The following is a 226,828-nucleotide window of genomic DNA, read 5'->3' as shown; positions in this document are numbered from 1 at the left end:
ACGTGCGCAACGCCGTCCTGATCGGCCACAATCCGGGGATCCAAGGCCTCGCCGACGTCCTCGCGGGCGCCGCCGAGGGGGAGGCCCGTGAGCGGATGAGCGGCCGCGGCTTCCCCGCCGCAGCCTTCGCCGTCCTGTCGTTCAGCGGCCCCTGGAAGGCCCTGGAGCCGGGCGTGGCCACCCTCGTCGACTACTGGGCGCCGACCGACTGACGACGACCTGATTCCCGACCCGCGCGAGACATTGCAGGGGCCCGGCACCGTGAGGGTGCCGGGCCCCTGCCCGTCCGTCGCGCCGGAGGGGCAGCCATCCCCCTCGTCGGACGTCAGCCCTCCTCGTGCGCGTCCGCCGCCTCGACCTCTTCGCGGGTGACGCCCAGCAGGTACAGCACCGTGTCCAGGAAGGGCACGTTCACCGCGGTGTGCGCGGCCTCCCGCACCACCGGCTTGGCGTTGAAGGCGACCCCGAGCCCGGCCGCGTTCAGCATGTCCAGGTCGTTGGCACCGTCGCCGATCGCCACCGTCTGGGACAGCGGCACCCCCGCCTCGGCGGCGAACCGGCGCAGCAGCCGCGCCTTGCCCGCGCGGTCCACGATCTCCCCGGTGACCTTGCCCGTCAGCTTCCCGTCGACGATCTCCAGAGTGTTGGCCTGGGCGAAGTCCAGCCCCAGCCGGTCCTTCAGATCGTCCGTGACCTGGGTGAAACCGCCCGAGACGACACCGACTTGGAAGCCGAGCCGCTTCAGCGTACGGATGAGGGTGCGTGCGCCCGGCGTCAGCCGGACCTCGCTGCGCACCTTGTCGACGACCGAGGCGTCCAGCCCCTCAAGGAGCGCCACGCGCGCGTGCAGCGACTGCTCGAAGTCCAGCTCGCCGCGCATCGCCGCCGCGGTCACCTCGGCCACCTTGTCCTCGCAGCCGGCGTGCGCCGCGAAGAGCTCGATCACCTCGTCCTGGATGAGCGTGGAGTCCACGTCCATGACGACGAGCCGCTGGGCCCGGCGGTGCAGACCGGCGGCGACGACGGCCACGTCCACGCCGAGCTTGGCGGCGTCCGTCACCAGGGCGGTGCGCAGCGGCTCCGTCTCCACGCCGGAGACCGCGAACTCGACGGCCGTGACCGGATACTTGGCCAGCCGGAAGATACGGTCGATGTTGCCGCCCGCCTTGGCGATCTTGGCGGCGATCGCGGCGGTGGCCTCCGCGGTGAGCGGGTGCCCGAGCACCGTGACCAGGGAACGTCCCAGCCCTCGGGGCCGGTTGTCGCCGAGACCGGAGATGATCTCCGCCTGCATCTTGATCGACTCGGCCCAGCTGTGCACGGTCGCCCGCAGGTCGCCCTCCAGCGCGCGGGGCGGCGCGGTCACCAGCGCGCACAGCACCATCCGGCCACGCGTGACGACCTGCTCGATGTCGACCACGTCGACCGAGTAGGCGGCGAGGGTGTCGAAGAGGCCGGCCGTGATGCCCGGCCTGTCCTTCCCGAAGATCTTGACGAGAAGGGTGGGGACGTCGGAGGACGAGGTCTGCTCAGCGCTCATGGTGTTCCCACCGTATCCGGCACCCAGTGCCTTCCGCTCCCGCGGTCCGTCTGACGGACACGGAACACTCGGTGTCGGGCGGGTGGCGAGACCCTTACGTGCAGGACACGACTGCGCTGCAGAGGGGCTCCGCGGACGGGGCGCGGCGGGGGAGCGGAGGGGGGCGCCCGCAATCAACGCCGCCCCTTGGGCCTACCGGGCGGCGGGGGAGGCGGTGGCGGGGGAGGAGGTGGCGGCGGCTGGGGTCCCTCGTCGCGCTCGCCCGAACGCCGGCTCCCCGGCCGTCGCGGGGAACGCGGCGGCGGCTCGACGGGACTGGCCATCGTGGGGGCCCCGTAGACGTTGTCGGGCGGGGGCGAGCCGCCGTGCCGGCCCGTTGCACCCGGCTCGTCCGACGGCCGGGAGCTGTCCTCGTCGTGCCGCACGGCATCCTCCGACGGCTGCGGGCCCTCGCCGGGCCGGTACCCACGGGCGGGTCGCGATCCCGGCGACGGCGGCTCCTCACGCCCACGCTCGCCGGCGGGCCGTGCGTCCTCCGGCTCCCGCAACTCCTCCGGCACCCGCAGATACGGGTTCGTCGCAGGGTTCGGAGGCCGATAGGACGCACCGGGCACATACGGCCCCACCCCACCTCCACGCGCCCCGGCCCCGCCCTGACCGGACGCAGCGTCCCCGCCACCGGACTCACCGAGGTCCCTCCCGGAACCCCCGTCGTACCCCCCGGCCCCCCTTCCGTACGGCCCGCTTTCGCTCCGGTACGCCCCGCCCGCGTACGGCCTGCCCTCACCCTCGTACGGCTCGGCCCTGCCCGCGTACGGCCTGCTTTCGCCTTCGTACGCTCCGGACCCACTCGCGTACGGCCTGTTGTCGCCTTCGTACGGCTCGGCCCCGCGGTACGACCGGCCCTCACCCTCGTAACCCCCGCCCCCGCCTCCGTACCCGCCCCCGCCCCGATACGGCTCACCACCGCGCCCGTACGCGACGCTCCCGGCCCCGCCCGAGCCCGCGTACCGCGGATCTCCGCCAACCCCCGTCGCCCCCGTCGTCCCCGTCGCCGCTCCGGCCGCCGTCACGTCACGCAGTGCCAACCGCGCCGCCCGGGACCCCGCCGCGCCCGTCGCGCGGGCCAGCAGTGCCCCCGCGGCCCCCGCGGCCGCCCCCCACAGCGCCCCGAGCAGCACCGCCGCGCCGAGCTGACCCTGCAGCCGGACCCCGGCGCCGAACGCGTCGAAGCCCAGTACCGACAGCGAGGCGTCCACCGACACCTCCGTCAGCCAGGCCAGCAGCGGCAACGCCAGCGCGGTCGCGAGCCCCAGCCGCAGCGCACAGCGTCCAGCGAAACCAAGGGCCCCCGGATCCCGTACGACCTCGTGGCCCGCCTCGGCCGAGCCCTGTCCGGTGTCGGCCACCCCCACCGGCGTCCTGGCAGCCGTGAGGACCCCCGCCAGCAGCATCATCAGTGCCGCCGCCACGCCGAGCAGCCACACCCGCCCGTCCAACTCGGCCAGGCGCCCCAGCGACACCGACTGGTCGGAGTCCGAGTCGAGCAGCCGGTCCAGCGGGTCCGGGAGGAAGTTCGTCAGGATCCCGGTCGCCCGGCCGTCGAAGGGGACGAACAGGCCGATGGGAATGCCCAGCCACACCCCGTTCGGGGCCCCGAGCAGCGCCGCTCCGGCGATCCGCTTGGGGTGGTCGTCGCCGATCGCCGCGTACACCGCCGCGGAGAGCCCCGCGGCCACCGCGACCAGCAGCACCGTGACGAGCGCGGACACGGCGGGCCGTACGACCCGGTGCACCGCGTCCCAACCAGGCGGCAGCGGTGTGCGACGGGACGCCAGCAGCGCGATCAGCAGGATCCCCGCGGACCAGCCGAGCCCGCCGAGCAGTGTCGGCGCGGTGTCCACCGTGAAGCCGACCGCGGCCTTCGCGTCGATGAGGTTCCCGATCTGGTCCGGCAGCAGTCCGCCGATGTCCCCGACGTCACCGAGCCCGGGGATGTCGAGCCCGCCGCCCCCGCCCCCGCCCGCGCCGGGCAGCTTGTCGAGCCCCAGGGCGCCTCCGTCGATGGTGATGACGTCGTGTCCCGCCCAGGCCAGCCCGCCCATCATCGCAGTGAACAGCGCGACCACCGCGCCCGCGCGCACGAGCAGTTCCGACGGTGCGATCACCGCTCCGGCCGCCCGCAGGGACCGTAGGAAGGACCAGGACATGAGCAGCGCACCGACCAGGCTGACGCCCAATGGCGTGATCTCGATGGCGGTCGCCGCCTCCGCTCCCGTCAGCCCGAACGCGGACACGTCACCGGAGGGAGTCACCGAACCACCCGCCGCAAGAGCCACAACAGCCGCGGTCATCGGCCCCAGCGAGGCCGCGGAATCGGCCTCCAGCAGGTGCAGGCCCAGCGCGGCCGTGCCCGCCATCCCGATCAACGCCCAGCTCACAGCGGCTATCGAGGACAGCAGGATGTCTCCCCACGGCAGCCGCACGCCGTGCTGCGTGGCCTCGGCGCTTCTGGACGCACTCATGGCAGACCCCCCGATCCGCGGCGCGGCAGAGACCGCGCTTGTCCCCCTCGCGTGGATTACCCACTCTCCGGGTCGGTTTCAACCCCGTCAACGGAACCGGCCGAAGCGCGCGAACGTGGTCTTCTCGGGGCTCGGGTTTCGGTCAGGAGGCGGATCCTGAAATAGTTCCCGACGATGTTCGACATCCCTACACTCCCTGTGACGGGGGCAATGCGGGGGACTACTCAGTGGGGCTTGGAGTGCCGGAACTCGTACTGGAAGCCAATGGACGTACCTGGACGCTCGATCCGTCCAGGCCGTACCGCCTTGGACGCGATCCGCAGGGGGACATCGTGTTCGACGACGCCAGGGTGTCCTGGCGTCACGCCACGATCAGCTGGAGCGGGCGCAGTTGGGTCCTCGAGGACCACAGCAGCACCAACGGCACCTTCGTGCACGGGCAGCGGGTCCACGAGACGGAGATCGGCCCGGGCACGGCCGTCCACCTCGGCAACGCGAGCGACGGCCCGCTGCTGAGTCTCACCGGCACCGCGGCCCCGGTCGCACAGCCGCGGTCCGGGCAACAGCCGTACGCCGCGCAGAGCGCGAACCCCGGCTGGGCCCAGCAGACACCGCAGCAGGCCGCCCCGCAGCAGGCTCCGCACCAAACGCCTCAACAGGCCCCGCAGCAGGCCTCACCACAGGCCGCGCAGTCCGGCTGGCCGCAGCCCCGGCAGCAGCATCAGCCGCAGTCCCAGCCGTACGCGCACCAGCCGCCGCAGAAGATCCCGCAGCAGGGCTCCGGCGCCGGCTCGGGCGCGCCGCCGGTCTACGGCGACCGCAGCCCGACCACGTTCCACCAGTTCACCATCGGCCGCATCATGCGCATCGGCCGTGCCCTGGAGAACGACCTGGTCGTCTCCGACCTGCAGGTCTCCCGCAACCACGCCGAGTTCCACTCGACGCCCGACGGCCGCATGGAGATCCGCGACCTCGGCTCGCACAACGGCACGTACGTCAACGGCCAGCCGATCCCCAAGGGCGGCTCCGCGCTGCTCGGCCCGACCGACATCGTCGGCGTCGGCCACTCCACGTTCCGGATCGTCGGCGACCGCCTCGAGGAGTTCGTCGACACCGGTGAGGTGACCTTCTCCGCCCGCCATCTGACCGTCACCGTCGACGGCGGCAAGCAGATCCTCAAGGACGTCTCCTTCGGCGTCCCGGAGAAGTCCCTCATCGCGGTCATCGGACCGTCGGGTTCCGGCAAGTCGACCCTGCTCAAGGCGCTCACCGGCTACCGGCCCGCCAACCAGGGCGACGTCCTGTACGACAACCGCAACCTGTACAAGCAGTTCGCCGAGCTGCGCCAGCGCATCGGTCTGGTCCCGCAGGACGACATCCTGCACAAGGAGCTGACCGTCAAGAAGGCGCTCAAGTACGCGGCCAAACTCCGCTTCCCCGCCGACACCACGACCGAGGAGCGCGAGAACCGCATAAACGAGGTGCTGCGCGAGCTGAAGCTCGACATCCACCGGGAGAAGAAGGTCACCGCCCTCTCCGGCGGCCAGCGCAAGCGCGTCTCCGTGGCCCTGGAACTGCTCACCAAGCCGTCCCTGATCTTCCTCGACGAGCCGACCTCCGGCCTCGACCCGGGCATGGACCGCGATGTCATGCAGCTGCTGCGCGGCCTCGCCGACGACGGCCGTACGGTTCTCGTCGTCACCCATTCCGTGGCCGAGCTGGCCCTGTGCGACAAGCTCCTGGTGATGGCCCCGGGCGGTGCGGTCGCCTACTTCGGCCCGCCCGAGGAGGCACTGAACTTCTTCGGCTACGACACCTGGGCCGATGTCTTCTCCGCCTTCGAGAACTACCGCGACTACGACTGGGCCGGCCGCTGGAAGGGCTCGCAGCACTACCAGATGTACGCCGCCGACATAGACGCCGTTGCGCCGCAGTCCGTACAGACGCCTCCGATGCAGGGCATGAAGCCGCCCAAGCCGCAGCGCTGGATGGGCCAGTTCGGGACACTCGTGCGCCGCTATGTCTCGGTCATCGCGTCCGACAAGGGCTTCCTGGCCCTGACGGTGATCCTGCCGCTCGTCCTCGGCTCGGTGAGCCTGCTCATCGACTTCGGCGACAACCTGCTGCCCAAGCCGATCGACCCCAGGACCAAACTGCCCGAGCCGAACAGCACGGCCACCACCGTCCTGCTGATCCTCGCGGTCGGCGCCTGCTTCGCCGGAGCCGCCAACTCGGTGCGCGAACTGATCAAGGAACGGGTGATCTACGAGCGGGAGCGCGCCACCGGCCTGTCCCGCTCGGCGTACCTGATGTCCAAGGTGGTCGTGCTGGGCGTGATCACCATCCTGCAGGGACTGATGGTCGGCGTCATCGGTTTCGCCAGCCGCGGACTCCCCAAGGAAGGACTCGTCCTCGGCAACGCCACCCTCGCGGAGCTGTGCCTGCCGATCATGGGGCTCGGGTTCACCTCGATGATGTTCGGGCTGATCATCTCCGCCCTCGTGAAGACGTCCGAGAAGACCATGCCGTTGCTGGTCATGTTCGCGATCGTCCAGGTCGTCTTCACCGGCTGTCTGTTCACCCTGCACGGGACCCTCGGCGTCAACGAGCTCTCGTATCTGATGCCCTCGCGCTGGGCGGTCGCCGCCGCGGGCGCCACCCTGGACTTCAACAAGGTCAACCCGCCCGTCAAACCGGGCGACACGACCGATCCGCTGTGGGACCACACGGTCAGCACCTGGGGCCTGAACATGATCGCCCTCATCGCCATCGGCATCGTCTGCGGATTCCTCGTCTCCCGCTTCCTGCGCCGCCACGAGCCCGAGGTCATGCGCAAGTGACCACGGCTGTACGACGGTGAAGGGCGGCACCCCGAGGGGGTGCCGCCCTTGTGCGTAGGAGAGGTCCGCGCGGCCTCAGTACGCGCTGTTCACGTTGTCCATCGAGCCGTACTTGTCGGCCGCGTAGTTCGCGGCGGCGGTGATGTTGGCGACCGGGTCGTAGATGTTCCAGGACGTGCCGGCGACGTGGTACGCCTGGAACGTCGGCGGGATGACCTGGAGCAGACCCTTCGAGGGGATGCCGTTGATGGCGTTGATGTCCCAGTTGTTGATCGCGTTCGGGTTGCCCGAGGACTCCCGCATGATGTTGCGGTACAGACCGTTGTAGCTGCCCGGGATGCCCTTGGCCTTCATGATGGCCAGGGACTCCTTGATCCAGCCGTCCAGGTTGTTCGCGTAGCTCTTGGGCGCGGCGGCCTTGAGCTTGGCGCGGTGGGCGGCCCGGCTCGCGGCCTCCTTGGCCTTGCGCGCCTGCGCGGCCTTCTTGGCGGCGGCTGCCTCGGCGGCCTTCTTCTTCGCGGCGGCCGCGGCCTTCGCCTTGGCCTTCGCCTCGGCCTGTGCCTTCGCCTCGGCTGCCTTGCTCTGCAGGGCCTTGGCGGCGAGCTGCTCGCGGACGTCCGCGTGAAGGCCCTGGAGCTGCTCCGAGGAGTACTTCACCGGGGCTGAGGAGACGGCCGCCTCGGACGTCGTGGTCTCCGCGTTGCCCGGAACCGCGCTGAAGACGACAGCGGCGGCGCCGAGCGTGGCGACACCGGCGACGGCGATCTTGTGGCGCTTGGTCAGCGCGCGACTATGACCACGGGTGAAAGGGTTCTTGGGCATGCGGGAATGACCTCTTCGAATAGCGCGGAGGTCGCTCGCTGTCCGGCGGGGGACACGGGTGCTTCCGGCACAAACGCCGCGGGCGGAACCCGCGGCGCTGAGCGACGTTGGCCATTCTTAGCTGGCGCAAAACATGCGGGCAAAGGTGTGACGTACGATCCCCGGTAGTGGACCGGGGAATGACAAAACGGGACAGACTGGAACGTCTGTCCCGTTCACGCCGGAAGCCTTTGTCTCCTATTTCGCTTCGTACGTGATCTGCGCCCTATGCGCGGGCTCACATCGTCTCCACAGCAGGTTCACCGGCAGTTGCGTGAGCAATGCTCTGGGTGAGGATCCTCCGCCGGGAGGAGGAGATGCACGTCCCCGAACTCGTGCCACAGGTAGCGCCGGCGCAGCGCCTCCTCGTACCCGCGGTCGATCGCCGCCCGCCCCGCGACCGCCTCCAGCATCAGCAGATGCGAGGCCTCCGGCTCGTGCAGCCCGGTCAGCAGCCCGTCCACCACCCGCACCCCGCGCTCCGGGGTCACCACGAGATCCGTCCACCCCGCACGCGCGCGTACGACCCCGTCGGCTCCGGCCGCCGACTCCACCGCCCGCACGGCCGTCGTCCCGACGGCGAGAACCCTGCCGTCCCCGGCCCGCACCCCGTTGATCAGCCGCGCGGAGGCCTCCGGCACCGAGAACCGCTCCGGATACGGCGGCTCGTGCGCCTCCGCCGAAGCCACCCCGGTGTGCAGTGTCACGGGCGCGAACTGCACGCCCCGGCTCACCAGCTCCGCCACCAGCCGCGCGGTGAAGGGCCGCGCCGCACTGGGCATCTCCGCACTCCCCGCCCCGTCGGGCGACGGCAGCGCGAACACCGTCTGGTAGACGGACAACGGCTGGTCCCGCTCCGTGTAGGAGTAGCGAATGGGCCGCCCGTGCTCCCGCAGCAGCCCCGGCACCTCCCCGGCGCCCACCCGCGCCCACCACAGACGCCCGCTCACCGCCTCCTCCAGAACCAGCCGGCCGCCTCCGGGCAGCCGTACCTCCGTTCCCGCGGGCCCGCCCGCACGCGCACGCGTGGTGCCCCTCCCGTCGGGATCCCGCAGCTCGACCGCCCACCGGCCGTCGTCACCGCGCGTGGAGAAGTGCACCACCACACGCGCGTGCCCGATCCGCCCGTCGACGGCCGCGGCCAGCGTGGGAGAGGTGTTCACGACGAGCAGGTCCCCGGCCCGCAGCAGCCGCGGAAGCTCCCCGAAGGAGTGGTGCGACACCTCGGTGCCCCGCGACACCAGCAGCCGTACGGCATCCCGGTCGAGCCCGGACCCGCGCTGCTCGACCGGCACCCGCGCCGACAGCTGCTCCGGGACCCTCCAACACTTTCGGGAGGGCCCGAGCGGCGGCACCCCGGTCGCGAGCGTCATCGCCCCTCCAACAGCGACGGAGCCCCGTACCGCCCGCTCGCCGGCCGCTCGTCCAGCAACTGCAGGAACGCGGGCACCACGTTCGCCGGGTCCGGCCGCGGATCCTCGTCGTCCGGTACGGCCGCCGCGTACAGGTCCGTCGCCATGTCCCCGGGATCCACGGCCCACACCCGCAGCCGAGGCTCCTCCTCGCCCAGCACCGCCGCGAGATGGTCCAGGGCCGCCTTCGACGCCCCGTAGCCGCCCCAGGTCTCGTACGCCTCGGCGGCGGCGTCCGAACTGACCGCGATCACCGTGCCGGCCTCCGACGCCCGCAACAGCGGCAGCGCCTCCTGGACCAGGCCCAGCGGGGCCACGACGTTCACCTCCAGCGCGCGGCGCAGCCCGTCCACGGGCAGCGCCTCAAGACGCGCCAGCGGCTCGGCACCCAGCGCGCTCGCGTTGTTCACCAGCAGATCGACGCCGCCGAACGCCCGGGCCGCGGCCACCAGCTCGGAGCGGTGCGCCGCGTCCGTGACATCACCGGGCAGCGCGGTCACCCCGCCCCCGTGCCCGGAGAGGGCCGCCGCCGTCTCCTTCAGGACCTCCGCAGTCCTCGCGTCGAGCACCAGGTCCCAGCCCCGCCCGGCCAGCGCCTCGGCGAGCGCCCGCCCCAGCCCCTTCGAGGCCCCCGTGATGATCGCTACCGGCATGACACACGTCCCCTCGTCCTCCACGCCTCCTGATCGGCGTCCTCCCAACCTAGGAACGAGGTCGTCCCGGCCGCCTCGGACGCGGGCCGCAGAGCCACGAGGCCCTTCGCCCTAGGTCGCCCGCCCTAGTCAGGGGCCGTCACAGGTCCGATCCGCGCTGTCACACCCCGCCCGTACGCTGAGGTCATGAGTCAAGGCCCCCGGTCCGGCCTCGCCGCGGTGAGCACCGCGCTGCTGGCCATGAGCAGGCACCTCGAGGTGCGTGACGTCCTCAAGACGATCGTCGCCTCGGCCCGCGAGCTGCTCGACGCCCAGTACGCCGCCCTCGGCGTCCCCGACGACCACGGCGGCTTCGCCCAGTTCGTGGTCGACGGCGTCAGCGACGCGCAGTGGAAGGCCATCGGCCCCCTACCGCGCCAGCACGGCATCCTCGCCGCGATGCTCCACCAGGCCAGGCCCGAGCGTCTCGCCGACGTCCGCAAGGACCCCCGCTTCGAGGGCTGGCCCTCCGCCCACCCCGACATGGTCGACTTCCTGGGCCTGCCGATCCGCGACGGCGACGAGGTCATCGGCGCCCTCTTCCTCGCCAACAAGAACTGCGAGAAGCCCGAGGGCGACTGCGGCTTCACGGAGGAGGACGAGGAGCTCCTCGCGATCCTCGCCCAGCACGCCGCCATCGCCCTCACCAACGCCCGCCTCTACGAACGCAGCCGCGAGCTGACCATCGCCGAGGAGCGCTCCCGCCTGGCCCACGAACTGCACGACGCGGTCAGCCAGAAACTCTTCTCCCTGCGCCTGACCGCCCAGGCCGCCGCCGCTCTCGTCGACCGCGACCCCTCCCGCGCCAAGGGCGAGCTGCACCAGGTGGCCGTGCTGGCCGCCGAGGCCGCCGACGAACTGCGCGCCGCCGTGGTCGAGCTGCGCCCCGCCGCCCTGGACGAGGACGGCCTGACCGCCACCCTGCGCACCCACGTCCAGGTCCTGGACCGCGCCCACACCGCCCGGGTGACCTTCACCGCCCGCAGCTTCCGCGCACTGCCCGCCTCCCAGGAGGAGGCCATGCTCCGCGTCGCCCAGGAGGCCCTGCACAACGCGCTGCGGCACTCGGGCGCCGACCGTGTCGACGTGACGCTGGACCGGCGCGGCAGCGGAGCCGTCCTGCGGGTCACGGACGACGGAGGCGGCTTCGAACCGACGGTGACCCGCCGCGCGGGACGCCACCTCGGCCTGGTCTCCATGCGGGACAGGACCAACGGGGTCGGCGGCACGCTGACCGTGGAATCGGCGCCCGGCAAGGGCACCACGATCGAGATGGAGGTCCCCGGTGGCTGACGCGATCAAGGTCCTGCTCGTCGACGACCACCAGGTGGTCCGCCGGGGGCTGCGCACCTTCCTGGAAGTGCAGGACGACATAGAGGTCGTGGGCGAGGCCGCCGACGGCGCCGAGGGCGTCCAGCGCGCCGAGGAACTGAAGCCCGACATCGTCCTCATGGACGTCAAGATGCCGGGCATGGACGGCATCGACGCCCTGCGCAAGCTCCGCGAACTGAACAACCCCGCGCGCGTGCTGATCGTCACCAGCTTCACCGAACAGCGCACGGTGGTCCCGGCCCTGCGCGCGGGCGCCGCCGGCTACGTCTACAAGGACGTCGACCCCGACGCCCTCGCCGGCGCCATCCGCTCCGTCCACGCCGGACACATCCTGCTCCAACCCGAGGTCGCGGGCGCCCTGCTGTCCCAGGAGGAGAACAACTCCGGGCAGGGCAGAGGCGGTTCACTCACCGAGCGGGAGCGCGAGGTGCTCGGGCTGATCGCGGACGGCCGCTCCAACCGGGAGATCGCCCGCGCGCTGGTCCTCTCCGAGAAGACCGTCAAGACCCACGTCTCGAACATCCTGATGAAACTCGACCTGGCGGACCGGACCCAGGCGGCACTGTGGGCGGTTCGTCACGGAGTGGCCGGATAGGACTTCATACTGTCGTGGGAATGTCCCTCGGACGGCGCATCCTCTGTGGATCTCCGCCGTTCTCCAGTGCGTGCTGCGGCGACTGCCGCGGCAATCGCTAGGGAGGGCTCAGAAGTGAAGAACCTGAAGAAGGTAGCGGCCGTGACGATGGTGGCCGGCGGACTGGTCGCCGCCGGTGCCGGAATGGCCTCCGCCACCGACGGGGCGCACGCCGACGGCAAGGCCGTGGGCTCGCCCGGCGTCGTCTCGGGCAACCTCGTCCAGGCCCCGGTCCACGTCCCGGTGAACGCGGTCGGCAACAGCGTCAACGTCATCGGCGTGCTGAACCCCGCCTTCGGCAACCTCGGCCTCAACCGCTGACTTCCCCGCCGAACGGGCAGTGACTTCGGCCTCCCGGGTGCGCCACGCACCCGGGAGGCCGGTCCGTTTGTCGTGCGAATGATCCGAACGGGCACTCCTGCGCGTATCCGCGCACCGTCCCCTCTGCCTTCCGCGTTGATCAGCACACGACCCGCGGCCGGGTCGGACTCGCAAACGCAGGAGGAACGCTTCTCATGAACATCGCCAAGAAGGCCGCCGTGGCCATCACCGTCGCCGGTATCGCCACGGGTGCTGCTGCCGGTGCCGCTGTCGCCGACGCGGGTGCCGACGGCGCGGCCGTGAAGTCGCCGGGCGTCGGCTCGGGCAACCTCGTCCAGGTCCCCGTCCACGTCCCGGTGAACGTGGTCGGCAACACCGCCAACCTCATCGCCCTGCTGAACCCGGCCTTCGGCAACGCCGGCGCGAACGACTGACGTCGGGTCCGAACCGGGGCCCCTCAAGTCAACGGCGACTTGAGGGGCCCCTTCGTGTCCCGAGACACCCGGGTGCCTCATCGGCTGCGGACGGGTGGGTGAGGGCCGGTCGCGCTGTACCCCACGCCACCCGAAGCAGGCGGGTGCGGGCAAGCGGGTCCCGCTGCGCGGCTCACCGCACTCCCCGCTCCCGTTCCTCCACATACGCGTTGTACGCGGCCACCTGCGCCCTGCGGGCCGTCCGCTCCACCGGCCGCAGCGCCTCGGACCGCGCTCCCATCTCCCCGGCGGTCACGGCCGCCCCGTGTCCGTTCTCCTGGGCGAGCGACACCAGCAGCCCCACCCGCTGAGCCAGCTCCAACACCCGCACCGCCCGCGGCGGATACCCCGGCGCCAGAACCTCCCGCCCCCGCTCGGCCCGGCCCCGGTACGCCGCGAGAGCCGCCTCCGCGACCGGCCCCGACGCGGCCACGTCCAGCCGCGACAACACCTCCGTCGCCTCCCGCAAGGCCTCCGCGAGCTCCCGCTCCGCCTCGCCCAGCGAGGGAACGTCCGCCGGCGGAGCCTCCCGCACCGGCAGCACATGCCACACCACCTCGACATGCACATCACCCGCGGGCCCCGCCTCGTACACCTCCGGCACCAGGCCCAGCGCGGCGCCGTGACAGACCACCGCCTCCTCCGCCTCCAGCGCCCGCGCGTTGAACTCCGGCGGGCCGCTCAGCCCAAGCGGATGCCCGGGCGCGGGGAGCGCGACCCGAAGGCCGGTGACCCCGAGCGACCTCAGCCGCCCGAGCGCCAGCGTCAGACCGACGGCCGCCGTCTCACGCGGCAGCCCTTCGACCCGGTGCACGGCATCGTCACCGACGATCGCCACCACGGCGTCGTCCGGCGAGACAAGTCCGGCCAAAAGACCGTTTCCCCAAGCTGCAAGGCGTCCAGAGCGCGGTTCCGAAAGCATGCCCCCAGCCTAAGGACCGGACCTATGGACAGGAGCGAGCGACCGGTGGCGTAGATTTCATCGAGGGCTGCGCCCAAAAGCGCGCACGCGACAGCCGAGACGTCGACACCGTCACACTGCAAGGGGAGACAACGCGCTCATGAGCGATGTTCTGGAGCTTCAGGACGTATCCGTGGTCCGTGAGGACCGGGCTCTGGTGGACCAGGTCTCCTGGTCGGTCAAGGAGGGCGAGCGCTGGGTCATCCTCGGCCCCAACGGCGCCGGCAAGACCACGCTCCTGAACCTTGCCTCCAGCTACCTCTACCCCAGCAAGGGCACCGCCACCATCCTCGGCGAGACCCTCGGCAAGCCCGGCACCGACGTCTTCGAACTGCGCCCCCGCATCGGCATGGCCGGCATCGCCATGGCCGACAAGCTCCCCAAGCGCCAGACCGTCCTGGAAACCGTGCTGACCGCCGCGTACGGCATGACCGCGGGCTGGCAGGAGGAGTACGAGGACATCGACGAGCAGCGCGCTCGCGCCTTCCTCGACCGCCTCGGCATGAGCGACTACCTGGACCGCAAGTTCGGCACCCTCTCCGAGGGCGAGCGCAAGCGCACCCTCATCGCCCGCGCCCTGATGACCGACCCCGAGCTCCTCCTGCTCGACGAGCCCGCCGCCGGACTCGACCTGGGCGGCCGCGAGGACCTGGTCCGCCGCCTCGGCCGGCTCGCCCGGGACCCGATCGCCCCCTCGATGCTCATGGTCACCCACCACGTCGAGGAGATCGCCCCCGGCTTCACCCACGTTCTGATGATCCGTCAGGGCAAGGTGCTCGCCGCGGGCCCCCTGGAGCTCGAACTCACCTCCCGCAACCTCTCCATGTGCTTCGGCCTCCCCCTCGTCGTCGAGCAGGTCGGCGAACGCTGGACCGCACAGGGCCTTCCGCTGTCGTGATCACGTGAAGTCCCCGCAAAAACAAGGGTAAGAAGCCCGTACCCGCTCCATCGCGCCCTGTCCGCGGAGGTACCCGCGGACCTACCATGACCATGTGAACGACATCGACGCATGGGTGTGGTGGCTCGTCGGCGCGGCAGCGCTCGGAATCCCGCTCGTGGTGACCGCGATGCCGGAGTTCGGCATGCTCGCGGTCGGCGCCGTCGCGGCAGCGGTCTCGGCCGGACTCGGCGGTGACGTCGTCGTCCAGGTGCTCGTCTTCGTCGTCGTCTCGGTGGCCCTCATCGCCGTCGTACGGCCCATCGCGGCCCGGCACAGCTCCCAACGGCCCCAACTCGTCACGGGATTCGACGCGTTGAAGGGCAAACAGGCCGTCGTCCTGGAGCGCGTGGACAGTTCGGGCGGCCGGATCAAGCTCGCCGGAGAGGTCTGGTCGGCCCGCGCTCTCGACACCGGCCGGGCCTACGAAGTAGGCCAGGAAGTGGATGTCGTGGACATCGAGGGAGCGACCGCGATCGTCATGTGACCTCGCAGGATGCAACTGATCCGAACGCACCACGCGTCACACGACGGTCTGTCAGACTCGACCAGCAAGATCTTCAACAACCATAAGATCTTCCGAAAACGCCGAGGCGGAGAAGGGCACGGGGAAGCACGATGGAACCGGTCATCATCGTCTTGATCATTCTGGTGGTGTTGGTCTTCATCGCCCTGATCAAGACGATCCAGGTCATCCCACAGGCCAGTGCGGCCATCGTGGAGCGCTTCGGCCGCTACACGCGGACCCTCAACGCGGGACTGAACATCGTCGTCCCGTTCATAGACACCATCCGCAACCGCATCGACCTGCGTGAACAAGTCGTCCCGTTCCCGCCGCAGCCGGTGATCACCCAGGACAACCTGGTGGTCAACATCGACACCGTCATCTACTACCAGGTGACCGACGCGCGGGCGGCGACCTACGAGGTCGCCAGCTACATCCAGGCGATCGAGCAGCTCACCGTCACCACCCTCCGCAACATCATCGGTGGCATGGACCTGGAGCGGACCCTGACCTCCCGCGAGGAGATCAACGCGGCCCTGCGCGGAGTCCTCGACGAGGCCACCGGCAAGTGGGGCATCCGCGTCAACCGCGTGGAACTGAAGGCGATCGAGCCCCCGACCTCCATCCAGGACTCGATGGAGAAGCAGATGCGCGCCGACCGTGACAAGCGCGCCGCGATCCTGACCGCCGAAGGTACCCGCCAGGCCGCGATCCTCACCGCCGAAGGTGAGAAGCAGTCCCAGATCCTGCGCGCCGAGGGTGAGGCCAAGGCGGCCGCCCTGCGCGCGGAAGGCGAAGCCCAGGCGGTCCGCACGGTCTTCGAGGCGATCCACGCCGGAGACCCGGACCAGAAACTCCTCTCCTACCAGTACCTCCAGATGCTCCCCAAGATCGCCGAAGGCGATGCCAACAAGCTCTGGATCGTCCCCAGCGAGATCGGCGACGCCCTCAAGGGCCTCTCCGGAGCCATGGGCAACTTCGGTGGCATGGGCGGCATGGGCGGCGGTTCGAACGGCGGCAACTCCGGCTCGGAACGCCGGGAGACCCCGAAGATCGACTGACCCCGAGATGTCGGTACGACAGTGGGGCCCCCTTCGTCACGAAGGGGGCCCCACTGTCGTACCGACTACGCGGCGTCCCGCGCCAACCAGTCCGGCAGCGCGGAGAAGTCCTCGTGGCCCAGGGACAACAGCATCGCGTCCGCCGGAGTCGGCTCGAACGGCTCCCGCAGCAACGGCATCCCCGCCTCCGCCGGAGTCCGGTTCGCCTTGCGGTGGTTGTCCTCCGCGCAGGACGCCACCGTGTTCAGCCAGGTGTCCTGACCACCCTGAGACCGCGGCACCACGTGGTCCACGGTCGTCGCCCGCCGCCCGCAGTACGCGCACCTGTGCCGGTCACGCACCAGAACACCCCGCCGAGACCACGGAGCTTGTCTTCGGAAGGGCACCCGCACATACCTGCACAGCCTGATCACCCGGGGCGCCGGTATGTCGACCGCGGCTCCGCGCATGCGCAGTTCGGGGTGGGACTGCTCGACGACGGCCTTGTCCTGCAGCACCAGAACGACGGCTCGGTTCAACGTCACCGTCGACAGCGGCTCGAAGCTCGCGTTCAGTACCAGCGTGTCCCGCATGTCAGCCCACCTCCCATGTGCGCCGGCCCACCCCTGGCGGGCTTGGGCTTGGATCAACTCTGGCCGGGCACGCCGAGATGGACAACGCAATAAAAAGTGCCCGCCTCTGATCAATTCCATGACCAGAGGCGGGCAAACGCTCGATGAACGTCAGTCTTCGGCGGGCACTTCGTACTCACCGATCAGCTGAGCACGCGCGATCGCGTGGAAACGCAGGTTGAAGCCCACGACGGCAGGCGACGCGTCGGCATCCGGCCCGAGCTTCTCCTGGTCCACGGCGTACACGGTGAACACGTACCGGTGCGGCCCGTCCCCGGCCGGGGGAGCTGCCCCGCCGAAGTCGTTCGACCCGTAGTCGTTCCGCGCCTGTACAGCACCCTCCGGCAGTCCCTCGAACTTCCCGCTGCCCGCACCCACCGGCAGCTCGGTCACCGAGGCCGGGATGTCGAACACGACCCAGTGCCAGAACCCGCTGCCCGTAGGCGCGTCGGGGTCGTAGCAGGTCACGGCGAAACTCTTGGTCCCGTCCGGGAAACCCTCCCAGCGCAGCTGCGGAGAGGTGTTGCCGGCCGCGTAGACCTGAGCGTCCTTGAGCGTGCCGCCCTCCTGCACGTCCTCGCTCGTCACGGTGAACGACGGCACGGGCGGATGGAAGTCATGGGGGAGCGGCCGCCGCTTGAGCTCGGTCACCTCGGTACCTCCTGATCGATGTACGGAATCAGCAGTTCCGAGCCTAGAACCAGTTGCGCTTGCTGCCGACCTCGGACAGCCACTGGTTGAGGTACCCGGCCCAGTCGGTGCTCTGGTAGTCGTGCAGACCCACCTGGAAGGACCGGAAGGTGTCACTGCCCTCGCTGAACAGCCCCGGCTTCTTGTCCATCTCCAGCACGACGTCCATCGCGTTGCCGTCCGCGACGAAGCTCAACTCGACCTGGTTGAGCCCGCGGTACTGCTGCGGCGGGAAGAACTCGATCTCCTGGTAGAACGGCAGCCGCTGCCGCGTGCCACGGATGTGCCCGCGCTCCAGGTCCGCGTTCTTGAAGCGGAAGCCCAGCTGCATGAAGGCGTCCAGGATCGCCTTCTGCGCCGGCAGCGGGTGCACGTTGACGGGGTCGAGGTCACCGGAGTCCACGGCACGCGCGATCGCCAGCTCGGTCGTCACACCGACGTTCATACCGCGCAGCGCCTGGCCGTCGATCATCGTGACCGGCGTCTCCCAGGGGATCTCCAGACCGAACGGCACAGCGTGCACCGCGTTCGCCTGAAGCGTGAAGGCACCGCCGAGCGAGACCTTCGTGAACTCGATGTCCTGCTTGTACTCCTGGTCGCCGCTCTCGACCTCGACCTTGGCCTGGAGCCCGACTGACAGCCCCTCGATCTCCTGGTCGACGGACCCGCCCTGGATCCGCACCTCGCCCTGGACGACACCACCGGGGACGACATTGACCTCGGTCAGCACCGTCTCCACCGAAGCCCCACCGGCCCCGAGGCTCGCGAGCAGCTTCTTGAACGCCATGTCTCTCCTCTTAGAACGCGCGGATTCCTGATCCCTACAAACGCGATCCGGCCGTGGTCGGTTCCGCGCCATCACCCTGGCAAGCGGACGGACCCTTGACCACCCCTTGGCACACACCCGTCTGGACTACGCTCGTACGCCATGATCACGCCCCCGGACCGTACGCCACTGCCACGAGAGTTCTTCGACCGCCCCGTACTGGAGGTCGCCCCCGACCTCCTCGGTCGCCTCCTCGTCCGTACGACCCCGGACGGTCCGATCGTGCTCCGCATCACGGAGGTCGAGGCCTACGACGGCCCGAACGACCCCGGCTCCCACGCCTATCGCGGCCGCACGGCCCGCAACGACGTGATGTTCGGTCCGCCCGGACATGTGTACGTCTACTTCACCTACGGCATGTGGTTCTGCATGAACCTGGTGTGCGGACCGGAGGGCCGGGCGAGCGCCGTCCTGCTCCGCGCGGGCGAGGTCCTCGAAGGGGCTGAACTGGCCCGCAAACGTCGACTCTCGGCCCGAAATGACAAAGAACTGGCCAAAGGGCCTGCCCGCCTGGCCACGGCCCTGGGCGTGGACCGAGCCCTGGACGGCACGGACGCGTGCGCCTCGGGCGAGACCCCGCTGAGGGTGCTCACCGGCACCCCGGTCACCTCCGACCAGGTACTCAACGGTCCACGGACCGGAGTGGCCGGCGAAGGAGGCGTGCACCCCTGGCGGTTCTGGGCCGCCGACGACCCGACGGTGAGTCCCTATCGAGCCCATGTCCCAAGGCGTCGCTCAAGTTGACTCGCTCTTGGAAGATGCGTAACGTGGCCCGAGCCGCTTGAACCGGTTACGGCGATCGCCAGCAGCCGAGAGCGGCCAAACCACTACCTACGACATCCCCTCAGCGGGGGCGATTTCGGCGTGCACGCATGCCCGAATTCGAACTCGCGGAACTCGATTATGAGTTGCCGAGGGAATGGGCTAACGTAGTGAATGTCGAAAGGCCCCGCCGACAGGGAATCAGGCCCGAAAGGATCTGATAGAGTCGGAAACGCAAGACCGAAGGGAAAAGCCCGGAGGAAAGCCCGAGAGGGTGAGTACAAAGGAAGCGTCCGTTCCTTGAGAACTCAACAGTGTGCCAAAAATCAACGCCAGATATGTTGATACCCCGTCTCTCTCGGTTTCGAGAGGGCGAGGTTCCTTTGAAGAAAACACAGCGAGGACGCTGTGAACGACCGCCTTATTCCGGTGGTTGTTCCGCTCTCGTGTGTGTGCACCCGATTACGGGTAAACATTCACGGAGAGTTTGATCCTGGCTCAGGACGAACGCTGGCGGCGTGCTTAACACATGCAAGTCGAACGATGAACCACTTCGGTGGGGATTAGTGGCGAACGGGTGAGTAACACGTGGGCAATCTGCCCTTCACTCTGGGACAAGCCCTGGAAACGGGGTCTAATACCGGATACCACTACCGCAGGCATCTGTGGTGGTTGAAAGCTCCGGCGGTGAAGGATGAGCCCGCGGCCTATCAGCTTGTTGGTGAGGTAATGGCTCACCAAGGCGACGACGGGTAGCCGGCCTGAGAGGGCGACCGGCCACACTGGGACTGAGACACGGCCCAGACTCCTACGGGAGGCAGCAGTGGGGAATATTGCACAATGGGCGAAAGCCTGATGCAGCGACGCCGCGTGAGGGATGACGGCCTTCGGGTTGTAAACCTCTTTCAGCAGGGAAGAAGCGAAAGTGACGGTACCTGCAGAAGAAGCGCCGGCTAACTACGTGCCAGCAGCCGCGGTAATACGTAGGGCGCAAGCGTTGTCCGGAATTATTGGGCGTAAAGAGCTCGTAGGCGGCTTGTCACGTCGGGTGTGAAAGCCCGGGGCTTAACCCCGGGTCTGCATTCGATACGGGCTAGCTAGAGTGTGGTAGGGGAGATCGGAATTCCTGGTGTAGCGGTGAAATGCGCAGATATCAGGAGGAACACCGGTGGCGAAGGCGGATCTCTGGGCCATTACTGACGCTGAGGAGCGAAAGCGTGGGGAGCGAACAGGATTAGATACCCTGGTAGTCCACGCCGTAAACGGTGGGAACTAGGTGTTGGCGACATTCCACGTCGTCGGTGCCGCAGCTAACGCATTAAGTTCCCCGCCTGGGGAGTACGGCCGCAAGGCTAAAACTCAAAGGAATTGACGGGGGCCCGCACAAGCAGCGGAGCATGTGGCTTAATTCGACGCAACGCGAAGAACCTTACCAAGGCTTGACATACACCGGAAAGCATTAGAGATAGTGCCCCCCTTGTGGTCGGTGTACAGGTGGTGCATGGCTGTCGTCAGCTCGTGTCGTGAGATGTTGGGTTAAGTCCCGCAACGAGCGCAACCCTTGTTCTGTGTTGCCAGCATGCCCTTCGGGGTGATGGGGACTCACAGGAGACCGCCGGGGTCAACTCGGAGGAAGGTGGGGACGACGTCAAGTCATCATGCCCCTTATGTCTTGGGCTGCACACGTGCTACAATGGCAGGTACAATGAGCTGCGATACCGTGAGGTGGAGCGAATCTCAAAAAGCCTGTCTCAGTTCGGATTGGGGTCTGCAACTCGACCCCATGAAGTCGGAGTTGCTAGTAATCGCAGATCAGCATTGCTGCGGTGAATACGTTCCCGGGCCTTGTACACACCGCCCGTCACGTCACGAAAGTCGGTAACACCCGAAGCCGGTGGCCCAACCCCTTGTGGGAGGGAGCTGTCGAAGGTGGGACTGGCGATTGGGACGAAGTCGTAACAAGGTAGCCGTACCGGAAGGTGCGGCTGGATCACCTCCTTTCTAAGGAGCATCTAGGCCGCCAAGCGTGCTTGGTGGTCCAGGGCCATTACGCAGGCAAACGTTCTGCGGTGGTTGCTCATGGGTGGAACGTTGATTATTCGGCCGGTTTCACGGGTCGGAGGCTGCAAGTACTGCTCGCAAGAGCGTGGAAAGCATGATCTCCGGACGGGATCTGGTCGGGCACGCTGTTGGGTGTCTGAGGGAATGAACCCCCTCGATGCCGGCCCCAGTGAACTCGGAGTGTTGCTCCGGGGTGATGGGTGGCTGGTCGTTGTTTGAGAACTGCACAGTGGACGCGAGCATCTGTGGCCAAGTTTTTAAGGGCGCACGGTGGATGCCTTGGCACCAGGAACCGATGAAGGACGTGGGAGGCCACGATAGTCCCCGGGGAGTCGTCAACCAGGCTTTGATCCGGGGGTTTCCGAATGGGGAAACCCGGCAGTCGTCATGGGCTGTCACCCATACCTGAACACATAGGGTATGTGGAGGGAACGCGGGGAAGTGAAACATCTCAGTACCCGCAGGAAGAGAAAACAACCGTGATTCCGGGAGTAGTGGCGAGCGAAACCGGATGAGGCCAAACCGTATGCGTGTGAGACCCGGCAGGGGTTGCGCATGCGGGGTTGTGGGATCTCTCTTTCACAGTCTGCCGGCTGTGAGACGAGTCAGAAACCGTTGATGTAGGCGAAGGACATGCGAAAGGTCCGGCGTAGAGGGTAAGACCCCCGTAGTCGAAACATCAGCGGCTCGTTTGAGAGACACCCAAGTAGCACGGGGCCCGAGAAATCCCGTGTGAATCTGGCGGGACCACCCGCTAAGCCTAAATATTCCCTGGTGACCGATAGCGGATAGTACCGTGAGGGAATGGTGAAAAGTACCGCGGGAGCGGAGTGAAATAGTACCTGAAACCGTGTGCCTACAAGCCGTGGGAGCGTCGGAATGAAAGCTTGCTTTCATTCTCGTGACTGCGTGCCTTTTGAAGAATGAGCCTGCGAGTTTGCGGTGTGTTGCGAGGTTAACCCGGGTGGGGTAGCCGTAGCGAAAGCGAGTCCTAATAGGGCGTTTGAGTAGCACGCTCAAGACCCGAAGCGGAGTGATCTAGCCATGGGCAGGTTGAAGCGGAGGTAAGACTTCGTGGAGGACCGAACCCACCAGGGTTGAAAACCTGGGGGATGACCTGTGGTTAGGGGTGAAAGGCCAATCAAACTCCGTGATAGCTGGTTCTCCCCGAAATGCATTTAGGTGCAGCGTCGTGTGTTTCTTGCCGGAGGTAGAGCACTGGATAGGCGATGGGCCCTACCGGGTTACTGACCTTAGCCAAACTCCGAATGCCGGTAAGTGAGAGCGCGGCAGTGAGACTGTGGGGGATAAGCTCCATGGTCGAGAGGGAAACAGCCCAGAGCATCGACTAAGGCCCCTAAGCGTACGCTAAGTGGGAAAGGATGTGGAGTCGCAGAGACAACCAGGAGGTTGGCTTAGAAGCAGCCACCCTTGAAAGAGTGCGTAATAGCTCACTGGTCTAGTGATTCCGCGCCGACAATGTAGCGGGGCTCAAGCGTACCGCCGAAGTCGTGTCATTGCAGCAATACGCCCAACGGCGGCTGTGATGGGTAGGGGAGCGTCGTGTGCCGGGTGAAGCTGCAGCGGAAGCTAGTGGTGGACGGTTCACGAGTGAGAATGCAGGCATGAGTAGCGATACACACGTGGGAAACGTGTGCGCCGATTGACTAAGGGTTCCTGGGTCAAGCTGATCTGCCCAGGGTAAGTCGGGACCTAAGGCGAGGCCGACAGGCGTAGTCGATGGATAACCGGTTGATATTCCGGTACCCGCTGTGAAGCGTCAAACATCGAACCAGGCGATGCTAAGTCCGTGAAGCCGCCCCGGAGCCTTCGGGCAAAGGGGAGTGGTGGAGCCGACGAACCAGACTTGCAGTAGGTGAGTGATGGGGTGACGCAGGAAGGTAGTCCAGCCCGGGCGGTGGTTGTCCCGGGGTAAGGGTGTAGGCCGTGCGATAGGCAAATCCGTCGCACTTGTGGCTGAGACCTGATGCCGAGCCGATTGTGGTGAAGTGGATGATCCTATGCTGTCGAGAAAAGCCTCTAGCGAGTTTCATGGCGGCCCGTACCCTAAACCGACTCAGGTGGTCAGGTAGAGAATACCGAGGCGTTCGGGTGAACTATGGTTAAGGAACTCGGCAAAATGCCCCCGTAACTTCGGGAGAAGGGGGGCCATCACCGGTGATTGAATTTACTTCATGAGCTGGGGGTGGCCGCAGAGACCAGCGAGAAGCGACTGTTTACTAAAAACACAGGTCCGTGCGAAGCCGTAAGGCGATGTATACGGACTGACGCCTGCCCGGTGCTGGAACGTTAAGGGGACCGGTTAGTCACATTTCGGTGTGGCGAAGCTGAGAACTTAAGCGCCAGTAAACGGCGGTGGTAACTATAACCATCCTAAGGTAGCGAAATTCCTTGTCGGGTAAGTTCCGACCTGCACGAATGGCGTAACGACTTCTCGACTGTCTCAACCATAGGCCCGGTGAAATTGCACTACGAGTAAAGATGCTCGTTTCGCGCAGCAGGACGGAAAGACCCCGGGACCTTTACTACAGTTTGATATTGGTGTTCGGTTCGGCTTGTGTAGGATAGCTGGGAGACTGTGAAGCTTGGACGCCAGTTCAGGTGGAGTCGTCGTTGAAATACCAGTCTGGTCGTGCTGGATGTCTAACCTGGGTCCGTGATCCGGATCAGGGACAGTGTCTGATGGGTAGTTTAACTGGGGCGGTTGCCTCCTAAAGAGTAACGGAGGCGCCCAAAGGTTCCCTCAGCCTGGTTGGTAATCAGGTGTTGAGTGTAAGTGCACAAGGGAGCTTGACTGTGAGACCGACGGGTCGAGCAGGGACGAAAGTCGGGACTAGTGATCCGGCGGTGGCTTGTGGAAGCGCCGTCGCTCAACGGATAAAAGGTACCCCGGGGATAACAGGCTGATCTTCCCCAAGAGTCCATATCGACGGGATGGTTTGGCACCTCGATGTCGGCTCGTCGCATCCTGGGGCTGGAGTCGGTCCCAAGGGTTGGGCTGTTCGCCCATTAAAGCGGTACGCGAGCTGGGTTTAGAACGTCGTGAGACAGTTCGGTCCCTATCCGCTGCGCGCGTAGGAATATTGAGAAGGGCTGTCCCTAGTACGAGAGGACCGGGACGGACGAACCTCTGGTGTGCCAGTTGTTCTGCCAAGGGCATGGCTGGTTGGCTACGTTCGGGAGGGATAACCGCTGAAAGCATCTAAGCGGGAAGCCTGCTTCGAGATGAGTATTCCCACCCCCTTTGAGGGGTTAAGGCTCCCAGTAGACGACTGGGTTGATAGGCCGGATCTGGAAGCCCAGTAATGGGTGGAGGTGACCGGTACTAATAGGCCGAGGGCTTGTCCATATTTGCTCGCGTCCACTGTGTTAGTTCTGAGGCAACGACCGTTGTCGGCTTTGAGCAGAACGCATAATTAAAGAGTGTGCTTGTTCGCTCGAAACCATTAGGGTTTCGGTGGCCATAGCGTGAGGGAAACGCCCGGTTACATTTCGAACCCGGAAGCTAAGCCTTACAGCGCCGATGGTACTGCAGGGGGGACCCTGTGGGAGAGTAGGACGCCGCCGAACAATCTTTGGAGGACCCCTGGTCCCAGCGTTCAGCTGGGACCAGGGGTCCTTTTGTTTTTAGAATGCTTGCAGCAGTACCGAAGACAGGAGTCACCATGTCCACCAACTCTCCCGACGACCGACCGGAGCGCGACCAGCGGCGACGGGACAGTGGTGACCGTGGCGATCGCGGCGGTTACCGAGGGGACCGTGGTGAACGTGGCGGTTTCCGCCGCGACAACGACCGCGGTGCCGGCGACCGTAGCGGCAATGACCGCGGCGGCAACCGCGGTGCCGGCGGTGGCGGTGGCGGCTACGGCGGCCGCCGTGACGACCGTCGTGACGACAATCGTGGCGGTGGCTACGGACGGCGCGATGACCGCGGCGACCGCGGCGGGTTCCGTCGCGACGACAACCGCGGTGGCGACAGCCGTGGCGGTGACAACCGAGGTGGTGACAACCGCGGCGGGTACGGCCGGCGCGACGACCGCGACCGTGCCCCCCGCACGGACGACCGCGGGCCCCGCCCCGCGTTCCGCCGTGACGACCGCCCGGCCGGGCCTCGTCGTGACGACCGCGGAGACCGTGGGTTCCGGCGCGATGGTGACCGGCCTGCCTTCCGCCGTGACGACCGCCCGGCCGGGCCCCGTCGTGACGACCGCGGAGACCGTGGCGAGCGCGTAGAGCGCCGGGACAATGATCGCGGTGGCTTCCGCCGTGACGACAACCGCGGCGGTGGCTACGGACGGCGGGATGACCGCGGCGGCGACCGTGGCGGGTTCCGTCGCGACGACAACCGCGGTGGCGATTACCGCGGTGGCGACAGCCGTGGTGGTGACAACCGCGGCGGGTACGGCCGGCGCGACGACCGTGACCGTGCTCCCCGCACGGACGACCGGGACCGTGGCTTCCGTCGTGACGACCGCGGTGACCGTGGGGATCGCGGGGACCGTGGTGGTTTCCGTCGTGACGACAACCGTGGTGGCGGCTACGAGCGCCGTGACGAGCGCCGTGACGACCGTCGCGGCGATGACCGCGGTGGCTTCCGTCGCGACAACGACCGTCGTGACGACAACCGCAGTGGCGGCTACGAGCGCCGTGACGACCGTGGCGGCGACCGCGGTGGTTTCCGTCGTGATGACAACCGGGGTGAGCGCGGTGGCTTCCGCCGTGACGACCGGCGGGACGACCGAGGCGGCCGCGGTGGGCCGCGGAGGGACGACCGTGGTGGGCGGCCCAGCGGCGGGTTCCGGGGCCGGGACGACCGGCGCGGTGGCGACGACCGGCGTGGCGGTGGCGGGCGTTTCCGCGACGAGCGGGACCGTGACCGTGAGCCGGTCAAGCGGCTGCCGATCCCCGAGGACGTCACGGGCGAGGAGATCGACAAGGACGTACGGCAGGAGCTGCAGAGTCTGCCGAAGGGGCTCGCGGAGGATGTCGCCAAGAACCTGGTGATGGTGGCCCGGCTCATCGACGAGGACCCCGAGGGTGCCTACGGCTACTCCAGGGTGGCCCTGCGGCTGGCGTCGCGTGTCGCCGCCGTACGCGAGGCGGCCGGGTTCGCGGCGTACGCCAACCAGAAGTACAGCGAGGCGCTCGCCGAGTTCCGGGCCGCGCGCCGGATGACCGGGAACGTGGAGCTGTGGCCCGTCATGGCCGACTGCGAGCGTGGGCTCGGGCGGCCGGAGAAGGCTCTGGACATGGCCGGGGCGCCCGAGGTGCACAAGCTCGACAAGGCCGGGCAGGTGGAGATGCGGCTCGTCGCGGCCGGTGCCCGGCGTGACATGGGGCAGCTGGACGCGGCGATCGTGACGCTGCAGAGCCCCGAGCTGGCCTCCAACTCGGTGCAGCCTTGGACCGCGCGACTGCGGTACGCCTACGCCGACGCACTGCTCGCCGCCGGTCGGGAGGACGAGGCGCGGGAGTGGTTCGCCAAGGCCGTCGAGTCCGACAAGGACGGCAGCACGGACGCCTCCGACCGGCTCGCCGAGCTGGACGGGGTTGAGTTCGTCGACGCCTTCGCCGAGGACGAGGGTGAGGACGAGCTCCTGCACGAGGGTGTTGCTGTCCAGGCTGCCGAGAAGGTCGTGGCGGTCGATGAGGACGAAGACGACGAAGACGCCGACGAGGGCGACCTCAAGGACTGATCTGCTCAGTCGATTCAGTCGATTCAGTCGATGAACAAGGGGCGGGATCCCGGGATCCCGCCCCTTGTCGCGTCATACGTCCAGTGCGCGCAGGACCAGACCCGACGCCGGCTTCGGGCCGAACGACGTCGACTTCCGGGGCATCGTGACACCCTGGCGGGCCAGGTCGCGGACGACCTCCTCGCGGACCGGGTGCATCAGGACGGCCGTACCGCCGTCGCGCTCCGCCTTCTCGACGGTGGCGGCCGTGTCGTGGATGTAGGCGATGCGGGAGGGGTCGTCCTCGGGGACCTGCCAGACGTGCGCGAGGAGCGTGGCGTGCAGGACGGTGGCGTCCAGGGTGCGCCAGGCGGCGGGGCGGTTCGTGGGGATCGTGCGGGCCAGGAGGTCCGGGTCGGGGTGGTCCACGAGGTGGAAGGCACCGTCGCCGGCGAGCAGGAAGGCGTTGCCGGCGCAGGCCGCGTCGGCGAGGGTCTCCAGGGCGTCGGCCAGGGGCGCATCGAGGCGCCGTACGCGAAAGAGGCCGTCGAGAAGCGCCAGGGACCGGGCCACCGGCATACCGTTCAGCAGGCGGTGGATGGCGCGGACGCGGAGGGGGTAGCGGGCCGTGTCGACGAGGAGGACCAGGCCGTGGTCCCAGGGGCTTGGGGAAGGGTGCTCCGCGCGCAGCCGGCGGTAGGTCGCCCAGCGGTGGTGGCCGTCGGCGATGAGGGCCTGGTGCTGGGCCAGGTCGGACTGGATACGGGCCACTTCGGCCGGGTCGGTGATCGACCACAGGCGGTGGCGGTAACCGTCCTCGGTGGTCGTGGCGAGGAGCGGTTCCTGCTCGGCCGTGCGCTCGACCACGGTCGTCGTGACGGACTGCGAACCGTTGCCCCGGTAGGTGAGGAGCAGGGGCTCCAGGTTCGCCGAGGTGGCCCGCATCAGCGCCGCTCGGTCGGCAACGACGTGGGGCATGACGTCCTCGTGGGGCAGGATCACACCCTCGGACGGCTCCGACAGGCGCAGGATGCCGATGACTCCGCGCTGGAGCAGGCCGGCGCCGTCCTGCTGTTCGTAGACGTACAGGCCGGGTTCGGGATCGGCGGCCAGGATGCCCTCGGCGAGCCAGCCGCGCAGGGTGCGGGCCGCCTGTTCGTTGCGTTCGGCCGGGGTCGTCGCCTGCGGGAGGATCAGCCGGACGATGTTGTACGGGTCGTTGGACTGGAGCTGGTGCAGGCCGTCGGGGCGGACCACGACGTCGTACGGAGGTGACGTCACGGCGGCCAGGCTGCCGACCCGGTCGGGGTCGTAGCGCAGGCCTCGGAACGGGGTGAGTTCCAGGCCTCGGTGCGCCGTTGCTTCCGGGTGACCTGCTGTGTTCATCCCGGCATCGTACGGGTGTCGGTGGCATGGGGGATGATCGGGGGAAAGCCGTCGAACGAGGAGCGATGCGGAATGAGCCAGCGCGTGAGGACGAGGCCCGCGGGCAGTGGGCAGGCCCTGAGCGAGGCGTACGACACCGCGCTGCTCGACCTCGACGGGGTGGTGTACGCGGGCGGCAACGCGATCGCGCACGCCGTGGAGTCGCTCGCCACCGCGCGCGAGGGCGGGATGCACCTCGCCTATGTCACCAACAACGCGCTGCGCACGCCCGACGCCGTGGCCGAGCATCTCACCGAGCTGGGGATACCGACGGGGGCCGCGGACGTCATCACCTCCGCCCAGGCGGTGGCGCGGCTGATCAGCGAGCAGGTGCCGGCCGGGGCGCGGGTGCTCGTCATCGGCGGTGAGGGGCTGCGGGTGGCCTTGCGCGAGCGGGGGCTGGAGCCCGTGGAGTCGGCGGACGACGATCCGGCGGCGGTCGTGCAGGGATTCGGTGGGCCGGATCTGGCCTGGGGGCGGTTCGCCGAAGCCAGTTATGCCGTCGCGCGCGGGGTGCCCTGGTTCGCGTCCAACACCGACCTCACGATTCCGAGCGGGCGGGGGATCGCGCCGGGCAATGGCGCGGCGGTCGAGGTCGTGCGGATCGCGACCGGGGCCGAGCCGCAGGTCGCGGGCAAGCCCTTGCCTCCCATGCACCGGGAGACGATCCTGCGGACCGGCGCCGAGCGGCCGTTGGTGGTCGGGGACCGGCTCGACACCGACATCGAGGGCGCGTTCAACGGCGAGGTGGACTCGCTGCTCGTGCTCACCGGCGTCACCGACGGCCCGCAGCTGCTGGCCGCGCCGCCGCAGCACCGGCCGACCTATGTGGACGCCGATCTGCGGGGCATGCTCACCGGGCAGCCCGAGGTCACCGAGGCGGGAGAGGGCTTCCGGTGCGGGGGGTGGGCGGCGACGGCGGGCCGGGAGCGGCTGGAACTCGACGGCGACGGCGAGGCCCTGGACGGTCTGCGGGCGCTGTGCGCGGCGGCCTGGACGGCGGCCGGGGAGGGTGTGTGCGAGCTGGACGCGGGGAAGGCGCTGGCCAGGCTGGGGTTGTGAGGAGGGCCGGGCGGGCACTGCTGTGAGTCCGGGTACGTTCGGGCCTCAGGATCGTGGCCGGTTGGCAGGGTAGGCTAACCTAACTGCGTGTTGGTCGACAGTCCTCCCGAACCGCGCGCGGAGACCGCCCCCGCGCCCCCAACCCGCCGGGCGATACGTGCTTTTGGGCTCCTGGTGTCCGTCGTGATTCTGGCGCTCGTCGCCGTGGCGAGCATCGCGGTCGGGGCGAAAGGGCTGTCCGTGGAACAGGTCTGGCACGGGCTGTTCCAGGACACGGGGACCTACGGCGACGTCGTGGTGGCCGACCGGCTCTCCCGCACCGTCCTCGGACTGCTCGCGGGGGCCGCGCTCGGCCTGTCCGGGGCGGTCCTCCAGGCGCTCACCCGCAATCCGCTGGCCGACCCCGGGCTGCTCGGCATCAACGCGGGCGCGTCCGCCGCGGTGGTCACCGCGATCACCTTCTTCGGCGTCACCTCGCTCAGCGGCTATGTGTGGTTCGCCTTCGTCGGCGCGGCCGCGGTCGGCGCGCTGGTGTGGTTCCTGGGCGGCAGCCGGGGTGCCACCCCGGTGCGGCTCGCGCTGGCCGGCACGGCGATCAGCGCGGCGCTGTACGGCTATCTGCAGGCCGTGATGATCATGGATGACCAGGCGCTCAACAGGATGCGCTTCTGGACGGTCGGTTCGCTGTCCTCGGCGAGCAACTCGACCATCATGCAGGTGCTGCCGTTCCTCGCGGTCGGCTCCCTCCTCGCCCTCGCGCTGGCCCGGCCGCTCAACGCGATGGAGATGGGCGACGACACCGCCAGGGCCCTCGGCGCCCACCTCAACCGCACCCGGGCGCTGGCCATGCTCTCGGCGACCGTGCTGTGCGGGGCCGCGACCGCCGCCTGCGGTCCGATCGTGTTCGTCGGCCTGATGGTGCCGCACATCGTGCGCTCCTTCACCGGACCCGACCTGCGCTGGATCCTGCCGTACGCGACCGTCCTGTCGCCCGTGCTGCTGCTGGGCTCCGACGTGATCGGGCGGATGGTGGCCAGGCCCGCGGAGCTCCAGGTCGGCATCGTCACCGCGATCATCGGCGGGCCGGTCTTCATCTTTCTCGTACGACGGCGGAGGACGGCCCAGCTGTGAGCACCAACCGTGCCATCAGGACCCCCGGCGGGCTCTCCCTACGGCTGGACGTCCGGGCCGTCGTCGTCGTCGCCCTGATCCTCCTCGCCGCGCTCACCGCGAGCGTGCTGCTGATCGGTACCGGCGACTTCCCGATCCCCGCCGGGGACGTGCTCAGGACGCTGCTCGGCAACGGCAACGCGGGGCAGGAGTTCATCGTCAACGAGCTGCGGCTGCCGAGGGTCCTCGTGGGGCTCCTGGTCGGCGCCTCGCTCGGACTCGGCGGAGCGCTGTTCCAGGCCATCTCCCGCAACCCGCTGGGCAGTCCGGACGTGCTCGGGCTCAGCCAGGGCGCGACGGCCGGGGCGCTCACGATGATCGTGCTGTTCTCCGGGAGCGCGGCCCAGGTCACCACGGGCGCACTCGTGGGCGGTCTGGTCACCGGGCTCGCCATCTATCTGCTCGCCTGGAAGCAGGGCGTGCACGGATACCGGCTGGTCCTGGTCGGGATCGGTGTCTCCGCGATCGTCACCGCGGTCAACGGCTACCTGCTCACCAGGTCCACGCTCACCGAGGCCGCCCAGGCCGTGGTCTGGATGACCGGGTCGCTCAGCGGCCGGGACTGGGCGCAGGTGTGGCCGCTGCTGTGGCTGTGCGCGATCCTCGTCCCGCTGGTCCTCGCCAACGCGCGCGGCCTCAGGATGATGGAGATGGGCGACGACGTCTCCCACGCCCTCGGCGTGCGCGTCGAGCGGGTACGGCTGCTGCTCCTGGTCGCCGCCGTCCTGCTCACCGCCGCCGCCACCGCGGCCGCCGGACCGGTCAGCTTCGTCGCGCTCACCGCCCCGCAGCTGGCCCGCCGCCTCACTCGCTCGCCCGGCCCCAACCTGCTGCCGTCCCTGTGCATGGGCGCCACCCTCCTGGTCACCGCCGACTGGGTCTCCCAGAAGGCCTTCGGCGCCGACCAGCTGCCCGTCGGCGTGGTCACCGGAGTCCTCGGCGGCCTCTACCTGCTGTGGCTCCTGGTCACCGAGCGCAGGGCGGGCCGGATATGAGCGCCGAGACCGTCCCGACCAGCGGACTGAACAACCCGAGGAGCACCGTGAACCGCCTGTCCGCCGACACCGTCACCCTCGCCTACGACCAGCGGGTCATCGCCGAGCAGCTGTCGGTGGAGATACCCGACAACTCCTTCACGGTGATCGTCGGCCCCAACGCGTGCGGCAAGTCCACGCTCCTGCGGGCCCTCTCGCGGATGCTGAAGCCCAGCCAGGGCAAGGTGCTGCTGGACGGGCAGGTCATCCAGTCGATGCCGGCGAAGAAGGTCGCCCGCACCCTGGGTCTGCTCCCGCAGTCCTCCATCGCGCCGGACGGGATCACCGTCGCCGACCTGGTCGGCCGGGGCCGCTACCCGCACCAGGGCATCCTGCGCCAGTGGTCCACCGAGGACGAGCGGGTCGTACAGGAGTCCATGCGGCGGACCGGGGTCGCCGAGCTCGCCGAGCGGTACGTCGACGAGCTGTCCGGAGGTCAGCGGCAGCGGGTGTGGATCGCGATGGCGCTCGCCCAGCAGACCCCGCTGCTGCTCCTGGACGAGCCGACGACCTACCTCGACATCCAGCACCAGATCGACGTCCTCGACCTCTGTGCCGAGCTGCACGAGGAGCAGGGCCGCACCCTGGTCGCCGTCCTGCACGACCTCAACCACGCGGCCCGCTACGCCACGCATCTCATCGCCCTCAAGGGCGGGACGATCGTCGCCGAGGGCGCCCCGAACGACATCGTCACGGCCGAGCTGGTCGAGGAGGTCTTCGGGCTGCGCTGCCAGGTCATCGACGACCCGGAGACGGGGACACCGCTGGTGGTGCCGGCCGCGCGCAAGGCACGCGTGCGCGTGGAGGCCGGCAGCGGGACGGCGGGCGCTACAGAAGCTTCCTGAGCTGGAACAGGTCCCTCAGGCCCGCCTCCAGCTTCACCCGGCCCGAGCCCCAGGCCTTGGCGAAGTTCAGCTCACCGTTCACCAGCGCCACCAGGTCGTCGCCGGTCATGGTCAGTCTGATCTGGGCCTTCTCCTTCGGAGGGCCCTGCACGGTGTCGTGCACGACGATCCGGCCGCCGGTCATCCGGCCGACGAAGGTGACGTCGAGGTCGGTGATGCGGCAGCTCACCGAGCGGTCCATGGACGCCGCCGTGGCGACGTCCCCCTCGGCGTTGCGCATGTTGTCGGAGAGCTTCTCGAGTGCGGCGCGGCACTCCTCGGTCGTGGCCATCGCGATCGACGGTACCCCAGCGGTTCGAGGTAGCGTCTGGGCATGAGCGACGCAGTTCCAGAGCCTTCACAAGAGGTCCCGGTCGAACCCGACCACGACCCGGCTGCCCCCGCCCCTCTGAACGTGCCCCGCACCCCCACCGGCAACGCCGAGGTCGACGTCCAGCTGGAGCGGCTGGACGACGCCGACCACCTCGCCACGGACGGACACATCGAGGTGTACGAGGATGTACACCGGGGACTGCGCGACGCGCTCACCGCGCTCGACGCGCGCCCGGGACCTCCGGCGCCCTCGCCGTCGTACGACCAGAGGGTGCCCTCACCCTCGTATGGCACTAGGAGCTGAACCGAACGTGGCAGGAGTCGCACGCCGTCGGCTGGACGCTGAGCTGGTCCGGCGGAAGCTGGCGCGCTCGCGTGAGCACGCCAGCCAGCTGATCGCGGCCGGGCGGGTCACCGTCGGCAAGACCGTCGCGACCAAGCCCGCCACCCAGGTGGAGACCGCGGCGGCGATCGTGGTGCAGAGCGACGACGGCGATCCCGACTACGTGTCCCGCGGCGGGCACAAGCTCGCGGGCGCCCTTCAGGTGTTCGTGCCGCAGGGGCTGGTCGTCGAGGGGCGACGGGCCCTGGACGCCGGCGCCTCCACCGGTGGATTCACCGATGTGCTGCTGCGGGCCGGTGTCGCACACGTGGTCGCCGTCGACGTCGGTTACGGACAACTCGCTTGGTCTCTCCAGAGCGATGAACGCGTCACCGTCAAGGACCGTACGAACGTACGCGAGTTGACGCTCGAAGCGATCGATGGGGAACCAGTGGATCTTGTCGTGGGGGATCTGTCCTTCATCCCGCTCGGACTGGTACTGCCCGCCCTGGTGCGGTGCGTGAAGCCGGACGCCGATCTGGTGATGATGGTGAAGCCGCAGTTCGAGGTGGGGAAGGAACGGCTGGGCAGCGGGGGAGTCGTACGGAGCACGCAGCTGCGGGCGGAGGCCGTGCGAGGAGTGGCCGAGAAGGCGGGGGAACTCGGACTCGGGGTGAAGGGTGTCACGGCCAGTCCGTTGCCCGGACCCTCGGGCAATGTCGAATACTTTCTGTGGCTGCGTGCCGGGGCGCCCGCTCTGGACCCGGCCGACGTTGACCGTGCAGTGGCGGAGGGGCCGCGTTGACACCTGACCGAGCTCGTACTGTTTTTCTGCTCGCCCACACGGGACGGCCCGCCGCCATCCGCAGTGCCGAGCTCGTGGTGAAGGGACTGCTGCGCTCCGACATCGGCGTTCGCGTCCTGGAGTACGAGGCCGCGGACCTGCCGCTGCCGCCCGAGGTGGAGCTCGTCAAGGAGGCGACTCCGCAGTGCCTCGAAGGGTGCGAGCTGCTCATCGTGCTCGGCGGTGACGGGACGCTGCTGCGGGGCGCCGAGTTCGCCCGGGCGTCCGGGGTGCCGATGCTCGGCGTCAACCTGGGCAGCGTCGGGTTCCTCGCGGAGGCCGAGCGGGACGATCTCGACAAGGTCGTGGACCGGGTCGTGACCAAGTCCTACGAGGTCGAGGAGCGCATGACGGTCGATGTTGTCGTTCACCGGAACGGGGACATCGTGCACACCGACTGGGCGCTGAACGAGGCGGCCGTGCAGAAGGCAGGCGCGGAGAAGCTCCTCGAGGTCGTGCTGGAGATCGACGGGCGGCCCGTCACCGGGTTCGGATGCGACGGGATCGTGCTGTCCACGCCCACCGGGTCCACGGCGTACGCGTTCTCCGCGGGCGGGCCCGTGGTGTGGCCCGAGGTGGAGGCGCTGCTGATGGTGCCCATCTCCGCGCACGCGCTGTTCGCGAAGCCGTTGGTGACCTCGCCGAACTCCGTGCTGGCCGTGGAGCTTCTGCCCCATATTCCGCCGGGCGTGCTGTGGTGCGACGGGCGGCGGACGTTCGAGTTGCCTCCGGGGGCTCGGGTGGAGGTGCGGCGAGGGGCTGTGCCGGTGCGGCTGGCTCGACTGCATCACGCCTCCTTCACGGATCGGCTGGTGGCGAAGTTCGCGTTGCCGGTCTCCGGATGGCGGGGGGCGCCTCACTAGCGCGCCTCACCAGCGCTCCGTCAGGGGGGTGCGGGCAGTTGTGCGACCACCGGCCGCCCGCGGCCGATCGCGCAGTTCCCCGCACCCCTGAAGGCCTGACACCCGCCCGAGTGACAAGGGCACCTCGCACTCGCCCGCCCCGACCTCGTAAGGTCTTCACCGTGCTGGAAGAGATGCGGATACGGTCGCTCGGAGTCATCGACGACGCTGTCGTCGAGTTGTCGCCCGGGTTCACCGCTGTCACCGGTGAGACGGGTGCGGGCAAGACCATGGTGGTCACCAGTCTGGGGCTGCTGCTCGGTGGGCGGGCTGACGCGGCGCTCGTGCGGATCGGGGCCGAGAAGGCGGTCGTGGAGGGGCGGATCACGGTGTCCGCCGGCGACTCCGTGGTCGTACGGGCCGAGGAGGCCGGTGCGGAGCTCGACGACGGGGCGCTGCTGATCAGCCGTACCGTTTCCGCCGAAGGACGGTCCCGGGCACATCTGGGCGGTCGGTCGGTGCCCGTCGGGGTGCTCGCCGAGCTCGCCGACGAGCTGGTCGCCGTGCACGGGCAGACCGATCAGCAGGGGCTGCTCAAGCTGACCCGGCAGCGGCAGGCGCTGGACCGGTACGCGGGTGACGCCGTCGCCGTGCCGCTGGCCAAGTACACCGAGGCCTACCGGCGACTGCGGGCCGTGTCCGTCGAGCTGGACGAGATCGTCACGCGCGCGCGTGAGCGGGCCCAGGAAGCCGACATGCTGCGGTACGGGCTCGACGAGATCGCCGGCGTGGAGCCGCGGGCCGGTGAGGACGTCGAACTGGCGGAGGAGGCCGAGCGGCTCGGGCACGCCGAGGCGCTGTCGTCCGCCGCCACGGCCGCCCATGCCGCTCTCGCGGGCAATCCCGAGGACCCCGAGGGCATCGACGCCGCGACACTCGTGGCGGGCGCTCAGCGGGCGCTGGAGGCGGTGCGGTCGTACGACCCCGCCCTCGCCGCCCTCGCCGACCGGATCGGCGAGATCGGGATCCTGCTGGGCGATGTGGCCGGGGAGCTGGCGGGCTACGCCGACGACCTGGACGCCGATCCGCTGCGGCTGTCGGCCGTCGAGGAGCGGCGGGCCGCGCTCACCGCGCTGACGCGGAAGTACGGCGAGGACGTGGCCTCCGTGCTGGCCTGGTCCGAGCGGAGCGCGGCGCGCCTCACCGAGCTCGACGGCGACGACGAGCGGATCGACGAACTGACCGCCGAACGGGACGCGCTCAGGGCCGAACTGGGCGGGCTGGCGCAGGCGCTGACGGACGCGCGAACGGAGGCCGCGGAGAGGTTTGCGGCGGCGGTGACGGCAGAGCTGGCGTCGCTGGCGATGCCCCACGCGCGCGTGTCCTTCGCCATCCGGCAGACCGAGGACCCGGACGGTGTGGAGGTCGGCGGGCGCGCGGTCGCCTACGGGCCGGCCGGTGCCGACGAGGTCGAGCTGCTGCTCGCCCCGCACCCGGGCGCCCCGCCGCGGCCCATCGCCAAGGGCGCGTCCGGCGGTGAGCTCTCGCGCGTGATGCTGGCCGTGGAGGTCGTGTTCGCGGGGACCGACCCCGTGCCGACGTATCTCTTCGACGAGGTCGACGCCGGTGTCGGCGGCAAGGCGGCGGTCGAGATCGGGCGGCGCCTCGCGCGCCTCGCGAAGACCGCGCAGGTCGTCGTGGTGACCCACCTTCCCCAGGTCGCGGCCTTCGCCGACCGGCAGTTGCTGGTCGAGAAGACCAACGACGGCTCGGTCACGCGGTCCGGTGTGAAGGTGCTGGAGGGCGAGGAGCGGGTGCGGGAGCTGTCCCGGATGCTCGCCGGGCAGGAGGACTCGGAGACGGCCCGGGCGCACGCGGAGGAGTTGCTGGCCACGGCTCGGGCGGACGCCTGAGCCGTGCGTCCCGGACGGAAGACCGCCGGCCCTCACTCTTGTGAGTGACCCGACTCGCCGTCCGCACCCTTCCCCCGTTCTCCGCATGCACGGAACACCCGTACGTGCTGGCATCCTTGGCCTGGAACCCTTTACGCGTAGGAAGCGCGCGGTACACCCCCCGCTCGATACCTTCTGTACGTTTCCTCGTGACCGCCCGACCCGAACCAGGAGCCCCGGCCACGTGACCCCCGTGAGCAGCCACTCACCGCACGGCCAGTCGCCGCTGCGCACCGTGCAGGTGCTGGGCGGCGGCAATGCCGGCAGCAGCGCGCATGTGCGCTCCCTGACCTCGGGGCTCGTCGCGCGGGGCGTGCGGGTCACGGTGTGCGCCCCGGCCGAGGCGGATCGCGCCTACGACTTCTCCGGCGCGGGTGCCGAACACGTGCACGTGCCGCGCAGCAGCGACCCGACCTCCGTGGCCGTGCTGCGGGCGGCGTGCGCGGACGCCGATCTGGTCCACGCGCACGGGCTGCACGCCTCGTTCCGCGCGGTGCTGGCGCTCAGCGGGCGGCGCACCCCACTCGTCGTCACCTGGCACGACCGGGCGTACGCCGAGGGTGCGCGGGCTCATTTCGTGCGCCTTCTGGAGCGTCGGGTCGTGAAGGCCGCTGCCGTGGTGCTCGGATCGACCTCGGCGCTCGTGGACCGGGCCCGCAGGACCGGAGCCCGGGACGCGCGGCTGGCCGCCGTCGCCCTGCCCGGGCAGCGCGGAGCCGCCGAGCAGGACGACCCCGACCGGCTGCGGCCCAAGGTGCGGGCGGAACTCGGGGCCACCGGGCGGCCGTTGCTGATGGCGGTCGGTGCGCTGCAGCGGCACAAGGGCTACGAGACGCTGCTGGACGCCACCCGCGCGTGGCGCCTTCTCGACCCCGTGCCGCTGGTCGTCGTCGCGGGGGAGGGGCCGCTGCGGTCGGTCCTGCAGAGCCGTATCGAGGAGGAGGAGCTCCCGGTTCGGCTGATCGGGCGGCGCGACGACATCTCCGAACTGCTCGCCGCCGCCGATCTCGTGCTCCTGCCCAGCCGTTGGGAGGCGCGCTCGGTACTGGCCCAGGAAGCCTTCCACGCGCGCGTGCCCCTCGTCGCGACCGCGGTCGGCGGCATCCCCGAACTTGTCGGCGACGCGGCCGAACTCGTCCCGTACGGCGACCCGGTGGCCCTCGCCGAGGCCGTCGTACGGCTGCTCGGCGATCCCGAGCGCCGGGAGCTGCTGAGGGAGCGGGGGGCCCGGCAGGCCGCCACCTGGCCCACGGAGGACGAGACCGTCGCGCAAGTGCTCAGCGTCTACGACGAGTTGACCCAGCCCCGGCCCCTCATCTAGGCCACGTGTCGGCGCGCCCGCAGCGCCAGGCTCAACGCCAGTACCGTCTGCGGGTCGTCGAGGTCTGTGCCCAGCAACTCGCCGATGCGGGCGAGGCGGTTGTAGAGGGTCTGCCGGTTGAGATGGAGCTCGCGGGCGGTCTCCGCCTTGCGGCCCGCGTGCGCCAGGTAGGTCTCCAGAGTGGGCAGCAGGGGCGGCCTGGAGCGGTTGTCGTGCTCGCGCAGCGGGCCGATGGCGCGGTCCACGAAGGCGGCGAGGTCCGGGTGGTCGCGCAGCCGCCACAGGAGCAGGTCGATGTCGAGGCGGCGGGCGTCGTACCAGGGGCGGTCCGACAGGCCCTGGGCCGCCGTCGCCGTCTCCGCCGCGTGCCGCAGGCCCGCCGAGGCCGCCGTCCAGCCGCCGGCGACCCCCACCACCACGACCGGCGGCTGGGCGCCCGGCCGCTGCATCCCGGCCCGCTCGACGCCCGCCCGCAGGGCCGCGGCGACGCGGTCCGCGACCGCCGGGCGCTCCGACTCCGAGCGCAGACCGAGCAGGACGAGCATGCGGCCCTCGACGGGCCGTACGCCCAGCAGCACCGGCACGCCGACCGCGGCCAGCTCCTCGGAGACCGCGCGGGCCGGCGCCGCCCAGCTGCCGCCCGAGGAGCCGAGGTGCATCACCACGGGCAGCAGCGGGCCGCCGCCCGGTCTGAAGCCCAGCACGCGCGCCTGCGCGGGCGCGTCCTCCGCGGTGATCCGGCCCTCGGCGAGGTCGGTGAGGAAGTCGCCGCGGCCGCGAGCCGCGAGCTCCTCCTCCTGGCGGGCCTGCATGAGGACCACCGCGAGGATGCCCGCCGCGCGTTCGGCAGCCATGCGGTGCACGGGTGCCAGCGGGGCCCGTACGGGAAGCAGCACCAGCCGTGCCCGTACCGCACCCGCGCCGGGCCCGCCCCCGGGTACGTCCACGAGGACCGAGCCGGCCGGCGGGGTGTCCTTGTGCTGGTCGCGCAGCCCCTCCCACACCTGGAGCGGGTCGGCGCCCTCGGGGCCCTCCCCGGCGGCGTACAGGAGCCGTCCGTCCGTCGTCTCCAGGAAGACCGGGTTGCCGCTGAAGTCGGCCAGGATGCCGAGGACCTGTGGGACACCGCCGCCGCCCAGCAGGGCCTCGGTGCAGCGGCGGTGCACCTCCTCGGCCCGCTGGAGCAGCGCGTAGTGGCCGTTGACGATCTCGGTGTGGATCTCCTCGGTGACCGCCACGAACGGCACCTCGCGGTGCAGCTGGACGAGCGGGAGGCCGGTCGCGCGGGCCGTGTCGACGAGGGCCGCGGGCAGCCGCGTGAAACGCGGGCCGAGTTCGACGACCAGGGCCGCGATCCCGCGCTCGGCCAGGGTGCGCACGAACGCCCGCTGTTCGGCCGGGCGGGTGCCGAGCCCGTAGCCGGTGGTCAGCAGCAGCTCCCCGCCCTTCAGCAGGGAGGCGATGTGCGGCACCTCGCCCGCGTGGACCCAGCGCACGGTCCGGTGCAGCCGGTCCGCGCCCGCCAGGATCTCCGGGAGCCCGCTGCGCAGACCGGGCAGCTCCAGCGCGCGCTGCACGGTGATCCCGGCGCCCTGGGTGTCGAAAGCGCTGTTCGTGACGCTGTCCATGAGCCGGACGCTACCCGAGGCGTGGCCGGTGCCGGGTCGGGGTAGCGGCCGGGGCATGGACTTCAGCGTGGTGGCCGTGGCACGGGAGGACGACAGTCCGGTCGAGGAGCCGCTCCGGGTGGCGAGGGCCGCCGACCGGCTCGGATACCGGGAGGTGTGGGCGGGGGAGGGGCCGACGTGGGACGCGTTCGTGCTCGCCGCGGTGATCGGGCGGGACACCGAGCGCGTCGCGCTGACCGCGGGGCCGGTCCCGGTGTCGGTGCGCGACGCCTACACCTCGGCGCGCGGTGCCGCCTCGGTCGCGGCTCTCGTCGGCCGTCCGGTCGGGGTGGCGCTGGGCACGTCCAGCAAGCGGGTGGTCGAGGGCGTGCACGACCGGCCCCGGACGCGGCCCGCCGCCGTACTGGAGGAGCAGGCGGCCGCCCTGCGACGGCTCCTGCACACCTCCGCGGGCGAACCGGTCGTGCCGGGCAGCCCCTTCGTCCGGCGTCTGCCGCCGCCCGCGGGGCCGCTCACGGTGGCCGCGTTCGGGCCCCGTGCCATCGCCACGGCAGCCGCGCACGCCGACCGGATGCTGCTGGACGTGGTCTCGCCGGAGCAGGTGCGGGCGCTGCGGGTGCAGCTGGACGCGGCGGCCCGGACGGCGGGCCGTACGGCGCCCACGCTCGCCGCCTGGCTGCCTGCGGCCGTCGACCCGGACCCGCGGTCGCTCGCGCAGGTGCTGGGCAGCATCGCCGGATACCTGACCGTGCCGGGCTACCGCGAGGTCTTCGCCGAGGCGGGGTTCGGGGAGGCGGTGGAGCTCGCCGCGGCCGGGGCGGACCGCGAGACCCTGGTGCGCGCCCTGCCCGCGGCGGCCGCGGGCACGCTCGGACTGGTGGGCGCCCCGGACGCCGTACGGGCGCGTGTCGACGCCTATGCGGAGGCCGGGCTCGACGAGATCGCCCTGGTGCCCGCGACGGCGGGCGACCCGGGTGGCGAACGGACGCTGACCGCGCTCAGGCCGGTTTGATGTTGTGGTTGAAACGGAACACGTTGTCCGGGTCGTAGCGGCCCTTCACTTCCGCCAGCCGGCGCGTGTTCTCCGTGCCGACGCCCGCCACCACGCGGTCGGTGCCCTCGTCGCCGATGAAGTTCAGGTAGACCGCGCCGGTGCTCCACGGCCGGACGTCGGCGCGGACGTCCCGGACCCACTGGACGCACCGCTCGTCGTCCGCCGGGTCCTCCCAGATCCCGAAGGGATGCACGGCCCACGGCGCGTCCCGGTACGGCACCGGGAACTCGTGCGGCCCCTCGGCGATCGCCCCACCGAGCGGCAGCAGCACGTGCTGGGTGCCGGTCGGCACCGGCAGGGAGTTCGCGCGGGCGCAGAAGACGTCGAGGAAGTCGTCCGGCGCACCCGTCACGTACTCCGCGGACCAGTAGTTCCGCATCCCCGGCGGGTCGTCGATCATGCACTGGACATCGGCGTACGGCATCGTCCCGACGATTTCCGTCTCGTGCGGCAGCGCCAGCAGGGGCTCGGCCAGTTTGCGCAGGTCGGCCTCCCCGCCGACGTACGTCACCAGGACACCGCACACCAGGGTGCCGACCACGTGCGGCGGTACGAACTCCTCGGGCGGAGCGGTGAAGTAGAGCACTCCGCCGGACACCTCGTCGGGCCCCACAGCGATCACATCGCGGAAGGTGCGCGCCACTTCGGGGCCGAACTCCGGCTGGTACAGCAGCAGCGCGATGGAGAACTCGGGCAGCTGGTGCAGTTTCAGCGTGATCGCGGTCGCGATGCCGAAGTTGCCGCCGCCGCCGTGCAGGGCCCAGAACAGGTCCGGGTGCTCGTCGGCGCTCGCGTGGACGTGCTCGCCGTCCGCGGTGACCAGTTCGACGCCGAGCAGGTTGTCGACGGCGAGCCCGCACCAGCGGTCCAGCCAGCCGGAGCCGCCGCCCAGGACGAAGCCGCCGACCCCCGTGGTGGAGGCCCGGCCGCCGGTGGTCGCCAGGCCGTGGGGCTGGCAGGCGCGGTCCATGTCGCTCATGGTGGCGCCGCCCGCGACCCGGACCTCCCGGTCCGCAGAATTGACGACGGCCGCGCGCATGTGGCGCAGGTCGACGACCAGACCGCCGTCGTTGACCGCCATGCCCGCCACGCTGTGCCCGCCGCCGCGCACCGCGATCGGCAGGTCCAGGTCACGGGCGAAGCGCACGGCCCTGATGACGTCGTCCTCGTCCACGCACTGTGCGATCGCCGCGGGCCGGCGGTCGATCATCGCGTTGAAGACGGTCCGGGCCTCGTCGTAGCCCGGATCGTCCGGGGCGAACACGTCGCCGGTCAGATCCTCGCGCAGCGCGGTGAGAGCCGCGCCCGCCTTCGACGGGGATGCCATGAGGCGCCCCCTTTCGTGCAGGGGCTGATGGATCCCAGCCTAGGCGGGCTCCGGCCCGCGGTCCTGTTCAGCCGCGGGCCGTCACGGCCTCGTAAGAACGCGTGCGGGCTCAGCCGCCGTACGCCCCCGACGCCGTCAGACGCAGGGCCGTGTCGATGAGCGGGACGTGGCTGAAGGCCTGCGGGAAGTTGCCGACCTGGCGCTTCTGGCGCGGGTCCCACTCCTCGGCGAGGAGTCCGAGGTCGTTGCGGAGCGAGAGGAGCTTCTCGAAGAGCTTCCTCGCCTCGTCCACGCGGCCGATCATCGCGAGGTCGTCTGCCATCCAGAACGAGCAGGCCAGGAAGGCCCCTTCGTCGCCGGGGAGGCCGTCGACGTTCTCGTCGCCGCTGGAGGTGGGGTAGCGCAGGATGAAGCCGTCCGGGGTGGACAGCTCGCGCTGGATCGCCTCGATGGTGCCGATCACCCGCTTGTCGTCCGGCGGCAGGAAGCCCATCTGCGGGATCAGCAGCAGCGAGGCGTCCAGCTCCTTGGAGCCGTACGACTGCGTGAAGGTGTTGCGCTCCTTGTCGTAGCCCTTCTCGCACACGTCCCGGTGGATGTCGTCGCGCAGTTCGCGCCACTTCTCCAACGGGCCGTCCGCGTCGCCGGACTCGATGAGCTTGATGGTCCGGTCCACGGCGACCCACGCCATCACCTTGGAGTGCACGAAGTGGCGGCGCGGGCCGCGCACCTCCCAGATGCCCTCGTCGGGCTCGTCCCAGTGCTGCTCCAGGTAGCGGATCAGCTTGAGCTGGAGCAGGGAGGCGTAGTCGTTGCGGGCCAGGCCGGTCATGTGGCCGAGGTGCAGGGCCTCGGTGACCTCGCCGTACACGTCGAGCTGGAGCTGGTGGGCCGCGCCGTTGCCGACCCGGACCGGCGCGGAGCTCTCGTAGCCGGGCAGCCAGTCCAACTCGGCCTCGCCCAGTTCCCGTTCACCCGCGATGCCGTACATGATCTGCAGGTTCTCGGGATCGCCGGCGACCGCCCTGAGGAGCCACTCGCGCCAGGCGCGGGCCTCCTCGCGGTAGCCGGTGCGCAGCAGTGAGGACAGGGTGATGGCCGCGTCGCGCAGCCAGGTGTAGCGGTAGTCCCAGTTGCGGACGCCGCCGATGTCCTCGGGCAGGGAGGTGGTCGGGGCCGCCACGATGCCGCCGGTGGGGGCGTAGGTCAGCGCCTTGAGGGTGATCAGCGAGCGGATGACGGCCTCGCGGTAGGGGCCGTGGTACGTGCAGTGCTCGACCCATTCGCGCCAGAAGTCCTCGGTCGCCTCCAGGGACTGCTCCGGCTCCGGCAGTGGGGGCGGCTGCTTGTGCGAGGGCTCCCACGAGATGGTGAAGGCGATCCGGTCACCGGGGGCGACCGTGAAGTCCGAGTACGTTGTCAGGGACTTGCCGTACGTCTCGCAGTCCGTGTCGAACCACACCGAGTCCGGGCCCGCCACGGCGACCGTGCGGCCCTCGTGCTTGTGGACCCACGGCACGACACGGCCGTAGGAGAACCGCATCCGCAGGGCCGAGCGCATGGGCACGCGCCCCGAGACGCCCTCGACGATCCGGATCAGCTGCGGGGCGCCGTCACGCGGGGGCATGAAATCGGTCACTCGGACCGTGCCGCGTGACGTGTCCCACTCCGATTCGAGGATCAGGGAGTCGCCGCGGTAGGTGCGCCGGGCCGCGGTGGGGGGCTCGGCGTCGGCCGCGTGCGCCGGACCGAGCCGCCAGAAGCCGTGCTCCTCGGTGCCCAGCAGGCCGGCGAAGATGGCATGCGAGTCGAAGCGGGGCAGGCACAGCCAGTCCACTGTGCCGTCCCGGCAGACCAGGGCAGCGGTCTGCATGTCTCCGATGAGTGCGTAGTCTTCGATGCGCCCGGCCACGTGCAACTCCAGTCGAACGGCCACGTCACCCCCTGAACGAGAAGGGGGCTGTCGCTTGGTGCGGTCAAGGGGGTCGTTGTAATGCGTCGTTGAGCGGTGAAGCAAAACAGTCCTGCCGCTGTGAGGCAAAACGACAACTGTTGCTCAACGAACTGACGAGCTCTCGTTGTTCCGGCGCCTACGGGTGGGGGTGGTCCCGTGTTTCCGGCCGGGCTCGGCAGCGAGTGTCCGAGCAGGATACGACGCACGTAGATGATCTGTGTGCCGCTCCGGGCAACGCGGCTGGGCCGAACGGGTGAGCAACGGGTGAGAAACGGGTGTGCCCGTGCGGGTCCGTGTCGGAGTGTGCGCGGAGCGTGGCCGGAAGCCATCTCCCCGAGGCGCTGATACCCTGGTAGCCCGTGGACCGGTGGGCGCCTGACCCCCGAACCGCACCTCCAGATCGCGACCACGGGAGCCCCCTCTTGGCCATGACCGCTGCTTTTCGAAACAGCACAGCCACGACGACCAAGCACATCTTCGTCACTGGGGGTGTCGCCTCCTCGCTCGGCAAGGGGCTGACGGCCTCCAGCCTCGGCATGCTGCTCAAGGCGCGGGGCCTGCGCGTCGTGATGCAGAAGCTCGACCCGTACCTCAACGTCGACCCGGGCACGATGAACCCCTTCCAGCACGGTGAGGTGTTCGTCACCAACGACGGCGCCGAGACCGACCTGGACATCGGCCACTACGAGCGCTTCCTCGACCGTGACCTCGACGGCTCCGCCAACGTCACCACCGGCCAGGTGTACAACACGGTGATCGCCAAGGAGCGGCGCGGCGAGTACCTGGGTGACACCGTGCAGGTCATCCCGCACATCACCAACGAGATCAAGCACCGCATCCGGCGCATGGCGACGGACGAGGTCGACGTCGTGATCACCGAGGTCGGCGGCACGGTCGGCGACATCGAGTCGCTGCCGTTCCTGGAGACGGTCCGCCAGGTCCGCCACGAGGTCGGCCGTGACAACGTCTTCGTCGTCCACATTTCCCTCCTGCCGTACATCGGACCGTCGGGTGAGCTGAAGACGAAGCCGACCCAGCACTCGGTTGCGGCCCTGCGCAACATCGGTATTCAGCCGGACGCGATCGTCCTGCGGTCCGACCGCGAGGTTCCCACCGCGATCAAGCGCAAGATCTCGCTGATGTGCGACGTCGACGAGGCCGCCGTGGTCGCCTGCCCGGACGCCCGTTCGATCTACGACATCCCGAAGACCGTGCACAGCGAGGGCCTGGACGCCTACGTCGTCCGCAAGCTGGACCTGCCGTTCCGCGACGTGGACTGGACGACCTGGGACGACCTGCTCGACCGCGTCCACAACCCCGACCACGAGATCACCCTCGCCCTGGTCGGCAAGTACATCGACCTGCCCGACGCCTACCTCTCGGTCACCGAGGCGCTGCGCGCCGGCGGCTTCGCCAACAAGGCCCGCGTGAAGATCAAGTGGGTCACCTCCGACGACTGCAAGACCCCGGCCGGCGCCGCCGCGCAGCTCGCCGACGTGGACGGCATCTGCATCCCGGGCGGCTTCGGCGACCGCGGTGTGCTCGGCAAGGTCGGCGCGATCAAGTACGCCCGCGAGAACAAGGTCCCGCTGCTGGGCCTGTGCCTGGGCCTGCAGTGCATCGTGATCGAGGCCGCCCGCAACCTGGCCGACATCCCGGACGCCAACTCCACCGAGTTCGACTCCGCCACCGGCCACCCGGTCATCTCCACCATGGCCGAGCAGCTCGACATCGTCGCCGGTGAGGGCGACATGGGCGGCACCATGCGGCTCGGCATGTACCCGGCCAAGCTCGCCGAGGGCTCCATCGTGCGTGAGGTGTACGACGGCAAGGAGTACGTCGAGGAGCGGCACCGTCACCGTTACGAGGTGAACAACGCCTACCGTGCGGAGCTCGAAAAGAAGGCGGGCATCCTGTTTTCCGGCACCTCTCCGGACGGCAAGCTCGTCGAGTACGTCGAGTACCCGCGTGACGTCCACCCCTACCTGGTCGCCACCCAGGCCCACCCCGAGCTGCGCTCGCGTCCGACCAGGCCGCACCCGCTGTTCGCGGGCCTGGTGAAGGCCGCGGTCGAGCGGCAGAGTTCCAAGTAGCACGACAGTTGTACGGTGGCCGGGGCGCGCGCATTCAAAGGGCGAGCGTCCCGGCTTCTTTTTTGCGCACGTGGGGAAGGACAGGGCATGACGATCGAGGACACCCCGGAGGAGTGGGAGATCCGGGGGACGAAGACCCCGTTCGTGGGCAACAAGACCTCCGTCCGCACGGACGAGGTGGTCATGCCCGACGGGTCCGTGGTCGGCCGCGACTACCAGGTCCACCCCGGTTCGGTGGCCGTCCTCGCCCTCGACGACGAGGACCGGGTGCTGCTCATCCGGCAGTACCGGCACCCCGTACGGCAGAAGCTGTGGGAGATCCCGGCGGGGCTGCTGGACGTGCCGGGCGAGAACCCGCTGCACGCGGCCCAGCGGGAGCTGTACGAGGAGGCGCACGTCAAGGCGGAGGACTGGCGGGTGCTGACGGACGTCTACACATCGCCGGGGGGCTGCGACGAGGCGATCCGGATCTTCCTCGCACGTGGACTGTCCGAGGCCGACGGCGAGCGCTTCGAGGTCGAGCACGAGGAGATCGGCCTGGAGTACGCGCGCGTGCCGGTGGCCGAGCTGGTGCGGGGCGTTCTCGCCGGGGAGCTGCACAACAACTGCCTCGTCGTGGGCGTGTTGTCGCTGGTCGCCGCGCGGGACTCCGGCGGGCTGGACGCGTTGCGGCCGGCCGAGGCTCAGTGGCCTGCGCGGCCGTTCGAGGCGTGACGGTTCCTCGGATCGCGCCCTTGTCGTAGTCGGTCCGCCACCGGTACTGCCGAACCCCGGAATCCTATGATCCGTTGATCCGATTGAGGGACTCTCGCGGCCCCACCGCCGCGCTCTGCCAGGAACGTTGCACAGCGTGAACTAGGCTCTGAAAAGCCCGATCCGGGGTCACCGGCGGGCTTTGCGCGTGCGGTGGGACGGGAGTGTGGCCCGTGACGGATCAGGTGGTGGACGCAGGCGGCACACAGCTGTCCGGCGAGGGCCAATTCCTGGGGCGGACGCGCGAGTTGAAGGAGCTGCTCGCCGACATCGAGCGGGCGGGCCTCGACACGCTCTCCGGCAAGAAGGCGCCCCGCGCGCGCGTGCTGCTCATCGCGGGGCGCCCCGGATCCGGCCGTACCGCACTCGCCGAGGAACTCGTCCGCACGGTCGCTGACCGTTACGACGACGGGGTGCTGCGCGCCCGGCTGAGCGAGCCCGACGGCACCCCCGTACCGGTCGCGGACGCCGCCCGCGAACTGCTCGGCGCACTCGATGTGCCGGCGCCCGCCGGAGCCGCCGAGGACGATCTCACGGCGGTGCTGCGCGAGGCCCTCGCCGACCGGCGCGCCCTGGTGCTGCTCGACGACGCGGTGGCCGCGGACCAGGTGGACGCCCTGCTTCCGGATACCCCGGAATGCCTGGTCGTGGCCGTGTCGGGAGGGCCGCTGACCGGGATCGCGGACGTCCGCCCGTGCACCCTCGGCGGGCTCGACACCAAGTCCGCGCTGGAACTGCTGTCCCGGCACACCGGGTCGGTCCGCATCACCGTCGATCCCCGGGCCGCCGAAGGGCTCGTCGAGGAGTGCCAGGGCCAGCCCGCCGCGCTGATGCTGGCCGGGGGCTGGCTCGCCGCCCGCCCCAAGGCGGCGGTCGCCGATCTGGCCAAACAACTGCATGCGGAGAGTGACGAGGGAAGCCCGCTCAGCCGGGTCTTCGGACTGGTCTACGCCTCCCTGCCCGCCGCTGCCGCCCGCACCCTGCGACTGCTCTCCCTGGCTCCGGCCGGCCTCGTCGACCCGCACACCGCGTCCGCGCTCGCCGGCTGCTCGGTGGACGGCGCCCGCGCCACCCTGGACGACTTCGTCGGCCTCGGGCTGCTGCACGCCGTGGACTCCCCGCTGCCGCAGTACGAGCTCCCCGGCTGTCTGCACCCCCTGCTCAAGGCCCTCGCGGACAGCCAGGACCGCCCGGCCGAGCTGCGCCTGGCCCGTGCCCGCATGCTGGAGCGGACCGTACGGCTGCTCCAGTCCTCCCGCGCGATCACCGAGACCGACAGCCCCGACGCCCGCGAGAAGCTCCAGGGCATGCCGCGCTCCGTGCGCTTCCCGAGCCCCCGGGCCGCCGAGGACTGGCTGCGCCTGCGCAGGCCCGCGCTGCTCGCCGCGGCCCGCCTCGCGGTCGCCGACGGGGAGCTGGACACCCTCGCCCGGCGTCTGATGTCGCAGCTCGTGCGCACGATGGTGGCCCACTTCGGCATGCAGGCCGCCGCCCCCGACCTCTACGGCATCCACGGCCTCGTCCTCGACGTGGCCGAGCGGCGCGCGCTGCCCCGGGAGAAGGCCGCCGCCCTGCTGAACCTCGGCGACCTGGACGCCCGGACCGGCCGCACCCGGGAGGCGCTGGCGCGCTACCGGGCGGCCCTGGACGCCGGACGGGAGGCGAACGACCCGTACGCGACCGGCCGCGCGATGGAATCCGTAGGCGGCGCGCATCTGGAGCTCGGGGACTACGACCGGGCCGCCGACTGGTTCGGCCGGGCCCTCGCCCAGCGCCTGGCCCGGGACGAGCGCGCGGAGGCCGCCCGGCTGTACGGCCGTATCGCCGCCGCGCACACCTACGCGGGCCGCTACGGCGAGGCGGTCAGGAACTGGCGGGCCGCCCTCGCCGGGTACCGCAAGAACGGCGATGTCGGGGCCCACGCACGGGCGTTGAGCGAACTCGCCCGGGTCCAGGAGTACGCCGGACACCCCGAGGAGTCGCTGCGCACCTGCCAGGAGGCCGTGGAGCTGGCCCGTCGCGCCGAGGACGGCCGGCTCCAGGCCGCGCTCCAGCTGCGGCTCGCGGACACGCTGGACCACCTGGGCGATCCCGCGGCCGCTCAGCTGCACCGCGGCGCCGCGGAACGGCTGCTGGGCGAGGAGCAATCCCAGGAGGAACCCGGGCCCCAGCAGGCCGAGGACCCGAAACAGGACGCTGACGCCTGCGAAATCCGTAGTACATCTGCAGAAGATTGATGCAATGAAAGGCTAGACACGGGGAACGCCTTCATTAGACTGGCTCTGCCGCACCTTCTCCTGCGGTGTCTCCTGGTGTGCCCTTGCATGCCTGGGTATGTGTTGTATTGCCCCACATCCTCTGAGCCAAGGACCGTGATCCACGTGAAGGTCGGCATCCCCCGCGAGGTCAAGAACAACGAGTTCCGGGTGGCCATCACCCCCGCCGGTGTGCACGAGCTCGTGCGCCACGGCCACCAGGTCGTCATCGAGCGGGGCGCCGGCCTCGGCTCCTCGATCCCGGACGAGGAGTACGTCGCCGAGGGCGCCCGGATCCTGGACACCGCCGACGAGGTGTGGGCCAGTGCCGACCTGCTGCTGAAGGTCAAGGAGCCGGTCGCCGAGGAGTACCACCGCCTGCGCAAGGACCAGACGCTCTTCACCTACCTGCACCTGGCCGCGTCCAAGGAGTGCACCGACGCGCTCATCGAGTCCGGCACCACCGCGATCGCCTACGAGACCGTCGAGCTGCCCTCCCGCGCGCTTCCGCTGCTCGCCCCGATGTCCGAGGTCGCGGGCCGGCTCGCCCCGCAGGTCGGCGCCTACCACCTGATGCGCTCGGTCGGCGGCCGCGGTGTCCTGCCCGGCGGTGTGCCCGGCACGCAGCCCGCGCGGGCCGTCGTCATCGGCGGCGGGGTCTCCGGCTGGAACGCCACCCAGATCGCCGTCGGCATGGGCTTCCACGTCACGCTGCTCGACCGCGACATCAACAAGCTCCGCGAGGCCGACAAGGTCTTCGGCACCAAGGTCCGCGCGATCATGTCCAACTCCCTCGAGCTGGAGAAGGCGGTCCTGGACGCCGACCTCGTCATCGGCGCGGTCCTCATCCCGGGCGCCAAGGCCCCGAAGCTGGTCACCAACGAGCTCGTGGCGCGGATGAAGCCCGGAAGTGTCCTTGTCGACATCGCGATCGACCAGGGCGGCTGCTTCGAGGACTCCCACCCGACCACGCACGCCGAGCCGACCTTCCAGGTGCACAATTCGGTCTTCTACTGCGTCGCCAACATGCCCGGCGCGGTGCCCAACACCTCGACCTACGCGCTCACCAACGCCACGCTGCCCTACATCGTCGAACTCGCCGACCGGGGCTGGGTGGAGGCGCTGCGCCGCGATCCCGCGCTGGCCAAGGGTCTCAACACCCATGACGGCAAGGTCGTTTACCGGGAGGTCGCGGAGGCCCACGGTCTGGAGCACGTGGAGCTCGAGACCCTGCTCGGCTGAGCCCCTGACCTCGGCAGAGAGCTAAGTCACCTTTTCGTAAAGGCGATACGTCAACAAGGCGCGTCAACGAGGCACATGCGGCCGGACCTTGCCCCACAAGGTCCGGCCGGATGTGTGTATGGTCACTTTGCGACTCTCGGTCAACTCGCGTCGAACGTAACCCTTGAACCGATTCGTACACCGGCGAAACCTGCCGTGCGACTGCCGTACGCCCTTGACAGCGGGATGTTTCATTGCCGACACATCCTGCCGGGTCCGGTGGATTGTGTTGCTGTGAACACCCGACACGCCATAGAGTCGCCAACCGTCGGCATGGTGCCACGCTGACCTTGTCTAGAAGTTTCCTGGTCACCAAGGAGGTAAGACGACTTGTGAATGAGTCGACATTTTCTCCCGGGGGTGGTCAACCAGGAATGCCTGCCGAGGCCCAGGGCCACGCGGGGTTCGAGGCTGTCGGCTCCGTCGCGGTGCGCACCTTCGCAGCCCACCAGAGTCGTCCGCAGACCCTGCGGACAGCACACCAGAGCATGGATGGCCATCACGTGAACGCCATGGCCGGCGACGGAAGTGGCGCGCCCCACAACCACTTCGCCGACTACGACGAACTGCCCGAGGGGCACTTCTACGACCCCGACGCCGAGTACGAGCCGGATCCGGAGTACGCGGCCACGCTCGCGCCCGACGCGGCCCGCCAGCGCCGTGAGCGCGTGGGCCCGACCGGACGCCCGCTGCCGTACTTCCCGATCCCGGGCCCGCTGACCGACCACGGCCCCGCGAAGATCATCGCGATGTGCAACCAGAAGGGCGGCGTCGGCAAGACCACGTCGACCATCAACCTGGGTGCCGCGCTCGCGGAGTACGGCCGACGCGTGCTGCTCGTGGACTTCGACCCGCAGGGCGCGCTGTCGGTGGGACTCGGTGTCAACCCGATGGAGCTCGACCTCACCGTCTACAACCTGCTCATGGAGCGGGGCATGGCGGCCGACGAGGTCCTGCTGAAGACCGCGGTCCCCAACATGGACCTGCTGCCGAGCAATATCGACTTGTCGGCGGCGGAGGTCCAGCTGGTCTCCGAGGTCGCGCGAGAGTCGACATTGCAGCGTGCCCTGAAGCCGCTCATGGCCGACTACGACTACATCGTGATCGACTGTCAGCCCTCGCTCGGCCTCCTCACGGTCAACGCCCTGACGGCGGCGCACAAGGTGATAGTGCCTCTGGAGTGCGAGTTCTTCGCGCTGCGCGGTGTCGCACTGCTGACGGAGACCATCGAGAAGGTCCAGGAGCGGCTCAACCCGGAGCTGGAGCTCGACGGGATCCTCGCCACGATGTACGACTCGCGCACCGTGCACAGCCGTGAGGTGCTCGCGCGTGTCGTCGAGGCGTTCGACGACCACGTCTACCACACGGTCATCGGGCGCACGGTCCGCTTCCCGGAGACCACGGTCGCCGGTGAGCCGATCACCACGTACGCCTCCAACTCCGTCGGTGCCGCCGCCTATCGCCAGCTCGCCAGGGAGGTGCTCGCCCGGTGTCACGCCGAGTGAGTCTGCCGGGGGCCGACGAACTGTTCCGTACGACAGGGGGGATGGCGCTCCAGGCGTCCACTCCCCGGCGGGGGGCCAACGGCGAGGCCCGGGTACCGGCTCCCGCGGGGGAGTCCGACGCGGTGGCGGCCGAGGACGCGCCGCACTCCGTGCCCGCACAGGGCGGGGACGGCGACGGGGCCGAGCATGTGGCCGCCGACGCCGACGGCTCCGAGGAGGGCGAGTCCCGCAGCCGGGCCGCCACCGCGGAGCGCTCCGGGCGACGTCAGGAGGCGCAGGAAGGTTCTGCCCAGGCCTCCGGCGGTCAGCCGCGCGGCAAGCGCGGCCGGTCGCCCGCGCGGCGGCCCAGCGGGCGCGAGCGGCACGACGAGAAGATCACCGTGTACGTGTCGGCCGAAGAGCTCATGGATCTGGAGCACGCCCGTCTGGTGCTCCGGGGCGAGCACGGGCTGGCGGTGGACCGCGGACGGATCGTGCGCGAGGCGGTCGCCGTGGTGCTGGCGGATCTGGAGTCCCGCGGGGACGCGAGCATTCTCGTACGACGGCTGCGCGGGCGGTAGCGGTAGCCTGCGGGGGCCATGACCTCGAACGACGTTCCCCCCGGCCCCGGTGCATCCGCCGGTCGTCGGCGTGTGCTGGGCCGGGGACCGGGCGCTCCGCGGGTCGAGCCGGACACGGAGGCGATGCCGGTCCCGGACGAACCGGAGACCGGGGGCGCGGAGCCTGAGGCTCTCCCGGAGCCCCTTGCCGAGCTTGAGCCTGAGGCCGTCTTCGGGCCCGGGGTCGTTCCGGAGCCCGAGGTTGTTGCGGAGCCGGTGGTTGTCCCGGAGCCGGAGCCCGGCATCGAGCCGGGGACTGACCCTCAGCTGGAGACCGACCCGGTGCCGGAGACATTCTCCGGGCCCGAGGCCCTCCCTGCGCCCGACAGCGAACCGGCACCCGAGGACCTCTCCGAGCCCGAGGCTGCCTCTGAGCCCCTGGCTGTCCCCGAGCCCGGGGCCGCCCCGCAGGGTTCGGGGGAGGGTGACTCCGACGGGGTCTTCAAGGTCCGGCTCGCCAACTTCGAGGGCCCCTTCGATCTCCTCCTCCAGTTGATCTCCAAGCACAAGCTGGACGTCACCGAGGTCGCGCTCTCCAAGGTCACCGACGAGTTCATGGCGCACATCCGGGCCATGGGACCCGACTGGGACCTGGACGAGACGACCGAGTTCCTGGTCGTCGCCGCCACCCTCCTGGACCTCAAGGCGGCCCGACTGCTGCCCGCCGCACAGGTGGAGGACGAGGCCGACCTGGCGCTCCTCGAAGCCCGTGACCTGCTGTTCGCGCGGCTGCTCCAGTACCGCGCCTACAAGCAGATCGCCGACATCTTCAACCGGCGCCTCGACGAGGAGGCCCGGCGCTACCCCCGTACCGTCGGACTCGAACCGCACCACGCCGACCTGCTGCCCGAGGTCGTCATCAGCATCGGGCCCGAGGGGTTCGCGAAGCTCGCCGTGAAGGCGATGCAGCCCAAGCCCAAGCCACAGGTGTACGTCGACCACATCCACGCGCCCCTGGTGAGCGTCCAGGAGCAGGCCGGGATCGTGGTCGCCCGGCTCAGGGAGCTCGGCGAGGCCAGCTTCCGCCTGCTGGTGGAGGACGCCGACGGCACCCTGACCGTCGTGGCCAGGTTTCTCGCGCTGCTCGAGCTGTACCGGGAGAAGGCCGTGGCGCTGGACCAGGAGACCGCGCTCGGGGAGCTGGTCGTGCGGTGGACCGGCGGTGCGGGGGAGACCGAGCCGGTGGTGACCGACGAGTTCGACCGACCGCCCGAGCCGCTCAAGGAGGAGAAGGCGTGAGCGAGGACACCACCGAGGCTCCGGCGGGCCTGCCGGGCGTCGCCGAGCTGGAGCTGAAGCCGGCCCTGGAGGCCGTCCTGATGGTCGTGGACGAGCCCGCGACCGAGGAGCACCTGGCGAAGATCCTGGAGCGGCCCAAGCGGCAGATCACCAGGGCGCTGCGGGAGCTGGCCGGCGAGTACGCCGCTCAGGGGCGCGGCTTCGAGCTGCGGCACGTCGCGAACGGCTGGCGGTTCTACACCCGGGCCGCGTACGCCCCGGCCGTGGAGCGGTTCGTCCTGGACGGTCAGCAGGCCCGGCTCACCCAGGCGGCGCTGGAGACGCTCGCGGTGGTCGCCTACCGCCAGCCGGTCAGCCGCAGCCGGGTCTCCGCGGTGCGCGGAGTGAACTGCGACGGTGTGATGCGCACCCTGCTCCAGCGGGGCCTGGTCGCGGAGGCGGGCACGGAACCCGAAACAGGTGCGATCCTGTACGTGACGACGAACTACTTCCTGGAGCGGATGGGCCTGCGCGGTCTGGACGAGCTCCCGGAGCTCGCGCCCTTCCTCCCGGAGGCGGAGGCGATCGAGGCCGAGACCCAGGAAGCCGTACCGTCGTTCGATCCGGACGCTCCGGATTCCGAGGACGCAGACGACAAGACGGAACTTTGATGCGAAGCAGCAGCGGCAGGAACAGCAGCGGAAACAACGGCGGGAGCCGTGGTGGCAACAGCGGCGGCCGCGGTGGGAACAGCGGTGGTCGCGGCGGGAGCACCGGAGGACGCGGCAACTACCGCGGCGCCGGCAACGACCGCGACGACAAGCAGGGCGGCCGGCCGAAGAAGCCCCGCCCCGAGGAGCGCCGCTACGACGTGGGCCCCGGCGGCACCCACGAGGGGCCGAAGTCCGGGCGCGGTGCCTCCGCGCGCGGTGGCGCCAAGGGCGGCCCCAAGCAGGGCCAGGGAACCGGGCGTGGCCGTTCGGTGCCGGCGACCTCCCGTGAGTACGAGGCGCGGGCGGAGGAGCGCAACCGGGAGCGGTACGCCGCCAAGAAGGACGTGAAGCTCCCCAAGACCTTCCCGGGCGCCGAGCAGGAGGGCGAGCGGCTCCAGAAGATCCTCGCGCGCGCGGGCTACGGCTCCCGGCGGGCCTGCGAGGAGCTCATCGAGCAGGCGCGGGTCGAGGTCAACGGCGAGATCGTCCTGGAGCAGGGCAAGCGGGTCGACCCGGAGAAGGACGAGGTCAAGGTCGACGGCCTGACGGTCGCGACGCAGTCGTACCAGTTCTTCTCGCTGAACAAGCCCGCCGGTGTCGTCTCGACGATGGAGGACAACGAGGGCCGGCAGTGCCTCGGCGACTACGTCACCAACCGTGAGACGCGGCTCTTCCACGTGGGACGGCTCGACACCGAGACCGAGGGCGTCATCCTGCTCACCAACCACGGTGAGCTGGCCCACCGGCTGACCCACCCCAAGTACGGCGTGAAGAAGGTCTACCTCGCGCACATCGTGGGCCCGATCCCGCGCGACCTGGGCAAGCAGCTCAAGGACGGCATCCAGCTGGAGGACGGGTACGCGAAGGCGGACCACTTCCGGGTCGTCGAGCAGACCGGCAAGAACTACCTCGTCGAGGTCACCCTCCACGAGGGGCGCAAGCACATCGTGCGCCGCATGCTCGCCGAGGCCGGCTTCCCGGTCGACAAGCTGGTGCGGGTCGCCTTCGGGCCCATCACCCTGGGCGACCAGAAGTCGGGCTGGCTGCGACGGCTGTCCAACACCGAGGTCGGCATGCTGATGAAGGAAGTCGATCTGTAGTCCCGCCCCCCTCACGCGTGCGCGTGCGGCCGGTTCCGGAATTCCCCGGGACCGGCCGATGCGTTTTCGCCCTCCCGCCGGTCTGCATCCGTGACGGAGGGAGTGGGGATGGACGCGAGGAACGGGATCGGTGACGAGACACGTCCGGCGGCGCTGGAGGGCTTTGTGCGGCCTTCGCGGTCGGCAGGGCTCCCGGGGGCCCAGGAGGCCCCGGTGCGGCCGCTGAGGGGCAGCGACGGCGCTCTGGCGGAGGTCCTGTCATGAGCGCGGGAGAGCTGCTGGAGCGCTCGCTCGCCTACGCGCTGGGCAGTGTGGCGGGGACGCGGAGCGTTCGCCTCGGTACGGGCACCCCGTGCGCCGAGTGGGATCTGGGGGAGCTGCTGGGGCATCTCGACGACTCCCTGGACGCGCTGTACGAGGGGCTGACCGGCGGGCGGATCGGGCCGCTCCCGCTCACCGACCGGGCCTGCGGCTTCCGTACGCGCGCGCGTGCCGTGCTCGGCGCCTGGGCCGCCGGTCCGCCCGAGGACGTACTGGTGGGTGAACGCCCGCTGGACGTGCGGGTGATGGCCGCGGTCGGCGCCGTCGAGATCGCCGTGCACGGGTGGGACGTGGCCCGCTCCTGCGGACGGCCGCGGCCCATTCCGGACGGCCTCGCGGCCGAACTCCTGTCCGTCGCCCGGTGCGTGGTGGGCGAGGAGGACCGAGGCGTGCGCTTCGCGGCACCGGTCGCCGTGCCGTCCGGCGCGCGGCCTGAGGTCCGGCTCCTGGGCTTCCTGGGGCGCGGTCTCTAGCGGTCTCCAAGTGGCTTGCAGGCCCTGCCCGTCGAAGTGCGCCGACGCGGACACGGAAGCCCGCAGACGCGGACACGGAAGCCCGCCGACGCGGTCACAGGGGTTGCCGAACCTCGCTCGCCCTCTTTATAGTCGTAACGACTATTAGTCATGCTGACCATAAAGGGGGTGCGCGAGCGTGTCCGTTCCGCCCGGCTACGACAAGTACGCCCACGAACCCTTCGCCGTCACCGTCGACCTCGCCGTCCTCACCGTCACCGAAGGCGCCCTGCACGCCCTGCTCATCGAGCGGGGACAGGAGCCCTACGCCGGACACTGGGCGCTGCCCGGCGGGTTCGTGCACCCCGACGAGTCCGCGGAGACCGCGGCCCGGCGCGAACTCGCCGAGGAGACCGGGCTGTCGGACGTCTCCGGGCTGCACCTGGAGCAGCTGCGGACCTACAGCGAACCCGGCCGCGACCCCCGGATGCGGGTCGTCTCCGTCGCGTTCGCCGCGCTGCTGCCCGACCCGCCCGAGCCGCACGGCGGCAGCGACGCCGCCGAGGCCCGCTGGGTGCCGTACGACAGGGCGCGACCGCTCGCCTTCGACCACGACCGGATCCTGGCCGACGCCCACGAACGCGTCGGTTCCAAGCTCGAGTACACCTGCCTCGCCACCGCCTTCTGCCCGCCCGAGTTCACCCTCGGCGAGCTCCAGCAGGTGTACGAGACGGTCTGGGGCACCGCCCTCGACCGGCCCAACTTCCGCCGCAAGGTGCTCGCCACGCCCGGCTTCGTCGAGGCCGTCCCCGGTGCCGCGCGGCTGACCGGCGGTCGTGGCAAACCGGCCGCGCTCTACCGCGCAGGACCGGCCACCACCCTGCACCCCCCGCTCCTTCGACCGTCCCCGGAAGGACGACCCGCATGACCACGATCCTGACCAAACGCGCAGCCACCGGAACGCTCGTCGGCCTCGCCCTCGGGGACGCCCTCGGCTTCCCGACCGAGTTCAACGACGTGCGGTCGATCCTCGCCAAGTGCGGGCCGTGGCGGGAGATGGAGCTGTCCTCGCCGGCCGTCGTCAGCGACGACACGCAGATGACGCTGGCGGTGGGCAGGGGGTTGCGGGCGGCCATGGACCGGGGGCTGCTCGGGCCTCTTCGGCTGGCCCGGCCTCTGCGGCAGGAGTTCGTGGACTGGTACCAGTCGCCGCAGAACAACAGGGCGCCGGGCAATACCTGTCTGCGCGCCTGCCACCTGCTCAAGGACGAACGCCTGCCCTGGCAGGACGCCAGCCAGATCAACTCCAAGGGCTGCGGCGCCAACATGCGCGTCGCACCCGTCGGCCTCGTCCCGGGCCTGAGCGACGAACAGCGCGCGGGCGCGGCCCAGTTGCAGGCCGCGCTCACCCACGGCCACCCGACGGGGCTCGCCGCCTCCGACCTCACCGCGCGTGCCGTACGGCTGCTCGCCCAGGGCACCGAGCCGGGCGACCTGGTCGGGCTGCTGCGGTCGTACGCCCTGGCGAACCGGGGCCAGTACCACGAGCGTTGGCTCGGAGACCTGTGGACGCGAGGCCAGGCCCCGACGCCAGGGCAGTTCATCGCGCGAGGCTGGGACGAGTGCCTGGCGATCCTCGACCGGCTCGACGACGCCGTGCGCACCGCCTCGCCGGAGGAGGACCCGTGCCTCGCGACCGGGGCGGGCTGGATCGCCGAAGAGGCCCTGGCGACCGGGCTGTTGTGCTTCCTGCAGTTCCCGCAGGAGCCGCTGACGGCCCTGCGGCGGGCCGCGTGCAGCTCCGGCGACTCCGACTCGATCGCCTGTCTGACGGGCGCCTTCGCGGGCGCCCACCTGGGAGCGGACGCCTGGCCGGTGGAGTGGGCCGACCGGATCGAGTACGGCAGCGAACTGGTGACGCTCGGGGCGCTCTGGGACGCCTAGGGGTGGCTCCGGGAGGCCCTAGGCGAGCTCGATCGAGTCCCCGCTGACCTTGATCTGCTTCTCGGGCAGCGGCTTGTTGGCAGGCGGGTTGGCCACCGAGCCGTCCGTGATGTTGAACTTGCTGCCGTGGCAGTTGCAGTTGATGGTGCCGCCCGACACGCTCGCCACCGGGCAGCCCTGGTGGGTGCAGATGTTCGAGAAGGCCTTGAACTCGCCCTTCTTCGGCTGGGTGACGACGACCTTCTCGTCCTTGAAGATCTTCCCGCCGCCGACCGGGATCTCGCTGGTCTTCGCCAGCGCGGTGCCGGCCGAGGCCTCCACCGTGTCGGACCCGGAGTCGCTGTTCTCGTTGCCGTACTCGCCGCAGCCGACGGTCAGCGCGGCCGCGCCCGTCGCGAGAAGGATCGTGCGCCGCGTCGGGCTGTGTGTCATGTCGTGACTCCGAAGGTGCGGAAGAACCAGAGGGCGGAGGTCAGCCAGAGGATCGTGAGCGCGGTGAAGACCAGCCCGCCGACGATCGGCAGCAGCCACCCGGGAAGTCGCTCCGAACGGAGCAGCAGCATCTTGGCACTGAACACACCGAAGAAGAAGCAACCGAAGAGGGAGTGCCACAGAACGCGTGATTCGTAGGACTGGAAGCCCAGCGCGTACAGACAGTGCACCGCGACCGGGACCGCGACGAGGAAGGCCGCGCGGCCGGACCAGCGGTGCAGGGTGGACGACCACCTCGGGCCGGGCAGCTTGCCGTACACCATCAGTGCCGAGACGAGCTGCACGAGCGCGAAGAAGAACGCGACCGTCGCGAGCCATGACTTCACCGCGCCGGTGCTGCTGAAGCCGGCGAGGTTGAAGGCGGTGCCCGCCGGGTCGTGGACCTTGCCGTAGGCGCCCAGGCCGACCGCCACCGCGGCCGCGACCAGGGCGGGGATCAGATAGCGGGCGGCGCCGGGGCCGCGCTCGGGTTCGGGGGAGGGCCAGCTCTGGGTGGCCGCGTTCGGGTCGACGGTCATGATCGGCTCCCTCGGGCGTAGGTCAGGGGGTTACCGGGCGGGCCGTGAGCTGCTGTCCGTCGACCGTCACCGCACCGGTCTCCGGATCGATCCTCGGCGCCGGGGAGGGCTTGCCGTCGCGCTTGAGGATGCCGACCTGCTCGCCGTCCGGCAGGACGATCCAGCCGCCCTCGATCTTCGCGCCGGCCACCGTGCTGTTCGCCCGGTAGAGCCCGGACGACTTCTTGGACCTGTCGATCGTGAAGGGGTAGCTCCCGCTGCCGACAGTGGCCGTGCCGCGCAGTTGCCTGGTCCCCTTCACCTCGGCCTCCAGGCTCGCGCCGCCCTTGCCGGTGAGCCGCAGACTGCCGTCGGCCTTCACGTCGCCCTGCAGCCACGACTCGATGTTGTGCCCGTCGCAGACGTACGCGATCGCCTTGTCGTCGCGCACGGTGATCGCGACCGCGGAGGAGTCGTCGTCGGTACGGCCGGTGTAGACGCCCTCGGGCACGGCGGTCGCCGACGGGGTCGCACGGGGCGGCGGGGTGGGGTTCGTCGGCGCCGCGCTCGGTGAGGCCTTGGTGCTCGGTGACGGCTGCACGGCGGCCGACGTCGGCTTCTCGCCCGTCGTGGCGTTGAGCGACAGCATGAACAGGCCGACCAGCAATCCCGCGAGCAGTGTCAGCAGCGGTCCGGAACGCTTCATATGAGGGGCCTCCCCCGAGGCGAGTTTCCTGCCATCAGAGCGGACCCGGGCCCCCGAGTCCAGAGGCGCACGGGCGTGTTTTCACCCCAAGTAGCGGGACTGTGACATTCGGGTGACATTGGCACGGTCTGGGACGCCGTCTCAGGAGGCGGGCGCCGCGCACCCCGCCCCAGGGGGCTGACTAGGCTGGTCGTACATCGAGCCGGGTTGTACATCAGCAAGGAGCATGTCGTGGCGGTACGAGCGGTCCGGGGCGCCGTCCAACTCGAACAGGACGAGGCCGGCCACATGGACGAGCAGGTCGGGGCGCTGCTCACCGCCATCATGGAGCGGAACGAGCTGACCACGGACGACCTGATCAGCATCTGGTTCACGGCCACGCCCGACCTGCACAGCGACTTCCCGGCGGCCGCGGCCCGCAAGCTCGGCATCGTCGACGTCCCCCTCATCTGCGCCCAGGAACTCGACATCCAGGGCGCCATGCCCCGGGTCGTGCGGGTCCTCGCGCACATCGAGTCCGACCGCTCCCGTGCCGACATCGCGCACGTCTACCTCGGCGCCGCGGCCGCCCTCCGCAAGGACATCGCCCAGTGAGGACCGCACTCGTCATCGGCACCGGGCTCATCGGCACGTCCGCCGCCCTGGCGCTGGCGGCCCGGGGAGTCACCGTTCACCTTGCCGACCACGATCCCGAGCAGGCCGTCACCGCGGCCGCGCTGGGCGCCGGCACGGACGAGGCCCCGGAGGCGCCGGTGGACCTCGCGATCGTGGCCGCGCCGCCCGCGCACGTGGCCGGCGTGCTCGCCGACGCCATGCGCAGGGGAGTCGCCCGCGGCTACATCGACGTGGCCAGCGTCAAGGGCGGGCCGCGCCGGGAGCTGGAGGCGCTGGGGCTCGACCTGTCCCCGTACATCGGCACCCATCCGATGTCCGGGCGGGAGAAGTCCGGGCCGCTGGCCGCCTCCGCGGACCTCTTCGAGGGACGGCCCTGGGTGCTGACGCCCACCCGGGACACCGACACCGAGGTGCTGAACCTCGCCCTGGAACTGGTCTCGCACTGCCGCGCGGTCCCGGTGGTCATGGACGCCGACGCCCACGACCGTGCCGTGGCGCTCGTCTCGCACATGCCCCACCTGGTGTCCAGCATGGTCGCCGCGCGTCTCGAGCACGCCGAGGAGGCCGCCGTACGACTGTGCGGGCAGGGGATCCGGGACGTGACCCGGATCGCCGCGTCCGACCCCGGGATGTGGATCGACATCCTCTCCGCGAACCCCGGGCCGGTGGCCGATCTGCTCACCGATGTCGCCGGGGACCTGGAGGAGACGGTGCGGGCGCTGCGGGCGTTGCAGTCCGCGGACGAGTCGAAGCGGCTGGAGGGCACGTCCGGGATCCAGGACATGCTGCGGCGGGGGAACGCCGGTCAGGTGCGGGTGCCCGGAAAGCACGGGTCCGCTCCCCGGGTGTACGAGGTCGTGGCCGTGCTCATCGACGACCAGCCGGGGCAGCTCGCCCGGATCTTCGCGGACGCGGGGCGTGCGGGTGTGAACATCGAGGACGTGCGGATCGAGCACGCGACCGGGCAGCAGGCGGGTCTGGTGCAGCTGATGGTCGAGCCGTCGGCCGCGCCCGTGCTGTCCGCCTCGCTGCGGGAACGGGGCTGGGCGATCCGGCAGTGAGCCGCGCGGCCGGGCCGCCGGTCGGCACCGCTCGGCGGGCGTCCGGACGAGTGACGCGCGCCCGGTAACCTTGTGCGGGGCACAGTCGCGCCCCCACACCACTCGCCAGACCGCACCCGAAAGGTGTCCCCCCGTGGAAAACGGCGCCGCCCAGCCCGTGATTGTCGCCATCGACGGCCCCTCCGGCACGGGCAAGTCGAGCACCTCGAAGGCTGTCGCCGCGCAGCTGGGGCTGAGCTACCTGGACACCGGGGCCCAGTACCGGGCGATCACCTGGTGGATGGTGAGCAACGGGATCGACATCGACGACCCGTCCGCGATCGCCGCCGTGGCCGGAAAGGCGGAGATCGTCTCCGGCACCGACCCGGAGAACCCGACGATCACGGTCGACGGCACGGACGTGGCGGGTCCGATCCGCAGCCAGGAGGTCACCTCCAAGGTCAGCGCCGTGAGCGCGGTGCCCGAGGTGCGGGCCAGGATCACCGAGCTCCAGCGCTCGCTGGCCACCTCCGCAGAGAAGGGCATCGTCGTCGAGGGGCGGGACATCGGTACGACCGTGCTGCCCGACGCCGACCTCAAGGTCTTCCTCACCGCCTCGCCGGAGGCCCGTGCCGCCCGCCGCAGCGGGGAGCTCAAGAGCGCCGACGTCCAGGCCACCCGTGAGGCCCTGATCAAGCGGGACGCGGCCGACTCCAGCCGGAAGACCTCGCCGCTCGCCAAGGCGGACGACGCGGTCGAGGTGGACACCACCGAGCTCACCCTCGCGCAGGTCATCGAGTGTGTCGTGACCCTCGTCGAGGAGAAGCGGGCCGGGAAGTGACCGTTCCTTCCGAGAAGGGTGCCGAGGTCGGGCGGCGGATCGGCGTCGGCCTGATGTACGGGCTGTGGAGACCGCGGGTGCTCGGCGCCTGGCGGATGCCCGCGACCGGGCCGGCGATCCTCGCCGTCAACCACTCCCACAACATCGACGGCCCGATGGTCATGGGCGTCTCGCCCCGGCCGACGCACTTCCTGATCAAGAAGGAGGCGTTCGTCGGGCCGCTGGATCCCTTCCTGCTGGCCATCGGGCAGGTCAAGGTGGACCGCTCGGGCGCCGACCGCGGGGCGATCACCCAGGCCCTCGACGTGCTCAAGGCCGGCGGGGTCCTCGGCATCTTCCCGGAGGGCACCCGGGGCGAGGGCGACTTCGCCTCCCTGCGGGCCGGGCTCGCCTACTTCGCGGTGCGCAGCGGGGCTCCGGTGGTCCCGGTCGCGGTGCTGGGAAGCTCCGAGCGGCCGGGACGGTTGATAAAGGGGCTGCCCCCGCTGCGCAGCCGCGTCGACGTCGTCTTCGGCGACCCCTTCGAGGCGGGCGACGGCAGCGGACGGCGCACCCGCAAGGCTCTCGACGAGGCGACCGAGCGCATCCAGAAGCAGCTGAGCAGTCACCTGAAAAACGCCAGGCGCCTCACCGGGCGCTAGGCGACACTGAGTAGTGGATCAAACGGACACCCTCCGGCCGGTCCACCGACCACCACGAAACGACGAGGTACGCACTTCATGAACGACCACATCCACTCCGAGGGCTCGGGCGAGGAGCACGACCACGGGGCGCTTGGCGATGCCGAGTACGCGGAGTTCATGGAGCTCGCCGCGGAAGAGGGCTTCGACGTCGAGGACGTCGAGGGGGCCATCGAGGCGGCCGGTCACGGGCCGCTGCCCGTGCTCGCCGTCGTCGGGCGCCCGAATGTCGGCAAGTCGACTCTCGTGAACCGCATCATCGGGCGCCGCGAGGCCGTCGTGGAGGACAAGCCCGGCGTCACCCGTGACCGCGTCACCTACGAGGCCGAGTGGGCGGGGCGCCGCTTCAAGGTCGTCGACACCGGCGGCTGGGAGCAGGACGTCCTCGGCATCGACGCCTCCGTGGCCGCGCAGGCCGAGTACGCGATCGAGGCCGCCGACGCCGTCGTGTTCGTCGTGGACGCCAAGGTGGGTGCCACCGACACCGACGAGGCGGTCGTACGGCTGCTGCGCAAGGCCGGCAAGCCCGTGGTGCTGGCCGCCAACAAGGTGGACGGCCTGAGCGGCGAGTCCGACGCGGCGTACCTGTGGTCCCTGGGACTCGGCGAGCCGCATCCGGTCTCCGCGCTGCACGGCCGGGGCACCGGCGACATGCTGGACGCCGTCCTGGAGGCGCTGCCGGAGGCACCGCAGCAGACCTTCGGCACCGCGATCGGCGGCCCCCGCCGGATCGCGCTCATCGGACGCCCGAACGTCGGCAAGTCCTCGCTGCTGAACAAGGTGGCCGGCGAGGAGCGGGTCGTCGTCAACGAGATGGCCGGCACCACCCGTGACCCGGTCGACGAGCTGATCGAACTCGGCGGTGTCACCTGGAAGTTCGTCGACACCGCCGGTATCCGCAAGCGGGTCCACCTCCAGCAGGGCGCGGACTACTACGCCTCGCTGCGCACCGCGGCCGCCGTGGAGAAGGCCGAGGTCGCGGTCATCCTGATCGACGGCTCCGAGTCCATCTCGGTGCAGGACCAGCGGATCGTCACGATGGCCGTCGATGCGGGCCGCGCGATCGTCGTCGCCTACAACAAGTGGGACACCCTCGACGAGGAGCGCCGCTACTACCTGGAGCGGGAGATCGAGACCGAGCTCGGCCAGGTCGCCTGGGCGCCGCGCGTGAACGTCTCGGCGAAGACCGGACGGCACATGGAGAAGCTCGTCCCGGCGATCGAGACGGCTCTGGCGGGCTGGGAGACGCGCGTCCCCACCGGCCGGCTGAACGCCTTCCTCGGCGAGCTCGTCGCCGCCCACCCGCACCCGATCCGGGGTGGCAAGCAGCCGCGCATCCTCTTCGGCACCCAGGCGGGCACCAAGCCGCCGCGGTTCGTGCTCTTCGCCTCCGGGTTCATCGAGGCGGGCTACCGGCGCTTCATCGAGCGCCGGCTGCGCGAGGAGTTCGGCTTCGAGGGCACCCCCATCCACATCTCGGTGCGGGTGCGCGAGAAGCGCGGCGCCAAGAAGAAGTGACGCACGCATGAGGAAGGGCGGCCCCGAAAGCGGGGCCGCCCTTCCTCATGTCCCGGAACCTCTGCTCTCAGACCCCTCTGCGCGGGCCGGGTGGCAGCGCCGCCGGGACGTGGTGCATCCCGGTGTGCTGCTGCCCGATGTGTCCCACCCGCTGCCACTGCGACTGCTGGCGGGCGCTGAACGCCCCCGCGCTGTAGGCGCTGTACGAGCTGCTGAACGAGCCCGAGGCGTGCGGGATGTTCCCGAACGCGGTGAAGCCCAGCTCCTCCTCGCCGCTGCGGTCACCCGGCAGCGAACGGAAGGTCTTGACGTACTCGGAGTAGAGCGCGTCGTAGATCGGCGTGGCCGATGGTCCGCCGGGAAACCGGCGTGGAGCGTCGTATGGGTGCACGTATGTCCAAACGACACCGGGACCTCGGGGATGCGGTCCGGCGTGATCCTTCAGCCGGACTTCATGTGCCCGCGAGCGGCATCGCGGCCGCGACCAACTTCCCGTTCGCCGCTGCCTTGTCCAGTGCGTCCCGCAGCAGGTCCTCGCGGGGCTGGCGTCCGATGGACCCGACCGGTGCCGCGAACATCAGCACCTGCTGGTGCTTGTTGGCGGCGGCCCGCCAGCTCTCCGTCACCTGGAGCGGCTGGTGCGCCTGCCACCAGGCCACCGGCTGCCCGCCGTTCGCCGACGGCTGGAGCACCGCGTGCAGCTGGCCCACCGCCAGCAGCACCGACCACCCGTGCAGCACGGACGGCACCGACTCGATCGCCGTCAGCGGCATGAACCCCTGCTCGATCAGCAGCGGCAGGAAGTCGTCGCCGAGTCCCGTCGCGCCCGGCCGCACGATCGGCCCGGTCGGCTCCACGACCAGCGCCGGGTGCAACTCCCCGGCGATCAGGACGAGTCCGCTGGTCACCCCGAGCACCGCCTGCTCGGGTACGACCTTGTCCGGGTCCAGGTCGACGGTGTCACCGGTGATGGACTTCACCGCGCCCCGGAGCTGCTCCTCGGTGACCTGCACGACCTGGGAGGGCAGACAGCTGGCGTGGGCGAAGGCCAGGACGGCGGTCTCGTCGCCGATGAACAGGACGGTGCTGGTGCGCTCCTGTTCGGAGTCGCCCTGGGTGCGGCAGGACGTGCAGTCGTAGCTGCCGGGGGCGTTCTCTCCGGCGAGCAGCCGGTCGGCCTCTTCGTCGCCGATCTCGGCGCGTACCTCGTCGCTGACGTCGAGCATGCGCGGCACGGGTGGCTCCCTCGGGATGTGGTGCTCGGGCGGGTCCCGGGCTCATGAAGAAGACAACGGCCGATCTGTGGCGGGAGTCACGCCCCAGGGCGAACGGAATCGAACCATCCAGCGCGCAGGGTCACCGCGGGTGCGGAATCGGGCACTCAGTGTCAAGTGGATGGAAATGCAAGGAAGTTGGTTGCGTGAAGTGGGTCACAGATCTCCTTGGTGGCTGGTCGACAAATCAGGAAATCAGCGAATGAAGTGGGTGGCCGGAAATCGCCGATACCTGCGGTAACGACCAACTGGCCTGGAACGACAAGCAGTTGGTTGCTGACGCCTCCACAGGCTCTCTACATTCCTCCGCCGTGTGCAACGAGCACCGCTCGGGAACGTCCGCCGGCGCACCAAGCCAGCTCACCGCACCACCTGTCGGCGGACGGGGCGGAGCACGACCACCCGGCCCATGTGCCGGGAGCGTGTTCCGTCCTGGGGGACCCCGAGTCCGTAGAGAGGGAACCATATGTCCGAATGTGCCGATACCACGCGCGACAACGCTCGTAAGACCCGGACCACCGCGGCCCTCGCCGGGGCCGCCCTGCTCGCCCCGCTCGGACTGCTGGCCGCGGCCGGCAACTCCGCGGCCGCGGACGGCGGAGTGTGGGACCGCATCGCCCAGTGCGAGAGCGGCGGGAACTGGCACATCAGCACCGGTAACGGCTACTACGGAGGACTCCAGTTCTCCGCCGGCACCTGGCGCGCCTACGGCGGCACGGCCTACGCGCCCACCGCCGACGGCGCCACCAAGTCCCAGCAGATCGCGGTCGCCACCAAGGTCCAGCGCGCCCAGGGGTGGGGCGCCTGGCCGACCTGCTCGGCACGCGCCGGGGCGTACGGCAGCGCGCCCGCCGCCTCCTCCGGCTCGGGGCAGAGCTCCTCGTCGACCGCCAAGGCCGCGCCCTCCAAGCCGGCGAAGGCGCCGGCCCGTTCCGAGAACCACACCAACCGCAGCGCCTCCCGTGGCGACTACACCGTCCGCTCGGGCGACACCCTGAGCAGGATCGCCGCCGGGCACGGGACGAGCTGGCAGAAGCTCTACGCCGCCAACAAGGCCGTCATCGGCGCTGATCCCAACATGATCGTGCCCGGGCAGCGCCTCGAAATCTGAGAGCTCCCCCCTGTCACGGGCACACGGCCCCGTCCGGTCCGGCGACCGGGCGGGGCCTCCGGGCATCTGGGCGCTCGGGGCGCCGGTGGCACCGGTGGGGCCGTCAGGCCCTCCCCGGCCGCAGCTCCGCCGCCTCTCCGCTGAACACGACCGTGCCGCGCCGCAGTTCGTACACGATCGCCGTCCGGCGCCGCAGGGCGGCTGGAAGCCGTTGTTCGGCCACGACCACACACGCGTCCAGTGCGGCGAGGAGTTCGTACGTGCGGGCCGCGACCGCGGGGGACATGCCCTGCGCGGGCTCGTCGACGAGGACCACGCGCGCGCGTGCCAGCAGGGCCCGGGACAGCGCGAGCATGCGCTGCTCGCCCCCGGAGAGGGTGCCGGCCCGGCGGGGGAGCAGGGGGCCCAGCTGCGGGTAGGCGTCCAGGGCCGGGTCGGGGGCGGGCGCCGCGAGTTCGAGGTTCTCGCGGACGGTGAGGGAGCCGAACACCGCCTGCCGCTCGGGCACCAGGCACAGCCCGCGCCGGGCCCGCTCGTACGCCGGGACGCGGGTCACGTCGGTGCCGTCCCACACCACGGCGCCGTCGGTGAGCGGCACTGTTCCGGCCAGGGCGCGCAGGGCCGTCGTACGGCCGGAGCCGTTGCGGCCCAGCAGGAGGGTGAGACCGGGGCCGGGGGCGGTGAGGGTGATGCCGTGCAGGGCCTCCAGAGGGCCGTAGCGCACGCGCGCGTCCCGTAGGGAGATGGCTGTCGTCGTGGTTCCCGCGGCCGTGCTCGCTGTCATACGGCGGTCTCCCGGGCGTCGAGTGCGTCCAGTACGTGGGCCGGGGGACCGGAGGCCACGATGCGGCCCGCGGTCATGACGTGCACGACGTCCGCGAGGTCGGCGACCAGGTCGAGGTCGTGCTCGACGACCAGGAGAGCGGTGCCGTCCGCCGCGAGGGCCCTGAGGACGCGGGCCAGCGCGGTCACCTCGGCGGTGTCCAGGCCGGCGGCGGGCTCGTCCAGGAGCAGGACGCCCGGGGCGCCGGCCAGCGCTCTGGCGAGTTCCACGCGGCGCAGGGTGCCGGTGGGGAGGCCGGCGGCGGGTGCGTCGCGCAGTGGGCCGTCGAGGTGCAGGAGTCTCAGTGCGCGGTCTGCCGCGGCGGGGTCCTTGATCCGGCCCTGTTCAGCGCCCACCCGGACGTTCTCGGCGACGGTCAGGGTCGGGAAGACGGCCAGTTGCTGGAAGGTGCGGGCGATGCCGAGGCGGGTGCGGGCGTGGGGGGACAGCCGGGTGATGTCGCGGTCGCCGAGGCGGACCTGGCCTCGGGCCGGTCGGATCGTGCCTGCCAGGCAGTGGAAGAGGGTGGATTTCCCGGCTCCGTTGGGGCCGATGATCGCGGTGATTCTTCCGGGCGGGACGGTGAGGTCGACGCCGGCGAGGGCGGTGAAGCCGTCGTAGCGGGCGTGGAGGTCGTGGGTGGTGAGGACCGCCCGGCCTGCGGACGGGGTCGTCCTCCCACCCGCGCCACGCGTGCGGGGTTCGTGGTCGGGTGCGGGTGGCCGCGGTGGGGGTGCGGGCGTGGACGAGGGGGCGTCGAGGGACGTGCGCAGGCGTTGTCTCACCTCGGCTCCCAGTGGGGTGAGGGCGGTCGGTCCGCTCGGCCTCAGTCGTCCCGCCACCGCCCGCACCGCCTGGTACGGGCCCCCGGGGAAGCGGCCGACCAGCACCGCCAGCACTCCGATCAGCGCCGCCGCGACCCCGCCCCTCGCTCCCGCGTCCAGGCCGACCAGGAGAGCCGCCGCGCCCAGGGCGCCCAAAGTGCTGTCGGCGCCCAGGACGACCACCGCGGCGAACCAGAGGAGGCTGCGGACGGGGTCGTAGGCGGCCGGGTCGAAGGCGCGCAGGCCCATGCCCAGCATGCCGCCGCCCAGGGCGGCCAGCGCGGCGCCCGCGACGAAGGCGGCGAGCTTGAGGGCGGGGACCCTGACACCCGCCGCCGAGGCACCGGACTCGTGGTCGCGCAGGGCGGCCAGGGCCCGGCCCGTGCGGCCCCTGCGCAGCGCGCGGGTCGTCAGCAGGGCGAGCGCCAGCAGGGCCAGCTCCAGGACGTAGTACGCGCGGTCGCCGTCGAAGCCGTCGGGGCGGTCCAGGGACAGGCCGGACGTGGCGTACGGCTGGGCGAAGACGAAGCGGCTCACGGCCACGCCGACCGCGAAGGTCGCGAGGGCCAGCGCCAGGCCCCGGCGGGTGATCGCCGGCCAGCCGGTCAACAGGCCCAGGGGGGCCACCAGGACCACCGCCACGGCCAGTGCCGCCAGCTCCGGCAGGCGGGGCAGGCCCGGGAAGCGGCCCGCCGCGAGCAGTGCCGTGAACAGGGCTCCCAGGCCCGCGTAGGCCGCCTGCCCGAGGGAGATCTGGCCGCCCCGGCCCGTCACGACCACCAGGGAGAGCAGGACCACGCCCAGTGCCGGGACCTGGACCGAGGTGTGCAGGTCCGAGCCCGCGAAGCCCAGCGGGAGCAGGAACAGCACGACCGCGACGATCCACGCGCCCTGAGGCGTCGGCACGCGCGCGGTGGCCGTGCGCGGCAGCGCGTCCCGGGTGCCGACGCGGGGGAGCGCCAGGGCGGCGACCAGCAGGGCCACGACGAAGAGGTTCGCGCCGGCCGCCTGGAGCAACGGCTCGCCCCAGCCGGAGGGGTGCAGCCGCGTCAGCTGGCTCTGGGCGACTCCGACGGTCAGTGCCACCAGTACGGCCACCGGCAGACTGCGCATCCGCGCGGCCACCGCGACCGCGACCACCTCCATGACCAGGAGAGGGAGCCCGTACGGGTCCAGGCGCACGTAGGGCGCGAGCAGGACGCCCGTCAGGCCCGCCGTGAACGACCCGAACGCCCAGCCCGCCGCCGCCACCCGGTCCGCGTCGATCCCGCCGAGCACGGCCAGCTGCCGGTCGTCCACGACGGCCCGCAGCTCCCGTCCGAAGCGGGTCCGGCGGATCACGGCGCCGACGCCCACGGCCAGCACCAGGACGACCGCCAGCTGACCCCACGGGTCGGCGGAGACCAGCTCGGGGGCGTCGTCCCGGGCGCCCTGACCCCACACCAGCGCGGCCCCGCCCACCAGCAGCACGAAGACACCGATTGAGGCCACCAGGGTCTGCGCCGGATCACCGCCGAGGACGGACAGGGGCCGGAAGACGAAACGCTCCAGCACCACCCCCAGGGCCGGTGCCAGGACCAGCAGCGTCAGCACCGCCCCGGCCCACAGCGGCCAGCCCCACACCACCACGCACTGCCGCAGCACGAACGCGCACACCATCGCGATCGCCCCGTGCGCGAAGTTCAGCACCCCGGTCGCGCGGTACGTCACGATCAGGCCGATTCCGGTGAGCGCGGCCGCGCTGCCGACCGACAGCCCGGCGAGGGTGAGGTCGTAGGTCAGCGAGGACATCAGTCGGTTTCCTCGACGGGCTCGCAGATCGGGCAGGGGCCCAGCTCACCGCTCGCCAGCAGCTTGGCATCCACCGGCACCGACTCCACCTTCCCGGCGACCAGCGGGCAGTCCGCGCGGTGCCACAGCGTGCCGCCCGGCACCATCAGCAGGTCCCCGCTGACCGCCAGGGGCGCGCCGGCCGCCGTACCGGACTCCTCGTCCTCGGCGGGCTCCGCGGCGACCAGGAGGCCGTACAGCTCCTCCACGCGCGCGGCGGCGAGCGCGCTGCGGCCATGGGTGAGGAGCACCGCCCCGGCGACGATCAGCGCGGCGCCGGGCACCGTGCAGGAGGCGAGGTAGGGCAGTTGCCGCTCGGCGTAGCGCTCGCCCGAGACGCCGTACCAGCCGAGGACGCACAGCACCGCGCCCGCGGCGAGCGCGGCCCAGGCGGCCCAGAGAACGGGGTGTACGGTGCGCAGCCGGGCTGTCCGCATCTCTGGCTCCCACATGTCGCGTCCCTGTCCATGTCAGCCAATCGCTTGCACTATGCCTTCTGGAAGCTGACCCTGAAAGCACCGGGCGCACGTGGCCCGGACCGACACCCGGTGGTGAGCCAGATGGTTCTCGGGAGCGACCGCACGTGGGGGAACGGCAGCCGGGGGCTGGTGGTGGGGTTCGTCCTCGCCGCGGCCCTCACGGCGTGCAGCGACGACAGCGGCGGCGGCAGCGAGAGCCCGCCGCCGACGCCTTCCGTGGAGCAGCCCTCGTCCTCCGCCGCCCCGTCACCGAGCGGACCCGCCGACGCGGCCGCCGCCCAGCGGGAGGTCAGGACGAACTGGGAGAAGTTCTTCGACCCGAAGACCTCCACCAAGGACAAGCAGGCCGTTCTGGAGAACGGCGCCGAGATGGGGCCCGTCCTCCAGGCCTTCAGCGGTGACCAGCGCGGCGGACAGGTGCAGGCGAAGGTCACCAAGGTCGTGTTCACCGAGCCGGACGCGGCCGACGTGACGTACACCCTGATGCTGAACGGCGCCACCGCCCTGCCGGACGCCTCCGGTACGGCGGTCGAACAGGACGGCACCTGGAAGGTGTCGGTCAACACCCTGTGCGCGCTGGTCCAGTTGAGCGGCAATGCCACGGCGTCGGCGCTTCCGGGCTGCTGAGGCCGCCCTCGCGGTCCTGCTGCTGGCGTCGGCCACGGCGTGCGGCAGCCGGCTGCCGGAGAGCGACTTCGAGCACCGGGAGCGCGCGACCCCCGCCGCGGACGGCACGCCGATCCGGGTCGGGATCGTCACCAGCGCCACCAGCCCGGTCGGCGGCAGCGCCTTCACCGGCCCGCGCGACGGCGCCAAGGCGTACTTCGAGCGCCTCAACGCGCGCGGGGGCGTCGACGGCCGCCGGATCGAGGTGCGCGAGTGCGACGACGGCGGCAGCGGGGTCGGCAACAACACCTGTGTGCACCGGCTGATCGACGAGGACAAGGTGGTCGCCCTGGTCGCGACCACCGCCCTCGACTACGCGGGCGCCTCCCGCGTCTCCCACGCGGGCGTGCCCGACATCGGCGGCCAGCCCATCGGCGCCGCCTACGACACCTGGCCGCACCTCTACGGCATCTACGGCAGCCTCGCGCCCCGCGACGGCACGACCGGCTGGGGCGGGAAGCAGTACGGCGGCACCGAGGTCTACCGCTACTTCAAGCGCGAGCACGGAGCCCGTACGGCGGCCGTCGTGTCGTACAACCAGGCCGCGTCCGCCGCCTACGCCCGGCTCGTCGAGCAGGGTCTGAGGGCCGAGGGCTACAAGGTCGTCAGTGAGCAGGTCGACTTCGCGCTGCCCAACTTCCGTGCCGTTGCCGCCGATCTGAAGGAGCAGGGTGCCGACCTGGTCTTCGACGCCGTGGACAGCCATGGCAACGCCCAGCTGTGCGAGGCGATGGACAAGGCCGGCGTCGAGGTCACCGCCAAGGTCACCAACGTGCAGAACTGGACGTCCACCGTCCCCGACGACTACAAGGACGCCCCGCGCTGCCGCAACGCCCTGTGGGCCACGGGATCCAGCCGGAACTTCGACGACACCGCGAACGCGGCCGTACGGGAGTTCAGGGACACGACGAAGGGGCTGCGGACGCACTCCCAGTGGCAGCTGGAGGGCTGGGCGGCCGCGATGTGGTTCACGGACGCCGCGAAGTCCTGTGCGCCACAGGGCGTCACGCGCGCGTGCGTCGACGCCTTCATGAACCGCAGCCAGGACTACACCGCTCGCGGCCTGCTCGTCCCCGTCCGGTTCGAGCGCCTGGCCGAGCCGCCCGAGTCCCGCAGAACCTGTCTGTCGGTGGCCCGTTGGAAGGACGGGCGGGGCTGGGTGGCCCAGGGCGACATGGAGCGCACCTGCTTCGACGTTCCGCAACTGCCCTATCAGCAGTGAGTCACCGCCGGCGGGCAACCAACGGGGGCGTACGGCGGTCTAACCGGACACCATGAACCACGGGAGGACCATGCCCGCAGGGCAGGGCGTACAGCTGCGCGCCGACTGGGTCGCCGACTCCGCGGGCGGACTGACCTTCGACGTCACCGCCGGCGGGGCGAGCGGTACGGCCCATCTGGTGCTGCGCCGGCGCGACCGGCACGAGGAAGTGGGGCTGCCGCTGGCCCCGGCCGGCGACGGGCGGCTGCGCGCCGCGCTGCCCAGCACGGTCGCCCTGCCCGAGGGCCGCTGGGACGCGTACGCGTGTGTGGCCGACGACGAGCCGCTGCGCCTCGCGCCCGGCACCACCGACCTGCGCGCACTCGCCGCCCGCACCCCGAGCGGCTCCCGCGGCCATGTCGCCGTCCGCATCCCCTACGCCACCCGGCAGGGCAACCTCACGGTCCGCAGCTGGCTGCGCGCCCCGCACGCCGAGGCGGGCGAAGTACGTGTCCAGGGTGCCGGACTGACCGTGCGCGGGCGGCTGTTCGGCACCGGCTTCGCCCCCGGCGCCCGCGCCGAGGTGCGCCCCCGGCACTCCCCGGGCCCCGCCCGCCGCTGCGAAGTCGCCGTGGACGAGACCCGGTTCGGCCTCTCGGTGGCGTACGCGGCTCTCGGCCCCGGAGTCTGGGACCTGTGGCTCAGGCCGCACGGCGAGCACGGGCCGCGGGTGCGGATCGCGCGGCTGCTCGACGACATCGCCGACAAGAAGCCCGTGTTCACCTACCCACGCGTGCGCGTGGAGACGGCGTACGGCCCGGTGGAGGCCGGGCCGTACTACACGCGGGACAACGACCTGTCGGTGTCCGTCACCGCATGCCTCTCACCGCAGTGAGCCGAAGAACTCCCTGACGTCACCGGCCAGCAGCTCGGGGACCTCCAGGGCCGCGAAGTGGCCGCCGCGGTCGAACTCCGTCCAGCGGACCACGGTGTTGACCTGCTCGGCCCAGCGCCGGATCGCCACGTCCTCGCCGAAGTTGGCCACCGAGGTCGGCACTCCGGAGGTCTGCGTCGGGAACCAGTCCGGGACATGGCTGTTCTCGTAGTACATACGGGCCGCGGAACCGGCCGTGCCGGTCAGCCAGTACAGCATCACGTTCGTCAGGAGCGTGTCCCGGTCGATCGCGTCCTCCGGCAGCGCGGCCGAGGAGTGCGTCCACGCCTGGAACTTCTCCATGATCCACGCCAGTTGCCCCACGGGCGAGTCGGTGAGCCCGTAGGAGAGGGTCTGCGGGCGGGTCGACTGCAGGGCGTTGTAGCCGAAGCCGTCGGTGGTGAACTCGGCGATGCTCGCGAGGCTCCGCAGCTCACGGTCGGTCAGCCCCTCCCGCGCCGCCTCGTCGACCGGGCCGAGCGGGATGAAGCCGACCGAGGCGGCGTTCACATGGACGCCGACGACGGACTCCGGCGCGATCCGGGCGAGCGCGGGGGAGATCAGCGCGCCCAGGTCGCCGCCCTGGGCGCCGTAGCGGTCGTAACCGAGCCTGCGCATCAGCTCGGCCCACGCGCGGGCGACCCGGTTGACGTTCCAGCCCTTGTCGCGCGTCGGCCCGGAGAAGCCGAAGCCCGGGATGGACGGGATCACCAGATGGAAGTCCTCGCTCAGCGAGCCGATCACACCGAGAAACTCCACCACCGACCCCGGCCAGCCGTGCGTCAGGATCAGCGGGAGCGCGTCCGGCCGTGCGGAGCGGATGTGCAGGAAGTGCACCTGGGCGCCGTCGATCTCGGTGACGTACTGCGGGAGCTCGTTGAGGGCGGACTCCTGCTTGCGCCAGTCGTAGGCGCCGCGCCAGTACGCGGCGAGATCGCGGAGATACGGCAGGGAGGCGCCGTACTCCCAGCCGGCCTCCGGGAGCTCGTCCGGCCAGCGGGTCAGGTCCAGACGGGTGTGCAGGTCGTCGAGCTGCGCCTGCGGGATCTCGACCCGGAAGGGACGTATCTCACGGTTCTCTGCGGTCGCGCTGTTGTCTGCCATGAGTCCAAGGTAGGGAGGCTTGCGGACAGCTTCTGTCCGCAACGACTGGCAGACTCGGCATCATGTTGGAGACCTCGGCACGACTTCTGCGCCTGCTCTCGCTGCTGCAGGCCCACCGCGAATGGTCCGGCGCGGACCTCGCCGACCGCCTCGGCGTCACCCCGCGCACCGTGCGCCGGGACGTGGACCGGCTGCGCGAACTGGGCTACCCCGTCAACGCCAGCCCCGGCACCGGCGGCGGCTACCAGCTGGGCGCGGGCGCCGAACTGCCGCCGCTGCTCCTGGACGACGACGAGGCCGTCGCGGTCGCCGTCGGCCTGCGCACGGCCGCCGGACAGGGCATCGAGGGCATCGGCGAGACCTCGGTACGGGCCCTGTCCAAGCTGGAGCAGGTCCTGCCGAGCCGGCTGCGCCGCCGCGTGGGCGCCCTGAACGCCTTCACCGTGCCGATGCTGCGCGGACCGCAACCGAATGCCGTGGACCCGGGAGTCCTCACCGAGCTCGCCAACCTCTGCCGGGACGCCGAGCGACTGCGCTTCGAGTACAGCGACCACGGCGGCAGCGCCAGCCGCCGTACCGTCGAACCGCACCGCCTGGTGTGCACCGAACGGCGCTGGTACCTGGTCGCCTGGGACCTCGACCGGGACGACTGGCGGACCTTCCGTGCCGACCGGATCACCCCGAAGCCGCCGCACGGCCCCCGGTTCGCGCCGCGCACCCCGCCCGCCGAGGACCTCGCCGCCTACGTCTCGCGAGGGGTCTCCACGCGCGCGTACGCCTCACACGCGGTCGTGCGACTGTTGGTGCCCAAGGAACGGGCCGCCGAGCGCATCTCACCGAGCGCCGGGGTGCTCGAGGCGGAGGGACCCGACAGCTGCATCCTGCGCACCGGGGCGTCGAGCCTCGACGTGATGGTGATCCACGTGATGATGACGGGCTTCGAGTTCGAGGTGCTGGAGCCCGCCGAGCTGACCGAGACGATCAGGACGGCTCATGACCGGCTTGCTCGCTCGCTTGCTCGCTCTTCGGCTCGGGCTGCGGAATCAGCGCCGCGTACTCCGGGTAGTGCAGGTCGAACGCCGGGGACTCGGAGCGGATCCGGGGCAGTGTCGTGAAGTTGTGCCGCGGCGGCGGGCAGGAGGTGGCCCACTCCAGGGAGCGGCCGTAGCCCCACGGGTCGTCGGTGTCGACCGCCACGCCGTACTTCGAGGTCTTCCAGACGTTGTAGAGGAACGGCAGCGTCGAGGCGCCGAGCAGGAACGCGCCGATCGTCGAGACGGTGTTCAGGGCCGTGAAGCCGTCCGCCGCCAGGTAGTCGGCGTACCGGCGGGGCATGCCCTCGGCGCCGAGCCAGTGCTGGACCAGGAACGTGGTGTGGAAGCCGACGAACAGCGTCCAGAACTGGATCTTGCCGAGCCGCTCGTCGAGCATCTTCCCGGTGAACTTCGGCCACCAGAAGTACAGCCCACCGAAGATCGCGAAGACGACCGTGCCGAACACGACGTAGTGGAAGTGCGCCACCACGAAGTAGGTGTCCGACACGTGGAAGTCCAGCGGCGGCGAGGCCAGCAGCACGCCCGTCAGGCCGCCGAACAGGAACGTCACCAGGAAGCCCGTCGCCCACAGCATCGGCGTCTCGAACGACAGCGACCCCTTGATCATCGTCCCGGTCCAGTTGAAGAACTTCACCCCCGTGGGGACGGCGATCAGGAAGCTCATGAAGGAGAAGAACGGCAGCAGCACCGCGCCCGTGACGAACATGTGGTGCGCCCACACCACGATCGACAGACCGGTGATCGACATCGTCGCCGCGACCAGCGTCAGATAACCGAAGATCGGCTTGCGGCTGAAGACGGGGATGATCTCCGTGATGATCCCGAAGAACGGCAGCGCGATGATGTACACCTCGGGATGCCCGAAGAACCAGAACAGGTGCTGCCACAGCAGCGCCCCGCCGTTGCCCGCCTCGAAGACCTGCGAGCCGAAGCGCCGGTCCGCCTCCAGGACCAGCAGGGCGGCCGCCAGCACCGGGAACGCCATCAGGATCAGAATCGACGTGAACAGCGTGTTCCAGGTGAAGATCGGCATCCGGAACATCGTCATGCCGGGCGCGCGCATCCCGATGATCGTGGTGATGAAGTTGACCGCGCCGAGGATCGTGCCGAAGCCGGCCAGCGCGAGACCCATGATCCACAGGTCGGGGCCGACGCCGGGGGAGTGCGCGGAGTCGTTCAGCGGTGCGTAGGCGAACCAGCCGAAGGCGGCCGGACCGGACGGCACGAGCAGCGAACCCAGCACGATCAGGCCGCCGAACAGGAAGAACCAGTACGACAGCATGTTCAGCCGGGGGAACGCCACGTCCGGGGCGCCGATCTGGAGGGGCATCAGCTCATTGGCGAAGCCCGCGAAGCTCGGGGTGGCGAACAGCAGCAGCATGATCGTGCCGTGCATCGTGAACAACTGGTTGAACTGCTGGTTGTCCACGATCTGCAACCCCGGCCGGGCGAGTTCCGCGCGCATCAGCAGGGCCATGACCCCGCCGATCAGGAAGAACACGAACGACGTGATCAGATAGAGGTGACCGATCTTCTTGTGGTCGGTCGTGGTCAACCAGTCGACGACCACTCGCCCGTGCCCCTTGGTCCGCACGGGTCCTGCCGTCGCGTGCACGGTCTGCGTCCCCATCGCTCGCCCCTTCGCTCGGCTCACGCCATGATGCTCGCGCGGTCGTGCGCGGCGACAGGGGGCGTAAGGGGGTTCTGTGCCGGAACCGTGTATTTCTTATGCGGTGTCAGCTTGCGTGGCCCTGTCCGGAAACGGTGGGCAAAGGGGCCCGGGCCAGTTCTCCGACAAGCCTTCTCACGCGGACATTCGGAGAAGTCGTACGACACGCGGAAATGGCGTTCGAATACCCGCGGAAGGCCTAGGGAAACGCCCGTCCGTGTGACGGAGCGCGAGGGAAACGGGTGGTGTGATCCTGTGACAGAAGCGTGACAGGAGGCGGGCGTGATCCGGACTTCCGCGGCCGCCGGGCAGGGCCTAGCGTGGCGGCATGGCACCCATTCCGACACCGCCCGCCGAACCCCAGGACAGCCCCGACACCTACGTCGGCCTCGACTCCGCCGCCGCTGAGCGGACCGCGCGTGAGCGGGGCTGGTCGACGGTCCGGTCGCTGCCGCCGGGGGCGATCATCACGATGGAGTACCGCGCGGGCCGGCTGAACTTCGAGGTGAAGGACGGCCGCGTGACGCGGGCCTGGAAGGGCTGAACCGCATGACGTGGGCCCCGGCCTCCCGCTGAGGGAGACCGGGGCCCACGTCATGGGCGGGGTGGTGTGCGTACCGGCCCCGCCGGTGTCGAGCCGGGTCAGCCGCCGGTCACCGGGCGGGTGGCCGGGGACGGTGTGCCGCGCACGGTCCGGTCCGGGTGCGGCGGGCGGCGGCTGCCGACCGGGGTCACCGGGGTGCGCTCCGAGCGGGCGGTGTGCGGGCCCGGGGCCAGATGGACGGGTGACCTGGGGCCGCGCGCCGGTACGGCGGCCTCGCGGGCCGCCGTCTCGTTCTGCGGGGCGGTGAGCGGCTTGAGGCGGGCGGGCGCGGGCGCCGTGACAGGGGTGACCGGAGCCGGGGCCTTCGCGCCGCCGCGGGCCCGCCAGCGGTCGCGCAGGTCGAAGGCGTAGGCCTCGGTGCGGGCGATCAGCGGCTCGAACCAGGGCAGCGCGAGCAGGATCAGCAGACCCGCGACCCAGCCCAGCAGGACATCGCTCAGCCAGTGCGTACCGAGGTAGACGGTGGCCATGCCGACGCCCAGCGAGGTCACCGCGGAGATCGCGGACAGCCAGCGGCGGGCCCTCGGGGTGGAGGCCAGATACGCCAGGATTCCCCAGGTCACCACCGCGTTGGCGGTGTGGCCGCTGGGAAATATATCGCCGCCCAGGCCCATCTCGTTCGAGCCGATGACGGTCGCGTAGTGCGGTCCGAGTCGTCCCATGCCGTACTTGGCGGCGCCGACCGTGATGTTCAGCAGCAGCAGCGAGGTGCCCAGGGTCAGCAGCGGGCGCACGGTGTGCTGACGCCAGGAGCGCCAGCCCAGCCAGGCCGCGACCATCACCGCGGTCGGGCCGCGCTGGCCCAGCACCACGTAGTAGTCGACGAACCAGTGGATGGACGCCCACTGCTGGTACGGCCGGAAGAACATGACCTGCCAGTCGAGGCGGACCAGCCAGGAGGTGGTCACCACGAGCCACACGATCGCCAGGTAGAAGGCCAGGGCAGCGATCACCAGGACGGTCCGGTGCCGGCTCGCCCTCGGCACGCTGAGGTGGGCCGGTCGTTCCGGCTCACGGTCCAGTCTGGCGAACACCCGGTCCAGACGGGTGGGGTTTCGTTCGGTACGCACCCAATCGACGTTACAGCGAGTGAGCTCTGTTCCCTGGCGAATCAGCGGCTTTGTGATGACGATGTGATGTGGGATTCCTCTCAGGAGGGGGTTTATTTCCAGGGATTCCGCAAAGGTGAGCGACCGCACCCTTCAATTCCTTTGATCATTCCGGGTTGCGGTTTTATGGCCCTTATGAATTCGTTCACCGAATCATGGGGCGGAATTATCCGGGCGCTCATCGACGCTCCGGGGTCGGTCAGGGCGGACCGGAGCCGTTCAGCCAGAAGGCGCCGTACAGGGCGGAGGCGGTGGCGATCGACCCCAGAATCACGGCTGACCTGCGGGTCCTTGCGCGGGAGAGGGCCAGGGCGAGGGGGAGCAGCAGCGGGAAGGCGGGCATCAGCAGGCGCGGTTTCGAGCCGAAGTAGCTCGACGCGCACAGGGCCAGCGCGGTGACGACACCCGCGTACACCAGGAGGGGCAGCGGCTGGCCCTGCCGCACACAGGTGACGTACAGCCACACCACGAGGCCGACGCCGACGATCAGCCCGATCCCGGCCAGGGCCGCCGGGAACGACGTGAACTTGTCGCCGACGAAACGGGCGAAGGCGTACCCGCCGTCGAATCCGTTGCGCCAGCCGGCCTGGACGTCGAGGTAGCCGAGCGGACCCTTGCCGGTGCGGTGGCCGACCCACAGGACGTAGCCGGCGGCACCGAGGGGGGCGACGGCCATGCCCAGGGCGCGACGGGTGGCCGCGCGGAGGACCAGGGGGCTGCCGGTGCGCGGGGGGCGCGTCGACCCTTCCGCACCGCCAACGCCTGGCGTGTGGCCGTCCGTACCGTCGACGCCTGGCGTGTGGCCGTCCGTACCGTCGACGCCCGCCTTGTGCCCGGCCGCATCGCCGCCATCCGCTGTGTGCCCGGCCGCGGACGGCGTTTCGCCCGTGGGTGTGTGCTCGGCGACTCGGGCGCCGTCGGCGTCGGCCGGGTTCGGGATCCGCACGGAAGGGCCGGGGCGGGGGGAGCCCTGGGCGTGGGCGGCCCGGGTGGTGCCGTGCGGATTCGTGGCGGGGGTGGGGAGGCTCGGGTCGTGGGCGGTCGGGGTGGCTCCGAGTGGAGTTTCGAGCGGATCGGTGTCGGGGGCGGGGGAGCTCGGTTCCCGGGCGGGGTGGGGGGTCTCGGGCGGATTCGTGGCAGCGCCGGGGGCGGGGGTTCGTGGCGCGCGGGGGAGTGGGGGCGCCGCTTTCGCGGACGACGTGGGGTCCGGGTCCGTCGGCTTTCGTGCGGCCCGGGTGCTCAGGTCCTCGGGGGGTGCGGTTCGCGAGGGTCGTCCTGCGGGCGCGGCCGCGAGGCTTGCCCGGCGCTGGCGGTCCCGCAGGAACGCGGTGATCGCCGCGGCCCACACCGCCGCCACCACCGCCAGCCCCACCGGGCGGGTCAGGCCCGCCAGTGCGGCCAGCAGGCCCGCTGTCAGCCAGCGGCCGGTGAGCACCGCGTACAGCGACCAGGCCGCCAGCGCCGTGAACAGTGACTCGCTGTACGCCATCGACTGGACGATCCCGACGGGCAGGACGGCCCACAGCAGGACCGCGCAGACCCCCGCCCGGCGGCCGTACACATGATCCGCCACGGCGAAGACGCCCCAGGCCGCGGCCAACGAGGCGAGCAGGGAGATCACGAAGCCCGCGTCGGCGTACGACAGCGGGGTCGGCGCGGACAGCAGCCTCTCCAGCCAGGGCAGGAGCGGGAAGAAGGCCAGGTTCGAGTGGACGTCGCCGTTCGGCAGCCGCACCTCGTAGCCGTACCCGAGTTCCGCGACCCTCGTGTACCAGAGGGCGTCCCAACGCGCGGTCAGGAGGGTGTACGCGCTCTTGTCGCGCGCGGCGCTCCACAGGGCCAGTGCGAGAAGGCCCAGGGCGCGCACGGCCGCGTAGCCGAGCAGCGCCGGGGCGGCTCGGCGCAGGGCCGGTGCGGTGCGCGTTCCAAGATCGGTCACGGGCCGATTATCGACCGCCCTCGCAAGGCGCCCGACCGTCGGGGCGTGACGACAGGCAGGGAAAGTGGCGTACGCCACACGTGTTCAGTCCGAAGTCTGAGAGGTCCGCCACTGGGCCGACGCGCGAACTCGCGTACGCTGACGTGTCACCCGCCGTTCGCTGCGCGGGCCGGAGACAACCGCTCCTCTCCGGCCGAGATCATGGGGAGTCCCCACCCCATGTGCCCGCCGAACGCGAGGGAACATCTGGGAGGTACGTACATGTCCGGGACGACCACGGCCGCTGCGATGCTGCGCCGTCGGGCGGCCGGGGCCGGTGCAAACCGCTGGGTCGTCCTCGTCGTCCTCTGCGTCAGCCTGCTCCTGGTCGCCCTCGACGCGACGGTGCTGCACGTGGCGGTGCCCGCTGTCACCGAGGACCTGAAGCCCGGCGCGATAGAGCTGCTCTGGATCGTCGACGTCTATCCGCTCGTCTGCGCCTCGCTCCTCATCCTGTTCGGCACGCTCGGTGACCGCGTGGGCCGCAGACGGGTTCTCCTTCTCGGCTACGGCCTGTTCGGCGTCGCCTCCGCTCTCGCCGCCCTCGCGGACACCGCCCAGGTGCTGATCCTGGCGCGTGCCTTGCTCGGCGTCGGCGGCGCGATGATCATGCCCGCGACGCTGTCGATCCTCCGCCAGGTCTTCCCCGACCGGCGTGAGCGGGCGCTGGCGATCGGCATCTGGAGCGCGGTCGCCGCGGTCGGAGCCGCGGTCGGTCCGCTGCTCGGCGGCTTCCTCCTGGAGCACTTCTGGTGGGGCTCGGTCTTCCTCGTCAACATCCCGTTGATGCTGGTCAGCCTGCCCGTGGGCCGGCTGCTGCTGCCCGAGTCGAAGGGCAGCGGGGACGGTCCCTGGGACGTGGTCGGCGCGCTGATGGCCGCCGCCGGCCTGTTCGCCCTCGTGCTCGGCGTGAAGCGGCTGGGCGGCGGCGATCTCGACGCCTTCACCGCGATCCCCCTGGTCGTGGGCGCGGCACTGCTCGTCCTGTTCGTACGGCGGCAGCGGCGGCTCACGCATCCCCTGGTGGATCTGCGGATGTTCGCACGCCCCGCCTTCAGCACCTCGGTCGGCTGCATCGTCCTGGCGATGCTCGCCCTGGTGGGGCTGGAACTGATCGCGGCGCAGTATCTCCAGCTGGTCCTCGACCTCTCCCCGCTGGAGACCGGGCTGCGGCTGCTGCCACTGACGATCGCCGCCATGGCCGCGGGGCTCGCCGGGGCACGTCTGCTGCGCCGGTTCGGACCGCGCCGGATGGTCAGCGCCGGGTTCTGCCTCACGGCCGTGGCCGTCCTGCTGCTCACCGCGATGGGCGACGCGGACAACACGGGCCTGCTGGTGTTCGGTTTCGTGCTGCTCGGGTTCGGTCTCGAGACGACGCTCTTCGGGGCGTACGAGTCGATGCTCAGCGAGGCACCGCCGGAGCAGGCGGGCGGGGCCGCGGCGATCGGCGAGACCTCCTACCAGCTCGGTGCGGGCATCGGGATCGCGCTGCTCGGCAGTGTGATGAACGCCGCGTACACACCCGGCCTCTCGCGGGTGCCCGGTGTCCCGGACGCGGCGTCCAGGTCGGCCGGACACTCCCTCGGCGAGGCCTACGAGGTCGCCGCCCGCCTCGGCGGACCCGCCGGTGTGGCCCTGCGCCGGGCCGCCCGGGACTCCTTCGTGCACGGGCTGCACGTGACCTTGCTGGTGAGTGCGGGCTTGCTGCTGCTGGGCGCGGTGATGGCGCTGCGGCTGCCGCGCACCATGCAGTGCGGTGAGGCCCCGGCCGCGGTGGAGCTTCCTGCGCCGCGGGAGGTCGCTCAGTCGCGCGTGTCGGCCTGACGGCGTCTGGCTGTGCGCGGGACCGCGTTGTACCGTCGGCCACGGAAACTTAATTAGCGTTGCTAGTTTCGAGCCGCTCGCCCGCCGGAGGATGTGCCATGCCCCCGTTCGACCCCGCCGACCCCCTCGGCATCGACGACCTGCTGGAGCCGGAGGACCTCGCGATCCGCGAGACCGTGCGGACCTGGGCCGCCGACCGGGTCCTGCCGAACGTCGCCGACTGGTACGAGAAGGGCGAGCTGCCGGGGATCAGGGAACTCGCCCGTGAACTCGGGGAGATCGGCGCCCTCGGGATGTCGCTCAGCGGGTACGGCTGTGCCGGGGCCTCCGCCGTGCAGTACGGGCTCGCCTGCCTGGAGCTGGAGGCCGCCGACTCCGGGATCCGCTCCCTCGTCTCGGTGCAGGGCTCCCTCGCGATGTACGCGATTCACCGCTTCGGCAGCGAGGAGCAGAAGCAGACCTGGCTGCCCCGCATGGCCGCCGGTGAGGTCATCGGCTGCTTCGGGCTGACCGAGCCGGACCACGGTTCCGACCCGGGCTCCATGCGGACGTACGCCAAGAAGGACGGCACGGACTGGGTCCTCAACGGGCGCAAGATGTGGATCACCAACGGGTCGGTCGCCGGGGTCGCCGTCGTGTGGGCGCAGACCGACGAAGGGATCCGCGGGTTCGTGGTGCCGGCCGGCACGCCGGGTTTCTCGGCGCCGGAGATCAAGCACAAGTGGTCGCTGCGGGCCAGCGTCACCAGTGAGCTGGTCCTGGACGACGTACGGCTGCCCGCCGACGCGGTGCTGCCTGAGGTCGTCGGGCTCAAGGGGCCGCTGAGCTGTCTCTCGCACGCCCGGTACGGGATTGTGTGGGGCGCGATGGGCGCGGCACGGTCGTGCTTCGAGACCGCCGTCGACTACGCGAAGACACGGGAACAGTTCGGACGGCCGATCGGGGGCTTCCAGCTCACCCAGGCCAAACTCGCCGACATGGCGGTCGAACTGCACAAGGGGATTCTGCTCGCCCACCACCTGGGGCGACGCATGGACGCCGGCCGCCTGCGTCCCGAGCAGGTCAGCTTCGGCAAGCTCAACAACGTCCGCGAGGCCATCGAGATCTGCCGTACGGCGCGGACGATCCTCGGCGCCAACGGGATCTCCCTCGAGTACCCCGTGATGCGGCACGCGACGAACCTCGAGTCGGTGCTGACGTACGAGGGCACCGTCGAGATGCACCAGCTGGTGCTGGGCAAGGCGCTCACCGGACTGGACGCCTTCCGGTAAGAGCCTGCGCGGGGCAGGGCCGGCGAGCGGCCCTGCCTCAGCTCTGGTTGAAGAAGCCGTCCGTGCGGTGCGCGGCCGGATCGCCGTTCACGATCTCCGTGTTGGCGGGGGTCAGCAGGAACACCCGGGTGGACACGCGCTCGATGGAACCGCGCAGTCCGAAGATCAGCCCGGCCGCGAAGTCGACGACGCGCTTGGCGTCGGAGGCCTCCATCGCGGTGAGGTTCATGATGACGGGAACGCCCTCACGGAAGAGTTCGCCGATGGCGCGGGCGTCCCGGAAGCTGTCCGGAGTCACCGTGCCGATCCGGCGGCCCTTCTCCTCGGCGACGTCCGAGGCCACCTTGACCCGGGGGTCGGTGACCCAGGCATCCCCGGGCTCGGTCCCTTCGGAGTATCCGTCGTCGTCGTAGTAACGCTCGTCATCGTTGTCGTCAACGAGGCCCAGCCAGGCACTCGCCTTGCGCACCGATCCCATGGACGCCTCCTCTCACAGCGGTCTCTCTTGCTTCTGTATCCCTATGGTCATCCATGATGCGGATCGCGCGCCAAGTGGATAGCCGCCGCGCGGGGGGTTTGTGACGGTACTGGTGCACAGCGAATACGTCGAGAGCCCAGGTACCCCAAGGGTCGTTTCCCATACGGCTGCTGACTGTGAGTGAAATATGATTCTTCACGGCGTATGGGTGAGGGCTGGGACGTACGGGTGAACGGACGGCCGGACGAAACCGCTGCTCAACGACGTGCCGGCCACGGCGAATCGCCATGGCCGGAATCGCCGGGGCCGCGCTGTCGGCGGCTCGGGGAAAGTTTTCTAAGGATGTGTCACTTCCGGGGGCGAGATCCGGGACTTCGCTATCGCCGAGTCCGTCGTCCCCCACTTCTTCAGGATGCGGGCGTAGGAGCCGTCCTCGACGAGGTCGTTCACCGCCGCCTGGAAGGCCTTGGCGAGCGGGGTGCCCTTCTTGAACGCGAAACCGACGTCCAGGCGGTGGTACTCGTTGAGGAACTTCACGCCCTGCTGGTGGGCCACCGCGTAACGCAGGCCGTTGATCGTGGACATCACGACGTCGCTGCGGCCCTGTTGGAGCGAGGACCAGATGGCGCCCTGCTCGCTGTAGGTCTGCACCTTGTACGGCTTCCTGCACAGGTGCTTGTTGTCCTCCAGCGTGGCTTCGAAGGTCGTGCCCGCGCCCGTCGCCACGTTCAGACCGCACAACTGGGTCAGGTCCGTGACCTTGGTGAGCTTGCTGTCGGAGCGGGTGGCGAAACCCTGGCCGTCGTTGATGTAGGTGACGAAGTCGATCGTCCTGCGGCGCTCGTCGGTCACACCGAAGTTGCCCACACCGAGGTCGTACTTGCCGCTGTCCAGGGCCGGCAGGATCGCCTCGAAGCTCGCCTGCTCGGTCTTCAGCCCGATGCCGAGGACCTTGGCGACCGCGTTCGCGAAGTCCACGTCCTGGCCGGCCAGGGTCCTGCCGTCGTCCAGGATCGAGGTGCCCGGCGGCTGGCCGGAGACGCTGACGGCGAGGGTCAGGCTCGTGGTACCGGGCGGCAGCAGCCCGGCCGCCGTGTCGTCCTTCCTGATCGAGGACACGACGTCGGTGGTGGGAACGGCGTCGGACCGGGCCGCGGCGGTGGTGGCGTCGTCGGTGCCGGAACCGCACGCGGTCAGGAGCAGGGTGCCCGCGGTGATGAGGGCGAAGGGGGCGATCAGTGTGTTTCGGGCATGCGTGAGTGTGCGCACGGTGAAGCGGTCTCCTGGAGACGGGAAACGCCGGGTGAGGGGAGGGCGCGTGTGAAGGCGAGGAAGGAGAACGCGAAAGGCGCCCCGCGAAGGCGGGGCGCGCAGTGGGTCAGCTCAACAGGAAGAGGACCACACGCGACCGAAGTCGATGTGGGAGCGCTTGACCAGCCACTGCTGTGGATGCATGGGGCAAGTGGAACAGGCATCCGGTGTGGCGTCAACCGAGTTGAGACGTACGGCTCACAGTGTGGACGGCCTTGACAGCGAGGGGAAACGCACCCGTAGTCTCGAAAGGCGGCCCTGCTGAGGGGCTCGGCCGCATCCGTGTGAAGGCACCCGTCCGAGTTCGACAATCCCCCACTCCCGACCTCGCTCGAGTGGGTGGGGCCCCCACTCGCCACGGAGCCCTCGCATGTCCTCCGACACCCTCGCCGAAGCCCCCGCCGCCCCCGGCATACCCGAGCACGCGGATTCCCTGCGGATCGTCCCGCGGCGCCGCCCGGGCCAGTGGACCGCCGCCGTCGCCGTTCTCGCCCTGCTCGCGCTCGCGGTCAACTCCGTCCTGCGCAACGACGCGTTCCAGTGGGACGTCGTCGCGGACTACTTCACCACCGACGCGGTGCTGCGCGGCCTGTGGCTCACGCTCTGGCTGACCGCGGTGGTCATGGTGCTCGGCTTCGTGCTGGGCGCGCTGCTCGCGGCGGCCCGGATGTCCGCCAACCCCGTCCTCAGAAGCGTCAGTTGGGGGTACGTCTGGCTGTTCCGGTCGATCCCGATCCTGGTGCAGCTGCTGCTCTGGTTCAACATCGGGGCGCTGTACCCGCACATCCTCGGGGTGCGGACGGTCGACCTGCTCGGCCCGGTCACCGTCGCGGTCATCGGCCTGACCCTGCACGAGGCCGCCTACGCCGCCGAGGTGGTGCGCGGCGGCATCCTGTCCGTCGACCGTGGGCAGATCGAGGCCGCCGAGGCGCTCGGCCTGAGCCGGTGGCGGCGCTGGTGGCGGATCGTGCTGCCGCAGGCGATGCGCTCCATCGTGCCCCCGGCCGGGAACATGCTGATCGGCACCCTCAAGGGCACCTCCATCGTCAGTGTGATCGCCGTGCAGGACCTGCTCTACTCCGTGCAGCTCGTCTACCACCGCACCTACCAGGTCATTCCGCTGCTGATGGTCGCCACCGTCTGGTACACCGTCGTCACCTCGGTGCTCGGCATCGGTCAGCACTACGTGGAGAAGCACTACGCCCGCGGTGCGGAGCGCACCCGATGAGGCGCTCGCTGGTGATCGTCGGAGCCGGGCCGCGGGGGACCGGTCTGATCGAGCGGATCGCCGCCAACGCGCCCGAGCTGTACGACGGTTCGGGACTGGACCTGCACCTGGTCGATCCGCACCCGCCCGGCGCCGGACGCATCTGGCGCGAGGCCCAGTCGCCGCTGCTGTGGATGAACTCGCACGCCGAGGACGTCACCATGTTCACCGACGAGACGGTGGCCATGGACGGACCCGTGCGCCCCGGCCCCACCCTGCACGAGTGGGCCGGCATCGAAGGACGCACCTTCGCGGACCGGCAGCTGCAGGGCGCGTACCTGCGCTGGGTGCACGAGCGGGCGGTGGCCGCGCTGCCCCCGTCCGTGTCCGTCCACCACCATCCGCGCCGCGCCCTGCGGGTGAGCGGACCGCGCGAGGGGCGCCAGCAGGTGTGGCTGGAAGGCCGCTCGCGCCCGCTCCTCGCCGACCTGGTCGTCCTCGCCCTGGGCCACCTCGACGCCGAACTCGACGACGAGCAGAGGGGCTTGGCGGCGTACGCCCGCACCCACGACCTCGTCCACCTGCCACCCGACTTCACCGCCGACAGCGACCTGTCCGCGCTCGCACCCGGCGAACCGGTCCTGGTCCGAGGGTTCGGCCTCGCCTTCGTCGACCTGATGGCGCTGCTCACCGAGGGCCGGGGCGGCCGGTACGACGGGGACACCTACCTCCCCTCCGGGCGCGAGCCGGTCCTCCACGTCGGATCGCGGCGCGGAGTGCCGTACCACTCGAAGATCGGCTACGACTGGACCGGCGAGCGGCCGCCGCTGCCCCGCTTCCTGGGGCCGGACCGGATCGACGAACTGCTCGCCCGCCCCGGGGGGTTCGCCTTCGGGCGGGACGTGTGGCCGCTGGTGGAGAAGGAACTCGGGTTCGCCCACTACCACCGGCTGTTCACCGTGCATCCGGAGCGGACCGCGATGTCCTGGGCCGACTTCGAGGAGAAGTACGCGGCCGTCGAGGACCTCGTCGAACGGGAGACCCTGGTGGCCTCCGCCGTGCCCGACCCCCGGGACCGGCTCGACCTCGCCCGGCTCGACCGGCCGCTGGAGGGCGTGCGGTACGCGACGCACGAGGAGTTCCAGGAGGGACTGCGGGAGTATGTCGAGGCCGACCTGAGCCGTCGTCATGATCCTCGGTACAGCCCGGACCTGGCCGTGTTCCTCGGACTGCTCTCCGTCTACGGACAGTTGGTCCGGCTGGGGGACATCGGCGGACGGTGGCACGGCTTCTTCAGCTATCTCGCCTCCGGGCCGCCCGGCCCCCGGCTGCGGCAGCTGCTCGCGCTGTCCCGGGCCGGAGTGCTCAGGTTCGTCGGGGCGGACATGGAAGTCCGCGCCGAGGACGGGGTGTTCCGGGCGTCGAGCCCCACCGTGCCGGGCCACTCGGTCGAGGCACGGGCGCTGGTCGAGGCCCGGCTGCCCGAACCGACCGTCCGGCGGGCCCTCGATCCGCTGCTGCGTGAGCTGTACGCCGAGGGGGCCGCCGAGAGCCCGGACGGGCTGCTGCGCGTGGACCGCGCCGACGGGCGGGTCCTGGACCGGTCGGGCCGGCCGCACCCACGGCGCTTCGCGCTCGGCCCGCACACCGACGGCCGTACGCCCGGCGCCTTCACCCGGCCGCGCACCGGCGGGCCCGCCTTCCGGCAGAACGACGCGACCGCACGGGCCGCGCTGCGGTTCCTCGGGGAGCTCGCCGGTCGTGCCGCCGCCTGAGTCACCCGCAGAACAGGGGAGTTCAGCGATGAGTGCCATGGTCGACATCAGGTCGGTCCACAAGAGCTTCGGCCCACTGGAGGTGCTCAAGGGCATTGACCTCAGGGTCGGCGCCGGCGAGGTCACCGTGGTCCTCGGTCCCTCCGGCTCCGGCAAGTCGACACTGCTGCGGACCGTCAACCACCTGGAGAAGGTGGACAAGGGCGTGATCAGCGTGGACGGGGAACTGGTCGGGTACCGGCGCTCCGGCGACAAGCTGTACGAGCTGCCCGAGCGCGAGGTGCTCAGACAGCGCACCCGGATCGGCTTCGTCTTCCAGAACTTCCACCTGTTCCCGCATCTCACCGTGCTGGACAACGTCGTCGAGGCCCCGGTGTCGGTGCTGAAGCAGCCCCGGAAGGAGGCCGTCGAGGCGGCCCGGCGGCTCCTCGGTCGGGTGGGACTCGCCGACAAGGCGGACGCCCATCCGAGGCACCTCTCCGGCGGGCAGCAGCAACGGGTGGCGATCGCGCGGGCGTTGGCGCTGGAACCCCGGCTGCTGCTCTTCGACGAACCGACCTCCGCGCTCGACCCCGAGCTGGTGGGCGAGGTCCTCGACGTCATCAGGGACCTGGCCCGCCGGGGCACCACGATGATCGTCGTCACGCACGAGATCGGTTTCGCCCGCGAGGTCGCCGACACCGTCGTGTTCATGGACGACGGGCGGATCGTCGAACAGGGTCCACCGGCGCAGGTGCTGGACGACCCGCGCCACGAACGCACGCGGTCCTTTCTCTCGAGGGTGCTGTGATGCTGCATCTGTCCGCCGCCGTCGACCAGCAGTCCGCCTACGACGCCGCCTCCTACGTCACCCTCGCACGGCTGGCCGAGCGCGGCGGGCTCGACTTCGTGACGCTGGACGACACCTTCGCCCGGCCCGGCCCCGACGCGCTCGCCGTGCTGTCCCGGGTCGCGCCGGCCACCCGCCGGATCGGCCTGGTGCCCACCGTCACGACCACCCACACCGAGCCCTTCCACGTCCAGGCTGCCGTCGCGGCCCTCGACTGGGTCAGCCGGGGCCGGGCCGGCTGGCGGATCGACGTCTCGGCCACCGAGGGCGAGGCCCGCCTCTTCGGCCGCCGTCACGCGGCCCCGGCGGACGCCCTGTGGCAGGAGGCGGGCGAAGTCGCCGACGTGGCCGCGAGGTTGTGGGACAGCGGGGAGGAGGTCGCCGGACCACCGGGCGCGACCACCGGCCGCCTCGTCGACGGGGGCAGGCCGCACCCCGTCGACTTCCAGGGCACGTCCTTCTCGGTCAGGGGCCCCTCGACCGTGCCCCGGCCCCCGCAGGGCCACCCGGTCCGCGTGATCGACGCCACCGACGGACCCGCCCGCAGGACCGCAGCCCGGTACGCGGACGTGGCCCTCGTCCGCGCCACGAGTGCCGCGCAGGCCGCCGCCGTACGGGAGCAACTGCGTGCCGCGGCGGCGGAGTTCGGGCGCGACCCCGACGGACTGCGGGTACTCGCCGGTCTCCTGGTCGACCTCGGGGACGGCGAGCACGCGGCGCAGCGGGGGCACGGTGGAGGCGGCCCCCGCCCGTCCGCGCAGGGTCCGGTGTACCGGGGCGGACCCGTCGACCTCGCGGAACTGATCGCCACCTGGCACGGCGAGGGCGTCGTCGACGGCTTCCACCTCACACCCGCCGAACCGCTGCGCGACCTGGAACGGCTCGTCAACGGCACGGTCGCGCTGCTCCAGCACCGCGGACTGTTCCGCACCTTCTACCCGGGCAGCACACTCCGGGAGCACCTGGACCTCGCCAGACCCGGCAACCGGTACGCCCTGACCGGGGAGCGCCATGAGCCGTAGGCAGATGCATCTGGCCGCGCGGCTCCCGGGCGTCGACGACACCACCGGCGCCGGTCCGCGGTCGAGGATCGGGTTCTCGTCCTTCGAGGAGGTGGCGGGGACGGCCGAGCGGGGTCTGTTCGACTTCGTCCTCCTCGCCCACGAGTCGCTCGCCGTGCTCGGCGCGCTCGCCGCCGTCACCGAGCGGCTCGGGCTCGCGGCCGCCGTCGGCACGACCTTCAACGAGCCGTACGAACTCGCCCGCCGACTCGCCACGTTGGACCATGTGAGCGGGGGCCGGGTCGCCTGGAACGTGGTGCCCTCCTCCGATGCCCCGGCCGGGGAGAACTTCCGGCGCGGCGGCTTCCTGGACCGGGCCGACCGCTACCCCCGTGCCGCCGAGTTCCTGGAGACGGCACGGGAGCTGTGGGACTCCTGGACGGCGGACGGGGTCCCGCGCCCGTTCGCGCACCGCGGGCGGCACTTCGACATCGCGGGGGAGTTCACCGTGCCGCGCTCGCCGCAGGGGCACCCGGTCGTCATCCAGGCCGGGGACGGCGACGAGGGGCGGGAGTTCGCCGCCTCAGCCGCCGATGTGGTCCTCACCCGGCAGCGCCCACTGGAGGACGGGCGTGCCTTCTACGCCGATGTGAAGCGCCGCCTCGCCGCGTACGGGCGGGCGCCCGACGACCTGAAGATCATGCTCGGTGTCGGTGTCGTCCTCGCGGACACCGACGCCGAGGCACGGGAGAGGGCCGCAGGGATCCGACGGGGCGTCGACCTGCCCTCCCGGGACGACGGCCTCGGCGCCCCCCATCCCGGCCTCGACCAGGTGGCCGACCCGGCGCTCGCCCAGGGGCGGCCCCGGCGCGGCGGCACGGTCGCGGTCGCCGGGGAGCCGTCCCTCCGGCAGACCCTCGTCGAGGCGGGCGGGCCGCAGGCCTTCGTCGGCACCCCGGAGGAGGTGGCCACCGAGCTCGACGCGTTCGTGCGGTGCGGGGCCGCCGACGGCTTCCTCCTCGACCCCCGTCTCACCCCGGGCGGGCTCGACGAGTTCGTGGACAAGGTGGTCCCGCTGCTCCAGGAACGCGGCGCCTTCCGCACGCGGTACCAGGGCACCACCCTGCGCTCGCACCTCGGACTCCCCGACCCCGTGGGGAGCGGCTGACGCCAAGGGCGCGGGGTGGGGAGCCGACTCGGCGGGGGGCGGTTTTCGGCGATACGGCGAGCGCGGACGGAAACCACCGATTCCGGTTCCCGTGACCGTCCGCGGCGGACGCCGACGGCCGTAGGACGGTCGGCTCCGACCGGCGGCCGCCGACGCCCTGCGCCCTCGCCGACCACCGCATCTGCCCCTTCCCGGCGCCCCGGGCCACTCTCGGCGTCACTTCGGTGACGAGGAGAAGGGACGGGATCCAGGGGCTGTGCGTTCCCTCCGAATGACAAAGGTCTTTCAAAGGTTGACGGCCGAAAGGCGCCCTTGCGCCGACCGTCCGTTCGGCCGAATACTCCCCCTCAGCGCTTGTCAGGAGCACGGCGTGTTCGAAAACCGGACACCCGGGCCGCTGACTGCGCCTCACGGGCCCCGACCCCACGCGGGCCCCCGAATTCCCCTGGGAGGGAACGAAACGTGAGGATCAAGCGCACCAACCCCCGCAGTGGCATTGCGAGACGGACCCGGCTGATCGCCGGTACCACCGGCCTCGTGGCCGCGGCCGCGATCGCGGTCCCCAGCGCGAACGCGACCGCTGCGACCCCGTTCAGCACGGCCGAACTCAAGAGCGCCAGCAGCTCGGTGCTCAAGGCCGACATCCCGGGCACCGCCTGGGCTGTCGACAGCAAGACCAACCGTGTCGTCGTCACCGTCGACAGCACGGTCTCGCAGGCCGAGATCGCCAAGATCAAGCAGCAGGCGGGCAGCAACGCCGACGCGCTCACGATCAAGCGGACCCCGGGCAAGTTCAACAAGCTGATCTCCGGCGGCGACGCCATCTATGCGAGTAGCTGGCGCTGCTCCCTCGGCTTCAACGTCCGCAGCGGCAGCACCTACTACTTCCTGACCGCCGGTCACTGCACCGACGGCGCGGGCACCTGGTGGTCGAACTCGGGCCACACGACCACCCTCGGTTCGACGGCCGGGTCCAGCTTCCCGACCAACGACTACGGCCTCGTCCGGTACTCGTCGAGCTACCCGACCTCGTCCATCTCCGGCACCGTCGGCAGCGTCGACATCACCAGCGCCGCGACCCCGAGCGTGGGCACCACGGTCAACCGCCGCGGCTCCACCACCGGCACCCACAGCGGCCGGGTCACCGCGCTCAACGCGACCGTGAACTACGGCGGCGGCGACGTCGTCTACGGCATGATCCAGACCACGGTCTGCGCCGAGCCCGGCGACTCCGGCGGCCCGCTCTACGGCAGCAACGGTGTCGCCTACGGTCTGACCTCCGGCGGCAGCGGCAACTGCTCCTCCGGCGGCACGACCTTCTTCCAGCCGGTCACCGAGGCCCTGAGCGCCTACGGCGTCAGCGTCTTCTAGCCCCGGCAACGCCATATCGCAGCCTGCACCAGGCGAGCCCCCGTACGCGTCCGTCGTACGGGGGCTCGCCGTCATCACGGCGTGGCACGTTCCGGTGGTGCGCAGAGCCAGTCCAGTACGGCCGGCAGGGCCTCGAGGGCTCCGAAGCGGCCGGCGTCCTTCTGGAGGACGGGACGGACGCGGGGGACGCGGTCCGCCAGCCATGTGAAGTGGCCGACCGGGGAGAACGTGTCCTGGGCGCCGTGCCACAGCAGGACGGGCCGGGTGACGGCCGCCGGGTCGAAGCCCCAGTTGCTGAGCAGGGCGAGACGGTCGTCGAGCCAGCCGTACGACGAACCGCGCACCGCCTCCCGATAGCCGCGCAGCAGCTCGCCGGACCCCGGGCCGGAGAGGATCCGCCGGTCGGCGTCGGTGAGGCCGTCGCGGACGGAGACGAGCAGCTGGGCGGGGTCGCGACGGATGTCGGCGGCGCGGGCGGCGAGGGCCTCGGAGAAGGCGAGCGGGTCGGTGAGCGCCAGGGTGAACTCCTCGACCTGGGAGGCGGTCATGCCCTCGAACCAGCTCAGCTCCCTCGCGTCCGGGGGCGCGGGTGACGCCAGCACCGCCGCCCGCCGCACTCGGGAGGGCAGCAGCGCGGCGCAGGCCAGGGCGTGCGGGGCGCCGCCGGAGAGGCCGAGCACCGAGAAGCGGCCGAGCCCGAGAGCGCCGGCCAGCTCCGCCACGTCCCGGGCGGCGTCGGCCACGCGGCGTCCGGGCAGCCGGTCCGAATCGCCGTAGCCGGGGCGGTCGTAGCCGAGGAACCGGATGTGCGGGTGCGCGGTCACGACGTCCGGGGGTACGACGCCGAAGCGACAGCCCGGGGTGTCGTGCAGCAGTACCACCGGCGTGCCGTCCGGGTCGCCGTACTCCTCGACCGTCAGCCGGCGGCCGTCCTGCGTCCTGATGCCCTGGACCACCTGTGTCCTCCGTCTCCCCTTGGTGTACACGGCGGAGTTACCGTCGAAGTACACACCTTGAGCGCCTGGTTCGGACCCTGGGGGTCGCGATGGTCGAGGAGCTGGTGGCAGCGGGCGTGACGCTCGTGTCCGCCGGAGCGGTGTACGTGATGGCGGCCGCGCGGGTCGTCAAGCAGTACGAACGGGGCGTGGTCTTCCGCCTCGGAAAGCTGCGGCCGGAAGTGCGGGGGCCGGGGTTCACGATGATCGTTCCGGGCGTTGACAAGCTCCGGAAGGTCAACATGCAGATCGTGACGATGCCGGTGCCGGGGCAGGAGGGCATCACCCGGGACAACGTCACCGTGCGGGTGGACGCCGTCGTCTACTTCAAGGTGACCTCGCCCGCCGAGGCGGTCGTCCGGGTCGAGGACTACCGGTTCGCGGTCGCGCAGATGGCGCAGACCTCGCTGCGGTCGATCATCGGCAAGAGCGAACTGGACGATCTGCTGTCCAACCGCGAAAAGCTCAACCAGGGACTGGAGTTGATGATCGACAGTCCCGCGGTGGAGTGGGGGGTCACGATCGACCGGGTCGAGATCAAGGACGTCTCCCTGCCCGAGACCATGAAGCGGTCCATGGCCCGGCAGGCCGAGGCGGACCGGGAGCGGCGGGCCCGGGTCATCAACGCGGACGCGGAACTCCAGGCGTCGAAGAAGCTGGCCGAGGCGGCCAAGGAGATGTCCGAGCAGCCGGCCGCGCTGCAACTGCGCTTGCTGCAGACGGTGGTGGCGGTGGCGGCGGAGAAGAACTCGACGCTGGTGCTGCCGTTCCCCGTCGAGCTGCTGCGGTTCCTGGAGCGGGCGCAGCAGGGGGTGGGGGCGCCGGCGCCGCAGCAACCGGTGCAGGAGCAACGCGCGTCTCTTGAGCCCCGGTCGGATCCGGACCCCGAGGGGTCGAATTCAGGACAGGACTAGACCTCACAGGCTGCATGGGGGTTACTCGCTCGTAGTGTTTGCAGCGTGAACGGCCTGGGGTGACCGTGGACTGTCAAAAGTGGCGAGGGCGCACAACCGCGTTCTACGCGCGTCCGGAAGTCACCCTTGTGCGCCCCCTGGGGGGTTCGGAAGAGTAAGCGCTCGTCAACCAGCCTTCCGGCCCGCGAGATCCCCACAATCTCCCGGGCCGACCCCCCACAGGAGGACACGAGTTGAAGCACCGACGCATACCCAGGCGACGGATCGTCGTGGCAGGTGCGGGCATCACCGCACTGGTCGCCGCAGGAGTCACCTTGCAGACTGCGAACGCCAGCGAGACGCCGGCCTCGCCCGAAGTCAAGACCCTCTCGGCCCTCGCGGCCGGAAAGCTCGCCTCGACGCTCGGGGCGGAACTCGGTACGGACGCGGCAGGGACGTTCTACGACGCGAAGACCAAGAGTCTTGTGGTGAACGTCCTTGACGAGGACGCGGCACGGACCGTGTCGGCGGCCGGGGCCTCGGCGAGAATCGTCTCCAACTCCCTCGCCGAGCTGAAGAGCGCGCGGACGACGCTGTCGAGCGACGCGACCATCCCGGGGACGTCCTGGGTGACCGACCCCACCACCAACAAGGTCGTCGTCACCGCCGACCGCACGGTCTCCGACGCTGAGTGGGCCAAGCTCACCAAGGTGGTCGACGGTCTGGGCTCGGTGGCCGAACTCCAGCGCACCAAGGGGGAGTTCAAGCCCTTCATCGCGGGCGGTGACGCGATCAGCGGCTCCGGCGGGCGGTGCTCGCTCGGGTTCAACGTGGTGAAGGGCGGGGAGCCGTACTTCCTCACCGCCGGGCACTGCACCGAGGCGATCTCGACGTGGTCGGACTCCAGCGGCAAGCAGATCGGCACCAACGAGGTGTCGAGCTTCCCGGACAACGACTACGGCCTGGTGAAGTACACGGCCGAGGTCGACCACCCCAGTGAGGTGGACCTCTACAACGGGTCCGCGCAGGCGATCACGGGAGCGGCCTCGGCGACCGTCGGCCAGTCGGTGACGCGGAGCGGGTCCACCACCCAGGTGCACTCCGGGAAGGTCACCGGCCTGGACGCGACGGTGAACTACGGCAACGGCGACATCGTGAACGGGCTGATCCAGACCGACGTGTGCGCGGAGCCGGGGGACAGCGGCGGTTCGCTGTTCTCGGGGAGCAGCGCGATCGGGCTGACGTCCGGTGGCAGCGGTGACTGCACCTCCGGTGGGGAGACGTTCTTCCAGCCGGTGACGGAGGCGCTGTCGGCGACGGGTGCGTCGATCGGCTGACGGTCGGTCCGGTGGTGCGCGGAGCCCCGTCCCCTTGTGGGGGCGGGGCTTTCTTGCGTCGGGTCGCGCCGGGGCGGGCCTCCGCATCTCCCGCCATCGTTATCCGTTCGAGACCTCAAGTTGCTCACGCTGCGCTTGGGGCGGCCGTTACATTTGCGGTCCCTGGGGCGCCAACTTCCTTTTGACCACTGGAAGTTGATCTCCCAGGAGGTTGCTTCACAGCCGACCGTTTCGGGGGAAACGCCGTGCAGAAGATCCAGTTGACCTATTGGTGGAACGGGCACGAGCCCGGTGACGTCGTGGACGTGGACGACCTGGCCGCGCGGGAACTGCTCGGTGTGATCGCACGGCCCGCGGAGGGCATCGAGGACGCCGAAGACTCCGCAGACTCCGATGAGTGAGCCGTACATCACCTTCCCGGACGTGGAGCAGCTGGTCGTCGACCTGCTGAAGGACCGCAGCGAGCTGGCGGGCGTCGTCGTCGACGTCGCGCCGCCCCCGGGGTTCGACGGCTCGCAGCGCGCCGTACTGGTCTCCCGGATGGGCGGCGCCTGGGCGGAGGACCCGCGGCTCGACAATCCGCTGGTCGACCTGGAGGCGTACGGCCCCTCCAAGGCCGCGGCCCACACCGTCTCCCTCGTGGCCCGTTCCCTGATGCTCCAGCTCAGAGGCGTGCGCTACGGCGGGGCGACCGTCGTGGACGTCGTCGAGGAGGACGGGCCGCGCTGGCTGCCCGACTACCGGCACGGCAGTGCCAACCGCTATGTCTCGACCACCCGGCTGGTGGTCCGCCCGGCCTGAACGGCCGTATCACCGGCGCGACTTCGCCGTACTCCCACAGCAGCACATCATGTCCAACTCCCAGCAAGGAGCAGTGATGGCCGGAACGAACGCCAAGGAGATCCGGGTCGCGGGCAGTGGCCGTGTCCTCATCGCCCCGCTCGCCACCGCACCGCCCGCCGACACCGCCGCAGCGTGGGGTGCCGGCTGGAAGGACCTCGGGTACACCACCACCGACGGGGTCAAGATCTCCAAGAAGGACAAGCTGGACCCCGTGGACACCTGGCAGAGCGTCAGCTCGGCGAGGTTCGTCTACTCCGACCGCGATCTCAGCTTCAAGTTCCAGCTGCTGCAGCTGAACGAGGACACCCTGCCGTTCTTCTTCGGCGGCGGGCAGGTGAAGGAGACGGCGACCGGGTCCGGCCTCTACAAGTACGAGCTGGCGGCCGAGCCGAAGTTCGACGAGCGGATGCTCGGGCTGGAGTTCACCGACGGCGACGAGGTCAAGTACCGCATGATCGTCGCCCGTGGCCAGGTGACCGAGACGGAGGAGCTCGCCCTCGTGCGGACCGCCCCCGTGAAGCTCGGTGTCACCTTCACCGCGCTGGCCACGGTGGACGGTGCCCCGCTGGCGACCTTCCTGATGAAGGACCCGAGCTTCAGCGCGGCCTGATCCCTCTGTCCCGTCCCGTAGCAAGGAGTTCCACCGACATGGCCCCCTTCAACGTCAACGCCGCCCGTGCCCAGCGCCTCGAAGCAGTCGGAAAGGACTGGGAGTTCGAGGTGGACGGGGATGTGTTCCGGCTGCCCACCGAGTTCCCGCGCGGTATCGCCAAGCAGATCGCCGCGCTGGACGACAACGACATCGACGGGCTGCTGGCGCTGCTGCTCGGAGCGGAGCAGTTCGAGCGCTTCTGCAAGTACGACACGAGTGTCCAGGACGTCTCCGCGATTCTGGAGGCGTACGGCAACGACACGGGGATGTCGTTGGGGGAAGGCTGAGCCTCGGCGCGCTGGTCGACGAGCACGCCGAGGCTCTGGAGGCGGATCTGCTCCGCCATTACGGGGTCGACCTCCTCGACTGGCACCGGGGGCGCCTCTCCTCGCGCCGCCTGCGGGTCCTCGTCGAACACCTCCCCTCGGACTCGTCCTACGCCCGGGCGGTCCACGGCGAACAGGCGGACTGGACGGTCACGGACCATCTGCTCGCCGCGGCCGTCGACCATCTCGCCGTAGCCAACTGGATGTTCGCGACGGTCCACCGGGACGAGGACGCGGAACCGGCGGAGTATCCGGAGGCGGTGCCGCGGCCAGGGGACGGCGCGACGGAGGGTTCTGCGCAGGGAACTCGGCCTCCTGCGGCGGAGCAGGGGGCTTCCGCAGCGGAGATCGTCGCGTTCCTGAGCACGCCGACATGAGAGGAGCCGACGCGTGGGTGACGACCTCAAAGCGGACGTCGCGAACCTGACATCGAGGGTCCAGGACCTGGAGAACGTCGGGACACCGGCGTTCGCTGCACAGTTCAAGGAGCAGCTCAAGGAAGTTTCGAACGTCCCGGAGTTCAAGAGTGCGGTCCAGGCCGAGATCTCCTCCTGGAAGGCGGGGCAGGACGTCGAACACTACGGCGGCCACGAGAACATCCTCGCCAAGACCGAGACCGTGGGTGGAAAGGCCGAGGCCACCGGAGGGAAGGCCGAGGCCACCTTCGCCCAACTCGGCGTGTATGGATACCAGGCCGAGTTCGGTCTGTTCAAGCATGAATTCAGTTTGACCAAGCTCTGGGAGGACCGCGCTCAGGAGAAGCGGGACCGGAAGATCGACGAGCAGCTGGCGGAGCTGAAACGGATCGACGGCACGCAGAGGGCGTCGATCAAGACGGTCCGAGAGAGGATCGACGCCGCGTTCAAGACGGCCAAGGACGCCGCTCGCCAAGGCGACCGGGAGCTGAAGGAACAGATCGCGGCCTTTCGCAAGGGCCTGGGCGCTGCCGAGCGGACGGCCAACAAGGCGGAGCAGCGCGGCACCAAGGCCCAGGCCCTCGCCAAGGAGTCCGGCAGTGTCAGCCGGGCCGCGCGCACCAAGGCGAACGGCGCCGAGCGCAAGGCCCAAAACGCCCTCACTCAGGTCAGTGAGGTGCGCAAGCAGGCCCGCACCAGAACGAACGAGGTGGAGCGGAAAAGCAGAGACGCTCTCCGTCAGGTCGACACATTGCGCAACAAGGTCGAAAAGGGAATGCAGCAGGTTCGTGCGCTGGAGAGCGGAGCCAAGAGCGCAGGCCAGGCCGTCAAGGGCCTGCGGAACGACCTCAACGCGCTTGAGCGCGACCTGCGGCGATAACGGCACACACGACAGCGACGGAGTCAACCCACCATGCAGACGTCACTCGTATCGGTCACCCGGGCGCTGAACCAGATGCGATCCGCGGCCACCAGCACCGGCGGTGCCGTCACTCGTATGCGGACCGCCGTCACCGGGGCCAGCAGTTCGGTCGATCGGCTCAAGAACTCGGCCACTCAGGCAAGCACCGCCACCGGTCGGCTGCGGAGCTCCGCCACTCAGGCGAGCGCAGGGCTCAACCAGGTGCGGACCGCCGCTACCCGGGCCGCCGCCGATGTGCAGCGGGCCGGACGGAGTGCGGCGTCCGGGGGTGGTCTCTTCTCCCGGTTAAGTCAGGGACTGCGTACCGCCACCACCGCCCAGCGCGGGCTCAACACCGCCATGAAGGCCAACATCCTCGGTGCCATCCTCGCCCTCGTCATGCCGCTCATCACCAAGCTCATCGACATGGCGATGCAGTCCAAGACCGTGCAGGCCGTCATGCAGGCGGCGTTCAAGATCATTGGGCAGGTGGTGGGGACGGTCATGAAGGGGGCGTCGGTCGCCATCAACTGGCTGATCGACGCCGGGAAGAACGTCGTGAACTGGCTGAAGGCCAACTGGCCACTGCTCGTCGCCATTCTCACCGGACCCGTCGGGATCGCCGTGCTCGCGATCGTCAAGCACTGGGATCGGATCAAGGACGCGGTCGGGTCGGTGCGGGACTGGATCGTCGACAAATGGAATGCCGTTGTCGATTTTCTGCGGGGGGTGCCCGGAAAGATCTGGGGCTTCTTCGCCGAACTGCCCGACAAACTCATGCACTTGGGCGGCGACCTCGTCATGGGCCTCATCAACGGCATCAAGAACTCGGCCTCCGCCCTCCTCAACACGGTGAAGAACTTCATCGTCAACACCATTCCCGGGCCCATCCGCAGCATCCTCGGGATCTCCTCCCCGTCCAAGGTGATGATGGGCTTCGGCGGAGACATCGGTGAAGGGCTTGCCATCGGAATGGAGGGCGCCGGAAACCGGGTCGCGGGCGCCGCCGGTCGGCTTGCCACCGCCACCGCGCGCAGCGTGATCGGACCCGGTTACAGCCTCGCCGGAGTCGCCGCCGGGGCATCGGCAAGGACCGGAGCCGCCGCCGCGAGCGGGCCCGTCACCGTCAACGTGCACCCCCGCCCCGGACAGTCCGAGTACGAGATCGGCCGGATCACCGCCCGCGAACTCGCCTGGGCGGCCAAGCGATGAGCGGCCGCCAGCTCCAGCAGCCGGTGTTCGAGGTGGACGGCTGGGCCGGGAACACCGTCGACGACGACGGCGTCGAGTGGTGGGTCACCAGCGAACAGGGCTGGGCCGCCACCCCGCCCGTCCGGCTCACCCTGACCGACCGTCCCGAGCGGCACGGCGCGTTCGACGCCCCCTCCTACCGGGGCCCCCGCGTGATCACCCTGGAGGGCATGGCCATCGCCCCCGAACGGGCCGTACGGGAAGAGGCGAAGGACCGGCTGGCCGCCGTACTCGCCGACGGCAGCGCGCTGTTGCCGCTCGTCGTCACCGAACCGCACCGCGTACGGCGGGCGTTGGTCCGGCTCACCGCCGAGACGAAGATCGCCGACCGCAAGTCCGGGGTGTTCGAGTTCTCCCTGACCATGACCGCCCCGGACCCCTTGCGGTACTCGTACGGCCTGAACACCAGCACCTGTCCGCTGCCTTCCTCCAGCGGCGGAGTCTCCTTCCCGCTCTCCTTCCCCCTGGACTTCGGGTCCGGTTCCTCCGGGGGCCGGCTGCTGCTGGAGAACAAGGGCACCGTGCCCACCTGGCCGGTCTGGCGGATCAGCGGACCCTGCGTCCAGCCGGTGATCAGCAACACCGCGACCGGTGAGGAGCTCGCCTTCGAACTCACCCTCCAGGAAGGCGAGTTCCTGGTCGTCGACACCGACGCGCGGTCGGTCCTGCTCCAGGGGACGGCCTCCCGGCGGGCCACCCTGCTGCCCGGTTCGGACTGGTTCCCGCTGCCGCCGGGCGCGACCCCCGTACTCTTCCGCGCCCGCGACTACGCCTCGGCCGCCCGGCTGACCGCGGAGTGGCGGGACGCCTGGCTCTGAACCCCGCCCACCCTCAGCTACCAGAAGGAACGCACCCGCATGGCTGACTTCGAGCGCGACTCCGGATGGCTCTCCGGCGGTGTCGTCGACGCCGACGACGCCCGGCTCGCCACCGGCGTGTTCGCTTCGGCGGCGACCGACTCCACCAACCCGATCGCGGCCCGCACGGGCATCAAGCCCGGCCCCGGCAACCCCGGCAGCGTCGACGCGGAGGCGACCCCCTCCCGCTATGTGAGGGTCCAGCCCTTCCAGGGGGTCGTCCAGGGCACTCGTACGCCGACCGCGGGCGCGTATCTGATCACGCTCGGCCAGCAGAAGACCCTCGACGTGCTCACCGCGGCCCCGGCCCACTCGTCGTACGCCCGGATCGTCCTCGTCGTGGCCCGGCAGACCGACCGGCAGTACGGCGACGCGAGCGACGGCATGGTGGTGCAGGTGGAGGCCGGGGCGCCCGCGCCGACACCGGCCGCGCCGAGGCTCACCGGCGACTTCCTGCCGCTCGCCCAGATCACCGTGCGGCCGAACGCGGGGTCCGTCACCCAGGCGGACATCAAGGATCTGCGGGTGTTCACCGCGGCCACGGGCGGAGTACTGCCGTTGCAGAGCTACGAGTCGCTCCCGGCCGAGGGCTACGCCGGACAGCGGCTGTACGACCTCGAGACCGGCCTCGACCTGGTCCGTACGGGCACGGCCTGGCGCCCCGCGGCCACGGGGGCGGTGGAGTTCTTCGGGCCGGCGGACGCGGGCTGGCCGCAGATCAGCGGCTCGGCCGGAGCCACCGGCTACACCTTCAACCAGGTCACCGTGCCCCCGGCGCCGTACCCCCGAATGCTGCTGATCACAGGGCAGATGTACGCGGTGACCTCGGGCCCCGACGAGCGGTGGGACCACGTGGTGCGCAAGCCGGACGGAACGGCCTTGTCCCTTGCCTGTTTCCACGGCGGTCCCTCGAGGATCACCACCAGCGTCGCCCAGGGGCATCACCTGCTGCCCGCCGCGACACAGCTGGTGCTGACGCAGTACGTCGCCCGGGGTGGCGGCATGACGACCGGTACCTGCAGCGTGGGCTCAGCCGCCGCGCTCTACACCGGCCTGCGTGTGATCGCGTTCCCCGTCCCGTGACCTCCCGATCGGAAGAGGCATCCCCATGAGCACGCCCACCCCAGAACGCGACTCCGGCTGGATCTCCGGCGGAGTCGTCGACGCCGAGGACGCCCGGCTGGCCACGGGCGTGTTCGCCGCGCCCGGCCCGAGCCCGGTCCAGGCCCGCAGCGGCATCCGGCCCGCCACCGGGGACCCCGGCCGGGTCCAGGCCACCGCCACCGTCTCCGGCAAGGTCACCGTCGCCCCCTTCCAGGGCGTGATCCAGGGGACCCGGGCCAGCGCGACCGGCGCCTACCTCGTCACCCTCGGCCAGCAGAAGACCCTCGACGTCCTCGGCACGAACCCCGCCGACTCCAGCAACCCGCGCAACGACCTCGTCATCGCCCGGCAGCGCGACGCGCAGTACGGCGACGCCACCACCGGCATGACCGTGGAACTCGTGAAGGGAACCGCCGCCGCCACCCCCGTCGACCCCGCGGTGACCGGCGACTTCATCCCGCTCGCCCGGATCAGGGTCGCGAAGAACGCCTCGTCCGTCACCGTCCCCGACATCGACGACCTGCGCCTGTGGACCGCGGCGGCCGGTGGCATTCTGCGGGTCGGGGGCGAGAGCGGCCGGCCCGCGTACCCGTACGCCGGGATGTACATCCACCGCTCGGACAGCAACCACCTGGAGTGGTACGACGGTTCGGGGAACTGGCGGGCGGTCAACAACGACACCGGCTGGGCCACGCTCTCCTTTCCCGCCAGTTGGACCGTGTACAACAACGAGCCACCGGCCGTGCGCAGGGTCGGCGCGGTCGCCTACCTGCGCGGCGCGATCATCACCAGTGTCGCCCAATCGGCCAACCCCACGACCCTCATGACCCTCCCGGCCGCCTTCCGCCCGACCGCACGGCACCACTGGTACTTGGTGCTCGGCAGCACCCGGACGGGCGTGGAGGGCATAGTCGACCCCGACGGCAGCGTGAACCTCTACCCGCAGACCACCGCCCTGCCCGCCGGTCAGCTGGTCTACATCAACACCACCTGGCTGGTGGGCTAGTGGCCGGCCGACCGACCCGCTACACCTACTACACCGCCGACCTGGCCACCGGCGTCATCACCGACGAACTCCCGCTGTACGACGTCACGTTCAGCACCGAGCTCAACGAAGCCGGCGAGTTCCGGGCCCGGTTGCCCCTCGGTGACCCGAGGATCACCGTCCACCGGCCCCGCGAACTCACCGAACCGGGACGCGCCGCCCTCTACGTCGAGCGGGACGGCGTGCTGGTGTGGGGCGGGCTGGTGTGGACCGTCAAGTACACCTCCGCCGACCAGCACCTGGAGATCGGCGCGGCCGGTTTCCTCTCCTACTTCGACCACCGGCGCGTCCTGCCCGCGGCCTTCGACCCGGCCGGCACCGGCGACCTGGCCTCCGTCTCCGTCCCCTTCACCGACCGCGACCAGTCCGACATCGCCCGCGAACTCGTCGCCGTCGCGCAGGAGCACCCCGACGGCGACATCCGGGTGCGCCCCGAGTCCGGCGCCCTTTCCGGCATCACCCGCACCCTGGTCTACCCCGGCAGCGACCTCAAGAGCACCGGCGAGGCCCTGCGCGAGCTGGCGAGTCTGGAGAACGGTCCCGACTTCGTCTTCGACATGGCGTACGGCAGCGACGGCCGTCCGGTGCGCCGACTCCGCGTCGGCACCCCGCAGCTCGGCAGGCAGGGCACCCCGCACGTGTGGGAGTACGGTGCCAACCTCATCGGCTACACCTGGCCCGCCGACGGCGCCTCCACCGCGACCCGGGTCTTCGCCCTCGGGGAGCAGGGCGAGAGCGGCCAGCTCGTCGCGGTCGTCGAGGCCGGCGGCACCGGACGCCCGCTCACCGAGACCGAGGTCTCCTACGTCCATCTCACCGACGTGGACCTCCTGCGCTCCCAGGCCCGCTCGGCGCTCGCCGCCGTCTCCGCCCCGGTCGTCCTGCCCGAGCTGACCGTGCGCGCCGACCTGGAACCCGTCCTCGGCTCCTATCAGGTCGGCGACGACGCCCTGGTCGTCATCAAGGACGTGTTCTTTCCCGAGGGCACCGAGTTCGGCGTCCGGATCACCGGGATCGAGGTCACCCCGGGCAACGACGCGGGCGAGGAGCAGGTCCAGCTGACCGTCACTCCCGTCACCGGCACCCCATGAACCCAAGGAGCATCCGATGACCAGGATCAACCGCCCCGACACCCTCCTCACCGAGCTCCGCGACATCAAACGCCGCCTGCACGCCCTGGAGACCGCGCAGCGCGCGACGGCCCCGGGCGCCCGTTCGGCCGCCGCGGCCGAGCCCCTCGCCGAGGAATCCACCGAGACCGACACATCAGGGTCCGAATAGCTCGTTTTCGCAGGTGGGAGGTGACTCGAACGTCATCGTACGCATGTTCGGTTTTTGGTCTATGGTGGAGGTGAGGCGATAGGGAACTGATGTTCGAGAGCGGGAGGTGCGGATGCCTGGCTTCACTCATCTGCACACCGTCTCCGGGTTCTCCCTGCGCTACGGCGCCTCGCATCCGGAGCGCCTCGCCGAGCGCGCCTCCGAGCGGGGGATGGACGCCCTCGCCCTCACCGACCGCGACACCCTCGCGGGTACGGTCCGGTTCGCCAAGGCCTGTGCGAAGGCGGGGGTGCGCCCGTTGTTCGGGGCGGAGCTGGCCGTGGCGGAGGCCGAGCCCGTACGGCAGGAACGGCAGGAGCGGCGCCGTGCTCCCGTGCGCGGGGGCGCCTTCGTCGACGAGTCGGCTCCCCGGGTCACCTTCCTCGCCCGGGACGGCGCCCGCGGCTGGGCCGATCTGTGCCGCCTGGTCACGGTGGCGCACTCCGGCAAGGAGGAGCAGGGCACGCCGCTGGTGCCCCGGACCGAGAACCGGGGGGACGGGCTGACCGTGCTGCTGGGGCCCGCCTCCGACGTCGGCCGCGCCCTGGCCGCAGGCCGCCCCGACCGGGCCGCCCGGCTGCTCGTTCCCTGGCGGGAGACCTACGGCGACGCCCTGCGGCTCGAAGCCGTCTGGCACGGGCGCAAGGGCACAGGGCCGGGCTCCCTGCGGCTGGCCGCCCGTACGGTCGGATTCGCCGCCGAACAGCGGGTCCGGCCCGTGCTCAGCAACGCCGTACGGTACGCCGACGCCGGCCAGGGCCCGGTCGCCGACATCCTGGACTCCGCCCGCCGCCTCGTCCCCGTCGGCGCCGTCAAGGAACTGGACTCCGGCGAGGCCTGGCTCAAGGACGAGGGGGCCATGCTGGCGGCCGCCGAGCGGATCGTCGAGGCCGCGGGCTTCCGGCGCGACACCGCGCACCGGCTGCTGGAGCAGACACGGGCGACGGCCGCCGAGTGCCTGGTCGACCCCGAGGACGACCTCGGGATCGGCACCGTCCACTTCCCCGAGCCGCACCTCGTCGGCGCGGGCCGGCGCAGCGCCCAGCGGGCACTGGCCTCACGGGCGGCGGCCGGGATGGTGCTGAAGGGATACGCGGGCAGGCGCGCGTACTGGGAGCGGATGCACGAGGAACTGGACATCATCGCCCACCACGGCTTCGCCTCGTACTTCCTGACGGTCGCTCAGGTCGTGGACGACGTACGGGACATGGGGATCCGGGTGGCCGCCCGTGGCTCTGGTGCGGGCTCCCTGGTCAATCACCTTCTGGGGATCGCCCACGCCGATCCCGTCGAGCACGGGCTGCTGATGGAGCGGTTCCTGTCCACGCGGCGGCTCGTCCTGCCCGACATCGACATCGACGTGGAGTCCGCGCGCCGCATCGAGGTCTACCGGGCGATCATCGAGCGGTTCGGGACCGAGCGGGTGGCCACCGTCGCGATGCCCGAGACGTACCGGGTGCGGCACGCCGTCCGGGACGTGGGGGCGGCCCTGTCCATGGACCCCGCCGACATCGACCGCATCGCCAAGTCCTTCCCGCACATCCGGGCCCGGGACGCCCGCGCGGCGCTGGACGAGCTGCCCGAACTCAAGGAACTCGCGGGAGAGAAGGAGCGGTACGGCAGGCTGTGGGAGCTGGTCGAGGCTCTCGACGCGCTTCCCCGCGGGATCGCCATGCATCCGTGCGGGGTGCTGCTCTCCGACGCGTCCCTGCGCCGCCGTACGCCGGTCGTGGCGACCAGTGGCGAGGGGCTGCCCATGTCGCAGTTCGACAAGGAGGACGTCGAGGATCTCGGGCTGCTCAAGCTCGATGTGCTGGGCGTGCGGATGCAGTCGGCGATGGCGCACGCGGTCGCGGAGGTGGCACGGGCCACGGGGGAGCGGGTCGACCTGGACGCCGTACCGCCGGGCGACCCGGCGACGTATCGACTCATCCGGTCCGCCGAGACCTTGGGGTGCTTCCAGATCGAGTCGCCGGGTCAGCGGGACCTGGTCGGGCGGCTGCAGCCGGCCACCTTCCACGATCTCGTCGTCGACATCTCGCTCTTCCGGCCGGGGCCGGTCGCCGCCGACATGGTGCGCCCGTTCATCGAGGCACGGCACGGGCGGGCGCCCGTGAGGTATCCGCACCCGGATCTGGAGCCGCCGCTGAGGGAGACGTACGGGGTCGTCGTCTTCCACGAGCAGATCATCGACATCGTCGACATCATGACCGGGTGCGGGCGCGGCGAGGCCGACCGGGTGCGGCGCGGGCTGTCCGACCCGGAGTCGCAGGGGCGGATCCGGTTCTGGTTCGCCCAGCACGCGGCGGCGAACGGATACAGCGCGGAAACGATTCAGCGGACCTGGGAGATCGTCGAGGCCTTCGGGTCGTACGGCTTCTGCAAGGCGCACGCGGTCGCCTTCGCGGTGCCGACGTACCAGTCGGCCTGGCTGAAGGCGCACCACCCGGCGGCCTTCTACGCCGGGCTGCTCACGCACGACCCCGGCATGTATCCCAAGCGGCTGCTGCTGGCGGACGCGCGGCGGCGCGGGGTGTCGATCCTGCCCTTGGACGTGAACGAGTCGGGGGTCGCACATCAGATCGAACTGGTGTCTGAATCCCCTTCGGTGTGGGGGCTGCGGCTGGCCCTCTCCGACGTCCACGGCATCAGCGAGGCCGAGGCGGCGCGGATCGCCGAGGGCCGACCGTACTCCTCGCTGCTGGACTTCTGGGAGCGCGGGCGGCCGAGCCGTCCGGTGGCCCAACGGCTGGCCCAGGTAGGCGCGTTGGACGCGTTCGGTGCCAACCGGCGGGATCTGCAACTGCATCTGACCGAGCTGCACCGGGGCGCACGCGGTGGCCGTGGGGCCCAACTCCCCTTGTCCGGCGGGCGCAAGACGGCCCCGGCCGGGCTGCCCGACCTTTCCTCCGTGGAGAGGCTCAGCGCCGAGCTGGGAGTGCTGTCGATGGACGTCTCGCGCAATCTGATGGACGACCACCAGGAGTTCCTGACGGAGCTGGGCGTGGTCAGCGCACGACGGCTGCGGGAGGCGCGGCACGGCGAGGCCGTGCTGGTCGCGGGGGCCAAGGCGGCCACCCAGACACCGCCGATCCGGTCCGGGAAGCGGGTCATCTTCAGCACCCTGGACGACGGCACCGGCCTCGTCGACCTCGCCTTCTTCGACGACTCCCACGACGCCTGCGCGCACACCGTCTTCCACTCCTGGCTGCTGCTGGTGCGCGGGGTGGTGCAGCGGCGCGGACCACGCAGTCTCAGCGTGGTGGGCGCGGCCGCCTGGAACCTCGCCGAACTGGTCGAACTGCGGGACGGCGAAGGCCTGGACGCGGTGGCGGCACGGCTGGCCGAGCCGGTGCCGGAAAGGGCCGGTGACGCAGCCGGTGATCCGACCGGCGGCCGGCGAATCCAAATGCCGACGGGATACGAACTGCATCCGTGGGCCGATCTACGACCGGCGGGTCAAGAGGCATCACAGGTACGGAAGTTGTGGCACCAGAGTCCGGGGAGTGCGGGATGACCATCCTCTGTGTACGTTTCCAGCTGCCGCCGACGCGGGAGGCGGCCCTGCCCGAACTGCTCGGCCTCCTGGAGGAGTTCACACCGGTCGTCGAGGCGCTGCCACCGGACCGGGCACTGGCCGACCTGCGGGGCGCCGAACGGTACTTCAAGCGGGACGCGCTCGAACTGGCCTCGGTGATCCGGGTCCGCGCCCTCGCCCTGCACGGCGTCGACTGCGTGATCGGCGCCGGGCCCGGCCCGATGCTGGCCCGCATGGCGCTGAAGGACGCCCGCTCCGGGGTGACCTGTTCGGTTCCCGAGAACGCGGTGGCGGACTTCCTCGCCGACCGGCCCGTCGCCGTCCTCCCCGGCGTCGGCACCGCGACCGCCCGCGTCCTGTGCGAGTACGGCCTCGACACCCTGGGCCGGGTCGCCGCCGCACCCCTGTCCACGCTCCAGCGCCTGGTCGGCGCCAAGGCCGGCCGCGAACTGCACGAGAAGGCGAACGGCGTGGACCGCGGCCGGGTGGTCCCGAACGGCGTCTCCCGCTCCTTGGCCACCGAACGCCCCTTCACCCGCGACGAGTTGGACCCCGGCCGGCACCGTCGCGCGCTGCTCTCCGCCGCCGAGGAACTGGGCTCCCGGCTGCGCGCCCTCGACAAGGTCTGCCGCACCCTGACCCTCACCGTGCGCTACGCCGACCGCACCGCGACCACCCGCAGCCGCACCCTGGGCGAGCCCACCGCCCACTCGGCGGCCCTGACCAGGGCGGCCTACGGCATGTACGAGGCGCTCGGTCTCCAGCGCGCCCGGGTTCGCTCCGTCGCCCTGCGCGCCGAGGGCCTCGACTCCGCCGAGCAGGCCTTCCATCAGCTCGCCTTCGATCCCACCGACGACAAGCTCCGCCGGATCGAGGAGGCCGCGGACCGTGCCCGGGCCCGGTTCGGACCGCTGGCGGTGCTGCCGGGGGCGCTGGCGGCGTAGGGGTCAGTTGGCCCACGGGGGAGTGATGCGGGTGCCGTCGGCCAGTTCCGCCTCCAGGCCGATGGAGGTGGTGACCCAGGTGAGGGCGGTGTGATCGGTGGGGTTCTCTACGGCGAAGGTCACCCCGGGATTGACGATTACCGTGTCGCCCGCGGTGATCCGATGGCCGGAGCCGTCGAGGGTGACCAGGAGCTCGCCGATGAGCAGATGGAAGATCTCCTCGCGGTTGACGGTGTGAGCGGGTGCCTTCGTCCCCGCGGGGATCTCACCGCGCCAGGCGCAGAGCTCCTTGGCGCCGCTGAGGGGAGTGGCGTACGAGACGAAACGGGCGCCGTGGATCTCGTGGGTGACGGCTTCGGACGAGCGGACTACGGGCATGCGGGACCTCCGAGTCAGAAATGGTCAAGCAGCTTGACTATATGTCTCCATGGTCAAGCTGCTTGACCAATTCGTCAAGGGTGTTTCAATGCCTGGGTGCAGAACTCTGAAGCCCTCGCCCTGGCCGCCGCCCTGCTCGCCGCCGCCGGTGATCTGACCCAGCGCATCAACGACGGGGTGGTCGCCCGGGGGTTCGAGGCGCGGCCCGCCTGGGGTTTCGCGTTCACGAGGCTCGCGCCGGACGGGGCCACGGTCACCGAGCTCGCCGGGCATCTCGGGGTGACCAAGCAGGCGGCGAGCCAGCTGGTCGACGAGATCGTGCGCAAGGGGTACGCCGAGCGGCGCCCGCACCCCGGTGACGCCCGGGCCCGGCTCGTCGTGCTGACCGAGCGGGGGTGGGCCTGCACCCGAGCGGCGGAGGAGGCCGCGGCGGAGGCCGTGCAGGGGTGGACCGATGTACTCGGTGAGAGTGAAGTGCGCGCGTTGTGCGACCGATTGGGGCGAATCGCTCCCTATGGTCCCATCAGGCCCGCCTGGTGACGGTTCATCAGCAGGTACGTCCGACGCGGTTACCGCTGGAAGTTTTTACTCACGCGTAACTTCACAAGTGCACTACTCGTCCGTAACTTTCGAATTGAACAGCATCCTCGTGATCCGGGTCACAGGGCGTAAGGCCATCGCAACTCCCTTGAGCCGCAAGGAGATCACCCGATGCTGCCCTGGAAACGACTGCTCAGACCCCTCGCCGCCCTGCTCCTGACCGCCGCGGTCGCCGTCGTCCCCGCCGCCGGAGTCGCCCAGGCCGCCGATGCCCCGAGCAGCGGCTGGAACGACTACTCCTGCAAGCCCTCCGCCGCCCACCCCCGCCCCGTCGTCCTCGTCCACGGCACCTTCGCGAACTCCGTGGACAACTGGCTGGCCCTCGCCCCCTACCTGGAGAACCGCGACTACTGCGTCTTCTCCTTCGACTACGGCCAGCTGCCCGGCGTGCCCCTCTTCCACGGCCTCGGCCCCATCGACAAGTCCGCGGAGCAGTTGAAGACCTTCGTCGACAAGGTGCTCGCCGCCACCGGCGCCCCCGAGACCGACCTCGTCGGTCACTCCCAGGGCGGCCTGATGCCCCGCTACTACCTCAAGTTCCTCGGCGGAGCCGCCAAGGTGAACGCCCTCGTCGGCATCGCGCCCGACAACCACGGCACCACCCTGTCCGGCATCACCAACCTGCTGCCCTGGTTCCCGGGCATCCAGGACCTGCTCACCACCCACACGCCCGCCCTCGCCGACCAGGTCGTCGGCTCGCCCTTCCTCACCAAGCTCAACGAGGGCGGCGACACCGTCCCCGGCGTCAAGTACACCGTCCTCGCCACCAAGTACGACGAGGTCGTCACGCCGTACCGGAGCCAGTTCCTCAGCGGGGCGGACGTGCGCAACGTCCTGCTGCAGGACCTGTGTCCGCTCGACCTCTCCGAACACGCGGCCATCGGGCTGTTCGACCGGATCGCCTTCCACGAGGTGGCCAACGCCCTCGACCCGGCCCACGCCACCGCCACCACCTGCGCTTCGGCGCTGAGTTGAGCACGGCCGGGGCCTGTCCGGCCTGAGCCGCCGGTCAGGCCCCGGAGTTCATTCGGTCAGCGGCCCTGCCGTCCGCCGCCGGTCACCGCGCGCCGGCGCACCGAGCCGAACAGGATCGCGGCGCCGACCGCGAGCATGGCGGCGCCGCCCATCGCGAGATACGACGTGCTGCTGTCCCCACCCGTCTCGGCGAGGTGCTGCGAAGTGCCCGCCGCCTTCACGTCGTTGGCCGGAACGCTCGCCGCCTCGGCCACCGGCTCCGCCGACGTACCGGCGTCGTCGTCACCGTGCCCGTGATGTTCCACCGTCGACCGGTCGGTGCCGTCCTCGATCTGCTCCTCGGAGGGCGCGGAGGCGCTCGGCGCCGGGGCCGAACCGCCCGCCGTGCCACCGGAGCCACTGGAGCCACCGGAGCCGCCGCCGAACGTCACGTCCGAGCAGGAGTAGAACGCCTCCGGGCTGTCCGAACGCTGCCAGACGGCGTACAGCAGCTGCTTGCCGGAGCGCTCCGGGAGCGTGCCGGAGAACGTGTAGAAGCCGCCCGAGGCGACCGGGTCGGTGGCGGTCGCGACCGGGTGCGACAGGTCCAGGTCGTCCCAGGCCAGCGGCTGTGTCGGGTCGTAGCCCGGCTTGGTGAGGTACACCGTGAAGGTGCCCTTGTGCGGGGCTGTCACGCGGTACTTGAAGGTGTACGACCCGCTGCGCACGCTCGTCGCCGGCCAGTCGGCGCGGGCCAGGTCGAGCCCCTTGAACTCGTCGTTGTTCGCGCTGCACAGCCTGCCGTCCGGGATCAGCTCCTGGTGCCGGCCGTTCGCGTCACCGATGCGGATGCCGTTCCAGTCGTAGAGCGCCTGGGTGCCTCCCCCAGAGGGGGTACCCCCAGCCGCGACCGCGGCCCGGCACGCCTGCGACTTCGGGCTCTCGGGGCCCTCCGCGTAGCACTGCGCGACCCGGCTCACCGGGTCGGCCATCGAGCCGTGCGCGACCGCGGGCGCGGCGGCCAGGGCGGTCAGGGCGAGCGGGGTCAGGCCGGCGACGACGGTTGCGGCCTTGCGGCGTGCGGGCATGGGGGATCTCCTCGGAACCGGTACTGATGGGTGCCGGATCAAAGAAACCGTGAAATCCCCAGCTTGTGAGGGTCGGTGACGATCTTTATGACCCTCTTAAGGAAGCGCTGAGACGGAGATCAGGTAGGTAGCGTGCGCGCATGACGAACCAGGAGATCCGACCCGCGGGCGAGGCCGACGTGCCCGCCGTGAAAGCCGTGACCGACGCGGCGTACGAGCACTACATCGAGCGCATCGGACGGGTGCCGCAGCCCATGGAGCGGGACCACGCGGCGAACGTGGCCGCGGGGCAGGTGTTCGTGACGGGCGACCCGGTGGTCGGGCTCGTGGTGGTCGAGGAGCACGCGGACCATCTGTACCTCGACAACATCGCCGTCCGCCCCGACGCCCAGGGACAGGGCGTGGGCGGACGGCTGCTGCGGTTCGTCGAGGCACACGCGCGTGCGCTGCGGCTGCCCGAGGTCAGGCTCTGCACCAACGCGATGATGTGGGAGAACCAGGAGATCTATCCGAAGTTCGGTTATGAGGTCGTGGAACGGCGTGTGGACGGGCCCTATGACCGCGTCCACTACCGCAAGCGACTGGTCTGACACGGAGCATGCCTGCCGCCGTCAGCCGTCGGGCCACCAGGTCCGCGCGATGTCCTTGCGGACCTCGGGTCGTCCCGCGGGGCGCGCGTCGGCCTCCTCGCGGATCCGGCGGGCGTCAGTCCTCTTCAGGGGCTTCTGCACGGTGGTACGGCGCATGGCTGCCTCCTCGAGCGTCTACCGAGTTCCGCGTTCTCACGGAGGTAGACCCTTTGGGGGAGAGTTCCTCATCGGTCACCGGTCTGTCAGTGGCCGCTGTCACGATTCGACTGTCAGTGGCGGGTGTCACTCTTGGGTGCATGACGCAGAACAGTGACGGCAGGGGTGGGGCTTCGGACGTGGACTGGGACGCCGAGGCGGCGTCCTTCGACGAGGAGCCGGACCACGGGTTGCGGGACCCGGAGGTGCGCTCCGCCTGGGCCGAGCGGCTGCGGGGGTGGCTGCCGGAGAGAGCGTCCGACGTCCTCGACCTCGGGTGCGGGACCGGGAGCCTGTCGCTCCTCGCGGCCGAGCAGGGACACCGGGTGACCGGGGTGGATCGCTCTCCGGCCATGGTGGAGCTGGCCCGCGCGAAGCTCGCCGGGCGTGACGCGGTGTTCCTCGTCGGTGACGCCGCGGTGCCGCCGGTGGGGGAGCAGCGGTTCGACGTCGTCCTCGTACGGCATGTGCTGTGGGCCCTGCCGGATCCCGGGCGCGTGCTGCGGCGGTGGTGGGGGCTGTTGCGGCCGGGTGGGCGGCTGGTGCTGGTGGAGGGGGTGTGGGGGGCGTTCGGGATACCGGCGGACGTGGTGAGCGGCTTGGCGGAGCCGCTCGGGGGACGTGTGCTGGTCGAGCGGCTCTCGGGGGATTCCCTGTTGTGGGGGAAGGACGTGGACGACGAGCGGTACGCGGTGACGGTGAGGAGCGACTAGAGGGGTGGGAAGTTCCCCGCGCCCCCGGGTTGCGTCCGTTGCTCCAGTTCGATCAGCGCTGCCCATGCCGCCGACGCCGCCTCCGGGTCGCTCTCCCTCAGGCCGCTCTCCTCGAACTCGTCCTCGTCCAGGCGGAGCACCTCCGTGCCGTCCGCCGAGACCCACAGGTCGAGGTCCAGGTCCTCCACGACCAGTTCGGGGCCGTCGAGCGTCGCCGGGCGGGTGATGTCGCAGTACCAGCCCTTCAGGGTGCCGTCGGCCGTGCGGACCTCCTTGACGGCGTACCAGCGGTCGCGCCAGTAGTGCTCGGTGAACACGTCGCCGGGCTCGAAGCGGACGAAGCCGAAGTCGCGGACGCCCTCTCCGGCCCAGGGAGCGCGGACCGTGACGCGGGTGCCGTCGTCACCGAGGACCTCGGCCTCGTAACGGATCTTCGTGCGGCCCGCCTTGAGCAGGACGACGTCCACACGCAGGACGGGCTCAGGTGAGTTCGCGGACATGGCGTACCTCCGTGGCGCGGATCTCGTAGCCGAACCACTTGTTGATCGCGAGCATGGGTTCGTTGGTGGCGTCGTTGCCCGTGAGGGCCTCCGTGAATCCCGCGGCGCGGGCGCGGTGCAGGGAGGCGTTCTTGGCGAGCTTGGCCAGACCGCGGCCCCGGAAGGCGCGGGCGGTGCCCGTCATGGCGGTGGCGTAGCGGCCGGCGCCGTCGGTGTGGACGGCGCTGAAGGCGGCGGGGCGGCCGTCGACGAGGGCGATCGTGGTCAGGGCGCGGTCGAGGAGCGGGTGTTTCCAGTTCTCCTCGATCCAGGTCTCGTAGCCCGTGAAGGTGGCGTCCCCGTCGCTCGGTTCGTCCACGGTGGTCTCCGCGTCCAGCTCGTAGAAGGGGCGCGGGTCGTCCGCGAAGTCGGCGGCCGTGCGCAGTTCGACGCCCGGAGGAGGGGACTGGAGCGGGGGCAGCGTGGCCTTCGTTAGGTCCAGGCGGAGGAAGTGGGCGGGTCGCGTGGGCCGGTAGCCGTGCCGTTCGGCGAAAGCGCGGTTCTGCGGCTCGTCGAGGACCCAGGAGTACAGCTTGGTCGCACCGTGCGCCGCCAGGTGCTCCTCGGCGGTGCGGACGAGAAGGTCGCCGGCGCCGCGCCGGGTGCGGTCCGGGCGTACGTAGATGTTGAGGTAGCCGTGGCCGGGCTCCTGGCTGTCCTCGGCGAGGCCGATCTGGGCCGTGCCGATCACCTCGCCGTCCTCCTCGGCCACGAGGGAGCGGTAGTGGGCGTCCGGGTGGGTGTGGACGAGGCGGTGCAGCACACCGGCCGGGGTCCAGAGCATGAACGGAAGGGCCAGATGGCGGACGTGGGCGAAGCTCTCCACGTCGGCCGGGTCCCGGGGGCGCAGGTCGCGCACGATCACGGTCATGAAGGCGCACGTTACGTGGGGGCCCGTACACGTGCCTCTCATTTTCCGGTGGGTGCGGGACAATCGGCTCGTGACCTTGAAGATCCACATCGACGACAGTGCGCCGCCGTACGAGCAGGTGCGGGTGCAGATCTCCGAGCAGGCGCGGGCGGGGGTGCTCCCCGTGGGGTACCGGCTGCCGACCGTGCGGGGGCTCGCCGAGTCGCTCGGGCTCGCCGCGAACACCGTCGCCAAGGCGTACCGGGCGCTGGAGAGCGACGGGGTGATCGAGACGCGGGGCCGCAACGGCACGTTCGTGGCCGCCGCCGGCTCGGCCGCGGAACGGGAACTGGCGTCGGCCGCCCAGGCCTACGTCGAGCGGGCCCGGCGGCTGGGACTCACGGAGAAGGACGCCCTGGCGGCCGTACGGGACGCGCTGCGGGCGGCCTACGGGCAGGGCTGAGGCCCGCGGTCGGGCTCACGGGGCGGGCCGGGAAAGAGCGGTGAACGTCTTGGCGTTCCGTACGGCGGCCCCGTTCGGGTCGTTGTTGAAGTACGCGTACACGTCCTCGTCCCCGGCCCAGGTCTGCCCGATCCGCTCGGCCCAGGTCTCCAGCGACCGCCTGCCGTAGTGCGGCCAGGCCCGTGCGCGGCCCTCGTGGAAGCGGACGTACCCCCAGTCGGCGGTGCGCCACAGCGGGGTCACCGGGCGGGCGCGGACGTCGGCCCAGCACAGGGCCGCGCCGCGGTTCTCCAGCACCTCGCGGGTCTTCGGCGTCCACCAGGACTCGTGGCGCGGTTCCACCGCGACCCGGGCCGACGACGGGAAGCAGGCCAGGCAGGCGTCCAGCAGTTCCGGGTCGGCGCGCAGGGTCGGGGGCAGTTGCAGCAGCACCGGGCCCAGCCGGCCGCCCAGCCCCTCCGCGTGGCCCATCAGGCGGTGCACCGGCTCCTCGGGGTCCTTGAGCCGCTTGATGTGGGTCAGGTACCGGCTCGCCTTCACCGCCACCACGAAGTCCGCCGGCACCCGCTCCCGCCACGCCTCGAAGGTCTCCCGGCTCGGCAGCCGGTAGAAGGCGTTGTTGATCTCGACCGTCGGGAAGTGCGCCGCGTACTCCTCGAGCCACGACCGCACGGGAACGCCGACGGGGTAGAGGACGTCCCGCCAGTCCTTGTACTGCCACCCCGACGTGCCGACGAACAGGGCCATTCATCCATCAAAGCACTACAGGTAGAGCCCCGCGTCCGCCCCGGGCCGCGGCTCCGGCACCGCCGTCGGCGACGTCCCCCGGCGCAGTGCGTACAGCTCCGCAAGGGTGGCCCCCTCCCGGCCCACGCCCTCCTCGGCGCCGAGCCAGCCCACCGCCTCGCGGCGGGTCAGCGGGCCCACCTCGATCCGGGCCAGACAGCGGCCGGGGCGGACCACGGCGGGGTGCAGGCGCTCCAGGTCCTCGTTGGTGGTGACGCCGACCAGGACGTTGCGTCCCTGGCCCAGCAGACCGTCGGTGAGATTCAGCAGGCGTGACAGCGCCTGGCCCGCCGTGTGCTTCGCCTCGCCGCGGATCAGCTCGTCGCAGTCCTCCAGGAGCAGCAGCCGCCAGCGGCCCTTGCCCGTCGAGTCCTCCTCGCCGATCGCGATGTCCATCAGGTAGCCGACGTCGGAGAACAGCCGCTCGGGGTCCAGGACGCAGTCCACCTGGCACCAGTCCCGCCAGGAGCGGGCCAGGGTGCGCAGGGCGGAGGTCTTGCCCGTGCCGGGCGGGCCGTGGAGCAGCAGCAGACGGCCCGCGATGTCCTCCGGGGTCGTCTTCATCAGGCGGTCCATCGCGTCCGCGACCGGCGCCGTGTAGTTCTCCCGGACCTCGTCCCAGGTGCCCGCCGAGATCTGCCGGGTCGTGCGGTGCGGGCCGCGCCTGGGGGAGACGTACCAGAAGCCCATCGTCACGTTCTCCGGCTGGGGTTCCGGCTCGTCCGCCGCGCCGTCGGTGGCCTGGTCGAGGACCTTCTTGGCCAGCTCGGGGTCGGTCGCCGTGACGGTGACGTCGGCGCCGCGGTTCCAGCGGGAGATCAGCAGGGTCCAGCCGTCGCCCTCGGCGAGAGTGGCGCTGCGGTCGTCGTCGCGGGCGACCCGCAGCACCCGCGCGCCCGCCGGGAGGAGCGTGGCCCCGGTGCGGACCCGGTCGATGTTGGCCGCGTGGGAGTACGGCTGCTCGCCCGTCGCGAAGCGGCCGAGGAACAGCGCGTCGACGACGTCGGACGGCGAGTCGCTGTCGTCGACGTTGAGCCGGATCGGCAGCGCGTCGTGTGGGTTCGCAGACATGCGGCCCATGATCCGGCACGAGGCCCCCATACGCACCCGGTTTCCGGAGTGGACGGATCGTGTCGCCTCCGTCCGGTCTGTCCGCTAACTCCTGTTACAAGGCTGTGCATCTCCGGCATCTGCCCGCACAGGCGTGTTCGCGGATACCGTTGCCCCCGATGGGACGTCATGAGTGGTATTCGGGGGCACGGCGGTGGCGGCTCACCGCTCTGCTCGGGGTGGGAGCGGTGGCCCTTGCGCTGATCGTGACCCTCCTCAACACGCTTCCGGGCGGCGGTGCGGGCACCGACGGCACCTCGCGCAACGGCGACAAGGTCCACGGCACACCGACGAGCACACCGGACGCGGACACCCCGGACGTCGGCTGGGGCTTCACGCACACCCAGTTCAGCGCCGACGAGGGCAGCTCCGCGGCCACCGAGCGCGTGGAGGGAATGCTGGCCGACACCGGCGGGCTTCCGCAGAACCAGCACATCATGGGCTGGGGCGCCGACAACCCCGAGCCGGTCAAGGGGCGTTACGACTTCGAGGACCTGGACCGGCGCATCGACTTCATCCGCGCCTCCGGCTCCACGCCGATCGTGACCCTGTGCTGCGCGCCGGACTGGATGAAGGGCGGCGAGGCGGGCGTCGGCAACACCGACTGGAGCAAGGCGTCACTGGAGACCGCGCCGGAGCCCGCGCACTTCAAGGACTACGCGGCGCTCGCCGCGACCGTCGCCAAGCGCTACCCGGACGTACGCCACTTCATCGTCTGGAACGAGTTCAAGGGCTTCTGGAACGACGCGAAGGCCCGCTGGGACTACGAGGGCTACACCCAGCTCTACAACCTGGTCTACAAGGCGCTGAAGAAGGTCAACCCCAAGATCATGGTGGGTGGGCCGTATCTCGTGATGGACAGCGTCGACCCGCGCTCCGAGGACGCCTCCAGCACCTTCAAGGGCCCCTGGGGCGCGATGGACCAGCGGATCCTCGACGCGTTCGACTACTGGAACAGGAACAAGGCCGGCGCCGACTTCGTGGTCGTGGACGGCTCCAGCTACACCAACGACGACGAGCTGCTGCCGAACGAGTTCGCGGCCACCGACAAGTTCACCGCGGTGAGCCGGTGGGTGCGGCAGCAGACCGGGAACCTGCCGCTGTGGTGGGCCGAGTACTACGTCGAGCCCGCCGACAGCAGGGACGAACGCGAGGGCTGGTCCGAGGACCGCCGGGTCGCGGTGCAGGCCGCCGGAATGATCGCGCTGGCCAAGGGCGGCACCACGTCCGCCCTCTACTGGAACCCGGAGAACGAGAAGGGCACGGCCTGCGCGGGCTGCCTCTGGACGCCGACGGACAACGGGAGCGGGGGGCGGAAGCTGCCGATGTTCGACCTGCTGAGCCGGTTCAGCAAGGCATTCGCGCCGGGGAGCACGTACGAGAACGTCTCCGTCGCCGCCGACGACGTGCCCAACGTCCGGGTCCTGGCCACCGACAGGACCGTTCTGGTGGTGAACACCCTGAATCGGCAGATCAGCGCTGAGATCGACGGGAAGCGGTTCGAGATGGGGGCCTACGAGGTCAAGTGGCTCACCCGCTGAGCCACTTGACCTCCGAAGGGCATCACTTCATCGTCAGGAACCGCTGCACCAGGGCCGCCAGGAACACCGCGAGCAGCGGCAGCGAGAACCAGAAGCTGCTCTGCAGCCACCGCAACTGGCGCACACTCGGCCGCACCGCGACCCGTACCACCTCACGGGCCGAGAGCAGCAGGATCAGCGCCAGCGCGGCCAGCGCCCCCACCACCGACCAGGGCGTCCAGGTCACCTGCGGCCCGATCGGCCCCGGGTCGGCCTTGGGGACCTTCCCGGCGGGCTGGTCCCGCAGCGCGTACATGGTCACGTCGTCGTTGGTCAGGACCCGCTTGAGCTCCTTGCGGCTGTCGAGGTTGTCGAGCAGCCGCGGCTCCCACGTCCTCGAATAGCCCACGTCCAGTCGCAGATACGTGACCTGGCTGACGTTGACCATCAGATACGAGTTCGGGCCCGCGTCCTTCAGCGACTTCACCAGCCCGGACACCAGCACCGGGTCGGTCGGTGCCAGGGTCGGCACGTAGGACACCTTCTCCATGTCCTTCGCGCCCCACGGCATCGCCGGCGTCACGTTGTTCACCGTGTCGTTGGACAGCCACAGCACCCGGACCGTCGGATCGTCGTGGGCGTACACGTAGTCCATGGCGGCGACCTCGCCGGGCTGGATCCGCTCGAACGGCTCGTTGCCCCAACGGGCCACCAGGAAACCGCCGATGAGCAGCAGCCCCGCCATCAGTGCGGCCACCGGAGCGAGGCTCACCCGGTCCTTCTCCCGCTCCTTCGCGGTGACCCCGGTGCGCGGGAAGAGCGCCAGCGCGGCGAGCAGGCCGGCGCCCGGCAGGGCGAACATGAAGACGCGCAGCGCCATTTCGCCGCCGTACGACTGCATGCCGAAGCCGAGGAACGGCACGAAGGTGAGGACGAGCAGCGCGGCTTCCCGGTACTTGTGCTCGCGGCGTCGCCACCAGCCGTAGCAGGCGAGCGCCATGACCCCGCCGGCCAGCAGCACACGCACGTACAGGACCAGCTTGTGCGTCGAACTGCCGCCCTCGATACGGCCGGAGACCGACGAGGAGACGTTGCCGCCGACCCCGCCGACCCCGCCGAACAGGTCGTCGAAGTGTCCCGACCAGTACGGCTCGGCCATCCAGCCGATCCAGGCGGTCACCATGACGGCGAACAGGACCGGCAGACCGCGCAGTTCGCTGCGGCCGATCAGGACGAGCGCCGCGAGCACACCGAGCATCACGAACGGGGTGAGCTGGTGTGCGGGCACGCTCGCCGCGAACAGGCCGATCACCACCGATAGCAGCACGGCCCGTTGCCGGCGGTTCGTCGGTTCGACCTCCGCCTCGCCGGGCCGCCGCTTCGTCCAGATCACACGCGGGGCGCGGAACCAGACGAGCAGGACCGCCACGAACACCAGGTACAGCAGATAGGTGAAGCCCTGCGGGGAGAAGTAGTCCTGGCCGACCCAGCCGCTGAGCACGAAGATCCAGATGCCGGTCCACTTGGCCCGCCAACTCGCCCGCATGTGCCGTACCAGCAGGAACATCGGTACCAGGTAGGCGAGTTGGATCGCCGTCGGCCACCAGCGGATGACCTCGGTGAAGTCCGTGACCCCGCAGGCCTTGCCGACGAACGCGGCCACCGCGAAGAAGCCCGGCCAGCTCCAGCGGGCGTCCAGGTCGGGCACCGCGGAGCCGGTCCGGTCGATGTAGTCGATGAACCCGAGGTGCTGCCAGGCCGTCGCGAACCGCGGCTCGGTCTCGATCACCGCGGGCAGCGCGTGCAGCGAGACCACCGTCGCCACCAGGGTGAGCAGCAGCAGCGCCTTGTGCTCGCGGCCCAGCCAGAGCAGCGAGGCGAAGACCACGACCAGGAGGGCCGCGCCGACCAGCGTGGGCAGCGGCAGGATCGAGATCAGCCCGAGCCCGCCCATCCGGTCCAGGTCGGCCTCGCCCAGGCCCAGCGCCGGCACCCAGTACAGGAGCAGGGCGACGGCCAGCAGGCCGCCGAGGAACACCCCGAGCCAGGTGGGCTGCAGCCGCTCCCGCAAGGAGAGGGGCGGCGGCTCCGCGGGCCCGGACACCTCCTCCGGTACGGCGGGCTCATCCGGTACGGCGGACTCCTCCGGTACGCCGATCTCCTTGCCCGCGTCGAAGGCCACCTCGAACGGCGCGTCCACCTCGGGCTCCGACGGGCCCACGGAGGAGTCGGAGCCCGGTTCGCTCCCCCACTCTCGAATTCGCTCGAGCGGGGGGACCCCCATCTCCACCGGCAGCCCGACCTCCGGCAGCTTCTGGAGCGCCCACGTGGGGCGGTCGCGCGTCACGCCGGCCACCGGGGTGCCGGTGGGCGGGGTGCCGGGGCCCGGCCGCACGTCCGGACGGCGCTCCTGGTGGTCGAAGTCGACGTGGATGCCCAGCGCGAGGGTGTCCTGGTCGAGCGCCCAGCCGGGGCGCCGGGTGCGGCCGGCCGGTACCTCGCGGGCCCCGAGGTCGGCGAGGTCGCCGTCGGGAGCCGCACCCGCGGGGACCTCGGCGGCCGGTGCGTGCCGGATCGTCCGGTACAGCTTGGGCGCGGCGATCGCGACGATCACCGCGAGCGAGGAGATCTCGGCGACGCCCGCCCCGGTGAGCCCCATGCGGGGCAGGAGCAGCAGGGTCAGACCGAGTACCAGGGCGCACAACAGGCCCTGCAGCCAGGCGAGTCCGGAGGTGCGGCTCTGTGCGCGCAGCACCGCGAAGTAGGTCTCCATGACGACCCGGAGCACGGCGCCGACGGCGAACCAGCGCAGCAGCGGGGTGGCCGCGTCCGCGTAGCCCGACCCGAACACGCCGAGGATCCAGGGCGCCCCGAAGAACAGGATCCCGGCCACCGGCAGCATGATCCGCGCCATCCGCTTCAGCGCGGCACGGGTGTTGGCGGCCAGCCGCCCCGGGTCGTGGGAGCCCTCCACGGTCAGGGAGGCGCCCATGTTGATGGCGAGCAGGTTGCAGGTGCCGCCGATCGTCGTGGTGATGTAGAAGTACGCGTTGTCCTGGGCGCTGACCTGGGAGGCCACGATGACCGGGACCAGATACACCACGGCGAGCGAGAACAGCGAGCCGGTGTAGTCGCCCGCGAGGAAACGCCCGATCTCCCTGAAGGACGGCGGCTTCGCATGGTCCTCCGTGGCCTCCACATGGCGTGGCGCCAGCCGCCGGAACACCAGCCAGCCCAGCGGCAGCACGGAGACGGCGATCGCCGCGACCCACGACACGAAGACACCGGCCGTCGGGATCGCCACCGCGAAGGCGACCAGCAGTCCCAGCTTGACCGCGGAGAACACGGTGTTGCCCACCGGCACCCACAGCGCGCTGCGCAGCCCGGTCAGCACGCCGTCCTGGAGGGTGAGCACGTTCCAGGCGACGACGGCGGCGACGAAGCCGAGGCCGTTGACCGGTCCGTGCAGGAACCGGTACGACGGCCCCCACATGTCCAGGGTGAGCAGGAAGACGACCGCGGCGACCGCCACGATCACCGAACTGCCCGCGTACGTACGGGCGATGAGGCGGCCGGTGGCCCGGCCCGCGACCGGTATGAAGCGGGCCAGCGCCCCGGTCAGGGTCACCGCGGTCAGGCCCGCCAGCAGTTTCATCGCGGCGATCGCGGCGGAGCCCTGGCCGACCGCCGACTCGGAGTAGTAGCGGGCGGCGGCCAGCCAGAAGCCGAGGCCCAGCACCGCGGAGATACCGGTGTTGAGCATCAGGGCGTAGGCGTTGCGGAACAGCTGGTTGCCGCCGCCCGCGCGTCGGCCCAGTCCGGGCAGCCGAAGACGGCGCCCCGACTGCTCGGGCGCCTTGGCCGCGGTCGACTCGGGCTCGGTCGTGGTCGTCGTGTCAGACACGGGAACGGGAGACCTTCCGGCGGACCTGTCGTGCTCTTCGGACCAACGCGTACCCCTTGGTGAGGGCACGGTCCCTGGCGAAGCTCCGGGCGATCGCCCGGCCCTGGACGAGCCGCTCGAACTCCTCGGCCGTGGTGGAGCGGCGCACGGTCAGCCGCGTCAGCGCGTACGGCCCCTGCCGCCGACGCGCGAGGCCGTTGTTCACGGCGAGCGCCTGGCCGTACCCCGTCTCCCGCACCGCCTCGCGCACCCGCCGGCTGGAGTAGCCGTACGGGTAGGCGAGCGAGAGCGGGACAGTGCCGAGTTCGTCGGTGACGATCTCCTTGGAGTGGATCAGCTCGTGCCGCAGCGCGGTGTCGTCGAGCTGGTCGAGCTGCGGGTGCGTGTGGGTGTGGCCGCCGATCTCGACGTCCGCCGCGGCGAGTTCGCGGACCTGGTCCCAGTCCAGCATGGTGTCCAGGCCGCCGCCCGTGTCGTACGGCCCCTTGATCCAGCCGGTGGAGACGAACACCGTGGCCGTGAAGCCGTGCTTGGCGAGCACGGGCAGCGCGTGGCGGTGGACTCCCTCGTAGCCGTCGTCGAAGGTGATCAGGACGGGCCGCTCGGGCAGCGGGCGGCCGTCGCGCCAACGGGCCGCGAGATCAGCGGTCCTGATCGGCGTGAGCCCCGACTCCGCGATCAGCTCCATCTGCCGGGCGAAGGACTCGGGGGACACCGACAGCACGCGGGTGGCGTCGTTCGGGTCGGTCGCGACCGCGTGGTACATGAGGATCGGTACGGGCGCCTCAGCCATCTCTCTCCCCCTCGATGTCGACGACCCGGAACGTGGCTCCTCCTCGCCGCGCCCGGACGGTGCCCACGACGTACCCACCGGCGGCCGTCAGCACTCCGGCGACGATCGCGCCCGCCCGGCCCGCACCGCCCGGCCGGGCCAGGGCGGCGTCCCGCAGCCCGCGTACGACCCCGGCGGGCAGCACCCGGGTGGTGTACCGGCGCTCCGACTCAAGTCCCTTGTCGGCGCCCACACTTCGGGCCACGAGCGCCTTCGACAGGCCCTCCGCGTACGCGCGGGTGCGGAAGTACCCGAAGTGCTCGCGCGCCTCGGGCACCCGGTGGTGGATCACCGCCCGGTCGTCGATCAGCAGGATGGCGTCCGGTCTGGCCCGGCTCAGCCGGATGCACAGCTCCGTCTCCTCGCAGCCCAGCGGGCGCTTGTCGCCGTCCCGTCCGATCCCGGTGGCGAAGCCGCCTGCGGCGTCGAAGGCGCTGCGCCGGAAGGACGCGTTGCCGCCGAGGACGTTGCGCACCCGGACCAGGCCGGACGGGATGCCCCTGTAGGTGCAGCCCACCACCCAGTCGAACTCCTCGGGGAACCAGGCGGGACGGCGGCCGGACGCCCAGATGGGCACCGTACGGCCGCCGACCGCCATGACGTGCGGGTCGGCGTACCCCGAGGCGAAGTGCCGCAGCCAGTCCCGCTCGGCGACGGCGTCGTCGTCCAGGAAGGCGACCACCTCGCCGCGCGAGGCGGCGATCCCCGTGTTGCGGCCCGCGGACAGGCCACGGGGGCCCGCGTTGGCGAACACGCGGACCTCCCGCACCTCCTTGTACTCCTTGGTCAGCCGGTCCAGGAGCGCCGCGTTGTGGTCGACGACCAGCAGCGTCTCCAGGGCCGGGTACGACTGCGTCCGCACCGAGGCGACCGCCGCGAGGATGTCCTCCCAGCGGTCCTCGGTGTACACGCAGATCACGACGGAGATGTCGGGATCGCTCAAGACACCTCTCCCCGGCGCGAGTCGAGCAGCGGAGAGTGGTGGGCGCGGCGGCGCAGCGCACGCCGGTTGGACCGCTCCCCGAGGATCACCTTGAGCACCCGGAAACCGTCCCGGACCGCCCGCAGGTTGCTGGCGCCGTGGATGCGCAGGTACTCGTAGCTCGGTATCTCCTGCACCTTCAGACCCGCCTTGACGACCCGGATGTTCATCAGGGTCTCCACCTCGAAGCCCGTGCAGTCGAGGTCGATCTTGTCGAGGCAGTGCCGCCAGAAGGCGTTGTAGCCGTAGCAGAGATCCGTGTAGCGGGCGCCGAACTTGCGGTTGACGATGGTGCACAGCGCCCAGTTGCCGAGCTTGCGGATGAAGGTCATGTCGTCGGTGCCGCCGCCGTTGGCGAAGCGGGACCCCTTGGCGAAGTCCGCGCCCGAGACCAGGGCGGAGACGTAGGAGACGATTTCGTTGCCGTCGGCCGAGCCGTCAGCGTCGATCATGACGACGATGTCACCGGTGCAGGCCTCGAACCCGGTGATCAGGGCATCCCCCTTGCCCTTGCCGTGCTGCTTCACGACCTTGACCTCGGGCCACAGCTCACGGGCCACCGCGACGGTGTCGTCCGTGGAGTTGCCGTCCACCAGAACCACTTCGTGGATCCAGTCGGGCAGGGTCTTGAAGACGTACGGAAGGTTCTCCGCCTCGTTCATGGCGGGTATGACCACACTCACCGGTGGCGCAATGGCCAGATGAGTGGAGATCGGCCGGTACTGGCTGGCTGTCGGCACATCCTGGCCCGCAGCCGCCGGGCGCAGAACTGAACTCATGAGTCTGGTTCCCTCTCGTCCGGTGGACCGCCCGCCCCTGGGCGGTCCGGCTTGTTGCTCCGGTTCGAAAGGGGGGTTCTCACTCGCGGCATGCCGGAAGGAATCTCCGTACGTGCCGGGTGAGCTGGCAAAAGCTGGCCGACCGCCGTCGTGCTGTGCTTTTTCCGAGAAACGACAGCCGGTTGCGCGGCACGACTCGGTCACAAGTGCGGTCACCGAGCACGGCACCCCCCTACCGCGCCCCGCACCCACCGTCGCGGTCCTTGAGCCCTCCCCTAGAGCCGCTCGATGACGGGACGATGCGGGTGTGATGTATGACGGTATTGACGATTGGACCCGTATGGCAAGACCTGGAACGAGGCCTCACGTTTTTGTTGGTTTGACCGTTACAGTCACGCCGGAGCGGATCTTTCCCGCTTTCTTCAACAGCCTGTCGGCGGGTGCGAACAGCTCCGGTCGTGCCACTACGGCGTTGCGCAGTGCCCGCACCGGAACCCGGCGGACGCGGTGTCCGACCGCGACCGGGTGCCGGCGGGTCACCCACCCCTCCGACACGGTCAGTTCCCGTGTCTTCAGGGAGTCCTTGTACTCCTTCTGTCCCCGGCCCAGATCGAGGTACGCGACGCCGTCGGCGGCGGCCGCCTCGGCCATGCGCAGATGCAGGATCAGGCCCGGGGAGTACTTCGCGTACTGCGGGTCGTACGCCGGGAACCAGCACGCGAGGACGCGTTCGGTGCGCAGCCCGAAGTGGGCGGCGACCGGCTTCCCGCCGGCGTACAGCACCGAGAGGATCCCGGCGAACGGCTCGGAGCGGGTGTGGAACAGCTGCTCCACCAGCCGGGTGATCCACTCGTGCGCGAAGCGGTCGCTGCGACCGGTCCTGCGGTACTGGGCGGACTTCCAGCCCATCAGGGTGCGCAGGGCGGCCGGGTCGCGCTCGTCGTGGACGTAGCGCACCTCGCCCGCCGTGCGGGCCAGCCGGCGCTCCTTGGCGAGCGTGGTGCGGGTGAACTTCGGTGAGCGCTCCCGCAGTCCGGCCAGATAGGTCTCGTACCCCTGGTCGACGTCCATGACCGGGGAGGCGAACCGGGCTGAGGCCGCCTCCTCGAACGGCCCCTGACCCTCCACCAGATGATCGAACTCCCAGACGGCGAGCCCGCAGGCGCGCAGCAACTCCCGCGCGTCCCAGGTGAATCCGGGCCGGTGCACCAGTCCCTGGGCGTCCGAGATGCCGAGGCCGACGGCCCGGCCGACACCCACGGCGGTCCGCTGGAAGGGGAGGAACGCGGCGGGCTCGCCCTGCTCCCGTACGACGGCGATCCGCACACCCCGCCTGCACCGGCCCACCGCGAGCGCGAACTCGGGGGACAGGAAAGGGTTCGCGAGCCCCGGTGAACCCTGGAGATGCGCCTTGGACTGCAGGGCCGTCCACGCCACCCGGTCGGCCGCGCTCAGCTCGCCGGGGCGGTACACGCTGATGTCCACGTCAGAGGTCCCGGCCCTTCGCCGTGCGGCGTCGCCGCATCAGCACCAGCAGGAGAATGAGGGCGCTGATCACGGCCATCGCCACGACACCGCCGCGCGCCGACCAGCGGTGCGTGGCCAGCATGCCCTGGGCCACCAGCATGTTGAGGACGACCGACCCGGCCAGCGAGGTCAGCACCCGGGCGAACGGATCGAAGCCGCGCAGGGCGGCGGCGATACCGGCGGCGGGCGCCGCGAGCAGGAAGAAGAGCGTGAGCGGGGCGCGCAGCGGTGAGTCGGAACCGGTGAGCGCCAGCAGCGCGCCCAGTCCCCCCACGGCGGTCGCGGCGCCCGCGAGCAGCGGCGTCAGGTCTCTGCCGGGCGCGGTCGAAGATGTGCGTGTGGTGTGCATGAGCGACGTTTCCCCCCAGAAAGCGCCGGATGCCGGGCTTCAATGTCGCGCAGTGCCATAGGAGCCGTCAAGGCCGACTGGTACGGACTTGGACACGGATGTGGGCCCCCGAAGGTGTGGGACACCTCCGGGGGCCACCTGTTCGGGTCCTACGGGACGAGCTTCAGGAGCTTGTTGGGCGAGCCGGTGCCGGGGCTGGTGACCGCGTTCGACGTGGCCCCGCCCACCAGGGCCGTGGCGACCTGCGCCGGGGTGGCCGAGGTGTGGCCGGCGAGGTAGACCGCGGCCGCGCCCGCGACGTGCGGGGTCGCCATCGACGTACCGGAGATGGTGTTGGTCGCGGTGTCGCTGGTGTACCAGCCCGCCGTGATCGAGGAGCCGGGCGCGAAGATGTCCAGGACCGAGCCGTAGTTGGAGTAACTGGCCCGGGCGTCGGTGCTGGTGGTGGCGCCGACGGTGATCGCCTCGGTGACGCGGGCCGGGGAGTAGGAGGAGGCGTTGGCGCTGCTGTTGCCGGCCGCGACGGCGTAGGTGACGCCGCTCGCGATGGAGTTCCTGACCGCGGTGTCCAGGGTGGTGGACGCGCCGCCGCCGAGCGACATGTTGGCGACCGAGGGACCGGAGTGGTTGGCGGTGACCCAGTCGATGCCCGCGATGACGCCCGCGGTGGTGCCGGAGCCGGCGTTGTCGAGCACGCGCACCGCCACGACCTTCGCCTTCTTGGCGACGCCGTAGGTGGAGCCCGCGATCGTGGTGGCCACATGGGTGCCGTGGCCGTTGCCGTCGGAGGCGGTGGTGTCGCCGTCGACGGCGTCGTAGCCGTAGGAGGCGCGGCCGCTGATCTGGCTGTGGGTGATGCGGACGCCGGTGTCGATGACGTACGCCGTGACGCCGCTGCCCGCGGTGTCGGGGTAGGTGTACGTGCCGGAGAGCGGGAGGGCGGTCTGGTCTATGCGGTCCAGGCCCCAAGGGGCGCTGGACTGCGTGGTGTCGGCCAGTCGGACGGTCTGGTCCTGCTCCACGGAGGCCACCGACGGGTCCGCGGCGAGTCTCCTCGCCTCGGTCGCGGAGAGCGTGGCGGTGTAGCCGTTGAGCGCGGAACGGAAGGTCTTCCCGACCGTCCCGCCGTACTCCTTGATGAGCCCCTTGCCCTTGCTGGACGAGGACGTGAAGCCCGCGTTCTTCTTCAGGGTGACGATGTAGCTGTCCTTGACGGCCGTGGGGGAGCCGGCGGCGAGGACCCTGCCCTCGGCCGGGGCGGCCGTGGCGGGCAGAGCGGTGAGTCCGCCGACGAGGGCGGTGGTCGCCAGGATGGTTGTCGCGGCGAACCGGAGCTTCTTGCTACGCAGTTGTGCCATTACGAGGGAGTCCTCCTCATGGGCGACGCGTGCCTGGGTCGGGCGCGCGTCCGTGGGGGGTGTGCGCGTGATCGCGTACACGACCGGGAGCGTCGCGTTCCGCTCTCGGCTGGGGTAAAGGCTGGGCCATCTACGGGGGTAGAACAAGGGAGTTGAGGGGGAGTCAACAAACCTGTCATGTCCACGAAATCATTGGTGATTTTGGCATGGACACTTCCCGTCGATTCGTGTGCTTGCTACGACGGTTGTGGCAGAGATCCTGCTAAAGGGAGGTTCCATGAGACGTTCCCGATTTGCCGCGTACGTCGGCTCGCTCCTCCTCGCCCTCGCCGCCGTCCTCACCGGGACAGGCACCGCCCACGCCGCCGAAGGCCCCTACGTGGCCCTGGGCGACTCGTATTCCTCGGGCGTCGGCTCGGCCGGCTACATCGGTTCAAGCGGCGACTGCAAGCGCAGCACGAAGGCCTACCCCTACCTCTGGGCGGCCGCCAACTCACCCTCGTCGTTCGCGTTCACGGCTTGCTCGGGCGCTCGTACGGGTGATGTTCTGGCGAACCAGCTGACCCCGCTCAGCTCCGCCACCGCTCTCGTCTCCATCAGCATCGGAGGCAACGACGCCGGCTTCGCCGACGTCATGACCACCTGTGTGCTCCAGTCCGACAGCTCCTGCCTGTCCCGGATCAACACCGCGAAGGCGTACGTCGACTCCACCCTCCCGGGCCAACTCGACAACGTCTACTCGGCGATCAGCAGCAGGGCCCCCAACGCCCATGTGGTCGTCCTCGGTTACCCCCGCTTCTACAAGCTCGGCACCACCTGCCTCGGTCTCTCCGAGACCAAGCGGAAGGCGATCAACGGTGCCGCCGACTACCTCGACACCGCGATCGCCAAGCGCGCCGCGAACCACGGCTTCACCTGGGCCGACGTCCGCGGCACCTTCACCGGCCACGAACTGTGCTCCGGCAGCGCCTGGCTGCACAGCCTCAACCTGCTCAACATCGGCGAGTCCTACCACCCGACCGCGGCCGGCCAGTCCGGCGGCTACCTCCCGGCCCTGAACAGCGCGGCCTGATCCCCCCTCACGGGGACGCAGTGGGGGAGGCCTCGCCGGTGCCGGTCGGGGTCTCCGTCACGCAGGTCAGCGAGAAGGGCACCGAGTTGGACGTCTTCTCCACGGGCTCGCGGACCTCCACGCTGATGGTGTCCTGGAACGTCCCGCTGTCGTCCTGCGTGGTGACGAACCGCCTGTCCTCCTGAGTCTTCCCGCCACCGGCCGGGAACGTGAGCGTCTTCCAGTTGCCGTTCACCGAGCCGTTCTTCGACACCCAGCGGTAGGTCACCGTCGCCGGGAGCCGGCCGACCGTCAGTGTGGCCGTGAAGCTGGGCGCCGCGGACCTGTCCGGCGGACAGCTGCCCTCGTAGTCGGTGTTCGAGCCCGACAGCGCCACGGCCACCGACTGCGGCGGGGGCGCGCTCGTCGTCTTGCTCTCGCTCGGGGACGGGGTCGGCTCACCGGTCTCGTCGGTCTTGGTCGGCGACGCGGGAGAACTCACCGCCGGGCCGCTGTCCTTGGCCGTCTCCCCGCCCTTGTCGCCGTTGTCACGGTTCAGCAGCGCGTACGTCAGCCCCGCGATCGCCAGCGCCAGGACCACCACGCCCACGACCAGGAAGGCGGCGGCGCGGCGGTTGCGGTCCGGGGGCCGGGAATCCGTGGTGGGGGTGGAGACCGGCGTGGGAGCGGGCCGGTACGGGGCGGTCGGCGGCTCCTGCGGGAAGGGTGCCGCGACGGTCGGGGCGTACGGCCCCGCCTGCACGGCGTCCGCCCGGGGCGTGCCACCGGCCCCGATGATCCGCAGCTCCTGCTCGGCCCGCTCGGCCGGCAGCCGCTGGGCCGGATCCTTGCGCAGCAGCCCCTCGATCACCGGCGTGAGCGGACCGGCGCGGTACGGCGGCGGCAGCTCCTCGTCCACGATCGCGCGCAGGGTGCTCAGCGGGGTGTTCTGCCGGAAGGGGGAGTTGCCCTCGACGGCGGCGTACAGCAGCACGCCCAGCGACCACAGGTCGGACTCCGGGCCCGGGGTGCGGCCGAGCGCCCGCTCCGGGGCGAGGAACTCGGGCGAGCCGATGACCTCGCCGGTCATCGTGAGCGCCGAACTGCCCTCCACCTGGGCGATGCCGAAGTCGGTGAGCACCACCCGGCCGTCGTTCGACAGCAGGACGTTCGCCGGCTTCACGTCCCGGTGCAGGACCCCGGCCTCGTGCGCGGCCCGCAGCGCGGAGAGCACCTCGGCGCCGATGTGCGCGGTGCGCTGCGGGCTGAGCGGACCCTCCGCGTCCAGCAGTTCGGCGAGCGAGATGCCGCGCACCAGCTCCATGACGATCCACGGCCGGCCGTCCTCGGTGGCCACGTCGTACACGGTCACTACATTGCGGTTGGCGACCCGCGCCGCCGCCCACGCCTCCCGTTCGAGACGGGCGTACATCCGGTCGACCTCGTGGGTCGCCAGTCCGTGCGGCGCGCGCACCTCCTTGACGGCGACCTCGCGGTGCAGCACCTCGTCACGGGCCCGCCACACGGTTCCCATGCCGCCCTCGCCGAGCGGCGACAGGAGACGGTAGCGGCCCGCGATCAGTCGCTCACTGCCCGGTTCTTCGGACACGGATGTCCCCCAATTCGCCACTCCGCTCGACTTCGCATGATTTCTTCACAAACGTAGCTCAGCCGAGTGCGGATGCCGCCCCCTTGAGCACCAATCCTGCCCCGAGAGCCACCACGACGAACGCCGACATCAGAGGTGCGGTCCTGCGCACCAGGGCGGTCAGCGGGCTCGCGGCCAGACGGGGACGCCTGTCCAGCAGTCGTGTGACACCACTGCCCAGCCTGACGACGGCGAATCCGGCCGCGGTCAGGGTCAGGGCGAGCCCGACGCCGTACGCCACGACGAGCAGCAGGCCGAACCAGGCCTGCCCGAGCGCGGCGGCACCGACGAGCACCACGACGGCGGAGGGGCTGGGCACGAGGCCGCCGGCGAAGCCGAGGAGGATCGTGCCGCGCAGGGTGGGGGCGACGGCGTGGGTGTGGGTGAAGCCGCCGTGGGTGTGTTCCAGGGTGTGGGGGTGGTCGTGGTCGTGGGGGTGGTCGTGATCGTGGTCGTGGGTGTGGGTGTGGCCGGGGGTGTGGTCGTGCGTGTGGCCCGGTGCGTGGGTGTGGTCGTGCGTGTGGCCCGGTGTGTGGGTGGAGGCGTGGGCGTGTGTGTGCGCGTCCGACGTGGCCGGGGCCGTCTCCGTGTGGGCGGCGACCAGGACCAGGGAGCGTTCCTCGTGCTGCTCGTGCTGCTCGTGCTCACCGGTGTCGTGCGGGTGGGTGTGGTCGTGCGGGTGGTCGTGCCTGTGCCCGTCCCCGTGCGCATGCCCGTGTCCGTGCTGGTGCGCTCGGGTGCGCAGGGCCCGGCGCAGCAGGGTGACCCCGGCCGCGGTCACCATCACCCCGCTCGCGATGCCCAGCCACGCGATCACCGAGGGAGCCGCCGCCGAGCCCGCCGCGACCAGGAGGCCCAGCGCGACCACGCCCAGGGTGTGGGTGACGGTCACGGACGCGGCCAGCGGCAGGACGTCCTTCATCCGGGCCTTGCCGCCGCGCGCCGCCGCCACCGCGGCCATCAGGGTCTTGCCGTGGCCCGGGGCCAGCGCGTGCATCGCACCGAGGACGACCGCGATGAGCAGGGCGACCGCCGCGAAACCGACGGTGAGGTCGTGCCGGGCGACCAGGGAGTCCAGGGCCCGGGTCCAGCGGTCCGCGCCTCGGGGCAGCACGGAGGCGGCGGGGGCGTTGGACCGCTCCTCGGCGAGGGCCGGGCCGCCGGGCCGCACCCGCAGCGAGGCGGTCACGGTGTCATCGGGGGAGGAAAGCAACTCCTGCGGGTACGTGGTCAGTTCGTCCGAGACCGACTTCTCGGGCACGTCCGACTGGGCGAGCGTCATCCGGTCGCCGCGCGCGGTGATCTCGCGCCAGCCGGGGCCGGAGTCGGTGCCCGCGCTGTGGAAGCCGAGGGAGAAGGTGGCGCCCTCGGGCAGCGGGGCGGTCAGCCGGCACTCCACGCGCAGGGTGTCGAGGCCGGCCTGACCGGGACGCACGCGCGCGTGGCTGGTCCGCACGGTCAGGGCGGCCGCACGGCCGTCGACGGTGACCTTGCCGCCCTCCGCGGCCGCACGGCACCGCTGGGCGGCCCACTCGGTCATGCCGAGCCGCTTGATGTCCGGCTTGGCCTGGGTGGCCGGGATCTCGGCGAGGTCCTCGACGTGGTCGACGCGGAGTTGGCCGGGGGCGGCGACCAGACCGTCGTAGCGATTGACGGTGAAGTTGCCGAGGGGGTGGGCGCTCGCGCTGCTGGAAGGGAGCAGCGCGAGCGCACAAGCCGCCGTCAGGACGGCCGTGAGGGACGCGAACAGACGGCGGGGCTTCACCGGGACGCCTCCTTGAGAGCCTTGCGGGCCTCGCGGGCGCCGAGAGGGGAGAAACCGGGGTTGAGCTTCAGGGCGGAGCCGAGCAGGCTCCGGCCCTCCTTCGCGTCACCGGCGGCGAGTTCGACGATCCCGCGGTGGTAGAGGAAGGAGGCGTTGCGGTAGCCGGTGGCGGTGGCCTGCCGGGCGTACGGCAGGGCCTCCTTGTCGCGGCCGTTCACGTGCAGGGCCCAGGCGAGGGCGTCCGCGGTGTGCACGGTGTGCCGGCGGGCCCACTCGGCGCGGGCGGCGCGCAGGGCGGAGGCCTTGTCGCCGTGGTCGGCGGCGGCCATCGCGGTGTCGAGGTCGGCGTTGACGCCGTTGGCGCGGGCGAGGGCCGTCCAGGCGTCCACGAGCGCGTACTGGTCCTTGGCCTTCGCCGCGTCGCCGTCGGCGCCCCGGTCCTCGTACAGCTCCCCGAGCGCGACCAGCGGCCCGGGCAGCGGATAGCGGGCCACGACGGCCTCCATGCCCTTGATCGCGGCGGCCCGGTCGCCGCTCGCGGCCTGGGCGCGGGCCCGGCCCTCCAGGGCGGGCAGGTAGGTGTCGTCCGCGGCGAGCGCGCGGGCGTAGTCGGTCAGGGCCGTGTCGTAGTCGCCCTGGTTCCAGGCGAGCTGGCCCAGCGCGGTGGCCACGTAGGCGATGTCGCCCGGGGTGGTCGCGGTGGACAGGGCCCGTTCCAGGACGGTGCGGGCGGTGCGGACGTCGCCACGCAGTTCGTGGACATAGGCGTAGCGGGTGAACACCGGGATGCCCGGCCGCCGTTCGTCGGCGAGGTCGGCGGCCTTCGACGCCTCGTCGTAGCGGCCGAGTTCGACGAGGGCGTCGATCCGGGAGGACAGGGCGCGCTCGTTGTAGGGGTTCTGCTCGAGCGTCCGGTCGGCGTAGCGGAGGGCGTCCTTGAAGTCGTGCCGGGCCGCGGCGAGCGCGGCGAGGCCGGCCAGCCCCTGTTCGTTGTCCGGCGCCAACTTCAGTGACTTCGCGAGCACTTGCTGGGCCTGTGCGTACCGCGAGGGGTCGCCCTTGGTCCGTGCCTGCTCGACGTAGGCGAGCCCGAGGGTGGCCCAGCTGCCGAAGTCCCTCGGCTGGCCGCGCAGATGGGCCTGGATCGCCTTGATGCCCGCGTCGAGGTCCCCACCGGCCATGAGCCCGGGAGAGACCGCCGACGAGGAACTGGCGACGGTGGCGGTACCGCCGTCCCGCAGCGCGCCGAAGGCGATCGACCCGCCCGTCAGCGCGACGGCCAACAGCGCCGCGCACCCGGCCAGTTGGGCGGCACGCCAGCGCTGCGCGGCCTTCGAGACCCGGCGCACGGCGGCGACCTTCGGGTCCTCGGACTCGGCAGTGGGCTCCACGGTCTCCGGCGATCCGTCGTGCTCGTTCTCGGGTGCGCTGTCGGTCGTAGACCCGGACATGCCCTCTCCTGACTGGCTTGTGATCGTGTGCTGCGGCGCGGCCCGCACCGTGGGGGATGAGTACGTGCGGGCCGCGCCAGCCATAGGGGTCGTTCTCGCTGCGGGTGGGCCTCAGTAGGCCCGGCGCCGCATCCGTCGCCACCACATCAGCGCGGCGCCGATGAGCACGATCCCGGCCGCACCGGCCCCCGCGGACCCGGCGATCAGCGTCATGTTGTCCGAGCCGGAGGACCCGGCCGGGGACAGCGCGTCGCCGAGCTGGTTGCGGACGTCGTTGCCCGAGGTCGTGCCCTTGGCCAGCGGCCCCCGGGACCCCTCGGTCGGCAGCGCCACGTACGGGAAGGACTTCTCGAAGTCCTTGTCGTTCTTGTCGACCGCGTCACCGAGGTCGTTCTTGGACCCGACCAGCTCACCTTCGACGACCTGGAGCGACGCGTCGATCACGTCGTCGGTGAGCCGACGCCCGTTCGGGAACCCGGCGTTGTCGCCATCAAGCACACCGAGCCGCTTCGGAGAATCGGTGGGCTTGATGGACGTGTTGAGGCGCAGCTCCTCCGCGGGCCGCACGTGGGGCGGCTGGTTCAGCCCCTTCACACCCTTGAGGAAGACGTCCACGAGGTCGTTGCGCGGCTCCTTCGGGGCGGGGATCTTGTAGATCGCCTCGATGAGCTTCGGCAGTTCGGGGTTGGTGACGTTCTTCAGGAACTGCGCGTCGTCCCAGGGCGAGGACGCGTTGAACTTGTCCTTGTCCTTCAGCGGGTTGACGACCTCGTTGACGAGGGGGTTGCCCAGGCGCGAGACCTGGGAGTAGTATCCCTGCGCGTTCCTGCGCTGGGTCGTCGACCAGATGCCCACGACCGGCTGGTGCGAGGACTCGGTGATCATGTCCGTCGGGACCTGCAGGGCGATCGAGTTGACGTTGTAGCCCTTGAGCGTGTCGTTGCCGACCTCGCTGAGGTTCCCGCCGTACAGCAGGTCGAAGACCCGCAGGTCCAGGAAGAACGGGTCGTCGGCCTGGCCGGCGAACGCCGTCGCGTCGCCCGGAAGCTTGTAGACCGCCTGGTCGCGCAGCTTCTCGTAGTTCGGCATGGACGCCTTGCCGACGTTCGACGGCGCCACCGGGATGTCGTCGGCGACCTTCGTCTTGTACTGGACCCGCTGGTTCTTCAGCCGGAACAGCTCGATGTCGTACGTCTGCGTGACGTTCAGGTCCGGGTCGTCGAGGCTCTCGACCGCGCCCGTGTTGTACAGGAACGTCTTCTTGTTCTTGATGTGCGTCTTGAAGGTGAAGCGGTAGAGCAGGTCGCCCTGTCCGTCACCGTTGTTGTCGATGTGGATGTCGTACTGGGCGTCCTCGGCGAACTGGTAGAAGTTCGGGCCGCCCGACGGGTCCTCGAAGGGGATCCAGTTGGCGATGATCGTCGTCGAGTCCGGCTTGTCGGGGCTGACGAACGCGTACACGTCGGTGTTGTCGTACTGGGGGTCACCCGAGATCAGCGGGGCCTCCCGGTGACTGGAGGCGGAAGCCGCCCCCGGTTCCAGCGTGGCCACACCGGCGGCTGCGAGCCCTCCGGCGGCCAGCGCACCACATACGAGGGTCGCGAGACTCCTGCGTCCCGAGCCGCTCCTGGAGATAGGTGTCATGCCGTCCGTCCTCAGTCCAACTTGCCTGACGCCCGGTGATTCGGAGTGGTGGGCGGGTCGGATTGGTCGAATCTCAAAACTTCTTTTCTGCTGCTCGACCCGCGTTTTCGACGTTCTGATCCGTAACCCCATCCGGAGGTGTGTTCGTTGCGAATACCTCGTGGGACGGGACGGCCCAGGTGCGGCTTTGCGGGAGGGGGCGACGAGTTGGAAGCGGACGAGCTTCTGGTGCTCGTGGCAGGTGGGGACCAGAAGGCATTCGAGGAGCTCTACGGGCTCGTGGCCGGGCCGGTGTTCGGGCTCGTACGGCGCGTGGTGCGGGATCCGGCGCAGTCGGAGGAGGTGTCGCAGGAGGTGCTGCTCGAAATGTGGCGCTCCGCCGCGCGCTTCGACCCCCGCCGGGGCAGCGCGCTGTCCTGGGTCCTCACCCTGGCGCACCGCCGCGCCGTCGACCGGGTGCGCAGCGCCCGCGCGGCCGGTGAGCGCGAGCAGCGCGAGGCACGCCGGGCCCACCACCCCGCCTTCGACCAGGTGACCGAGGAGGTCGAGGCGGGCCTCGAACGCGAGTGGGTGCGCCGCTGCCTGGAGCGTCTGACGGAACTCCAGCGCCAGTCGGTCACCCTCGCCTACTACGACGGCTACACGTACCGTGAAGTGGCCGAGCGGCTGTCGCTGCCGCTGGGGACGGTGAAGACGCGGATGCGTGACGGACTGACCCGCTTGCGGGAGTGCCTGGGAGGTGCGGCATGAGCCTCTTCCGCCGGGAAGATCTGCACTCCCTCGCGGCCCCGTACGCGCTCGACGCGCTGGAGCCCGCGGAACGGGCCCGCTTCGAGCGGCACCTGAAGGGCTGCGACAGCTGTGCGGCGGAAGTGCGCACGCTCTCCGAGGACGCGGTACGGCTCGCGTGGTCGGCCGCCGCTCCGCCGCCGCTCGCCATGCGCGACCGGGTGCTGGCCGCCGTGCGCACCCTCCCGCAGGAGTCCGCCGTACGGCCGGAGCCGTCCCGTGCGCGGCCGGAGCCGGCGCGGGCCCGCAAGTCGCAGCTGCCACCGCACGTGTGGGGCGTCCAGCCGCCGCCGAGGCAGCGTCAGCGCCGGCCCCTGTTCGTGCCGTTCGCGACGGCCACCGCGGCCGCCGCCCTCGTCGTCGCCTCCCTGTTCGCCGTGCAGGCCAACCGGACACAGGACGAACTGGACGCGCAGAAGGCTCAGGCCAGTGAGATCGCCCACGTTCTCCAGGCCGCGGACGCGCGGGCGACCCGGGGGCAGGACGCCCAGGGCCGAAGTATCGGAGTGGTCGCTTCCGCATCTGAGGGGCGCGCGGTCGTCACCCTGAGCGGGTACAGCGCGCCCCCGAGCGGCCGCGTGCGCCAGTTGTGGCTCATGCGCCCCGACGAGCAACCGCGCTCCCTGGGGCTCTTCGCCGCCGACACGCCCTTGGTGGCAACCGGACTCGACAAGTCCGCGACATCACTCGCTGTGACCGTCGAGCCCGACGGGGGGTCACCGCAGCCCACTACCCAGCCGGTTGTCCAACTCGCCCTGAAATCGGTTGGATTCGGAGAGTAATCATGGAGGGGTCGTCAACACCCTTGCGGGGAAGGTGAATCCTGTGACGCCGATACACGTGTGCCCCGCAGGGGCGATAGGGTTACCCTGCCCGGGCCGGGTGGACTCGTACGGGTGGGGAGTGACATGGAACAGATAGCAGTGCGCAGGGCGAGGGTCCCTGCGATCACCTGCGGGAGCAGCGCGACCAGTTCGCGCCTCGACCGCCATCTCTCGGTGCTGTCGGGACCTGCCGTCCCGCAGCGGGAGACGGCCGAGGCCACGTCGCTGATGCTTGAGCTGACCGCGCGTGACACCACCAAGCAGGAGCGCAGTGACAGGGGTGCGCGGGTCCGCCGTGTCTCGCTGTTCGCGCCACTGCGCCGACTGAGCCGTTCGCTGTTCGGCGGCCGCTGAGCCCACGCCGCCCGGTATCGTGCTGCGTCCTGTCCGTCATCCCCACGGCACGCAGCACGATCCAGGCGGGTCTGTCGCTTCCGGGACCGTCTCGGCCGTCCCCCGGCAGGATCCGAACTCCCCTCCCGGCAAGAGGCGTTCACCCCTCCCCGCGTGCATACCTCCGTACGGCCAGCGGTGCGAAGACCGCGAGCAGCACCGCGCACCACAGCAGTGACCCGGCGATCGGATGCGCCACCGGCCAGGCCGCTCCCTCCGGCACGGGCGCATTCCCGAACAGCTTCCGCAGGGCCGTGGTCACCGCGCTGATGGGGTTCCACTCGGCGACGGTGCGCAGCCAGCCGGGCAGCCCCTCGGTCGGGATGTACGCGTTGGACAGCAGCGGCAGGACGAAGGTGGCCCCGCCCAGCTGACCGGCCGCCTCCTCACTGCGGGTGAGCAGACCGAGGAAGATGCCGATCCAGGTGGTGGCGAACCGGAACAGCAGCAACAGGGCGACGGCGCCCACCGCTTGCAGCACGGATCCCTCGACACGCCAGCCCACCGCGAGCCCGACCAGCAGGAACGGCACCATGCCGGCGCCGGTGACCATCACATCCGCGACGGACTGCCCCAGCGGCACGGCGGCCCGGCTGATCGGCAGCGTGCGCAGCCGGTCCGTCACGCCGCGGTGGACGTCCTGGGCCGCCTGGAACATCCCGGTCATGATCCCGTTCGCCGCCGTGGCCACCAGCAGGCCCGGCACCAGGAAGGACCGGTACTGCTCGCCCGGCATCGCCAGCGCGCTGCCGAAGACGTAGCCGAAGAACAGCAGCATGGTGATCGGCATGGTCTGGGTCAGGATCAGCAGTCCCGCGTTGTTGCGGACCCGCCGCAGCTGACGGCCCAGCATCGCGGTGCCGTCGTAGGCCAGAGTGCTCATACCGCAAGCTCCTTGGTGAGTCGCAGGAAGACGTCGTCGAGGGTCGGCGGCCGGATGCTCGCGTCGAGCAGGGGCACTCCCGCCGTGTCCAGTTCGCGCACCAGCCGGGGAAGCGTCAGCGTGGTGTCCTGGGTGACCGCGCCGACCGAGTTGCGCTCGTGGTCGAACGACGGTTCGCCGCCGGTGAGTTGGTCGAGCACGCCGGCCGCCTTCACCAGGACGTCCGCGTCCGCGACGACGATCTCCACGTGCGCCCCTATCAGGGCCTTGAGCTGGGCGGGCGAACCCGTGTGCGCGACCCGTCCCTGGTCCACCAGGGCGATGTCATGGGCGAGTTGGTCGGCCTCCTCCAGGTACTGCGTGGTCAGCAGCACGGTCGTGCCGTCCGCCGTCAGCTCGCGCACGCCGTCCCAGATGAGGTTGCGGCTGGCGGGGTCGAGCCCGGTCGTCGGCTCGTCGAGGAACAGGATCTCCGGGCGGCGGACCAGGCTCGCCGCCAGGTCAAGGCGGCGGCGCATGCCGCCCGAGTAGGTGGAGGCGGTCCGGTCGGCGGCCTCGGCCAGTCCGAAGCGGTCGAGCAGCTCGGCGGCCCGCTCGGCCGGCCCCCGCACTCGGTGCAGCCGGGCGAACAGCCGGAGGTTCTCCCGTCCGGTCAGGTCCCCGTCGACCGACGCGTACTGCCCGGTGACGGCGATGGCGCGCCGCACCGCCTCCGGCTCCCGGACGAGGTCGTGCCCCGCGACCCGCGCGGAACCGGAGTCGGGCCGCAGCAGCGTCGTCAGCAGCCGTACGGCCGTGGTCTTGCCCGCGCCGTTGGGGCCGAGGATGCCGCAGACCGTGCCCGGGGCGACCGCGAGATCGAGCCCGCGCAGGGCATGGACCTCCCCGAACCGCTTCTCCAGACCCTCACTAAGTACAGCGTACGTAGAAGTCATGGCAGGACCATAGCGCACTACGTACGCTGTACGTAACTAGGATGGTGGCCGAGGTGATGATCGATGGCGGGCCGAGCGGCCGTACCCGAAGTGATCTGGGCGCGTCCTGAACGGACGGGGCGTGGGCCGAAACCCGCGTTCACCAGGGCGGACATCGCGGCGGCGGCGGTGCGGCTCGCGGATGACGGCGGTCTGGACGCGGTGTCCATGCGGCATGTCGCGGCCGAACTCGGCTGCGGGACGATGTCCCTGTACAACTACGTCCCCCGCAAGGAGGACCTGTACGAGCTGATGGTGGACGCGGTCAGTGGTGAGCACGAGCTGTTCGAGCCGACCGGTGACTGGCGGGCCGACATGCTCCGCAACGCCCGCCAGACCAAGGCGCTCATGCACCGCCACGCCTGGATGGTGCGGCTGATGTCAGGGGTGTACGGCTTCAGCCCCAACGCCCTGCGCTACCTGGAGCACTGCCTCGCCTGCCTCGACCCGCTGGACGCGCCGTACGGCACGAAGATCGAGCTGGTCGCGATGCTCAACGGGTGTGTGACGACGTACGTCTCGAACGAGCTGTCCACGGCCGAGCGGGTGCGGTCGCTGCCGTGGTCCCAGGAGCAGGAGAACGCGGTGCGGATCGCGTATCTGGGCAGTCAGGTGGCCTCGGGGGCGTATCCGCGGCTGGCGGCGTCGTTCACGGAGGACGCGGGGCCGATCGATCTGGACGCGGTGTTCGAGCGGATGCTGGGGCGAGTCCTGGACGGCTTCGAGCCCAGGACCTAGAGCAGCGTGAGCTGGCCCTCCGGCCCCTCCTCGTGTCCGTCCAGGACCGAGGCGGGTCTGCGGGCCGGGTCCGGGACCGGGAACACCCCCGCCTCGCGCAGGTCGCTCGCCGTGACCCGTGACGTCAACTCCTCCTGGAGCGGCTGGAGATCGGAGAGCAGCGCCAGCACGGTGATCAGCTCGAGGAGCTCCGACGTCCAGGTCTGGGGCCAGGTCGGCGGGCGGATCGCGGCCAGGGTGCCCGGCTCCGGTTCCGTGACGCGGGCCGTGAACCACTGATCCAGCACCCGCACTCCGCCCGCCTCGAAGTCCCAGGCCTCGGGCGGCACGGGGGAGACCCGACCCTCGTCCAGGAGGAGGGCCTCCTCGTCGCGGTCGTAGTCCAGGGTCAGGGGGCGGGACGGCAGGGGCGCGCGGACGTAGGGGCGGCGGCCGCCGGGCAGCTTCGGGCGGTCGCCGTCGCGGCGCATGAGCCAGAGGATGCGGTGGCCCGACTCGACGCCCCGCGACCACAGTTCGGAGTCGTCGGTGAGCGGGACGGTGAGGTCCGGGCGGATCGCCGTCAGGATCCAGGCGAGGACGTCCAGGGGGCCCACCGGGACGCCCAGTCGGCTGCGCAGGTGTTGCAGCAGGCCCGGGGCCAGGTTCGGTTCGGTGCCGCCGGGGCGGCGGTACAGCGGGCGGACGCGGCCGGGGCGGAACAGGGGGAGCAGCGAGGTCGCGAGGAGCTGGGGGCCCCGGCCGTCCGTGGGTGTCTCCACCACGAACACCTGGTGCTCGTCCGCCACCCGCCACAGCTCGGGACGGGCCGCGTCGATCAGCCGGTGGTCCGGGATCAGCCACTGCTCGTCGAAGGGGGCGTGCAGGACGCGCACCGGCTCCGGGCAGGGGCCGGAGGCGCGCGCGAGCCTCTCCGTGCCACCCGTCCGTCCCGGCAGCTGTCCCACCGCCGAGCGCAGGGTGCGGGAGCGGGTGGGCTCGAACAGGGCCTCCCGGTCGGGCCCCTCCGCCTTCAGCAGGGCGTCCCAACGGGCTTTCAGGGAGGCCGCGTCGGGGCCCGTCGGCCACCCCCGGCCGAGCCGCGGCGGTGCGACGGACCACGGCATGAGGTCCGCGAGTGGCGGAGCGTCGTCGTGCGTCACGCTGGGAATCGTACGACCTGCCACGGACAGTGAGGTCATGTGGCTTCCAGAGTCACCGAGAAGGAGAAGCGGTCGCCGCGATAGTGGATCACCGCCGCGTCCAGCACCCGGCCCTCCGTGTCGTACGTCAGGCCCGTGTAGTGCAGGATCGGGCTGAGCAGCGGGACGTGGAGCAGCCGGGCCGTCTCCGGATCGGCCAGCCGCGCCTCCACGGTGTCCGTGATGCGGCTGATGTCCACCCCCAGGACGTCCCGCAGCACCTTGGTCATCGGCCGGCGCGCGAGGTCGGCCGGGTCGATGCGCGCGGCCAGTTCGGGGCGGACGTAGTTGCGGGCGTGGTTGGTCGGCTCGCCCGTCTGCTCGTCGCTGCGCAGCCGGTGGTACGCCGCCACCTCGTCCAGGTCCGGGAAGTGCTCGGCGAGTTCGGGCGGCACGGGGGACTTGCCGTGTTCCAGCAGTTCGGTCGTCATGCCGGACTGCTGGGCCACGATCGCGTCGACCGAGCCGAGCAGCCGGATCGGGGTGCTCCGGCGCGCGTCCGGCTCGATGAAGGTGCCCCGGCGCCGGTGACGGGTGATCAGCCCCTCGTCCTCCAGTTCCTTGAGCGCCTGCCGCATGGTCAGCACGCTCACGCCGTAGTGCCCGGCCAACTGCTCCTCGGTGGGCAGGCGGAGCGGGTCCTGGGGTGAGCGGCCCAGTATCGAGGCGCGCAGGGACTGCGACACCTGGTACCAGAGCGGCAGCTTGCGGTTGAGGACGATCGAGTCCGGAGCGAAGGAGGTCACGGGCTATCCGTACCTTTCGCGGATCGGTCAGTGCAACGGGCGTATCGGTGCACCGAGGGCGTCGGCGCATCGAGTGCATCGGCGCGGCGGGTTCATGGGTACGGCGGGTTCATGGGTATGGCGGGCGCATCCGTGCGGCGAGCGCTTGAGTGCGGCGGCGTTTCAGTCCACCGGTCGGAAGTGGCGCTCGAGGCCGCGCCACACGTCGTCGTAGTGCGGCTGGAGGTGGTCCGCCCGGGCCGCGTGCGCGGTCAGCGTCACCGGCCAGCGCGTCTCGAACATGAACGCCAGCCCGTCGTCGACCTTGTGGGGCTTCAGCTCGGCCGCGCTCGCCCGGTCGAACGTCTCCCGGTCCGGCCCGTGCGCCGACATCATGTTGTGCAGCGAGCCGCCGCCGGGCACGAAGCCCTGGGCCTTCGCGTCGTAGGCGCCCTCGATCAGGCCCATGTACTCGCTCATCACGTTCCGGTGGAAGTACGGCGGCCGGAAGGTGTCCTCGCCCACCAGCCAGCGCGGCGCGAACACGACGAAGTCGACGCCGGCCAGCCCCGGGGTGTCCGACGGGGAGGTCAGCACGGTGAAGATCGACGGGTCGGGGTGGTCGTAGGAGATGCTGCCGATGACATTGAAACGGCGCAGGTCGTAGACGTACGGCACATGGTTGCCGTGCCAGGCGACCACGTCGAGCGGGGAGTGGTCGTAGGTCGCCGTCCAGAGGTTGCCGCAGAACTTGTTGACCACCTCCACGGGACCTTCGACGTCCTCGTACGCGGCGACCGGGGCGCGGAAGTCGCGTGCGTTGGCGAGGCCGTTGGCGCCGATCGGGCCGAGGTCGGGGAGCTGGAAGGGGGCGCCGTAGTTCTCGCACACATAGCCGCGGGCGGATGGGTCCAGCAGCTCCACACGGAAGCGGACGCCACGGGGGATCAACGCCACATGTCCCGGCTCCACATGCAGCAGTCCGAACTCCGTGCGCAGCAGGAGCCCGCCGCGCTCCGGGACGATCAGCAGCTCGCCGTCGGCGTCGCTGAAGACGCGGTCCATGGAGTCGGTGGCGTGGTAGAGGTGCACGGCCATGCCGGTGCGCTGGGTGACGTCGCCGTTGCCGCCGAGGGTCCACAGGCCTGCGAGGAAGTCGGTGCCCTCGACGGGCTCCGGCAGCGGGTCCCAGCGCAGCCGGTTCGGGTCCGAGACCGACTCGGTGAAGGGGGCCGTGCGGATCCGGCCGTTGTGGGTGTGGGCGAACGCCGGGTGTGCGGCGGACGGGCGGATCCGGTACAGCCAGGAGCGGCGGTTGTGGGCGCGGGGCTCGGTGAACGCCGTACCGCTGAGCTGTTCCGCGTACAGGCCGAGGGGGGCGCGCTGCGGGGCGTTGCGGCCCTCGGGGAGGGCGCCCGGGACGGCTTCCGAGGCGTGCTCGTTGCCGAAGCCGGAGAGGTAGGTCAGGCCCTCGGCAATCTTGCGTGCGTCGCCGCGCGTGATCGCTGCGTCCCCGTTCATGATCGCTCCCTTGCGGTCTGATTCCTATGGAACACCGTAGGATTGCGGTGTGATCGACGCAAGAGGTCGTTTCCTGGAACCGATGTCCCGCCCTTGACCTCCTCAGGGAGGAGGACGAGAACCAGACCCCAGGGGGATTCGCGGTGTCGGACCTTTGTTCTACGCTCCCCGGCATGTCGTGGACGCGGGGACTCCTTGCCCTGCTCGCGGTCTGTGTCCTGCTGGTGACCGGATCCGTGAGCTGTGGCAGCAGTGGGGCACAGGGGCACAGGAACGGACCGTCGGTCTCACCGGTGGGCAAGGTCCTCGACGACACGGACCACGAAGGGCGGCACTACCGGGAAGTGGACAAGGAGAACGCCCCCGAGGTCGGCATAGTGGTGCAGCCGGACAGCGACGACAGCTGGTCCGTGCGCCTGACCGTCGAGAACTTCACCTTCTCGCCCGCCGCGACGAAGGCCAAGGCGGTTCCCGGTCGCGGTGTCGCCGTCCTCTTCGTGGACGACCGTCCGGTCACCACCCTGCGCACCCCGTCCTACCGCCTCGCGGCCGGGTACGTTCCGCAGGGCACCCACAAGGTCACCGCCCGCCTGTACGCCGACGACGGCACCGTCTGGGCCGTCGACGGCGACCCGGTGGAAAGCACGGCGGACGTGACGGCGTCGAAACCGCAGGCGGCGGGGAGCGGGGCGGTGGACCTGCGATCGGCGGGGGCCGGGACTTCGGCGTCGCTGTTGCGGGGAGGCTCGGGTGGCGGCGGCGCCGGCTCCGACTCGCGGTCCGTCGCGAGGACGAGCACCGGAGGCAGTGTGCGGCCGCAGCCCGCGACGAGCGCCGGCGGTGGTCGGTGAGTGTCACAGGATCCCGGCGCCGTACCAGGTGGCAGGGTTCACCGGACCACGGCGGGAAGGCATCATGAAGCCCGTGCCCCAAGCGACCTCGCTTCGCCGCGCCCCCGTGCAGCGGCGCAGCGCCGAACGGCTGACCAGAATCCTCGACGCCTGCGCCGACCTGCTCGACGAGGTCGGCTACGACGACCTGAGCACCCGCGCCGTCGCCCTGCGCGCCGGCGTGCCCATCGGCTCGGTGTACCGCTTCTTCGGCAACAAGCGGCAGATGGCCGACGCCCTGGCCCAGCGCAACCTGGAACGCTTCACGGTCGGCGTCACCGACCGTCTCAAGGAGTCGGGCGAGGAGGGAGGCTGGCGTACGGCGATGGATGTCGTGCTCGACGAGTACCTGTCCATGAAGCGCACCGCCCCCGGCTTCTCCCTCGTCGACTTCGGCAACCAGATCCCGGTCGGCGCCCGCCACGCCGAACCCAACCACCGCGTCGCCGACCGCCTCACCGAACTCCTCTCCGGCTACCTCTCCCGCGAACCGGACGACGACCTGCGCCGCACCTTCCTCATCGCCGTGGAAACCGCCGACACCTTGGTGCACCTGGCCTTCCGGATGGCACCCGAGGGGGACGAGCGGATCATCCAGGAGGCCAGGGAGATGTTGCGGGCGTATCTGGCGCGGGTTCTGGACTGACACCCCGCAAACCCTCCCCACCATCCATACCGGTCGGTATGCTCACCCGGACAGGCACCGCTGCCCCGGGAGGACCCGTGTCCCGCACCGCTCTCCGCATCTGCCCGCTGTGCGAGGCCACGTGTGGTCTCACGCTCACCATCGAGGGGACCCGGGTCACCGGCGCCCGCGGGGACCGTGACGACGTGTTCAGCAAGGGGTTCATCTGCCCGAAGGGCGCCTCCTTCGGGGCCGTCGACGGGGACCCGGACCGGCTGCGCACACCCCTCGTGCGGCGGGACGGGGAGCTGTGCGAGGCCACCTGGGAGGAGGCCTTCGACGCGGTCGCCGCCGGGATCCGGGGCGTGGTCGAGCGGTCCGGGGCGAACTCCGTCGGAGTCGTCCTCGGCAATCCCAACGTCCACACCATGGCCGGAGCCCTCTATCCGCCGGTGCTGCTCGCCGGACTCGGCACCCGGAGCGTCTTCACCGCCTCCACGGTCGACCAGATGCCCAAGCACGTCTCCAGCGGGCTGCTCTACGGCGACGCCAACGCCATCCCCGTGCCCGACCTGGACCACACCGACCATCTGCTCCTCCTCGGCGCCAACCCCCTGGAGTCCAACGGGAGTCTGTGCACCGCCCCCGACTTCCCCGGCAAGCTCAAGGCGCTCAAGGCCCGCGGCGGCACCCTCACTGTCGTCGACCCCCGCCGCACCCGCACCGCGAAGCTCGCCGACCGGCACATCGCCATCCGGCCCGGTACCGACGCACTGCTGCTCGCGGCGATGACGTACGTCCTGTTCGAGGAAGGCCTGGTGGACACGGGGGAGTTGACCCCGCACCTCCAGGGCATCGACGAACTCCGGGCAGCCGTGCAGGACTTCACACCCGAAGCCGTCGCCGCCGCCTGTGACGTGGACGCCGGCGTGACCCGCGCCCTCGCCCGCGAACTCGCCGCCGCCCCGACGGCCGCCGTATACGGGCGCATCGGCAGCTGCACCGTCCCGCACGGCACCCTCGCCAGCTGGCTCGTCGACGTGCTCAACATCCTCACCGGCAACCTCGACCGGCCCGGCGGCGCCCTCTTCCCGCAGGCCGCCACCGACCGCACGCCCCGGCCCGCGGGACCCAGCCACGGGTTCGCCCTCGGCCGCTGGCACTCCCGGGTGAGCCGACACCCCGAGGCCAAGGGCGAGTTGCCGCTCTCCGCGCTCGCCGAGGAGATCGACACCGCCACCCCGGAGGGCGAGCCGGTCCGGGCGCTGATCGCCGTCGCCGCCAACCCCGTGCTGTCCGCCCCGGACGGCGACCGGCTCGACAAGGCCCTCGGCTCGCTCGACTTCATGGTCAGCGTGGACCCGTATCTCAACGAGACCTCCCGCCACGCCCACGTCGTGCTGCCGCCGCCCCCGCCCTCCCAGAGCCCGCACCACGACTTCGCCTTCAACACCCTCGCCGTGCGCAACCAGGTCCGCTACACCCGCCCGGCCGTCCCGCTGGAGCCCGGACGGATGGCGGAGACGGAGATCCTCGCCCGGCTCGTCCTCGCCGCCACCGGCATGCACGGCGCCGACCCGTCCGCCGTGGACGACCTGGTCATCGGCCAGACCCTCGGCAAGGCGGTCAAGGAAGCCCACTCGCCCGTGCACGGCCGTGACCCGCAGGAACTCGCGAGCCTCCTCGAGGGCGACACCGGCCCCGAGCGGCGGCTCGACATGATGCTGCGCCTCGGTCCCTACGGCGACGGCTTCGGCGTACGACCGGACGGGCTGAGCCTCACCGCGCTGCTCGCGCATCCGCACGGCATCGACCTCGGACCGCTGACCTCGCGGCTGCCGCAGCCGCTGAAGACCAGGAGCGGCCAGGTCGAACTGCTGCCCAAGCCCATCGCGGACGACCTGCCACGGCTGCGCGAGGCCCTGCGGCACCGGCCCGAAGGGCTCGTTCTCGTCGGTCGCCGGCACCTGCGCTCCAACAACAGCTGGATGCACAACGTCCCCGCCCTCACCGGCGGCACCAACCGCTGCACCCTGCACATCCACCCCGAGGACGCCGAGCGCCTCGGCCTGGCGGACGGCGCCGCGGTGCGGATCAAGGGCGCCGGGGGAGAGGTCGTCACCGAGGCGGAGGTCACCGACGGCGTGCGCCCCGGCGTGGTCAGCCTCCCGCACGGCTGGGGTCACGACCGGCCCGGGACCCGGCTCGGTCACGCCCTCAAGGACCCCGGTGTCAACGTCAACCAGCTCCTCGACGGCAGCCTGCTCGACCCGCTCTCGGGCAACGCGGTGCTCAACGGCGTACCGGTAAAACTGGCCGCCGTGGCGACGCTGTGAGCAGTGCAAAGCTGTGACCAGCAGTTTTGCGCTTATTGCTCGCACGTCAACGTCTTGTTAACACCAAACGAACAGACCTAACGTCAACGCACCGCCGGCCCTGGTGGGAGTTCAAGGGCGAACGTTAGGTATCCACTCATGCTGACCATCCTCGGCTTCGCCATGATCGCGACCTTCCTGGTCCTGATCATGATGAAGAAGATGTCGCCGATCGCGGCGCTCGTGCTGATCCCGGCACTGTTCTGTGTCTTCGTCGGGAAGGGCGCCAAGCTCGGTGACTACGTCATCGAAGGCGTCACCAGCCTCGCCCCCACCGCGGCGATGCTCATGTTCGCGATCGTCTACTTCGGTGTGATGATCGACGTCGGTCTCTTCGACCCGATCGTGCGCGGGATCCTGAAGTTCGCGAAGGCCGACCCGATGCGGATCGTCGTCGGTACGGCGATCCTCGCCGCGATCGTCTCCCTGGACGGGGACGGCTCGACCACCTTCATGATCACCGTCTCGGCGATGTACCCGCTGTACAAGCGCCTGAAGATGAGCCTGGTCGTGATGACCGGTGTCGCCGCGATGGCCAACGGCGTGATGAACACGCTGCCGTGGGGCGGCCCCACGGCCCGCGCCGCGACCGCGCTGAAGCTGGACGCCAGCGACATCTTCGTCCCGATGATCCCCGCCCTCGCGGTCGGCCTCCTGGGCGTCTTCGTCCTCTCGTACGTCCTCGGCATGCGCGAGCGCAAGCGGCTGGGCACCCTGACGCTGGGCGACGTGCTGGTCAAGGAGCCCGTCGAGGAGAAGGAGACCGAGGCGGTCCTGGTCGGCGCGGGCTCCGGCGGATCCGGCACCGGCAAGGCCGCGGTGGCCACCGGCGGTTCGGGCTCCGGCACCGACGCCGAGGACGGCGACGAGGACGGCGACAAGGAGCGCTTCCAGGTCCTCGACCCCCACCGCCCCACCCTGCGCCCCAAGCTCTACTGGTTCAACGCCCTGCTCACGGTCACCCTGCTCACCTCCATGATCATGGAGTGGCTGCCGATCCCGGTGCTGTTCCTGCTCGGTGCCGCGCTCGCGCTCACCGTGAACTTCCCGCACATCCCCGACCAGAAGGCGCGCCTCGCCGCCCACGCCGACAACGTCCTCAACGTCTCCGGCATGGTCTTCGCCGCCGCCGTCTTCACCGGTGTCCTGCAGGGCACCGGCATGGTCGACCACATGGCCCGCTGGATGGTCGACGTCATCCCTGAGGGCATGGGCCCGCACATGGCCCTGGTCACCGGCATCCTGAGCCTGCCGCTCACCTACTTCATGTCCAACGACGGCTTCTACTTCGGTGTCCTCCCGGTCCTCGCCGAGGCCGGTGCGGCGCACGGCGTCTCGCCGCTGGAGATGGCCCGTGCCTCGCTCGTCGGGCAGCCGCTGCACATGTCAAGCCCGCTGGTCCCGGCCGTGTACGTCCTGGTCGGCATGGCCAAGGTGGAGTTCGGCGACCACACCAGGTTCGTGGTCAAGTGGGCCGCGCTCACATGCCTGTTGATCCTCGGGGCAGGAATCCTCTTCGGAATCATCTGATCCGCTTCTCGCGTCCACGGAGGACTCGCACATGGTGCCCGGTGGGAACCGCGGCTGGCTGCTCCGCCTCGTCATCGCCTTCAGCTTCGCGCAGGGGGCGGTGTCGATGGCCCGGCCCGCCGTCTCCTACCGGGCCCTCGCGCTGGGTGCGGACGAGCGGGCTATCGGTGTCATCGCCGGTGTGTACGCGCTGCTGCCGCTCTTCGCCGCGGTGCCGCTGGGCCGCCGTACGGACCACGGGCGGTGCGCGCCGCTGCTGCCCGTGGGGGTCGTGCTCATCGCCGGCGGGTGCGCGCTGAGCGGGATCGCCAACTCCCTGTGGGCGATGGCGATCTGGAGCGGGGTGATGGGCCTCGGTCACCTCTGCTTCGTCATCGGCGCCCAGTCGCTCGTCGCCCGCCAGTCCGCCCCGCACGAACAGGACCGCAACTTCGGCCACTTCACCATCGGTGCCTCCCTCGGCCAGCTGGTCGGCCCGATCGCGGCGGGCGCGCTGATCGGCGGCGCGGACAGGGCGGGCACCAGCGCGCTCGCGCTGCTCGTCGCGGGCGCGGGAGCGGCGGTCGCGTTCACCTCGTTGTGGCGCATCGAGCACCGCGACACGGCGGCCGCGTCCCGTACCGGACCGGGCGACCGGGTTCCGGTCGGGCGCATCCTGAAGTCCCGCGGCGTGCCCGGGGGCATCTTCGTGAGCCTGGCCGTGCTGTCCGCCACGGACATCCTCACCGCGTACCTCCCGGTGGTCGGTGAGCACCGAGGCATCGCCCCCTCGGTGATCGGCCTGCTGCTGAGCCTGCGCGCGGCGGCCACCATCGCCTGCCGTCTGGTGCTGACTCCGCTGCTGCGGCTGCTGGGGCGGGCGCTGCTCCTCACCGTGACGTGTCTGCTGGCGGCCCTGCTGTGCGCGGGCATCGCCCTGCCGGTCCCGGTGTGGGCGCTGGCCGTCGTGCTGGCCCTGCTCGGCTTCTGCCTCGGCGTCGGACAGCCGCTGTCCATGACGACGGTCGTCCAGGCCGCACCGGACGCCGCCCGCTCCACCGCCCTCGCCCTGCGGCTGACCGGCAACCGTCTCGGCCAGGTCGCCGCGCCCGCCACCGCGGGCCTGGTCGCCGGGGTCGCCGGGGTGGCGGCGCCGTTCGTGATGCTGGGCGGGCTCCTGCTGGTGTCGTCGGGGGTCGCGCTGCGGTCGTCGGCGAGGCCTCCGAAGGAGCCGGCCGAGCCGTCCCGGACGCGTCGCCCTTTGAGCCGTAAGAGCGATATCTGACGGTGTGTCGGGCTCTTGTCCCCCCGTGAAGGCCTTGGATGTGACATCGAATCAGGTGCAGTTTGTATGAAAATCACCTGATTTGGAGGGTCTCGTATGTCGACCTCGTCCCGTCCGCGCAGAGCCGCCGCCCTGACGGCGGTCACCGTCGGCGCAGCGCTGCTCCTCGGCGCCCCGTCCGCCGCCGCCGTCGGTGAGAAGGGCGACGTCAAGGTGCACATGGCGGGTGTCGCGTCCGCCGCGCACCTCAACCAGCCCAAGGTCTGCCTGTTCTACCTGGACGCCTTCAACTTCGACACCGCCGTGGGCGTCAACTGGACCATCGAGCCGCAGTCCGCGCAGGCCGGCACCACGGCCACGCTGTCCGGAGTCGTCACCCTCGCCAACGGCGCCGGTGTCACCTCGAACCTGACGCTGCCCACGGGCCACTACAAGCTGACCTGGAAGACCACCGTGGTCCCGGGCGAGGTCACGCCCCCGGCCAAGCACAAGGTGTTCAAGGTCTCCTGTGACAACAAGCCCGGCGCCGGAGGACCCCACGGCGGTCCGCCGGCCGGCGGGGGCGGGCTCGCCCGCGAGGACGCCTTCACCCCGGTCGCGGGTGCCGCCGCCGTGGGCCTCGTCGCCGTCGGCGCGGCGACCTGGTTGCGGCTGCGTCGCCGTACGCATGGCGCCGCGTAGGCGGACCCGCAGGCCCTGGTACCGGACACGCGCCTACCGCCTCACGAGGACGGCCGTCCTCGCCGCCTCCCTGGTGGTGGGCGGTCTCCAGTGGGCCCAGGACGAACAGCCCGGCGAAGCGGCCGCCCTCGCTTCGCCGGGCGGGTCCGGGGCCGTCCCGGGATCACGCGTCGACGCACGGGCCGCGACCTCGGACCGGCCGCCGACGGGGACGGGGCTGCACGGGGCGCAGACCGGGTGGGGCGTCTCCGGTGCCGGCTCCGCCACGGGCGGGGCCGCGAGGAACGCGAAGGGTTCGCCCTCGGGCGCAAGGGCCGGCGCTGCGAAGCCCGCTTCGGGTGGCGGCGGGGCCACGGCAGGGCGCCCGGGGACGAAGCCCACCGGAGTTGACCCGGCCAAGGCCTGTGCCGGCGCGAGCCGCCGCATCCGCCCCGGCGCACCGTCCTCGCCCCTCACCGCGGCCGAGCCGCACGCACCCGCGTCCCGCACCGGGAGAAACGCCGTCCCACCCGCCGTGCCGGCCCGCCCCGGCGCGCACGCTGGTCCACCCCGCCCCGCCACGGGTGCACGCGCCGCCGCCACCCACCCCGGCAGGAGCGCCCGCGCCGCGTCGGCACGCTCCGGCGTGCACGCTGGCCCACCCCGCCCCGCCACGGGTGCACGCGCCGCCGCCACCCACCCCGGCAGGGGCGCCCACGCCGCGTCGGCACGCTCCGGCGCGGACCGCCGTGCCGCCTCGGCCCGAACGGGCGCGGGCACACACGTCTCCGCACCCTACTCCCGAGCGGGCACGCACACCGCTTCCGCCCGCCCCGGCGCCGCCGGGCACGTCACCTCGGCTCACCCCGCCGCGGGCACGCGCGCCGCCCCGGCCCGCCCCCGCGCCGGTGGACACCTCGCCGCGCCCCGCCCCCGCCCGGGCGGCACTGCCCACCCGCACGCCCCCGCGGCCCGCAAGGTCCCCGGCCGCACGGGACCGCATGCCTCCGGTGCAGGCAAGAGCCCAGGCGCAGACACAGGCACATGCGGCGCCGCAGGCCGCTCGCAAGCCCCCTCGGCCCGTGCGGCCGGAGCGCGCCCGCACCCCGCGTCGCCCGGCGTTCACCAGCCTCCCCGTCCCCGCCCGTTGCCCCGCTCCCGTGCCACCCGCCTCCTCATCCCGTACCTGAGCGTCGACGCCCCGGTGATGAACCTGCGGCTCGACCGGAACCGCCGCCTCACCGCCCCGCCGGACGACGACGACAACCTGGTGGGCTGGTACGCCGAGGGCCCGTCCCCCGGCCAGCAGGGCACCGCCGTCGCCGTCGGGCACCTGGACACCGACTCCGGGCCCGCGGTGTTCGCCGGACTCACCGAGCTGAGGACGGGGCGCCGGATCGAGGTGCGGCGCGCGGACGGCCGTACCGCCGTCTACACCGTGGACGCCATCCGCACGTTCGAGAAGGACCACTTTCCCAACCGGGAGGTCTACGGTCCCCGCAAGCGCCCGGAACTGCGGCTCATCACCTGCGGCGGCACCTACGACCGCCGCACCGGCTACTCGGGCAACGTCGTCGTCTTCGCCCATCTCGTCCAGATCCGTACCCCCGCCGCCCGCTGAATCGGGCCGTCCGCTTTCTCACCAGCTGGACCGAGGCGTCCGAATCCCGCACGTGTCTTCCCCGGGGCACGCACTTTCCGTTAACTTCCGTGACTCACACGCCCCGTACGACCCGCACGTGGCGTCCGACCGCGGAGCGCCAGCGTTCGCTCAGTGAGCCCTCGGGGGCACTGCCATGACACGCGCCATATCTCTGCACCATGTGAGCAAGACCTACGCCCGGGGAGCCCGGGTGGTGGACCGGCTCTCGCTCGACATCGCGCCCGGCGAGTTCCTCGCCCTGCTCGGCCCCTCCGGCTGCGGAAAATCCACCGTGCTCAGGATGATCGCCGGCCTGGAGGAGATCACCGAGGGCGAGCTCAGGCTCGACGGGGAGTACGCCAACGATCTGCTGCCCGCCCAGCGGCGGATGGCGATGGTGTTCCAGAACTTCGCTCTCTACCCGAACATGACCAGTCGCGGGAACATCGGTTTCCCGCTGCGCATCGAGGCGCCCGGCGAGGACCCACGCGCACGCGTGGACGCCACGGCCCGCATGCTGGGCATCGAGGACCTCCTCGACCGCTACCCGGCCCAGCTCTCCGGCGGCGAACGCCAGCGCGTGGCGATGGGCCGGGCCATCGCCCGCCACCCCACCGCCTTCCTCATGGACGAGCCGCTGTCCAACCTCGACGCCAAGCTCCGCAACCACCTGCGCGCCGAGATAGCCGGGCTCACCAGGGAGTTGGGCGTCACCACGGTCTACGTCACCCACGACCAGGCCGAGGCCATGTCGCTCGGCGACCGGGTCGCCGTCCTGCGCGGCGGGGTCCTCCAGCAGGTCGGCACCCCGCGCTCGGTGTACGCGCTGCCCCGCAACGTCTTCGTCGCCGCCTTCATCGGCACCCCGCGCATCAACCTCCTGCGCGGCCTGGTCCGGGCCCCGCTGGACGGCGCGATGACGATCAGCCTCGGCAAGCAGTACCTGCGGCTGCCCGAACCCCTGTCCCTGGACCACCAGTTGCTCCGCGTCCAGCAGGGCCGCGAGGTGATCGTGGGCCTGCGCTCGGAGGCGATCCGCATTGCCCAACGAAGCTCCGCGCGTCCCGGAGAGATGCCGATCACCGGCCTGGTCGAGCACGTGGAGTTCCAGGGGCACGAGGTCCTCGTCCACTTCAACACCGGTTCCCGCCCCGCCTTCGTCGCCGACCTGGAAGCCCCGCGGCCGGTACCGCACCCGCCGCGGCGCCGTCGCCGCGAGGGCAACGTCCTGGACCGCCTGAAAGAGCGGGCGGTCTCCCTGCGCGCCGGTCCCGTCGTGGTGCTGGAGGACCCGCCGGAGCCCGAACCCCCCGCGGTCGACCCCCGGCTGCCCGGCGACCTCGTCGTCCGCACCACCCCGGACTTCGACCTCCGCCGCGGTATGCAGGTCCCCCTCCTCGTGGACATCTCCCACCTCTTCGTCTTCGACCAGCACGGTGAACGGATCTGCCCGTCCCCGGACCGGCTTCCGGACCTGGGCGAGTGACGCAGGGGGCGGCAGCGCGGCGACGGCGGGTCCGTCCGCACCCTCCCCGGGGCGCCCGCCCAGGAGGGTGCGACCCGCTGTGCCGGCGGGCGTGACCGCCGCCTCCGGCCTGGTGGAGTGAACCGCGGGCGCGGCAGCCGAACCCGTCGGCGTCCTCCCGCTAGGCAGGTGCGCATGAACACGCACCCCACACGGACCAGGGCGCTCCTCGCCGGCGCCACTCTCCTGCTCGCCGCCGTGCCCACCGCCGGGGCCACCCTCGCCGAGGCCGATTCCTCCGCGCCGGAGCGCGGGGCGCCGTATGTCGAAACCCGGCTCTTCTTCGGCACCGCACGCCCGGACGGCGGACCGGCCGTCACCGACCGGCAGTTCACGGCCTTCGTCGACTCGGAGGTCACCCCGGACTTCCCCGACGGGCTGACCGTGCAGAGCGGGCGCGGGCAGTGGCGGGACGCGAGCGGGCAGGTCGAGAAGGAGCGGTCGTACGAGCTGATCCTGCTGTACCCGGTGCGCGAGGCCGCCGCGCGCGACCGGAAGATCGAGGAGATCCGGCGGGCGTACGAGAAGACGTTCGGGCAGGAGGCGGTGGCGCGGGTGGACGAGCGGGCCCGGGTCGACTTCTGATGTCCGTGGCCGGTCCGGTCCCCGCCGCGGTGTGACCGGGCCCGCCCTGGCGGAAGAAAACTATCGTCGCTAGTTTATGAGGCCGGACGACAACACGGCACGGCCCAGCCCCCGGGAGGACGCACCATGAAGGCGCACGACGGCATGTACATCGAGGGCGAGTGGCGCCCGGCCACCGGCCCCGACGTGATCGAGGTCGTGAACCCGGCCGACGAGCAGGTCATCGCGCGGGTCCCGGCCGGCACCGCCGAGGACGTCGACAGCGCCGTACGGGCCGCCCGCGCCGCCCTCCCGGCCTGGGCCGCGACCGCTCCGGCCGACCGGGCCGCCCGGCTGGCCGCGCTCCGGGACGTTCTGGCCGCCCGCAAGGACGAGATCGCCGAGACGGTCACCGCCGAACTCGGCTCGCCCCTGAAGTTCTCGCAGAACGTCCACGCGGCCGTCCCCGTCGCGGTCGCCGCCTCCTACGCCGAGCTCGCCGCGACGCACCCCTTCGAGGAGAAGGTCGGCAACTCCACCGTCCACCAGGAGCCGATCGGCGTCGTCGCCGCCATCACGCCCTGGAACTACCCGCTCCACCAGATCGTCGCCAAGGTCGCCCCGGCCCTCGCCGCGGGCTGCACGGTCGTCCTCAAGCCCGCCGAGGACACCCCGCTGGTCGCCCAGCTCTTCGCCGAGGCGGTCCATGAGGCGGGCGTCCCGGCCGGAGTCTTCAACCTCGTCACCGGACTCGGCCCGGTCGCCGGACAGGCCCTCGCCGCGCACCCGGACGTCGACCTGGTCTCCTTCACCGGCTCCACCGCGGTCGGCCGGCAGATCGGTGCCACGGCCGGTGCCGCGCTGAAGAAGGTCGCCCTGGAGCTGGGCGGCAAGTCCGCCAACGTCATCCTGCCGAGCGCCGACCTCGCCAAGGCCGTCAACGTCGGCGTCGCCAACGTGATGTCCAACTCCGGTCAGACGTGCAGCGCCTGGACCCGGATGCTGGTCCACCGGGACCAGTACGACGAGGCCGTCGAGCTCGCCGCCGGCGCCGCCGCGAAGTACGGCGAGCGCATCGGGCCCGTCGTCAACGCCAAGCAGCAGGCGCGGGTGCGCGGTTACATCGAGAAGGGAGTCGCCGAGGGCGCCCGCTTGGTCGCGGGTGGCCCCGAATCCCCGCGCGAGCAGGGCTACTTCGTCGCCCCGACCGTCTTCGCCGACGTGACACCCGAGATGACGATCGCGCAGGAGGAGATCTTCGGCCCGGTCCTGTCGATCCTGCGCTACGAGGACGAGGAGGACGCCCTGCGCATCGCCAACGGCACGGTCTACGGCCTCGCGGGCGCGGTCTGGGCCGGCGAGGAGGCGGAGGCGGTTGCCTTCGCGCGTCGGATGGACACCGGGCAGGTCGACATCAACGGCGGCCGGTTCAACCCCCTTGCCCCGTTCGGCGGTTACAAGCAGTCCGGCGTCGGCCGCGAGCTCGGCTCGCACGGTCTCGCCGAGTACCTCCAGACCAAGTCACTCCAGTTCTGAGGAGCCTTCCCGTGGTTCGTGCCGCCGTCCTTCCCGCCGTGGGCGCTCCCCTGGAGGTCACCGACATCGACCTCCCGGACCCCGGCCCCGGCCAGGTCCGCGTCCGCCTCGCCGCCGCCGGGGTCTGCCACTCCGACCTGTCCCTGTCCAACGGCACCATGCGCGTCCCCGTCCCGGCCGTCCTCGGCCACGAGGGCGCGGGCACGGTCGTCGCCGTGGGGGAGGGGGTCACCGGGGTGGCGCCCGGCGCCGGAGTCGTCCTCAACTGGGCTCCCTCCTGCGGCAGTTGTCACGCCTGCTCGCTCGGCGAGGTCTGGCTGTGCGCCAACGCCCTGAACGGCGCCGCCGACGTCTACGCCCGTACTGCGGACGGCACCGACCTCCACCCCGGTCTGAACGTCGCCGCGTTCGCCGAGGAGACGGTCGTCTCCGAGTCCTGCCTCCTGCCCCTCCCCGACGGCATCCCGCTCACCGACGCGGCCCTGCTGGGCTGCGCGGTCCTCACCGGATACGGCGCCGTCCACCACTCGGCGCGGGTCCGGGAGGGCGAGACGGTCGCGGTGTACGGCGTCGGAGGCGTGGGCCTGGCCGCGCTCCAGGCGGCCCGGATCGCGGGCGCCTCGCGGATCGTCGCCGTCGATGTCTCCCCGGAGAAGGAGGAGTTGGCGCGCGCCGCCGGGGCCACCGACTACGTGATCGCCTCCGACACCACCGCCCGCGAGATCAGGGGCCTGACCGGCAAGCAGGGCGTCGACGTCGCCGTCGAGTGCGTGGGCCGCGCGTCGACCATCCGCACGGCCTGGGACTCGACCCGCCGCGGCGGCCGTACGACCGTCGTCGGCATCGGCGGCAAGGACCAGCAGGTCACCTTCAACGCCCTGGAGATCTTCCACTGGGGCCGCACCCTCGCGGGCTGCGTCTACGGCAACTCCAACCCCGCCGAGGATCTCCCCGTGCTCGCCGAGCACGTCCGGGTGGGCCGGCTCGACCTCGGGGCGCTGGTGACGGAACGGATCGCGCTCGACGGCATCCCGGCGGCCTTCGACAACATGCTGGCGGGCAAGGGCGGCAGGGCATTGGTGGTGTTCTGACCCACGGGTCGCCCGGAGCCCCGCCCCAGGTGCTCCGGGCAACCTTCCCGCACAACCGTTGACCCCATACCGTCCGGTCAGTATGTTCAGCCGCCAACGTCCCCACGCACCCACCGGAGTGTGCACCGCATGGACACGGCCCCTTCCGCTCAGCCCACATCCGTGGACGCTCCCGCGGCTCCCCACCGCCGGCGCGTAGCCACCGCCGCCGCCCTCGCCTCCGCCGTCGAGTGGTACGACTACTTCGTCTTCGGCATCGCCGCCGCCCTCGTCCTGGGCGATCTGTACTTCCCCGCGGGCAGCTCCACCGCCGGCGTCCTCGCCGCCTTCGCCACCTTCGCGGTCGGCTTCCTCGCCCGCCCGATCGGCGGCATCGTCGCCGGCCAGCTCGGCGACAAGCGCGGCCGCAAGCCCATGCTCGTCCTCGCGCTCACCCTCATGGGCCTCGCCACCACCGGCATCGGCCTGCTGCCGACGTACGACACGATCGGCGTCGCCGCCCCGATCCTGCTCGTCCTGCTCCGCGTCGTACAGGGCGTCGCGGTCGGCGCGCAGTGGGGCGGCGCGATGCTGCTGGCCACCGAGTACGCCCCCGAGGGCAAGCGCGGCCTCTACGGCAGCGTCGTCCAACTCGGGGTCCCCATCGGCGTGGTGACGGCCAACACGGTCTTCCTGCTGGCCGGCGCGTTCACCACGGACGCCGACTTCGCCGCCTGGGGCTGGCGCATCCCCTTCCTCATCGGCCTGTTCGTTCTCGCGCTCGCCTGGTACATCCACACCAAGGTCGAGGAGACCCCCGAATTCCGGCAGGCGGAGCGGGAGTTGGCCGAGCAGGAGAAGACCGAGCAGAACTCCCCGCTGCGCACGGTCCTGCGCCACCACCTCGGCACGGTCCTGCTCGCCGGTGGTTCCTTCGCCGTGAACACCGCGACCTTCTACATCCTGATCACCGGTGTCCTCGACTACACCACCCGCGAACTCGGCATGAAACGCAGTGCCGTTCTCGCCGTCTCCCTCTGCATCAGCCTCACCCAGCTGGTGCTGATCCCGGCCGCCGCCGCTCTCTCCGACCGCCTCGGCCGCATCCGGATCTACGCCGTCGGCGCGGTCGGCATCGCCCTGTGGGCCGTACCGATGTTCCTGCTGATCGACACCGGCTCACTGCTGTGGCTGGCGGTCGGCACCTTCGTCGCCGGGTGCTTCCTCAGCATCATGTACGGCCCCCAGGCCGCCCTGTTCGCCGAGCTGTTCACACCCGAGATGCGCTACACCGGCGCCTCCCTCGGCTACCAGATCGCCGCCGTGCTCGGCGGTGGGCTCGCGCCCTTCCTGATGGTGCTGCTGCTGGAGGCCACGGGGACGTCGATGGCGGTCTCCGGGTACATCATCGGGCTCTCGGTGATCGCGCTGCTCTGCATCAAGGTGCTGGCGGACAGGGCGCGTTCACGCGGAGTCTGAGGCCGTCTCGGGATCCGACGTCCTCTCGGGCCGTGGTTCCGGTGCCGGCACCGGAACCACGGCCTCGGCCGTCCGCCCGCGGGAGCGGGACACCGCCACGCCGGCCAGGCACAGCGCCCCTCCCGCGAGCGTGAACAGGCCAGGGACCTCGCCGAGCGCCAGCCAGGACATCAGGACGACCAGGGCGGGGACCGCGTAGGTGGTCGCGCCCATGCGGCTGGCGGTCGTACGGGCCAGGGCGTACGCCCAGGTGGTGAAGGCCAGCGCGGTCGGGAAGACGCCCAGGTAGATCATGTTGAGGGTCGCCGAGGCGGGGGCGTCGGCCGCCTCCGAGACCAGCTGCCCGGCGAACGGGAGACAGACGACGGCGCCGATGAGGCAGCCGAACGTCGTCGCCTGCAGCGGGGTCGCGGAGCCCAGGACCGGCTTCTGCGCGACGACCCCGCCGGCGTAGGCGATCGCCGCGAGCAGGCACAGGACCACGCCGAGCACCGAGGAGCCACCGTCGTCCGACATCGACAGACCCACGGTGACCGCGCCCGCGAAGGAGACCGCCATCCCGGCCAGCAGCCGGGGTGGCATCGCGTCCCCGAGCAGCCGGGCGCCGAGCAGGGCGATCAGGATCGGGCCGATGTTCACCACCAGGGCGGCGGTGCCCGCGTCCACCTGCTGCTCGCCCCAGTTCAGGACGACCATGTAGAAGCCGAACCACAGGACGCCGGAGATCGCGATGCCGCGCCAGGCGGAGCGCGGGGGCAGGCCCTCCCGCCGTATGAGGCAGATCGCGCCCAGGGCGAGTGCGCCGGAGAGCAGGCGGCCGAGGGCCAGGGCGCCGGGGGAGTAGACGTCGCCCGCGCTGCGGATGGAGACGAAGGCGGAGGCCCAGAGGATCACGGTCAGCGTGGCTGCGCCGGCGGCCAGGAGGTCGGTGCGGCGGGGGTTCATCATGCTCCTGAGGGTAGGGACGGTGGGGTTCGGAAGCTCGCGGATTTCGGACGGGTGCGTTGCCGTCCGCGGCTCCGTGGGGCTGGTCGCGCGGTTCCCGCGTCTCTGAAAGCGCTCAACGCAAGGTGTCCGCATTGATTCCCAGGAGCTCGGACAGTGCCAGCGAGCCCGCCTGGGTCACCTTCACCGCCCGCTCCGAGCCGATGCGTACGCACCAGCCCTCGGCGAGGGCGTGCCGGCACAGGGCGGCTCCCGCCACCCCGGCCAGGTGCGGACGGCGTTCCGTCCAGTCGAGGCAGGCCCGGGCCAGCGGGCGGCGGCCCTTGCGGTCGAGGGAGATGCCCGCGGCCTCGAACCAGGCCAGTCCCGCGTCCGTCAGTGCGAAACCCGTGTCCTGTCGCAGCAGTCGGCGGGACGTCAGAGCATCCGTCACCGCGATGCCCAGTCGCCCCGCCAGATGGTCGTAGCAGGTGCGGCCCCGGGCCATCGCCGAGCCCGCGCTCGACTCCCGCAGGTTCCGCGGGTGTTGCACGGTGTTCGGGGAGACCTGGGCCGCCAGGTCCTCGACCAGGTGGGCCACCCGCGCGTCGGCCAGCCGCACATAACGGTGGCGGCCCTGGCGCTCCTGCGTCAGCAGTCCGCCCGCGACCAGCTTGTCCAGGTGCTCGCTCAGGGTCGACGCGGCGACCCCCGCGCGGCGGGCCAGCTCGCCCGCCGTCCAGGCCCGGCCGTCGAGCAGGGCCAGCAGACAGGCAGCCCGGGTCTCGTCGGCGATCAGGGCGGCCAGCCGCGCCAGCTGGGGTGCCTGCGGGTCCTCGGTCATGGCATCCAGCATGCGGGAGCAATGCTTCGGCGCCCACCGAAATATCGCTACGCGGTGCTTCTGACCTGCTCGTACTGCTGCGCGAGACCGTCCAGCAGGGCCCTGAGCCCGGTCTCGAAGGCGCGCTCGTCGATCTTCTCCTGCTGTTCGGCGAGCAGGTGGGCCTGGCCGAGGTGGGGATAGTCCGCGGGGTCGTACGCGCTCGCGTCGTCCACGAAGCCGCCGGCGAACGAACCGAGCGCGGAGCCCATGATGAAGTACCGCATCAGCGCGCCGATGGAGGTGGCCTGCGCCGGTGGCCAGCCCGCGTCGACCATCGCGCCGTAGACCGCGTCGGCGAGCCGCAGGCCCGCGGGGCGGCGGCCGGGGCCCCGGGCCAGGACCGGCACGATGTTGGGGTGGTCGCGCAGGGCGCCGCGGTAGGAGACGGCCCAGTCGTGCAGGGCGGTCCGCCAGGCCCGGCCGTCCTCGAACATCGACAGGTCGACCTGGGCGCTCACCGAGTCGGCGACCGCCTCCAGGATCTCGTCCTTGGTGCGGAAGTGGTTGTAGAGGGACGGGCCGCTGACCCCGAGTTCCGCCGCCAGCCGCCGGGTGGACAGTGCCGCGAGGCCCTCCGTGTCCACGAGCGCGCGTGCCGTCTCGACGATCCGGTCGGTGCTGAGGAGGGGCTTGCGCGGTCGGGCCATGGCGCACATAGTAGGGCTGCGGACAGGAAACTAGCAGTGCTAATTTAAAGGTGTCCTTCTCGAGAGAGGTGATCGTGTGGTCGACCTGGGGCTCAGCGAGGAGCAGGCCGCCGTCCGGCGACTGGCACGGGACTTTGTGGACCGTGAGATCGCCCCCCATGTCATCGCCTGGGACCGCGCCGAGGAGGTGGACCGGTCGATCGTCAAGAAGCTCGGCGAGGTGGGCTTCCTCGGCCTGACGATCGACGAGGAGTACGGCGGCTCGGGCGGCGATCATCTGGCGTACTGCCTGGTCACCGAGGAGCTCGGACGGGGCGACTCGTCCGTGCGCGGGATCGTGTCCGTGTCGCTGGGGCTCGTCGCCAAGACGGTCGCCGGGTGGGGGAGTGAGGAGCAGAAGCGGCGCTGGCTGCCCGGGCTCACCTCCGGCGAGTACCTCGGCTGCTTCGGCCTCACCGAGCCCGGCACCGGCTCCGACGCGGGCAACCTCGCCACGCGCGCGGTGCGGGACGGCGACGACTACGTCATCGACGGCACCAAGATGTTCATCACGAACGGGACCTGGGCCGATGTGGTGCTCCTGTTCGCCCGCTCGACCGACGCGCCGGGCCACAAGGGCGTCTCCGCCTTCCTCGTGCCCACCGACACCCCCGGGCTGAGCCGTCGCACCGTCCACGGCAAGCTCGGGCTGCGGGGACAGGCCACCGCCGAACTCGTCCTGGAGGGGGTGCGGGTGCCCGCCTCCGCGCTGGTCGGCGAGGAGGGCAAGGGGTTCTCCGTCGCCATGTCCGCGCTGGCCAAGGGGCGGATGTCGGTGGCGGCGGGCTGTGTGGGCATCGCCCAGGCCGCCCTGGACGCGGCCGTCCGGTACGCCGGTGAGCGCGAGCAGTTCGGCAAGCCGATCGCCGGGCACCAGCTCGTCCAGGAGCTGATCAGCGACATCGCCGTCGACGTCGACGCGGCCAGGCTTCTGACCTGGCGGGTGGCCGACCTGATCGACCGCGGCGAGCCCTTCGCCGTCGAGTCCTCCAAGGCCAAGCTCTTCGCCTCGGAAGCGGCCGTGCGCGCCGCGAACAACGCCCTCCAGGTCTTCGGCGGCTACGGCTACATCGACGAGTACCCGGCGGGCAAACTGCTGCGCGACGCCCGGGTGATGACCCTCTACGAGGGCACGAGCCAGATCCAGAAGCTGGTCATAGGGCGGGCGTTGACCGGAGTCTCGGCGTTCTGAGTACCGTCTGAGTATCCGAGCGGATGTGGCCCGGGTCACGATCGAAGAGACTCGGGCCATGAGTGACACACCGGTCAAGCAGCAGAACACGGCGGCCTTCTACGGTCAGGCCGTCGCCTCCTTCGCCGTGGCCATGGCCGCCACGGCGGTCGGCATCTTCCGGCTGAACGCCGACGCCTGGGTGCGCGGCTTCCTCGCGATCGCCGTCCTGTACCTGGTCACCTCCGCCTTCACCCTGGCCAAGGTCATCCGTGACCGCCAGGAGGCCGGTCAGATCGTCAGCCGCGTCGACCAGGCCCGCCTGGAGAAGCTCCTCGCGGAGCACGACCCCTTCGAGAAGCTCTGAGCGGTGCCGCCGGCCGGTGCCCTCGGGGCGACTCCCCGCGCGACCCTTTCCGCCGCCGTCCCGCCCGCTGCGACCCCTCCTGGCGCCCCGCTGAACGGGGAGGCTAAGCGCTCGCTCAGGTTGGGCGGTATGGTGGGGGTTCTGACAGTGGAGAGGGGCGTGCGATGAGTACGGCGGAGGAGACGGCCGACGGCGAGACGTCGGCGTGGGGCGAGGTCACGCCCGACGCGGCGCGGCGGCTGCTCGTCGCCGCGGTGGAGGCTTTCGCCGAGCGGGGCTATCACGCCACCACGACCCGGGACATCGCGGGCCGGGCCGGGATGAGCCCCGCCGCGCTCTACATCCACTACAAGACCAAGGAAGAGCTGCTCCACCGCATCAGCAGGATCGGTCACGCCAAGGCGCTGGAGATCCTCCAGGTCGCGGCCCGCCGCGAGGGCACCGCGACCGAGCGGCTCGCGGACGCGGTGAGCTCCTTCGTGCGCTGGCACGCGGGCGGCCGTACCACCGCCCGGGTCGTCCAGTACGAACTCGACTCCCTCGGCCCCGACGCCCGCGCCGAGATCCTCGCTCTGCGCCGGCAGTGCGACGCCGAGGTGCGCGGGATCATCGAGGACGGCGTGGCCTCCGGTGAGTTCGACGTGCTCGACGTGCGGGGCACGACCCTCGCCGTCATGTCGCTCTGCATCGACGTGGCCCGCTGGTTCAACGTCGACGGCCCCTGGACGCCCGACGAGGTCGGCGCGCTCGACGCCGACCTCGTGCTACGGATGGTGGGGGCGGCGAAGTAGCCGCTCAGAGGTAGTAGCGGGACACCGACTCCGCCACGCACACCGGCTTGTCCCCGCCCTCGCGCTCCACGCTGAAGGCGACGGTGACCTGGACGCCGCCCGCCACGTCGTCGACGCCGGTGATCCGCGCGGTGGCGCGCAGGCGGGAGCCCACGGGCACCGGCGCGGGGAAACGCACCTTGTTCGTCCCGTAGTTGACGCCCATCTTCACCCCCTCGACGCTGATCAACTGCGGCCCGAACAGCGGCAGCAGGGAGAGGGTGAGATAGCCGTGCGCGATGGTCGTGCCGAAGGGGCCCGTGGCGGCCTTCTCCGGGTCGACATGGATCCACTGGTGGTCGCCGGTGGCCTCCGCGAACAGGTCGATGCGCTTCTGGTCGACCTCCAGCCAGTCGGTGTACCCCAGCTGCTCGCCCACCGCCGCCTTCAGGTCGTCGACGCCCGTGAAGTTCCTCGGCTCTGCCATGTCCCGGCCTCCTCGCCACACAATGTCTAAGCAACTGCTTAGCATGGTCGGCCGGGGACCCCCTGTCAACGGACCGCGAGGGTGACGGCATGGGTAGGGTTCGAGGGGTGCCCCAGATTCCCGAGAAGATCCATGAACTCACGGTCGGCCAGCTCGCCGCCCGCAGCGGCGCCGCCGTCTCCGCCCTGCACTTCTACGAGTCCAAGGGCCTGATCAGCAGCCGCCGCACCACGGGCAACCAGCGCCGCTACTCCCGTGACGCGCTGCGCAGGGTCGCGTTCGTCCGGGCCGCCCAGCGGGTCGGCATCCCCCTGGCCACGATCCGCGACGCCCTCTCCGAGCTGCCCGAGGAACGCACGCCCACCCGCGAGGACTGGGCCCGGCTCTCCGAGGCCTGGCGCTCCGAACTCGACGAGCGCATCAAGCAGTTGAACCGGCTGCGCGACCACCTCACCGACTGCATCGGCTGCGGCTGTCTCTCCCTCGACACCTGCGTCCTGTCCAACCCGGACGACGTCTTCGGCGACCGGCTGACCGGGTCGCGACTGCTGGTCGAGCAGAGCCGGGAGCGGCAGCGGGGCGGACGCCGGGAGCGGGAGGACGCGGTGGACGAGCGCTGCTGAAACCGCTGGTGCCCGCTGCCCGTGCCTGGTAGCGTCGCGATCTTCGGTCGGCGGCGACGCCGCGTCCGGAGTCCTGACGGGACCAACTCCCATGCACGCAACCGCCCTTGAGGCAGCCCTGGCGGACATCGACACCGTGTTCAACGGGTTCGCCAGCCCCGGTGAGACCGCCTGCAGCGTCTGCGACCTTCCCGAGGAGGTCGCGTATCTGCGCACACCGTACGTCCGGATACCGGTGGACGTGGTCAGGCAGTACACCTTCCAGGCGTCGGGTCACTTCGACGACCAGGACGCCGCGATGCGGCGCCTGCTGCCTCAGGGGGCGCGAGCGCTGACCGAGGGGGCCCTGGGCCCGCTCGGTCTCGGCTTCCACGGTCTCGCCGTCGTCGACTGGCGCTCGTGGCCCGAGCAGCAGGCTGCCGCCGTCGAGACGTTCGTGCACACCTGGTGGCAGGACGTCCTCGCGACGCCCGAGCCGCCCTACTCGATCAGTGAGATCTTCGAGCTGTGCGCCTCGATCCTCGGATCGGCGGCCCCGCTGCTCGACCTGTGGCGGCCGGCCCCGGTCGCGGACGCGCACCTGGCGCAGTGCGTCGACTGGTGGCTCGCGGACCTGCTCGTGGACGGCACCCCGTTCGGCTGGTGGCTGCACGGCGAGGAGATCGCCCTGCCCGTACTCCGGTCCTGGCTGGCCGCCCACGCCCCCGCCCGCCTCCGCGCCCAGGGCGAGCCCGACCTCGCGGCCCGCGTCGAACTCCTCGCCCTGCCCTACGACGAGCGGTGGGCCCACCCGTACTGGACCAGCCCCTCGGCCACCAACTGAGCGTTGGACACGGCCCGTCGGCCGTCCGGCAGGAACAGCGTGTCCTCCAGGCCGATCCTCGTCGCGAGACCCAGCCGCCCGGCGAGCCGCAGCACCGGCCAGGCCCCGGCGTCCTCGCCGTGCAGCAGGACGGGGCGGCCGTGGGCCGGGCCGAGTTCAGTGAGGAGTGCGCGTGCGGAGGCCTCCGCCGCCTCGGTGTCCGTCACCTCCGCGAGGACACGCAGCACCTTCGGGGCGAGCGCGGACACCGCGAACCGGGCCGCCCCGTCCGTGCCCGACCAGATGCCGGCCTCCACACCGACACCCAGGTCGATCAGTGCCGCGGCCAGTGACTCGGCCCCCGGCTCGTGCCAGTTCACCGAGGCGTGGTCGGGCAGCACGGTCCAGCTCCGGATGCGGGCGAGCCGGTCCTCTGGGTCCGGGTCCGCCCAGGCGCCGGTCGTCACGCCGACCGGGACCGGCACCCGCGCGCGGATCGCGTCGAGCGTCGCCGCGACCACCCGCGGCGACAGACTGTCCTGTCCGCAAGGCGTCTTGGGGTGGACATGGATGTCCGTGGCACCCGCCGCGACGGCCTCGGCCGCCGCCTGCGCCATGGACTCGGGCGTGAGCGGCACCGCCACTCCGTCGGCGGCCCCGCGCGGGCCGTTCAGACACACCTGCACCATTCCTCGATGGTGCCAGGCGGCACCGACGGTTCAACCCTGTCCAACAGGGGGTGCGGCATCCCCGGCGCACCCCCGGTGCGCTCACACGCTCTAGGCCGACATCAGCAACCGTCCGCGCCTGGCGTCCGCCAGGGCCTCGGGGGTGAGCACGGGCCGCGGCACCAGGATTCCGCAGTCCGCGCAGACCGGACCGGTCGAGGGCTCGTGGTCCAGTTCGTACTTCCAGACGAGCCGCTCCCCGTCGCACACCGGGCACACCGCGCCCGGCTCGCGCTCCAGCGCGGAGATCAGCCTGCGCAGCACCTCGGCCAGTGAATCATCGGGGTGCACCCGGGGGTCGTCGCACCACGCGACTCCGAACCCGCCCCAGGTCAGGCGGTGCCAGTCGTCCACACTGCCCGGCCTGCGCAACCCGTCGTGCTTCTCCTTCTTGCGCCGCTCGGCGAACTCGACCTCGTAGGCCAGCCAGACCGAACGCGCCTCCTCCAGCTCCTCCAGTGCGGCCACGAGCCGCGCCGGATCGGGGGAGCGGTCCTCGGGACCGAAACCCGCCCGGGAGCACAAGTGGTCCCAGGTCGCCCTGTGCCCGTAAGGAGCGAACCGCTCAAGGCACTTGCGCAGCGAGTAGCGCCGAAGCGCCAGATCGCACCGCGGATCTCGCACCTGTCTCGCCAGACTCCGGAAACCGGCCATCGCCCTGCACCTCCGTCACACCTGCACCTGTACTTCGGTCACTTCGGCGTCACCGCGCGGACTTCGCGCGGCGTTGTCGAATAGACGTATCGACAAGCGATTTGGCTCCATCCGATTTCCGATGCCCCCCATAAGCCCGAGAACCCCTGCCAAAACTTGACGCATGTTCATCTTCAATCCCGGGGATACCGGCGGTAACGTCCGGCCACACCCCCCGTCGGTTGGAGCTGCCATGCCACGGCGCACCTCACGCACCGCACTCGACAGACTGAGAACTCCCGGCAGACTCACCGGGTTCCTGAAGTCCGCTTCCGTATGCGTCCTGATTGCCGGCCTTTTGTCCCCGCTTGCCCAGACCGCGGCCGCCGCCGAGGCCGCGACGCCGAACGACTACTGCGGCGGCCAGTGTTCCGACATCCTGCCGCCCGGCGAGAACGGCAACGCCACCCTCGCGCAGATCCTCCTCAACCAGGCCTTCGGCACCCAGCCCGACCACGCCGAGGACCAGCTCGGCCCCTACGCCAACCTGGCCAAGGGGTACCCCGCACTCACCAACTCCACCATCAACACCTTCTTCAACGACGCGTCGTTCGGGGTCGCCGCCGATCAAGTCGCCTCCACCCTGAGCCCCGCGGGCCGCACCGACGTGAAGATCGTCCGGGACAAGAAGACCGGTGTGCCGCACATCACCGGTACCACCAGGTACGGCACCGAGTTCGGCGCGGGCTACGCGGCCGCTCAGGACCGGCTGTGGCTCATGGACGTCTTCCGCCACGTCGGCCGCGGCCAGCTGACCACCTTCGCCGGCGGCGCCCCCTCCAACCAGGGCCTGGAGCAGCAGTTCTGGCGCAACGCGCCCTACACCGAGGCCGATCTCCAGGCGCAGATCGACAACGCCGTCGCCAATGCGGGCGCCCGCGGCCAGCAGGCCCTCGCCGACGCCAACGCCTACCTCGCCGGCATCAACGCCTACATCGACGCCTCCGACAGCGGCCGCTACTTCCCCGGCGAGTACGTCCTGACCGGCCACAAGGACTCCGTCACCAACGCCGGCACCATCGACCACTTCAAGCTCACCGACCTGGTCGCGCTGGCCTCCGTCATCGGCGCCCTCTTCGGCTCCGGGGGCGGCGGCGAGGTCAACAACGCGATCTCGCTGATGGCCGCCCAGGAGCGGTACGGCGTGACGAAGGGCACCGAGGTCTGGGAGTCCTTCCGCGAGCGCAACGACCCCGAGGCGGTCCTCACCGTCCACAACGGCGAGAGCTTCCCGTACGCCGCCAAGCCCGCCGACGCACAGGGCGAGGCGCTGCCCGACGCCGGTTCGGTGGCCACCGAACCCCTGGTCCACGACCCGACGGGCACCGGCGCCGACCAGAGCGCCTCGGCGGCCTCCGCCACGGCCACCGCGAACGCCCTCACCTCGGCCAAGCGCGGCATGTCCAACGCCCTCGTGGTCAGCGGGAAGTACACCGCAAGCGGCCACCCGGTCGCCGTCTTCGGCCCGCAGACCGGGTACTTCGCACCCCAGCTGCTCATGCTCCAGGAGATCCAGGGCCCGGGCATCAGCGCCCGCGGTGCCTCCTTCGCGGGCCTGAGCATGTACGTCGAACTCGGCCGCGGCCAGGACTACTCGTGGAGCGCCACGACCTCCGGCCAGGACATCATCGACACCTACGCCGTCGAACTGTGCCAGGACGACTACCACTACCTGTACCACGGCACCTGCACGGCCATGGACAAGATCGAGCAGAAGAACTCCTGGGCCCCGACCACGGCCGACGGCACCGCCGCGGGCTCGTACACGATGAGGGTCTGGAAGACGAAGTACGGCCCCGTCGAGTACCGCGCGACCGTCGGCGGCAAGAAGGTCGCCTACACCACCCTGCGCTCCTCCTACATGCACGAGGCCGACTCGATCATCGGCTTCCAGATGCTGAACGACCCGGACTACGTCAAGAGCCCGCAGGACTTCCAGAGCGCGGTGCAGCACATCAACTACACCTTCAACTGGTTCTACGCCGACTCCACGCACACCGCGTACTACAACAGCGGTGACAACCCGGTGCGCGCGAGCGGCGTCGACGCCGAGTTCCCGGTGTGGGCCCAGGCGGCGTACGACTGGAGGAACTGGAACCCGACCACCAACACCGCCGACTACACGCCGGCCTCCGCGCACCCCAACTCCATCGACCAGGACTACTACATCTCCTGGAACAACAAGCAGGCCAAGGACTACACCAGCGCGCCCTGGGGCGAGGGCTCGGTGCACCGCGGCAACCTGCTGGAGGACCGGGTGAAGAAACTGGTCGCGGCCGGCGGGGTCACCCGGGCCTCGCTGGTGAAGGCCATGGCGGACGCCTCCCTCGCCGACCTGCGCGCCGAGGACGTCCTGCCCGACCTGCTCAAGGTGGTCAACAGCTCGACGGTCACCGACTCCACGGCCGCGGCCGCGGTGACCAAGCTGCAGACCTGGCTGACGGCCGGCGGCAAGCGCACCGAGACCTCGGCGGGTTCGAAGAAGTACGCCGACGCCGACGCGATCCGCATCCTGGACGCGTGGTGGCCGCTGCTGACCAAGGGCATCTTCGAACCGGGCCTGGGCACCGGCCTGTACACCGCCCTCCAGGCCAACCTGCCCGTCGACGAGTCCCCGTCGGCCGCGCACGGCCCCACCGGCGCCCACGCGGGCAGCTCCTTCCAGTACGGCTGGTGGAGCTACGTCGACAAGGACGTCCGCGCGGTGCTCGGTGAGAGCGTGCAGGGCCCGCTGGCGAACAAGTACTGCGGCGGTGGCAGCCTCAGCGCCTGCCGGGACATCCTGATCAGCACCCTGAAGACCGCGGCCGGCAAGACCGCGGCCCAGGTCTACCCCGGCGACTCCCTGTGCTCGGCGGGCGATCAGTGGTGCGCCGACTCGATCGTGCAGCGCACCCTGGGCGGCATCAAGCACTCCAACATCAGCTGGCAGAACCGTCCGACCTTCCAGCAGGTGGTGGAGTTCACCTCGCACCGGTAACACCGCGAGAGAGCAAGGCTGTTGGCGGCGGGTCAGCGGATGCGGCCCGCCGTCAGCACCAGTTGGGCCAGCTCGCGGTGGCAGATGTCGCTGTGCGCGCCCGAGGGCGGTCCACCGCGTCTGACGACGGCCGCCGTGTCGACGTTCACGCAGCCCTTCACCGGCAGCTTCCTGAGAGCCTCGGCGAGCTTCAGGGACACCGTGCCCGGCACGGCCTGCACCCCGTCGTGCCCCATGGCACCCCACTTGGGGCCCAGCGTCCGGCCGATGTCGAAGGCCGCGACACCCCTCGCGTCCCCCGCCATGCGCGAGGCCAGCGGGTACAGGGTGCCGAGCGCCGAGTCATGGCTGGAGTGACAGCACACCAGCGGCCCGTCCACCCGGTTCTGCTGCCCCTGCAGCACACCTCCCGCGCGCGGGTCGTGCGGGAGCCGGGTGGTGAACGCGTAGTGCGAGAAGGCCCCTTGGAGCAGTGTGACGGACTTGACCGTCCGCACCCCCTCCGGCAGGCCGCGCAGCGCGAACGACACCAGCCGCCCGCCGAAGCTGTGTCCCACGAGATGCACCCGCACCCCGGGCGCCGCGGCGGCGAGCTGCCCGACCACCCGGCCGAGCCCCCGCTCGCCGACCGTGCCGGCGCGCCGCTTCATCGCGTAGTACGTGCCCTGCCGCAGCAGTTCGTGCGCGCCGTCCCACGGGTTGGGAATCGAGAACCCCTGTACTCCGTCCGGGGATTCGAGATCGGCGAGGGCCTGCGCGAACTCCTCGCACACCGCCGCCGCCGACCCGGCGAGGATCTCCGGCTCGTCCTGCGGCACGCCCTCCGCCAGGGTGTCCGCAGCGAACAACGCCTGCGGCCCCGGCGGCACGACCTCCACCAGCATCCGCACCAGCCGCCCGAACTCCTCCAACTCGGCGTCCTCGCGCGGCTGCTGGTCCAGCAGCCGGGCCAACTGGTCGATCACGGTGGCCCTGCCCGGGAAGGTCTCGAGCAGCGCGTGCCGGGTGTCCTTGTCGAGCACCGGACGCGGCGGCAGCTCGGCGGCCACCGCCCGCGGGAAGTCCGGGATCGGCTCGTCGGAGAACCGCATCGACGGCCATACGACCCCCACGTACCCGAGTCTCGCGGCCGGTGCGAGCTCCGGGAACGGGGCGAAGAAGCTGCTGCAGAGGCGGGTCGCCCCCGAGCGGTCGCTGTTCCAGCCGTGCGAGAAGACGATCAGGTCCTCGACGCCCCGGTCCACGACCTCCGCGAGCAGCCGGTCCCGCCGACCGGTGTGCGGGTCACCGTCGGCGTCGAAGGTCAGCTCCCAGTACGGCGTCACGCTCATCGCCGGATCCGCCATCACGCACCACCTCGTCCCCCGTAGTGGTGCGTATCGTCCTGCTGCCGGGCGAAGTTGGCCATACTTCGCGGCTCATCCGTAGAGGAGGTAATTCTTTCGAATCCGCCGGAAAGCGCTCAGCTCCTCGCGCCAGCCCGCCACGACCTCGTCGGTGTCCGCGCCGGCGTCGATCATCGTGCGGACCAGGGCGGAGCCGGTGAGCTTGTCGATCCAGTTGTCGGGGCGCCAGGCGAACCCGGACCAGACGTTCCTGGCGGTCACGAGCAGGGCGACTCCGGTGCGGACGGGGTCGTACGCGGCCTTGTCGTGGACGTGGATCTGCATCCCGCCGATCGTCTTCCCCTGGAACTTGGAGAACGTGGGGGCGAAGTACGCCTCCCTGAAGTGCGCACCGGGCAGGCCGAGTTCGTTCGCGGCGGCGGCCCAGCGGCCGTCCAGCCCCTCGGCGCCGAGGAGTTCGAAGGGGCGGGTGGTGCCGCGGCCCTCGGAGAGGTTCGTGCCCTCGAAGAGACAGGTGCCGGAGTACACCAGGGCCGTGTCGGGGGTCGGCATGTTCGGGCTCGGCGGGACCCAGGGCAGGTCCCAGGCGTCGTAGAACTCCGAGCGCCGCCAGCCCGTCATCAGGACCGTGTCCAGCGGGACGGGGGTGGTGAGGAACTCGCCGTTGAAGAGCCGGGCCAGCTCCGCGACGGTCATGCCGTGCGCCTGGGAGATGGGCTGTCTGCCCACGAAGGTCGCGAACTCCCGGTGCAGGACCGGGCCCCGTGCCGTGCGACCGGTGACCGGGTTCGGGCGGTCCAGGACGACGAAGCGCTTGCCGGCCAGCTGGGCCGCCTCCATGCAGTCGTACAGGGTCCAGATGTAGGTGTAGAAGCGGGCGCCGACGTCCTGGATGTCGAAGACGACCGTGTCCACGGCGGAGGCGGTGAAGATGTCGGCGAGGGGCCGCCCGCTCTTCAGATAGGTGTCGTAGACGGGGAGTCCGGTCGCGGGGTCGTCGTAGCGGCCCTCGGAGCCTCCCGCTTGCGCGGTGCCCCGGAAGCCGTGCTCGGGGCCGAAGACGGCGGTGAGATTCACCCTCTCGTCGGCGTGCATCACGTCGACGATGTGCCGGACGTCGCGGGTGACGCCGGTGGGGTTGGTGACGACGCCGACGCGCTGACCCTGCAGTTGTTCGTAGCCGCTCGCAACCAGGTTCTCGAAACCGGTACGTCTGCGCGGGTGGGCTGCTTGGGTGGGGGGTGCGGAGGTGAGTGACGCCGTTGCCGTTGCCGCTGCCAGCAGGGTCCGTCTGGATAGGCGCATGAGGTGCACGGTAGGTGCTCCTGCGGGCTGTGGGGAGGGTGCGCGCAGTACGTGGCCTGTCGCGCCCACGCGGCGGAGTCGCACATCGATGGAGTCCGCGCCCCTGGGGAGGTCCCCCTCACCCTTTCTTTGAACATACCGACCGGTTAGTCTGGGCCCGCAGTCGAGCCGCAGTCGAAGGAGACCGATGGTGGAAGCCCTGCAGGACGCCGGAGTGGTTGTGACCGGAGCGGGAGGCGGCATCGGGGCCGCGCTCGCGCGGCGGTTCGCTGCGGAAGGGGCCCGGGTCGTCGTCAACGACCTCGACGCCGGGCGGGCCAAGGCCGTCGCCGAGGAGGTCGGGGGGATCGCCATGGCCGGGGACGCCTCGGCCGTCGTCTCCGAGGCCCGTGACGCCCTGAACGGCGTCGTCGACGTCTACTGCGCCAACGCCGGGGTCGCCATCGGGAGCGGGAACGCCGACGAGCCGCTCGACGAGACCGGCTGGGCCACCTCCTGGGACGTCAACGTCATGGCCCATGTACGGGCCGCCCACGCGCTGCTTCCCGAATGGCTGGAGCGGGGGAGCGGGCGGTTCGTGTCCACCGTCTCCGCCGCCGGGCTGCTGACCATGATCGGGGCCGCCCCCTACGCCGTCACCAAGCACGGGGCGTACGCCTTCGCCGAGTACCTGTCGCTGACGTACCGCCACCGCGGGATCAAGGTGCACGCGATCTGCCCGCAGGGGGTGCGCACCGACATGCTCGCGGCCACCGGGACCGCGGGGGACCTGGTGCTCAAGCCGACCGCCGTCGAGCCGGAGGACGTGGCCGAGGCCCTCTTCCGGGGGATCGAGGAGGACCGGTTCCTGATCCTTCCGCACCCGGAGGTCGCCGAGTACTACCGGACCCGGGCCGCCGAACCCGATCGCTGGCTGGCCGGCATGAACCACCTCCAGCGCAAGTGGGAGGAGGTCCGATGACCGAGTCCCGTTACGCGGCCAAGCCCTGGTTGAGCCTGCTCAGCGAGGCCCAGCGCGGTCCCGTCGAGCCCGACGACTCCCTCGTGCACGCCCTGCGGCGGGCCGTCTCCGAGGCGCCGGAGCGGCCCTTCCTCGCCTACTTCGACGGGCGGCTCGGCTACCGCGAGGTCGACGAGCTCAGCGACTCGGTCGCCGGGCACCTCGCCACTCGCGGTCTGCAGCGCGGGGACCGGGTGGCGATCCTGCTCCAGAACTCCCCGCTGTTCGTCCTCGCGCTGCTCGGTGCCTGGAAGGCGGGCGCGGTCGTCGTGCCCGTCAACCCCATGTACAAGTCGGGGGAGGTCGGCCATGTCCTGCGGGACGGCGAGGTGGCCGCGCTGATCTGCTCCGACCGCGCCTGGGAGTCGTATCTGCGCGAGACGGCGGCGGACTCGCCGGTGCGGATCGTGCTCACCGGCTGCGAGCTGGACTTCCAGACCCGCGGGGACGCGCGCGTGCTCACCTTCGAGCGGCTGCCGCGGGCCGAGGACACCGACGACCTCGTCGCGGTCGCGCGGGCCGGGCACAAGGCGCCCGAGGGCCGGGACGTCACGCCCTCCGACATCGCGCTGATCAGCTACACCTCCGGCACCAGCGGCACACCCAAGGGCGCCACCAACACGCACGGCAACCTCATGTACAACGCCGAGCGGCAGCGGACCGGGCTCGGCCTTCCCGACGCGCCCGTCTACTTCGCGCTCGCGCCGCTGTTCCACATCACCGGGATGGTCTGCCAGCTCGGGGCGTGTCTGAACAGCGTCGGCACGCTGGTGCTGGCGTACCGCTTCGAGGCGGGCGTGGTCCTGGAGGCGTTCGCCGAGCACCGGCCGCACTACACCGTCGGCCCGTCGACCGCGTTCATGGCGCTGGCCGCCCACCCGGACGTCACCCGCGAGCACTTCTCGTCCTTCGTCAACATCTCCTCGGGCGGGGCCCCGCTGCCGCCCGCCCTGGTGGAGAAGTTCCGGGCCGGCTTCGGGCCGTACATCCGCAACGGCTACGGACTGACCGAGTGCTCCGCGCCCTGCGCCTCCGTGCCGCCGGAGCGGGAGGCGCCGGTCGACCCGGTGTCGGGGACGCTGGCCGTGGGGGTGCCGGGGCCCGACACGGTCGTACGGATCGTCGACGACAGCGGTGCCGAGGTGCCCTTCGGCGAGCAGGGCGAGATCGTCGTGCGCGGCCCCCAGGTGGTGCCCGGCTACTGGCGCCGTCCCGACGCGACCGCCGAGACCTTCCCGGGCGGCGAACTGCGCACGGGTGACATCGGCTTCATGGACCCGCAGGGCTGGCTGTACGTCGTCGACCGCAAGAAGGACATGATCAACGCGTCCGGCTTCAAGGTGTGGCCGCGCGAGGTCGAGGACGTGCTGTACACGCATCCTGCGGTGCGCGAGGCGGCCGTCGTCGGGGTGCCCGACGGGTACCGCGGGGAGACTGTCAAGGCGTACATCAGCCTCCGTCCGGGTGCCGAAACCGACCCCGGTGCGCTCGCCGCGTTCTGCAAGGAGAGACTGGCCGCCTACAAATACCCGCGGCACGTGGAGATCCTGCCCGAGTTGCCGAAGACGGCAAGTGGGAAGATCCTCCGTCGGGAACTGCGTTCCCGACCGCACAACAGCGAATGACCTCTCGGAAGGCAGGTGGCGGCACAGTGCCCAGGACGACGGACGGAGACGGTACGCCCGTCCCGCAGCGGCTGCTGGCCGCCGCCACCCGGCTCTTCGCCGAGCAGGGCTACGACCGCACCTCCGTGCAGGAGATCGTCGAGGCGGCCGGCGTCACCAAGGGGGCGCTGTACCACTACTTCGGTTCCAAGGACGACCTCCTGCACGAGGTGTACGCGCGCGTGCTGCGCGTCCAGCAGGAGCGCCTGGACGCGCTCGCGAACGCCGACGAGCCGATCGAGAAGCGGCTGCGGGCGGCGGCCGCCGACGTCGTGGTCACCACGATCGAGAACCTCGACGACGCGATGATCTTCTTCCGCTCGATGCACCACCTGAGCCCCGAGAAGAACAAGCAGGTCAGGGCCGAGCGGCGCAAGTACCACGAGCGCTTCCGCGCGCTCATCGAGGAGGGCCAGGAAGCGGGCGTCTTCTCGACGGCGACCCCGGCCGACCTCGTCGTGGACTACCACTTCGGCTCCGTCCACCACCTGTCGACCTGGTACCGCCCGGACGGCCCGATGAGCCCCCAGGAGGTGGCCGACCACCTGGCCGACCTCCTCCTGCGGTCCCTGCGGCCCTAGCGGTCCGCTACAGGTACTTCTTCAGCTCCCGCCGGGCCAGCGACCGCTGGTGCACCTCGTCCGGGCCGTCCGCGATCATCAGGGTGCGGGCGCCGGCGTAGAGCTCGGCCAGGGGGAAGTCCTGGCTCACTCCGCCCGCGCCGTGCAACTGGATGGCACGGTCGATGATGTCGACGACCGCGCGGGGCGTGGCGATCTTGATCGACTGGATCTCGGTGTGGGCGCCCCGGTTGCCGACCGTGTCCATCAGCCAGGCCGTCTTCAGGACCAGCAGGCGCAGCTGTTCCACGGTCACGCGCGCGTCGGCGATCCAGTTGTGGACCACCCCCTGCTGGGCCAGCGCCTTGCCGAAGGCCGTACGGGACACGGCCCGCCTGCACATCAGCTCGATCGCCCGCTCGGCCATGCCGATGAGGCGCATGCAGTGGTGGATCCGGCCGGGGCCCAGGCGGGCCTGCGCGATGGCGAAGCCGCCGCCCTCCTCGCCGATCAGGTTGGAGGCCGGCACGCGCGCGTGGTCGAAGATCACCTCGGCGTGGCCGCCGTGGTAGTGGTCCTCGTAGCCGAAGACCTGCATCGCGCGCTTGACGGTGACGCCCGGGGTGTCGCGGGGGACCAGGATCATGGACTGCTGGCGGCGGATGTCCGCCCCGTCCGGGTCGGTCTTGCCCATCACGATGAAGATCTTGCAGTCCGGGTTCATCGCCCCGGAGATGTACCACTTGCGGCCCGTGACGACGTAGTCGTCGCCGTCGCGCTCGATGTACGTGGTGATGTTGGTGGCGTCGGCGGAGGCCACCTCCGGCTCGGTCATCGCGAACGCCGAGCGGATCTCACCGGCGAGCAGCGGCTCCAGCCACTGCTTCTTCTGCCGCTCGTCGCCGAACTGGCTCAGCACCTCCATGTTGCCGGTGTCCGGCGCGGCACAGTTCAGCGCGGTGGGCGCGAGCTGCGGGGAGCGGCCGGTGATCTCGGCGAGGGGCGCGTACTGGAGGTTGGTGAGTCCCGCGCCGTACTCGGCGTCGGGCAGGAAGAGGTTCCACAGGCCCTGCCTGCGCGCCTCCGCCTTCAGCTCCTCCACCACCGCCGGGGTGTCCCACGGGGAGGCCAGCAGGGCGCGCTGCTCCTCCGCGACGGCCTCGGCGGGGTAGACGTACTCGTCCATGAAGGCGAGCAGCTTGGCGCGCAGCTCCTCGGTGCGTGCGTCGAACGCGAAGTCCATGCGGATCAGCCTTCCTGGATGCCGTCGTGAAGCGTGGTCAGACCGTGCTGGATGAAGACCGGGACCAGGTCGCCGATGCGGTCGAAGCCGCGGCCCACCGTCTGGCCCAGGGTGTAGCGGTAGTGGATGCCCTCCAGGATCACGGCGAGCTTGAACCACGCGAACGCCGTGTACCAGGACACCGCCGTCACGTCCCGCCCCGAACGCTCGGCGTACCGCGCGACCAGTTCGGCCGGATCCGGGTGGCCCGGGGCCTCGGCGGTCGTGGAGACGGGGGAGTCGGGCGTGCCCAGCGGCAGGCTGTACATCACCAGCAGGCCGAGGTCGGTGAGCGGGTCGCCGAGGGTCGACATCTCCCAGTCGAGGATCGCCTTGATCCGGTCGTCGTCGCCCATCAGGACGTTGTCGAGCCGGTAGTCGCCGTGCACGACCGTCGCCGCGGGGGACTGCGGGAGATGGCGGCCGAGGGCCGCGTGCAGCTCGTCGATGCCCGCCAGGTCGCGGTTACGGGAGGCGTCCAGCTGCTTGCCCCAGCGGCGCAGCTGGCGGTCCAGGAAGCCCTCGGGGCGGCCGAAGTCCGCGAGGCCCACCTCGGCGGGGTCCACCGCGTGCAGCTCGACGAGGGTGTCGACGAGGGACAGCACGGCGTCGCGGGTGCGCTCGGGGCCGAGGGGGGCGAGCTGGTCTGCGGTGCGGTACGGGGTTCCCTCGACGAACTCCATGACGTAGAACGGCGATCCGAGCACCTGCTCGTCCTCGCACAGCAGGACCGGGTTCGGCACCGGCACGTCGGTGGGGTGCAGGGCGCTGATGACCCGGTGCTCGCGCTTCATGTCGTGCGCGGTGGCCAGGACATGGCCGAGCGGGGGCCGTCGTACGACCCATTGCGCGCTGCCGTCCGAGACCGCGTACGTGAGGTTCGACCGTCCGCCCTCGATCAGCCGGCCGGTCAGGGGGCCCTGGACCAGGCCGGGGCGCTCACGGTCGAGCAGGCCGCGCAGCCGGTCCAGATCGAGGCCTGGCGGATGGTCGGGGCTCATCGGGGCTCCTTACGCACGCGTGGACGGTTGCCGACCATCATGCCGACTGGTCGGTATGTCGTCCAGGGGGAACAGTGAACGTGATCCGGCCCACGATAGGCCGACAGCTCCCCGCGCGGTGCGGCGGGGAGCTGTCGGCGGTGCTTCTCGGTCAGGCCGGCGGTCAGGTCAGTGGTCGTCCCAGTGGCCCTCGTGGGCGGCGTGCCGGTGGCCGTCGTGGAGGTAGTCGACGTGGTCGCCGTGCAGGACGCTCTCGTGTCCGCAGTCCTGGCCGTGCCGGTGCTCGTGCCCCTCGTGCGCGACGTGCCCGCCGGGCTCGCACTCGTCCCAGTGCCCCTCGTGCTCGCGGTGCAGATGTCCGTCGTGCGCGTAGTCGACGTGGTCCTCGTGCGGCACCTCGGTGTGCCCGCAGCCGGAGCCGTGCGTGTGCGCGTGGGAGGGGTGTTCGTGGTGGAGGGTGGTCATGGTGCTCACCTTCGAAGCGACGGGCGATGACGTCGGACAGGCTGCCACGGGTGGGGTGCGTATCGGGTGATTCGGGACGCGTGGCGGGCGTGGGGGTGGGTGGGAACGGGCTTCGGGGAGCGGCTTGTGGCGACGGTACGGCGAACTGGCGACCGTACGGCGATGGGGCGATGCGTGCCTGCTGGGAGAGGCGGCGCTGTGGCCGCCGGTCGTGCGGGTCGTGGGGGGTGCCGGTCGCGCGGGTCGTGGGGCTGCCGTCGGAAACCGCTGTCGTCCGCCCGCTGCCCCTCAGAACACCAACGCGGCCCCGCACACCGCCAGCGCCATCGTGCACAGGACCGCCGCCGTGGCGTGGCCGCGGGAGAGGGCGGAGGGGGTGCCGGTCGCGGTCAGGGTGCGGATGCGGCGGTGGGCGAGGTGGAGGAGGCCCAGCCAGAGGGCGCAGCACAGGGTGCAGGCGACGAGGCCCGCGGGGGAGGGGCCGCCGTGCAGCGCGGTCTTCACGGCGAGGACGGCGCAGGCGGTGCCCGAGAGGGTCGTACGGCGCCAGGCGAGGCGGGTGCGTTCGGGCTGGAGCCCCGGGTCGCGCTCCACGGCGGCGCCCTCGCTCATCCCTCCCACCCGACGAGCACCACGACGACCATGGCCACGGCCACCACCGCGACCACCAGGCTCAGCAGCGCCGGGAACCGCGACACCGGCAGATCCTCGCCCCGCCGCATCGCCCGCTCGCACCGCACCCAGTGGTTGACCGCCCGCAAGGAGCACAGCACGCCTGCCCCGAGCAGGGCGAGCGCGAGCCCGACCCGCCAGCCCCAGCGCAGGTCCGGCAGGAACTGGTCCACGGCGAAACCACCGCCGATCAGTGCGAGCGCGGTGCGCAGCCAGGCCAGAAAGGTGCGTTCGTTGGCCAGCGAGAACCGGTAGTCGGGGGTGTGGCCCTCCTGCCGGACCTCCTCGGGGGCGAACCAGACGCGGACGTTCCGTGCGAAATCGATCACGCGCACGAGCCTATCGGCCGGGTCGGCCAAGGACGGTGTCCGGGGCGGTCGCCGACGCTGGGGGCGCCGGGCCGCTCAGCGCGTCGACCGGTGCGCCTTGAGCCGTTCGTACGCCGCCAGCCCGTCCGGCACCCACTCCCAGTCGCGCAGGCGTAGCTCCACCTCGTCCTCCGGCAGGAAGTCGTGCCAGGCGACCTCCTCCACCTGGGGGCTGACCGGGAGCTCGCAGCGGACCTCGTAGACCGCGGACCACCAGGTTCGGCCGGCGCCGTCGTCGTAGAGGAACTTGAAGAGGTACTCCGGGCGGGGCAGGCCCTGCACGCCCAGCTCCTCCTCGGCCTCGCGCAGGGCCGCGTCGTCGTACGACTCACCCGCGCCGACCACTCCGCCGACGAACATGTCGTAGAGGGACGGGAAGACCAGCTTGGTCGGCGTCCGACGGTGGACGAAGAGGCGGCCCTCGGCGTCCCTGGCCTGGATGAAGACACAACGGTGGCGCAGCCCCTCGGCGTAGGCCCTGCCCCGCGGGGACTGCGCGACGACGTTGTCGTGCTCGTCGACGATGTCGAGGATCTCGTCAGCAGCGCTCATGCGTCCCATCCAATCAGGGGCGGGCGGCCGAGCGGGGCGGGCGTCCGAGCGGGGCGCGCGGCCGAGTGCGAGCGCGGCCTGGCACCGCGACGGCGAGGCGCGGCCAAGAGGGGTCGGCGGTCGCCCGGACCACGCACCCGAGCGGGAGACCGGCGCCCGGGCGGAGCCCGGGGTCGAGCCCGGAGTCGAGCCGGGGCCTGCGGTCGAGCGGGGCCGGCAGCTGTGCGGGGTCATCTCCAGCGACGGCTCCGCAGCCGAGCAGGCGCCCGCAGCCCTTCGCAGAGCCCTGTGTCCAACCGGACGCCGGCATCCAGGCCCGTCCCCGCAGCCCTGCGAACCATGCTGACGCCCGCAACCGGGGCCGTCCCCGCAGCCCTGCGAAGCATGCTGACGCCCGCAACCGGGGCCGTCCCCGCAGCCCTGCGAAGCATGCTGACGCCCGCAACCGGGCCCGTCCCCGCAGCCTCACACGCCGCTCGCAGCCCTCCGCCCCTCAGCTCGGCTGCAGGTTCCGCGCAGGTTCCGAGCGGTCGGCTCCGCAGGGCATCGCGGGGTGCATTCCCAGCAGGACGATGCCGGTGACGACGGCCGCGAGCCCCACCGCCTCCCAGGTCAGCGCGGCGGTGTCGGTGCGCAGCCGGTCGCCCAGGAAGCCCACCCCGCAGACGATCCCGGCGAGCGGCTGGGCCGCGGTCAGGGCCGGCAGCGACATCCTGAGCGGCGCGGTCTCGAACGCGCTCTGCACCAGGACGAGCCCGGTGACACCGAGGGCCAGCACGGTGTAAGGCTGCCAGCCGGTCAGCAGCTCGGCGAGGCCGCCCTCGGTGAAGCGCTGGCCGCTGACCCGGGTGAGGGCGTCCTGGACGCCGTACAGCAGGCCGGCCGCCAGGGCCAGCAGGACCGGGCCCGCGCTGAGGCGGGAGCGCTTGGCGTAGGTCGTGAGCAGCAGGGCGAGGCCGATCATCGCGCCGATGATCAGCCAGTGCCGGAAGGGGTCGGTGATCGCCGTGCCGCCGCGCGGCTCGCCCGCCACGATGAACGCGGTCACCCCGCCCGCGAGCAGCGCGAGCCCCGCCCACCCCTGGCGGCCCAGCGGCTGCTTGGTCTGCCTGCGGGAGAGGGCGAGGGCGAACAGCAGGTTCGTGGCGAGGAGGGGTTCGACCAGGGACACCTCGCCCTGGCCCAGCGCGATCGCGCCGAGGATCATTCCCGCCACCATCAGGCCGATGCCGCCGAGCCAGCGCGGCACCTTCACCAGGTCGAGAAGGAGCCGTGGCGAGAGGAAGTCGCTCAGCGGGGCCTGACGGGCCGCGTTCTGCTGGAGCACAAAGCCGAAGCCCAGGCAACAGGCAGCACTCACGGCGAGAGTCAGAACCAGAACCGACACGCTGCGTACCTCGATCGTCGGGCCGGTGGCGGGGTGGTTGTCGCCGACTGTAGCGTCCCAGCGTCCGGCTTGCCCCTGGGAGTACCCGGATTCGGGCCGTCGACTCGGCCACCGAGCTCTTCTCGGCGACGGGGGTTCCCGTCATGGTGCGGGGCGGGGAGGCACGGCGCCATGGCGTACGCCACAGCCATAGGGCCTTGACCCGGTCCCACCAGCATCGCGTCACCACAACTTCCTCTCAAGTGTGGAGAGTTGACGCGTGTAATGCGCATGTGACCCTTGACGCAAACCATTGGCGGGCGGTTGGCTGTCCGTGATCAGTCGATGGCAGCGCGAATCGGCTCGCCGACCTGCCCGCATCGGCTGTCGGCCTGCCCCCATGCGCCCAGGCATCCCCTGCGCCCCACTCGTCCAGCCCTCCCTCTCCACCCCATCCGTATCCCACCCGTCCAGACGATCCCTGCCATCCCAGGCACCTCGTGGACCACAACAGCCCCACCAGTCCCACCCGTCAAGGCACTCCCCTCCGCCCCACTCGCCCCGCGCCCTGTTCCGTGAGGAAAACCCACACGGTGTCCCCGCCCCCACCCCCCTTCGGCCGCAGTCGAAAACGAGCCGCCCAGGCCTTCGACGCGGCCCTCGACGACGCCGAACTCGTCGACGCCCGCGCCGCGTTGGCGCAGGGCCGGTGGCAGGCGGCCCGCTCGCTGCTCACCCGGACCGGTGACGACTGGGACCGGCGCGGCCACCGGGTCACGGTGCTCGCGGCCGAGCCGTACAGCGACGCCTGGGCCAGGGACTGGCTGGTGGCCGAGCCGGACTCCGCCGACGCCGCCGTACTGCTCGCCCTCGCCCAGGTGCAGCGCGTCCAGCGGGGCAAGGGAAAGCCCACCGCAGCCCGCGAGGCCTGCCGGACCGCGGCCCGCCTCGCGCCCGCCGACCCGACCCCCTGGCTCGGCCTGCTCATGCTGGAGCGCGACCTCGGGGCGGCGGACGAGGTGGCCGCGGTGTTCGGTGAGATCCGGCAGCGCTATGCCGACCACCACCACGCCCACCACCTGATGGTTGCCCGGCTCGCCGAACGCCGTGCCGAGACGGGCCCCGACCCGCTGCACGAGGTCTACGACTTCGCCAACTGGGCCGCCGAGCAGGCCCCAGCCGACTCACCGCTCGCGATCCTGCCGGTCATCGCGCACACCGAGCGCTACCGCGTCCTGGCCGCCGCCGGGCACGAGCCGCGCGACCCCACCGCCTCCGGGCACTGGACCGGCCGCCGGGCCCGGCAGGTGATGAAGTCCGCCTTCGACTGGTGGCTGGAGTGGGAGCACGAGGACCACCCCCGCCGCCTGGTCGACCTGAACTTCCTCGCCCACGCGAAGGTCTGCGAGGGCCGCGGCGCCGAGGCCGCCGCCCTCTTCCACCGCATCGGCGAACGCCCCACCCCGGCTCCCTGGTCCTATCCCGACCGGGAGCCGTACTCCGCCTTCCGTGCCGCCCGCGACCACGCGCTCGGCACGGTGTAGCACCCCCGAACCCCAGAAGGACGGTCCCCATGGCCACCGAGAGTTCCAGCAAGAGCAGACCAGGCATCAGCACGTTCAAGGGGGAGGACCGCGCGCTGCGGGCCGGCCGCCTCGGCACCGGAGGCCTGCTGCTCTCCGTCCTCGCGGCGACAGCGCCCCTCATGGTCGTCGCGGGTGTCATGCCCACCACATTCGCGGTGATGGGGATCGTCGGCCAGCCCCTGCTCTTCGTCGTCCTCGGTGTCGTCCTCGTCCTGTTCAGCGTCGGCTACGCCGAGATGAGCCGGCACGTCCACAATGCGGGCGCCTTCTACGCCTACATCTCCCGCGGCCTCGGCGGTACCGCCGGTGCGAGCGCGGCCCTCGTCGCCCTGGTCGCCTACAACGCCCTTCAGGTCGGCATCTACGGCATCTTCGGCTTCGAGGTCTCCGGACTGTTCGCCACCTACGCCGACCTGTCGGTGGCCTGGTGGATACCGGCGCTGGTGGCCGCCCTGGTCGTCGGCACGCTCGGCTGGCTGAAGATCGACGTCAACGCGCGCGTGCTCGGCGTCCTGCTGATCATCGAGGTCGCCCTGGTCGTCATCTTCGACATCGCGGCCGTCTCCGACCCGGCCGCCCAGGGCCTGTCCCTGCACGCCTTCAACCCGGACACCCTCACCGGCGCCGGCGTCGGCACCGCCCTGTGCTTCTGCATCGCCGCCTTCACCGGCTTCGAGCAGGCGCCCGTCTACGCCGAGGAGACCAGCCGCCCGCATGTGCTCGTCCCGCGCGTGATGTTCCTCGCCGTCGGCGGTGTCGCCGTGTTCTTCGCGCTCAGCAGCTGGGCCCTCACCGTCGCCACCGGACCCTCGGCCATCGTCGGCGAGGCCCAGAAGCAGAGCGCGGGACTGCTCTTCGGCCTCACCGAGGACCGCCTCGGCACCACCTTCACCGACGTGCTGCACTTCCTCTTCGTGACCGGCATGTTCGCGGCCCTGCTCAGCTTCCACAACGTCGTCGCCCGCTACGCCTTCGCCATGGGCCGCGAGGGCCTGCTGCCCGCCGCCTTCGGCCGCACGAACAGCTCGAGCGGCGCGCCCGGCACCGGCTCGCTCCTCCAGACGGCCGTGTCCGTCCTGGTCATCGCCGTCTTCGCGATCGCCGACGACAAGCCCACGGGCGACCCGACCGTGCCGGTCCTGCACCTGTTCACCTGGTTCGGCAACATCGGCTCCCTCGGCGTGATCCTGCTGATGGCGGCCGCCTCCGCCTCCGTGGTCGTGTTCTTCGTGCGCCGCGGCGCGGCCGGCGCCCAGGCGTGGCGGCTGATCACCTCGGCCCTCGCGGGGATCGCCCTGCTGGTGATCGCCGTCTACACGGTGAAGGACTTCGACGTCCTGGTCGGCGCGGGCCCCGAGTCCTCGCTGAGCTGGGTGCTGCCCGGCATCATCGGCCTCGCCGTGCTGGTGGGCCTGGCACAGGGCCTGGTCATGCGGGCCCGCAGGCCCGAGGCACACGCGCGGATCGGGCTCGGCAACGAGGCGTTCCAGCTGGAGAAGGCCGCCGAGGAGGCGCCCTGACACTCTGAGAGCACGGTGAGAAGTGCTTACGGAAGTCTGACGAGCACCCGCGATTCCTGGTCCCGCAGGCATCGCGGGTGTTCGAATGAGGAGGTGAACTCCGAACAGCCCGAGGAACAGCGCGGTACGCCGATCGGCCGTCGCGTCTTTCTCGGCACCCTCGGCCTGGGCGCCCTCGGCGTGGTCGCCGCGCCCACCCTGCAACGCGGTCTCGAGGCCTTCCTCGGCAGCGCCGCCGACAAGGACCCCACCGGTCTGACGGGCCTGCTCCCCAACGGCGGCGGCTTCCGCTACTACTCGGTGACCTCGTCGGTGCCGCACAAGAACGCAGAGAACTACCAGCTCAAGATCGACGGTCTGGTCTCCCGCCCCCGCACGTACACCCTGCCCGAGCTGCGGGCGATGCCCCAGACCCGACTGGTCAAGGACGTCCAGTGCGTCACCGGCTGGCGCGTCCCCGACACGCCCTTCGAGGGCGTACGGCTCTCCGCGCTGCTGGACGCCGCCGGAGTGACCGCCAAGGCGGGCGCCGTCCGCTTCAGCTGCTTCGACGGGGCGTACACCGAGAGCCTCACCCTCGACCAGGCCCGCCGCTCTGACGTCCTGGTGGCCCTGCGCATGCAGGACAAGGACATCGGCCACTCCCACGGCGGCCCGGTCCGCCTCTATGTGGCCCCCATGTACTTCTACAAGTCCGCCAAGTGGCTCTCCGGCATCACCGTCACCGAGGACGTGGAGCCCGGCTACTGGGAGGACCGGGGCTACGACGTGGACGCCTGGGTGGGCCGATCGAACGGGCGGGACGATGACCCCACGAGTTGACGCCCCGCCCCGGGCCCGGATCCGGCGCTTCGGCCGCACCCAGAAGTGGGTGCACCGCACGACGGCCGCACTGATGGGCATCTGCGTGGCCACGGCCGCGTGTCTGTACATCCCCCAGTTCGCCGAACTCGTCGGCCGCCGCGAGCTGGTGGTCCGCGTCCACGAGTGGGCCGGCCTCGCGCTGCCGCTCCCGGTCCTCGTGGGCCTGGCCTCCCGCGCCTTCCGCGCCGACCTCGGTTTCCTCAACCGCTTCGGCCCGCACGACCGCGTCTGGCTGCACGCAGCCCTGCGCCGCGACAAACGCCGGAGCTCGCGTCCCGCGGGCAAGTTCAACGCGGGCCAGAAGGTCTACGCCGCCTGGATCGCCGGCGCGAGCCTGGTGATGCTCGGCACCGGCCTCCTCATGTGGTTCACCCACCTCACCCCCATCCAGTGGCGCACCAGCGCGACCTTCGTCCACGACTGGCTGGCCCTGACCATCGGCATCGTCCTGGCCGGCCACATCGGGATGGCGCTGGGCGACCCGGAGGCGAGGAGGGGCCTGAGGACCGGGGAAGTGAGCCAGGACTGGGCGGAACGCGAACACCCCCTGTGGCGGCCGTAGCCGACAGGGGGCGCCGCGACCGTCGTACCGCTAAATGACCAGCGAGAGCAGCAGCACCAGGCCGCCCCCGACCACCGAGATGATCGTCTCCATGATCGACCAGGTCTTGATGGTCTGGCCGACGTCCAGGCCGAAGTACTCCTTGACCAGCCAGAAGCCGGCGTCGTTGACATGGCTGAAGAAGAGCGAGCCGGCGCCGATGGCGAGGACGAGCAGGGCCGTCTCCCCGGTCGACATGCCTTCCGCGAGCGGGGCGACCAGACCGGCCGCGGAGATCGTGGCCACCGTGGCCGAACCGGTCGCGAGCCGGATCGCCACCGCGATCAGCCAGGCCAGCAGAAGGGCCGGGATCGACCAGTCCTTGGAGATGTCCAGGACCATCTGACCCACACCGGAGTCGATCAGGGTCTGCTTGAAGCCGCCGCCCGCGCCCACGATCAGCAGGATGCCGGCGATGGGCGCGAGGCCCTTCTCGACGAGCGGGGAGAGGCGGTCCTTGCCGAAGCCTGCCGGGCGCAGCAGCGTGAAGATGCCCACGAGGACCGAGGCCAGCAGGGCGATCATCGGGGAGCCGATGACGTCGAAGACGCGCTGGGTGAGGTTCTCGGGGTCGTCGATCACGATGTCGACCAGTGCCTTGGACAGCATCAGGACGACCGGGAGGAGGATCGTCGCCAGCGTGGGGCCGAAGTTCGGGCGCTTCTCCAGTTCCTCCGAGGCGCGCTGCGGGATCATCCGGTCGGGCGCCGGCACGTCCACCCAGCGGGCCGCGTACCGCGAGAACAGCGGGCCGGCGATGATCACCGTCGGTATGGCGACCAGGACGCCGAGCGCCAGAGTGACACCGAGGTTGGCGTCGACCGCGTCGATCGCGACCAGCGGGCCGGGGTGCGGCGGCACCAGACCGTGCATCACGGACAGACCCGCGAGGGCCGGGATGCCGATGCGCATCAGGGAGTAGTTGCCGCGCTTGGCGACCATCAGCACGACCGGGATCAGCAGCACCACGCCGACCTCGAAGAACAGCGGCAGACCGATCACGGAGGCGATGAGGACCATCGCCCACGGCATCGAACGGCCGCCCGCCTTCTCCAGGATCGTGTCGACGATCTGGTCGGCCCCGCCCGAGTCGGCGAGCATCTTGCCGAGGATCGCGCCGAGGGCGATCAGCACGCCGACACCGGCGACCGTGGTGCCGAGGCCGGTGGTGAAGCTGGTGATGGCCTTGTCGAGCGGCGCTCCGGCGACCGCGCCGAGCACGAGCGTGCCCAGGGTCAGCGACAGGAACGCGTGGAGCTTGAACTTGGTGATGAGCAGCACGATGACGGCGATGCCCGCCAGGACGGCGATGCCCAGCTGAGCGTGACCGGCCGAGGTGATCGGCTCCGGTGCGTCCGCTGCCAGCATCTCGACGCTGAGTCTGGTCACGGGGGTTCCCTTGCAGGTAACGGGGACGTGCTTCGGAATGGGGTGATGCGGGGGACAGGGGTGTTGCGGAGAGAGGGGTGTTGCGGGGGACAGGGGTGTTGCGGGGGAGAGGTGCTGCGGGAGTGAAGAAGGCCGGGTTACGGGAGCTCGGCGAGCGCCTTCGCGGCCCGCCCGGTGATCTCCTCCGGGCTGCCGGACACGTCCACCACGACCCCGGCCTCGTCCTCCTGGAGCGGCTGGAGCGTGGCGAACTGCGAGTCGAGGAGCGCGGTGGGCATGAAGTGCCCCTGCCGGTGCGACATCCGGTCCTCGATCAGCGCGCGGTCGCCCGCCAGGTGCACGAAGACGACCCCCGGCGCCTCGGCCCGCAGCCGGTCGCGGTACGACCGCTTCAGCGCCGAGCAGCTGACCACCCCGCCGAGCCCCGCCCGTCCGTGCGCCCAGGAACCGATGGCGTCCAGCCACGGCCACCGGTCGTCGTCGGTGAGCGGGGTGCCGGCCGACATCTTGGCGATGTTGGCCGGCGGGTGGAAGTCGTCGGCCTCGGCGTACGGAACGCCGAGCCGGGCCGCGAGCAGGGGACCGATGGTGGTCTTCCCGGTGCCCGCGACGCCCATGACCACGACGACCTTCGGGGTACTCATCGCTGCCTCACTGTCTGCTGTCGCCTTCGACATCCGATGTCGACGCAACTGAAGCCGATTACATACGACAAATTCAAGACCCTGTGATGAATAAGTCTGACTTTTTCTTGGCGTGACGCGCCCCGTACTCTGAGTGCATGAGCACATCGGGCCGGGGGCTGCACGGACGCGTACTGGACACCCTCGGCCCCGCGATCACTGCGGGCGAGTACCCGCCGGGCAGCGTTCTGCGCACCGACGAGCTCGCCCAGCGTTTCGACGTCTCACGTTCCGTGATGCGCGAGGCGGTCCGGGTCCTGGAGTCCATGCACCTGGTCGAGTCGCGCCGCCGCGTGGGCGTGACGGTCCGGCCCAAGGCCGAGTGGAACGTCTACGACCCCCAGGTCATCCGCTGGCGGCTGGCCGGCGCCGACCGTCCGCAGCAGCTGCGCTCACTGACCGTGCTGCGCTCGGCGATCGAGCCGGTGGCGGCGGGCCTGGCCGCGAAGCACGCGACTGCCGAACAGTGCGCCGAACTCACCGAGTGCGCGCTCGGCATGGTCGCCAACTCCAAGGGGCACCGGCTGGAGGGCTACCTCTTCCACGACATCGCCTTCCACCGGGTGATCCTCAACGCCTCCGGCAACGAGATGTTCGCCCGCCTCGGTGACGTCGTGGCCGAGGTTCTCACCGGCCGCACCCGCCACGAGGTCATGTTCGAGGACCCCGACCCCGCCGCCGTCACCCTCCATGTCAGGCTCGCCGAGGCGATCCGCGCGGGCGACGCCGTCCAGGCGGAGGAACTGACCCGCGAGATCGCGGAGGGCGCCCTTCAGGAACTCGACATCCTCGCCCCGTAGTTCAGTCGAGGAACTCCCCGTCGAGGTACACCCAGGCCCCGTCGACCCGCTCGAACCGGCTGCGCTCGTGCAGCGAGCCGCCTTTGAACGAGGCGCGGAACGTCACCGTCCCGGAGCTGTGGAAGGCCGAACCGTCGGTCGTGTCCAGGATCTCCAGCCCGGTCCAGCGCATGCCCGCATCGAGGTCCAGCGAGCCCGGACGGGTCCGGGGGTGCCAGGTGCGCAGCAGGTACTCCCGCTCCAGCCTCACGAAGGCGCTGTAGCGCGACCGCATGAGCGCTTCGGGTGTGGGGGCCGCCGACTCGCCCCGGTGGAAGCGGCCGCAGCAGTTGTCGTACGTCTCCTGAAGACCGCAGGGGCAGTCGGGCCGCTGCCGTGGGGCACGTCGGGTCACGGCTGCACCGTGCCGGTGTTGGTCGGCGGATGCGCCGGCCGCGCCGGACCCAGCGTCGGCAGCGGTGGCAGTGCCGTCCCGTGCACCCACGCGTCGAACAGCCCGGTCAGCGACTCGTCCGCGAACCGGTTGACATGGGCCGTGAGCGTCGAGGTGGTCACGGCCCCGCCCCGGTGCAGTCCGGCCCAGCCGCGCAGCATCCGGAAGAACGCCTCGTCGCCCATCGCGCAGCGCACCGCGTGCACGGTGAGCCCACCGCGCTCGTAGAGCCGGTCGTCGAACATCGACTTGCGGCCCGGGTCGGCCAGCCGCAGGTCCTGCGGGAGCGAGGACAGCAACCGGTGCGCGGCGGCGGCCAGTTGCTGGGCCGTACGGCCCCCCGAGCGCTCCGACCACAGCCACTCGGCGTACTTGGCGAACCCCTCGTTCAGCCAGATGTGCCGCCAGTCCGCGATGGACACGCTGTTGCCGAACCACTGGTGGGCCAGCTCGTGCGCCACCAGCCGCTCCCAACCCCGGGCGCCGTCCACGTGGTTGGAGCCGAACAGCGACAACCCCTGCGCCTCCACGGGCACATCGAGCTCCTCCTCCGTGACGACGACCGCGTACTCGTCGAACGGATACGGCCCGAACAGCTCCTGGAACAGCTCCATCATCCGCGGCTGCCGCGCGAAGTCCCGTGAGAACTCCGGCAGCAGATGCGCCGGGATGTGCCCGTGCTGCGGCACCCCGCCAGGACCCGGGTCGCCGAGCAGCACCGTCTGGTACTTGCCGATCGACAGCCCGACGAGATAACTGGAGGTGGGCGCGGCCTGCTCGTACACCCAGGTCGTCGTGGACGCCTTGGTCGTCCGGGTCAGCAGCCGGCCACCCGCCACCACCGCGTACGCGGAGGGCGTGGTGATCGAGATCTGGTACGAGGCCTTGTCCGCGGGCCGGTCGTTGCACGGGTACCAGGACGGCGCGCCGATCGGCTGGCTCGCCACCAGGGCCCCGTCCTCCAGCTCCTCCCAGCCGAGCCCGCCCCAAGGGCTGTTCACCGGCTTGGGGTTGCCCGACCAGTGCGCCTCGACGGTGAACGCGGCCCCGGGCCGCACCGGCTTCGCGGGCCGCACCCGCAGCTTCCCGCCCCGGTGCGTGTAATGGGCCGGCCGGCCGTCCACCCGCACCCGGCCGATCTTGAAGTCGGCCAGGTTGAGCATGAACTCGGTGAGCGGCGAGCGACCGGCTATGGCGTTGATCCGGGCGCTCCCGGCCAGCCGGTTCGGCCCCGGGCGGTAGTCCAGCGCGAGCTCGTAGCGGTGCACCCGGTACCGGGCGTCACCGTGGTCCGGGAAGTACGGGTCCGAACCCGCCGCCTGCTGAACTGCCACTGCCGCTTCCGCTCCCTGCGCCGCGTCGTCACTCGGATCCGCCGGTACACCGCTCACCGACTCCGAGTGGCCCGCGTTCAGGGCCGCCATGCCTCGATCGGGTTGCCGAGCCAGCGGGTGTCGTCCGGGACGGACTCCGCGGCCATGACGAGCGACGCGGGGCCCAGGGTGGTGCGGGCCCCGATCGTGCTGCCGGGCAGCACGATCCCGCCAGGGCCCAGCGTGGCGCCCTCACGGAGAACAACAGTATCCGTCCGCAAGATCCGGTCGTGGAAGAGGTGGGTCTGCAGGACGCACCCGCGGTTCACGGTCGCCGCGTCCTCCAGCGTCACCAGATCGGTCTCCGGCAGCCAGTAGCTCTCCACCCAGACGCCCTTGCCGATCCGGGCGCCGAGTCCCCTCAGCCACGCCGTCATCAGCGGCGTACCGGGCACGGAGCCCGCGAGCCACGGCACCGCGAGCACCTCGACGAAGGTGTCCGCGAGCTCGTTGCGCCACACGAAGCCGCTCCACAGCGGGTGCTCCCCGCTGCGGTGCCGACCCACCAGCAGCCACTTCGCGACCATCGACACCAGCCCCGCCGCCGCACCGGCCGCGAGCAGCACCACACCCGCCAGGAGCCAGGCCCACGGCCCCAGCACGCACAGCGCGGCCACCGTCAGCACGGCGAGCCCCGCCGAGCAGAACACCGGCACGATCCGGCACAGCTCCACCAGACCGCGCGCCCACAGCAGCCCCGCCGAGGGCTCGTACGTCCGGCTCTGATCACTGTCGGCGGCGCTGCGCGGCAGCTTCACCGGCGGGAGCCCCAGGTACGACGTGCCCTTCTTCGCCTTCTTCGGCGTCGCCGACAGCACCCCGACGAGCCCGCCGTCCGGCACGGTCCGCCCCGGCGCGGTCATCCCGGAGTTCCCGAGGAACGCCCGCCGCCCGATCTCCGCGCGCCCTATCCGCACCCAGCCACCGCCCAGCTCGTACGGCGCGGTCAGCGTGTCGTCGGCCAGGAACGCGCCCTCGCCGACCGTCGTCAGGCTCGGCAGCGCCAGCACGGTCGACACCTCGGCGCCCCGCCCGATCCGCATCCCGAGCAGCCGCAGCCACACGGGCGTGACCAGACCGGCGTACAGCGGGAAGAGCGTCTCGCGCGAGCGGTCCATCAGCTGGGTGACGGTCCACGCCTGCCACCCGACCCGGCTGTGCGTCGGATACGTGCCCTCGCGCAGCCCCAGGCTCAGCAGCCGCACGGAGACCAGGAGCAGCAGCGCGTACGCCAGCCCGAAGGCGAGCGTCGCCGGGACCAGGGCCAGGGCGACGCTTTGGACGGTCGGGGCCGTCGGGTCGACGAAGACGCCGGCCATGAGCAGCGCCGCCCCGCCCGCCAGCACCGGCAGGGCGCTGAGCGCGAAGCCCGTCACGCCGTACATCACACGCCAGTACGTGCCCCGGGCCGGCCGCTCCTTGGGCCAGTTCCGCTTGGCCTTGCCGAGCTTGACCGCGGGCGCGCCCGCCCAGCGCTGACCGGTCGGGATCTGCCCGGTGACCGCCGAACCCGGCGCCACCTCGGCCCGCTTGCCGACCCGGGCACCGGGGAAGAGCATGCTGCGCGTGCCGACGACGGCATGCGCACCCACCTTGACCTGGCCGATCTCCAGCCGGTCCCCGTCCAGCCACCAGCCGGACAGGTCCACCTCGGACTCCACGGCCGCACCTCGGCCCAGCTTGAGCATGCCGGTGACCGGCGGCAGCGAGTGCAGGTCCACGTCCTGGCCGACCTTGGCGCCCAGCGCCCGCGCGTACCGCTCCAGCCAGGAGCCGGTCAGCGAGGTCGCGCCGGTGAACTCGGCGAGCCGCTCGGCCGTCCACAGCCGCAGATGGACGCTGCCACCGCGCGGGTGGCGGCCGGGCCGGAGACCGCGCAGCAGCAGCCGCGCCCCGCCCGCGGCGATCGCGAGCCGTCCGGGCGGGCTGAACAGCAGCAGGGCACCGGCCCCGACCAGCCACCACGAGGCGGACGGCAGCCAGGAGTACGGCAGGACGTTCCCGAGCGCGGCCAGCGGCACCAGCCAGCGCAGCCCCATCAGCGTGAACAGGGGGAGCAGGACCAGGAGCTGGATCAGCTGCGCCCGGACCGGTACCGGCGCGATGGTCCGGGCCGCCCCGTCGTCCTGGACGGACTCCTCCAGGCGCCGGGCCAGCTTCCGCAGCGTGGGCTGCTGATAGATGTCGAGGACGGCCGCGCTCGGGTAGCGGGTGCGCAGCCGGGTGGTCAGCTGGGCGGCGGCCAGGCTGGAGCCGCCGATGGCGAAGAAGTCGTCGCGGGCGCCGGCGACCGGCATCCCGAGGACCTCGGCCCACTGCTCGGCGAGCCAGGCCTCGGTGCCGTACAGCTGCTCCTTGGGGCCGCCCGAATCGAGCCCCTCCAGGGGCCAGGGCAGCGCGTTGCGGTCCACCTTGCCCGAGGTCCGGGTCGGCAGGTCCGCGACGGGCGCAAGCAACGGCACGAGTGCGGCGGGCAGTTCGGCGCGCAGCTTCTCCACGGCGGCCGCCTGGTCCCAGCCGTCCTGCGTGACGACGTACCCGACGAGCAGCTGGTTGCCGCTGCGGGCGGTGCGCACGGCGGCGGCCGCTCCCGCGACTCCGGGCAGCGCCTGCAGAGCCGCGTCGACCTCACCCAGCTCGATCCGCCGGCCGCCGAGCTTGATCTGCTCGTCGGCCCGCCCGAGGAAGACCAGCCCCTCGGGCTCGGCCTTCACGAGGTCACCGCTGCGGTACGCCCGCTCCCAGCCCAGCGACGTGAGCGGCGCGTACTTCTCCGCGTCCTTCTCCACGTCCAGGTACCGGGCGAGCCCGACCCCGCCGATGACCAGCTGACCGCTCGCGCCCATCGGCACGGGCTCCCCGGCCTCGTCCACGACGGCCAGCTCCCAGCCGTCCAGCGGCAGCCCGATCCGGATCGGCTCCTCGCCGCTCATCAGCGAGGCGCAGGCCACGACGGTCGCCTCGGTGGGCCCGTAGGTGTTCCACACCTCGCGACCTTCGGTCACCAGCCGCTGCGCCAGCTCGGGCGGACACGCCTCCCCGCCGAAGATCAGCAGCCGTACGTCGTTGAGGGTCTCGGGCTCCCACAGGGCGGCGAGCGTCGGCACCGTCGACACGACGGTGATCTCCTGCTCGACCAGCCAGGGACCGAGATCGGCACCGCTGCGGACCTGGGAACGCGGCACCGGCACCAGACAGGCCCCGTAGCGCCACGCCAGCCACATCTCCTCGCAGGAGGCGTCGAAGGCCACCGACAGCCCCGCCATGACCCTGTCACCGGGACCGATGGGGTCCTCGGTGAGGAACAGCGCGGCCTCGGCGTCCACGAAGGCGGCCGCGCTGCGGTGCGAGACGGCGACACCCTTGGGCTTGCCGGTGGAACCGGAGGTGAAGATGATCCACGCGTCGTGCCCGACACCGGGGCGGGCGGCGGGGACCTCGGCGCGGCCGTTGACGGTCAGCGCGTGCCCGGCGCCGACCACGGCCCGGACCTCCGCCTCCCCGAACACCAGCTCGGCCCGCTCGTCGGGGTCCTCGGCGTCGACGGGGACGTAGGCGGCACCTGCGGCGAGCACGGCGAGGATCGCGACGTAGAGGTCGTTGGTGCCGGACGGCACCCGGACGCCCACCCGGTCGCCGAGTCCGACACCGGCCCCGGCGAGCCGCCGGCGCAGCCGCTCGACCTCGGCGGCCAGGGCGCGGTAGGTGAGCCGGGTCGTCCCGTCGTCCAGGGCGAGCTCGTCGGGGAAGGACCGCACGGAGGCGTCGAAGACGTCGACGAGGGTGCGGGGGGAGGCGGCGGGGCCCCCGGAGAATCGGGCGGTGTCACCGAACTGTTCGCGGATCTCTGCGCTGAGCTCTTCGTTGAGCAGGCCGAGAGCGCTGCTCTCGTGTATGGCTGCCATCGGTCCTCGCGTCTCGATCCCGGAGACCTCCGGGGCGCTGGAGGGCCCGCAGGTCTGCCTGGGGTTGTCCGGCTCCAGCTCGTAACAAGCCGGAAATTTTAGTACGAAGCTAGGTTCGCGCCATCGAAACGGCGACTCGGGAAGGCCGTTCGGGGGGCGTGGCGGGCCTGCCGTACGCCTCTGACCTGGTGATCTTCACAGCGAGCGAGAGATGCCCCACATACAGCGAAGAAGGGGTCGAACACGACGAATCCCCCCGGCCGCATGAGCGGCCGAGGGGATTCGGCTGGTGTCCGAGGGGGGACTTGAACCCCCACGCCCGATAAAGGGCACTAGCACCTCAAGCTAGCGCGTCTGCCATTCCGCCACCCGGACAAGGTGTCTGTCGTGCGGGGTCTCCCTCGCGGCGACGAAGGAAACATTACCAGGCTTTCGAAGGGCCCCGATCACCCCCCGTCGCCGCCCCGGCCCCCGCCTCCTGCTCGCGTGAACGGCGTGTGACGGGCCGGGCCCGGTCTTGGGGGCGACCGGGCCACGGAGGGAGGATGAGGGCAACCACCAGCAGTGACAGCGGGAGGAACAGCGTGAGCGACACGGACACGGCCAGGGGCGTCACCGGCGAGGACGAGGTCGTGGACCTCTGCCGCGAGCTCATCCGGTTCGACACCAGCAACTACGGCGACCACTCCGGGCCCGGGGAGCGCAAGGCGGCCGAATGGGTCGCGGAGAAGCTCGCCGAGGTGGGCCTGGACCCGCAGATCTTCGAGTCCCACCCGGGCCGCGCCTCGACGGTGGCCCGGATCGCGGGTGAGGACCCGTCCCGGCCCGCCCTGCTGATCCACGGCCACCTCGACGTCGTACCGGCCAACGCGCAGGACTGGACCCACCACCCCTTCTCGGGCGAGGTCGCCGACGGGTGCGTGTGGGGCCGCGGCGCCGTCGACATGAAGGACATGGACGCGATGACCCTGGCGGTCGTCCGCGACCGGCTGCGCAGCGGGCGCAGGCCGCCCAGGGACATCGTCCTCGCCTTCCTCGCCGACGAGGAGGCGGGCGGCACGTTCGGCGCCCGGCACCTCGTCGACAACCACCCGGACCTCTTCGAGGGCGTCACCGAGGCGATCAGCGAGGTCGGCGGCTTCTCCTTCACGGTCAACGAGCAGCGCAGGCTCTATCTGATCCAGACGGCCGAGAAGGGCATGCACTGGATGAAGCTGACCGTGGCCGGCACCGCCGGGCACGGCTCGATGATCCACCGGGACAACGCCATCACCGAGCTGTCGGAGGCCGTCGCCCGGCTCGGCCGGCACAAGTTCCCGGTCCGGGTCACCAAGACCACCCGCGCCTTCCTCGACGAGCTCGGCGACGCCCTCGGCACCGAGCTGGACCCGGAGGACATGGAGGGCACGCTCGCCCGGCTCGGCGGCATCGCCAAGCTCATCGGCGCGACCCTCAGCAACACCGCCAATCCCACCCAGCTCGGCGCCGGCTACAAGGTCAACGTCATCCCGGGCGAGGCCACCGCACACGTCGACGGGCGCTTCCTGCCCGGCCACGAGGAGGAGTTCCTCGCCGACCTCGACAAGATCCTCGGCCCCAAGGTCAGGCGCGAGGACGTGCACTCCGACAAGGCCGTCGAGACCACCTTCGACGGTGCGCTCGTGGACGCCATGCAGTCCGCGCTGGTCGCCGAGGACCCGGCCGCCAAGGCGATCCCCTACATGCTCTCCGGCGGCACCGACGCCAAGTCCTTCGACGAGCTCGGCATCCGCGGCTTCGGCTTCGCGCCGCTCAAGCTGCCCCCGGAGCTGGACTTCGCCGGCATGTTCCACGGCGTCGACGAGCGGGTGCCGGTGGACGGGCTGAAATTCGGTGTGCGCGTTCTCGACCGGTTCATCGACGCGAGCTGAGGCGAGCTGTCGCGCGGATATGGGTTGACGCCGTTATTCGGCCGGGCGTGCGAGATCGGCCGGGAAGGGTGAATGCGCTCATAAGCTCGTATCCCCATTACTCCCTCCTCGTTACAGGTGATGCGATCCGCTGCTTGGGGTCGCATTGCCAACAAGGAGGAATAATGATCAAGAAGGTCGTCGCCGCTGCGGCTGCCACTGGTGGCCTGGTTCTCGCGGGCGCGGGCCTTGCCGTCGCCGATGCGGGTGCTCAGGGTGCCGCTGTGGGTTCCCCGGGTGTGCTGTCCGGCAACGTCGTGCAGGTTCCCGTTCACGTCCCCGTGAACGTCTGCGGCAACACGGTCTCCGTGATCGGCCTGCTGAACCCCGCCTTCGGCAACACGTGCGTCAACCAGTGACGTTGTGCCTCGCCCTCAGTTAAGAGGGTTGAGCCCGTCGGCCCCGGAGTGCACGCCATGCGCTCCGGGGCCGACCGGCCTTTTCGAAAAGAAAAAGAACCGCGATGCGGCGGTATTTCGAGACAAGGTCGAGAGCAGGGATTCAGTAGATGCGACAAGTCACCCGCAAGGGCTTGATGACAGTGGCGGCCGCGACCGGCGTGATCGCCGCCGCAGGAGGCGCCGCCCACGCCGACTCGGGCGCGAGCGGATCGAGCGCGAACTCTCCCGGCGTGCTGTCGGGCAACACGGTGTCGGCGCCGGTGCACGCACCGGTGAACGCCTGCGGCAACACCGTGGACGTCGTCGGGGTCCTCAACCCCGCGATGGGCAACAGCTGCGCCAACAAGGGGGGCGGAGCGCCCGGCGGATACGGCGGCCCGGGCGGCTCCGCGGGACACGGCGGCAGTCACGGAGGGCACGGACACGGCGGTCACGGAGGCCACGGGGGTCACGGAGGCCAAGGCGGGCAGGGAGGCTCCGGCGGCTCCGGGGGCTCGCACGCCGGCGGTCACACCGGCGGCTCACCCGGCGTGGGCTCGGGCAACCACGTCGAGGTGCCGATCGACGTTCCCGTGAACGTCTGCGGCAACAGCGTCGACGTCATCGGTATCGGCAACCCCGCCATGGGCAACGACTGCGCGAACGGCTCCGGCGGCGGACAGCACACCCCGCCCGGCCACCAGACGCCCCCCGGATCGCCGGAACAGCCCGGCAACCCGGGCGCCCCCGGCAACCCGGTGGAGCCCGGCCACCCCGGTTCCCCGGCCACCCCGCCCGGAGCGGGCGGCGTGACCCCGGGCGGCGGCAACCACCCCGGAACCCAGACGGTCACCCAGCCCCTGGGCAGCGCGCAGCTCGCCCGGACCGGCAGCGACCTGCCCATCGGCCTGGTCCTCCCGGTGGGCGCCGGAGCGCTCCTGGCGGGCGCGGTGCTCTACCGCAAGGCACGGGCCTCGGCCTAGGGCACACCGTGTGAAACGGAGCGGGCCCCGCCTCGGCGGGGCCCGCTCCGTTCGTCCTGTCTCACCACGTGGCACGCACCTGGCGGATGATCCGCCGGCGCAACCGCACCCTGCGGCTGCCGTCGCGCATGAGGCTCAGTCGGTCCAACTCCCAGTGTCCGTACTCGGCATGGTCCGTCAGCAGACGTGTGGCGTCCTTGCGGGAGACCCCCCGCGGTACGTACACGTCGACAAATTCGTATTCCGGCATCGCATCTATTGTGCGGGCCGGGGCCCGGTACGGATAGCGTCTGCACTATGTCTGATGCTGTGCAGCCCACCGCTGCCGAGGTACGTGCCGCCGCCGAGGCGGTCAAGACCGCGCTCGACCGCCACCTGGCGGCGGTCGAACGAAGGTCGGGGGAGGACGACCCGGCCGTCTACGAGGCCTTCAACGAACTGGCCGCGGCCGCCGAGGTGTACGACGAGCTGCTCTACGACCGCTACGACGAGGTCACCCCCTTCGAGATCCCCGGCGCGGACGAAACCCCGCCGTACACCGGCCCCGAGGAGCCGAACGCGCTGAGCGTGCTGATCCGCCGCGACTACGCCGTGGTGGAGCCGCAGCGTCTGCTGGCGCAGGCCCAGCGCGTCGAGGCGGCCGACGAAGGTCTGGGCACGGAGGCCTCCGGCACGGTGCACGGTGCGCTGGAAGTGCTGTTCGGTGAGTTCGAGCCCGACGAGATCGCATCCCGGCACAAGGAGTTCGGCCTCGAGGAGGGCGACTCGACGCTGTGGGTGACCGCGGCGGACGAACCGGCCGAGCCGGGGGAGTGGCTGGAGACGCCGTTCGAGCAGGTCGACGTCGAGCGGGTGGTGTGCCGGTTCGATGTCAGCGCGGTGTTCGACGACGACCTCGACGATGATGCCGACGACGAGGGCGATGACGAGGCCGATGACGAGGCCGACGGGGCGGATCTGGAGGACGAGGATCTGGAACCGTTGGATCTGGATCGGCGCTGAGGCGTAGGACGGCGGCCCCGGGGACTGATCCCCGGGGCCGCCGTCGTGCTGTTCGCACGTGCCCGTCCGCGGGCTCGTCGTGGCTGGTCGCGCAGTTCCCCGCGCCCCTCTGGGGCGCTCAGGTGGCCGCCGGTGCTCCGAGAAGGGTGGGCAGCCGGGTCGTCCGCGGCTTGGCCGGGATCTCGGCCACCGCCCTGGGGAGCGCCTGTTCGGCGCCCTGGACCACGGAGAGGTGGCGGTCCGCCCTGCCGAACGCCGTGTAGACCCAGGGGCGGCTCAGGGTCTGAGCGGCGTCGCCCGGCAGTACGGCCACCACCGCCGGCCAGCGGCCGCCCACCGCCTGGTGTGCCGTCATGGCCCAGCCGTGCCGTACGGACTGCTCCACGCGCTCCTTCGGTACGACCACGGGCTCACCGGCACAGGTCAGGTGCAGGCCCTCCGCGTCGGCCCGCACCACGTGGCCCGGCAGCGTACGGCCCGGCACGGGGGAGTAGGCGACGCGGTCGCCGGGGTCGAATCCGCCGAAGCGGCCGGGGCCGGGGTTGAGGCGCTCCTTGAGGGCCGCGTTGAGCGCGCGCGTGCCCGCCGCGCCGCCGTGGCCCGGGGTGATCACCTGGGTCTCCTCCGCGGGGATCCCGAACGCCCGCGGCACGGAGTCCGCGACCAGCTGCACGGTCCGGTGCACGGCCTCGCCCGCGTCCCGCACCGGGACGATCACGACCTCCTTGCCGGGGGCCTCGACCTTGTTCAGCTCGCCGATGCCGATCCCGGAGATCAGCTCGCCCAGGGGCCCGGGGTCCGGCCTGCGCGAGGCGACCTGCGGACAGATCCGCGCGGCCAGCAGATCCGCGAACACCCGCCCGGGCCCCGCCGACCACAGCACCGCCGGATCCCCGCCCAGCACCAGCCGCGCCCCGTCCGGCAACGACTCCACGAGCAGCGCGGCCGACTCGACGTCCAGCTGAGGCGCGTCGAGCACGACGAGCAGATCGAGGTCGAACGCCCCGTCGGCGTCCCGACCGGGCCCCTCGGCACCGGAGAGGAGCCCGGCGACGGTGACGACGGTCCGGCCGGAGTCGGGGGAGTCGGGGGAACCGGAGGAGTCGGGAGAGTCGGCCTGTGTCGTGCGGTCGGACGGTTCGGCGTCGGACCACGGGCCGCCGGGGGCGCTCGACAGGGCGGCTTCGAGCAGGGCGCCGAAGCGGTCGCGGCCCAGGGGACTGTGCGTGGCCGCCCACGCCCGCAACCCCAGCCCCCGAGCCGCCGCGAGCAGCGCCGCAGGTTCCGCCCGGGAGGCCTCGCCGCCGGTGTGCAGGACCAGGCCGCCCGCCGCGACCGCGCGGATCAGCTCGGCGGCCGAACCCCTGGCCGAGGCGGCGGCCCGCTCCCAGTCCTCGGCCGAACCGTCCTCCTTGGGCACGGAGTTGATCAGCCGGGCCAGACCGTCGGCGAGGCTCTCCTCCGCGAGGGCGTACCGCTCGAGCCCGACCAGGATCCGGACGGGCCGCTCCGCCCCCTCCTCGTCCTCCGCGGGCTCCGGGGCCGCCGGATCGAGGGCGTCCTGGAAGACGAGGGCCTCGGCCTCGGCGATCGTGCTCTGCACGGCCGCCTCGGCGTCCGGCACGCCTCGCTGGGCCAGCGCCGCGGTGAGCGCCGGCATCTCCAGCGCGGTGTGCCCGGCGAGCGCCGCCTGCTCCAGGAGCCAGACGGTGACCGCCCGCCCCCGCCGCTCGTCGTCCGGCGCGCAGTCCGCGCCGAGCAGCGCCCGCGCGAACCCGTCGGCCTGTTCGGGCCGTACGCCCGTGACCCGCAGCAACTGCCAGGGATCCGCGCGCAGCTCGTCGTCGGCGCCGTCCCCGAGGACCGCGGCGACCTGCGGAGCGAGGGCCTCCGGCGCCCCGCCCTCGGCCAGCACCCGCCGCACGGCCTCCACGGTCCTCGGTGCGGTCGCACCGACGGAACCGGGGGCACCGACCGCACCGGGGGCGCCGGCGGGCTCCGCCGACACCGGGCGGGGCCGCACCGGCTCCTGCGCGGGCCGACGCGGCGGCTCGGGCTCGCTGAAGACGGCGGCCACGGGCTTCGCCCCGCTCTCCACCGCCCGTACGGCGGCGAGCAGATCGGCCGCCTTCCCGCTGAGCTTGGCCCCGCTCTCGACGGGGCCCTGCTTCTCGGCCTTCCGCCGGGCGATCCGCTCCCGCTCGATCCGCTGCGCCGCCAACTCGGCCTCGGCCTCGGACAACTTCCCCTTGGCCGCTCCGTCCGGGTCACCGCCCGCCGAGTCGCCGTCCTCGCCCTCGGCCGCCCCCGGTTCCCCGGCGCCCTCGCCATCCGGTGAGACCGCGCTCGCGCCCTCCCCGGCCCCGGCGCCGTCCGCATCCTCGCTCAGACCCGGCTCCCCCTCCGCGCCCTCCGGCTCCGGCGCGGTGCCCCGCGTCCCCGGCTCGGTCTTCTCCGTGGGCTCCGGCTCCGTGCTCACAGCGTGCTCCAGTCGTGATCGGGATAGCGGTGCACGGGCGCCGACACATCGTCGAGCGCCCGGCAGATCTCGTCAGGAAGACTAAGGGCCTCCACTGACAATGCCGCCGTGAGCTGCTGCGAGTTGCGCGCGCCGACGATCGGGGCGGCCACCCCGGGCCGGTCCCGGACCCATGCGAGGGCCACCTGGAGCGGTGTCACCGCGAGCCCGTCGGCCGCCGTGGCCACCGCGTCCACGATGCGGCTCGCGGTGTCGTCGAGGTAGGGCGCGACGAAGGGCGCCATGTGCTCCGACGCACCCCGCGAGTCGGCCGGAGTGGTGTTCCCGCGGTACTTGCCGGTCAGCACCCCGCGCCCCAGCGGCGAGGACGGCAGCAGCCCGATGCCCAGGTCCAGCGCGGCCGGCAGCACCTCCCGCTCGACCCCGCGCTGCAGCAGCGAGTACTCCAGCTGCGTGGCGGCCAGCCGGGTCCGCGTCCCGGGCGCGGCCAGCTGCCAGGTGCCCGCCTTGGCGAGCTGCCAGCCGCAGAAGTTGGACACCCCGGCATAGCGGGCGCGGCCGGTGCTGACGGCCAGGTCGAGGGCCTGGAGGGTCTCCTCCAGCGGGGTGCAGGGGTCGTAGGAGTGGATGTGCCACACGTCGACGTAGTCCGTGCCGAGCCGGGCCAGCGAGTCGTCCAGCGCGGAGAGCAGATGCCCGCGCGAGCCGTCCACCCGGACGTCCGGGTCGGGCACGCTGCCCGCCTTCGTGGAGATCACCAGGTCCCGGCGCGGGACCAGGCCTTCTATGAGGCGTCCGAGCAGGTACTCGGCCTCCCCGTCGCCGTACACGTCAGCCGTGTCGACCAGCGTCCCGCCCGCCTCCCAGAACGTTTTCAGGAGGTCCGCCGCGTCGTGCTCGTCGGTGTCCCTGCCCCAGGTGAGGGTGCCGAGTCCGATGCGGGACACGCGCAGGCCGGTCCGGCCGAGATGCCTCTGCTCCATGGACGCCGAGATTACTGGCCAGAACCTGTCGCGTGGGGGCCTGTGGACAACGGATTGCGACCGGCGCGCGGGAATCGCGCCCGTCCCGGCACGGGCCGCGACCTGCCCCGGCTGGCCCCGCCGCGCTAAGGTCTGCCACAAGGACGTTACTGATCGGTAAGGGGAATCGGCCATGCAGCTCGGGATCAACCTCGGCTACTGGGGTGCCGGAATGGACGCGGACAATCTCGCCGTCGCCCAGGAGGCCGACCGGCTCGGATACGCCGTCTGCTGGGCCGCCGAGGCCTACGGCTCGGACGCGGCCACCGTGCTCACCTGGGTCGCCGCCCAGACCGAGCGCATCGACGTCGGTTCGGCCATCTTCCAGATCCCGGCCCGCCAGCCGGCGATGACCGCGATGACCGCCGCGACCCTCGACTCCCTCTCCGGCGGCCGCTTCCGCCTCGGCCTCGGTGTCTCGGGCCCGCAGGTCTCCGAGGGCTGGTACGGCGTCAAGTTCGACAAGCCGCTGGCACGCACGCGTGAGTACGTCGAGATCGTGCGCAAGGCCATGTCGCGCGAGCGTCTCTCCTACGAGGGGCAGCACTGGACGCTGCCGCTGCCCGGCGGGCCCGGCAAGCCGATCAAGCTGACGGTGCACCCCGAGCGCGAGCACATCCCGCTGTACATCGCCGCGATCGGCCCGAAGAACCTGGAGCAGACCGGTGAGATCGCCGACGGCGCCCTGCTGATCTTCCCCTCCGCCGAGCACCTGGAGGACACCGCGATCCGCCATCTGCGGGCCGGGCGGGAGAAGGCGGGCAAGACCCTCGAAGGGTTCGACATCACCCCGACCCTCCCGCTCGCCCTCGGCGAGGACAAGGACGTCAGCACGCTCGCCGACACCTTCCGTCCCTACACCGCGCTGTACGTGGGCGGCATGGGCAGCCGCAAGCAGAACTTCTACAACCAGCTCGCCCAGCGCATGGGCTTCGAGGCGGCGGCCGCCGAGATCCAGGACAAGTACCTGGCCGGCGACAAGGCGGGCGCCGCGGCCGCCATCCCGCACGACCTGATCGACAAGACGACCCTGCTCGGTTCCGTGGACCGCATCGCGGACCGCATGAAGGAGTACGCGGCGGCCGGTGTCACCACCCTCACCCTGGCCCCCGCAGGCTTCACCCTCGACGAGCGCCTCGCCTCCCTCCGGGCCGGCACCGAGGCCCTGGAGCGCGCGGGGCTCGCCTAGCCCCTCGCCACGGCGGGGGCCCGGACTCACCTTCCCCGGTCGCGGGCGGCGTTCGGCCACGGCCTGTGGACCGCAGGATCGCGCCGTCGCGGCGAGGGCCGTGCGCCCAAGCCCCCGCCCGCCGCACGGCCCGACTCCCGGAAGGCGGCCACCTTCGACCGCCACGACTCCGGAGCGCGCCCCCGGCCGCACCCTGCACCCGGTCCGCCCAGGCACCCGGTCCGCCCAGGCACCCGGTCCGACCATGCACGCGGTCCCAGCACGCACCCGGCTCCATCACGGACGCGGTCCGACCATGCACGCGGTCCCACCACGCACCCGGCTCAACCGCCGGAGGCTTCCGCGGCCGTGGTGGGGGCTCGGGGGTCTTCCCCGCCACGGCCGTCACGTGATTCAACGCGCTCACGCCCGCGCGGTTACGCCCCCGGGGTGACCCCGAGGGTCCTCCTTTTGGCGGAGTTGTCCGACACAGCTGTTGCAGCACCCCTCGCGCCGCATTTGACTCTTTCTTTGCGGATTGCCGCGGAGTCCGGCAGAGAGGTGCCTCACGATGCTTTCGGCCAAGAGTCTGTTCCAGGAGATCCTCGACCACGACGAGTCCTTCCGGCTGTTCTGCTCCATCGCGGCCAGCGGGGAGTCGCAGGGAGGCTGGGAGAACGCCCGTATCGCCGCCCTGGTGCCGCCGAGCGAGCGCGAGCTCGCCCCCAAGATTGCCCGGCACGGCGCCGACGAGGACAAGCACGGGCGGATCTTCAACGCCCTGATGAGGAAGCGGGGCCTCGAACCCGTTCCCGTCCCGCCGGAGACGGACTACACCATGCTCCTGGAGCGGCACGGAATCGGTCTCGCCCACGAGAAGCTCAAGGGCGACGAACCGCTGACCGTGCCCGACATCGTCACCTACCTCGCCCACAGCCGGGTCACCGAACAGCGGGCCTCCGAGCAGATGGAGCTGCTGCGCAAGCACTTCGCCGACCACCCCGACCTCGGCCGGGCCGTGAAGATGATCTCGGGCGACGAGGACAACCACCTCGCCTACTGCCATGAGGAACTCCTGCGCTTCGCCCGCGCAGGCCACGGCCGCGTCATCCAGCACACGCTCAGGCAGTGCGCGCTGGCCGAGATCCGCGTCTACCGGGACGTCAGCCTCGCCGTGATGTCCCACATGGGACGCATCCTCGGCTGGTCCCGGGCCAAGTCCGCGGTCCTCGCCGCGGGCATCCACGGGGTCTACGCCTACGAACGCGCCGTGGGCTGGCGCCGCATGGTCTCCCTGAGGATGCCGGAACGCCGCGACGCCCTGGGCGGTCCCGCCGCCGCGGCCCCGGAGTTCGCCTGACCGCCCCGGAAGACGCCTACAGCCAGCCCCGCCGCTTGAACGTCCGGTACAGCAGCACCTCCAGCACGCCCATCAGCGCGATGACCGCCGGATACGCCCACACCCAGTGCAGTTCCGGCATGTGCTCGAAGTTCATGCCGTAGATCCCCGCGATCATCGTGGGGATCGCGGCCATGGCAGCCCACGCGGAGATCTTCCGCATGTCGTCGTTCTGCCGGACGCTCATCTGCGCGAGATGCGCCGACAGGACGTCGGACACCAGACGGTCCAGGCCCTCGACCGACTCGTTCACGCGCGCGAGGTGGTCGTTGACGTCCCGGAAGAAGGGCCGCGCCTTCTCGTTCACGAACGGCACCGTCCCGCCGTAGGCCCCCACGCCCGCGAGCCGGGTCAGCGGCATCGACAGCGGGACGGTGGCCCGGCGGAACTCCAGGATCTGCCGTTTGAAGGTGTAGATCCGCGACGCGGTGTTCCGCGAACCGCCGCCGTCCGGCGAGAACACCTCCGCCTCCAGCTCCTCCAGGTCGGTGCCCAGCTCCGTGGCCACCTCCAGATAGTGGTCCACGACGGCGTCCGCGACCGCGTACAGCACCGAGGTGGGTCCCTTGCCGAGCAGCTTCGGCTCGCGCTCCAGGCGTTCGCGCACGGCCTTCAGCGGCGAGCCCACACCATGACGGACCGTCACCACGAAGGCGTCGCCGAGGAAGAGCATGACCTCGCCGGTGGAGACGGTGTCGCTGTCCGGCTCGTACACCACCGGCTTGAGGACCACGAACAGCGAGTCGTCGTAGACCTCGAGCTTGGGGCGCTGATGGGCCTTGAGGGCGTCCTCGACGGCCAGCGGATGGAGTCCGAACTCCTTGGTGACGAGGTCGAACTCGTTCTCCGACGGCTCAAGCAGACCGATCCACACGAACCCGCCCGCCGCCCGCGCCCGGTCCAGCGCGTCGGACAGGTCCTCGGGGCCCTCGGTCCGGTGTCCCTCCCGGTAGATGGCACAGTCGACGATCACGGAGCGTATTCTCCCGTCGCTCGCAAGACATTGCATTCCGGCGTACGCCTACCCTTGCCGCATGCCCACGTTGATCCTCGTCAGACACGGACGGTCCACCGCGAACACCGAGGGGCTCCTCGCCGGGTGGACGCCCGGGGTCGCCCTGGACGAGCGCGGCACCGCACAGGCCGCCTCCCTGCCCGGCCGGCTGGAAGGCGTGCCGATCTCCGAGGTCGTCGCCAGCCCCCTCCAGCGCTGCCAGGAGACGATTCAGCCGCTGCTCGACGCCCGGCCGGGGCTCCCGGCGCACACCGAGGAGCGCATCGGGGAGTGCCACTACGGCGACTGGAGCGGGCGCAAGCTCGCCGAGCTGGGCGACGAACCGCTCATGGAGGTCGTCCAGGCGCACCCGTCGGCGGCCGCGTTCCCCGGCGGCGAGTCCATGCGAGCGATGCAGACCCGCGCGGCGGAGGCCGTACGGGAGTGGAACGCGCGCGTGGAGCGCGATCACGGCGCCGACGCCGTGTATCTGATGTGCTCGCACGGAGACATCATCAAGTCGCTCGTCGCCGACGCACTCGGACTTCACCTCGACCTCTTCCAGAGGATCTCCGTCGAACCGTGCTCCATCACCGTGATCCGGTACACACGGCTGAGGCCGTTCCTCGTGCGCCTCGGCGACACCGGTGACTTCGCGTCCCTGGTGCCGCGCGAGGAGGCGGCGGGCGGTGACGCCCCGGTCGGTGGTGGTGCGGGCGCACCGTGATCGTCGGGCGCAGTAGGGTGAAGCGGTTCACTCACGCGCGTTCGCACATGGACGTTCCCGTCGTTCCCGTACTCACGAATCCAATGGAGACAGGACGTGTCCCGTCAGGTGTTCCTCTATGACCCGCCGGACCGCTTCGTGGCCGGCACGGTCGGACTGCCCGGACGCCGTACGTTCTTCCTCCAGGCCACGGCCGGCCCCCGAGTGACCAGCGTGGCCCTGGAGAAGACGCAGGTGGCCGCCCTCGCCGAGCGGATGGACGAACTCCTCGACGAGGTCGTGCGCCGCAGCGGCGGCAGCGCCTCCGTGCCGGCCGTGCCGCCCACCGACGTCGCCGACACCGCGCCCCTCGACACCCCCGTCGAGGAGGAGTTCCGGGTCGGCACCATGGCCCTCGCCTGGGACGGCGAGGAGCAGCGCATGATCGTCGAGGCACAGGCGCTCGTGGAGCTGGAGGCCGAGTCCGAGGAGGACCTCGCCGAGGCCGAGGAGCGGCTCCTCCAGGACGAGGAGAACGGACCCCCGATGCTGCGGGTCCGGCTCACCGGCGCGCAGGCCAGGGCCTTCGCCAAGCGTGCCCTGGACGTCGTCAACGCGGGCCGGCCGCCGTGCCCGCTGTGCAGCCTCCCGCTCGACCCGGAAGGACACGTATGTCCGCGCCAGAACGGATACCGCCGCGGAGCGTGACCACGGCAGAACTGCTCGCCCGGGGTGAGCTGACGGTACGCGGGCAGATCAGGGACGCGTCCAACGCGGTGCTGCACTGCTCCGTGTCGTACGAGGGCCAGGAGGCCTTCTGCGTCTACAAGCCGGTACGCGGCGAAAGACCCCTCTGGGACTTCCCGGACGGCACCCTCGCCCAGCGCGAGGTCGCCGCCTACGAGGTCTCCGAGGCGACCGGCTGGGGCCTGGTGCCGCCCACCGTGCTGCGGGACGGCCCCTTCGGCGAGGGCATGTGCCAGCTGTGGATCGAGGGCGTGGAGGGCAGCGAGCTGCTCGCCCTGGTCGACGGCGAGGAGCCCGAGCCGGGCTGGAAGGCCATCGGCTTCGCCGAGGTCGGCGAGGGCAGGACCGCTCTGCTGGTGCACGCGGACGACGAGCGGCTGCGCAGGCTCGCCGTCCTGGACGCGGTGATCAACAACGCGGACCGCAAGGGCGGCCATCTGCTGCCCGGCGCCGAGGGCCGGCTGTACGGCATCGATCACGGCGTGACCTTCAACACCGAGAACAAGCTGCGCACGCTGCTGTGGGGCTGGGCGGGCGAGCCGCTGACGGAGGAGGCCCTCGACGTCCTGAAAGGCCTCAGGGACGCCCTGTCGGGACAGCTGGCCACCCGACTGGCCACCCTGATCACCCCCGCCGAACTGGACGCCACACGCGCGCGTGTCGACGCGCTGCTGGACTCCGGGAAGCACCCGGAGCCGAGCGGCGAGTGGCCGGCCATTCCCTGGCCGCCCGTCTAGCGGCACACTGCACACAGGGCCGTACCGCGCAAGAAGGCCCTACCGGCCATCCGGCCCGGTCCGGTTCGTATACGGAACATCCGTCCGGTTAGGCTCATGACATGCATGCCTGGCCCGCTTCCGAGGTCCCCGCCCTGCCTGGTCAGGGCCGCGACCTGAGGATCCACGACACCGCGACCGGCGGTCTGGTCTCCCTCGACCCCGGTCCCGTCGCCCGTCTCTACGTCTGCGGCATCACGCCGTACGACGCCACCCACATGGGGCACGCGGCGACCTACAACGCGTTCGACCTCGTGCAGCGCGTGTGGCTCGACACGAAGCGTCAGGTTCACTACGTCCAGAACGTCACCGACATCGACGACCCGCTCCTGGAGCGCGCCGAGCGGGACGGCCTCGACTGGGCCGCCCTCGCCGACAAGGAGACGGTCCTCTTCCGCGAGGACATGACCGCCCTGCGCATGCTGCCGCCGCAGCACTACATCGGCGCGGTCGAGGCCATACCCGGGATCGTCCCGCTCGTCGAGCGACTGCGGGACGCCGGAGCCGCCTACGAGCTCGAAGGGGACGTCTACTTCTCCGTCGAGTCCGACCCGAACTTCGGCAAGGTCTCGAACCTCGACGCGGCCGCCATGCGGCTGCTGTCCGCCGAGCGCGGCGGCGACCCGGACCGCCCGGGCAAGAAGAACCCCCTCGACCCGATGCTGTGGATGGCCGCCCGCGAGGGCGAACCCAGCTGGGACGGCGCCTCGCTCGGCCGGGGACGCCCCGGCTGGCACATCGAGTGCGTCGCGATCGCCCTGGACCACCTGGGCATGACCTTCGACGTCCAGGGCGGCGGCTCCGACCTCGCCTTCCCGCACCACGAGATGGGCGCCTCCCACGCCCAGGTGCTGACCGGCGAGTTCCCCATGGCCAAGGCGTACGTCCACGCCGGCATGGTCGGTCTCGACGGCGAGAAGATGTCCAAGTCCAAGGGCAACCTGGTCTTCGTGTCCCAGCTGCGGCGCGACGGCGTCGACCCCGCCGCCATCCGCCTCGCGCTGCTCGCCCACCACTACCGCGCCGACTGGGAGTGGACCGACCAGGTCCTCCAGGACGCCGTGGACCGGCTCGGCCGGTGGCGTGCCGCCGTCTCCCGGCCCGACGGACCGCCCGCCGAGGCGCTCGTCGAGGAGATCCGCGAGGCACTCTCGAACGACCTGGACGCGCCCGCCGCGCTCCTCGCCGTCGACCGCTGGGCCGCCGCACAGGCGGAACAGGGCGGCACCGACATGGGGGCGCCCGGCGTGGTGACACGTGCGGTGGACGCGCTGCTGGGCGTGGCCCTCTAGAAGGCCGTACGGAAGGGGCGCTTCCTCCCCGCGGAGGAAGCGCCCCTCGCTGCTGCTCAGGTGCTGTCAGAAGCGCTGGATCCGCACGCTGCGCAGCACGTTCGGCGACTGTCCGTCCCAGACGCCGACGACCTGGTGGCCGAACGCGAACGCCTCCTGGATCTGCTGGTGGAGCTGCGGCGACGGGTTGGTCAGGCTCCGGAACTGGTTGTCGATCCGCAGGAAGATCTGCTGCGGCTGGCCCGGGAGCGGCTGCACGATGTCGATGAAGGCGTCGGCCACTCCGGCGGCGAGTGCCTGGGTCTGCACCTGCTGCACCACGGACTGCGTGAGCTGCTGGATCTGCTGCTCCTGCTGGTTGTGCTGTTGCTGTTGCTGCTGGCCTCCGAGCTGTTGGAGGAGCTGCTGGTAGGGCTGCTGCTGCCCGAGCTGCTGGAGCTGCTCCAGGGAGCCGGAACCGCCCTGCTGCTGGTGCGGCGACGTGCTCGGGAACTGCTGTCCCTGCTGGCCTTGTTGCCCCATCTGGCCTGTCTGGCCCATCTGGCCCATCTGCGGGGTGATGCTCATACGGGTGTCACCTTCCCTTGATGGAGTCGGGTCGTGCCGTGGGAACCGTCAGCCGGTGACGACCAGGCCGACGATCTCGTCGTCCGAGAACCACACCCGGACGTCGGGCCGTCCGCCCGCGAAGGCGGCGTGCACCGCCTGCCGGATCTCGGGGGACGGGTGGTTGAGGTTGCGCCACGCGCCGGCCACGAACAGCCTCAGGCGCGGCGGGAGTTCACGGGGGTACGGCAGCAGCTCGTCCCAGTACCGCTCGGCCTGGCCCGAGCCGACCGCGTCCGGCAGCAGCCGGGTGACCGCCGCCTTGATGTCGGGCCGGTTGCCGATCCGCTGAGAGGCGGGCCGGCCCGGCGCGTCCTGCTGCGGGGAGCCTGTGGCGCGCAGCACCGTACGGGCCTGTTCCGGGGACATCGGGGGACGGCCGGCGGCCTTGAGCATGCCCTGGAGCGCGGCCAGCGCGCCGGCCACCACCGGGGAGGCGGCGGAGGTCCCGGAGAACGTGTCCGTGTACCAGGCGATCTCCTCGGGCCCGCCCTGGAGGTCGCCGGGCCTGTCCCAGAAGCCGCCGGTCGTCGTGACCTCGCGTCCCCAGCCCTGCGCGTCCACGCGGGCGCCGTAGTTGGAGAAGGCGAGGCGCGAGCGGTCCGGGCCGTGGTCGCGGCCGTGGGTGCCGGGCGGCGGGGCGCCCGCGCCGACCAGGACGGCGCCGGAGGACCGGTTGGAGGGGTTGAACGGGTTGCGCCACCACTCCGGGAAGTCGTCGGGGCGACGCTCGTGGACGGCGTCGTCGAGGGACTCGCCGCCGTTGCCCGCGGCCGCCACGACCAGCACACCCCTGGCGCTCGCGTACCGCACGGCCGCGTAGTCGTCCGGCCACCATTCGATCGCGATGCAGCCCTTCTGGTCGTCCCGGGTCTCGAAGTCGAACCGCGGTCCGGGGCGTTGCAGTTCGACCAGGACGATGTCACCGGGGCCGAGCCGGTCGGCCGCCGCCCGGATCGCGGCCGCCGTGCCGATGCCCTGGAAGGACGCGGCCGCGGTCACCGCCTCCGGCGCGATCCCGGTCACTCCGCGTTCGCCCGCGTCGCCGCCGATGACGCCGATCACGGCGGTGCCGTGGTTGCGCCAGGCCAGCTCGGTCAGCGGGGTGCCGACGACGACGCCGGCGAGCTTGGCGGCCAGGTCCTCGTGGCCCAGCTGCCAGGCGCCCTCGACGTCGATCACGGTCACCCCCTCACCCGTCCCACCGGGCCGCTGCCAGGCCCAGTGGGCGTCGATGCCCTCGGGGGCGGGCCGCAGATAGCCCTGCCGTCCGGTGAAGTCGGGGGTGACCGGCGCGCCCTCCTTCAGGCGGCGGTCCCCGTCCACCGTCGCGGGCACGGCGGGCGGTTTGACGTAGGCCGTGTCGATGCCCGGCAACGCGGCGATCCGGGCCCGCAGTTCCGCCGTACGGTCCGCTCCGCCGCGCACCCGGTAGAACAGCGCGAGGTCGGGAACGCCTTCCTCGAGATGCTGCCCCAGGCGTTCCTCGCTGCCGAACAGCGGCTCCAGGGCCAGCTGTTCGTCGTTGAGGAACATGTCGAGGGCCGACACGTCGGCGCCCGCTGCCGAGCGGACGCCCTCGGCCCCGGCGCGCAGCCGGGTCTCGGGGCGGGCGACGACGATCAGTTCCTGCTCGGCTCCCCGGTAGGTGAATCCCGCTCCGTCGGGGCCCGGCCCGGAGGCTCCCGGGCCCTGTGGCGGCTGTACCTGCTCGGTCATCGGGTACCGCTCCCTTCGGTCCGTGCGGGTGCTGCGGGTGCCTTCCGGGGGACAACAAAGCACCACAACGGCGGTCCGTCCAGACCGTGTTCGCCAACTCGGTTTGAAACAAGTTGAATTGGGTAACGTGTGCAATCCGTCCGGAAACCGATGTCACGGCACAATCCCGCCAAAGGCTGTGGAGGCAGCCGTCATGTGATGGGGTGGGAGCGTCGCTTGACCGTTGGCCGGCCCTGCGCCGGCCCCCTTGCGGAAGGACGCACCGTGGCACCCGCAGACCGTTCCTTCGCACGTCGCACACTCCTGACCACGACCGCCGCGCTGACCGGAGCGGCCCTGCTCGGCGGCACCGCGCACGCGGCCGGGACCCGGCACACCGCATGGCCCGCGCAGTTCCCCCTGCCCGACGGCTTCCAGCCCGAGGGCATCACCATCGGCTCCGCGCCGTACGCCTACTTCGGGTCCCTCGCGAACGGCGACGTCCACCGCGTGAGCCTGGCCACCGGCCGCGGTGAGACCGTCGTGAGAGGTGCCGGCCGCCCGACCGTGGGCCTCAAGATCGACCGGCACGGCAGACTCTTCCTCGCCGGCGGCGACAGCGGCGAGATACGGGTCGCCGACGCCCGCTCCGGCAGGACCGAGCAGGTGCACGCCACCGGCGGCACCTTCGTGAACGACGTGATCCTCACCCCGGGAGCCGCCTGGTTCACCGACTCCTTCAAGCCGGTGCTCTACAAGCTGGCCAAGGGCGCGGTGACGACCGTACCTCTGACCGGGGACTGGCAGCAGGGGCCCGACTTCACGGCCAACGGCATCGAACGCACCCCCGACGGCCGCGCCCTGCTGGTGGTGAACGCCTTCGCGAACGGCGGCGGCCTCATGCGGGTCGACCCGCGCACCGGAGCCGCCCGCGCCGTCGACCTCGGCACGGCGAAACTCCCCAACGGCGACGGCCTGTTGCTGCTCGGCCGGATCCTCTACGCCGTCCAGCAGCAGCAGAACGCGATCGATGTGTTCCGGCTGAACGACTCCGGCACCCGGGGCACCGCGATCACCCGGATCACCGACCCGCGCTTCCGCATCCCGACCACGGTCGCCGCGTGGGGCAGGCGCCTGTACCTGCCCAACGCGCGCTTCGACGTGGAGCCGACGCCGACCACCGAGTACGACGCGGTGGCCGTGAACCAGGTCTGAAAAAGCGGTGGGGGCGGTGCGCGCACCGCCCCCACCCGCTCAGTCCTCCGACGAGGAGTCCCCGTCGTCCGGCTCCGTCTCGGTGTCCGGCTTCGGCGGCCTGGGCGGCTTGGTACGACCGCCCGGACTGTCCCGCAGATACGCCGAGCTGTCACTGCCGTCCGCGGTGGCGTGGCCGCCCGGCTGCCCCGGCTGGCCGCCGTCCCGGCGCCGCAGATACCGCTCGAACTCCCGGGCGATCGCCTCACCCGAGGCCTCCGGCAGCTCCGCGGTGTCCCGGGCCTCCTCCAGCGTCTGGACGTACTCGGCGACCTCGCTGTCCTCGGCGGCCAGCTGGTCCACGCCCACCTGCCAGGCACGCGCGTCCTCGGCCAGCTCGCCCAGCGGGATCCGTACGTCGATCAGGTCCTCCAGACGGTTCAGGAGAGCCAGCGTCGCCTTCGGGTTGGGCGGCTGCGACACGTAGTGCGGTACGGCCGCCCACAACGACACCGCGGGCACGCCCGCGTGGGTGCAGGCCTCCTGGAGGATGCCGACGATGCCTGTAGGGCCCTCGTACTTGGTCTCCTCCAGATCCATCCGCTGCGCCAGGTCAGGGTCGGACGTGGTCCCGCTGATCGGGACCGGGCGGGTGTGCGGGGTGTCGCCGAGCAGCGCGCCGAGGATCACCACCAGCTCCACGCCCAGTTCGTGGGCGAAGCCCAGCAACTCGTTGCAGAACGAGCGCCACCGCATCGACGGTTCGATACCTCGGACGAGTACGAGATCGCGCGGCTTCTCGCCGCCGACGCGGACCACCGACAACCTTGTCGTCGGCCACGTGATCTTGCGCACTCCGCCGTCCAGCCACACCGTGGGCCGGTTCACCTGGAAGTCGTAGTAGTCCTCGGCGTCGAGCGCCGCGAACACCTCGCCCTTCCACTCCTTGTCCAGATGCGCGACCGCGGTGGAGGCGGCGTCGCCGGCATCGTTCCAGCCCTCGAACGCGGCCACCATGACCGGGTCGATCAGCTCGGGAACCCCCTCGAGCTCGATCACCCAGCGCCTCCTTCCGACGTGCCCTCGCTTAACGCACCAACCTTACGGCGTCCGGCGGGGGCGCCCGCAGCCCCCTTGCACGGGGGAGTGAACGGATCACTGCCCCGTTCGCCACCCCCGAACACCCCCGTCGGCCGGGCCCGCCGGCACCGCCGCCGGCGCCCTCGCCCCGCACGCCCCGCTGCGGCAGAGCTCCGATGTCCTCTGACCACACCGGTTCACCCACTCGTGTGGAGCGGCGGACAACCGGCACCCGCCGCCGCTGCCGTACGCAACTCTTCGTCGGGTGAGCGACGTTGTCCCGAGGTCGCGCGTGCGGCGCGCCGGAATCATCTATCTGACCCTGCTGGCCGCGGGCACCCTGGGGGCGCTGCTGCTCGCCCCGCGTCTCGACGACCCGGCGACGGTGCTCGCCGCGCTGCTGCCGACCTGGGGCGGGGCCTATCTGGCGTGGACCGGCTACCGGGCCGAGCGGACCGAGGCCGCTGCGGGACAGACCCCGGAGGCCGTCGCCGACCGGCTCGCCGTCGCCGTCCGGCACGAGTGGGAGGGCGAGGCCGAGGTACGGCGGCTGACGGAGCCGTATCCGCTGCCCGTCGGCTGGCGGGGCGCCGATCCCGACCTGGCCGAGACGCCCGGGCCCCACCCGCACGGCGGCCGGGGGGAGATCACCGGCGTCCTCACCACGGGAGCGCCCACCCGGCTGCTGGTGCTCGGCGACCCGGGCTCGGGAAAGACCCTGTTCCTCGTACGGCTCCTGCTCGCACTGATCGAGCGACGGCGGACCGGCGAGCCGGTGCCCGTGCTGTTCCCGCTGGCCTCCTGGGACCCCACCGCGCTGGACCTGCGCGACTGGATGGAGCACAGACTCGTGCAGGACCACGCGGACCTCGGCGGACCCGCCCCCGCACCGTACGAACGGCTCACCCTCGCCCGCACGCTGCTCGACCGGCGGCTGATCCTGCCGGTGCTCGACGGGTTCGACGAACTCCCCGCGGAGACCGCGGCGACGGCACTGCACCGCATCGCCCGGGCGCTTCCGGCCGGGCGCGAGATGGTCCTGTCGAGCCGTCCCGCCGAGTATCGGGCGGCGCTGCGGCCGCGCACCGGGGTACCCGCGCGGCTCGCGGGGCTGGCCGGCATCCACCTCGAACCCCTGGACCCCGCCGACGTAGCCGCCTACCTCCTGCACGACGCGGGCGGCCCCCGCGCACCGGCCGCGCGCCGCTGGACCCCGGTGGTCCGGGCGCTGCGCACCGACACCCCCGTGGCCCGGGCACTGACCAGCCCGCTGATGGTGTCGCTGGCACGAACCGTGTACAACCCACGGCCGGACGAGGGCCACGCCGTGCTGCCCGACCCGGCCGACCTGGTGTGGCTGCGCGACCGCACCGCCGTGGAGCACCACCTCCTCGACAGCTTCGTCGACGCCGCCTACCGGCCGCACCCGCGCCGGAGCCGCCACTGGCCGACGGCACAGGCACGCCTCGCGCTCGGGTTCCTCGCCCGGCACATGGAACGAGGGCTCGACGGCGCCGCGGAGGTCGCCTGGTGGAAGCTGCGTCACGCCGTGCCGGCCGCACTGCCCAAGGTCCTGGCCGGTGCGCTGCTGGGCGTGGTGGCCTGGCTGTTCGAGGGCACGGTCATGACCCTGACCGGCCAGTTCACCTCGCAGGACGTGGCGGCCGACTGGGAACAGCGCGGCGGCCTCGGCATCGTGGCGGCGGGCATCTGCGGCGGCCTGGTGTGCGGCCTCGCCGCCGGAGCGGCGATCACGCTGTTGTGCGTGGCGGCCGCCGCACCGGGAAGCCTCCCCGAACTCCTGCTGAGCCGGCTGGCCGACACCGGAGCGCTCACCCTGGTCGGCCTGATCATCTCCGGGTTCGCCTTCGGGGCCCGGCCGCGACTGCGACGGCCGTCCCGCTGGGACCGCCGCGCCCTGTTGACCGGCACCCTCGCCGCGCTGTGCTACGTGGCGGCCTTCGGCAACGCGTGCGGGATCGCCAGCGCCCTCCTGTACGGTCTGACCGCCGCCGCGATCGGCACGGACGGGGTGCCCGCCGACCCGGTCCGTCCCGTCGCCCGGCTGCGCTGGCACTGGAGCGCCGCGGGGGTCGCCCGGGGGCTGCTGGTCGGGATCCTGCTGGGCGCGAGCATCGTCCTGGAGGGACTGGTCGCGTACGCGCTCCTGGGGCCCTCGGGCGCGGAGAACATCGCGCCCGCCGACCCGGTCGCGGCCTGCTGGGCAGGCGCCCAGCTCGCGGCCGTGTTCACGGTGTCCTGTCTGCTCGTGCACGGCCTCCGGGCCGTCCCCGTCGACCTCGCCGCCAGTGCCGACGAACGCGCCCTGCTCGCCAACGACCGGCGCACCCTGGGCGTCTGCGTCCTGACCTCGGCCGTGATCGGTGCCGTGGTGATCGGCGCCCAGGGCTGGTGCGCGGTGCTGTGGGGATCGACACGGGTGTGGGGCGCGCAGCCCACCGGCGGCTATCCGTGGATGTTCGTCGTGGGACTGATCCCTGCCCTGCTGACGGGGCTGGCCGTCGGCATCCGGCAGGCGGCCTGGGGCCACTACGCGGTCGCCCGCTGCTATCTCGCCGTCCGGCGGGGACTGCCGTACGACCTCATGGGCTTCCTCGCCGACGCCCATGACCGGGGTGTGCTGCGCCGGGTGGGCGCCGTCCACCAGTTCCGGCATGTCGCCCTGCAGCACCGGCTGGCGGAGCCCGGCCCCGAGTGACTCACAGCGTGGACCGCAGCCACTGTTCCACGCTCGCGATGTGCACCGTCGCCCACGAGCGTGCCGCCTCGGCGTCCCGGTCGCGCAGGGCGGTGAGGATCGCCCGGTGTTCGTGCAGGGTGCGGCTGACCGCGTCCTCCTGGGTCAGGCCGCGCCAGATCCGGGCCCGGGTGGTGGGCCCGGACAGGCCGTCCAGGAGCGAGCAGAGCACGGAGTTGCCGGAGCTCTGCACGATCCCGCGATGGAAATCGAGGTCGCAGGCGACCAGTTCCTCCACCGAGGGGCTGTTGCCGAGCTTGTCCAACTGGGCGGTGAGCGCGTCCAGTTGCTGCTCGCTGATCCGGGAGGCGGCCATCGCGGTGGCGGCCGGCTCCAGGATGCGGCGCACGGCCAGGAACTCCAGCACGGTGTCGTCGCGGTGGAAGTCCACGACGAAGCTCAGCGCCTCCAGCAGAAGCTGCGGATCCAGGCTGGTCACATAGGTGCCGTCGCCCTGCCGCACGTCCAGGATGCGGATCAGCGACAGCGCCCGCACGGCCTCGCGCAGCGAATTGCGGGACAGCCCCAGCTCGGAGGCGAGTTCGCTCTCCTTGGGGAGCCGGTCGCCGGGGCGCAGCGCGCCGGAGACGATCATGCCCTTGATCTTCTCGATCGCCTCGTCGGTGACAGCCATGTCCGGCCTCCTTTTCGCCCCGCGGTGCGCTGAGACGTCGGATGTGTGAGCTCATTATGGAGGCTGCCCGGCACCGCCCCGGATCCGATGTATGTTCGAATATCTCGAATGGTGGTACGCGCAGGTCATGTACGGTGGCGAGACCCAGTGAAACATCAGGAGTGCCCCGAAATGCCCCAGGAACTGCGCGCTGTCGAGTGGACCGGATCCGGACTCGCGCTCATGGACCAGACCCTGCTGCCGCACCGCACCGAGACCGTGGATGTCCGCGATGTGGACACTCTGGTCGACGCGATCCAGCGCCTCGTGGTGCGGGGCGCACCCGCGATCGGGGCGGCCGGAGCCTACGGAGTCGCGATCGCGCTGCTCCAGTGCGAGCGGGAGAGCTGGACGGACGGACAGCTCCTCGAGGCGGTCGCCCGCATCCGGGAGGCCCGTCCCACGGCCGTCAACCTCATGGTCTGCGTCGACCGGGTCGCGGCGCGTCTGCCCGAAGGTCTCGACGCGGTCCTCGAGGAGGCCGCCGCCGTCCAGCGCGAGGACGTCGGGGCGAACCGGGCGATGGGGGCCTTCGGTGCCGACTGGCTGCTCGAAAAGGTCGGCGCGGAGCGGCCGTTGAGGATTCTGACGCACTGCAACACGGGTGCGCTCGCGACGGCCGGGTGGGGCACGGCCCTCGGCGTCATCCGCGAACTGCACGCGCGCGGACGCCTGGAGGTCGTCCACGCCGACGAGACCCGTCCCCTGCTCCAGGGGTCCCGGCTCACCGCCTGGGAGCTGGTCCAGGAGGGCATCCCGCACCGCGTCCAGGTGGACGGAGCAGCTGCAGGAACGATTCTGCGTGGTGAGGTCGACGCGGCGGTCGTCGGCGCCGACCGCATCGCGGCGAACGGCGACACGGCGAACAAGGTGGGCACCGTGGCAATCGCCCTGGCCTGCGCCTACGTCGGCATACCCTTCCTGGTGGCGGCCCCCACCACCACGGTGGACCTCTCCACCGCGACCGGCGACGACATCCACATCGAGCTCCGGGCGGAGTCCGAGGTGCTGGAGTGGGCGGGGGTCCGCACGGCTCCGGCCGAGTCTCGCGGCCACAACCCGGCGTTCGACGTGACACCGGGGCGGCTGGTGACGGGCCTCGTCACCGAGCGGGGCGTGCTGGAGGTCTCGGCGGGCGAACTCCCCGGCGACCGGCTGAAGTGACCCCTCGCGACGGACGAAGGGACCCCCGGCCCGGGGATCCCTTCCGTCGTCTCAGCGGCCCGTGAGCTCCAACTCCAGCAGCCACTCCACCACTTCGGTGTGATGCCGAGCCTGGCGCGGATCGGCGCCCCACACGTACAGCCCGTGCCCGGCCACCACGACCGCCGGCATCCGTGGGTCCCGCGCCTCCTCCAGGCGGTCGCCGAGCACCTTCATGTCCTGGCTGTTGGCGATCACCGGCAGGGTCACCTCGACGTCGTGCGCGGGCACGCCGACCCCCTTGAGCATCTCCAGGTCGCGGAGGGCGATCCCGCCCGGTTCACGCCGGCCCATCGCCACCGAGGCGACGGTGTGCACATGGACCACGGCGCCGGCCCCGGTGAGCGCGGCCACACGCGCGTGCAGCTCGGCCTCCGCGGACGGCTTCCCGCCCTGCACGGCCGCTCCCTGCCCGTCCACCAACACCACGTCGGCGGGCGTCAGTTCACCCTTGTCGTGGCCGCTGGCGGTCACGGCGAGCAGCAGCGGCTCACGGGCGAGCACGACGGAGAGGTTCCCCGAGGTGCCCCGCATCCAGCCGAAGGAGGCGAAGCGGGCGGACTCGGCGGCGAGGACGGCCCCCGCCTCCTCGAGGTCGAGTGCGGTGATGTGGGCGGTCACGAAGAGCTCCTTGAAACGGTGATCTCGTCGAACGTCCCCGCCGCAGCGTGATCGCCGACGCCTTGCTCGAAGTACGGCTCCCCGGGCCGCCGTATCCCGACCGCCCGCCAGCCGGCCTCGCGGGCCGCGTCCAGCTCGCCGGGCCGGTCGGAGAGGAACAGCAGACGGTCCGGCGCGACACCGGTCGCCGAGGCGATCCGGCGGTACGACCGGGCCTCCTGCTTGGGTCCGGCGTTCTCGGTGTCGTAGAGCCCGGAGACCAGCGAAGTCAGGTCGCCCTGCGGGCTGTTGGCGAACCACGCCCGCTGCGCGGCGACGGACCCCGACGAGTAGACGTAGAGCCGTACGCCTGCCGAGTGCCAGGCGCGCAACTCCGGCACGACGTCGTCGTAGAAGTGCGAGACGAGGTCCCCCCGGGCGAAGCCCTCTGACCAGATGAGGCCCTGGAGGGTCTTCAGCGGGGTCGCCTTGCGGTCCTGGTCGAGCCAGGTGTCGAGCGCCTTCTCGACCTCGGCGGCACCGGCGTCCGGGTCACCGATCTCCTCGCGCACCTGGGCGACGGCGCGCGCCACCTCCGGGTCCTCGGACCGCTCGGCGAGCAGCGCGGCGAACCGCGAGCGGGAGTACGGGTAGAGCACGTCGACGACGAACCCCGTCGCGCTCGTGGTGCCCTCGATGTCGAGCACCACGGCGTCGACGGCGTACGTCAGGTCCCGCACGCTCACGCGGCGGCCCTGTCAGCCTCGTGGCCCGCCGCGATGGTGTCGTAGTCCGGGAAGCGGGAGGCGATGGTGGAGCCGGTGAAGTTGCCGACCCAGCCGTCCTCCTCGTGGAAGAAGCGGATCGCGGTGAAGGACGGGCTGGTGCCCATGTCGAACCAGTGGGTGGTGCCGCGCGGCACGCCCAGCAGGTCGCCCTTCTCGCAGAGGACCGCGTGCACCTCGCCGCTCACGTGCAGGTAGAAGATCCCGGAGCCGGAGACGAAGAAGCGCACCTCGTCATCGTCGTCGTGGGTGTGCTCCTGGAGGAACTTCTCGCGGGCCGCCCTGGCCTTCGCGGGGAACTCCGGGTCGTCGCTCGGATGCAGACCGAGGACGTCCACCGTGGTGAAGCCCTCCTCGGCGTTCAGCTTGTCGATCTCGGGGCCGTAGGCGGCGAACACGGTCTCGCTGTCGGCGTCGAACGGGACGTCCTCGCGGACCGGCCACTGCTCGTAGCGCACTCCGAGCGGCTTCAGCGCCTCGGCGATCTCGGCGGGGTCCGAGGTGCGGCGGACCAGGGTCTCGGGGCCGGACTCGGACCAGGTGGTCAGCAGCGTCATGGGAGCAACTCCAGGGCTCTGGAAGGGAAGTCCGGATACCGAGACAAGCACCGGACGGGCGGGGGAGGAAGAGGGGCGGCGACGGGGGAGCGGCAGCGATCGGTCAGCCGCGACACAGCGCGCGGCAACAGCGGCGCATGCAGGGCATGTGCGTCGCTTTCGCGCCAGGTGTCGTCATCAGGGCCTCACGGTGCCGGGTCGGGTGCCGGTCCAGCGATGGTAACTCCGGCCGTGACCTGGGCCGGGTGTGACGTAGTCGATGTCTCACCTGGTGAGAAAGCGGTTCCATTTCTTTGACGCGTGGCTGAAATCGTTCTCATGATCTGCGTATGAAGACGCTGCTGCTCGTGCGGCGGCTGTACGTGGACTTGCTCCGGTCGACCACAGCCAGCTGTCGCTGACCCCTTCCGGAGCCCCGGCCTGCCCGCCCCCCGTCTGTGCGGTGGCGCATTCCTGTCCCCCTGCTCCGGGCCGAGCCTTCCCTTCATCCCTTCGCACCACCCCGCACCTGGAGCCCCTCATGTCCCGCATCCGTCTGCCCTTCGCCGCGCTCTCCCTCGCGTCCGTCTCCGCCCTCGTGCTCTCCGGCTGCTCGCAGTCCACGGACGCGTCCAAGAACACCGGCGACACCGCCGCCTCCGCCTCCGCCGCCACCGGCAAGAAGCCGGCCCCCTTCAGCGCGGGCGCGGTCAAGGTGGCCCTGGTCCGGCAGAGCGGCGCCGGCGACTACTTCGAGCAGTGGGGCAACGGCGCCAAGGCCCAGGCCAAGGCCCTCGGCATCGACCTGACCGTGTACGACGCCCAGGCCGACAACGCCAAGCAGGCCACCGACCTGTCCTCGGCGATCAACTCCGGAGCCAAGGCGATCATCATCGACCACGGCTTCCCGGCGACGATCCAGCCGGAGATCGACAAGGCCGTCAAGAAGGGCATCAAGGTCGTCGTCTACGACGTCGAGACCTCCACCAAGGGCGTGGTCAGCACCGAGCAGGACGACGCCAGCATGGCCCAGGCCGTCCTCGACGTCATGTCCAAGGACCTCGGCAAGGACGCCAAGGTCGGCTATGTCAACGTCGCCGGCTACGCCGCCCTCGACAAGCGGAACACCGTCTGGGCGAAGGAACTCGCCGCGCAGGGCTGGAAGCAGCAGTTCAAGGTCGGCAAGGTCACCGACTCCACGGCCACCGACAACGTCCCGCTGGTCTCCGCCGCCCTCACCCAGCACGCGGACGTGACCGGGATCTTCGCGCCCTACGACGAGCTCGCCAAGGGCACCGTCCTCGCCGTCCAGAACAAGAAGCTCCAGGACAAGGTGAAGGTGTTCGGCGCGGACGTCTCCAACGCCGACATCCAGCAGATGACCGCCGCCGACAGCCCGTGGGTCGCCACGGCCGGCACCGACCCGTCCGCGGTCGGCGCCGCCGTCGTCCGTACGACCGCCCTGGAGCTGGCCGGTCAGCTGAACAAGACCTCGGTGGAGTTCCCGGCCGTCGCCATCACCCAGGACTTCCTGCGCGAGAAGAAGATCGAGAACATGGACCAGCTGCGGACGGCCCTGCCCGCGCTGAACCTGTCCCAGGTCTCGACCGCGGACTGGATCTCGAATGTCGCCCACTGACAGCGGCCCCGCACCGGCGGCCGTCGGTCTCACCGACGTCAGCATGGCCTTCGGCGGCAAGACCGTCCTCGCCTCCGTCACCCTCGACATCGCCCCGGGCAGCGTGGTCGCGCTGCTCGGTGCGAACGGTGCGGGCAAGTCCACGCTGATCAAGATCCTGTCGGGCGTGCACACCGGACACGGCGGTCAGGTGCGGGTCGCCGGGGAGCCCGCGGCTCTCCAGTCGCCGCTCGCCGCCCGCCAGTTGGGCATCCAGACCGTGCACCAGCGCATCGGCGAGGGGATCGTGCCCGGCCTCTCCGTCGCCGAGAACCTGGTCTTCGAGGAGCTGGCGCAGAAGCGCGGGAACCCGTTCCTGAACGGGCGCCGGGTCCTGGAGCGCGCCCGCGAGATCCAGGCGGGCCTCGGCCTCGACTGGAGCGACGCCGTCCTCAGGAAGGACGTCACCGAACTCGGCATCTCCGACCGCCAGTTGCTCATCCTCGCCCGCGCCCTGGCCACCCGCCCCCGGCTGCTGATCCTCGACGAGCCGACCTCGGCCCTGTCCGCCGCCGAGGCCGAACGCCTCTTCGCGCTCGTCGAGAGGATGCGCGGCGACGGTATAGCGGTGCTCTACGTCTCCCACCGCCTCGGTGAGATCGACGCCCTGGCCGACCGCCTGGTCGTCCTGCGGGACGGCCGTCTCACCGAGGACCAGGTGCGGCCCTTCGACTGGGACAGCGCCCTGCGCGCGATGCTGGCCCAGGCCCACGAGGCGACGACGGCCCGGCCCGTCCGGGAGGGCGCCGAGGGCGAGGTCGTGCTCTCCCTGCGCGGCGTACGGCTCTTCGCGGGCCGAAAGCCCCTTGACCTGGACCTGCGTACCGGCGAAGTCACCGGCGTCGTGGGCCTGTTGGGCGCCGGCAAGACCGAGCTGGCCCGCGGCCTGTTCGGCGCCGAGCCCTTCGCGACCGGCTCCGTCGAACTGGACGGCAGGCCGTACGAGCCGAGAAGACCCTCCGACGCCATCCGCGACGGCATCCACCTGGTCCCCGAGGACCGGCACGCCGACGCGCTCGTCCCCGGCTGGTCACTGGCCCAGAACATCTCCCTGCCGTTCCTGAAGTCGCTCTCCAGGGCCGGACTGGTCCAGCGCTCGAAGGAGGACGCCCTCGGCCGCGACACCATCGAGGCCCTCGGCGTCGTCGCCCGGGACGAGCACAGCACCGTGGAGGAGCTGTCCGGCGGCAACCAGCAGAAGGTCGTCGTCGGCCGCTGGCTCGCCGAGACACCCCGCGTCCTCATCCTGGACGAACCCTTCCGGGGCGTGGACATCGGCGCCCGCCGGGACATCGGCCGCCGCGCGAGGACCCTCGCCGCCGAGGGCGCCGCCGTGCTCGTGCTGTCCGCCGACGTGGACGAGGTCCTGGAGATCGCGGACCGGGTCGTCGTGCTCGCCGCCGGTGAGATCCACCTCGACGCGTACGGCGAGGACGCTGAGCGCGACCGCGTCATCCAGACCATCTCGGCGTCCGTGTGACCCCGGCCCACGTGAGGTAGTACGCCATGACCACAACCCAGAGCGCCCCGGTGAAGACGGCGACGCCGCCCACCGCCGGGACGGCCGTCCGCGTCCAGAACGCCGTCATCAAGTACGGCTTCATCTTCGTCACGGTCGCGCTGTTCCTCTACTTCGCGCTGAGCGAGGGCTCCTTCCGCGAGTCGGCGACCCTCCTCGACACCCTCCGCTACGTCTCCGTCGCCGCGATCCTCGGCCTCGGCGTCACCCTCACCATGGCCGTCGGCGGAATGGACATGTCGGTCGGCGCGGTCGCCGGCCTCGGAGTCTCGGTCGCCGCCCAGACGATGGTCGTCCACAACCAGATCGGCACGGTCGCGATCCTCGCGGTCCTCGCGGCGGGCGCCCTCGCGGGTCTCCTCAACGCCTTCCTGATCGTCGTACTGAAGATCCCCGACATGCTCGCCACCCTCGGCACCATGTTCGTCATCCAGGGCAGCAAACTCATCCTGGTCGACGGTCAGTCGATCACCCCGGGCATGACGATGGACGACGGCAGCACCGCCCCCGGCAAGTTCACCGCCGGCTTCCTGAAGATCGACCGCGGGACCGTCCTCGGCGTCCCCGTCTCGGTACTGATCTTCGCCGGCCTGACCGTCGCCGCCTGGGTCTTCCTGGCCCGCACCCGCTGGGGCCGCGTGCTCTACGCGATCGGCGCCAACCCGGAGGCCTCCCGCCTGGCCGGCATCCGCGTCGGCGGCTACCGCGCCCTGGCGTATGTCCTCTCCGGCGTCCTCGCCTCCATCGGCGGTCTGATCCTGGCGTCCCGCATCGGCCAGGGCGACGTCTCGGCTGGGACCTCGCAGCTCCTGGAGGCCGTGGCGGTGGCGCTGGTCGGCACCTCGGTGCTGGGCCGGGGCCGTCCGAACGTCTGGGGCACCGCCCTCGGCGCGGTGCTCATCGGCATCATCACCACCGGCCTGACCATCAAGGGCCTGCCGTACTACACCCAGGACGTCGTCGAGGGCGCGGTCCTCATCCTCGCCCTGGTCTTCAGCTTCACCTTGTCCAAGCGCCGCACCGCATAGGGGAGTTCACGATGGGTTACCGCATCCTGGAGACCGAGGACATCCCGGCGTACCTGCGCGAGCGCGGCCACTGGGACGGCGCGGCCGAGCCGGAGGTCCGCGAGGTCTCCGACGGCAACATGAACCGGGTCTTCCTGGCGTCCTCGGCCGACGGCACCCGCTCCCTCGCCGTCAAGCAGGCGCTGCCCTGGGTGCGGGTGGCGGGCCCGTCCTGGCCGATGAGCCCGGACCGCGCCGACGCCGAGGCCCGCGCCTACGAGCAGATCGCCAAGGTCGCCCCCGACAAGATCCCCGCGGTCCACGGCTACGACCCCGAGAATCACGCCCTCGTCATGGAGGACATGTCCGACCTGGAGGTCCTGCGCACCCTCCTCAACGAGGGAGCGTCGTACGGACCCCGCACCTCGGCGCGCGTCGGGGAGCTGGTCGCCCAACTCTCGTTCGCCACGAGCGACTTCGGCATGCCGTCCGCGGAACGCAAGGCGCTGATCGCGGCATCGGTGAGCCCCGAGCTGTGCAAGATCACCGAGGACGTGGTGCTCTCCGAGCCGTACATCGAGCACGAGCACAACCACTGGCACGAGGGCGTGGACGACCTGGCGGCGGCCTTCCGCGCGGACGCCG

The 226,828-nt window shown here is 71.2% G+C and carries 204 protein-coding genes, 1 tRNA gene, 3 rRNA genes and 2 pseudogenes (2 of these 210 cut by a window edge); 126 read left to right on the top strand and 84 right to left on the bottom strand.

Translation table 11 applies throughout. From position 1 onward, the window contains the following. On the top strand, nt 1-212 hold the 3' portion of the coding sequence (locus IOD14_RS31975) for a histidine phosphatase family protein (RefSeq protein WP_123988278.1). It extends 307 nt beyond the left edge of the window; 212 of the gene's 519 nt are visible here — the last part of the coding sequence; its start codon lies off the left edge, out of view; its stop codon occupies nt 210-212. 113 nt (nt 213-325) lie between these two features. Here IOD14_RS31975 and serB read toward each other — a convergent pair whose 3' ends face one another. Both serB and IOD14_RS31965 read right to left on the bottom strand, forming a co-directional pair. Then, entirely contained in the window at nt 326-1,540 is a 1,215-nt protein-coding gene (gene serB, locus IOD14_RS31970) for a phosphoserine phosphatase SerB (RefSeq protein ID WP_123988277.1), read from the bottom strand. A gap of 173 nt (nt 1,541-1,713) precedes the next feature. After that, nucleotides 1,714-4,065 (bottom strand): streptophobe family protein, encoded by a 2,352-nt coding sequence (locus tag IOD14_RS31965; protein ID WP_212672171.1) that lies wholly within the window; start codon nt 4,063-4,065, stop codon nt 1,714-1,716. 239 nt (nt 4,066-4,304) lie between these two features. Between IOD14_RS31965 and IOD14_RS31960 the strand changes: the two genes are divergently transcribed. Further along, nucleotides 4,305-6,905 (top strand): FHA domain-containing protein, encoded by a 2,601-nt coding sequence (locus tag IOD14_RS31960; protein ID WP_123988275.1) that lies wholly within the window; start codon nt 4,305-4,307, stop codon nt 6,903-6,905. A gap of 75 nt (nt 6,906-6,980) precedes the next feature. On the opposite strand, the gene IOD14_RS31955 is transcribed toward IOD14_RS31960, so the two are convergent. The 3 genes from IOD14_RS31955 to IOD14_RS31945 form a co-directional block, all read right to left on the bottom strand. Then, the gene (locus IOD14_RS31955; protein WP_212672170.1) at nt 6,981-7,727 is read right to left on the bottom strand and encodes a transglycosylase SLT domain-containing protein; all 747 of its coding nucleotides are present in this window, start codon (nt 7,725-7,727) and stop codon (nt 6,981-6,983) included. 299 nt (nt 7,728-8,026) lie between these two features. Further along, complete coding sequence (locus tag IOD14_RS31950; protein WP_212672169.1) at nt 8,027-9,139, bottom strand: S-adenosylmethionine:tRNA ribosyltransferase-isomerase; 1,113 nt, start codon at nt 9,137-9,139, stop codon at nt 8,027-8,029. After that, entirely contained in the window at nt 9,136-9,831 is a 696-nt protein-coding gene (locus IOD14_RS31945) for an SDR family NAD(P)-dependent oxidoreductase (RefSeq protein ID WP_212672168.1), read from the bottom strand. The genes IOD14_RS31950 and IOD14_RS31945 overlap by 4 nt, the downstream gene beginning before the upstream one ends. A gap of 186 nt (nt 9,832-10,017) precedes the next feature. On the opposite strand from IOD14_RS31945, the gene IOD14_RS31940 reads away from it, so the two are divergent. The 4 genes from IOD14_RS31940 (at nt 10,018) to IOD14_RS31925 (ending at nt 12,591) form a co-directional block, all read left to right on the top strand. Next, nucleotides 10,018-11,163, top strand: coding sequence for a GAF domain-containing sensor histidine kinase (locus tag IOD14_RS31940; RefSeq protein ID WP_212672167.1), 1,146 nt, complete (start codon nt 10,018-10,020; stop codon nt 11,161-11,163). Next, on the top strand, nt 11,156-11,797 hold the full coding sequence (locus tag IOD14_RS31935; RefSeq protein WP_123988270.1) for a response regulator transcription factor: 642 nt from the start codon (nt 11,156-11,158) through the stop codon (nt 11,795-11,797). The genes IOD14_RS31940 and IOD14_RS31935 overlap by 8 nt, the downstream gene beginning before the upstream one ends. 114 nt (nt 11,798-11,911) lie before the next feature. Next, nucleotides 11,912-12,157 carry a chaplin ChpE gene (chpE, locus tag IOD14_RS31930; protein ID WP_123988269.1) on the top strand — a complete coding sequence of 82 codons (246 nt, stop codon included), beginning with the start codon at nt 11,912-11,914 and terminating at the stop codon, nt 12,155-12,157. A gap of 194 nt (nt 12,158-12,351) precedes the next feature. Further along, nucleotides 12,352-12,591, top strand: a complete 240-nt coding sequence (locus tag IOD14_RS31925) for a chaplin family protein (protein ID WP_123988268.1) — start codon at nt 12,352-12,354, stop codon at nt 12,589-12,591. Between the two features lie 172 nt (nt 12,592-12,763). Here IOD14_RS31925 and IOD14_RS31920 read toward each other — a convergent pair whose 3' ends face one another. Next, nucleotides 12,764-13,552 carry a hypothetical protein gene (locus IOD14_RS31920; protein WP_123988267.1) on the bottom strand — a complete coding sequence of 263 codons (789 nt, stop codon included), beginning with the start codon at nt 13,550-13,552 and terminating at the stop codon, nt 12,764-12,766. 139 nt (nt 13,553-13,691) lie between these two features. On the opposite strand from IOD14_RS31920, the gene IOD14_RS31915 reads away from it, so the two are divergent. The 3 genes from IOD14_RS31915 to IOD14_RS31905 all read left to right on the top strand — a co-directional run bounded on the left by IOD14_RS31915 (nt 13,692) and on the right by IOD14_RS31905 (nt 16,094). Continuing rightward, on the top strand, nt 13,692-14,489 hold the full coding sequence (locus IOD14_RS31915; RefSeq protein WP_030318316.1) for an ABC transporter ATP-binding protein: 798 nt from the start codon (nt 13,692-13,694) through the stop codon (nt 14,487-14,489). A gap of 94 nt (nt 14,490-14,583) precedes the next feature. Further along, complete coding sequence (locus tag IOD14_RS31910; RefSeq protein WP_123988266.1) at nt 14,584-15,015, top strand: NfeD family protein; 432 nt, start codon at nt 14,584-14,586, stop codon at nt 15,013-15,015. A gap of 131 nt (nt 15,016-15,146) precedes the next feature. After that, a complete protein-coding gene (locus IOD14_RS31905) occupies nt 15,147-16,094 on the top strand; it encodes an SPFH domain-containing protein (protein ID WP_123988265.1) in 948 nt (315 codons plus the stop codon). 65 nt (nt 16,095-16,159) lie between these two features. On the opposite strand, the gene IOD14_RS31900 is transcribed toward IOD14_RS31905, so the two are convergent. The 3 genes from IOD14_RS31900 to IOD14_RS31890 all read right to left on the bottom strand — a co-directional run bounded on the left by IOD14_RS31900 (nt 16,160) and on the right by IOD14_RS31890 (nt 18,182). Next, entirely contained in the window at nt 16,160-16,666 is a 507-nt protein-coding gene (locus IOD14_RS31900) for an HNH endonuclease (RefSeq protein ID WP_123988264.1), read from the bottom strand. 150 nt (nt 16,667-16,816) lie between these two features. Beyond that, entirely contained in the window at nt 16,817-17,356 is a 540-nt protein-coding gene (locus tag IOD14_RS31895) for a YbhB/YbcL family Raf kinase inhibitor-like protein (RefSeq protein ID WP_123988263.1), read from the bottom strand. A gap of 43 nt (nt 17,357-17,399) precedes the next feature. After that, the gene (locus tag IOD14_RS31890; RefSeq protein WP_123988262.1) at nt 17,400-18,182 is read right to left on the bottom strand and encodes a sporulation protein; all 783 of its coding nucleotides are present in this window, start codon (nt 18,180-18,182) and stop codon (nt 17,400-17,402) included. A 141-nt stretch (nt 18,183-18,323) separates the two neighbouring features. Between IOD14_RS31890 and IOD14_RS31885 the strand changes: the two genes are divergently transcribed. From IOD14_RS31885 to IOD14_RS31865, 6 genes and pseudogenes are all read left to right on the top strand, one after another. Beyond that, nucleotides 18,324-18,965, top strand: a complete 642-nt coding sequence (locus IOD14_RS31885; RefSeq protein WP_212672166.1) for a DNA-3-methyladenine glycosylase — start codon at nt 18,324-18,326, stop codon at nt 18,963-18,965. A gap of 493 nt (nt 18,966-19,458) precedes the next feature. Beyond that, nucleotides 19,459-20,984, top strand: a 16S ribosomal RNA gene (locus IOD14_RS31880). A 307-nt stretch (nt 20,985-21,291) separates the two neighbouring features. After that, nucleotides 21,292-24,414: ribosomal RNA gene (locus IOD14_RS31875) — 23S ribosomal RNA — on the top strand. Nucleotides 24,415-24,518: 104 nt separating this feature from the next. Then, a 5S ribosomal RNA gene (rrf, locus tag IOD14_RS31870) occupies nt 24,519-24,635 on the top strand. Together the 16S, 23S and 5S rRNA genes form the textbook arrangement of a ribosomal RNA operon. 125 nt (nt 24,636-24,760) lie before the next feature. Beyond that, a pseudogene (locus IOD14_RS44800) lies at nt 24,761-25,882 on the top strand (hypothetical protein); the annotation flags it as partial. A gap of 78 nt (nt 25,883-25,960) precedes the next feature. Further along, nucleotides 25,961-26,761, top strand: coding sequence for a tetratricopeptide repeat protein (locus tag IOD14_RS31865; protein ID WP_212673440.1), 801 nt, complete (start codon nt 25,961-25,963; stop codon nt 26,759-26,761). A 72-nt stretch (nt 26,762-26,833) separates the two neighbouring features. Here IOD14_RS31865 and IOD14_RS31860 read toward each other — a convergent pair whose 3' ends face one another. Then, the gene (locus tag IOD14_RS31860) at nt 26,834-28,126 is read right to left on the bottom strand and encodes a DUF1015 domain-containing protein (RefSeq protein ID WP_212672165.1); all 1,293 of its coding nucleotides are present in this window, start codon (nt 28,124-28,126) and stop codon (nt 26,834-26,836) included. A 72-nt stretch (nt 28,127-28,198) separates the two neighbouring features. Between IOD14_RS31860 and IOD14_RS31855 the strand changes: the two genes are divergently transcribed. From IOD14_RS31855 to IOD14_RS31840, 4 genes are all read left to right on the top strand, one after another. Further along, complete coding sequence (locus IOD14_RS31855; protein ID WP_212672164.1) at nt 28,199-29,227, top strand: HAD hydrolase-like protein; 1,029 nt, start codon at nt 28,199-28,201, stop codon at nt 29,225-29,227. Nucleotides 29,228-29,314: 87 nt separating this feature from the next. Further along, entirely contained in the window at nt 29,315-30,358 is a 1,044-nt protein-coding gene (locus IOD14_RS31850) for an iron chelate uptake ABC transporter family permease subunit (protein ID WP_123988257.1), read from the top strand. Further along, complete coding sequence (locus IOD14_RS31845; RefSeq protein WP_212672163.1) at nt 30,355-31,392, top strand: iron chelate uptake ABC transporter family permease subunit; 1,038 nt, start codon at nt 30,355-30,357, stop codon at nt 31,390-31,392. The genes IOD14_RS31850 and IOD14_RS31845 overlap by 4 nt, the downstream gene beginning before the upstream one ends. Beyond that, entirely contained in the window at nt 31,389-32,276 is an 888-nt protein-coding gene (locus tag IOD14_RS31840; protein WP_212672162.1) for an ABC transporter ATP-binding protein, read from the top strand. The genes IOD14_RS31845 and IOD14_RS31840 overlap by 4 nt, the downstream gene beginning before the upstream one ends. Here the strand turns inward: IOD14_RS31840 and IOD14_RS31835 are convergent. Next, nucleotides 32,260-32,607: an SCP2 sterol-binding domain-containing protein gene (locus IOD14_RS31835; protein ID WP_123988254.1), complete on the bottom strand. Its 348-nt coding sequence runs from the start codon at nt 32,605-32,607 to the stop codon at nt 32,260-32,262. The genes IOD14_RS31840 and IOD14_RS31835 overlap by 17 nt on opposite strands. 42 nt (nt 32,608-32,649) lie before the next feature. Between IOD14_RS31835 and IOD14_RS31830 the strand changes: the two genes are divergently transcribed. The 5 genes from IOD14_RS31830 to IOD14_RS31810 all read left to right on the top strand — a co-directional run bounded on the left by IOD14_RS31830 (nt 32,650) and on the right by IOD14_RS31810 (nt 37,929). Continuing rightward, entirely contained in the window at nt 32,650-32,952 is a 303-nt protein-coding gene (locus IOD14_RS31830) for a hypothetical protein (RefSeq protein WP_123988253.1), read from the top strand. A 7-nt stretch (nt 32,953-32,959) separates the two neighbouring features. Then, nucleotides 32,960-33,775, top strand: a complete 816-nt coding sequence (locus IOD14_RS31825; RefSeq protein ID WP_212672161.1) for a TlyA family RNA methyltransferase — start codon at nt 32,960-32,962, stop codon at nt 33,773-33,775. After that, nucleotides 33,772-34,677: an NAD kinase gene (locus IOD14_RS31820; protein WP_123988251.1), complete on the top strand. Its 906-nt coding sequence runs from the start codon at nt 33,772-33,774 to the stop codon at nt 34,675-34,677. Before IOD14_RS31825 ends, IOD14_RS31820 begins: the two co-directional genes overlap by 4 nt. Nucleotides 34,678-34,850: 173 nt before the next feature. Beyond that, nucleotides 34,851-36,569: a DNA repair protein RecN gene (recN, locus tag IOD14_RS31815; protein WP_123992568.1), complete on the top strand. Its 1,719-nt coding sequence runs from the start codon at nt 34,851-34,853 to the stop codon at nt 36,567-36,569. A gap of 223 nt (nt 36,570-36,792) precedes the next feature. Then, nucleotides 36,793-37,929, top strand: a complete 1,137-nt coding sequence (locus tag IOD14_RS31810) for a glycosyltransferase family 4 protein (protein ID WP_123988250.1) — start codon at nt 36,793-36,795, stop codon at nt 37,927-37,929. Here IOD14_RS31810 and IOD14_RS31805 read toward each other — a convergent pair. Next, entirely contained in the window at nt 37,926-39,557 is a 1,632-nt protein-coding gene (locus IOD14_RS31805; protein WP_123988249.1) for a PucR family transcriptional regulator, read from the bottom strand. The genes IOD14_RS31810 and IOD14_RS31805 overlap by 4 nt on opposite strands. 55 nt (nt 39,558-39,612) lie before the next feature. Between IOD14_RS31805 and IOD14_RS31800 the strand changes: the two genes are divergently transcribed. Then, entirely contained in the window at nt 39,613-40,569 is a 957-nt protein-coding gene (locus tag IOD14_RS31800; RefSeq protein ID WP_212672160.1) for an LLM class F420-dependent oxidoreductase, read from the top strand. Here IOD14_RS31800 and IOD14_RS31795 read toward each other — a convergent pair. Both IOD14_RS31795 and IOD14_RS31790 read right to left on the bottom strand, forming a co-directional pair. Beyond that, the gene (locus IOD14_RS31795) at nt 40,556-41,938 is read right to left on the bottom strand and encodes an FAD-binding oxidoreductase (protein WP_212672159.1); all 1,383 of its coding nucleotides are present in this window, start codon (nt 41,936-41,938) and stop codon (nt 40,556-40,558) included. The genes IOD14_RS31800 and IOD14_RS31795 overlap by 14 nt on opposite strands. 109 nt (nt 41,939-42,047) lie before the next feature. Continuing rightward, nucleotides 42,048-43,850: a glycoside hydrolase family 15 protein gene (locus tag IOD14_RS31790; protein WP_212673439.1), complete on the bottom strand. Its 1,803-nt coding sequence runs from the start codon at nt 43,848-43,850 to the stop codon at nt 42,048-42,050. A gap of 470 nt (nt 43,851-44,320) precedes the next feature. Between IOD14_RS31790 and IOD14_RS31785 the strand changes: the two genes are divergently transcribed. The 12 genes from IOD14_RS31785 to IOD14_RS31730 all read left to right on the top strand — a co-directional run bounded on the left by IOD14_RS31785 (nt 44,321) and on the right by IOD14_RS31730 (nt 58,126). Further along, a complete protein-coding gene (locus IOD14_RS31785) occupies nt 44,321-45,985 on the top strand; it encodes a CTP synthase (RefSeq protein ID WP_123988246.1) in 1,665 nt (554 codons plus the stop codon). Between the two features lie 87 nt (nt 45,986-46,072). Next, on the top strand, nt 46,073-46,699 hold the full coding sequence (locus tag IOD14_RS31780) for an NUDIX hydrolase (RefSeq protein ID WP_123988245.1): 627 nt from the start codon (nt 46,073-46,075) through the stop codon (nt 46,697-46,699). A 212-nt stretch (nt 46,700-46,911) separates the two neighbouring features. Continuing rightward, nucleotides 46,912-48,975, top strand: a complete 2,064-nt coding sequence (locus tag IOD14_RS31775) for a tetratricopeptide repeat protein (protein ID WP_212672158.1) — start codon at nt 46,912-46,914, stop codon at nt 48,973-48,975. A 144-nt stretch (nt 48,976-49,119) separates the two neighbouring features. Beyond that, nucleotides 49,120-50,235 carry an alanine dehydrogenase gene (ald, locus tag IOD14_RS31770; protein ID WP_123992567.1) on the top strand — a complete coding sequence of 372 codons (1,116 nt, stop codon included), beginning with the start codon at nt 49,120-49,122 and terminating at the stop codon, nt 50,233-50,235. A 413-nt stretch (nt 50,236-50,648) separates the two neighbouring features. Beyond that, nucleotides 50,649-51,779 (top strand): ParA family protein, encoded by a 1,131-nt coding sequence (locus tag IOD14_RS31765; RefSeq protein ID WP_123988243.1) that lies wholly within the window; start codon nt 50,649-50,651, stop codon nt 51,777-51,779. Then, nucleotides 51,764-52,339, top strand: a complete 576-nt coding sequence (locus tag IOD14_RS31760; RefSeq protein WP_123988242.1) for a hypothetical protein — start codon at nt 51,764-51,766, stop codon at nt 52,337-52,339. The genes IOD14_RS31765 and IOD14_RS31760 overlap by 16 nt, the downstream gene beginning before the upstream one ends. Nucleotides 52,340-52,357: 18 nt before the next feature. Then, nucleotides 52,358-53,617, top strand: coding sequence for a segregation/condensation protein A (locus IOD14_RS31755; RefSeq protein WP_212672157.1), 1,260 nt, complete (start codon nt 52,358-52,360; stop codon nt 53,615-53,617). Further along, nucleotides 53,614-54,267 carry an SMC-Scp complex subunit ScpB gene (gene scpB, locus IOD14_RS31750; protein ID WP_212672156.1) on the top strand — a complete coding sequence of 218 codons (654 nt, stop codon included), beginning with the start codon at nt 53,614-53,616 and terminating at the stop codon, nt 54,265-54,267. The genes IOD14_RS31755 and scpB overlap by 4 nt, the downstream gene beginning before the upstream one ends. Beyond that, on the top strand, nt 54,267-55,409 hold the full coding sequence (locus tag IOD14_RS31745) for a pseudouridine synthase (RefSeq protein WP_123988240.1): 1,143 nt from the start codon (nt 54,267-54,269) through the stop codon (nt 55,407-55,409). Before scpB ends, IOD14_RS31745 begins: the two co-directional genes overlap by 1 nt. 260 nt (nt 55,410-55,669) lie before the next feature. Next, nucleotides 55,670-56,203, top strand: coding sequence for a TIGR03086 family metal-binding protein (locus IOD14_RS31740; RefSeq protein ID WP_123988239.1), 534 nt, complete (start codon nt 55,670-55,672; stop codon nt 56,201-56,203). Nucleotides 56,204-56,381: 178 nt separating this feature from the next. After that, on the top strand, nt 56,382-57,110 hold the full coding sequence (locus IOD14_RS31735; protein WP_123988238.1) for an NUDIX domain-containing protein: 729 nt from the start codon (nt 56,382-56,384) through the stop codon (nt 57,108-57,110). Continuing rightward, complete coding sequence (locus IOD14_RS31730; RefSeq protein ID WP_123988237.1) at nt 57,107-58,126, top strand: ADP-ribosylglycohydrolase family protein; 1,020 nt, start codon at nt 57,107-57,109, stop codon at nt 58,124-58,126. The genes IOD14_RS31735 and IOD14_RS31730 overlap by 4 nt, the downstream gene beginning before the upstream one ends. An 18-nt stretch (nt 58,127-58,144) precedes the next feature. Here IOD14_RS31730 and IOD14_RS31725 read toward each other — a convergent pair whose 3' ends face one another. The 3 genes from IOD14_RS31725 to IOD14_RS31715 are packed head-to-tail and all read right to left on the bottom strand — an operon-like array spanning nt 58,145 to nt 59,821. After that, nucleotides 58,145-58,558, bottom strand: coding sequence for a Rieske (2Fe-2S) protein (locus tag IOD14_RS31725; RefSeq protein ID WP_123988236.1), 414 nt, complete (start codon nt 58,556-58,558; stop codon nt 58,145-58,147). Further along, nucleotides 58,555-59,136: a DUF6529 family protein gene (locus IOD14_RS31720; RefSeq protein ID WP_123988235.1), complete on the bottom strand. Its 582-nt coding sequence runs from the start codon at nt 59,134-59,136 to the stop codon at nt 58,555-58,557. Before IOD14_RS31720 ends, IOD14_RS31725 begins: the two co-directional genes overlap by 4 nt. A gap of 22 nt (nt 59,137-59,158) precedes the next feature. Next, complete coding sequence (locus IOD14_RS31715) at nt 59,159-59,821, bottom strand: hypothetical protein (RefSeq protein ID WP_212672155.1); 663 nt, start codon at nt 59,819-59,821, stop codon at nt 59,159-59,161. A gap of 231 nt (nt 59,822-60,052) precedes the next feature. On the opposite strand from IOD14_RS31715, the gene aroH reads away from it, so the two are divergent. From aroH to der, 5 genes are all read left to right on the top strand, one after another. Next, a complete protein-coding gene (gene aroH / locus IOD14_RS31710) occupies nt 60,053-60,415 on the top strand; it encodes a chorismate mutase (protein WP_123988233.1) in 363 nt (120 codons plus the stop codon). Beyond that, nucleotides 60,412-61,497: a prephenate dehydrogenase gene (locus IOD14_RS31705; protein WP_212672154.1), complete on the top strand. Its 1,086-nt coding sequence runs from the start codon at nt 60,412-60,414 to the stop codon at nt 61,495-61,497. Before aroH ends, IOD14_RS31705 begins: the two co-directional genes overlap by 4 nt. Before the next feature lie 133 nt (nt 61,498-61,630). After that, nucleotides 61,631-62,317, top strand: coding sequence for a (d)CMP kinase (gene cmk / locus IOD14_RS31700; protein WP_123988231.1), 687 nt, complete (start codon nt 61,631-61,633; stop codon nt 62,315-62,317). A 53-nt stretch (nt 62,318-62,370) separates the two neighbouring features. Next, entirely contained in the window at nt 62,371-62,958 is a 588-nt protein-coding gene (locus tag IOD14_RS31695) for a lysophospholipid acyltransferase family protein (protein ID WP_249126311.1), read from the top strand. 78 nt (nt 62,959-63,036) lie between these two features. After that, nucleotides 63,037-64,515, top strand: a complete 1,479-nt coding sequence (der, locus tag IOD14_RS31690) for a ribosome biogenesis GTPase Der (protein WP_123988229.1) — start codon at nt 63,037-63,039, stop codon at nt 64,513-64,515. A 67-nt stretch (nt 64,516-64,582) separates the two neighbouring features. Here der and IOD14_RS31685 read toward each other — a convergent pair whose 3' ends face one another. After that, entirely contained in the window at nt 64,583-64,906 is a 324-nt protein-coding gene (locus IOD14_RS31685) for a hypothetical protein (RefSeq protein ID WP_123988228.1), read from the bottom strand. Between the two features lie 61 nt (nt 64,907-64,967). Then, nucleotides 64,968-65,750, bottom strand: a complete 783-nt coding sequence (locus IOD14_RS31680; protein ID WP_123988227.1) for a hypothetical protein — start codon at nt 65,748-65,750, stop codon at nt 64,968-64,970. Nucleotides 65,751-66,255: 505 nt separating this feature from the next. On the opposite strand from IOD14_RS31680, the gene IOD14_RS31675 reads away from it, so the two are divergent. Beyond that, on the top strand, nt 66,256-66,900 hold the full coding sequence (locus IOD14_RS31675; RefSeq protein ID WP_212672153.1) for a transglycosylase family protein: 645 nt from the start codon (nt 66,256-66,258) through the stop codon (nt 66,898-66,900). A gap of 103 nt (nt 66,901-67,003) precedes the next feature. On the opposite strand, the gene IOD14_RS31670 is transcribed toward IOD14_RS31675, so the two are convergent. Genes IOD14_RS31670 through IOD14_RS31660 form a run of 3 tightly spaced genes read right to left on the bottom strand, consistent with a single transcriptional unit; the run spans nt 67,004 to nt 70,814 of the window. Then, nucleotides 67,004-67,684, bottom strand: a complete 681-nt coding sequence (locus tag IOD14_RS31670; protein WP_123988225.1) for an ATP-binding cassette domain-containing protein — start codon at nt 67,682-67,684, stop codon at nt 67,004-67,006. Beyond that, nucleotides 67,681-70,338, bottom strand: a complete 2,658-nt coding sequence (locus IOD14_RS31665) for an ATP-binding cassette domain-containing protein (RefSeq protein WP_212672152.1) — start codon at nt 70,336-70,338, stop codon at nt 67,681-67,683. The genes IOD14_RS31670 and IOD14_RS31665 overlap by 4 nt, the downstream gene beginning before the upstream one ends. Beyond that, complete coding sequence (locus IOD14_RS31660; protein ID WP_123988223.1) at nt 70,338-70,814, bottom strand: hypothetical protein; 477 nt, start codon at nt 70,812-70,814, stop codon at nt 70,338-70,340. The genes IOD14_RS31665 and IOD14_RS31660 overlap by 1 nt, the downstream gene beginning before the upstream one ends. A gap of 123 nt (nt 70,815-70,937) precedes the next feature. Here IOD14_RS31660 and IOD14_RS31655 point away from each other — a divergent pair, with 123 nt between their 5' ends. From IOD14_RS31655 to IOD14_RS31645, 3 genes are all read left to right on the top strand, one after another. Next, on the top strand, nt 70,938-71,483 hold the full coding sequence (locus IOD14_RS31655; RefSeq protein ID WP_249126114.1) for a hypothetical protein: 546 nt from the start codon (nt 70,938-70,940) through the stop codon (nt 71,481-71,483). Next, entirely contained in the window at nt 71,452-72,744 is a 1,293-nt protein-coding gene (locus tag IOD14_RS31650) for an ABC transporter substrate-binding protein (protein WP_123988221.1), read from the top strand. Before IOD14_RS31655 ends, IOD14_RS31650 begins: the two co-directional genes overlap by 32 nt. 70 nt (nt 72,745-72,814) lie before the next feature. Further along, nucleotides 72,815-73,618 carry a hypothetical protein gene (locus IOD14_RS31645; RefSeq protein WP_212672151.1) on the top strand — a complete coding sequence of 268 codons (804 nt, stop codon included), beginning with the start codon at nt 72,815-72,817 and terminating at the stop codon, nt 73,616-73,618. Here the strand turns inward: IOD14_RS31645 and IOD14_RS31640 are convergent. Further along, a complete protein-coding gene (locus IOD14_RS31640) occupies nt 73,607-74,761 on the bottom strand; it encodes an epoxide hydrolase family protein (RefSeq protein WP_212672150.1) in 1,155 nt (384 codons plus the stop codon). The two genes, IOD14_RS31645 and IOD14_RS31640, sit on opposite strands and share 12 nt — an antisense overlap. 62 nt (nt 74,762-74,823) lie before the next feature. Here IOD14_RS31640 and IOD14_RS31635 point away from each other — a divergent pair, with 62 nt between their 5' ends. Beyond that, nucleotides 74,824-75,876, top strand: coding sequence for a YafY family protein (locus IOD14_RS31635; protein WP_123988218.1), 1,053 nt, complete (start codon nt 74,824-74,826; stop codon nt 75,874-75,876). A gap of 43 nt (nt 75,877-75,919) precedes the next feature. Here the strand turns inward: IOD14_RS31635 and ctaD are convergent. Beyond that, nucleotides 75,920-77,446, bottom strand: a pseudogene (ctaD, locus tag IOD14_RS31630) (cytochrome c oxidase subunit I); the annotation flags it as partial. A gap of 367 nt (nt 77,447-77,813) precedes the next feature. On the opposite strand from ctaD, the gene IOD14_RS31625 reads away from it, so the two are divergent. Continuing rightward, nucleotides 77,814-78,029, top strand: a complete 216-nt coding sequence (locus tag IOD14_RS31625) for an I78 family peptidase inhibitor (protein WP_123988217.1) — start codon at nt 77,814-77,816, stop codon at nt 78,027-78,029. A gap of 98 nt (nt 78,030-78,127) precedes the next feature. On the opposite strand, the gene IOD14_RS31620 is transcribed toward IOD14_RS31625, so the two are convergent. Together IOD14_RS31620 and IOD14_RS44565 are read right to left on the bottom strand one after the other, a co-directional pair. Then, nucleotides 78,128-79,159 (bottom strand): phosphatase PAP2 family protein, encoded by a 1,032-nt coding sequence (locus IOD14_RS31620; RefSeq protein ID WP_123988216.1) that lies wholly within the window; start codon nt 79,157-79,159, stop codon nt 78,128-78,130. Nucleotides 79,160-79,397: 238 nt separating this feature from the next. After that, a complete protein-coding gene (locus tag IOD14_RS44565) occupies nt 79,398-81,137 on the bottom strand; it encodes a mannosyltransferase family protein (RefSeq protein ID WP_249126112.1) in 1,740 nt (579 codons plus the stop codon). Nucleotides 81,138-81,398: 261 nt separating this feature from the next. Here IOD14_RS44565 and IOD14_RS31605 point away from each other — a divergent pair, with 261 nt between their 5' ends. Further along, nucleotides 81,399-83,000 carry an MFS transporter gene (locus IOD14_RS31605; protein WP_123988215.1) on the top strand — a complete coding sequence of 534 codons (1,602 nt, stop codon included), beginning with the start codon at nt 81,399-81,401 and terminating at the stop codon, nt 82,998-83,000. Nucleotides 83,001-83,098: 98 nt separating this feature from the next. Further along, on the top strand, nt 83,099-84,271 hold the full coding sequence (locus IOD14_RS31600) for an acyl-CoA dehydrogenase family protein (RefSeq protein WP_212672149.1): 1,173 nt from the start codon (nt 83,099-83,101) through the stop codon (nt 84,269-84,271). Nucleotides 84,272-84,308: 37 nt separating this feature from the next. Here the strand turns inward: IOD14_RS31600 and IOD14_RS31595 are convergent, their stop codons facing one another. Further along, entirely contained in the window at nt 84,309-84,749 is a 441-nt protein-coding gene (locus IOD14_RS31595; protein ID WP_123988213.1) for a cell division protein SepF, read from the bottom strand. 336 nt (nt 84,750-85,085) lie between these two features. Continuing rightward, entirely contained in the window at nt 85,086-86,018 is a 933-nt protein-coding gene (locus IOD14_RS31590; RefSeq protein ID WP_123988212.1) for an ABC transporter substrate-binding protein, read from the bottom strand. A 412-nt stretch (nt 86,019-86,430) separates the two neighbouring features. Between IOD14_RS31590 and IOD14_RS31585 the strand changes: the two genes are divergently transcribed. From IOD14_RS31585 to IOD14_RS31560, 6 genes are all read left to right on the top strand, one after another. Further along, nucleotides 86,431-87,288, top strand: a complete 858-nt coding sequence (locus IOD14_RS31585) for an amino acid ABC transporter permease (RefSeq protein ID WP_212672148.1) — start codon at nt 86,431-86,433, stop codon at nt 87,286-87,288. Then, nucleotides 87,285-89,042 (top strand): FAD/NAD(P)-binding protein, encoded by a 1,758-nt coding sequence (locus IOD14_RS31580; protein ID WP_212672147.1) that lies wholly within the window; start codon nt 87,285-87,287, stop codon nt 89,040-89,042. The genes IOD14_RS31585 and IOD14_RS31580 overlap by 4 nt, the downstream gene beginning before the upstream one ends. Nucleotides 89,043-89,070: 28 nt before the next feature. Then, complete coding sequence (locus tag IOD14_RS31575; protein ID WP_282959529.1) at nt 89,071-89,832, top strand: amino acid ABC transporter ATP-binding protein; 762 nt, start codon at nt 89,071-89,073, stop codon at nt 89,830-89,832. Further along, a complete protein-coding gene (locus IOD14_RS31570; RefSeq protein ID WP_212672146.1) occupies nt 89,832-90,893 on the top strand; it encodes an LLM class flavin-dependent oxidoreductase in 1,062 nt (353 codons plus the stop codon). The genes IOD14_RS31575 and IOD14_RS31570 overlap by 1 nt, the downstream gene beginning before the upstream one ends. Before the next feature lie 4 nt (nt 90,894-90,897). Further along, complete coding sequence (locus tag IOD14_RS31565; protein ID WP_212673437.1) at nt 90,898-92,040, top strand: NtaA/DmoA family FMN-dependent monooxygenase; 1,143 nt, start codon at nt 90,898-90,900, stop codon at nt 92,038-92,040. A gap of 462 nt (nt 92,041-92,502) precedes the next feature. After that, nucleotides 92,503-93,411, top strand: coding sequence for a S1 family peptidase (locus tag IOD14_RS31560; protein ID WP_123988207.1), 909 nt, complete (start codon nt 92,503-92,505; stop codon nt 93,409-93,411). A gap of 74 nt (nt 93,412-93,485) precedes the next feature. On the opposite strand, the gene IOD14_RS31555 is transcribed toward IOD14_RS31560, so the two are convergent. Then, nucleotides 93,486-94,367: an alpha/beta hydrolase gene (locus IOD14_RS31555; protein ID WP_212672145.1), complete on the bottom strand. Its 882-nt coding sequence runs from the start codon at nt 94,365-94,367 to the stop codon at nt 93,486-93,488. 89 nt (nt 94,368-94,456) lie between these two features. Between IOD14_RS31555 and IOD14_RS31550 the strand changes: the two genes are divergently transcribed. The 16 genes from IOD14_RS31550 to IOD14_RS31480 all read left to right on the top strand — a co-directional run bounded on the left by IOD14_RS31550 (nt 94,457) and on the right by IOD14_RS31480 (nt 109,833). Next, on the top strand, nt 94,457-95,320 hold the full coding sequence (locus IOD14_RS31550) for a slipin family protein (protein WP_123988205.1): 864 nt from the start codon (nt 94,457-94,459) through the stop codon (nt 95,318-95,320). A gap of 233 nt (nt 95,321-95,553) precedes the next feature. Then, the gene (locus IOD14_RS31545; RefSeq protein ID WP_123988204.1) at nt 95,554-96,636 is read left to right on the top strand and encodes a S1 family peptidase; all 1,083 of its coding nucleotides are present in this window, start codon (nt 95,554-95,556) and stop codon (nt 96,634-96,636) included. Nucleotides 96,637-96,881: 245 nt separating this feature from the next. Next, a complete protein-coding gene (locus tag IOD14_RS31540) occupies nt 96,882-97,037 on the top strand; it encodes a hypothetical protein (RefSeq protein WP_212672144.1) in 156 nt (51 codons plus the stop codon). After that, on the top strand, nt 97,030-97,437 hold the full coding sequence (locus tag IOD14_RS31535) for a hypothetical protein (RefSeq protein WP_212672143.1): 408 nt from the start codon (nt 97,030-97,032) through the stop codon (nt 97,435-97,437). Before IOD14_RS31540 ends, IOD14_RS31535 begins: the two co-directional genes overlap by 8 nt. A 76-nt stretch (nt 97,438-97,513) precedes the next feature. After that, the gene (locus tag IOD14_RS31530; RefSeq protein WP_123988202.1) at nt 97,514-98,089 is read left to right on the top strand and encodes a phage tail protein; all 576 of its coding nucleotides are present in this window, start codon (nt 97,514-97,516) and stop codon (nt 98,087-98,089) included. 38 nt (nt 98,090-98,127) lie between these two features. Beyond that, the gene (locus tag IOD14_RS31525; protein WP_123988201.1) at nt 98,128-98,418 is read left to right on the top strand and encodes a hypothetical protein; all 291 of its coding nucleotides are present in this window, start codon (nt 98,128-98,130) and stop codon (nt 98,416-98,418) included. Between the two features lie 47 nt (nt 98,419-98,465). Next, nucleotides 98,466-98,834 (top strand): DUF5361 domain-containing protein, encoded by a 369-nt coding sequence (locus tag IOD14_RS44560; RefSeq protein WP_249126310.1) that lies wholly within the window; start codon nt 98,466-98,468, stop codon nt 98,832-98,834. A 13-nt stretch (nt 98,835-98,847) separates the two neighbouring features. Continuing rightward, nucleotides 98,848-99,753 carry a hypothetical protein gene (locus IOD14_RS31520; RefSeq protein ID WP_212672142.1) on the top strand — a complete coding sequence of 302 codons (906 nt, stop codon included), beginning with the start codon at nt 98,848-98,850 and terminating at the stop codon, nt 99,751-99,753. 33 nt (nt 99,754-99,786) lie between these two features. Further along, nucleotides 99,787-100,986 (top strand): hypothetical protein, encoded by a 1,200-nt coding sequence (locus tag IOD14_RS31515; RefSeq protein ID WP_212672141.1) that lies wholly within the window; start codon nt 99,787-99,789, stop codon nt 100,984-100,986. After that, on the top strand, nt 100,983-101,843 hold the full coding sequence (locus tag IOD14_RS31510; RefSeq protein WP_123988199.1) for a phage tail domain-containing protein: 861 nt from the start codon (nt 100,983-100,985) through the stop codon (nt 101,841-101,843). Before IOD14_RS31515 ends, IOD14_RS31510 begins: the two co-directional genes overlap by 4 nt. Before the next feature lie 39 nt (nt 101,844-101,882). After that, entirely contained in the window at nt 101,883-102,965 is a 1,083-nt protein-coding gene (locus IOD14_RS31505) for a hypothetical protein (RefSeq protein WP_212672140.1), read from the top strand. A gap of 25 nt (nt 102,966-102,990) precedes the next feature. Beyond that, on the top strand, nt 102,991-103,992 hold the full coding sequence (locus tag IOD14_RS31500; RefSeq protein WP_212672139.1) for a hypothetical protein: 1,002 nt from the start codon (nt 102,991-102,993) through the stop codon (nt 103,990-103,992). Then, nucleotides 103,992-105,122, top strand: coding sequence for a hypothetical protein (locus IOD14_RS31495; RefSeq protein ID WP_212672138.1), 1,131 nt, complete (start codon nt 103,992-103,994; stop codon nt 105,120-105,122). The genes IOD14_RS31500 and IOD14_RS31495 overlap by 1 nt, the downstream gene beginning before the upstream one ends. Nucleotides 105,123-105,138: 16 nt before the next feature. Continuing rightward, on the top strand, nt 105,139-105,312 hold the full coding sequence (locus IOD14_RS31490) for a hypothetical protein (protein ID WP_174269083.1): 174 nt from the start codon (nt 105,139-105,141) through the stop codon (nt 105,310-105,312). Nucleotides 105,313-105,424: 112 nt separating this feature from the next. Next, nucleotides 105,425-108,868 carry a DNA polymerase III subunit alpha gene (locus IOD14_RS31485; protein ID WP_212672137.1) on the top strand — a complete coding sequence of 1,148 codons (3,444 nt, stop codon included), beginning with the start codon at nt 105,425-105,427 and terminating at the stop codon, nt 108,866-108,868. Next, entirely contained in the window at nt 108,865-109,833 is a 969-nt protein-coding gene (locus IOD14_RS31480) for a hypothetical protein (RefSeq protein WP_212672136.1), read from the top strand. Before IOD14_RS31485 ends, IOD14_RS31480 begins: the two co-directional genes overlap by 4 nt. A gap of 3 nt (nt 109,834-109,836) precedes the next feature. Here IOD14_RS31480 and IOD14_RS31475 read toward each other — a convergent pair whose 3' ends face one another. Continuing rightward, on the bottom strand, nt 109,837-110,211 hold the full coding sequence (locus IOD14_RS31475; protein WP_123988194.1) for a cupin domain-containing protein: 375 nt from the start codon (nt 110,209-110,211) through the stop codon (nt 109,837-109,839). 96 nt (nt 110,212-110,307) lie between these two features. Here IOD14_RS31475 and IOD14_RS31470 point away from each other — a divergent pair, with 96 nt between their 5' ends. Together IOD14_RS31470 and IOD14_RS31465 are read left to right on the top strand one after the other, a co-directional pair. Next, nucleotides 110,308-110,751 (top strand): MarR family winged helix-turn-helix transcriptional regulator, encoded by a 444-nt coding sequence (locus tag IOD14_RS31470; protein WP_212672135.1) that lies wholly within the window; start codon nt 110,308-110,310, stop codon nt 110,749-110,751. A 171-nt stretch (nt 110,752-110,922) separates the two neighbouring features. Continuing rightward, nucleotides 110,923-111,786, top strand: coding sequence for an alpha/beta fold hydrolase (locus tag IOD14_RS31465; protein WP_212672134.1), 864 nt, complete (start codon nt 110,923-110,925; stop codon nt 111,784-111,786). Nucleotides 111,787-111,842: 56 nt separating this feature from the next. Here IOD14_RS31465 and IOD14_RS31460 read toward each other — a convergent pair whose 3' ends face one another. Continuing rightward, nucleotides 111,843-112,853: a lytic polysaccharide monooxygenase gene (locus IOD14_RS31460; protein WP_212672133.1), complete on the bottom strand. Its 1,011-nt coding sequence runs from the start codon at nt 112,851-112,853 to the stop codon at nt 111,843-111,845. A gap of 140 nt (nt 112,854-112,993) precedes the next feature. Between IOD14_RS31460 and IOD14_RS31455 the strand changes: the two genes are divergently transcribed. Beyond that, complete coding sequence (locus tag IOD14_RS31455; protein WP_123988190.1) at nt 112,994-113,443, top strand: GNAT family N-acetyltransferase; 450 nt, start codon at nt 112,994-112,996, stop codon at nt 113,441-113,443. A gap of 21 nt (nt 113,444-113,464) precedes the next feature. Here the strand turns inward: IOD14_RS31455 and IOD14_RS44795 are convergent, their stop codons facing one another. Continuing rightward, complete coding sequence (locus IOD14_RS44795; protein WP_123988189.1) at nt 113,465-113,599, bottom strand: hypothetical protein; 135 nt, start codon at nt 113,597-113,599, stop codon at nt 113,465-113,467. Between the two features lie 140 nt (nt 113,600-113,739). Here IOD14_RS44795 and IOD14_RS31450 point away from each other — a divergent pair, with 140 nt between their 5' ends. Next, entirely contained in the window at nt 113,740-114,351 is a 612-nt protein-coding gene (locus tag IOD14_RS31450; protein ID WP_212672132.1) for a class I SAM-dependent methyltransferase, read from the top strand. Here IOD14_RS31450 and IOD14_RS31445 read toward each other — a convergent pair. Continuing rightward, nucleotides 114,348-114,851: a DUF402 domain-containing protein gene (locus IOD14_RS31445; RefSeq protein ID WP_123988187.1), complete on the bottom strand. Its 504-nt coding sequence runs from the start codon at nt 114,849-114,851 to the stop codon at nt 114,348-114,350. The genes IOD14_RS31450 and IOD14_RS31445 overlap by 4 nt on opposite strands. Next, complete coding sequence (locus IOD14_RS31440) at nt 114,832-115,761, bottom strand: GNAT family N-acetyltransferase (RefSeq protein ID WP_212672131.1); 930 nt, start codon at nt 115,759-115,761, stop codon at nt 114,832-114,834. Before IOD14_RS31440 ends, IOD14_RS31445 begins: the two co-directional genes overlap by 20 nt. Nucleotides 115,762-115,831: 70 nt before the next feature. Between IOD14_RS31440 and IOD14_RS31435 the strand changes: the two genes are divergently transcribed. Continuing rightward, nucleotides 115,832-116,203, top strand: coding sequence for a GntR family transcriptional regulator (locus tag IOD14_RS31435; protein ID WP_212672130.1), 372 nt, complete (start codon nt 115,832-115,834; stop codon nt 116,201-116,203). 15 nt (nt 116,204-116,218) lie between these two features. On the opposite strand, the gene IOD14_RS31430 is transcribed toward IOD14_RS31435, so the two are convergent. Both IOD14_RS31430 and IOD14_RS31425 read right to left on the bottom strand, forming a co-directional pair. Next, nucleotides 116,219-116,950 carry a DUF72 domain-containing protein gene (locus IOD14_RS31430; protein ID WP_212672129.1) on the bottom strand — a complete coding sequence of 244 codons (732 nt, stop codon included), beginning with the start codon at nt 116,948-116,950 and terminating at the stop codon, nt 116,219-116,221. 15 nt (nt 116,951-116,965) lie between these two features. After that, complete coding sequence (locus IOD14_RS31425; RefSeq protein ID WP_212672128.1) at nt 116,966-118,060, bottom strand: DUF5925 domain-containing protein; 1,095 nt, start codon at nt 118,058-118,060, stop codon at nt 116,966-116,968. 158 nt (nt 118,061-118,218) lie between these two features. On the opposite strand from IOD14_RS31425, the gene IOD14_RS31420 reads away from it, so the two are divergent. Beyond that, nucleotides 118,219-119,640, top strand: a complete 1,422-nt coding sequence (locus IOD14_RS31420) for a xylan 1,4-beta-xylosidase (RefSeq protein ID WP_123988182.1) — start codon at nt 118,219-118,221, stop codon at nt 119,638-119,640. 22 nt (nt 119,641-119,662) lie between these two features. Here the strand turns inward: IOD14_RS31420 and IOD14_RS31415 are convergent, their stop codons facing one another. The 7 genes from IOD14_RS31415 to IOD14_RS31385 all read right to left on the bottom strand — a co-directional run bounded on the left by IOD14_RS31415 (nt 119,663) and on the right by IOD14_RS31385 (nt 129,350). Beyond that, nucleotides 119,663-123,523 (bottom strand): polysaccharide biosynthesis C-terminal domain-containing protein, encoded by a 3,861-nt coding sequence (locus tag IOD14_RS31415; RefSeq protein ID WP_212672127.1) that lies wholly within the window; start codon nt 123,521-123,523, stop codon nt 119,663-119,665. Next, the gene (locus IOD14_RS31410; protein ID WP_123988180.1) at nt 123,516-124,316 is read right to left on the bottom strand and encodes a polysaccharide deacetylase family protein; all 801 of its coding nucleotides are present in this window, start codon (nt 124,314-124,316) and stop codon (nt 123,516-123,518) included. Before IOD14_RS31410 ends, IOD14_RS31415 begins: the two co-directional genes overlap by 8 nt. Next, nucleotides 124,309-125,298 (bottom strand): glycosyltransferase family 2 protein, encoded by a 990-nt coding sequence (locus IOD14_RS31405; protein WP_123988179.1) that lies wholly within the window; start codon nt 125,296-125,298, stop codon nt 124,309-124,311. The genes IOD14_RS31410 and IOD14_RS31405 overlap by 8 nt, the downstream gene beginning before the upstream one ends. Beyond that, nucleotides 125,295-126,116: a glycosyltransferase family 2 protein gene (locus tag IOD14_RS31400; RefSeq protein WP_123988178.1), complete on the bottom strand. Its 822-nt coding sequence runs from the start codon at nt 126,114-126,116 to the stop codon at nt 125,295-125,297. The genes IOD14_RS31405 and IOD14_RS31400 overlap by 4 nt, the downstream gene beginning before the upstream one ends. A gap of 363 nt (nt 126,117-126,479) precedes the next feature. Then, a complete protein-coding gene (locus IOD14_RS31395) occupies nt 126,480-127,601 on the bottom strand; it encodes a GNAT family N-acetyltransferase (protein ID WP_212672126.1) in 1,122 nt (373 codons plus the stop codon). A 1-nt stretch (nt 127,602) separates the two neighbouring features. Next, the gene (locus tag IOD14_RS31390) at nt 127,603-127,992 is read right to left on the bottom strand and encodes a hypothetical protein (RefSeq protein WP_249126111.1); all 390 of its coding nucleotides are present in this window, start codon (nt 127,990-127,992) and stop codon (nt 127,603-127,605) included. Between the two features lie 149 nt (nt 127,993-128,141). Further along, nucleotides 128,142-129,350 carry a S8 family peptidase gene (locus tag IOD14_RS31385; RefSeq protein WP_123988176.1) on the bottom strand — a complete coding sequence of 403 codons (1,209 nt, stop codon included), beginning with the start codon at nt 129,348-129,350 and terminating at the stop codon, nt 128,142-128,144. Nucleotides 129,351-129,627: 277 nt separating this feature from the next. Here IOD14_RS31385 and IOD14_RS31380 point away from each other — a divergent pair, with 277 nt between their 5' ends. Next, the gene (locus tag IOD14_RS31380) at nt 129,628-130,422 is read left to right on the top strand and encodes an SGNH/GDSL hydrolase family protein (protein ID WP_123988175.1); all 795 of its coding nucleotides are present in this window, start codon (nt 129,628-129,630) and stop codon (nt 130,420-130,422) included. A gap of 7 nt (nt 130,423-130,429) precedes the next feature. Here IOD14_RS31380 and IOD14_RS31375 read toward each other — a convergent pair whose 3' ends face one another. From IOD14_RS31375 to IOD14_RS31360, 4 genes are all read right to left on the bottom strand, one after another. Beyond that, a complete protein-coding gene (locus tag IOD14_RS31375) occupies nt 130,430-132,010 on the bottom strand; it encodes a serine/threonine-protein kinase (protein ID WP_212672125.1) in 1,581 nt (526 codons plus the stop codon). A 58-nt stretch (nt 132,011-132,068) separates the two neighbouring features. After that, the gene (locus IOD14_RS31370; RefSeq protein WP_212672124.1) at nt 132,069-133,814 is read right to left on the bottom strand and encodes a sulfite exporter TauE/SafE family protein; all 1,746 of its coding nucleotides are present in this window, start codon (nt 133,812-133,814) and stop codon (nt 132,069-132,071) included. Continuing rightward, nucleotides 133,811-135,265, bottom strand: a complete 1,455-nt coding sequence (locus tag IOD14_RS31365) for a tetratricopeptide repeat protein (RefSeq protein ID WP_123988173.1) — start codon at nt 135,263-135,265, stop codon at nt 133,811-133,813. The genes IOD14_RS31370 and IOD14_RS31365 overlap by 4 nt, the downstream gene beginning before the upstream one ends. Nucleotides 135,266-135,376: 111 nt before the next feature. Continuing rightward, nucleotides 135,377-136,909: a DUF4331 domain-containing protein gene (locus IOD14_RS31360; protein WP_174269080.1), complete on the bottom strand. Its 1,533-nt coding sequence runs from the start codon at nt 136,907-136,909 to the stop codon at nt 135,377-135,379. A 207-nt stretch (nt 136,910-137,116) separates the two neighbouring features. Between IOD14_RS31360 and IOD14_RS31355 the strand changes: the two genes are divergently transcribed. The 3 genes from IOD14_RS31355 (at nt 137,117) to IOD14_RS31345 (ending at nt 138,876) form a co-directional block, all read left to right on the top strand. Then, nucleotides 137,117-137,659 carry a sigma-70 family RNA polymerase sigma factor gene (locus IOD14_RS31355; RefSeq protein WP_123988172.1) on the top strand — a complete coding sequence of 181 codons (543 nt, stop codon included), beginning with the start codon at nt 137,117-137,119 and terminating at the stop codon, nt 137,657-137,659. After that, nucleotides 137,656-138,480 carry an anti-sigma factor gene (locus tag IOD14_RS31350; RefSeq protein ID WP_123988171.1) on the top strand — a complete coding sequence of 275 codons (825 nt, stop codon included), beginning with the start codon at nt 137,656-137,658 and terminating at the stop codon, nt 138,478-138,480. Before IOD14_RS31355 ends, IOD14_RS31350 begins: the two co-directional genes overlap by 4 nt. A 126-nt stretch (nt 138,481-138,606) precedes the next feature. Continuing rightward, entirely contained in the window at nt 138,607-138,876 is a 270-nt protein-coding gene (locus IOD14_RS31345; protein ID WP_123988170.1) for a hypothetical protein, read from the top strand. A gap of 139 nt (nt 138,877-139,015) precedes the next feature. Here IOD14_RS31345 and IOD14_RS31340 read toward each other — a convergent pair whose 3' ends face one another. Next, nucleotides 139,016-139,798: an ABC transporter permease gene (locus IOD14_RS31340; protein WP_123988169.1), complete on the bottom strand. Its 783-nt coding sequence runs from the start codon at nt 139,796-139,798 to the stop codon at nt 139,016-139,018. After that, complete coding sequence (locus tag IOD14_RS31335) at nt 139,795-140,733, bottom strand: ATP-binding cassette domain-containing protein (RefSeq protein WP_123988168.1); 939 nt, start codon at nt 140,731-140,733, stop codon at nt 139,795-139,797. Before IOD14_RS31335 ends, IOD14_RS31340 begins: the two co-directional genes overlap by 4 nt. Before the next feature lie 63 nt (nt 140,734-140,796). Here IOD14_RS31335 and IOD14_RS31330 point away from each other — a divergent pair, with 63 nt between their 5' ends. After that, nucleotides 140,797-141,510 (top strand): TetR/AcrR family transcriptional regulator, encoded by a 714-nt coding sequence (locus IOD14_RS31330; protein ID WP_123988167.1) that lies wholly within the window; start codon nt 140,797-140,799, stop codon nt 141,508-141,510. On the opposite strand, the gene IOD14_RS31325 is transcribed toward IOD14_RS31330, so the two are convergent. The 3 genes from IOD14_RS31325 to hmgA form a co-directional block, all read right to left on the bottom strand. Further along, nucleotides 141,507-142,661: a type ISP restriction/modification enzyme gene (locus tag IOD14_RS31325; RefSeq protein WP_174269291.1), complete on the bottom strand. Its 1,155-nt coding sequence runs from the start codon at nt 142,659-142,661 to the stop codon at nt 141,507-141,509. The two genes, IOD14_RS31330 and IOD14_RS31325, sit on opposite strands and share 4 nt — an antisense overlap. Before the next feature lie 26 nt (nt 142,662-142,687). Then, on the bottom strand, nt 142,688-143,437 hold the full coding sequence (locus tag IOD14_RS31320) for a GntR family transcriptional regulator (protein ID WP_123988166.1): 750 nt from the start codon (nt 143,435-143,437) through the stop codon (nt 142,688-142,690). Between the two features lie 162 nt (nt 143,438-143,599). Beyond that, the gene (hmgA, locus tag IOD14_RS31315; protein WP_212672123.1) at nt 143,600-144,937 is read right to left on the bottom strand and encodes a homogentisate 1,2-dioxygenase; all 1,338 of its coding nucleotides are present in this window, start codon (nt 144,935-144,937) and stop codon (nt 143,600-143,602) included. Between the two features lie 173 nt (nt 144,938-145,110). On the opposite strand from hmgA, the gene IOD14_RS31310 reads away from it, so the two are divergent. From IOD14_RS31310 to IOD14_RS31255, 12 genes are all read left to right on the top strand, one after another. Next, entirely contained in the window at nt 145,111-145,788 is a 678-nt protein-coding gene (locus IOD14_RS31310; protein ID WP_249126110.1) for a hypothetical protein, read from the top strand. A 64-nt stretch (nt 145,789-145,852) separates the two neighbouring features. After that, nucleotides 145,853-146,473 (top strand): TetR/AcrR family transcriptional regulator, encoded by a 621-nt coding sequence (locus tag IOD14_RS31305; RefSeq protein ID WP_123988164.1) that lies wholly within the window; start codon nt 145,853-145,855, stop codon nt 146,471-146,473. A 77-nt stretch (nt 146,474-146,550) separates the two neighbouring features. Next, a complete protein-coding gene (locus IOD14_RS31300) occupies nt 146,551-148,788 on the top strand; it encodes a molybdopterin oxidoreductase family protein (protein ID WP_123988163.1) in 2,238 nt (745 codons plus the stop codon). A gap of 138 nt (nt 148,789-148,926) precedes the next feature. After that, nucleotides 148,927-150,357: a citrate:proton symporter gene (locus IOD14_RS31295; protein ID WP_123988162.1), complete on the top strand. Its 1,431-nt coding sequence runs from the start codon at nt 148,927-148,929 to the stop codon at nt 150,355-150,357. Between the two features lie 31 nt (nt 150,358-150,388). Further along, nucleotides 150,389-151,621 (top strand): MFS transporter, encoded by a 1,233-nt coding sequence (locus tag IOD14_RS31290; RefSeq protein ID WP_212672122.1) that lies wholly within the window; start codon nt 150,389-150,391, stop codon nt 151,619-151,621. A 96-nt stretch (nt 151,622-151,717) separates the two neighbouring features. Next, the gene (locus tag IOD14_RS31285; RefSeq protein ID WP_123988160.1) at nt 151,718-152,302 is read left to right on the top strand and encodes a hypothetical protein; all 585 of its coding nucleotides are present in this window, start codon (nt 151,718-151,720) and stop codon (nt 152,300-152,302) included. Nucleotides 152,303-153,428: 1,126 nt separating this feature from the next. Further along, nucleotides 153,429-153,902, top strand: a complete 474-nt coding sequence (locus tag IOD14_RS44550) for a class F sortase (protein ID WP_349252441.1) — start codon at nt 153,429-153,431, stop codon at nt 153,900-153,902. 175 nt (nt 153,903-154,077) lie between these two features. Beyond that, nucleotides 154,078-155,409, top strand: coding sequence for an ABC transporter ATP-binding protein (locus IOD14_RS31275; RefSeq protein ID WP_123988159.1), 1,332 nt, complete (start codon nt 154,078-154,080; stop codon nt 155,407-155,409). A gap of 174 nt (nt 155,410-155,583) precedes the next feature. After that, a complete protein-coding gene (locus IOD14_RS31270; protein ID WP_212672121.1) occupies nt 155,584-156,033 on the top strand; it encodes a DUF3574 domain-containing protein in 450 nt (149 codons plus the stop codon). A 126-nt stretch (nt 156,034-156,159) separates the two neighbouring features. Then, nucleotides 156,160-157,548 (top strand): aldehyde dehydrogenase family protein, encoded by a 1,389-nt coding sequence (locus IOD14_RS31265; RefSeq protein ID WP_123988157.1) that lies wholly within the window; start codon nt 156,160-156,162, stop codon nt 157,546-157,548. 11 nt (nt 157,549-157,559) lie between these two features. Further along, complete coding sequence (locus IOD14_RS31260) at nt 157,560-158,639, top strand: Zn-dependent alcohol dehydrogenase (RefSeq protein ID WP_212672120.1); 1,080 nt, start codon at nt 157,560-157,562, stop codon at nt 158,637-158,639. Between the two features lie 129 nt (nt 158,640-158,768). Further along, nucleotides 158,769-160,097 carry an MFS transporter gene (locus IOD14_RS31255; RefSeq protein WP_212672119.1) on the top strand — a complete coding sequence of 443 codons (1,329 nt, stop codon included), beginning with the start codon at nt 158,769-158,771 and terminating at the stop codon, nt 160,095-160,097. Here IOD14_RS31255 and IOD14_RS31250 read toward each other — a convergent pair. From IOD14_RS31250 to IOD14_RS31240, 3 genes are all read right to left on the bottom strand, one after another. Then, entirely contained in the window at nt 160,083-161,045 is a 963-nt protein-coding gene (locus IOD14_RS31250) for a DMT family transporter (protein WP_123988154.1), read from the bottom strand. The genes IOD14_RS31255 and IOD14_RS31250 overlap by 15 nt on opposite strands. Nucleotides 161,046-161,157: 112 nt before the next feature. After that, nucleotides 161,158-161,877, bottom strand: coding sequence for a winged helix-turn-helix domain-containing protein (locus IOD14_RS31245; protein WP_174269079.1), 720 nt, complete (start codon nt 161,875-161,877; stop codon nt 161,158-161,160). A 35-nt stretch (nt 161,878-161,912) separates the two neighbouring features. Beyond that, nucleotides 161,913-162,554: a TetR/AcrR family transcriptional regulator gene (locus IOD14_RS31240; protein ID WP_123988152.1), complete on the bottom strand. Its 642-nt coding sequence runs from the start codon at nt 162,552-162,554 to the stop codon at nt 161,913-161,915. Nucleotides 162,555-162,630: 76 nt separating this feature from the next. On the opposite strand from IOD14_RS31240, the gene IOD14_RS31235 reads away from it, so the two are divergent. The 3 genes from IOD14_RS31235 to IOD14_RS31225 all read left to right on the top strand — a co-directional run bounded on the left by IOD14_RS31235 (nt 162,631) and on the right by IOD14_RS31225 (nt 164,922). Beyond that, complete coding sequence (locus IOD14_RS31235) at nt 162,631-163,785, top strand: acyl-CoA dehydrogenase family protein (RefSeq protein ID WP_212672118.1); 1,155 nt, start codon at nt 162,631-162,633, stop codon at nt 163,783-163,785. 58 nt (nt 163,786-163,843) lie between these two features. Continuing rightward, entirely contained in the window at nt 163,844-164,131 is a 288-nt protein-coding gene (locus IOD14_RS31230; RefSeq protein ID WP_020117785.1) for a YiaA/YiaB family inner membrane protein, read from the top strand. A gap of 164 nt (nt 164,132-164,295) precedes the next feature. Beyond that, entirely contained in the window at nt 164,296-164,922 is a 627-nt protein-coding gene (locus IOD14_RS31225; RefSeq protein WP_123988150.1) for a TetR/AcrR family transcriptional regulator, read from the top strand. 4 nt (nt 164,923-164,926) lie between these two features. Here IOD14_RS31225 and IOD14_RS31220 read toward each other — a convergent pair whose 3' ends face one another. Next, nucleotides 164,927-165,388 (bottom strand): MaoC family dehydratase, encoded by a 462-nt coding sequence (locus IOD14_RS31220; RefSeq protein ID WP_123988149.1) that lies wholly within the window; start codon nt 165,386-165,388, stop codon nt 164,927-164,929. 107 nt (nt 165,389-165,495) lie between these two features. Between IOD14_RS31220 and soxR the strand changes: the two genes are divergently transcribed. Both soxR and IOD14_RS31210 read left to right on the top strand, forming a co-directional pair. Further along, a complete protein-coding gene (soxR, locus tag IOD14_RS31215; protein ID WP_123988148.1) occupies nt 165,496-166,011 on the top strand; it encodes a redox-sensitive transcriptional activator SoxR in 516 nt (171 codons plus the stop codon). Nucleotides 166,012-166,102: 91 nt separating this feature from the next. Further along, complete coding sequence (locus IOD14_RS31210; RefSeq protein WP_212672117.1) at nt 166,103-166,834, top strand: hypothetical protein; 732 nt, start codon at nt 166,103-166,105, stop codon at nt 166,832-166,834. On the opposite strand, the gene IOD14_RS31205 is transcribed toward IOD14_RS31210, so the two are convergent. Then, nucleotides 166,780-167,502 carry a 3-keto-5-aminohexanoate cleavage protein gene (locus IOD14_RS31205; RefSeq protein WP_123988146.1) on the bottom strand — a complete coding sequence of 241 codons (723 nt, stop codon included), beginning with the start codon at nt 167,500-167,502 and terminating at the stop codon, nt 166,780-166,782. The two genes, IOD14_RS31210 and IOD14_RS31205, sit on opposite strands and share 55 nt — an antisense overlap. A gap of 90 nt (nt 167,503-167,592) precedes the next feature. Next, nucleotides 167,593-168,195, bottom strand: coding sequence for a hypothetical protein (locus tag IOD14_RS31200; RefSeq protein ID WP_053850258.1), 603 nt, complete (start codon nt 168,193-168,195; stop codon nt 167,593-167,595). Nucleotides 168,196-168,427: 232 nt separating this feature from the next. On the opposite strand from IOD14_RS31200, the gene IOD14_RS31195 reads away from it, so the two are divergent. Further along, nucleotides 168,428-171,214 (top strand): penicillin acylase family protein, encoded by a 2,787-nt coding sequence (locus tag IOD14_RS31195; RefSeq protein WP_212672116.1) that lies wholly within the window; start codon nt 168,428-168,430, stop codon nt 171,212-171,214. A gap of 32 nt (nt 171,215-171,246) precedes the next feature. On the opposite strand, the gene IOD14_RS31190 is transcribed toward IOD14_RS31195, so the two are convergent. Next, nucleotides 171,247-172,560, bottom strand: a complete 1,314-nt coding sequence (locus IOD14_RS31190; RefSeq protein WP_212672115.1) for a serine-threonine protein kinase — start codon at nt 172,558-172,560, stop codon at nt 171,247-171,249. 72 nt (nt 172,561-172,632) lie between these two features. Further along, complete coding sequence (locus IOD14_RS31185) at nt 172,633-173,865, bottom strand: DUF1343 domain-containing protein (RefSeq protein WP_212672114.1); 1,233 nt, start codon at nt 173,863-173,865, stop codon at nt 172,633-172,635. A gap of 187 nt (nt 173,866-174,052) precedes the next feature. Between IOD14_RS31185 and IOD14_RS31180 the strand changes: the two genes are divergently transcribed. From IOD14_RS31180 to IOD14_RS31170, 3 genes are read left to right on the top strand one after another with little or no spacing between them, the layout of a single operon-like run. After that, nucleotides 174,053-174,826, top strand: a complete 774-nt coding sequence (locus IOD14_RS31180; protein ID WP_123988142.1) for an SDR family oxidoreductase — start codon at nt 174,053-174,055, stop codon at nt 174,824-174,826. Next, on the top strand, nt 174,823-176,490 hold the full coding sequence (locus IOD14_RS31175) for an AMP-binding protein (RefSeq protein ID WP_212672113.1): 1,668 nt from the start codon (nt 174,823-174,825) through the stop codon (nt 176,488-176,490). Before IOD14_RS31180 ends, IOD14_RS31175 begins: the two co-directional genes overlap by 4 nt. A gap of 26 nt (nt 176,491-176,516) precedes the next feature. Further along, nucleotides 176,517-177,110 (top strand): TetR/AcrR family transcriptional regulator, encoded by a 594-nt coding sequence (locus IOD14_RS31170; protein WP_123988140.1) that lies wholly within the window; start codon nt 176,517-176,519, stop codon nt 177,108-177,110. Between the two features lie 7 nt (nt 177,111-177,117). On the opposite strand, the gene IOD14_RS31165 is transcribed toward IOD14_RS31170, so the two are convergent. The 7 genes from IOD14_RS31165 to IOD14_RS31135 form a co-directional block, all read right to left on the bottom strand. Then, nucleotides 177,118-178,332 carry an acyl-CoA dehydrogenase gene (locus IOD14_RS31165; RefSeq protein WP_123988139.1) on the bottom strand — a complete coding sequence of 405 codons (1,215 nt, stop codon included), beginning with the start codon at nt 178,330-178,332 and terminating at the stop codon, nt 177,118-177,120. A gap of 5 nt (nt 178,333-178,337) precedes the next feature. Next, nucleotides 178,338-179,372 (bottom strand): phosphotransferase family protein, encoded by a 1,035-nt coding sequence (locus IOD14_RS31160; RefSeq protein ID WP_212672112.1) that lies wholly within the window; start codon nt 179,370-179,372, stop codon nt 178,338-178,340. A 168-nt stretch (nt 179,373-179,540) separates the two neighbouring features. Further along, the gene (locus tag IOD14_RS31155) at nt 179,541-179,837 is read right to left on the bottom strand and encodes a hypothetical protein (RefSeq protein ID WP_123988137.1); all 297 of its coding nucleotides are present in this window, start codon (nt 179,835-179,837) and stop codon (nt 179,541-179,543) included. A 288-nt stretch (nt 179,838-180,125) separates the two neighbouring features. Then, a complete protein-coding gene (locus IOD14_RS31150) occupies nt 180,126-180,449 on the bottom strand; it encodes a DUF202 domain-containing protein (RefSeq protein ID WP_123988136.1) in 324 nt (107 codons plus the stop codon). Beyond that, on the bottom strand, nt 180,446-180,838 hold the full coding sequence (locus IOD14_RS31145) for a DUF202 domain-containing protein (RefSeq protein ID WP_123988135.1): 393 nt from the start codon (nt 180,836-180,838) through the stop codon (nt 180,446-180,448). Before IOD14_RS31145 ends, IOD14_RS31150 begins: the two co-directional genes overlap by 4 nt. A gap of 75 nt (nt 180,839-180,913) precedes the next feature. Further along, a complete protein-coding gene (locus IOD14_RS31140; protein ID WP_123988134.1) occupies nt 180,914-181,429 on the bottom strand; it encodes an NUDIX domain-containing protein in 516 nt (171 codons plus the stop codon). Between the two features lie 493 nt (nt 181,430-181,922). Further along, on the bottom strand, nt 181,923-182,816 hold the full coding sequence (locus IOD14_RS31135) for a DMT family transporter (protein WP_123988133.1): 894 nt from the start codon (nt 182,814-182,816) through the stop codon (nt 181,923-181,925). Nucleotides 182,817-183,388: 572 nt separating this feature from the next. Between IOD14_RS31135 and IOD14_RS31130 the strand changes: the two genes are divergently transcribed. The 4 genes from IOD14_RS31130 to IOD14_RS31115 all read left to right on the top strand — a co-directional run bounded on the left by IOD14_RS31130 (nt 183,389) and on the right by IOD14_RS31115 (nt 187,327). Then, the gene (locus tag IOD14_RS31130; protein ID WP_174269078.1) at nt 183,389-184,339 is read left to right on the top strand and encodes a hypothetical protein; all 951 of its coding nucleotides are present in this window, start codon (nt 183,389-183,391) and stop codon (nt 184,337-184,339) included. 29 nt (nt 184,340-184,368) lie between these two features. After that, entirely contained in the window at nt 184,369-185,901 is a 1,533-nt protein-coding gene (locus IOD14_RS31125) for an APC family permease (protein WP_123988131.1), read from the top strand. Between the two features lie 93 nt (nt 185,902-185,994). Further along, nucleotides 185,995-186,723 (top strand): molybdopterin-dependent oxidoreductase, encoded by a 729-nt coding sequence (locus IOD14_RS31120; protein ID WP_123988130.1) that lies wholly within the window; start codon nt 185,995-185,997, stop codon nt 186,721-186,723. After that, nucleotides 186,707-187,327: a cytochrome b/b6 domain-containing protein gene (locus IOD14_RS31115; protein WP_123988129.1), complete on the top strand. Its 621-nt coding sequence runs from the start codon at nt 186,707-186,709 to the stop codon at nt 187,325-187,327. The genes IOD14_RS31120 and IOD14_RS31115 overlap by 17 nt, the downstream gene beginning before the upstream one ends. Before the next feature lie 30 nt (nt 187,328-187,357). Here IOD14_RS31115 and IOD14_RS31110 read toward each other — a convergent pair whose 3' ends face one another. Together IOD14_RS31110 and IOD14_RS31105 are read right to left on the bottom strand one after the other, a co-directional pair. Then, nucleotides 187,358-188,755 carry a gluconate:H+ symporter gene (locus IOD14_RS31110; RefSeq protein ID WP_123988128.1) on the bottom strand — a complete coding sequence of 466 codons (1,398 nt, stop codon included), beginning with the start codon at nt 188,753-188,755 and terminating at the stop codon, nt 187,358-187,360. A 137-nt stretch (nt 188,756-188,892) separates the two neighbouring features. Then, nucleotides 188,893-189,399 (bottom strand): gluconokinase, encoded by a 507-nt coding sequence (locus tag IOD14_RS31105; protein ID WP_123988127.1) that lies wholly within the window; start codon nt 189,397-189,399, stop codon nt 188,893-188,895. A 137-nt stretch (nt 189,400-189,536) separates the two neighbouring features. On the opposite strand from IOD14_RS31105, the gene IOD14_RS31100 reads away from it, so the two are divergent. Beyond that, a complete protein-coding gene (locus tag IOD14_RS31100) occupies nt 189,537-190,238 on the top strand; it encodes a FadR/GntR family transcriptional regulator (protein ID WP_123988126.1) in 702 nt (233 codons plus the stop codon). Nucleotide 190,239: 1 nt separating this feature from the next. Here IOD14_RS31100 and IOD14_RS31095 read toward each other — a convergent pair whose 3' ends face one another. From IOD14_RS31095 to IOD14_RS31080, 4 genes are all read right to left on the bottom strand, one after another. Then, nucleotides 190,240-190,632: a YchJ family metal-binding protein gene (locus IOD14_RS31095; RefSeq protein ID WP_212672111.1), complete on the bottom strand. Its 393-nt coding sequence runs from the start codon at nt 190,630-190,632 to the stop codon at nt 190,240-190,242. Further along, the gene (locus IOD14_RS31090) at nt 190,629-192,005 is read right to left on the bottom strand and encodes a M1 family metallopeptidase (protein WP_212672110.1); all 1,377 of its coding nucleotides are present in this window, start codon (nt 192,003-192,005) and stop codon (nt 190,629-190,631) included. Before IOD14_RS31090 ends, IOD14_RS31095 begins: the two co-directional genes overlap by 4 nt. A gap of 77 nt (nt 192,006-192,082) precedes the next feature. After that, nucleotides 192,083-195,949 carry a Pls/PosA family non-ribosomal peptide synthetase gene (locus IOD14_RS31085; protein WP_212672109.1) on the bottom strand — a complete coding sequence of 1,289 codons (3,867 nt, stop codon included), beginning with the start codon at nt 195,947-195,949 and terminating at the stop codon, nt 192,083-192,085. 287 nt (nt 195,950-196,236) lie between these two features. After that, a tRNA-Leu gene (locus IOD14_RS31080) sits at nt 196,237-196,324 on the bottom strand. Between the two features lie 209 nt (nt 196,325-196,533). Here IOD14_RS31080 and IOD14_RS31075 point away from each other — a divergent pair. From IOD14_RS31075 to IOD14_RS31065, 3 genes are all read left to right on the top strand, one after another. Continuing rightward, the gene (locus IOD14_RS31075) at nt 196,534-197,859 is read left to right on the top strand and encodes a M20/M25/M40 family metallo-hydrolase (RefSeq protein ID WP_123988122.1); all 1,326 of its coding nucleotides are present in this window, start codon (nt 196,534-196,536) and stop codon (nt 197,857-197,859) included. A 164-nt stretch (nt 197,860-198,023) separates the two neighbouring features. Continuing rightward, nucleotides 198,024-198,257, top strand: a complete 234-nt coding sequence (gene chpH, locus IOD14_RS31070) for a chaplin ChpH (RefSeq protein ID WP_123988121.1) — start codon at nt 198,024-198,026, stop codon at nt 198,255-198,257. Nucleotides 198,258-198,406: 149 nt separating this feature from the next. Then, entirely contained in the window at nt 198,407-199,261 is an 855-nt protein-coding gene (locus IOD14_RS31065; RefSeq protein ID WP_212672108.1) for a chaplin, read from the top strand. Nucleotides 199,262-199,322: 61 nt separating this feature from the next. Here IOD14_RS31065 and IOD14_RS31060 read toward each other — a convergent pair whose 3' ends face one another. Continuing rightward, nucleotides 199,323-199,511, bottom strand: a complete 189-nt coding sequence (locus IOD14_RS31060; RefSeq protein ID WP_007380901.1) for a DUF5703 family protein — start codon at nt 199,509-199,511, stop codon at nt 199,323-199,325. Nucleotides 199,512-199,558: 47 nt separating this feature from the next. On the opposite strand from IOD14_RS31060, the gene IOD14_RS31055 reads away from it, so the two are divergent. Then, nucleotides 199,559-200,263: a hypothetical protein gene (locus tag IOD14_RS31055; RefSeq protein ID WP_123988119.1), complete on the top strand. Its 705-nt coding sequence runs from the start codon at nt 199,559-199,561 to the stop codon at nt 200,261-200,263. A 118-nt stretch (nt 200,264-200,381) separates the two neighbouring features. Here the strand turns inward: IOD14_RS31055 and IOD14_RS31050 are convergent, their stop codons facing one another. Continuing rightward, entirely contained in the window at nt 200,382-202,742 is a 2,361-nt protein-coding gene (locus tag IOD14_RS31050) for a helix-hairpin-helix domain-containing protein (protein WP_212672107.1), read from the bottom strand. Beyond that, the gene (locus IOD14_RS31045; RefSeq protein ID WP_123988117.1) at nt 202,739-203,725 is read right to left on the bottom strand and encodes an aldo/keto reductase; all 987 of its coding nucleotides are present in this window, start codon (nt 203,723-203,725) and stop codon (nt 202,739-202,741) included. Before IOD14_RS31045 ends, IOD14_RS31050 begins: the two co-directional genes overlap by 4 nt. A 172-nt stretch (nt 203,726-203,897) precedes the next feature. Here IOD14_RS31045 and IOD14_RS31040 point away from each other — a divergent pair, with 172 nt between their 5' ends. Next, nucleotides 203,898-204,953 (top strand): LLM class F420-dependent oxidoreductase, encoded by a 1,056-nt coding sequence (locus IOD14_RS31040; RefSeq protein WP_212672106.1) that lies wholly within the window; start codon nt 203,898-203,900, stop codon nt 204,951-204,953. Nucleotides 204,954-205,503: 550 nt separating this feature from the next. Next, entirely contained in the window at nt 205,504-206,292 is a 789-nt protein-coding gene (locus IOD14_RS31035; protein ID WP_212672105.1) for a ferritin-like domain-containing protein, read from the top strand. Between the two features lie 16 nt (nt 206,293-206,308). Here IOD14_RS31035 and corA read toward each other — a convergent pair whose 3' ends face one another. After that, nucleotides 206,309-207,304 (bottom strand): magnesium/cobalt transporter CorA, encoded by a 996-nt coding sequence (corA, locus tag IOD14_RS31030; RefSeq protein ID WP_174269077.1) that lies wholly within the window; start codon nt 207,302-207,304, stop codon nt 206,309-206,311. Nucleotides 207,305-207,365: 61 nt separating this feature from the next. Between corA and IOD14_RS31025 the strand changes: the two genes are divergently transcribed. The 4 genes from IOD14_RS31025 (at nt 207,366) to mshC (ending at nt 210,846) form a co-directional block, all read left to right on the top strand. Next, a complete protein-coding gene (locus IOD14_RS31025) occupies nt 207,366-208,052 on the top strand; it encodes a histidine phosphatase family protein (RefSeq protein WP_123988114.1) in 687 nt (228 codons plus the stop codon). 96 nt (nt 208,053-208,148) lie between these two features. Then, entirely contained in the window at nt 208,149-208,739 is a 591-nt protein-coding gene (locus IOD14_RS31020) for a DUF3090 domain-containing protein (RefSeq protein ID WP_123988113.1), read from the top strand. Further along, nucleotides 208,703-209,515, top strand: a complete 813-nt coding sequence (locus IOD14_RS31015) for an SCO1664 family protein (RefSeq protein WP_174269076.1) — start codon at nt 208,703-208,705, stop codon at nt 209,513-209,515. Before IOD14_RS31020 ends, IOD14_RS31015 begins: the two co-directional genes overlap by 37 nt. A gap of 101 nt (nt 209,516-209,616) precedes the next feature. Continuing rightward, the gene (gene mshC / locus IOD14_RS31010) at nt 209,617-210,846 is read left to right on the top strand and encodes a cysteine--1-D-myo-inosityl 2-amino-2-deoxy-alpha-D-glucopyranoside ligase (RefSeq protein WP_212672104.1); all 1,230 of its coding nucleotides are present in this window, start codon (nt 209,617-209,619) and stop codon (nt 210,844-210,846) included. 66 nt (nt 210,847-210,912) lie between these two features. On the opposite strand, the gene IOD14_RS31005 is transcribed toward mshC, so the two are convergent. Beyond that, a complete protein-coding gene (locus tag IOD14_RS31005) occupies nt 210,913-211,413 on the bottom strand; it encodes a hypothetical protein (RefSeq protein ID WP_123988110.1) in 501 nt (166 codons plus the stop codon). 48 nt (nt 211,414-211,461) lie between these two features. Beyond that, complete coding sequence (locus IOD14_RS31000; RefSeq protein WP_123988109.1) at nt 211,462-213,171, bottom strand: S8 family peptidase; 1,710 nt, start codon at nt 213,169-213,171, stop codon at nt 211,462-211,464. A gap of 264 nt (nt 213,172-213,435) precedes the next feature. Here IOD14_RS31000 and IOD14_RS30995 point away from each other — a divergent pair, with 264 nt between their 5' ends. After that, complete coding sequence (locus IOD14_RS30995) at nt 213,436-214,365, top strand: superoxide dismutase (RefSeq protein WP_123988108.1); 930 nt, start codon at nt 213,436-213,438, stop codon at nt 214,363-214,365. A 39-nt stretch (nt 214,366-214,404) separates the two neighbouring features. On the opposite strand, the gene IOD14_RS30990 is transcribed toward IOD14_RS30995, so the two are convergent. Then, on the bottom strand, nt 214,405-215,403 hold the full coding sequence (locus IOD14_RS30990; protein ID WP_123988107.1) for a PAC2 family protein: 999 nt from the start codon (nt 215,401-215,403) through the stop codon (nt 214,405-214,407). Between the two features lie 286 nt (nt 215,404-215,689). Here IOD14_RS30990 and IOD14_RS30985 point away from each other — a divergent pair, with 286 nt between their 5' ends. After that, nucleotides 215,690-218,143, top strand: a complete 2,454-nt coding sequence (locus IOD14_RS30985; RefSeq protein ID WP_212672103.1) for an NACHT domain-containing protein — start codon at nt 215,690-215,692, stop codon at nt 218,141-218,143. A gap of 1 nt (nt 218,144) precedes the next feature. Here the strand turns inward: IOD14_RS30985 and IOD14_RS30980 are convergent, their stop codons facing one another. After that, nucleotides 218,145-218,816, bottom strand: coding sequence for a FadR/GntR family transcriptional regulator (locus IOD14_RS30980; protein ID WP_123988105.1), 672 nt, complete (start codon nt 218,814-218,816; stop codon nt 218,145-218,147). 171 nt (nt 218,817-218,987) lie between these two features. Between IOD14_RS30980 and mtnA the strand changes: the two genes are divergently transcribed. Then, nucleotides 218,988-220,019 carry an S-methyl-5-thioribose-1-phosphate isomerase gene (gene mtnA, locus IOD14_RS30975; protein ID WP_123988104.1) on the top strand — a complete coding sequence of 344 codons (1,032 nt, stop codon included), beginning with the start codon at nt 218,988-218,990 and terminating at the stop codon, nt 220,017-220,019. 51 nt (nt 220,020-220,070) lie between these two features. Here mtnA and mtnB read toward each other — a convergent pair whose 3' ends face one another. The 3 genes from mtnB to IOD14_RS30960 are packed head-to-tail and all read right to left on the bottom strand — an operon-like array spanning nt 220,071 to nt 222,000. Continuing rightward, on the bottom strand, nt 220,071-220,679 hold the full coding sequence (gene mtnB / locus IOD14_RS30970) for a methylthioribulose 1-phosphate dehydratase (RefSeq protein ID WP_212672102.1): 609 nt from the start codon (nt 220,677-220,679) through the stop codon (nt 220,071-220,073). After that, on the bottom strand, nt 220,676-221,404 hold the full coding sequence (gene mtnC / locus IOD14_RS30965) for an acireductone synthase (protein WP_249126108.1): 729 nt from the start codon (nt 221,402-221,404) through the stop codon (nt 220,676-220,678). Before mtnC ends, mtnB begins: the two co-directional genes overlap by 4 nt. Continuing rightward, the gene (locus tag IOD14_RS30960) at nt 221,401-222,000 is read right to left on the bottom strand and encodes a cupin (protein ID WP_123988102.1); all 600 of its coding nucleotides are present in this window, start codon (nt 221,998-222,000) and stop codon (nt 221,401-221,403) included. The genes mtnC and IOD14_RS30960 overlap by 4 nt, the downstream gene beginning before the upstream one ends. A gap of 520 nt (nt 222,001-222,520) precedes the next feature. Here IOD14_RS30960 and IOD14_RS30955 point away from each other — a divergent pair. The 4 genes in view from IOD14_RS30955 to mtnK are tightly spaced (at most 26 nt apart) and all read left to right on the top strand, a layout consistent with a single transcriptional unit that may run on beyond the window. Further along, nucleotides 222,521-223,618, top strand: a complete 1,098-nt coding sequence (locus tag IOD14_RS30955) for a substrate-binding domain-containing protein (protein WP_123988101.1) — start codon at nt 222,521-222,523, stop codon at nt 223,616-223,618. Next, entirely contained in the window at nt 223,605-225,137 is a 1,533-nt protein-coding gene (locus tag IOD14_RS30950; protein WP_212672101.1) for a sugar ABC transporter ATP-binding protein, read from the top strand. Before IOD14_RS30955 ends, IOD14_RS30950 begins: the two co-directional genes overlap by 14 nt. Before the next feature lie 26 nt (nt 225,138-225,163). Beyond that, the gene (locus IOD14_RS30945; protein WP_123988099.1) at nt 225,164-226,204 is read left to right on the top strand and encodes an ABC transporter permease; all 1,041 of its coding nucleotides are present in this window, start codon (nt 225,164-225,166) and stop codon (nt 226,202-226,204) included. Nucleotides 226,205-226,215: 11 nt separating this feature from the next. Further along, nucleotides 226,216-226,828: the 5' portion of an S-methyl-5-thioribose kinase gene (gene mtnK, locus IOD14_RS30940; protein WP_123988098.1), read on the top strand. 560 nt of this gene lie beyond the right edge of the window; only the first 613 of its 1,173 coding nucleotides appear in the window; it begins with the start codon at nt 226,216-226,218; its stop codon lies off the right edge, out of view.

It is taken from the genome of Streptomyces sp. A2-16 (assembly GCF_018128905.1).
Classification (GTDB): domain Bacteria; phylum Actinomycetota; class Actinomycetes; order Streptomycetales; family Streptomycetaceae; genus Streptomyces.
The sequence above is the reverse complement of the archived record's forward strand: the minus strand, read 5'-3'. Positions and strand labels throughout refer to the sequence as shown.

What these genes read in the sequence shown, in the direction of transcription:
- IOD14_RS31150 (WP_123988136.1), bottom strand. Translation starts at nt 180,449, where the DNA reads ATGAGCGAGGGCGCCGCCGTGGAGCGCGACCCGGGGCTCCAGCCCGAA.
- IOD14_RS31715 (WP_212672155.1), bottom strand. Translation starts at nt 59,821, where the DNA reads ATGAAGCGTTCCGGACCGCTGCTGACACTGCTCGCGGGATTGCTGGTC.
- IOD14_RS31945 (WP_212672168.1), bottom strand. Translation starts at nt 9,831, where the DNA reads ATGCCGGTAGCGATCATCACGGGGGCCTCGAAGGGGCTGGGGCGGGCG.
- IOD14_RS31625 (WP_123988217.1), top strand. Translation starts at nt 77,814, where the DNA reads ATGGCACCCATTCCGACACCGCCCGCCGAACCCCAGGACAGCCCCGAC.
- der (WP_123988229.1), top strand. Translation starts at nt 63,037, where the DNA reads ATGAACGACCACATCCACTCCGAGGGCTCGGGCGAGGAGCACGACCAC.
- IOD14_RS31650 (WP_123988221.1), top strand. Translation starts at nt 71,452, where the DNA reads ATGCCACGGCGTCGGCGCTTCCGGGCTGCTGAGGCCGCCCTCGCGGTC.
- IOD14_RS31835 (WP_123988254.1), bottom strand. Translation starts at nt 32,607, where the DNA reads ATGGCCACGACCGAGGAGTGCCGCGCCGCACTCGAGAAGCTCTCCGAC.
- IOD14_RS31295 (WP_123988162.1), top strand. Translation starts at nt 148,927, where the DNA reads ATGCTGACCATCCTCGGCTTCGCCATGATCGCGACCTTCCTGGTCCTG.
- mshC (WP_212672104.1), top strand. Translation starts at nt 209,617, where the DNA reads ATGCATGCCTGGCCCGCTTCCGAGGTCCCCGCCCTGCCTGGTCAGGGC.
- IOD14_RS31240 (WP_123988152.1), bottom strand. Translation starts at nt 162,554, where the DNA reads ATGGCCCGACCGCGCAAGCCCCTCCTCAGCACCGACCGGATCGTCGAG.
- IOD14_RS31210 (WP_212672117.1), top strand. Translation starts at nt 166,103, where the DNA reads ATGCACGCAACCGCCCTTGAGGCAGCCCTGGCGGACATCGACACCGTG.
- IOD14_RS31535 (WP_212672143.1), top strand. Translation starts at nt 97,030, where the DNA reads ATGAGTGAGCCGTACATCACCTTCCCGGACGTGGAGCAGCTGGTCGTC.
- IOD14_RS31565 (WP_212673437.1), top strand. Translation starts at nt 90,898, where the DNA reads ATGCATCTGGCCGCGCGGCTCCCGGGCGTCGACGACACCACCGGCGCC.
- IOD14_RS31420 (WP_123988182.1), top strand. Translation starts at nt 118,219, where the DNA reads ATGGGACGTCATGAGTGGTATTCGGGGGCACGGCGGTGGCGGCTCACC.
- IOD14_RS31250 (WP_123988154.1), bottom strand. Translation starts at nt 161,045, where the DNA reads ATGATGAACCCCCGCCGCACCGACCTCCTGGCCGCCGGCGCAGCCACG.
- IOD14_RS31740 (WP_123988239.1), top strand. Translation starts at nt 55,670, where the DNA reads ATGAGCGCGGGAGAGCTGCTGGAGCGCTCGCTCGCCTACGCGCTGGGC.
- IOD14_RS31230 (WP_020117785.1), top strand. Translation starts at nt 163,844, where the DNA reads ATGAGTGACACACCGGTCAAGCAGCAGAACACGGCGGCCTTCTACGGT.
- IOD14_RS31140 (WP_123988134.1), bottom strand. Translation starts at nt 181,429, where the DNA reads ATGAGCGCTGCTGACGAGATCCTCGACATCGTCGACGAGCACGACAAC.
- IOD14_RS31905 (WP_123988265.1), top strand. Translation starts at nt 15,147, where the DNA reads ATGGAACCGGTCATCATCGTCTTGATCATTCTGGTGGTGTTGGTCTTC.
- IOD14_RS44795 (WP_123988189.1), bottom strand. Translation starts at nt 113,599, where the DNA reads ATGCGCCGTACCACCGTGCAGAAGCCCCTGAAGAGGACTGACGCCCGC.
- IOD14_RS31425 (WP_212672128.1), bottom strand. Translation starts at nt 118,060, where the DNA reads ATGTCTGCGAACCCACACGACGCGCTGCCGATCCGGCTCAACGTCGAC.
- IOD14_RS31900 (WP_123988264.1), bottom strand. Translation starts at nt 16,666, where the DNA reads ATGCGGGACACGCTGGTACTGAACGCGAGCTTCGAGCCGCTGTCGACG.
- IOD14_RS31695 (WP_249126311.1), top strand. Translation starts at nt 62,371, where the DNA reads ATGTACGGGCTGTGGAGACCGCGGGTGCTCGGCGCCTGGCGGATGCCC.
- IOD14_RS31305 (WP_123988164.1), top strand. Translation starts at nt 145,853, where the DNA reads ATGAAGCCCGTGCCCCAAGCGACCTCGCTTCGCCGCGCCCCCGTGCAG.
- IOD14_RS31200 (WP_053850258.1), bottom strand. Translation starts at nt 168,195, where the DNA reads ATGGCCGGTTTCCGGAGTCTGGCGAGACAGGTGCGAGATCCGCGGTGC.
- IOD14_RS31675 (WP_212672153.1), top strand. Translation starts at nt 66,256, where the DNA reads ATGTCCGAATGTGCCGATACCACGCGCGACAACGCTCGTAAGACCCGG.
- hmgA (WP_212672123.1), bottom strand. Translation starts at nt 144,937, where the DNA reads ATGAACGGGGACGCAGCGATCACGCGCGGCGACGCACGCAAGATTGCC.
- IOD14_RS31040 (WP_212672106.1), top strand. Translation starts at nt 203,898, where the DNA reads ATGCAGCTCGGGATCAACCTCGGCTACTGGGGTGCCGGAATGGACGCG.
- IOD14_RS31380 (WP_123988175.1), top strand. Translation starts at nt 129,628, where the DNA reads ATGAGACGTTCCCGATTTGCCGCGTACGTCGGCTCGCTCCTCCTCGCC.
- IOD14_RS31265 (WP_123988157.1), top strand. Translation starts at nt 156,160, where the DNA reads ATGAAGGCGCACGACGGCATGTACATCGAGGGCGAGTGGCGCCCGGCC.
- IOD14_RS31155 (WP_123988137.1), bottom strand. Translation starts at nt 179,837, where the DNA reads ATGACCACCCTCCACCACGAACACCCCTCCCACGCGCACACGCACGGC.
- mtnA (WP_123988104.1), top strand. Translation starts at nt 218,988, where the DNA reads ATGCCCCAGGAACTGCGCGCTGTCGAGTGGACCGGATCCGGACTCGCG.
- IOD14_RS31190 (WP_212672115.1), bottom strand. Translation starts at nt 172,560, where the DNA reads ATGGCGGATCCGGCGATGAGCGTGACGCCGTACTGGGAGCTGACCTTC.
- IOD14_RS31550 (WP_123988205.1), top strand. Translation starts at nt 94,457, where the DNA reads ATGGTCGAGGAGCTGGTGGCAGCGGGCGTGACGCTCGTGTCCGCCGGA.
- IOD14_RS30955 (WP_123988101.1), top strand. Translation starts at nt 222,521, where the DNA reads ATGTCCCGCATCCGTCTGCCCTTCGCCGCGCTCTCCCTCGCGTCCGTC.
- IOD14_RS31005 (WP_123988110.1), bottom strand. Translation starts at nt 211,413, where the DNA reads ATGAGCATCACCCCGCAGATGGGCCAGATGGGCCAGACAGGCCAGATG.
- IOD14_RS30945 (WP_123988099.1), top strand. Translation starts at nt 225,164, where the DNA reads ATGACCACAACCCAGAGCGCCCCGGTGAAGACGGCGACGCCGCCCACC.
- IOD14_RS31175 (WP_212672113.1), top strand. Translation starts at nt 174,823, where the DNA reads ATGACCGAGTCCCGTTACGCGGCCAAGCCCTGGTTGAGCCTGCTCAGC.
- IOD14_RS31160 (WP_212672112.1), bottom strand. Translation starts at nt 179,372, where the DNA reads ATGAGCCCCGACCATCCGCCAGGCCTCGATCTGGACCGGCTGCGCGGC.
- IOD14_RS31330 (WP_123988167.1), top strand. Translation starts at nt 140,797, where the DNA reads ATGGCGGGCCGAGCGGCCGTACCCGAAGTGATCTGGGCGCGTCCTGAA.
- IOD14_RS31665 (WP_212672152.1), bottom strand. Translation starts at nt 70,338, where the DNA reads ATGTCCTCGCTGACCTACGACCTCACCCTCGCCGGGCTGTCGGTCGGC.
- IOD14_RS31185 (WP_212672114.1), bottom strand. Translation starts at nt 173,865, where the DNA reads ATGCGCCTATCCAGACGGACCCTGCTGGCAGCGGCAACGGCAACGGCG.
- IOD14_RS31730 (WP_123988237.1), top strand. Translation starts at nt 57,107, where the DNA reads ATGACCACGATCCTGACCAAACGCGCAGCCACCGGAACGCTCGTCGGC.
- IOD14_RS31360 (WP_174269080.1), bottom strand. Translation starts at nt 136,909, where the DNA reads ATGACACCTATCTCCAGGAGCGGCTCGGGACGCAGGAGTCTCGCGACC.
- IOD14_RS31100 (WP_123988126.1), top strand. Translation starts at nt 189,537, where the DNA reads ATGAGCACATCGGGCCGGGGGCTGCACGGACGCGTACTGGACACCCTC.
- IOD14_RS31940 (WP_212672167.1), top strand. Translation starts at nt 10,018, where the DNA reads ATGAGTCAAGGCCCCCGGTCCGGCCTCGCCGCGGTGAGCACCGCGCTG.
- IOD14_RS31640 (WP_212672150.1), bottom strand. Translation starts at nt 74,761, where the DNA reads ATGGCAGACAACAGCGCGACCGCAGAGAACCGTGAGATACGTCCCTTC.
- serB (WP_123988277.1), bottom strand. Translation starts at nt 1,540, where the DNA reads ATGAGCGCTGAGCAGACCTCGTCCTCCGACGTCCCCACCCTTCTCGTC.
- IOD14_RS31755 (WP_212672157.1), top strand. Translation starts at nt 52,358, where the DNA reads ATGACCTCGAACGACGTTCCCCCCGGCCCCGGTGCATCCGCCGGTCGT.
- IOD14_RS31335 (WP_123988168.1), bottom strand. Translation starts at nt 140,733, where the DNA reads ATGACTTCTACGTACGCTGTACTTAGTGAGGGTCTGGAGAAGCGGTTC.
- chpH (WP_123988121.1), top strand. Translation starts at nt 198,024, where the DNA reads ATGATCAAGAAGGTCGTCGCCGCTGCGGCTGCCACTGGTGGCCTGGTT.
- IOD14_RS31920 (WP_123988267.1), bottom strand. Translation starts at nt 13,552, where the DNA reads ATGCTTTCGGAACCGCGCTCTGGACGCCTTGCAGCTTGGGGAAACGGT.
- IOD14_RS31860 (WP_212672165.1), bottom strand. Translation starts at nt 28,126, where the DNA reads ATGAACACAGCAGGTCACCCGGAAGCAACGGCGCACCGAGGCCTGGAA.
- IOD14_RS31765 (WP_123988243.1), top strand. Translation starts at nt 50,649, where the DNA reads ATGCCTGCCGAGGCCCAGGGCCACGCGGGGTTCGAGGCTGTCGGCTCC.
- IOD14_RS31805 (WP_123988249.1), bottom strand. Translation starts at nt 39,557, where the DNA reads ATGGACAGCGTCACGAACAGCGCTTTCGACACCCAGGGCGCCGGGATC.
- IOD14_RS31440 (WP_212672131.1), bottom strand. Translation starts at nt 115,761, where the DNA reads ATGACCGTGATCGTGCGCGACCTGCGCCCCCGGGACCCGGCCGACGTG.
- IOD14_RS31000 (WP_123988109.1), bottom strand. Translation starts at nt 213,171, where the DNA reads ATGACCGAGCAGGTACAGCCGCCACAGGGCCCGGGAGCCTCCGGGCCG.
- IOD14_RS31840 (WP_212672162.1), top strand. Translation starts at nt 31,389, where the DNA reads ATGAGCGCCGAGACCGTCCCGACCAGCGGACTGAACAACCCGAGGAGC.
- IOD14_RS31125 (WP_123988131.1), top strand. Translation starts at nt 184,369, where the DNA reads ATGGCCACCGAGAGTTCCAGCAAGAGCAGACCAGGCATCAGCACGTTC.
- IOD14_RS31485 (WP_212672137.1), top strand. Translation starts at nt 105,425, where the DNA reads ATGCCTGGCTTCACTCATCTGCACACCGTCTCCGGGTTCTCCCTGCGC.
- IOD14_RS31605 (WP_123988215.1), top strand. Translation starts at nt 81,399, where the DNA reads ATGTCCGGGACGACCACGGCCGCTGCGATGCTGCGCCGTCGGGCGGCC.
- IOD14_RS31455 (WP_123988190.1), top strand. Translation starts at nt 112,994, where the DNA reads ATGACGAACCAGGAGATCCGACCCGCGGGCGAGGCCGACGTGCCCGCC.
- IOD14_RS31115 (WP_123988129.1), top strand. Translation starts at nt 186,707, where the DNA reads ATGACCCCACGAGTTGACGCCCCGCCCCGGGCCCGGATCCGGCGCTTC.
- IOD14_RS30980 (WP_123988105.1), bottom strand. Translation starts at nt 218,816, where the DNA reads ATGGCTGTCACCGACGAGGCGATCGAGAAGATCAAGGGCATGATCGTC.
- IOD14_RS31475 (WP_123988194.1), bottom strand. Translation starts at nt 110,211, where the DNA reads ATGCCCGTAGTCCGCTCGTCCGAAGCCGTCACCCACGAGATCCACGGC.
- IOD14_RS31525 (WP_123988201.1), top strand. Translation starts at nt 98,128, where the DNA reads ATGGCCCCCTTCAACGTCAACGCCGCCCGTGCCCAGCGCCTCGAAGCA.
- IOD14_RS31015 (WP_174269076.1), top strand. Translation starts at nt 208,703, where the DNA reads ATGTCCGCGCCAGAACGGATACCGCCGCGGAGCGTGACCACGGCAGAA.
- IOD14_RS31800 (WP_212672160.1), top strand. Translation starts at nt 39,613, where the DNA reads ATGGACTTCAGCGTGGTGGCCGTGGCACGGGAGGACGACAGTCCGGTC.
- recN (WP_123992568.1), top strand. Translation starts at nt 34,851, where the DNA reads ATGCGGATACGGTCGCTCGGAGTCATCGACGACGCTGTCGTCGAGTTG.
- IOD14_RS31515 (WP_212672141.1), top strand. Translation starts at nt 99,787, where the DNA reads ATGCAGACGTCACTCGTATCGGTCACCCGGGCGCTGAACCAGATGCGA.
- IOD14_RS31205 (WP_123988146.1), bottom strand. Translation starts at nt 167,502, where the DNA reads ATGGTGCAGGTGTGTCTGAACGGCCCGCGCGGGGCCGCCGACGGAGTG.
- IOD14_RS31285 (WP_123988160.1), top strand. Translation starts at nt 151,718, where the DNA reads ATGTCGACCTCGTCCCGTCCGCGCAGAGCCGCCGCCCTGACGGCGGTC.
- IOD14_RS31055 (WP_123988119.1), top strand. Translation starts at nt 199,559, where the DNA reads ATGTCTGATGCTGTGCAGCCCACCGCTGCCGAGGTACGTGCCGCCGCC.
- IOD14_RS31410 (WP_123988180.1), bottom strand. Translation starts at nt 124,316, where the DNA reads ATGGCTGAGGCGCCCGTACCGATCCTCATGTACCACGCGGTCGCGACC.
- IOD14_RS31385 (WP_123988176.1), bottom strand. Translation starts at nt 129,350, where the DNA reads ATGGCACAACTGCGTAGCAAGAAGCTCCGGTTCGCCGCGACAACCATC.
- IOD14_RS31510 (WP_123988199.1), top strand. Translation starts at nt 100,983, where the DNA reads ATGAGCGGCCGCCAGCTCCAGCAGCCGGTGTTCGAGGTGGACGGCTGG.
- IOD14_RS31725 (WP_123988236.1), bottom strand. Translation starts at nt 58,558, where the DNA reads ATGACACACAGCCCGACGCGGCGCACGATCCTTCTCGCGACGGGCGCG.
- IOD14_RS31505 (WP_212672140.1), top strand. Translation starts at nt 101,883, where the DNA reads ATGGCTGACTTCGAGCGCGACTCCGGATGGCTCTCCGGCGGTGTCGTC.
- IOD14_RS31310 (WP_249126110.1), top strand. Translation starts at nt 145,111, where the DNA reads ATGTCGTGGACGCGGGGACTCCTTGCCCTGCTCGCGGTCTGTGTCCTG.
- IOD14_RS30950 (WP_212672101.1), top strand. Translation starts at nt 223,605, where the DNA reads ATGTCGCCCACTGACAGCGGCCCCGCACCGGCGGCCGTCGGTCTCACC.
- IOD14_RS31635 (WP_123988218.1), top strand. Translation starts at nt 74,824, where the DNA reads ATGTTGGAGACCTCGGCACGACTTCTGCGCCTGCTCTCGCTGCTGCAG.
- IOD14_RS31225 (WP_123988150.1), top strand. Translation starts at nt 164,296, where the DNA reads ATGAGTACGGCGGAGGAGACGGCCGACGGCGAGACGTCGGCGTGGGGC.
- IOD14_RS31785 (WP_123988246.1), top strand. Translation starts at nt 44,321, where the DNA reads ATGACCGCTGCTTTTCGAAACAGCACAGCCACGACGACCAAGCACATC.
- IOD14_RS31575 (WP_282959529.1), top strand. Translation starts at nt 89,071, where the DNA reads ATGAGTGCCATGGTCGACATCAGGTCGGTCCACAAGAGCTTCGGCCCA.
- IOD14_RS31530 (WP_123988202.1), top strand. Translation starts at nt 97,514, where the DNA reads ATGGCCGGAACGAACGCCAAGGAGATCCGGGTCGCGGGCAGTGGCCGT.
- IOD14_RS31670 (WP_123988225.1), bottom strand. Translation starts at nt 67,684, where the DNA reads ATGACAGCGAGCACGGCCGCGGGAACCACGACGACAGCCATCTCCCTA.
- IOD14_RS31885 (WP_212672166.1), top strand. Translation starts at nt 18,324, where the DNA reads ATGATCACGCCCCCGGACCGTACGCCACTGCCACGAGAGTTCTTCGAC.
- IOD14_RS31795 (WP_212672159.1), bottom strand. Translation starts at nt 41,938, where the DNA reads ATGGCATCCCCGTCGAAGGCGGGCGCGGCTCTCACCGCGCTGCGCGAG.
- IOD14_RS31660 (WP_123988223.1), bottom strand. Translation starts at nt 70,814, where the DNA reads ATGCGGACAGCCCGGCTGCGCACCGTACACCCCGTTCTCTGGGCCGCC.
- IOD14_RS30960 (WP_123988102.1), bottom strand. Translation starts at nt 222,000, where the DNA reads ATGACGCTGCTGACCACCTGGTCCGAGTCCGGCCCCGAGACCCTGGTC.
- IOD14_RS31925 (WP_123988268.1), top strand. Translation starts at nt 12,352, where the DNA reads ATGAACATCGCCAAGAAGGCCGCCGTGGCCATCACCGTCGCCGGTATC.
- IOD14_RS31390 (WP_249126111.1), bottom strand. Translation starts at nt 127,992, where the DNA reads ATGCACACCACACGCACATCTTCGACCGCGCCCGGCAGAGACCTGACG.
- IOD14_RS31445 (WP_123988187.1), bottom strand. Translation starts at nt 114,851, where the DNA reads ATGTCCGCGAACTCACCTGAGCCCGTCCTGCGTGTGGACGTCGTCCTG.
- IOD14_RS31950 (WP_212672169.1), bottom strand. Translation starts at nt 9,139, where the DNA reads ATGACGCTCGCGACCGGGGTGCCGCCGCTCGGGCCCTCCCGAAAGTGT.
- IOD14_RS31915 (WP_030318316.1), top strand. Translation starts at nt 13,692, where the DNA reads ATGAGCGATGTTCTGGAGCTTCAGGACGTATCCGTGGTCCGTGAGGAC.
- IOD14_RS31220 (WP_123988149.1), bottom strand. Translation starts at nt 165,388, where the DNA reads ATGGCAGAGCCGAGGAACTTCACGGGCGTCGACGACCTGAAGGCGGCG.
- IOD14_RS31165 (WP_123988139.1), bottom strand. Translation starts at nt 178,332, where the DNA reads ATGGACTTCGCGTTCGACGCACGCACCGAGGAGCTGCGCGCCAAGCTG.
- IOD14_RS31465 (WP_212672134.1), top strand. Translation starts at nt 110,923, where the DNA reads ATGCTGCCCTGGAAACGACTGCTCAGACCCCTCGCCGCCCTGCTCCTG.
- IOD14_RS31830 (WP_123988253.1), top strand. Translation starts at nt 32,650, where the DNA reads ATGAGCGACGCAGTTCCAGAGCCTTCACAAGAGGTCCCGGTCGAACCC.
- IOD14_RS31245 (WP_174269079.1), bottom strand. Translation starts at nt 161,877, where the DNA reads ATGCTGGATGCCATGACCGAGGACCCGCAGGCACCCCAGCTGGCGCGG.
- IOD14_RS31195 (WP_212672116.1), top strand. Translation starts at nt 168,428, where the DNA reads ATGCCACGGCGCACCTCACGCACCGCACTCGACAGACTGAGAACTCCC.
- IOD14_RS31890 (WP_123988262.1), bottom strand. Translation starts at nt 18,182, where the DNA reads ATGGCGTTCAAGAAGCTGCTCGCGAGCCTCGGGGCCGGTGGGGCTTCG.
- IOD14_RS31480 (WP_212672136.1), top strand. Translation starts at nt 108,865, where the DNA reads ATGACCATCCTCTGTGTACGTTTCCAGCTGCCGCCGACGCGGGAGGCG.
- IOD14_RS31340 (WP_123988169.1), bottom strand. Translation starts at nt 139,798, where the DNA reads ATGAGCACTCTGGCCTACGACGGCACCGCGATGCTGGGCCGTCAGCTG.
- IOD14_RS31585 (WP_212672148.1), top strand. Translation starts at nt 86,431, where the DNA reads ATGTCCTCCGACACCCTCGCCGAAGCCCCCGCCGCCCCCGGCATACCC.
- IOD14_RS31290 (WP_212672122.1), top strand. Translation starts at nt 150,389, where the DNA reads ATGGTGCCCGGTGGGAACCGCGGCTGGCTGCTCCGCCTCGTCATCGCC.
- IOD14_RS31365 (WP_123988173.1), bottom strand. Translation starts at nt 135,265, where the DNA reads ATGTCCGGGTCTACGACCGACAGCGCACCCGAGAACGAGCACGACGGA.
- IOD14_RS31655 (WP_249126114.1), top strand. Translation starts at nt 70,938, where the DNA reads ATGGTTCTCGGGAGCGACCGCACGTGGGGGAACGGCAGCCGGGGGCTG.
- IOD14_RS31065 (WP_212672108.1), top strand. Translation starts at nt 198,407, where the DNA reads ATGCGACAAGTCACCCGCAAGGGCTTGATGACAGTGGCGGCCGCGACC.
- IOD14_RS31570 (WP_212672146.1), top strand. Translation starts at nt 89,832, where the DNA reads ATGCTGCATCTGTCCGCCGCCGTCGACCAGCAGTCCGCCTACGACGCC.
- IOD14_RS31965 (WP_212672171.1), bottom strand. Translation starts at nt 4,065, where the DNA reads ATGAGTGCGTCCAGAAGCGCCGAGGCCACGCAGCACGGCGTGCGGCTG.
- IOD14_RS31450 (WP_212672132.1), top strand. Translation starts at nt 113,740, where the DNA reads ATGACGCAGAACAGTGACGGCAGGGGTGGGGCTTCGGACGTGGACTGG.
- IOD14_RS31460 (WP_212672133.1), bottom strand. Translation starts at nt 112,853, where the DNA reads ATGCCCGCACGCCGCAAGGCCGCAACCGTCGTCGCCGGCCTGACCCCG.
- IOD14_RS31600 (WP_212672149.1), top strand. Translation starts at nt 83,099, where the DNA reads ATGCCCCCGTTCGACCCCGCCGACCCCCTCGGCATCGACGACCTGCTG.
- IOD14_RS31955 (WP_212672170.1), bottom strand. Translation starts at nt 7,727, where the DNA reads ATGCCCAAGAACCCTTTCACCCGTGGTCATAGTCGCGCGCTGACCAAG.
- IOD14_RS31025 (WP_123988114.1), top strand. Translation starts at nt 207,366, where the DNA reads ATGCCCACGTTGATCCTCGTCAGACACGGACGGTCCACCGCGAACACC.
- IOD14_RS31780 (WP_123988245.1), top strand. Translation starts at nt 46,073, where the DNA reads ATGACGATCGAGGACACCCCGGAGGAGTGGGAGATCCGGGGGACGAAG.
- IOD14_RS31345 (WP_123988170.1), top strand. Translation starts at nt 138,607, where the DNA reads ATGGAACAGATAGCAGTGCGCAGGGCGAGGGTCCCTGCGATCACCTGC.
- IOD14_RS31720 (WP_123988235.1), bottom strand. Translation starts at nt 59,136, where the DNA reads ATGACCGTCGACCCGAACGCGGCCACCCAGAGCTGGCCCTCCCCCGAA.
- IOD14_RS31105 (WP_123988127.1), bottom strand. Translation starts at nt 189,399, where the DNA reads ATGAGTACCCCGAAGGTCGTCGTGGTCATGGGCGTCGCGGGCACCGGG.
- IOD14_RS31035 (WP_212672105.1), top strand. Translation starts at nt 205,504, where the DNA reads ATGCTTTCGGCCAAGAGTCTGTTCCAGGAGATCCTCGACCACGACGAG.
- IOD14_RS31745 (WP_123988240.1), top strand. Translation starts at nt 54,267, where the DNA reads ATGCGAAGCAGCAGCGGCAGGAACAGCAGCGGAAACAACGGCGGGAGC.
- IOD14_RS31855 (WP_212672164.1), top strand. Translation starts at nt 28,199, where the DNA reads ATGAGCCAGCGCGTGAGGACGAGGCCCGCGGGCAGTGGGCAGGCCCTG.
- IOD14_RS31490 (WP_174269083.1), top strand. Translation starts at nt 105,139, where the DNA reads ATGACCAGGATCAACCGCCCCGACACCCTCCTCACCGAGCTCCGCGAC.
- IOD14_RS31350 (WP_123988171.1), top strand. Translation starts at nt 137,656, where the DNA reads ATGAGCCTCTTCCGCCGGGAAGATCTGCACTCCCTCGCGGCCCCGTAC.
- IOD14_RS31085 (WP_212672109.1), bottom strand. Translation starts at nt 195,949, where the DNA reads ATGGCAGCCATACACGAGAGCAGCGCTCTCGGCCTGCTCAACGAAGAG.
- IOD14_RS31595 (WP_123988213.1), bottom strand. Translation starts at nt 84,749, where the DNA reads ATGGGATCGGTGCGCAAGGCGAGTGCCTGGCTGGGCCTCGTTGACGAC.
- IOD14_RS31060 (WP_007380901.1), bottom strand. Translation starts at nt 199,511, where the DNA reads ATGCCGGAATACGAATTTGTCGACGTGTACGTACCGCGGGGGGTCTCC.
- IOD14_RS31645 (WP_212672151.1), top strand. Translation starts at nt 72,815, where the DNA reads ATGCCCGCAGGGCAGGGCGTACAGCTGCGCGCCGACTGGGTCGCCGAC.
- IOD14_RS31180 (WP_123988142.1), top strand. Translation starts at nt 174,053, where the DNA reads ATGGTGGAAGCCCTGCAGGACGCCGGAGTGGTTGTGACCGGAGCGGGA.
- IOD14_RS31500 (WP_212672139.1), top strand. Translation starts at nt 102,991, where the DNA reads ATGAGCACGCCCACCCCAGAACGCGACTCCGGCTGGATCTCCGGCGGA.
- IOD14_RS31430 (WP_212672129.1), bottom strand. Translation starts at nt 116,950, where the DNA reads ATGGCCCTGTTCGTCGGCACGTCGGGGTGGCAGTACAAGGACTGGCGG.
- IOD14_RS31400 (WP_123988178.1), bottom strand. Translation starts at nt 126,116, where the DNA reads ATGAGTTCAGTTCTGCGCCCGGCGGCTGCGGGCCAGGATGTGCCGACA.
- IOD14_RS31270 (WP_212672121.1), top strand. Translation starts at nt 155,584, where the DNA reads ATGAACACGCACCCCACACGGACCAGGGCGCTCCTCGCCGGCGCCACT.
- IOD14_RS31255 (WP_212672119.1), top strand. Translation starts at nt 158,769, where the DNA reads ATGGACACGGCCCCTTCCGCTCAGCCCACATCCGTGGACGCTCCCGCG.
- IOD14_RS31275 (WP_123988159.1), top strand. Translation starts at nt 154,078, where the DNA reads ATGACACGCGCCATATCTCTGCACCATGTGAGCAAGACCTACGCCCGG.
- IOD14_RS31045 (WP_123988117.1), bottom strand. Translation starts at nt 203,725, where the DNA reads ATGGAGCAGAGGCATCTCGGCCGGACCGGCCTGCGCGTGTCCCGCATC.
- IOD14_RS31580 (WP_212672147.1), top strand. Translation starts at nt 87,285, where the DNA reads ATGAGGCGCTCGCTGGTGATCGTCGGAGCCGGGCCGCGGGGGACCGGT.